The sequence below is a fragment of the Methylophilus sp. DW102 genome (assembly GCF_037076555.1).
In the GTDB taxonomy this organism is placed as follows: domain Bacteria; phylum Pseudomonadota; class Gammaproteobacteria; order Burkholderiales; family Methylophilaceae; genus Methylophilus; species Methylophilus glucosoxydans.
In genome coordinates this window covers 1,150,007-1,380,692 of record NZ_AP029023.1, presented here as the reverse complement: position 1 = coordinate 1,380,692, position 230,686 = coordinate 1,150,007, and the positions used below count along the sequence as shown (strand labels likewise).

The 230,686-nt window shown below is 50.5% G+C and carries 201 protein-coding genes and 4 tRNA genes (2 of these 205 cut by a window edge); 91 read left to right on the top strand and 114 right to left on the bottom strand.

Annotated features, from left to right (window positions below; translation table 11 throughout):
* The 9 genes from AACH41_RS06300 to AACH41_RS06260 form a co-directional block, all read left to right on the top strand.
* Positions 1 to 96 carry the end of a GTP-binding protein gene (locus tag AACH41_RS06300; protein WP_338657482.1) on the top strand. It extends 885 nt beyond the left edge of the window, so 96 of the gene's 981 nt are visible here — the last part of the coding sequence; the start codon falls outside the window, past its left edge; its stop codon occupies positions 94 to 96.
* 11 nt (positions 97 to 107) lie between these two features.
* The gene (gene zigA / locus AACH41_RS06295) at positions 108 to 1,346 is read left to right on the top strand and encodes a zinc metallochaperone GTPase ZigA (protein ID WP_338657582.1); all 1,239 of its coding nucleotides are present in this window, start codon (positions 108 to 110) and stop codon (positions 1,344 to 1,346) included.
* Position 1,347: 1 nt separating this feature from the next.
* On the top strand, positions 1,348 to 2,052 hold the full coding sequence (locus AACH41_RS06290; protein ID WP_338657481.1) for a DUF1826 domain-containing protein: 705 nt from the start codon (positions 1,348 to 1,350) through the stop codon (positions 2,050 to 2,052).
* A gap of 101 nt (positions 2,053 to 2,153) precedes the next feature.
* Complete coding sequence (locus tag AACH41_RS06285) at positions 2,154 to 2,498, top strand: hypothetical protein (RefSeq protein WP_275354983.1); 345 nt, start codon at positions 2,154 to 2,156, stop codon at positions 2,496 to 2,498.
* 64 nt (positions 2,499 to 2,562) lie between these two features.
* Positions 2,563 to 4,677 carry a TonB-dependent receptor gene (locus AACH41_RS06280; protein ID WP_338657480.1) on the top strand — a complete coding sequence of 705 codons (2,115 nt, stop codon included), beginning with the start codon at positions 2,563 to 2,565 and terminating at the stop codon, positions 4,675 to 4,677.
* Between the two features lie 321 nt (positions 4,678 to 4,998).
* Complete coding sequence (locus tag AACH41_RS06275; RefSeq protein WP_338657479.1) at positions 4,999 to 7,056, top strand: TonB-dependent receptor; 2,058 nt, start codon at positions 4,999 to 5,001, stop codon at positions 7,054 to 7,056.
* The gene (locus tag AACH41_RS06270) at positions 7,053 to 7,763 is read left to right on the top strand and encodes an ABC transporter ATP-binding protein (RefSeq protein WP_338657478.1); all 711 of its coding nucleotides are present in this window, start codon (positions 7,053 to 7,055) and stop codon (positions 7,761 to 7,763) included. The genes AACH41_RS06275 and AACH41_RS06270 overlap by 4 nt, the downstream gene beginning before the upstream one ends.
* Entirely contained in the window at positions 7,760 to 9,166 is a 1,407-nt protein-coding gene (locus AACH41_RS06265) for a DUF3526 domain-containing protein (RefSeq protein WP_338657477.1), read from the top strand. The genes AACH41_RS06270 and AACH41_RS06265 overlap by 4 nt, the downstream gene beginning before the upstream one ends.
* Positions 9,163 to 10,458 carry a DUF3526 domain-containing protein gene (locus AACH41_RS06260; RefSeq protein WP_338657476.1) on the top strand — a complete coding sequence of 432 codons (1,296 nt, stop codon included), beginning with the start codon at positions 9,163 to 9,165 and terminating at the stop codon, positions 10,456 to 10,458. Before AACH41_RS06265 ends, AACH41_RS06260 begins: the two co-directional genes overlap by 4 nt.
* On the opposite strand, the gene AACH41_RS06255 is transcribed toward AACH41_RS06260, so the two are convergent.
* The gene (locus tag AACH41_RS06255; protein WP_338657475.1) at positions 10,455 to 11,510 is read right to left on the bottom strand and encodes a M14 family metallopeptidase; all 1,056 of its coding nucleotides are present in this window, start codon (positions 11,508 to 11,510) and stop codon (positions 10,455 to 10,457) included. The two genes, AACH41_RS06260 and AACH41_RS06255, sit on opposite strands and share 4 nt — an antisense overlap.
* Positions 11,511 to 11,752: 242 nt before the next feature.
* Here AACH41_RS06255 and AACH41_RS06250 point away from each other — a divergent pair, with 242 nt between their 5' ends.
* A complete protein-coding gene (locus tag AACH41_RS06250; protein WP_194746890.1) occupies positions 11,753 to 12,064 on the top strand; it encodes a hypothetical protein in 312 nt (103 codons plus the stop codon).
* A gap of 180 nt (positions 12,065 to 12,244) precedes the next feature.
* Positions 12,245 to 12,946, top strand: a complete 702-nt coding sequence (locus AACH41_RS06245; RefSeq protein WP_338657474.1) for an OmpW family outer membrane protein — start codon at positions 12,245 to 12,247, stop codon at positions 12,944 to 12,946.
* Between the two features lie 119 nt (positions 12,947 to 13,065).
* Here AACH41_RS06245 and AACH41_RS06240 read toward each other — a convergent pair whose 3' ends face one another.
* On the bottom strand, positions 13,066 to 13,896 hold the full coding sequence (locus AACH41_RS06240; RefSeq protein WP_338657473.1) for an SAM-dependent methyltransferase: 831 nt from the start codon (positions 13,894 to 13,896) through the stop codon (positions 13,066 to 13,068).
* A 276-nt stretch (positions 13,897 to 14,172) separates the two neighbouring features.
* Here AACH41_RS06240 and AACH41_RS06235 point away from each other — a divergent pair, with 276 nt between their 5' ends.
* Together AACH41_RS06235 and ylqF are read left to right on the top strand one after the other, a co-directional pair.
* On the top strand, positions 14,173 to 15,255 hold the full coding sequence (locus AACH41_RS06235; RefSeq protein WP_313988880.1) for a DUF481 domain-containing protein: 1,083 nt from the start codon (positions 14,173 to 14,175) through the stop codon (positions 15,253 to 15,255).
* 162 nt (positions 15,256 to 15,417) lie between these two features.
* Complete coding sequence (gene ylqF, locus AACH41_RS06230; RefSeq protein WP_338657472.1) at positions 15,418 to 16,353, top strand: ribosome biogenesis GTPase YlqF; 936 nt, start codon at positions 15,418 to 15,420, stop codon at positions 16,351 to 16,353.
* 31 nt (positions 16,354 to 16,384) lie between these two features.
* On the opposite strand, the gene AACH41_RS06225 is transcribed toward ylqF, so the two are convergent.
* Complete coding sequence (locus tag AACH41_RS06225; RefSeq protein WP_338657581.1) at positions 16,385 to 17,572, bottom strand: GGDEF domain-containing protein; 1,188 nt, start codon at positions 17,570 to 17,572, stop codon at positions 16,385 to 16,387.
* 225 nt (positions 17,573 to 17,797) lie between these two features.
* Between AACH41_RS06225 and AACH41_RS06220 the strand changes: the two genes are divergently transcribed.
* The 11 genes from AACH41_RS06220 (at position 17,798) to AACH41_RS06170 (ending at position 31,962) form a co-directional block, all read left to right on the top strand.
* Positions 17,798 to 19,837 (top strand): UvrD-helicase domain-containing protein, encoded by a 2,040-nt coding sequence (locus tag AACH41_RS06220; protein WP_338657471.1) that lies wholly within the window; start codon positions 17,798 to 17,800, stop codon positions 19,835 to 19,837.
* 83 nt (positions 19,838 to 19,920) lie between these two features.
* Entirely contained in the window at positions 19,921 to 20,859 is a 939-nt protein-coding gene (locus AACH41_RS06215; protein WP_338657470.1) for a hypothetical protein, read from the top strand.
* Entirely contained in the window at positions 20,856 to 21,611 is a 756-nt protein-coding gene (locus AACH41_RS06210) for a glycosyltransferase family A protein (protein WP_338657469.1), read from the top strand. Before AACH41_RS06215 ends, AACH41_RS06210 begins: the two co-directional genes overlap by 4 nt.
* Positions 21,611 to 23,473, top strand: a complete 1,863-nt coding sequence (locus AACH41_RS06205; protein WP_338657468.1) for an acyltransferase family protein — start codon at positions 21,611 to 21,613, stop codon at positions 23,471 to 23,473. The genes AACH41_RS06210 and AACH41_RS06205 overlap by 1 nt, the downstream gene beginning before the upstream one ends.
* A 5-nt stretch (positions 23,474 to 23,478) precedes the next feature.
* On the top strand, positions 23,479 to 24,807 hold the full coding sequence (locus tag AACH41_RS06200) for a hypothetical protein (protein WP_338657467.1): 1,329 nt from the start codon (positions 23,479 to 23,481) through the stop codon (positions 24,805 to 24,807).
* A complete protein-coding gene (locus AACH41_RS06195) occupies positions 24,797 to 25,759 on the top strand; it encodes a glycosyltransferase family 2 protein (protein ID WP_275354955.1) in 963 nt (320 codons plus the stop codon). The genes AACH41_RS06200 and AACH41_RS06195 overlap by 11 nt, the downstream gene beginning before the upstream one ends.
* 11 nt (positions 25,760 to 25,770) lie before the next feature.
* Positions 25,771 to 26,670, top strand: a complete 900-nt coding sequence (locus AACH41_RS06190; RefSeq protein ID WP_338657466.1) for a glycosyltransferase — start codon at positions 25,771 to 25,773, stop codon at positions 26,668 to 26,670.
* A complete protein-coding gene (locus tag AACH41_RS06185) occupies positions 26,667 to 27,554 on the top strand; it encodes an NAD-dependent epimerase/dehydratase family protein (protein WP_338657465.1) in 888 nt (295 codons plus the stop codon). Before AACH41_RS06190 ends, AACH41_RS06185 begins: the two co-directional genes overlap by 4 nt.
* Complete coding sequence (locus AACH41_RS06180) at positions 27,544 to 28,119, top strand: sugar transferase (RefSeq protein WP_338657464.1); 576 nt, start codon at positions 27,544 to 27,546, stop codon at positions 28,117 to 28,119. The genes AACH41_RS06185 and AACH41_RS06180 overlap by 11 nt, the downstream gene beginning before the upstream one ends.
* 17 nt (positions 28,120 to 28,136) lie before the next feature.
* On the top strand, positions 28,137 to 30,053 hold the full coding sequence (locus tag AACH41_RS06175; protein WP_338657463.1) for a nucleoside-diphosphate sugar epimerase/dehydratase: 1,917 nt from the start codon (positions 28,137 to 28,139) through the stop codon (positions 30,051 to 30,053).
* A 1-nt stretch (position 30,054) separates the two neighbouring features.
* Positions 30,055 to 31,962 carry an ATP-binding cassette domain-containing protein gene (locus tag AACH41_RS06170; RefSeq protein WP_194746908.1) on the top strand — a complete coding sequence of 636 codons (1,908 nt, stop codon included), beginning with the start codon at positions 30,055 to 30,057 and terminating at the stop codon, positions 31,960 to 31,962.
* 72 nt (positions 31,963 to 32,034) lie between these two features.
* On the opposite strand, the gene AACH41_RS06165 is transcribed toward AACH41_RS06170, so the two are convergent.
* The 3 genes from AACH41_RS06165 to flgA all read right to left on the bottom strand — a co-directional run bounded on the left by AACH41_RS06165 (position 32,035) and on the right by flgA (position 33,772).
* Positions 32,035 to 32,517, bottom strand: coding sequence for a flagellar protein FlgN (locus tag AACH41_RS06165; RefSeq protein WP_194746909.1), 483 nt, complete (start codon positions 32,515 to 32,517; stop codon positions 32,035 to 32,037).
* Between the two features lie 5 nt (positions 32,518 to 32,522).
* Complete coding sequence (gene flgM / locus AACH41_RS06160; protein WP_194746910.1) at positions 32,523 to 32,843, bottom strand: flagellar biosynthesis anti-sigma factor FlgM; 321 nt, start codon at positions 32,841 to 32,843, stop codon at positions 32,523 to 32,525.
* Positions 32,844 to 33,004: 161 nt separating this feature from the next.
* A complete protein-coding gene (gene flgA / locus AACH41_RS06155) occupies positions 33,005 to 33,772 on the bottom strand; it encodes a flagellar basal body P-ring formation chaperone FlgA (protein WP_194746911.1) in 768 nt (255 codons plus the stop codon).
* Between the two features lie 276 nt (positions 33,773 to 34,048).
* On the opposite strand from flgA, the gene flgB reads away from it, so the two are divergent.
* The 11 genes from flgB (at position 34,049) to flgL (ending at position 44,137) form a co-directional block, all read left to right on the top strand.
* Positions 34,049 to 34,471, top strand: a complete 423-nt coding sequence (gene flgB, locus AACH41_RS06150; protein WP_194746912.1) for a flagellar basal body rod protein FlgB — start codon at positions 34,049 to 34,051, stop codon at positions 34,469 to 34,471.
* Between the two features lie 19 nt (positions 34,472 to 34,490).
* Positions 34,491 to 34,898 (top strand): flagellar basal body rod protein FlgC, encoded by a 408-nt coding sequence (flgC, locus tag AACH41_RS06145; RefSeq protein ID WP_194746913.1) that lies wholly within the window; start codon positions 34,491 to 34,493, stop codon positions 34,896 to 34,898.
* 20 nt (positions 34,899 to 34,918) lie between these two features.
* Complete coding sequence (locus tag AACH41_RS06140) at positions 34,919 to 35,590, top strand: flagellar hook assembly protein FlgD (protein WP_194746914.1); 672 nt, start codon at positions 34,919 to 34,921, stop codon at positions 35,588 to 35,590.
* A gap of 38 nt (positions 35,591 to 35,628) precedes the next feature.
* Entirely contained in the window at positions 35,629 to 36,867 is a 1,239-nt protein-coding gene (gene flgE / locus AACH41_RS06135; protein WP_194746915.1) for a flagellar hook protein FlgE, read from the top strand.
* Positions 36,868 to 36,911: 44 nt separating this feature from the next.
* Positions 36,912 to 37,655 carry a flagellar basal-body rod protein FlgF gene (gene flgF, locus AACH41_RS06130; protein ID WP_194746916.1) on the top strand — a complete coding sequence of 248 codons (744 nt, stop codon included), beginning with the start codon at positions 36,912 to 36,914 and terminating at the stop codon, positions 37,653 to 37,655.
* Positions 37,656 to 37,708: 53 nt separating this feature from the next.
* Positions 37,709 to 38,491 (top strand): flagellar basal-body rod protein FlgG, encoded by a 783-nt coding sequence (gene flgG / locus AACH41_RS06125; RefSeq protein WP_194746917.1) that lies wholly within the window; start codon positions 37,709 to 37,711, stop codon positions 38,489 to 38,491.
* A 40-nt stretch (positions 38,492 to 38,531) separates the two neighbouring features.
* Positions 38,532 to 39,182, top strand: a complete 651-nt coding sequence (locus AACH41_RS06120; RefSeq protein ID WP_194746918.1) for a flagellar basal body L-ring protein FlgH — start codon at positions 38,532 to 38,534, stop codon at positions 39,180 to 39,182.
* Positions 39,183 to 39,269: 87 nt separating this feature from the next.
* Complete coding sequence (locus tag AACH41_RS06115) at positions 39,270 to 40,355, top strand: flagellar basal body P-ring protein FlgI (protein ID WP_194747497.1); 1,086 nt, start codon at positions 39,270 to 39,272, stop codon at positions 40,353 to 40,355.
* A gap of 13 nt (positions 40,356 to 40,368) precedes the next feature.
* Positions 40,369 to 41,445 carry a flagellar assembly peptidoglycan hydrolase FlgJ gene (gene flgJ / locus AACH41_RS06110; protein WP_194746919.1) on the top strand — a complete coding sequence of 359 codons (1,077 nt, stop codon included), beginning with the start codon at positions 40,369 to 40,371 and terminating at the stop codon, positions 41,443 to 41,445.
* Positions 41,446 to 41,547: 102 nt separating this feature from the next.
* Positions 41,548 to 43,191 (top strand): flagellar hook-associated protein FlgK, encoded by a 1,644-nt coding sequence (gene flgK / locus AACH41_RS06105; protein WP_194746920.1) that lies wholly within the window; start codon positions 41,548 to 41,550, stop codon positions 43,189 to 43,191.
* A 40-nt stretch (positions 43,192 to 43,231) separates the two neighbouring features.
* Positions 43,232 to 44,137: a flagellar hook-associated protein FlgL gene (gene flgL, locus AACH41_RS06100; RefSeq protein WP_194746921.1), complete on the top strand. Its 906-nt coding sequence runs from the start codon at positions 43,232 to 43,234 to the stop codon at positions 44,135 to 44,137.
* Positions 44,138 to 44,245: 108 nt separating this feature from the next.
* Here flgL and fliR read toward each other — a convergent pair whose 3' ends face one another.
* The 13 genes from fliR to fliF all read right to left on the bottom strand — a co-directional run bounded on the left by fliR (position 44,246) and on the right by fliF (position 55,797).
* Entirely contained in the window at positions 44,246 to 45,013 is a 768-nt protein-coding gene (gene fliR, locus AACH41_RS06095) for a flagellar biosynthetic protein FliR (RefSeq protein ID WP_194746922.1), read from the bottom strand.
* Between the two features lie 18 nt (positions 45,014 to 45,031).
* Complete coding sequence (gene fliQ / locus AACH41_RS06090) at positions 45,032 to 45,301, bottom strand: flagellar biosynthesis protein FliQ (RefSeq protein ID WP_194746923.1); 270 nt, start codon at positions 45,299 to 45,301, stop codon at positions 45,032 to 45,034.
* A 23-nt stretch (positions 45,302 to 45,324) separates the two neighbouring features.
* A complete protein-coding gene (gene fliP / locus AACH41_RS06085; RefSeq protein ID WP_338657462.1) occupies positions 45,325 to 46,089 on the bottom strand; it encodes a flagellar type III secretion system pore protein FliP in 765 nt (254 codons plus the stop codon).
* Positions 46,090 to 46,198: 109 nt separating this feature from the next.
* Positions 46,199 to 46,708, bottom strand: a complete 510-nt coding sequence (fliO, locus tag AACH41_RS06080; RefSeq protein ID WP_338657461.1) for a flagellar biosynthetic protein FliO — start codon at positions 46,706 to 46,708, stop codon at positions 46,199 to 46,201.
* A gap of 15 nt (positions 46,709 to 46,723) precedes the next feature.
* A complete protein-coding gene (fliN, locus tag AACH41_RS06075) occupies positions 46,724 to 47,209 on the bottom strand; it encodes a flagellar motor switch protein FliN (RefSeq protein ID WP_228518639.1) in 486 nt (161 codons plus the stop codon).
* A complete protein-coding gene (gene fliM / locus AACH41_RS06070; RefSeq protein ID WP_194746924.1) occupies positions 47,209 to 48,213 on the bottom strand; it encodes a flagellar motor switch protein FliM in 1,005 nt (334 codons plus the stop codon). The genes fliN and fliM overlap by 1 nt, the downstream gene beginning before the upstream one ends.
* Positions 48,214 to 48,228: 15 nt before the next feature.
* Positions 48,229 to 48,843, bottom strand: coding sequence for a flagellar basal body-associated FliL family protein (locus tag AACH41_RS06065; RefSeq protein ID WP_194746925.1), 615 nt, complete (start codon positions 48,841 to 48,843; stop codon positions 48,229 to 48,231).
* A 150-nt stretch (positions 48,844 to 48,993) separates the two neighbouring features.
* Entirely contained in the window at positions 48,994 to 50,388 is a 1,395-nt protein-coding gene (locus AACH41_RS06060) for a flagellar hook-length control protein FliK (protein ID WP_338657460.1), read from the bottom strand.
* Between the two features lie 18 nt (positions 50,389 to 50,406).
* Complete coding sequence (fliJ, locus tag AACH41_RS06055; RefSeq protein WP_194746927.1) at positions 50,407 to 50,853, bottom strand: flagellar export protein FliJ; 447 nt, start codon at positions 50,851 to 50,853, stop codon at positions 50,407 to 50,409.
* An 18-nt stretch (positions 50,854 to 50,871) separates the two neighbouring features.
* Positions 50,872 to 52,353, bottom strand: coding sequence for a flagellar protein export ATPase FliI (gene fliI / locus AACH41_RS06050; RefSeq protein WP_313988821.1), 1,482 nt, complete (start codon positions 52,351 to 52,353; stop codon positions 50,872 to 50,874).
* A gap of 30 nt (positions 52,354 to 52,383) precedes the next feature.
* Entirely contained in the window at positions 52,384 to 53,052 is a 669-nt protein-coding gene (locus AACH41_RS06045; protein WP_194746928.1) for a flagellar assembly protein FliH, read from the bottom strand.
* Between the two features lie 24 nt (positions 53,053 to 53,076).
* A complete protein-coding gene (gene fliG / locus AACH41_RS06040; RefSeq protein ID WP_194746929.1) occupies positions 53,077 to 54,072 on the bottom strand; it encodes a flagellar motor switch protein FliG in 996 nt (331 codons plus the stop codon).
* Positions 54,073 to 54,075: 3 nt separating this feature from the next.
* Entirely contained in the window at positions 54,076 to 55,797 is a 1,722-nt protein-coding gene (gene fliF, locus AACH41_RS06035; protein WP_338657459.1) for a flagellar basal-body MS-ring/collar protein FliF, read from the bottom strand.
* A gap of 276 nt (positions 55,798 to 56,073) precedes the next feature.
* Here fliF and fliE point away from each other — a divergent pair, with 276 nt between their 5' ends.
* Positions 56,074 to 56,439: a flagellar hook-basal body complex protein FliE gene (gene fliE / locus AACH41_RS06030; RefSeq protein WP_194746931.1), complete on the top strand. Its 366-nt coding sequence runs from the start codon at positions 56,074 to 56,076 to the stop codon at positions 56,437 to 56,439.
* Between the two features lie 64 nt (positions 56,440 to 56,503).
* Complete coding sequence (locus AACH41_RS06025; RefSeq protein ID WP_338657458.1) at positions 56,504 to 58,099, top strand: tetratricopeptide repeat-containing glycosyltransferase family protein; 1,596 nt, start codon at positions 56,504 to 56,506, stop codon at positions 58,097 to 58,099.
* A gap of 73 nt (positions 58,100 to 58,172) precedes the next feature.
* Here the strand turns inward: AACH41_RS06025 and AACH41_RS06020 are convergent, their stop codons facing one another.
* From AACH41_RS06020 to AACH41_RS05975, 10 genes are all read right to left on the bottom strand, one after another.
* Complete coding sequence (locus tag AACH41_RS06020; RefSeq protein WP_194746933.1) at positions 58,173 to 58,451, bottom strand: EscU/YscU/HrcU family type III secretion system export apparatus switch protein; 279 nt, start codon at positions 58,449 to 58,451, stop codon at positions 58,173 to 58,175.
* A complete protein-coding gene (locus tag AACH41_RS06015; protein ID WP_338657457.1) occupies positions 58,438 to 59,574 on the bottom strand; it encodes a flagellar hook-length control protein FliK in 1,137 nt (378 codons plus the stop codon). The genes AACH41_RS06020 and AACH41_RS06015 overlap by 14 nt, the downstream gene beginning before the upstream one ends.
* Complete coding sequence (locus tag AACH41_RS06010) at positions 59,575 to 59,907, bottom strand: flagellar protein FliT (protein ID WP_194746935.1); 333 nt, start codon at positions 59,905 to 59,907, stop codon at positions 59,575 to 59,577.
* A 1-nt stretch (position 59,908) separates the two neighbouring features.
* Complete coding sequence (gene fliS / locus AACH41_RS06005; RefSeq protein ID WP_228518641.1) at positions 59,909 to 60,397, bottom strand: flagellar export chaperone FliS; 489 nt, start codon at positions 60,395 to 60,397, stop codon at positions 59,909 to 59,911.
* 24 nt (positions 60,398 to 60,421) lie between these two features.
* Positions 60,422 to 62,110 (bottom strand): flagellar filament capping protein FliD, encoded by a 1,689-nt coding sequence (fliD, locus tag AACH41_RS06000; protein ID WP_338657456.1) that lies wholly within the window; start codon positions 62,108 to 62,110, stop codon positions 60,422 to 60,424.
* 30 nt (positions 62,111 to 62,140) lie between these two features.
* The gene (locus tag AACH41_RS05995) at positions 62,141 to 62,491 is read right to left on the bottom strand and encodes a flagellar protein FlaG (RefSeq protein WP_313989278.1); all 351 of its coding nucleotides are present in this window, start codon (positions 62,489 to 62,491) and stop codon (positions 62,141 to 62,143) included.
* A gap of 70 nt (positions 62,492 to 62,561) precedes the next feature.
* A complete protein-coding gene (locus tag AACH41_RS05990; RefSeq protein ID WP_275354917.1) occupies positions 62,562 to 63,362 on the bottom strand; it encodes a flagellin in 801 nt (266 codons plus the stop codon).
* 818 nt (positions 63,363 to 64,180) lie between these two features.
* Positions 64,181 to 64,981: a flagellin gene (locus tag AACH41_RS05985; protein ID WP_313988804.1), complete on the bottom strand. Its 801-nt coding sequence runs from the start codon at positions 64,979 to 64,981 to the stop codon at positions 64,181 to 64,183.
* Between the two features lie 235 nt (positions 64,982 to 65,216).
* Positions 65,217 to 66,320, bottom strand: a complete 1,104-nt coding sequence (locus tag AACH41_RS05980) for a DegT/DnrJ/EryC1/StrS family aminotransferase (protein ID WP_313988801.1) — start codon at positions 66,318 to 66,320, stop codon at positions 65,217 to 65,219.
* A gap of 242 nt (positions 66,321 to 66,562) precedes the next feature.
* Positions 66,563 to 67,363, bottom strand: a complete 801-nt coding sequence (locus tag AACH41_RS05975) for a flagellin (RefSeq protein WP_338657455.1) — start codon at positions 67,361 to 67,363, stop codon at positions 66,563 to 66,565.
* A gap of 413 nt (positions 67,364 to 67,776) precedes the next feature.
* Here AACH41_RS05975 and AACH41_RS05970 point away from each other — a divergent pair, with 413 nt between their 5' ends.
* On the top strand, positions 67,777 to 68,622 hold the full coding sequence (locus AACH41_RS05970) for a 2OG-Fe(II) oxygenase (protein WP_338657454.1): 846 nt from the start codon (positions 67,777 to 67,779) through the stop codon (positions 68,620 to 68,622).
* Between the two features lie 102 nt (positions 68,623 to 68,724).
* Here the strand turns inward: AACH41_RS05970 and AACH41_RS05965 are convergent, their stop codons facing one another.
* The 20 genes from AACH41_RS05965 to AACH41_RS05870 form a co-directional block, all read right to left on the bottom strand.
* A complete protein-coding gene (locus AACH41_RS05965; protein WP_338657453.1) occupies positions 68,725 to 69,135 on the bottom strand; it encodes an FdtA/QdtA family cupin domain-containing protein in 411 nt (136 codons plus the stop codon).
* A 123-nt stretch (positions 69,136 to 69,258) separates the two neighbouring features.
* Positions 69,259 to 70,080, bottom strand: a complete 822-nt coding sequence (locus AACH41_RS05960) for a phytanoyl-CoA dioxygenase family protein (protein WP_338657452.1) — start codon at positions 70,078 to 70,080, stop codon at positions 69,259 to 69,261.
* Positions 70,058 to 70,963, bottom strand: coding sequence for an aldo/keto reductase (locus tag AACH41_RS05955; RefSeq protein WP_338657451.1), 906 nt, complete (start codon positions 70,961 to 70,963; stop codon positions 70,058 to 70,060). The genes AACH41_RS05960 and AACH41_RS05955 overlap by 23 nt, the downstream gene beginning before the upstream one ends.
* 23 nt (positions 70,964 to 70,986) lie before the next feature.
* On the bottom strand, positions 70,987 to 72,462 hold the full coding sequence (locus tag AACH41_RS05950) for a hypothetical protein (protein WP_338657450.1): 1,476 nt from the start codon (positions 72,460 to 72,462) through the stop codon (positions 70,987 to 70,989).
* A 2-nt stretch (positions 72,463 to 72,464) separates the two neighbouring features.
* On the bottom strand, positions 72,465 to 73,223 hold the full coding sequence (locus AACH41_RS05945) for a class I SAM-dependent methyltransferase (protein ID WP_338657449.1): 759 nt from the start codon (positions 73,221 to 73,223) through the stop codon (positions 72,465 to 72,467).
* Positions 73,220 to 74,056 carry a GNAT family N-acetyltransferase gene (locus AACH41_RS05940; protein ID WP_338657448.1) on the bottom strand — a complete coding sequence of 279 codons (837 nt, stop codon included), beginning with the start codon at positions 74,054 to 74,056 and terminating at the stop codon, positions 73,220 to 73,222. The genes AACH41_RS05945 and AACH41_RS05940 overlap by 4 nt, the downstream gene beginning before the upstream one ends.
* Positions 74,057 to 74,150: 94 nt before the next feature.
* Positions 74,151 to 77,564 (bottom strand): tetratricopeptide repeat protein, encoded by a 3,414-nt coding sequence (locus AACH41_RS05935; RefSeq protein WP_338657447.1) that lies wholly within the window; start codon positions 77,562 to 77,564, stop codon positions 74,151 to 74,153.
* A gap of 44 nt (positions 77,565 to 77,608) precedes the next feature.
* On the bottom strand, positions 77,609 to 84,751 hold the full coding sequence (locus AACH41_RS05930) for a tetratricopeptide repeat protein (RefSeq protein WP_338657446.1): 7,143 nt from the start codon (positions 84,749 to 84,751) through the stop codon (positions 77,609 to 77,611).
* 351 nt (positions 84,752 to 85,102) lie between these two features.
* Positions 85,103 to 85,351: a helix-turn-helix transcriptional regulator gene (locus AACH41_RS05925; RefSeq protein WP_338657445.1), complete on the bottom strand. Its 249-nt coding sequence runs from the start codon at positions 85,349 to 85,351 to the stop codon at positions 85,103 to 85,105.
* A gap of 201 nt (positions 85,352 to 85,552) precedes the next feature.
* On the bottom strand, positions 85,553 to 86,407 hold the full coding sequence (locus AACH41_RS05920) for a YihY/virulence factor BrkB family protein (RefSeq protein WP_338657444.1): 855 nt from the start codon (positions 86,405 to 86,407) through the stop codon (positions 85,553 to 85,555).
* A gap of 231 nt (positions 86,408 to 86,638) precedes the next feature.
* Positions 86,639 to 87,418, bottom strand: a complete 780-nt coding sequence (locus tag AACH41_RS05915) for a hypothetical protein (protein WP_338657443.1) — start codon at positions 87,416 to 87,418, stop codon at positions 86,639 to 86,641.
* A gap of 2 nt (positions 87,419 to 87,420) precedes the next feature.
* On the bottom strand, positions 87,421 to 87,609 hold the full coding sequence (locus AACH41_RS05910; protein WP_194746949.1) for a hypothetical protein: 189 nt from the start codon (positions 87,607 to 87,609) through the stop codon (positions 87,421 to 87,423).
* 259 nt (positions 87,610 to 87,868) lie between these two features.
* Positions 87,869 to 89,206, bottom strand: a complete 1,338-nt coding sequence (locus AACH41_RS05905) for an FMN-binding glutamate synthase family protein (RefSeq protein WP_194746950.1) — start codon at positions 89,204 to 89,206, stop codon at positions 87,869 to 87,871.
* A gap of 2 nt (positions 89,207 to 89,208) precedes the next feature.
* Entirely contained in the window at positions 89,209 to 89,901 is a 693-nt protein-coding gene (locus tag AACH41_RS05900) for a protein glxC (RefSeq protein ID WP_338657442.1), read from the bottom strand.
* Positions 89,889 to 90,785 (bottom strand): glutamine amidotransferase family protein, encoded by an 897-nt coding sequence (locus AACH41_RS05895; protein WP_338657440.1) that lies wholly within the window; start codon positions 90,783 to 90,785, stop codon positions 89,889 to 89,891. Before AACH41_RS05895 ends, AACH41_RS05900 begins: the two co-directional genes overlap by 13 nt.
* A 58-nt stretch (positions 90,786 to 90,843) precedes the next feature.
* Positions 90,844 to 92,178, bottom strand: coding sequence for a type III glutamate--ammonia ligase (gene glnT, locus AACH41_RS05890; RefSeq protein ID WP_275354894.1), 1,335 nt, complete (start codon positions 92,176 to 92,178; stop codon positions 90,844 to 90,846).
* A gap of 42 nt (positions 92,179 to 92,220) precedes the next feature.
* Complete coding sequence (locus tag AACH41_RS05885) at positions 92,221 to 92,895, bottom strand: sarcosine oxidase subunit gamma (protein WP_338657439.1); 675 nt, start codon at positions 92,893 to 92,895, stop codon at positions 92,221 to 92,223.
* Between the two features lie 2 nt (positions 92,896 to 92,897).
* Entirely contained in the window at positions 92,898 to 95,786 is a 2,889-nt protein-coding gene (locus AACH41_RS05880) for a 2Fe-2S iron-sulfur cluster-binding protein (protein ID WP_338657580.1), read from the bottom strand.
* 2 nt (positions 95,787 to 95,788) lie between these two features.
* A complete protein-coding gene (locus tag AACH41_RS05875; RefSeq protein WP_018987286.1) occupies positions 95,789 to 96,049 on the bottom strand; it encodes a sarcosine oxidase subunit delta in 261 nt (86 codons plus the stop codon).
* A gap of 18 nt (positions 96,050 to 96,067) precedes the next feature.
* Positions 96,068 to 97,309, bottom strand: coding sequence for an FAD-dependent oxidoreductase (locus AACH41_RS05870; protein ID WP_194746956.1), 1,242 nt, complete (start codon positions 97,307 to 97,309; stop codon positions 96,068 to 96,070).
* Between the two features lie 347 nt (positions 97,310 to 97,656).
* On the opposite strand from AACH41_RS05870, the gene AACH41_RS05865 reads away from it, so the two are divergent.
* Positions 97,657 to 98,310: an XRE family transcriptional regulator gene (locus AACH41_RS05865; RefSeq protein WP_194746957.1), complete on the top strand. Its 654-nt coding sequence runs from the start codon at positions 97,657 to 97,659 to the stop codon at positions 98,308 to 98,310.
* Positions 98,295 to 98,753, top strand: a complete 459-nt coding sequence (locus AACH41_RS05860; protein WP_338657437.1) for a GNAT family N-acetyltransferase — start codon at positions 98,295 to 98,297, stop codon at positions 98,751 to 98,753. Before AACH41_RS05865 ends, AACH41_RS05860 begins: the two co-directional genes overlap by 16 nt.
* Positions 98,754 to 99,042: 289 nt before the next feature.
* Here the strand turns inward: AACH41_RS05860 and AACH41_RS05855 are convergent.
* From AACH41_RS05855 to AACH41_RS05805, 11 genes are all read right to left on the bottom strand, one after another.
* A tRNA-Leu gene (locus tag AACH41_RS05855) sits at positions 99,043 to 99,129 on the bottom strand.
* Positions 99,130 to 99,207: 78 nt separating this feature from the next.
* Positions 99,208 to 99,283 (bottom strand) — tRNA-Gly (locus AACH41_RS05850).
* A gap of 18 nt (positions 99,284 to 99,301) precedes the next feature.
* Positions 99,302 to 99,375: transfer RNA gene (locus AACH41_RS05845), tRNA-Cys, on the bottom strand.
* Positions 99,376 to 99,436: 61 nt separating this feature from the next.
* A tRNA-Gly gene (locus tag AACH41_RS05840) sits at positions 99,437 to 99,512 on the bottom strand.
* Positions 99,513 to 99,618: 106 nt separating this feature from the next.
* Positions 99,619 to 100,200 carry a CDP-diacylglycerol--glycerol-3-phosphate 3-phosphatidyltransferase gene (gene pgsA, locus AACH41_RS05835; protein WP_275354884.1) on the bottom strand — a complete coding sequence of 194 codons (582 nt, stop codon included), beginning with the start codon at positions 100,198 to 100,200 and terminating at the stop codon, positions 99,619 to 99,621.
* Positions 100,201 to 100,230: 30 nt separating this feature from the next.
* Positions 100,231 to 102,030, bottom strand: coding sequence for an excinuclease ABC subunit UvrC (gene uvrC / locus AACH41_RS05830; protein ID WP_338657436.1), 1,800 nt, complete (start codon positions 102,028 to 102,030; stop codon positions 100,231 to 100,233).
* Between the two features lie 166 nt (positions 102,031 to 102,196).
* Positions 102,197 to 102,676 carry a hypothetical protein gene (locus tag AACH41_RS05825; protein ID WP_338657435.1) on the bottom strand — a complete coding sequence of 160 codons (480 nt, stop codon included), beginning with the start codon at positions 102,674 to 102,676 and terminating at the stop codon, positions 102,197 to 102,199.
* Between the two features lie 161 nt (positions 102,677 to 102,837).
* Entirely contained in the window at positions 102,838 to 103,326 is a 489-nt protein-coding gene (locus AACH41_RS05820; RefSeq protein ID WP_338657434.1) for a hypothetical protein, read from the bottom strand.
* Between the two features lie 55 nt (positions 103,327 to 103,381).
* Positions 103,382 to 103,987 carry a hypothetical protein gene (locus tag AACH41_RS05815; RefSeq protein ID WP_338657433.1) on the bottom strand — a complete coding sequence of 202 codons (606 nt, stop codon included), beginning with the start codon at positions 103,985 to 103,987 and terminating at the stop codon, positions 103,382 to 103,384.
* A 647-nt stretch (positions 103,988 to 104,634) separates the two neighbouring features.
* A complete protein-coding gene (locus AACH41_RS05810) occupies positions 104,635 to 104,814 on the bottom strand; it encodes a 4-oxalocrotonate tautomerase family protein (protein ID WP_018985002.1) in 180 nt (59 codons plus the stop codon).
* Positions 104,815 to 104,853: 39 nt separating this feature from the next.
* Positions 104,854 to 105,585, bottom strand: coding sequence for a cation diffusion facilitator family transporter (locus tag AACH41_RS05805; protein ID WP_338657432.1), 732 nt, complete (start codon positions 105,583 to 105,585; stop codon positions 104,854 to 104,856).
* Positions 105,586 to 105,892: 307 nt separating this feature from the next.
* Here AACH41_RS05805 and rlmJ point away from each other — a divergent pair, with 307 nt between their 5' ends.
* Positions 105,893 to 106,729, top strand: a complete 837-nt coding sequence (gene rlmJ / locus AACH41_RS05800; protein ID WP_338657431.1) for a 23S rRNA (adenine(2030)-N(6))-methyltransferase RlmJ — start codon at positions 105,893 to 105,895, stop codon at positions 106,727 to 106,729.
* A gap of 75 nt (positions 106,730 to 106,804) precedes the next feature.
* On the opposite strand, the gene AACH41_RS05795 is transcribed toward rlmJ, so the two are convergent.
* A complete protein-coding gene (locus AACH41_RS05795; RefSeq protein WP_338657430.1) occupies positions 106,805 to 107,920 on the bottom strand; it encodes a DUF2914 domain-containing protein in 1,116 nt (371 codons plus the stop codon).
* Between the two features lie 233 nt (positions 107,921 to 108,153).
* On the opposite strand from AACH41_RS05795, the gene AACH41_RS05790 reads away from it, so the two are divergent.
* Complete coding sequence (locus AACH41_RS05790; protein WP_338657429.1) at positions 108,154 to 110,346, top strand: ATP-binding protein; 2,193 nt, start codon at positions 108,154 to 108,156, stop codon at positions 110,344 to 110,346.
* Positions 110,347 to 110,387: 41 nt separating this feature from the next.
* Here AACH41_RS05790 and AACH41_RS05785 read toward each other — a convergent pair whose 3' ends face one another.
* The 5 genes from AACH41_RS05785 to AACH41_RS05765 form a co-directional block, all read right to left on the bottom strand.
* Complete coding sequence (locus AACH41_RS05785) at positions 110,388 to 111,371, bottom strand: crotonase/enoyl-CoA hydratase family protein (protein WP_338657428.1); 984 nt, start codon at positions 111,369 to 111,371, stop codon at positions 110,388 to 110,390.
* A gap of 241 nt (positions 111,372 to 111,612) precedes the next feature.
* Complete coding sequence (acnB, locus tag AACH41_RS05780; RefSeq protein ID WP_338657427.1) at positions 111,613 to 114,192, bottom strand: bifunctional aconitate hydratase 2/2-methylisocitrate dehydratase; 2,580 nt, start codon at positions 114,190 to 114,192, stop codon at positions 111,613 to 111,615.
* 205 nt (positions 114,193 to 114,397) lie between these two features.
* Positions 114,398 to 114,694 (bottom strand): hypothetical protein, encoded by a 297-nt coding sequence (locus tag AACH41_RS05775; protein WP_338657579.1) that lies wholly within the window; start codon positions 114,692 to 114,694, stop codon positions 114,398 to 114,400.
* Positions 114,695 to 114,808: 114 nt separating this feature from the next.
* On the bottom strand, positions 114,809 to 116,314 hold the full coding sequence (locus tag AACH41_RS05770) for a fumarate hydratase (protein WP_338657426.1): 1,506 nt from the start codon (positions 116,312 to 116,314) through the stop codon (positions 114,809 to 114,811).
* A gap of 24 nt (positions 116,315 to 116,338) precedes the next feature.
* Positions 116,339 to 117,988, bottom strand: coding sequence for an acyl-CoA synthetase (locus AACH41_RS05765; RefSeq protein ID WP_338657425.1), 1,650 nt, complete (start codon positions 117,986 to 117,988; stop codon positions 116,339 to 116,341).
* Between AACH41_RS05765 and AACH41_RS05760 the strand changes: the two genes are divergently transcribed.
* Positions 117,987 to 118,154 (top strand): hypothetical protein, encoded by a 168-nt coding sequence (locus AACH41_RS05760; RefSeq protein ID WP_338657423.1) that lies wholly within the window; start codon positions 117,987 to 117,989, stop codon positions 118,152 to 118,154. The two genes, AACH41_RS05765 and AACH41_RS05760, sit on opposite strands and share 2 nt — an antisense overlap.
* Positions 118,155 to 118,213: 59 nt before the next feature.
* Here the strand turns inward: AACH41_RS05760 and AACH41_RS05755 are convergent, their stop codons facing one another.
* The 8 genes from AACH41_RS05755 to AACH41_RS05720 all read right to left on the bottom strand — a co-directional run bounded on the left by AACH41_RS05755 (position 118,214) and on the right by AACH41_RS05720 (position 125,073).
* Entirely contained in the window at positions 118,214 to 119,344 is a 1,131-nt protein-coding gene (locus AACH41_RS05755) for an aldolase/citrate lyase family protein (RefSeq protein ID WP_194746971.1), read from the bottom strand.
* Positions 119,341 to 119,631, bottom strand: a complete 291-nt coding sequence (locus tag AACH41_RS05750) for a succinate dehydrogenase assembly factor 2 (RefSeq protein ID WP_194746972.1) — start codon at positions 119,629 to 119,631, stop codon at positions 119,341 to 119,343. The genes AACH41_RS05755 and AACH41_RS05750 overlap by 4 nt, the downstream gene beginning before the upstream one ends.
* A gap of 9 nt (positions 119,632 to 119,640) precedes the next feature.
* Complete coding sequence (locus tag AACH41_RS05745; protein ID WP_338657419.1) at positions 119,641 to 120,387, bottom strand: succinate dehydrogenase iron-sulfur subunit; 747 nt, start codon at positions 120,385 to 120,387, stop codon at positions 119,641 to 119,643.
* Between the two features lies 1 nt (position 120,388).
* Positions 120,389 to 122,176 (bottom strand): succinate dehydrogenase flavoprotein subunit, encoded by a 1,788-nt coding sequence (gene sdhA, locus AACH41_RS05740; RefSeq protein ID WP_338657417.1) that lies wholly within the window; start codon positions 122,174 to 122,176, stop codon positions 120,389 to 120,391.
* 10 nt (positions 122,177 to 122,186) lie between these two features.
* Positions 122,187 to 122,540, bottom strand: coding sequence for a succinate dehydrogenase, hydrophobic membrane anchor protein (gene sdhD / locus AACH41_RS05735; protein ID WP_194746974.1), 354 nt, complete (start codon positions 122,538 to 122,540; stop codon positions 122,187 to 122,189).
* A 6-nt stretch (positions 122,541 to 122,546) separates the two neighbouring features.
* A complete protein-coding gene (sdhC, locus tag AACH41_RS05730; protein ID WP_194746975.1) occupies positions 122,547 to 122,939 on the bottom strand; it encodes a succinate dehydrogenase, cytochrome b556 subunit in 393 nt (130 codons plus the stop codon).
* Between the two features lie 4 nt (positions 122,940 to 122,943).
* Positions 122,944 to 124,146, bottom strand: coding sequence for a malic enzyme-like NAD(P)-binding protein (locus tag AACH41_RS05725; protein ID WP_338657414.1), 1,203 nt, complete (start codon positions 124,144 to 124,146; stop codon positions 122,944 to 122,946).
* Between the two features lie 192 nt (positions 124,147 to 124,338).
* The gene (locus AACH41_RS05720; RefSeq protein ID WP_338657412.1) at positions 124,339 to 125,073 is read right to left on the bottom strand and encodes a GntR family transcriptional regulator; all 735 of its coding nucleotides are present in this window, start codon (positions 125,071 to 125,073) and stop codon (positions 124,339 to 124,341) included.
* Positions 125,074 to 125,254: 181 nt separating this feature from the next.
* Between AACH41_RS05720 and AACH41_RS05715 the strand changes: the two genes are divergently transcribed.
* The 6 genes from AACH41_RS05715 (at position 125,255) to AACH41_RS05690 (ending at position 131,964) form a co-directional block, all read left to right on the top strand.
* Complete coding sequence (locus AACH41_RS05715) at positions 125,255 to 126,136, top strand: CoA ester lyase (RefSeq protein ID WP_194746978.1); 882 nt, start codon at positions 125,255 to 125,257, stop codon at positions 126,134 to 126,136.
* 9 nt (positions 126,137 to 126,145) lie between these two features.
* Positions 126,146 to 127,204 carry a MaoC family dehydratase gene (locus tag AACH41_RS05710; protein WP_194746979.1) on the top strand — a complete coding sequence of 353 codons (1,059 nt, stop codon included), beginning with the start codon at positions 126,146 to 126,148 and terminating at the stop codon, positions 127,202 to 127,204.
* Between the two features lie 2 nt (positions 127,205 to 127,206).
* Positions 127,207 to 128,205, top strand: coding sequence for an aldolase/citrate lyase family protein (locus tag AACH41_RS05705; protein WP_194746980.1), 999 nt, complete (start codon positions 127,207 to 127,209; stop codon positions 128,203 to 128,205).
* Between the two features lie 116 nt (positions 128,206 to 128,321).
* The gene (gene prpB, locus AACH41_RS05700; RefSeq protein WP_338657406.1) at positions 128,322 to 129,200 is read left to right on the top strand and encodes a methylisocitrate lyase; all 879 of its coding nucleotides are present in this window, start codon (positions 128,322 to 128,324) and stop codon (positions 129,198 to 129,200) included.
* A 32-nt stretch (positions 129,201 to 129,232) separates the two neighbouring features.
* Positions 129,233 to 130,408, top strand: a complete 1,176-nt coding sequence (prpC, locus tag AACH41_RS05695) for a 2-methylcitrate synthase (RefSeq protein WP_338657404.1) — start codon at positions 129,233 to 129,235, stop codon at positions 130,406 to 130,408.
* A gap of 95 nt (positions 130,409 to 130,503) precedes the next feature.
* The gene (locus AACH41_RS05690; RefSeq protein WP_338657402.1) at positions 130,504 to 131,964 is read left to right on the top strand and encodes a bifunctional 2-methylcitrate dehydratase/aconitate hydratase; all 1,461 of its coding nucleotides are present in this window, start codon (positions 130,504 to 130,506) and stop codon (positions 131,962 to 131,964) included.
* Positions 131,965 to 132,099: 135 nt separating this feature from the next.
* Here AACH41_RS05690 and AACH41_RS05685 read toward each other — a convergent pair whose 3' ends face one another.
* The 7 genes from AACH41_RS05685 to AACH41_RS05655 all read right to left on the bottom strand — a co-directional run bounded on the left by AACH41_RS05685 (position 132,100) and on the right by AACH41_RS05655 (position 157,369).
* Positions 132,100 to 148,041, bottom strand: a complete 15,942-nt coding sequence (locus tag AACH41_RS05685) for a retention module-containing protein (RefSeq protein ID WP_338657400.1) — start codon at positions 148,039 to 148,041, stop codon at positions 132,100 to 132,102.
* 205 nt (positions 148,042 to 148,246) lie between these two features.
* Complete coding sequence (locus tag AACH41_RS05680; RefSeq protein ID WP_194746985.1) at positions 148,247 to 150,055, bottom strand: TolC family outer membrane protein; 1,809 nt, start codon at positions 150,053 to 150,055, stop codon at positions 148,247 to 148,249.
* A 220-nt stretch (positions 150,056 to 150,275) separates the two neighbouring features.
* Positions 150,276 to 150,950, bottom strand: a complete 675-nt coding sequence (locus tag AACH41_RS05675) for a response regulator transcription factor (RefSeq protein ID WP_338657397.1) — start codon at positions 150,948 to 150,950, stop codon at positions 150,276 to 150,278.
* 5 nt (positions 150,951 to 150,955) lie between these two features.
* On the bottom strand, positions 150,956 to 152,368 hold the full coding sequence (locus AACH41_RS05670; protein ID WP_194746987.1) for an HlyD family type I secretion periplasmic adaptor subunit: 1,413 nt from the start codon (positions 152,366 to 152,368) through the stop codon (positions 150,956 to 150,958).
* 2 nt (positions 152,369 to 152,370) lie between these two features.
* The gene (locus AACH41_RS05665; protein ID WP_194746988.1) at positions 152,371 to 154,515 is read right to left on the bottom strand and encodes a type I secretion system permease/ATPase; all 2,145 of its coding nucleotides are present in this window, start codon (positions 154,513 to 154,515) and stop codon (positions 152,371 to 152,373) included.
* A 135-nt stretch (positions 154,516 to 154,650) separates the two neighbouring features.
* Entirely contained in the window at positions 154,651 to 156,579 is a 1,929-nt protein-coding gene (locus AACH41_RS05660) for an EAL domain-containing protein (protein ID WP_194746989.1), read from the bottom strand.
* Between the two features lie 118 nt (positions 156,580 to 156,697).
* Positions 156,698 to 157,369, bottom strand: a complete 672-nt coding sequence (locus AACH41_RS05655) for a transglutaminase-like cysteine peptidase (RefSeq protein ID WP_313984236.1) — start codon at positions 157,367 to 157,369, stop codon at positions 156,698 to 156,700.
* A 194-nt stretch (positions 157,370 to 157,563) separates the two neighbouring features.
* Between AACH41_RS05655 and purB the strand changes: the two genes are divergently transcribed.
* From purB to AACH41_RS05600, 11 genes are all read left to right on the top strand, one after another.
* The gene (gene purB / locus AACH41_RS05650) at positions 157,564 to 158,937 is read left to right on the top strand and encodes an adenylosuccinate lyase (RefSeq protein WP_338657392.1); all 1,374 of its coding nucleotides are present in this window, start codon (positions 157,564 to 157,566) and stop codon (positions 158,935 to 158,937) included.
* Positions 158,938 to 159,108: 171 nt separating this feature from the next.
* Positions 159,109 to 160,884 (top strand): autotransporter assembly complex family protein, encoded by a 1,776-nt coding sequence (locus tag AACH41_RS05645; protein ID WP_338657390.1) that lies wholly within the window; start codon positions 159,109 to 159,111, stop codon positions 160,882 to 160,884.
* The gene (locus AACH41_RS05640; RefSeq protein ID WP_338657388.1) at positions 160,884 to 164,273 is read left to right on the top strand and encodes a translocation/assembly module TamB domain-containing protein; all 3,390 of its coding nucleotides are present in this window, start codon (positions 160,884 to 160,886) and stop codon (positions 164,271 to 164,273) included. Before AACH41_RS05645 ends, AACH41_RS05640 begins: the two co-directional genes overlap by 1 nt.
* Before the next feature lie 12 nt (positions 164,274 to 164,285).
* Positions 164,286 to 165,008, top strand: a complete 723-nt coding sequence (locus tag AACH41_RS05635) for an NYN domain-containing protein (RefSeq protein WP_338657386.1) — start codon at positions 164,286 to 164,288, stop codon at positions 165,006 to 165,008.
* Entirely contained in the window at positions 165,005 to 165,595 is a 591-nt protein-coding gene (wrbA, locus tag AACH41_RS05630; RefSeq protein WP_338657384.1) for an NAD(P)H:quinone oxidoreductase, read from the top strand. The genes AACH41_RS05635 and wrbA overlap by 4 nt, the downstream gene beginning before the upstream one ends.
* Positions 165,596 to 165,618: 23 nt before the next feature.
* A complete protein-coding gene (locus AACH41_RS05625) occupies positions 165,619 to 166,359 on the top strand; it encodes a DUF2470 domain-containing protein (RefSeq protein ID WP_338657382.1) in 741 nt (246 codons plus the stop codon).
* Positions 166,356 to 166,718, top strand: coding sequence for a DUF2069 domain-containing protein (locus AACH41_RS05620; RefSeq protein WP_275356814.1), 363 nt, complete (start codon positions 166,356 to 166,358; stop codon positions 166,716 to 166,718). Before AACH41_RS05625 ends, AACH41_RS05620 begins: the two co-directional genes overlap by 4 nt.
* 96 nt (positions 166,719 to 166,814) lie before the next feature.
* Positions 166,815 to 167,564 (top strand): 5'/3'-nucleotidase SurE, encoded by a 750-nt coding sequence (gene surE / locus AACH41_RS05615; RefSeq protein WP_275356815.1) that lies wholly within the window; start codon positions 166,815 to 166,817, stop codon positions 167,562 to 167,564.
* Positions 167,565 to 167,584: 20 nt separating this feature from the next.
* Positions 167,585 to 168,259 carry a protein-L-isoaspartate(D-aspartate) O-methyltransferase gene (locus tag AACH41_RS05610; RefSeq protein ID WP_194746997.1) on the top strand — a complete coding sequence of 225 codons (675 nt, stop codon included), beginning with the start codon at positions 167,585 to 167,587 and terminating at the stop codon, positions 168,257 to 168,259.
* Positions 168,256 to 169,143: a peptidoglycan DD-metalloendopeptidase family protein gene (locus AACH41_RS05605; RefSeq protein ID WP_338657378.1), complete on the top strand. Its 888-nt coding sequence runs from the start codon at positions 168,256 to 168,258 to the stop codon at positions 169,141 to 169,143. Before AACH41_RS05610 ends, AACH41_RS05605 begins: the two co-directional genes overlap by 4 nt.
* Positions 169,144 to 169,215: 72 nt before the next feature.
* On the top strand, positions 169,216 to 169,563 hold the full coding sequence (locus AACH41_RS05600; RefSeq protein ID WP_338657376.1) for a hypothetical protein: 348 nt from the start codon (positions 169,216 to 169,218) through the stop codon (positions 169,561 to 169,563).
* A gap of 61 nt (positions 169,564 to 169,624) precedes the next feature.
* Here AACH41_RS05600 and leuA read toward each other — a convergent pair whose 3' ends face one another.
* Positions 169,625 to 171,319, bottom strand: a complete 1,695-nt coding sequence (gene leuA / locus AACH41_RS05595; protein ID WP_338657374.1) for a 2-isopropylmalate synthase — start codon at positions 171,317 to 171,319, stop codon at positions 169,625 to 169,627.
* Between the two features lie 164 nt (positions 171,320 to 171,483).
* Here leuA and AACH41_RS05590 point away from each other — a divergent pair, with 164 nt between their 5' ends.
* On the top strand, positions 171,484 to 171,948 hold the full coding sequence (locus AACH41_RS05590) for an Lrp/AsnC family transcriptional regulator (RefSeq protein WP_338657372.1): 465 nt from the start codon (positions 171,484 to 171,486) through the stop codon (positions 171,946 to 171,948).
* Between the two features lie 169 nt (positions 171,949 to 172,117).
* Here AACH41_RS05590 and AACH41_RS05585 read toward each other — a convergent pair whose 3' ends face one another.
* The 9 genes from AACH41_RS05585 to AACH41_RS05545 all read right to left on the bottom strand — a co-directional run bounded on the left by AACH41_RS05585 (position 172,118) and on the right by AACH41_RS05545 (position 179,437).
* A complete protein-coding gene (locus tag AACH41_RS05585) occupies positions 172,118 to 172,804 on the bottom strand; it encodes a hypothetical protein (RefSeq protein ID WP_338657370.1) in 687 nt (228 codons plus the stop codon).
* Positions 172,805 to 172,896: 92 nt separating this feature from the next.
* Positions 172,897 to 173,133 carry a hypothetical protein gene (locus AACH41_RS05580; RefSeq protein ID WP_338657368.1) on the bottom strand — a complete coding sequence of 79 codons (237 nt, stop codon included), beginning with the start codon at positions 173,131 to 173,133 and terminating at the stop codon, positions 172,897 to 172,899.
* 57 nt (positions 173,134 to 173,190) lie between these two features.
* Complete coding sequence (locus tag AACH41_RS05575; protein ID WP_338657366.1) at positions 173,191 to 173,439, bottom strand: hypothetical protein; 249 nt, start codon at positions 173,437 to 173,439, stop codon at positions 173,191 to 173,193.
* A 30-nt stretch (positions 173,440 to 173,469) separates the two neighbouring features.
* Positions 173,470 to 174,081 (bottom strand): hypothetical protein, encoded by a 612-nt coding sequence (locus AACH41_RS05570; protein ID WP_338657364.1) that lies wholly within the window; start codon positions 174,079 to 174,081, stop codon positions 173,470 to 173,472.
* Positions 174,082 to 174,148: 67 nt separating this feature from the next.
* Positions 174,149 to 174,466, bottom strand: a complete 318-nt coding sequence (locus AACH41_RS05565) for a hypothetical protein (RefSeq protein WP_338657362.1) — start codon at positions 174,464 to 174,466, stop codon at positions 174,149 to 174,151.
* A 294-nt stretch (positions 174,467 to 174,760) separates the two neighbouring features.
* Entirely contained in the window at positions 174,761 to 175,129 is a 369-nt protein-coding gene (locus AACH41_RS05560) for a thioredoxin family protein (protein WP_338657360.1), read from the bottom strand.
* Positions 175,130 to 175,223: 94 nt separating this feature from the next.
* The gene (locus AACH41_RS05555) at positions 175,224 to 175,823 is read right to left on the bottom strand and encodes a nitroreductase family protein (RefSeq protein WP_338657358.1); all 600 of its coding nucleotides are present in this window, start codon (positions 175,821 to 175,823) and stop codon (positions 175,224 to 175,226) included.
* Between the two features lie 10 nt (positions 175,824 to 175,833).
* Entirely contained in the window at positions 175,834 to 178,380 is a 2,547-nt protein-coding gene (mutS, locus tag AACH41_RS05550) for a DNA mismatch repair protein MutS (RefSeq protein WP_338657356.1), read from the bottom strand.
* 247 nt (positions 178,381 to 178,627) lie between these two features.
* Positions 178,628 to 179,437, bottom strand: a complete 810-nt coding sequence (locus AACH41_RS05545; protein ID WP_194747009.1) for an inositol monophosphatase family protein — start codon at positions 179,435 to 179,437, stop codon at positions 178,628 to 178,630.
* 84 nt (positions 179,438 to 179,521) lie between these two features.
* Between AACH41_RS05545 and AACH41_RS05540 the strand changes: the two genes are divergently transcribed.
* Positions 179,522 to 180,274 carry an RNA methyltransferase gene (locus AACH41_RS05540; RefSeq protein WP_338657353.1) on the top strand — a complete coding sequence of 251 codons (753 nt, stop codon included), beginning with the start codon at positions 179,522 to 179,524 and terminating at the stop codon, positions 180,272 to 180,274.
* A 119-nt stretch (positions 180,275 to 180,393) separates the two neighbouring features.
* On the opposite strand, the gene AACH41_RS05535 is transcribed toward AACH41_RS05540, so the two are convergent.
* Complete coding sequence (locus AACH41_RS05535) at positions 180,394 to 180,702, bottom strand: YkgJ family cysteine cluster protein (protein ID WP_338657351.1); 309 nt, start codon at positions 180,700 to 180,702, stop codon at positions 180,394 to 180,396.
* Between the two features lie 200 nt (positions 180,703 to 180,902).
* Here AACH41_RS05535 and cysE point away from each other — a divergent pair, with 200 nt between their 5' ends.
* From cysE to fdx, 9 genes are all read left to right on the top strand, one after another.
* Positions 180,903 to 181,637, top strand: a complete 735-nt coding sequence (gene cysE / locus AACH41_RS05530) for a serine O-acetyltransferase (protein WP_194747012.1) — start codon at positions 180,903 to 180,905, stop codon at positions 181,635 to 181,637.
* A 152-nt stretch (positions 181,638 to 181,789) separates the two neighbouring features.
* The gene (gene iscR / locus AACH41_RS05525; protein ID WP_194747013.1) at positions 181,790 to 182,260 is read left to right on the top strand and encodes a Fe-S cluster assembly transcriptional regulator IscR; all 471 of its coding nucleotides are present in this window, start codon (positions 181,790 to 181,792) and stop codon (positions 182,258 to 182,260) included.
* 27 nt (positions 182,261 to 182,287) lie between these two features.
* A complete protein-coding gene (locus tag AACH41_RS05520; protein ID WP_338657348.1) occupies positions 182,288 to 183,433 on the top strand; it encodes a cysteine desulfurase family protein in 1,146 nt (381 codons plus the stop codon).
* Positions 183,434 to 183,459: 26 nt separating this feature from the next.
* The gene (locus tag AACH41_RS05515; protein WP_338657346.1) at positions 183,460 to 184,677 is read left to right on the top strand and encodes an IscS subfamily cysteine desulfurase; all 1,218 of its coding nucleotides are present in this window, start codon (positions 183,460 to 183,462) and stop codon (positions 184,675 to 184,677) included.
* A gap of 179 nt (positions 184,678 to 184,856) precedes the next feature.
* A complete protein-coding gene (gene iscU, locus AACH41_RS05510) occupies positions 184,857 to 185,240 on the top strand; it encodes a Fe-S cluster assembly scaffold IscU (RefSeq protein WP_194747016.1) in 384 nt (127 codons plus the stop codon).
* A gap of 1 nt (position 185,241) precedes the next feature.
* Positions 185,242 to 185,565 (top strand): iron-sulfur cluster assembly protein IscA, encoded by a 324-nt coding sequence (gene iscA, locus AACH41_RS05505; RefSeq protein WP_194747017.1) that lies wholly within the window; start codon positions 185,242 to 185,244, stop codon positions 185,563 to 185,565.
* A 43-nt stretch (positions 185,566 to 185,608) separates the two neighbouring features.
* The gene (gene hscB / locus AACH41_RS05500; RefSeq protein WP_275356831.1) at positions 185,609 to 186,121 is read left to right on the top strand and encodes a Fe-S protein assembly co-chaperone HscB; all 513 of its coding nucleotides are present in this window, start codon (positions 185,609 to 185,611) and stop codon (positions 186,119 to 186,121) included.
* Between the two features lie 6 nt (positions 186,122 to 186,127).
* On the top strand, positions 186,128 to 188,017 hold the full coding sequence (gene hscA, locus AACH41_RS05495; protein ID WP_338657342.1) for a Fe-S protein assembly chaperone HscA: 1,890 nt from the start codon (positions 186,128 to 186,130) through the stop codon (positions 188,015 to 188,017).
* 1 nt (position 188,018) lies between these two features.
* Positions 188,019 to 188,360, top strand: a complete 342-nt coding sequence (fdx, locus tag AACH41_RS05490; RefSeq protein WP_338657340.1) for an ISC system 2Fe-2S type ferredoxin — start codon at positions 188,019 to 188,021, stop codon at positions 188,358 to 188,360.
* Positions 188,361 to 188,432: 72 nt separating this feature from the next.
* On the opposite strand, the gene AACH41_RS05485 is transcribed toward fdx, so the two are convergent.
* From AACH41_RS05485 to AACH41_RS05475, 3 genes are all read right to left on the bottom strand, one after another.
* On the bottom strand, positions 188,433 to 189,077 hold the full coding sequence (locus tag AACH41_RS05485) for a carbonic anhydrase (RefSeq protein WP_194747021.1): 645 nt from the start codon (positions 189,075 to 189,077) through the stop codon (positions 188,433 to 188,435).
* 49 nt (positions 189,078 to 189,126) lie between these two features.
* Positions 189,127 to 190,713, bottom strand: coding sequence for a SulP family inorganic anion transporter (locus AACH41_RS05480; RefSeq protein ID WP_338657337.1), 1,587 nt, complete (start codon positions 190,711 to 190,713; stop codon positions 189,127 to 189,129).
* A 152-nt stretch (positions 190,714 to 190,865) separates the two neighbouring features.
* A complete protein-coding gene (locus AACH41_RS05475) occupies positions 190,866 to 191,147 on the bottom strand; it encodes a hypothetical protein (protein WP_313984150.1) in 282 nt (93 codons plus the stop codon).
* A gap of 154 nt (positions 191,148 to 191,301) precedes the next feature.
* Here AACH41_RS05475 and AACH41_RS05470 point away from each other — a divergent pair, with 154 nt between their 5' ends.
* Genes AACH41_RS05470 through AACH41_RS05460 form a run of 3 tightly spaced genes read left to right on the top strand, consistent with a single transcriptional unit; the run spans position 191,302 to position 194,536 of the window.
* Positions 191,302 to 192,102 carry a LuxR C-terminal-related transcriptional regulator gene (locus AACH41_RS05470; RefSeq protein ID WP_338657334.1) on the top strand — a complete coding sequence of 267 codons (801 nt, stop codon included), beginning with the start codon at positions 191,302 to 191,304 and terminating at the stop codon, positions 192,100 to 192,102.
* A gap of 2 nt (positions 192,103 to 192,104) precedes the next feature.
* A complete protein-coding gene (locus AACH41_RS05465; RefSeq protein ID WP_338657332.1) occupies positions 192,105 to 194,087 on the top strand; it encodes an ATP-binding protein in 1,983 nt (660 codons plus the stop codon).
* Complete coding sequence (locus AACH41_RS05460; RefSeq protein WP_194747026.1) at positions 194,084 to 194,536, top strand: response regulator; 453 nt, start codon at positions 194,084 to 194,086, stop codon at positions 194,534 to 194,536. The genes AACH41_RS05465 and AACH41_RS05460 overlap by 4 nt, the downstream gene beginning before the upstream one ends.
* Positions 194,537 to 194,542: 6 nt before the next feature.
* On the opposite strand, the gene AACH41_RS05455 is transcribed toward AACH41_RS05460, so the two are convergent.
* On the bottom strand, positions 194,543 to 194,800 hold the full coding sequence (locus AACH41_RS05455) for a hypothetical protein (RefSeq protein ID WP_338657329.1): 258 nt from the start codon (positions 194,798 to 194,800) through the stop codon (positions 194,543 to 194,545).
* 219 nt (positions 194,801 to 195,019) lie between these two features.
* Between AACH41_RS05455 and AACH41_RS05450 the strand changes: the two genes are divergently transcribed.
* Positions 195,020 to 195,349 (top strand): PepSY domain-containing protein, encoded by a 330-nt coding sequence (locus AACH41_RS05450; protein WP_338657327.1) that lies wholly within the window; start codon positions 195,020 to 195,022, stop codon positions 195,347 to 195,349.
* 17 nt (positions 195,350 to 195,366) lie between these two features.
* On the opposite strand, the gene AACH41_RS05445 is transcribed toward AACH41_RS05450, so the two are convergent.
* From AACH41_RS05445 to AACH41_RS05435, 3 genes are read right to left on the bottom strand one after another with little or no spacing between them, the layout of a single operon-like run.
* Complete coding sequence (locus tag AACH41_RS05445) at positions 195,367 to 196,701, bottom strand: ATP-binding protein (RefSeq protein WP_338657325.1); 1,335 nt, start codon at positions 196,699 to 196,701, stop codon at positions 195,367 to 195,369.
* Positions 196,698 to 197,363, bottom strand: a complete 666-nt coding sequence (locus AACH41_RS05440; RefSeq protein WP_313984136.1) for a response regulator transcription factor — start codon at positions 197,361 to 197,363, stop codon at positions 196,698 to 196,700. The genes AACH41_RS05445 and AACH41_RS05440 overlap by 4 nt, the downstream gene beginning before the upstream one ends.
* Positions 197,363 to 197,638 (bottom strand): PepSY domain-containing protein, encoded by a 276-nt coding sequence (locus tag AACH41_RS05435; RefSeq protein ID WP_338657323.1) that lies wholly within the window; start codon positions 197,636 to 197,638, stop codon positions 197,363 to 197,365. Before AACH41_RS05435 ends, AACH41_RS05440 begins: the two co-directional genes overlap by 1 nt.
* A 239-nt stretch (positions 197,639 to 197,877) precedes the next feature.
* Here AACH41_RS05435 and ribA point away from each other — a divergent pair, with 239 nt between their 5' ends.
* From ribA to AACH41_RS05375, 12 genes are all read left to right on the top strand, one after another.
* Positions 197,878 to 198,483 (top strand): GTP cyclohydrolase II, encoded by a 606-nt coding sequence (ribA, locus tag AACH41_RS05430; RefSeq protein ID WP_338657320.1) that lies wholly within the window; start codon positions 197,878 to 197,880, stop codon positions 198,481 to 198,483.
* Positions 198,484 to 198,795: 312 nt separating this feature from the next.
* The gene (locus AACH41_RS05425; RefSeq protein ID WP_338657318.1) at positions 198,796 to 199,428 is read left to right on the top strand and encodes an OmpW family outer membrane protein; all 633 of its coding nucleotides are present in this window, start codon (positions 198,796 to 198,798) and stop codon (positions 199,426 to 199,428) included.
* A 21-nt stretch (positions 199,429 to 199,449) separates the two neighbouring features.
* Positions 199,450 to 200,679, top strand: coding sequence for an SfnB family sulfur acquisition oxidoreductase (locus AACH41_RS05420; RefSeq protein ID WP_338657316.1), 1,230 nt, complete (start codon positions 199,450 to 199,452; stop codon positions 200,677 to 200,679).
* A 94-nt stretch (positions 200,680 to 200,773) separates the two neighbouring features.
* A complete protein-coding gene (locus AACH41_RS05415; RefSeq protein ID WP_338657314.1) occupies positions 200,774 to 202,045 on the top strand; it encodes an aminotransferase class I/II-fold pyridoxal phosphate-dependent enzyme in 1,272 nt (423 codons plus the stop codon).
* A gap of 402 nt (positions 202,046 to 202,447) precedes the next feature.
* Positions 202,448 to 202,708, top strand: a complete 261-nt coding sequence (locus AACH41_RS05410) for a hypothetical protein (protein ID WP_338657312.1) — start codon at positions 202,448 to 202,450, stop codon at positions 202,706 to 202,708.
* Between the two features lie 535 nt (positions 202,709 to 203,243).
* Complete coding sequence (locus AACH41_RS05405) at positions 203,244 to 203,480, top strand: hypothetical protein (protein ID WP_338657310.1); 237 nt, start codon at positions 203,244 to 203,246, stop codon at positions 203,478 to 203,480.
* Between the two features lie 1,647 nt (positions 203,481 to 205,127).
* On the top strand, positions 205,128 to 205,478 hold the full coding sequence (locus AACH41_RS05400) for a hypothetical protein (protein ID WP_338657308.1): 351 nt from the start codon (positions 205,128 to 205,130) through the stop codon (positions 205,476 to 205,478).
* An 804-nt stretch (positions 205,479 to 206,282) separates the two neighbouring features.
* Complete coding sequence (locus tag AACH41_RS05395; RefSeq protein ID WP_338657306.1) at positions 206,283 to 206,579, top strand: hypothetical protein; 297 nt, start codon at positions 206,283 to 206,285, stop codon at positions 206,577 to 206,579.
* A gap of 63 nt (positions 206,580 to 206,642) precedes the next feature.
* Positions 206,643 to 206,873 (top strand): hypothetical protein, encoded by a 231-nt coding sequence (locus AACH41_RS05390; protein WP_338657304.1) that lies wholly within the window; start codon positions 206,643 to 206,645, stop codon positions 206,871 to 206,873.
* 3 nt (positions 206,874 to 206,876) lie between these two features.
* Positions 206,877 to 207,257 (top strand): hypothetical protein, encoded by a 381-nt coding sequence (locus AACH41_RS05385; protein WP_338657302.1) that lies wholly within the window; start codon positions 206,877 to 206,879, stop codon positions 207,255 to 207,257.
* Positions 207,258 to 207,719: 462 nt separating this feature from the next.
* On the top strand, positions 207,720 to 207,986 hold the full coding sequence (locus AACH41_RS05380; protein WP_338657300.1) for a hypothetical protein: 267 nt from the start codon (positions 207,720 to 207,722) through the stop codon (positions 207,984 to 207,986).
* A 71-nt stretch (positions 207,987 to 208,057) separates the two neighbouring features.
* Positions 208,058 to 208,354 carry a hypothetical protein gene (locus AACH41_RS05375; protein ID WP_338657298.1) on the top strand — a complete coding sequence of 99 codons (297 nt, stop codon included), beginning with the start codon at positions 208,058 to 208,060 and terminating at the stop codon, positions 208,352 to 208,354.
* A 254-nt stretch (positions 208,355 to 208,608) separates the two neighbouring features.
* Here the strand turns inward: AACH41_RS05375 and AACH41_RS05370 are convergent, their stop codons facing one another.
* The 7 genes from AACH41_RS05370 to cysK form a co-directional block, all read right to left on the bottom strand.
* The gene (locus AACH41_RS05370) at positions 208,609 to 209,196 is read right to left on the bottom strand and encodes a PEP-CTERM sorting domain-containing protein (RefSeq protein ID WP_338657295.1); all 588 of its coding nucleotides are present in this window, start codon (positions 209,194 to 209,196) and stop codon (positions 208,609 to 208,611) included.
* 239 nt (positions 209,197 to 209,435) lie between these two features.
* Positions 209,436 to 210,413, bottom strand: coding sequence for a sulfate ABC transporter ATP-binding protein (locus AACH41_RS05365; protein WP_194747042.1), 978 nt, complete (start codon positions 210,411 to 210,413; stop codon positions 209,436 to 209,438).
* A gap of 1 nt (position 210,414) precedes the next feature.
* The gene (gene cysW / locus AACH41_RS05360) at positions 210,415 to 211,305 is read right to left on the bottom strand and encodes a sulfate ABC transporter permease subunit CysW (RefSeq protein ID WP_338657292.1); all 891 of its coding nucleotides are present in this window, start codon (positions 211,303 to 211,305) and stop codon (positions 210,415 to 210,417) included.
* 57 nt (positions 211,306 to 211,362) lie between these two features.
* Entirely contained in the window at positions 211,363 to 212,196 is an 834-nt protein-coding gene (cysT, locus tag AACH41_RS05355; RefSeq protein WP_194747044.1) for a sulfate ABC transporter permease subunit CysT, read from the bottom strand.
* A 109-nt stretch (positions 212,197 to 212,305) separates the two neighbouring features.
* Entirely contained in the window at positions 212,306 to 213,175 is an 870-nt protein-coding gene (locus tag AACH41_RS05350; RefSeq protein ID WP_338657578.1) for an EAL domain-containing protein, read from the bottom strand.
* A gap of 49 nt (positions 213,176 to 213,224) precedes the next feature.
* Entirely contained in the window at positions 213,225 to 214,205 is a 981-nt protein-coding gene (locus tag AACH41_RS05345; RefSeq protein WP_313984108.1) for a sulfate ABC transporter substrate-binding protein, read from the bottom strand.
* 187 nt (positions 214,206 to 214,392) lie between these two features.
* Positions 214,393 to 215,379: a cysteine synthase A gene (gene cysK / locus AACH41_RS05340; RefSeq protein WP_338657289.1), complete on the bottom strand. Its 987-nt coding sequence runs from the start codon at positions 215,377 to 215,379 to the stop codon at positions 214,393 to 214,395.
* Between the two features lie 322 nt (positions 215,380 to 215,701).
* Between cysK and epsC the strand changes: the two genes are divergently transcribed.
* The 4 genes from epsC (at position 215,702) to AACH41_RS05320 (ending at position 220,958) form a co-directional block, all read left to right on the top strand.
* Complete coding sequence (gene epsC, locus AACH41_RS05335; protein ID WP_338657577.1) at positions 215,702 to 216,604, top strand: serine O-acetyltransferase EpsC; 903 nt, start codon at positions 215,702 to 215,704, stop codon at positions 216,602 to 216,604.
* Positions 216,605 to 216,651: 47 nt separating this feature from the next.
* Entirely contained in the window at positions 216,652 to 217,566 is a 915-nt protein-coding gene (locus AACH41_RS05330) for a family 2A encapsulin nanocompartment shell protein (RefSeq protein WP_194747048.1), read from the top strand.
* On the top strand, positions 217,553 to 219,466 hold the full coding sequence (locus AACH41_RS05325; protein WP_338657286.1) for a family 2A encapsulin nanocompartment cargo protein cysteine desulfurase: 1,914 nt from the start codon (positions 217,553 to 217,555) through the stop codon (positions 219,464 to 219,466). The genes AACH41_RS05330 and AACH41_RS05325 overlap by 14 nt, the downstream gene beginning before the upstream one ends.
* A gap of 172 nt (positions 219,467 to 219,638) precedes the next feature.
* Positions 219,639 to 220,958, top strand: coding sequence for a TAXI family TRAP transporter solute-binding subunit (locus AACH41_RS05320; protein WP_313984098.1), 1,320 nt, complete (start codon positions 219,639 to 219,641; stop codon positions 220,956 to 220,958).
* A gap of 24 nt (positions 220,959 to 220,982) precedes the next feature.
* Here the strand turns inward: AACH41_RS05320 and AACH41_RS05315 are convergent, their stop codons facing one another.
* The 8 genes from AACH41_RS05315 to lysS all read right to left on the bottom strand — a co-directional run.
* Positions 220,983 to 222,614, bottom strand: coding sequence for an EAL domain-containing protein (locus AACH41_RS05315; protein WP_338657283.1), 1,632 nt, complete (start codon positions 222,612 to 222,614; stop codon positions 220,983 to 220,985).
* A 246-nt stretch (positions 222,615 to 222,860) separates the two neighbouring features.
* Positions 222,861 to 224,513, bottom strand: coding sequence for an EAL domain-containing protein (locus tag AACH41_RS05310; RefSeq protein WP_313984093.1), 1,653 nt, complete (start codon positions 224,511 to 224,513; stop codon positions 222,861 to 222,863).
* Between the two features lie 171 nt (positions 224,514 to 224,684).
* Positions 224,685 to 224,963: a DUF2325 domain-containing protein gene (locus AACH41_RS05305; RefSeq protein WP_194747052.1), complete on the bottom strand. Its 279-nt coding sequence runs from the start codon at positions 224,961 to 224,963 to the stop codon at positions 224,685 to 224,687.
* 80 nt (positions 224,964 to 225,043) lie between these two features.
* Positions 225,044 to 226,051 (bottom strand): sulfate ABC transporter substrate-binding protein, encoded by a 1,008-nt coding sequence (locus AACH41_RS05300; protein WP_338657278.1) that lies wholly within the window; start codon positions 226,049 to 226,051, stop codon positions 225,044 to 225,046.
* A 14-nt stretch (positions 226,052 to 226,065) separates the two neighbouring features.
* Complete coding sequence (locus AACH41_RS05295; RefSeq protein ID WP_338657276.1) at positions 226,066 to 227,796, bottom strand: alginate export family protein; 1,731 nt, start codon at positions 227,794 to 227,796, stop codon at positions 226,066 to 226,068.
* Positions 227,797 to 227,856: 60 nt separating this feature from the next.
* Positions 227,857 to 228,051 carry a YezD family protein gene (locus AACH41_RS05290; protein ID WP_275356859.1) on the bottom strand — a complete coding sequence of 65 codons (195 nt, stop codon included), beginning with the start codon at positions 228,049 to 228,051 and terminating at the stop codon, positions 227,857 to 227,859.
* Between the two features lie 157 nt (positions 228,052 to 228,208).
* A complete protein-coding gene (locus AACH41_RS05285) occupies positions 228,209 to 229,669 on the bottom strand; it encodes a porin (protein ID WP_338657274.1) in 1,461 nt (486 codons plus the stop codon).
* Positions 229,670 to 229,820: 151 nt separating this feature from the next.
* Positions 229,821 to 230,686: the 3' portion of a lysine--tRNA ligase gene (lysS, locus tag AACH41_RS05280; RefSeq protein ID WP_275356861.1), read on the bottom strand. The gene runs 673 nt beyond the window's last position; the window shows 866 of its 1,539 coding nt (coding positions 674-1,539); the start codon falls outside the window, past its right edge — the gene reads right to left on this strand; its stop codon occupies positions 229,821 to 229,823.

Sequence of the window (230,686 nt, the reverse complement as noted above, 5' to 3'; positions counted from 1 at the left end):
CAGCCTGATGAGCGCAAAGTGTCCACGCTGGTGTTTATCGGTACGGACCTCCCTCAAGACTACTTTAACGAAGGACTACATTTATGTCTGGTTTAAGCACTTCTGCCATCAAAAAACTTCCGGTGACCGTACTTTCTGGCTTTCTGGGTGCGGGTAAAACCACGCTGCTCAACCATGTGCTCAATAACCGCGAAGGCAAGCGGGTTGCCGTCATCGTCAACGACATGTCTGAAGTCAATATTGACGCCCAACTGGTGCGCGACGGCGGGGCTGAGCTGTCACGCCAGGAAGAAAAACTGGTGGAAATGAGCAATGGCTGCATCTGCTGCACCTTGCGAGAAGACTTGCTTGTGGAGATCACTCGCCTGGCCAAGGAAAACCGCTTTGATTACCTGCTGATTGAAACCACCGGTATCTCAGAGCCCTTGCCGATTGCTGAAACCTTCACCTTTGCCGATGAAGAAGGCGTTTCTCTGGCGGACGTGGCGCAACTGGATACCATGGTCACGGTGGTGGATGGCTATAACTTTCTCAAGGACTATAGCTCGCAGGAAAGCCTGACCGACAGAGGAGAGTCGCTGGGCGAAGAAGATGAACGCACCGTGGTTGACCTGCTGGTAGACCAGATTGAGTTTTGCGATGTGCTGGTATTGAACAAAACCGACTTGATGACGCTGGAGGAAATCGCCCGGCTGGAAGGTATCCTCAAAACGCTTAACCCGCGTGCACAGATCCTGCACAGCAGCTTTGGCAAGGTGCCGCTGGACCGTATCATGCATACCGGCCTGTTTGACTTCGACCAGGCTGCAGAAGCGCCTGGTTGGCTGCAGGAGCTGCGTGGCGAACATGTGCCAGAAACCGAGGAATACGGTATTTCTAGCTTTGTTTACCGTTCACGCACCCCGTTTCATCCACAACGCTTGTGGCAATGGCTCAATAGCGAATGGCCAGGCGTGATCCGCTCCAAAGGCCGCTACTGGATTGCCTCGCGCCCCGAGTTTTGTGCCATGTGGTCGCAAGCGGGTGCGGTCACGCGCACCGAGCTGGCGGGCATCTGGTGGGCGGCAACGCCGGCCAAGTATTGGCCGCAGGATGCAGACAGCCTGCAGCACATCCGCTCACGCATGCAATCGCCTTACGGCGATCGCCAGCAGGAACTGGTCATCATCGGCATGGAGATGGATAAAGCGGCGCTAACGGCAAAATTTGATGCCTGCCTGCTGACAGAAAGCGAGCTGGCATTGGGCATGGAGGCCTGGCGCAAGTTTGAGGATCCATTCCCCCACTGGGCGGTAGAAGAAACCGTTGAAACCAACGACGATATGCAGATATTGGAAAGTGTCTAGCATGTTGTCGGTTGCCAGCTCCCCTCAAACTGCTTCACTTGCACCTGCGCTGACACCAGCAAGCGAGCCGTTGACCTTTAACCCACTGCAAATGCTGCCGATCTTTGAGCCCGAGCAGCAAGTCTGTCTCGTACGCCGTGAGGCGCAAACTGCAATCAGCGACTACCTGCAGCTGGCAGCGCGCAGCTTGGCGCCTGGACTGCGCAACGTGATTTCATTGCAGCCCGCACTTGCGCCACAGTTGTGTACTTTGCCGTTGCCAGCACAGCCGGGCCGCGAAGTGTTTATTCAAGAGCTGGCACAATTGGTAACGGTGTTTGCCGAGCTGCTGGATTGCCAGACCGTGGGCCTGCGACTGGAAGTATTGCAAAAAGCCATGTGCCCGCAATTTCATGTTGACCATACCGGAATTCGGCTGCTGTGTACCTACATGGGGCCAGGCACCGAATGGCTGGAGGAAGCATTTGCCGACCGCAGTTATTTAAAGCACCGCAGTCACTTAAACCCGCCAGGACTCAACAACCAACAGCGTGCAGGCGTGGTACTCGATGCGCGTGGCATCAGACAGGCAGACGCCTTTGATATCGTATTGCTCAAAGGTAGTCAGTGGCAAGGGAACACCGTAGGCGGCGCCATTCATCGTTCGCCTGTGGTGCCAGAGGGGCAGACACGCGTCGTACTCGCGCTGGATGCCATCAGGGATTAACGCGCTGTGATGAAAATAACTTGCCCGATTCATGAGTGTGTCATCAGAACATGGCTAGATAGCGGACGCGCTCATCGCAGGTTTTTTAATCGCCAGACTGCATGCTAAATCACTACATACGGACCCGACTCAATCAATGGCTGCTAGGCGCCCTGCTGGCAGTCTTGCTGTTTTTTGTATTTGCGCAGCAGCATGCGATTGCGCACGCCATCTCTCACCTGTCTGAAGAGATTAATCACACCCTCAAGCATGACAAAACCAGCCAGGACAATCTGTGTGAAGAATGCCTGTGCCTGGACAATCTCCCTGACACGCTGCTGCCAGGACGTCCGCTACTGCTACATGCACCAGACCTCGTCACATCAGCCCAAACCAGCCATACCGTTTTACATACCAAACCGTCCTATCGTCGCTACGCTGCGCGCGCACCACCTCTTTTCGTTTGAGCCCTGACAACCCCAACACAACCAGACGAAAAAGGCCTCAGTGTGAGGCCAAGAGGACAACTTTATGAAGATCAAACGCATCATTTCTGTAGCGGTGGGCGGCCTGTTTGCCAGCTACCCTGCAATCTCTGTACTGGCAGAACCGGTGGATGAAAGCGCACTCGAGCTCGATAGCGTGCAAGTGACTGCAGAACGGTTCAGCAAAATCCGTAATAGCCTGTCACCCGCCACGGGCGGCAGCATATATCGCTTTGACCAGAAAGATATCAGCAATATTCCAGGCGGTGAAAACAACAGCTTTAACCAGATTTTGTTACGCGCCCCTGGCGTCGCTAATGACTCTTATGGGCAACTGCATATCCGTGGCGATCACGGCAATATCCAATACCGGATTAACGGCGTGATTCTGCCGGAGGGCATCAATGGTTTTGGTCAGATTCTGGATACGCGCTTTGCCGATAAAATCAATCTGCTCACCGGCGCTTTGCCTGCGCAGTATGGCTACAGAACGGCCGGGGTGATTGAGATTGAGACCAAGAAAAATTTTAAACCAGGCGGCAATGTTGGCTTTTATGGTGGCACCAGCGACACCGTCAACCCCAGTATTCAAATGCACAATTCCACGGGTGACTTCAGTTACTATGTCACGGGTTCTTATCTCTCCAATAATCGCGGCATCGAAAATACCACCGATAGCTACAACCCGATTCATGATAATACCCAGCAAACCAAAGGCTTCGCCTACATGTCGTACTTGCTGAATCCGGAAACGCAAATTGTGGCGATGCTGGGCTCTTACTATGGCAATTTTCAAATCCCTAATAACCCGGCGCAGGCGGCCAACAGCGACTATCTCTCTGCCTTAGGCTTGTCTGGCTATAACTCCTCCAGCCTGAGAGATCATCAGAACGAGCGTAACCAGTACGGCATACTGGCCGTGCAGAGCTCCATTGGCCCTGATTTCGATTACCAGGTTTCACTGTTCACACGCTATACCAGCACCACTTATACGCCGGATATCACTGGGGGCTTGGCCTTTAATGGCGTGGCCTCGCGCGTGTTTAGAGACAGCATGAGCAATGGCTTGCAAGCCGATGGCAGCTATCACTGGGGCGATAGCCACACCATCCGCATGGGGATGTTTACCAGCACCGAAGATATCACCAGCGACAATACCGCCAATGTGTTCCTGACCTCGGGCGGCACGACGACCAACACCCAGGCCACCATTGTTGATAACAATCACAAAAACGGTAACACCTTGCTGGCGCTTTACTTGCAGGACGAATGGAAAATCAACAACAGCCTGGTGATGAACTATGGCGTGCGAGCCGACAAAATGAATGCCTATGTCAGCGGCGGCCAACTCAGCCCACGCCTGGGCCTGGTATGGAATGCCACGCCTGAAACCACCTTCCATGCTGCCTACTCAAGATACTTTACACCGCCTCCGACGGAGTTGGTCGGCACTAAAACACTGGCCTTATTCAGCAATACCACCAATGCTGCGTCCAGTGACCTCAATGGCGCAGTCAAACCCGAGCGCTCACATTATTTTGACGTCGGCGTCAGTCACCAGTTAACGCCCAAACTCACCGTGGGCTTCGACAGCTACTACAAAATTGTCCAGGACCTGATTGATGAGGGTCGCTTTGGTGAAGCCTTGGTCTACACGCCTTTTAACTATGACAAAGGCAGAATTTATGGCTTTGAATTAACGGCGAGTTATAAAGACGAAGCCTTCTCTGCCTATGCCAACCTCTCACGCTCGATGAGCCTGGCAAAGAAAGTCGTCTCTGCACAATATAACTTTGAGCAAGATGAGCTGGACTATACCGCCAATCATTGGGTGCATACCGACCATGACCAGCGCTACACCGCGTCCGCCGGCGTCGGTTATTTATGGCAAGGCTATCAACTCAGCGCCGATGCGTTCTTTGGCAGCGGCCTGCGCCGTGGCTTCGCCAATACCGAACACATGCCCGCCTACACGCAGGTTAACCTGGGGGCCAGCACCATGATCAACGCAGGCACCCTCGGCAAGCTGGAAACCAGGCTGGCCATCATCAACCTGTTTGATAAAAAGTATGAATTACGGGATGGCTCGGGCATTGGCATTGATGCGCCACAATTTGGGCCACGCAGAGGGGTGTTTATTGGTCTGAATAAATACTTTTAATCTGCTGCAACGCTAATCATGTGATGGACCAAGGATCTCTGATCATCGGTTAATCGGCGGTCCATTCCCCGATTGAAGGATCAAAAAAGTGACAGTCCATCACAACAAGCGCCCACAACCAGGCTGCTGTGTGTTTTTTCTACACCAGACATTGTTTTTTTTACGGAGAAGTCGCATAGATCACTTTACAATCATTCTTATTTAACAGCTTTAGCCCAATAAAAATAAAACATATTGCCTCAGCCACCGTGTGAGATGAGGCACAAAGAGAACACACTGAACCAGATTGATGAATACGCAGACTTATAGGGAAGATAAATCATGATGTACCCAAAAACGATTGCCAGCCTGCTGGCAGTCATGTTGTTCCCGGCGGTAACGGTTTATGCTGAAGACTCGGTAGAACTGGCCCCCTCCAAACAAAGCAGTAAAGCCAAGAAAAATGAAGCACCGGTCAGCAGTGTAGAGCTGGATAGCGTCGTGGTGCTTGGCAAAAAAGAGCAAGTCTCAGCCACTGATAAAGGCCTGGCAGGCTCGGTAGATGTCATTACGCGTCAAGAACTTGAATATGAACACGTCACCGATACCCTGGAATTGTTTAGCAAAACACCAGGCGTGGTGCTGTCTCGCTTTAGTCAGGGCATTGTCAATACCGAAGTGTCTATCCGCGGTTTTAGTGGCAATGGCGAAACACCGAATGCCAAAGTGCTGGTGGATGGCATTCCGTCCAATTTGTTCTCAGGTCTCAGTGAGCTGGATTACCTGTTCCCCACCAACATTCAGAGCGCCCAGGTATTTAAAGGCACCAGCGACGCTTCGACCGGCCTGTTTGCCACCGCAGGCAACTACAAGGTAGAAACCCGTAAAGATATCGGCAAGCAATTGCAATTTGGCTATGGCAGCTTTCAAACGCGCGAAATGCAAGGCTACTATGGTGAAAAACAAGGTGATTTCACCCAAAACTATGCAATTGGTTATCGCAAAGGCAATGGCTTCCGCGCCCATACCGAAAATGAAAAAATTGCCTTATCTGGCCGTTGGCAGCTGGATTTCGAGCAGTCCAGCCTGGCATTGAGCGCCAAGTATGGCAAATACAACTCGCCTGAAGCACCGGGTTTTATGTCTAAAGAACAAGCGCGTGATGACCGCAGAGGCGTGGCGCCCAATGCACTCAACGATAGCGGTGAAAAAGAATTCAAGCATTTAAGCCTGCATTACGATTACTTTTTTAATAACGACCTTGATTTAAGCCTGAAAGCTTATTGGCAGAACTTTGGTCGTGAACGCAATGTACGTTTTTTTGGATCGCCAGGCCTGGAACATCGCTTGGAAGACGAAACCTCGATTGGCTTTGTGAGCAAGTTAAACTGGAAAATCAATCCCAGCTGGGCTTTTGAAACCGGCTACGATATTGAACGCCAGCATGTCGATGAATTCCGTCAACGCTTGACCACTATCCGGCGCAACGCCCAATACGACCTCACCGCACAAGGCATTTACGCCAAATTTGAAAACACGCCGCTGGACTGGTTACGCTGGAACCTGGCCTATCGGGTGGATTATTTGAACAGCGACCCTAGAAACCAGTTTGTGATTAATGGGAATACGCTCAGGACACGCATGCTGGATAACCAGACCATCGTACAACCCAAATTCAACTTGTTTGCCAACCTGAATGCGCAGCAAACTTTATTTGTAAATGCCGGGCGCAGTTTTCAAACACCCACTGGCGTTAACCTTAATCTCTATAGTACCAATGGCCCGACCAACGTAAAGGTTGCGATCAACGATGGCTGGGAATTAGGAATCAAGAGCCAGTGGCATCCTGATTTGAATACGCGTCTTTCTTATTGGCAACAAAAAGCTGAAAACGAATTTATTAATATTGACAACATTAACCAACTCATCGGTTCCACCCGCAGGCAAGGGATAGATGCCAGTTTTGACTATGCGTTAGACGAGCAATGGCACTTTTGGGGCAATGTGTCACGGGTAGAGGCCATTATCGTGAAACCGGATGCATTACATCCGCAATTCAAGGATAACTCGGTCCGCAGCATCCCCTCTTACACCGCCTCGCTGGGTCTGCAATATGCGCCAAATGCAAACTGGATTGCACGTGTTCACGTGGATAGCCAAGGCGACTACTACGTCAATGAGAGTAATCAGGGCGGAAAATACGGCGGCTATACGCTGACCAATGCCAATATTGACTATAAAACCAGCTGGGGACGCGTCAGCTTGTTAGCCAATAATATTTTTGATCGCTACTATGAGTATGTGTATGACTTTTCATCCACAGGTGCGACCAACCAGCTTAACTTCGCCCCAGGTACTGGCCGTAACTTTATGCTCACAGCAACGGTGGATTTTTTATGACTGCATTGCTATCGATTCAACAGCTAAGCCTGGGGTTTTCCAAGCGGAAAATTCTAAATCAGCTTGAGCTCAACTTACAGGCAGGTGAAGTCGTCTCTGTGCTGGGCAGCAATGGTGCCGGTAAATCAACGCTGCTGAAAAGTATTTTAGGCTTACATGACACGGCCGAACAAACAGGCAATATCCTGATTGCCGGTATTGATATCGCGCAGGACCGCCAGCGGGCGCTATCGCACCTTGCCTATGTGCCGGAGCAACCTGCCGTGTATGGACATCTCTCTGCGATAGCAAATATCCGTTACTTTTTAAGCCTGGCCAATATAGGTGAAGAAAAGGATATTAACAGCTGCCTGACCATGGCCGGCTTGCCGGAAACAGCCTGGCACCGGCCTTGCAGCGAATACTCCAAAGGCATGAAGCAAAAGGTGATGCTGGCGTTTGCACTTGCCAAACAGGCCACACTGCTGTTGCTCGATGAGCCTAATTCAGGGCTGGATCCACAGGCTACCGAAGACTTAAACCAGCTGATTGTGCAATGCAAAGAAAGTGGCATGGGCGTGCTGGTGGTCACGCATGATGTGTTGTCCGCCATTGGTTTTTCTGACCGCTTGCTGATGCTGACCAATGGGCAGTTGCAAGCGGTAATGCTGGACCAGTCAGCACTGACACTGGATAGCCTGAAAAAACTGTATCAGGGGCAGGCATGAACGCATTGATCTGGAAAATCGCCTGCAATGAATGGCGCAGGTTATGGCATGCGCGGGTTCCGGCATTGTTAATGATAGTGCTGGTGACATTATGGGGCATTGCCGCCCTTGCCGCCCATCACCATTGGCAAGATCATGCACAGACGGTAGCTAAGGTGACAGCGCGCAGCCAGCATGACTGGCAATCGCAACCCGACCGTCATCCGCACCGGGTCTCGCATTTTGGCGATTTCGTCGCCAAGCCGGTCCATCCGCTCAGTGTGATCGAGCCCGGCATCCTCGACCAGTCTGGCCATCTGGTGTATCTGGAAGCACATCGCCTGAACAGCGCCAACTTCAACCCGGCGACTGAAGCCACTACGCTGGGCCGCTTTTCATTAATTACACCAGCCATGATCGTGCAATGGTGGATGCCACTGTTTTTGATCATGATTGCCTATGCCACCGTCACTGCCGATAAAATCACCGGCATCCTGGCTTTCATGCGCGGCAATGGCACCCCAGGCTGGGCGATTGCCTCCGGAAAATGGCTGGCACTGTTTTTACCGTTGCTGCTTCTTTTGTGCCTGCAAGCACTGTTGACGCTGGCATGGAGCTGGCACAGTGATCAGTTATTGGCCAGGCTGGCTCTCATGTTGCTGGCGCAAGCGCTTTACATTGCCGGCTGGTGCCTGCTGGTCGTCACCGTGTCCTGGTACAGCCGGCAACTGCATAGTGCCTTGCTGACGTTATTGCTGTGCTGGGTCTGTGTCTGCATCATTTTTCCGCGCGGGCTGGCGAATCTGGCCCAGATCGCCTATCCAACACAGCCTCGCGCAGAGGCTGAATACCATGCAGAAAGCAAGCTGCAAAGCATAGGTGACAGCCATAACCCTGACGATCCGCATTTTCAGGCCTTTAAACAGAGCATACTCAACAAATACCAGGTAAGCCGGATCGAAGACCTGCCAGTAAACTACCAGGGCCTGCTGATGCAGGAAGGCGAGCGTCTGACCACGGCCGTCTACCGCGAACAACAGGCATTGCATGACGCACAGCTGGCAAAACAGAATGAAAGTATCCGGCACTGGTTATGGCTGACACCGGCATTGGCGCTGCAATATATACAGATGGCGGCTAGCGGCAATGACCTGCCGCACCACCAGGCGTTTATCCGACAGTCGGAAGCCCGGCGGTATCAATTAATCCAATATCTGAACCAGATCCACACTTACAAAGTGGATCAGCATGACGATAAGAACACGCGTGTTTCTGCCGATTTTTGGAAGAACGCGCCCCGTCCACCGGTGAATCTGCCACCGATGGCAGTCAGCCACGCCAGTCTGACAGCGGCCTTTCTGGTGTTGATTGGCTGGCTGTTATTGCCTGGCTCCTTGCTTGTTAGGGTTTCGCACCGACTATGAAACATGAATTCACTCTGCTGCTCAAGCAACGCAGCCTGACCCTATTGCTTTTGCTCAGCCTGGTACTGGTTAGTTTTAGCTTGTTAAATGGCTGGCAAAATATCCGTCATATCCAGTCCCAGATCCAGCATGCGCAACAGGAAGAGACCATGCGCAAGCAGGACTTTATCCAGCACAACAGTCATGACGGGACACTTGAGGCAGGAGAAGTGGGCTATTACCTGTTCCACAACGTCTATTACCGCCCTGGCGAATGGAGCTTTATTGCCCTGGGCAACCGGCTGGTGGTGCCGTACGTGCAACGGATACGTTTACTCGGCTTGCAAAGCCAGCTTTACGATGGTGAGTCGCATCACCCTGAATATGTGATGCTGGGTACCTTTGACTATGCTTTTTTGCTGGTATTTTTTGCACCTTTGCTCTGTATCGCCCTGATGCATGACCTGAAAGCCAACGAGCAACAGGCGCAACGTTTACTGTTTTTGCATAGCCTGGTAAAAGAACCTGGTCATTTCTGGTTTAAACGGGTGTTATCCCGCTGGGTGCTTGTCACGCTTGTCTTCGTACTCCCGTTATTACTGTTTGCCGGGATGCACTCGCTTTCCTTGTCACCCCTGTTACAGATTTTGACAATTACAGCCTTATACACGTTTTTATGGTCTGTATTGTGTAGTGCAGTCAGCCTGCGCAAACGAGCGCTCAACGCCAACTTCAATGCCATGTTGCTGAGCAGCATTTGGGTCATGTTATGCGTGGTCTTACCGAATCTTTGCCAGCTATGGCTGCACGCCCGTTATCCCTTGCAAGACGGTAGCCAGCTTGCCATGCAGCATCGGCAATTGGTACATGGCGCCTGGGATTTGCCAAAAGAGGATACGCTGAAACCCTTCTATGCCTTGTATCCGCAATGGAAAGACACGCCGCCCGTCACAGGCCGCTTTCACTGGAAATGGTACTTTGCCTTTCAGCATATGGGCGATGTCCACTTGCAAGCACAAGTGGCTGCCCGAACACGAACCTTACAAATGAGGGCGGATGCCGCAACAAAGATGGGGCGGTGGTTACCCACGGTCTGGGCGCAAGCACAACTGGAAGCGGTCGCATGCAGCGATATTAGCCATTTGCTAGTACACAGACAGCAGATAGAGAAGTTTCACACCCGCCTGCGTGAAGCCATCTACCCTTTTTTGTTTGAGGAGCGAGCACTACATCGCAAAGAGATTGAATCCATGCCAGTCTTTGACGCAAACGAGCCGTGCACGCAAGGTCCGCATCCTGATGGCAACGGCTAAGGGGCATTCACCACACCAATAGATAATGTGACTTCGCCCGCGCGTATCGGTGGCGTGGCATTTTGAATCAGGATGCGCCCGGCCACAGGCGCACGCAAAGTTTCAATCTTCTCGCCAAAATAATCCGTCACTTCACCTACGACCTGCCCTGCTGTCACCCAATCGCCTATGCTGGATTTGGCCGTAAACAAGCCGGTTTGCTGGCTGCGTAGCTCAACCATTTTGCTGTAATAATGAATTGGCGAGGCTACCTTTGTCGTGTGTTGCGTGCTGACATCTATCGTTTCAGGCGCATCTATCATGCCCAAGCCACTCATGGCCTGTGCACAAGCTTGCGTGATCATGGCCACAAAAGCGGCATCGCGCTGAGCAAACTGGCCGACTTCCAGCGTCAATGCAGGCTTAACCCTGGTCTGTGCCGTATTCGGATATGAGATGGAATGATCAGGATCATTGGGCCTGCCGTCATAGAGCACAATGTCTGGCAATCCTAAAAGATCAGCAAAATGCTGTGTTCTGGCATCCAGCGCTGGCACGTGCAACACCGGGGAATACGCATGTGGCCATAAATGCTGGTTGGCACTGCCAGAATGGATGTCAATCAGGTAATCCGTTTTGCTGATGACTTGCGCCGTTAAAAAATCGGCGATCTGCTCAGTCAGGGTGCCTTGTGCGCTACCAGGAAACACCCGGTTCAGGTTTTTCTCATCGACCGGACTCAGTGCAATGCGACGTGCATGAAAACCTTCAAGATTCGCCAGATGAATTAGAATCAAGGTCCCTTTCAAGTGTTCAGGCTGTATCTGCTTGCGCAACTGCTGCAAGGCCAGTATCGAAGGAAATTCATCGCCATGGATACCTGCTGTCAGGGTCAATACCGGTCCTGAAGTTTGCCCATGAATCACCGTCACCGGAATCGCCGTTGACGACACGGCCATCATCCATGAAGAGACAGTGCCTGACGCAATCTGCTTGCCCGCCAAATCAAAGGCCTCCCTTGCATGCAAACTTCCCCAAGACAACAACAGCATGCAAAGCCAGCAGAAACGCATTTTTTCCTCCTCAATGATATGCAACATTGTTGCGGAATATGATGTATATGTAAAGCGTTAAACCAGCAGTGCGCTCGCCAACGGCGACGATTGAGCGAGCCATTGAATGGCTAAACGGATGAACTAAAGAAACTAATCGCGTACATGCCTTACTAAAAGATTGATGCACATGATTTAAACGCCTATGATCTGCTTTTTAATTCATGGCTTGTTGTTATACCGCTTTTTTAATGGAGTCCCGCATGCGTATACTGACCCTCACCGCTCTTTTGATCTTGACCTTCAGCGAACCAGTTTTTGCGCGCAATATCAGCGTCGAACAATCTGAAGCCGCCAGTGCCCGCGATGCCGTAGGCGACGCCATGAGCAAACTCAGCGATATCGAGCAAAAAATTCAACGCCAGCAAGCCGTGCTGACGCAAGCACAAGAAACGCTTAAACAATATCAGGCGGAAAAAGCCCAGATTGAAAAAGACCTCGATGCCAAAAAAGCCATCTTTGAACAAAAGTCCAAAGCACTGGATGAAGCCTGGAAACAACGCAACGACTACTGATCCAACAATCCAGCCACCCAAAACCAGTCTGAGGACTGGTTTTTTTATCACTCCATGCGTGCGCTTTGCTGTTTGCACGGCGTTTTAGGCAAATTCAATCCAGTTGACCTGCATCAATATACGGCCGGACTTGCCGACCTACAATGCATTCAAGTTCAATGCACTAATGGAGTGATCACAATGAAAAAAACCGCAATCAGTTTAATGTTGGCTGCTTTATTGCCAGCCCTCAATGCTCAGGCAGAACAAGGCGACTGGGTCGTCCGCCTGCGCGCCACCAATATCAGCCCGAACGAAAGTAGCGATCTGGGCAAGTATGTAAACAAAAATATTGCGGCAGGCGCGATGTCTAGCGGTGCAGAATTAAAGGCTGACAGCAATACCATTCCTGAGCTGGACATCAGCTACTACTGGACCAAAAACATTGCGACAGAACTGATCCTGGCCTTGGGTTCCAAGCATGATGTGAGCATTACCAAAGAGCCAGGCTCTACCGTGCCAAATCAATTATTGGGCAGCATTGATGCATTGCCCCCGACCTTGACCGCCCAATGGCACTTTAACCCAGATCAAACCTTTGACCCTTATGTGGGTGCCGGCATTAACGCAACCTTTATGCTGGACCGCCGTCTGGACCTGCGCCAAGGCCCATTAGCCGGTCAAAAAATTAAAATTGATCGCGACAGCTTTGGCCCAGCGTTACAAGCGGGCCTGGATGTGAACCTCAAAGATGGCTGGATGCTGAACGCCGATGTGAAATACATCTGGATGAATACCACCGTAAAAATGCAAAACCCGCTCAATGGCAACGCCTGGACAAAAATTGATGACCTGGATATCGATCCATGGGTGATCAGCCTGGGTTTCGGCAAGCGCTTCTAGTTAGGCGCATAACGTCTCTTCCCTGGGGCAAAGCATTAGCTCCATTCACCTCTGATACTCTCCCAGTGTCAGAGGTTTTTTTATCTGCGCCTGACTGAGCGTAGCCTAAAAATCAAATGCTAAAAGTGAAACCTTGGCGCAAGGCCAGACAAATGCAACTGCTCCAGCAATTGCAAGCCGCGCTCACGCGCGCTGCGTTTACGCTGGCCGGTATACTTGGCAATGATCAGTTCATTTTTCATAGAATGCTCCCAGCCTACCAGCTCGGTCACGGTCACCTGATAGCCATGCGCTTCCAGCGCAAGGCAGCGCAGCACATTGGTCACCTGGCTGCCAAACTCACGCGTATGGATAGGATGACGCCACAACTCACTTAAAAAGGTTTTTGATAAGGCCTCAGCTTTATGTTGCCGTAGCGCTTCAGCCACCTCCGCCTGACAACAAGGCACCAACACCATAAACTGTGCCTGCTTTTGCAAGCCAAACGCAATCGCATCATCGGTGGCAGTGTTGCAGGCATGCAAGGCCGTCACAATATCAACCTGTTCTGGCAGTTGCTCGGACTGCATGGCTTCTGCCACCGTCAAATGCTCAAACTGCATGCGGCTAAAGTCACATGCTTGCGCCAGTTGACGCGACTTTTCAATCAATTCACCGCGGCTCTCAATGCCAATCACTTGGCCTGCCTGATGTTGTTTCAGCAACAAGTCATACAAAATAAAGCCCAGGTAAGATTTACCGGCGCCGTGATCAACCAAGACGGGCGAAGGTTGTTTTTCCATCACCGTCTGCATCAGCGGTTCGATAAAATTGACCAGATGATAGACCTGCTTAAGTTTGCGGCGGCTATCCTGATTGAGCTTACCGTCGCGGGTGAGGATATGTAAGGCCTGCAATAAGGGCAAGGATTGGCCAGGCCTGACCTCGGGGGGCAATAATGTTTGGACCATGTTGCGGACTACTTTAAAATGCTAATACGCCAGTTTAACAGCACAATTGTTTGACGGCACGTGAGTTTAATTGCATGAGATGAACGGCATGTGCCTAAGTGCGTCTGCTAAAGTCTTTGAGTCCGATTTTAGCGGGAACTCTCAGGCTGGTTTTGCAATCATGTAATAGACAGGGTGGTCAGTTTTATAAAAAACACCCGCCTTTGCAGCACAACCGCTGCATTCAATCCGCTGCCACACAGCGCTGTTGTTCAATCGAATCAGGGAGTAGTACCTATGCCACAACAATCCATGCTTCAGGCACGTCGATATCTATCCTACACCGCGCCATCACAACCGTGGCGATGGTTGCAATGGGCCTTGTTACTGCTCCTGCTAACGACGCATCTGGCGCAGGCAGATACGGTATGGCTCAAAAACGGGGACAAAATCACCGGGACGCTAGGCGTCAAAATCTCAAACAAGCTCACCTTTAAAACCAGCTATGCAGACGAGATTAAAATCAACTGGGATGACATCCACAGCATTGATGCCGAAAAGTCTATCCTGATGCAGCTATCAGATGGCAGTATCGTTACCGGACGTTTGATACACAGTACTGAGGGTCAGGTCATTCTGGATGAGGAAACGAATACACGGCTGGTGGATACTGAACTCGGCGAAATTCATTACATCAATCCGACCCTGGATCTGATTGGCGAAGGCTATGTCTGGACCGGGAACATGAGCCTGGGTGGTGCCTTTAACAACGGTAACAGTAAAAACCGCAACATGCAGTTTAATGGCGAGTCGATTTTGCGCGGCTTTGATACGCGCTATACCGTACAGGGCTACTACTATTGGGCTGCAGATAAAGATCGCCAGACTCAGAACAATGGGCGAGTCCGTGGTCAGTACGATCACTTTTTCACCAAAAAATGGTATGGCTACTTGAACACGATTCAGGAAAAAGACCGTTTCCGCGACATTCGCTTGCGCAGCACCTACAGTGTGGGTACGGGTTACCAGTTTTTTGAAAGCGAAAAACGCAATCTTTCACTGGAAGGCGGTCTGTCATACATCACCCAGGATTATTACGAGGAAAGTAACGAGAATCATGCGGCCTTGCGTTGGGCGGTCAACTATAACCAATACCTGTTTGATTCATTTGTGCAAGCATTCCACCGGCATGAAGTCACTTACACGCCGAACTCGCCGTCACAAATCCTGCTTTACAGCTCCACCGGCTTGCGTTTTCCGTTTATTTTCGGCTTGAGTGCCTCTACACAAGTCGACTATAACTATGACAGCCGCCCTGTCGATGAACGGCGTAAAGGCGATACGCGCGCGCTGTTTACGCTGGGTTACAGCTGGAAGTAATCGCTAAAAAGACAATCGTATTTAGTGGCTGGCCGCTTAAATGTTAAAATACGCGCTTGATGGTGAGGTGCGCAGCTGATAACGGCATAGAGCTCCCTCACACAACCGGGTACGGCAAAGACATTGAGCCCGTATTTTTTGAGTTAAGCATGGAGCAAAAATATGGCGATACAATGGTTTCCGGGGCACATGACTTCTGCCCGCAAAAAAGCAGAAGAGACACTGGAACACATTGATGTCGTCATTGAAGTACTGGACGCCCGCGTACCCGCCGCCAGCCACAACCCCATGATTGAGGAAATGCGTAATTTCCGCCAGCGCCCTAACCTCAAAATCCTCAACAAAGCCGATCTGGCTGACCCGAATGTGACGCAAGCCTGGTTGAATTACTTTAACAGCCAGCCCAATACAAAAGCGGTAGCCCTCTCTTGCAAAAAGCCCGGTGATGCAAAAAAAATCCCTGGTCTATGCCGCCAACTGGCCCCGCATCGTGGCACGCCGCTGAAACCCTTACGCATGATGATCATGGGGATTCCCAACGTCGGCAAATCCACCTTGATGAATGCCCTGCTCAACCGGCGTGCAGCCAAGGTCGGCGATGAACCGGCCGTGACCAAAAGCCAGCAACGTTTCGAACTGAGCGACAGCCTCAACATCACGGATACGCCGGGCATGATGTGGCCCAAAATCGAACACGCCTCAGATGGGTATATGCTGGCCGCCAGCCATGCGATTGGCCGCAATGCAGTGATTGATGAGGATGTGGCTGAGTTTTTGGGCAATGTGTTGTTGAAGCAATATCCAGCGCTCATGAATACTCGCTACAAGTTGGACGTGATGAAGCTGAATGTGGCTGAAATAGATGGCATCGACTTATTGCAAGCCATTGCCAAACGCAGAAGCTACAAACGCAATGATGGAGAGTGGGATATGGAGCGTACCGCCATGGCCTTGCTCACAGACTATCGAAGTGGCGCCATTGGCCGCGTCAGCTTGGAGTCCCCGCAAAGCCGAGCCGAAATGCTGGCACAAGCGGCTGAGCAACAAAACAGCACCGCTCAGGAAGAAATCCCCGCTTCTGAATCAGACCAAGCGTGAAGTCTGCTTCAACGGCAGGAGCTCTCTGAAGTTAGGCAATCACGCTAGCATGCCGTTTCGCAGACTTACCTTTCACTGGGGACTTATCCAGCAATTGCTCTATATTGCTCACAATACGGTTGCGGCCCTTTTGCTTGGCACGGTAGAGATTCTGGTCTGCCGCTGCAAACAAGGCATCAATCACATAGCCCACGGTTTCTGAGCTTACAGCGCCGACACTGACCGTACATTTAATCGCCTGGGTCTCGCGACTCATGCTCTCAACGCCAGCAATGCTCACGGGCGTCACCTCAATAATGCGGCGGATGCGCTCAGCCAGCACCATCGCCTCTTGCTCACCAGTGTTGGGCATCAGGATACAGAATTCCTCACCGCCATAACGCCCGATAACATCGCCGCCACGCAAGGCGGCACGTATGGTCCCGGCGCAAGACTTGAGTACCACATCGCCCACCAGGTGGCCATACACGTCATTGACCTTTTTAAAGTAATCCAGGTCGACAATCAGCATGCCCATGGGTAATTGAATCCGTTGCGAAACCGCCTGCATGCGACTGGCAGCTTCTTGCAGGCCACGCCGATTCAGCACGCCAGTCAGGCCATCCAGGGTCGCAATCGCCTGCAACCCGGCTTGCGCCTTGACATGCATGACCAACAACAGCAAGCTCACCACCGCCGTGATGACCAGCATGAAAAAGGACACCAGATAAGCATGGATACTCCAGTCGCCAAAGCCATCGAGACTCGCCTGATCCGCCAGGCCAACCTTGACTGCGACAATGGCCAGGATCAAGCCAACCATGGCAAACAGACTACAACACAGCCAAAAGACATTGGCGACAAAATCTTTTCCATGTCCTACCAAACTGCGACTGCCGTAAGCAAATATCCAGAGCAAAACGGCTAAATTACTCAGTAGCAGCCAGCGATTGGAAACATGCATGTTCAACATCACGGCATTGCAGGCCAGCAAGGTGGTAATCACGAGCAAGGTCCAATAGCGGTAAACGCGATACCCCCTGAACATACGTATCCCATTAACGAGCTGACTCAAGCCTTGTGCCACCAGAGTCACCGCCGCCGCAATATAGATACTTTGTGGCCCGATGATAAGACTGGTTTGCGAAAAGAAATAGACGGCTAGTCCACAGCCAAAAATGAGCAAGCCCCGCACCCAACCCATGATCAGGCGGCGCTGCTGATAGGCACCAGAAATCATCAAGACCAGAACCAGCGTTAGGGTGAGTCCAATTGATGATAGAATGGCGCTATTGAGATCAAACACAGGGACGGACAAAATTAGTTAACCTGAAGAAACATCATACTATGGTTACAGGACTATACCCATATAAATGAAAGGGTTGAATAGTCCATCTAGGCTAATAATTGTCTGCTTTCCCATTATTCTCCACTTTGTACTGAAACACGTTTTATCAATCCGCTCATGCAGCATCTGTTAAATCCTCCCCAGCGTGAAGCGATTCACTATCTTGACGGCCCGTTGCTGGTACTGGCAGGCGCTGGCAGTGGTAAAACCCGCGTCATTACCCAGAAAATTGCCTACCTGATCAACCAGGCGGGTTACCAGGGTCATCAAATCGCGGCGATCACCTTTACCAACAAGGCCGCACGTGAGATGCAGGAGCGCGTGACGCCTTTGCTGGAAGGCAAAAGTGGCAAAGGACTCACCGTCACCACCTTTCACTCCCTAGGCTTGCAGATTTTGCGCCAGGAAGCAGCGCTGCTCGGCTATAAACCACAATTCTCCATTCTGGACGCCTCGGACAGCTTTAAAATCCTCAGTGATATTTTAGCCACCACCGACAAGCAACTGTTGCGCAAAACACAATGGCAAATCTCCAGTTGGAAGAATGACTTTATCAGCCCGGATCAGGCCAAATCACAAGCCGATGAAGAGCTCACCCATGCCGCAGCCCGGGTGTACCAGCTTTATCAGCAAACCCTGCGCGCGTATCAGGCGGTAGACTTTGATGACCTGATCAAGGTCCCGGTGGAGCTGTTTGATCAGCACAGTGAAATGCTAGAAAAATGGCAACGCAAGTTGCACTACCTGCTCGTGGATGAATATCAGGATACCAATGCTTGCCAGTACAAGCTGATTAAACAGCTAACCGGCCTGAGAGCACAATTCACCGCCGTAGGCGACGATGACCAGGCGATTTATGGCTGGCGTGGTGCCGACGTGGAAAACTTGCGTCAGTTGACCACAGACTTTTCCAAACTCAAGGTGATCAAGCTCGAACAAAACTACCGCTCTACCGTGCGGATTTTGCGCGCGGCCAACCACGTCATTGCCAACAATCCCAAACTGTTTGAGAAAAAACTGTGGAGCGAACTCGGCACGGGCGACCTGATCCACGTCACGGCGACGCAAAGTGAAGAACACGAAGCAGAAACCGTGGTGATGAAGCTGCAAGCGCACAAATTTGAGCATCGTACGACTTACAAAGACTACGCCATTCTCTACCGCAGCAACCACCAGGCGCGAATTATTGAGCAATTTCTGCGTAACCACAAAATCCCCTACACAATTTCGGGGGGCCAATCATTTTTTGACAAGCCTGAGATCAAAGACATCATCAGCTACCTGCGCCTGATAATGAACGAAGATGATGATCCGGCGTTTATCCGCGCCGCCACCACGCCGAAAAAAGGCATAGGCAACACCACGTTGGAAAGGCTGGGCGAATACGCCAGCGCACACAAGATGTCATTGTTTGCCGCCGCCTTTGAAGGTGGCTTTCAGCATGAGGTCGGCGCAAAACAGCTCGATGACCTGCTGACCTTCTGCCGCTTTATCCAAACGCTGCAAGGCCGTGCTGTCAAAGACCCGGCTAACGAAGTGCTCAGCGACTTGCTCACCGCCATCCAGTATGAAAGCTATCTGTACGACGGTGAAGAAGCCAGATCTGCCGAGACGCGCTGGAGCAATGTACAAGAATTCGTCGCCTGGCTCAGCAAAAAAGGCGAAGCCTCGACCGAGTTCGGCCATGAATCCGACGGTAAAAACCTCATCGAACTGACACAACTGGTTTCGCTCATCACCATGCTAGAAGGCCGCGAAGATGGCGAGCCGGATGCCGTCAAACTCTCTACCTTACACGCCTCAAAAGGACTGGAATACGGCCATGTGTTTCTGATCGGCTGTGAAGAAGGCATCCTGCCACACACCAACTCCATCGACGCCGACCAGATTGAAGAAGAACGCCGACTCATGTATGTAGGCATCACCCGCGCCCAAAAATCACTTAACATTACCTGGTGCAAAAAACGCAAACGCGCGGGGGAAATGCAAGCCTGCGAGCCCAGCCGTTTTATTAGCGAATTGCCTAAAGATGATGTGAAGCACTTTGGCAACCCGTTTAATGGGCCAGATCAGGTGTTAAGTAAGGATTATGGCAAGAGTAAAATGGCGAATATTAAGGCGATGCTGGCGAGTAAAACCACATCAATCCAATCCTAGCTACTAGCTCGCTAACACCAAACCGTTAAGCAGTCTTATTACAGCTAAAATGACCGGAACTATGCAATAGGCGGGATTTCACCATGTTAAACAAAGTCGATGTTGCCATTCAGTCTTTTAAAAAACCGGAATCTCTAATTTACTCGCTGCTCACCCTTCACCAACAATCAAAAGACTTGGTAGATACGGTCTGGATCAATGATGATCAATCTCCGCCAGAAATACTCAAAGCTTACAAATCCGATGCGCTTTTAAAAGCATTGCATCCCTGGAAAATAAACGTTCGAAGAAACAATCACAGAATGGGGTGGTGGCTTTCATTCGTCAAAGGCTACAAGCCGACGTATCTGACATATCGCTATATGTTTTTCAGAATGCTATGGAACTTCTATAAAAATAAATCTATTTTTGTAGACAGGGAGGATTTACGTTACCAATGGGCCATCGAAAATACGGACAAAGAATATCTGTTTATCATGCATGATGACATCAGCTTTAATGGGGACATTATTGCACTCTATCTCAACGCTATTAAAAATCTCCCCAACCCTGGAATTGTCGGAGACCTAGGTCAATGCTGGCGCTGTGCCTATCAAGCGGTTGGCTGTAATCCTGAAAAAATTTGTGCCGGATATCGCCCTTCTCAACAATGGCCAAATACCAAACTGGATAAAAATGACCACAAATGGGCATGCCGGATAAATGAATGGTCCGCTTTACTAAAAGTCGGTATAGCTAAAAAAATAACGCAAAAACATAAAATATTTTTTGGTAACTTTGATGATAGAGGAGATACTTCCGCTTATTGGTTTTCAAAGTTGATTGAAGACGGCATGAGCTTTACAGATCCGCTTGCAGGAAAAGATAAGTCTAAATTTTACTCGCACTGGGAAGATGGAAAAACCGGCCACTCCGTATGGGTTGATCAGGGGATAGGGAAATCCATGTATGATCACTTGAAATTAAGAACAGCGCTTCGAGAACAATTCGGTTTTGACTACCCATGGGAGCAGCACGCGTGACACATCCGATCACCCTAGCCATCACATCTTGTGGCCGAATGGACTTACTGGAAAAGACGCTTAAAAGCTTCTACAAATTCAACACTTACCCTATCTTTAAAACCATTATTATTGATGATAGCTGCGGTGGGTTTGACACTGAACGTATTAGTGCCTGCATTCCCAACAGTTACGAGTTTATTTTGAATACAGAAAATATCGGACAGATTCGCTCAATTGATAAGCTTTACTCCAGTATCACCACTCCCTATGTGTTCCATTGCGAAGATGATTGGGAGTTTTACAAGGAAGGCTTTATAGAGGAGTCGCTGGCCATCCTTGAGCACCATAAACAGATCATTACCGTTTGGTTGAGAGCGCACAACGATACCAATACCCATCCAATCTCACAATCCGAATCAGTCGAAGGTTTTGATAACAAGTTAATGCAACGAAAATATCGCGGCGCATGGAGTGGATTTACATTTAATCCCGGCTTAAAACGCTTGACGGACTACCAGCTGCTTGCCCCCTATGCAGAAAAGCCAATCATTATTGGCAAGAAAAATCAGCGCATTGCATCAGAGATTGACCTGTCGATTTACTATGACAGGCTTGGATTTAGAGCTGCTATCACGACGCATCCTGAAGGCTATGTAAAACACACTGGATGGGGAGACCACATCCCTCAAGAATGGGAAAGTAGCGTCTTCGCCCGCGCCTACATCAAGCTAAGAAACCTCATCAAAAAACACGTTCTGTATAGAAATTGATGAATAAGCTGTATTACCGTCCAGAAATCAGTGGTCTGAGAGCATTATCCATTGCTTTTGTTCTGATTTACCACTATTTCCCCAGCTATCTCAAGGCTGGCTTTATTGGGGTGGATATCTTTTTTGTCATTTCCGGATATCTGATTTTTCAAATTATTTCAAAAAATAATTACGAACTCCCTTTAAAAGCATTCCTGAAAGGCAGATTTCTAAGACTATTTCCATCATTTCTGCTAATCCTCATCTGTACCCTGGCGATAGGTGGGTGTGTATTATTGGCAGGAGAGTATGTTGATTTATCCACCTCAGTCTTAGCGTCTTTATTGGCACAATCCAACTACTTTGAGTTTTCCAAAAGTGGATATTTCGATAATGCGATTAATATTCGCCCACTACTACACCTATGGTCATTGGCAGTAGAGTTTCAGTTTTATATTTTTATTGCACTACTTTGCAGTTTATGTCGCAAGCGAAACAACATGCTGTTGTTGCTGCTCGGGTGCACAACAGTATCTATTTTGCTTGATATTACCTTGGTCAATCGCGCACCTTCTGCCGTTTTCTTCTTTACGCCGTTTCGACTATGGGAGTTTTTGGCAGGCGCGATCGCTGCATTGCTACAAAAAGATAAAGAATCTACTCCGGTCCTGAGTTATCTGGGAGTGGCTTTACTCGCCCTGGCATTATCTCTTATGTCCAGTGAGTCAACACACCCAGGGCTCATCACGATATTACCAGTGTTGGCCGCCGCACTGCTGCTAGTGCGAACAAGACCCAACATTGTGACCACATCCCTTTCGCTCTATCCACTAACCCTTGTCGGCGAAATGAGCTATGCGCTGTATCTATGGCATTGGCCATTACTAGAATACTCCAAATTGATTTGGGGAGGACTCACCCCTCTGTTCAGAATCAAACTCTTAATAGTATCCATGGCGCTAGCCTTTGTGACGACTTTCTACTTTGAAAAATGGCTAAGGAAAGACCAAAAACTTAAGCTATTGATCACGCTCCTGCTCGCAACCGCAGCCGTTTCTGTGCTCGTCATCATCAACAAAGGCTTCACATCAAGAACCGTTCATCTTAATAACGCAGAACTCAATCAAAACAATACGTTAGTCATGACTTACAGAAGGTCATGCGAGAAGTATATTGGGAAGCCTCATAAAGAAGACCGCTGCAATGATGATCACTATGTAGAGGGCGGAACCAAGTTGGCTGTCATTGGCGATAGCCAATCAAATGCCTTCACGACGGTACTTAACGCATTTGAATCTTCTGAAAAATCTAACTACCTTCAATTGGGCATGGGTATGTGCCCTGCGCTGATTGGGTATGGTACTCATGACTGCCGTCATTTTTCGGCAAAAACTTTTGAGTACATCACGCAGCGGCATACGTTTAAAACGCTGATTATTGCTGCACAATGGCCGTTATACAGTGATGGCATCACGGTCAACGGCCAGACGTTTAGGTCGGATTTTTTTTGGCAGTCTTTTGAAAACACTATTGCTGCATATTCAAAAACCATCGATCAAATATATATTGTTTACTCAGTGCCCTTAGGTGCAGAACCTAGAAGATGTTTTGAAAGATTGCCTTTCGAGTTAAAGGGGTGTGATTTACCGAAAACGCTTGTGACTCAGAATGAGCAGCGCTACCGGGAAAAAATAGCGCCTATCGTTCAAAAATATGGCCTAAAAGTCATCGACCCTATGCCTGCCATGTGTCATGAAGACAGATGCCCGGTTTTAAATGGCTCTAAAATATTGTATCTGGATAGCTCACACCTTTCCGAAGCTGGCGGGCAGTTCTTACTAGAACATCTGGATCCAAGCGTACTAAGTGGACTTTATCATTAGATCCTATGTTTAACAAAACACATCTCGTTGATAAAACAGTATTGCTGATTCTTGCAGGCAGAGTCATTAATAGCCTTGGTGGCTTTGTCACAATCTACTTTGTACTCCATTACTTAAACGATAAACTTCAGGGACACTACTACACCTTTTTAAATTTGATTGGTTTTAGTGTTTTTTTTGAGTTTGGTCTCAGTACATTAATCATCCAGTTAATAAGTCACCATGTGCGCGACACTTATCTTCAGAAGCAGAGGTTGGTCGGGCCTGAATCATCGTTAAATCAGTTTCTGACTCTGGTTAAGAATATTCTAGTACATGCGTTTTTTCTTGCCATATTCATGGCGCTGTCATTAGGTGTGCTAGGTGGCATCCTCCTCGAAAAATCCGCTACGCTTTATCTGCCCTGGCTTTTACTGGTACTGGTTTATTGTTTAAGTTTTTTCATCAATACAGCCATTAATATCATTGAGGGCACAGGAAAAATTAATGATGTTGCAATCGCAAGAATGCTCTCGACTCTCGTCTCCATTCCGACCTTATGGCTTTGTTTATCCTCTCACCTCGGCGTTTATGCATTGGTCATACAGGCAATTGCAAATGTCATAACATTAAGCGCATGGCTGCTCAGTCAATACGGCTTATTTATTCGGCAAGCGCTTAACCAACACATCTCAATCAAAGATTTTTTTTCATACCTAAAATCTGTCTTCCCCTTACAAAAAAGACTGAGCGTGTCTTTTCTCTCTATCTACATGGGTGCACAAGTCTATGTTCCGTTAATGTTTGCTCTCGGGCAAGTTGAACTGGCAGGTAAACTAGGCGTCACCCTACAAGCGTTTAATGCAATAAATGGATTTGCCATTACCTGGATCAATTCCAAACTTGCCCTGTTTGGCGCTTCGATATCAAAAGGAGAGCGTTTAAAAGTTTACGCTCAGTTTAAAAGCTTATTTGGGACGTCATTGCTTGTATTAATCTTATTGCTATTAATACTGTGGACATTATTTTTTGCGCTCAACCAAACAAACTCACCATACTTATCCAGATTCTTAAGCGCAAAATATATTTTACTATTTTCGATTACAGCAATCGGAATACATGTTTACACATCCATCAATACTTATCTGCTGTCATTTAAGCTAGATCCTCTTTTCAAATTAAACCTGCTAAGAATTATTTTTTTATTTACCTCGATTTGCGTTATTTACGTACTCAAAGAGGTCAGTTATATTTTTGGGATCTATTTGATCAATACTGTGTTGATTGGCATGCTTGGCGCTATTTACGTTCTACATCAGTTCCATACCAAGATTTTAGGAAAAAATGAACAATAAAAAAGTCCTTGCAGCGGTAGTAACATACAATCCCTGTAACGATTCACTCTCTAAATTGGTTTCCGAGACTAAAGAACAGGTCGATGAAATGGTCATCATCGACAATAGTCCACTGCACTCCTTTAATCTAAATCCCTCCAAAGAGATGAATGTAAAAATTATTCATCTTGCGGATAATATGGGCATTGCCTACGCACAAAATATTGCAATTGAGTATGCAATAAAACAAAAATTTGACTATATATTGTTTCTAGACCAAGACAGTGTTCCAACACCACACATGGTGAATGCACTTTTAAAGTGTTTTTGTGAGCTTGCTGCAGGGAATAAAGTAGCGATTACCGCGCCGGTTACCATTGATGCAAGGACCAAGATCGAATCACCATTTTTAGTGCTTAAACATGGTTATCCTGTCAGAGAAGTAAAAAAAGACACAAATGAAGCCAGCCATGTAACAGAGGCTTGTTTTTTGATATCGTCTGGCTCATTGGTCTCGCTAGAGGCTATTCAGGCAATCGGCGGGAATAGAAGTGGTTATTTTATTGATCATGTTGATACGGAATGGTGCATGCGCGCCCTGTGTGCAGGCTACAAACTGTATGGAGTTAATGATGCGAGACTGATTCATGCGATCGGTGACCATGCTCAAACCATTCCATTTATGAAGAACAGGCAAGTTTCTCACCATGCACCTTACCGTGATTACTATATGTTCAGGAATACTGTTTTTTGCATCAAGAACATTTCAGGTCTTTACCCGATAAAACTTTTTTTACTGCTCAGGCTACTTTACTTCTGTTTGTTTTTCATCATTTTTGCCCCAAATAGATTGTTACGTATACGCATGTTATTGTTAGGGCTGTTTCATGGATTAACCGGGATAGATGGTAAACTAATAACAGAGTCATCCAGTTGTATCGCCATTCCAAAATCCAATATTGAGCCCAACTAAACATTACGCTTATGCACCCCAACGTTTTAGTCCTACTTGCTGCTTATAATGGAGAAAACTGGCTAAAGGAACAAGTTAAAAGCATTTACTCTCAGGAAGAAGTTGAAGTTACGCTTGCAATTAGCGTTGATTTATCCTCAGACAATACCAGTTCATTGGTTGATACACTTAAAGATAGCTATCCGACGCTGTATAAGCTACCTAATCAAGGTGTGTTAGGCAGTGCAGCAAAAAATTTTTTTCATTTGTTGAGAGAAGTTGAGCTGCAACCATTTGACTATATTGCCCTCTCCGATCAGGATGACGTTTGGCACGCAACCAAGTTAAAAAATGCAATCGTCATGATTTCCCAACACCATACACACGCTTACTCCAGCAATGTGACAGCTTTCTGGCAGGATGGAAAACAGATACTGATTGATAAAGCACAAGCACAAACGAATCATGACTTCATGTTTGAGTCTGCTGGCCCTGGATGTACTTTTGTGCTCTCCAAAACACTTGCAGTCGAATTGCAATCCTACTTAAGAAACAATGTTTTGCAGACACAGGAAATTTTCTTACATGACTGGTTTATTTATGCATTTGCCCGTTCTAAAGGTTATCAATGGTACATAGATTCTTACCCCAGCATGATGTATAGACAGCATGCAAATAATGTCATCGGTGCAAACCGCGGACTGAAGCCGATGATCGCCAGATTAATAAAACTGGGACAAGGCTGGTATCGCCAACAAATATTGCTGATTGCCGCCGCAGTAGGATATGAAAATCACTGGCCAATCAATAGTTTTGTACGCTTGAATCTATTTGATCGCTTCAAGCTTGCTCTGCATGCTCATCAGTTCAGACGTAGACTTCGCGACCAGGTAGCGTTCGCGTTATATGTGCTTTTTCTGGCAAAAAAATGAATATTCTGGTCTCTGGCGCCTCTGGATTTGTCGGTCAAGCTTTATGTGCGTTTTTACAGAAGGCCGGACATTCTGTTACAAAAATTGATCGCCATTCGCCCTTTACCAGCCTACGGTCAGACATCCCTTACGACTGTCTGGTGAGCTTAGCTGGACGGGCACATGTCATGCAAGAAACGGCAACGAACGTCTATCAAGCCTACGCGGATATAAATATCAACTACACATTGAAAATGGCACAACTGGCCAAAGATCTGGGCATTAAAAGGTTTATTTTTTTAAGCTCAGTCAAAGTCAATGGCGAAAGCACCGAAACGCCCTTTACACCTGAGGATAAACCAGCGCCGCTTGATGCGTATGGCAAATCAAAACTTGAGGCTGAGATTGCATTGAAGGGCTTTTGTGCAGGGAATGGCATCGAATGGGTGATCATACGCCCACCGCTCATTTATGGACCAGGCGTCAAAGCCAACTTTAAATCCCTGATTACCCTTTGTAAAAAAACCGTCCCCTTACCATTTGCGACTATTTATAACAAACGCAGCCTGATTAGTTTGGAAAATTTGAATGATTTTATTACGTTATGCTGCCATCACCCGCACGCTGCCAATCAAATATTCTTGATCTCAGACGATCACGATGTTTCCACAATGACATTAATCCGAACAATTAAAAAATCGCTAGGGCTCAGACCCTTATTGTTACCATTTCCTCCTTTGCTAATGAAGTGGATGTTTAGCTTGGTTGGCAGACACAGCTTGAGTGATCGCTTATTGGGCAATTTGCAAGTGAATACCGCCAAGGCAAAGCAAATGTTGGGCTGGCAGCCGGTCATCAGCTTTGACGAAGGCATTAAACGTACTGTGGCAGACTATGTGGATTAAGAGAGTTTTAGATATTGTACTGGCGCTGATCGCAACAACATGCTTGAGTCCCTTGTTATTAGCGACTTATCTATTGGTGAAACTCAGCTCCACAGGCCCGGCGTTGTACTGGAGCAAGCGCGTTGGTCAGCATAACCAGCTTTTTAGCATGCCAAAGTTCAGGTCCATGCGTGTGGGAACGCCACAAATGGCCACCCATTTAATGAATCAGCAAACGGATCCAAACGCATTTTTAACGCCAGTAGGAAGCTTTATCCGCAAAACCAGCCTGGATGAGTTACCGCAATTATGGAGTGTGCTGAAAGGCGACATGTCCATTGTCGGTCCACGGCCTGCACTGTTCAATCAGGACGATTTGATTGCATTGCGCACTGAAAAAAACGTCCATACACTGAAACCAGGCATCACAGGCTGGGCGCAAGTGAATGGCCGGGACGAAATTCCAATCCCACAAAAAGTGGCGTTAGATGCGTATTACTTGCAACATCAATCCCTCTGTATTGATATCAAGATTATTGTGCTAACAGTGATCAAGGTATTAAGGCGTGATAACATCACGCATTGATTGTTTGTTTGATTGCTATGCTCAGGCTACCAACACGCGTTTTGTCTTTTTTTGCGTTTGCTCATGATGCGGTCGCCCTGGTCGCGGCATGGATCTTTGCTTTCTCTTTACGCTTTAACTTTCAGATACCCTCCACTTTTGTGCAGTATATCTGGCAAACATTGCCAGTGATTTTTGCCATTCATGCCATTTGTTTTTATACCTTTGGCCTTTATAAAGGACTTTGGCGGTTTGCCAGTCTGCCCGATTTAAAACGGATTATGCGCGCAGTCGGATTTGCTGCCTTGCTTAGCGCAGCGTATGCCCTGCTGGTCCACCCAACGATCATCATCCCGCGTTCGGTGCTAATGCTGAATCCTATGTTGCTCATTTTGGCGATGGGCGGGAGCCGTTTTTTATACCGTGCCTGGAAAGAGCGGCGCTTATTTAATGCGGTTGCACTGCAAGGTAAGCCCGTGATTGTGATCGGGGTTGAAGATGCCTCTTTTAACCTGATCAAAGAGCTCAGTAAGAATCCGGAATGGCGTGTGGTGGCGATGATAGATCCTGCGAACAAGCTGGTGGGCCGCGAAATTATGCACACCAAGGTAGAAGGTGGTCTGGAAGATATTCCAGCAATTGCCGCACGTTATGGCTGCCAGCATTGCATGATCGCGATGCCAAGTAGCCGGCACCAGAAACGCAGATTGGCGGTGGAAGCCGCCAGAAAATCTCCCGAGATGGAAGTTTTGACCCTGCCAGCCATGTCTGACCTGATCAGTGGCCGGGTCAGTCTCTCGCAAATTCGCAAGATTGATGTCGAGGACTTGCTGGGGCGTGATGTGGTGCAGCTGGATACCCATGGCTTGAGTACGATGTTGGCTAACAAGGTAGTGCTGGTCTCGGGGGCTGCGGGCTCCATTGGCTCTGAACTGTGCAGACAAATACTGAGTTTTCACCCGGCACAATTAATCTGTCTGGATATCTCGGAATATGCGTTGTATACCTTGCAGCAAGAATTTAATCAGTCCGTCACCAATACAGAGCTGGTCTATCTGGTGGCGGATGTGAAGAATCAGGCCAGGATGCAACGCATCTTGCAAAATCATCAGCCGGAGGTTGTGTTACATGCCGGGGCCTATAAGCATGTGCCTATGATGGAGCATTTTAACGTGGTAGAGGCCTTGCAGAACAATGCCTACGGCACCTACCAGATTGCAGCGGCGTGCCAGGCAGCTAATGTGCCCACCTTTGTGCTGGTCTCCACTGATAAAGCAGTGAATCCGACCAATGTCATGGGTGCCAGCAAGCGTCTGGCCGAACTCATTTGTCAGGGCTTGCAAAACAAGCAAAATCACACCCGTTTTATCACGGTGCGTTTTGGCAACGTGCTGGGAAGCAGTGGCAGCGTGATTCCAAAATTTCGCGAGCAAATTGCGCACGGCGGTCCGATCACGATTACCCACCCGGAGATCACACGTTACTTTATGTCCATCCCGGAAGCCGCGCAACTGGTATTACAGGCAGCGACCATGGGCAACGGCGGTGAAGTCTTTGTAATGGATATGGGCACACCGGTCAAAATCATTGATCTGGCACGCGACATGATTAAACTATCCGGTCTGCAAGAGCAAGAGATACGCATTGAGTTTACCGGCCTGCGTCCGGGTGAAAAGCTTTATGAAGAGTTGCTGGCAGATGATGAAAACACCTTGCCGACGAGCCATGAAAAACTACGGATTGCCCAAGCGCGCAGTGCAGATAGCCTTTGGCTGACGCAGTTGCTCGAGTGGTTGGCGACCATACCGCATTTGCCAGAGTCTCAAATCAAGCAAGACTTGCAGCGCTGGGTCGAGGAGTATCAGCCAGATACCCGGCCCGCCCCCTCTGTCTCTTTACGTGCCGCTCTGGCACCCTTAGAGACCCTCCCCTCGCCTTCACAACAGATACACTGATATGCCTTTAATCACACTCAAACAGGCCAGCCTGGCCTTTGGTCATGTGCCATTGCTGGACCAAGTCAACTTTCAGCTGGATAACAAGGAGTGTGTCGGCATCATTGGCCGTAACGGTACCGGTAAATCCAGCATGCTTAAAGTGGTCGCCGGGCTGATCAAACTGGATGATGGCGAATATTGGCGCGACCCTGGCAGCAAGATTGCCTACGTACCGCAAGAGCCAGAGCTGGATGCAGCACATGATGTGTTTACTGCCGTCGCCCAAGGCTTGGGGAATGTCGTGACACAACTTAAAGAATATCACGACCTGTCACTGCAGTTGTCGCAGGCGCAAGAGACTGAAGCTTTGCTCGATCGCATGCAAGTATTACAGCACAGCCTGGAAGCTGAAAACGGCTGGGCGCTACAATCCCGCATTGAGTCAGTGTTGTCCAAACTCGGGCTACAGGCAGACACCCCAATTGCCACCTTGTCAGGTGGCTGGCGCAAACGCGTGGCCCTGGCACAGGCATTAGTGCAAGCCCCCGATGTCTTGTTGCTCGATGAACCGACGAACCATCTGGATCTGGAAGCAATCGTCTGGCTAGAGGAGCTGCTCTTGGGCTATCAAGGCAGCGTGATGCTGATTACGCATGATCGTCGCTTTCTGGACCGCCTGTCTACCCGTATTGTCGAACTTGACCGCGGTCATTTAACCGAATTTACAGGCAACTATAGCCAGTACCAACTGAAAAAGGCTGAATTGCTGACCGTAGAAGCACAACACCAGGCCAAATTTGACAAGTTTCTAGCGCAGGAAGAAGTCTGGATCCGCAAAGGGGTTGAAGCCAGGCGCACGCGCAATGAAGGTCGCGTCAGAAGACTGGAACAACTGCGGCTTGACCGCGCTGCACGCCGTGATCGTCAAGGTCAGGTGCACTTGCAACTGGATGCGGGCGAGCGCTCAGGCAAGCTGATTGCAGAACTGCAAGAAGTGCGCATGGCGTTTGGTGACAAAGTGCTGATTAATCGCTTTAGTACCCGCATCATGCGGGGGGACCGCATCGGACTGCTAGGCCCGAACGGAGTCGGTAAATCTACCCTGCTTAAGCTGCTCTTGGGCGAGTTGGCGCCGAGCGCGGGCAAGGTGCAACTGGGAACGAATATCCAGGTGGCCTACTTTGACCAGATGCGCGAACAGCTCAACCCGGAAGCAACGCTGATGGACACGATCAGTCCGGGATCGGAGTATGTTCAAATCGGTGAAACACGCACCCATGTCATTGGTTATCTTGAGGATTTTCTGTTTGCACCGCAACGTGCACGCTCCCCGGTCAAATCTCTGTCTGGCGGTGAACGCAATCGTCTGTTACTAGCCCGATTATTTGCGCGTCCGGCCAATGTATTGGTGCTAGACGAACCCACCAACGATCTGGATATCGATACGCTGGAACTGCTGGAAAACCTGCTGCAAGATTATGCGGGCACCCTGTTTCTGGTGAGTCATGACCGGGCATTCCTGGAAAATACGGTGACACAAGTCATTGCTTTTGAAGGCCAGGGCAAACTCACCGAATTTAGCGGTGGTTATGATGACTGGCTGCGCTTTAGCCAGCAGCGCGAAGCTGCAAATAAACCAGTCGAAAAACCGGTGCCTGCAGCCCCTTCCCCCGCCAGCACGAGCGCCCCATCCAACACCTCAACCCGAAAAAAGTTGAGCTTTAAGGAGCAGCGTGAGCTTGAAGCGCTGCCTGCAGAAATTGAACAATTAGAGCAAGAGCAAGCTGATATCCAGGCACAGTTTGCACAAGGGGACATTTACAAGCAAGCGCCTGAGCAGGTCAAGCAACGACAAGAGAGACTGGATGAAATTGAAGCGTTAATCTTGCAGAAACTGGAGCGTTGGGAATGGCTGGAAAGCCAGTAAGCAACGCTCAAGCTTGATAATGGCAATGATGAATTGCCATTTACGGTTGTGATCGTTTGATTTTAATGCGAGTTATACCGCAAAACTGGTGCGAGAGCTGTGGGCACCGTGAGTTTGGCCATTTTTGCCATAGAACTGTGTGGCATTGGTTGCTTTGCCTTGAATCGCATCCAGCTTTTCCTGGTTGCGTTGAAAATGCTTGTTGATCAGGATGCCGTTGATGCGGTTAAGCTCTTTTGCCTGCGCCAGTTTTTTCTGGAACTCCATCCATGCAGTATCCATCACTTTGCCATGTCCTAACTCCAGCCATTTAGCCATGCCTTTTTCATTGGCTTCGAAGCCAGCAGCCGACAAGGCAGCGTAACGCTGTTTTGCGGCTTCACCCAGCGCCTGTAGTAACTCTACACGCTGATCAATAATCCGTTCTATGGTGTCCAGGTCAGCTTTGACCAAGGCTTTTTGTTCATTCTGCAAATCTTCAATGAGCGCTTCAACCAGATTGGCATCCGCTTCAAAACTGATCTCAGGGATAGCGTTGCGATTTGCAGTTGTCATAAACATCATCCTTTTTTCGAATGTATCAAGTCCTTAACGGTTTGCAATAAGCCGTCAGCCACTTTACCCGTGTCGACAGTAAAGTCTCCACGCGCAATAGCACTTTTAATTTCGTCCACTTTGTGAGTATCAAACACCTCTGACGAGGTGATCCCCGCTTCAATGGACTGCATCTGCACCGATGCCGCGGACAATGTCACATTGTCTTTGCTGGCTGGCGTTGCCGATGTGCTTGTTTTTTCGGTACTTTTGCTGCTGGTACCTTTATCTAATACTGGTTTATCTACACCAATCCCAAGTTTCTTGATCGAATCTGAAATATTCATGCTATCCCTCTGCCTTGATGTCTGAGTTTGTCGGGTGACTAAACCCTCATTGATTAACAGTTCTATCGGCATAGTTTAAGCGAACTTTAGTTGTTAATATAGTTTTTATCTCAAGATTCTGATCGAGAAGTATTTTTTCATGTTTGTCGTGGTGAGTCTGCCTAATATCTTACATCGACTTTTCCACTCGACAGTGCAACCCCTTTAATCACCTGGCCGCTACTGACCTTGACATCCACCACCTGCCCTGCATTGGCTGTTTGCAGTGCAGTCCCATCGGCACTGACCACAAATCCTTCGCCACGGCTATTTAACTGTACAGTCTGACCCTGCATGATCACAGGTCTGGACTTGAGCAGCTCTGGGCGCAACACCGTGCCCAGCGGCATATTCAAGGCGGCTTGTTTGCCTTCGAGCATGGACAAGTCCGTGATAATGCCAGCCGGTAGCTTGCTTAAATCCCCTGATTGCAACACCACATCGTTCGGGCTAAGTAGTGCACCCTGACTGACTGGCACTGCCGTCACTGCATATTCAGCCCACACTTGCACGTCTGCCTGCACATACAGCGTCCACAACTTGGTCTCGGCTTGCAGGCAACGTACACCTATATGTGTTTTACCCCACAACCGTGAGCCTGGTACGGTAAATCCTTCCATCATGTCGCAGGCAGCAATACGAACACGGCTGTCTAGTGGCTGAATGTCGACATTGACTTTGCCTGGATAACCTTGCGTCTGGCTCTGCACATATTGCACAGCGGTTTGATACACGCGGCTGTGCATGTCTGCGACCGCCGGCTCAGCGACACGCTGATTGGCCAGCGTGGCGGTTGTCGCCGTACGGTCAGCTGCGTGCAATAAATGACTGAAGAACCCGGTCAGGGCAATCAGCATCGCACAAAAAATTGTAAGCAGACGAGGTTTCATGAGCATTCATTCTACGCACAACCGCTGGCGCTAAATGCTCAAATAAAGGGGATTTACCGCATTTAATTCAGAAATTGTTCATAAACGTGCGGCGTACACTAGGCATAGCTAGTAAAAGTGACTCGAGCAATAAGAGGTAACGAGTTATCAGGATTAACGGCCGTGTCTGGCAAACCTTTAGGATATTTTTGAATAAAGGTGTTTTGGCGACGAGGCTACAACAATCGCTAACCAAAGATTAAAGCCAGAGATTCAGGCAAGTGAAAGGAATCAATGATGATCAACAAATTAGACGCCGCACTGAATTTTCATCAGACGGCATTGCGTGTACGCAATGAACGTCAAGAGCTGTTGGCATCCAATATCGCGAATGCGGATACACCGCAATACAAGGCACGCGATATCGACTTTAAAGCCGCCATGCAGGCCGCCATGCATCCAGCCAGTAGCACGGGTACATCGACAGGTGGTTTGCAAAAAACCGACTCGGGCCACATGCAAGGTCAGCCGAATCAAGGCTACGCAGGCCCGGGTGATCCATTGTTCCGTACGGTGACGCAAGCCTCTGTAGACGGCAATACGGTAGACATGGATGCAGAACGTAATGCCTATGTCGATAACGGCATCCGTTATGAAGCAAGCTTAACCATGATCACCGGACAGATCAAAAAAATGCTGACCGCAATCAATGGCCAGTAATTGAGTAAGGAGTACTGACATGTCTTTGTTTAATGTATTCAAGATTTCCGGCTCTGCGATGAGCGCACAATCCATGCGTCTGAATACCGTAGCCAGCAACCTGGCCAACGCGGACAGCGTGGTCAGCTCTGACGGCAAACCCTATCAGGCCAAACAGGTCGTGTTCAAGGCCGTGCAAGATGCGGCGAATCAAAACGCCAGCACGGTTGCGGTTGACGGCGTGATTGAAGATAACCGCCCCGGCAAAGTGGTCTACGACCCCAAACACCCGATGGCCAACAGTGAAGGCTATATCACCATGCCTAACGTCAACGTTACTGAAGAGATGGTGAATATGATCTCTGCCTCCCGAGCTTATCAAAACAACGTGGAAACCATGAATGCGGCCAAGACCATGTTGCTTAAAACACTCAATATTGGTCAATAACCTGCAGAAAGGAATCTCATATGACCACGGTGAATACTAACAATCAGGTCCCTCAAGACTTGCTCAATACAGTGAACAATCGCTCATCAAGTACAACCAGTACCGATGATGCCCAAGATAGGTTCATGAAGCTTCTGGTGACGCAAATGAAAAACCAGGACCCGCTCAACCCGATGGACAATGCTCAGGTGACTAGCCAGATGGCGCAACTGAACACGGTAACCGGGATCAACAAACTGAATGACTCCATGACCAGCCTCATCAACAACGTGCAGATGGGCCAGTCCTACCAGGCGACCAGCATGATAGGCCGCAATATATTGTCTGCCGGCAATACCATGGAGCTGGGCGAAAAAGGCGCACTGTTCGGTGTCAACATCCCGAACGGAGCCGACAACCTGACCGTCACCATTAAAAATGGCGCAGGCACCGTCATTCAAACACTGACGCTAGGCAAGCAGGCCACCGGCATCAATGCCCTGTCCTGGGATGGAAAAGACGCGAGCGGCCAACCGGCACCGACTGGCACTTATACCTTTGAAACGACCGCAACACTGGGGGATGCAAAAACAACCAGCACCGCATTAAGCCTGGCCCAGGTGCAAAGTGTTTCACAAATGAACGGCTCGTCCAGACTGAATTTGAGTACAGGCAAGGACGTGGCACTGGCCGATGTTCTGGAAGTATTCTAAAGCCCCACAGAATGTAATCTTACGCAAGGAGAAATAGCATGAGTTTTCAACAAGGTCTTAGCGGTTTAAATGCCACCTCTCAACAATTGTCTGTGATTGGCAACAACGTCGCCAACGCCAACACTGTGGGTTTTAAGCAATCAACCTCCAAATTTTCTGATGTGTATGCCGCCTCATTGAACGGCGGGGGTGCCACACAAATCGGGATTGGTACCAAGCTGGCCAAGGTCTCGCAAGAGTTCACTCAAGGCAACATCACCAATACCAACAATACACTGGATGTAGCTATCAATGGCAATGGCTTTTTCATTATGAGCCAGAACGGTGTCGTCACCTACACGCGTAACGGCCAGTTTGAGATGGATAAAGATGGTTATATTGTGAATAGTGAAGGCAAACGCCTGAGAGGCAACAGTGCTGACAACCTGGAAGGCTCCTCGCCAGTAGATATTCAAATTAACACCAGCGACCTGCCCCCAAAAACATCCACCCAGGTCACCGGCAAGCTCAATCTGAACTCGGATAGTCCAGTCATCGATCAATCGGTTAAACCATTTAACCCTTCTGATGCCACTACCTACACCAACTCGACTTCGATTACCGTGTATGATGCCTTGGGCAATAGCCATACGGTGCAGAATTACTTTGTCAAAACCGCTGCAAACACCTGGCAAACATATACCACTGCTGACGGCAGTGTGGTCCCACCGAAAGCGAATGCTTCAGATCCATATACAGCAACGGGCACGATTAAATTCACGACCTCTGGCGCGTATGATACTGCCAACTCTACAGCCCTGAATGTCAGCTTTACACCTTCAAGCGGTGCAGCTGCCGTCAACCTCAAACTGGATTACACCGCCAGTACGCAATATGGCTCTGGCTTCAGTGTGAACAAGTTAGCCCAGGACGGCTACACCTCTGGCCGGATTGCCAACTTCAGCATCGGTAGCGACGGCATTATTGTGGGACGTTACAGTAATGGTCAATCACAGGCGCTGGGCCGTGTGGTTTTGGCCAACTTTGTCAACCCTAACGGCTTGCGCTCGCTGGGCGGCAATCAGTGGCAATCCTCGTTCGATTCAGGCGAAGCCTTGATTGGCGCACCAGGCAGCAGCACGCTGGGGGTATTGCAATCTTCTGCAGTGGAAGACTCCAACGTCGACCTGACTGCAGAACTGGTGAACATGATTATGGCGCAGCGTGTTTACCAGGCCAACTCACAAACCATCAAAACGCAAGACCAGGTGCTGCAAACACTGGTGAACATGCGTTAATTGAGTCGTTAAACGCTGAATGTTGACTGATTGAAGGAGTCGCAATGGACCGTCTGATTTATACCGCCATGACCGGCGCCAAACATATCCTGGAGCAACAGGCTACCACTGCACACAACCTGGCCAACGCAACGACAACAGGCTTCAAAGCGCAGATAGACAGCTTCCGGGCGGTGCCCATTTTAGGAGATGGCCTGCCAACCCGCGCCTTTGTGGTTGACGCCACCATGGGTACCAATTATGCCGCAGGCAGCATTCAGCAAACCGGACGTGATCTGGACATTGCCGTGCAAGGCGAAGGCTGGATTGCCGTCCAGCGCGCCGATGGCTCTGAGGGCTATACGCGTAACGGTTCACTCAAGATTAACCAGAATGGGCAGTTGCAAACCGAATCCGGCTTGAATGTGATGGGCGATGGTGGTCCGATCAGCATTCCACCGGATGTCTCGGTGACGATTGCCAAGGACGGCACGGTCTCCAGCGTGAACAATCTGACGGCGCCCGGTGCAACCAATATTATCGGCCGTATCAAACTGGCAAACCCGCCAGAATCCAGTCTGAAACGGGCTGCAGATGGCTTGTTTGTGACTTCGAATGGACAACCGGCACCGGCAGATGCCAATGTCACGGTGGTCGGTGGTGCATTGGAAAGTAGTAACGTGAATGTCGTCGATACCATGGTCAACATGATCAGCTTGGCGCGCCAGTTTGAGATGCAAATGAAAATGCTTGATAACGCCCAAAACAACGCCGGAAAAGCTGATCAACTCTTTGGTTTGAATGGCTAAGGCCAGGACTAAGATGACACTATGAACATGGCTCAATGCCCAAGGAGTGAACGATGATACGCTCATTATGGATTTCCAAAACCGGTCTGGATGCACAGCAAATGCAGATGGACGTGATTTCAAACAACCTGGCCAACGTCAGTACCAGTGGCTTTAAAAAATCGCGTGCCGTATTTGAAGACCTGTTATACCAAAACCTGCGCCAGGTCGGCGCCCAGACTTCTCAGCAAAGTCAGTCACCCAGCGGCTTGCAGTTGGGTACCGGGGTCAAACCGGTCGCGACTGAGCGTATTTTCACCCAAGGCAACTTGCAGCAAACAGGTAACGACAAGGATGTCGCGATCCAGGGCCAAGGCTTCTTCCAGATTTTGCTGCCAGATGGCACCACCGCTTATACCCGTGACGGCTCTTTCCAGGTTGACAGCCAGGGCCAGCTGGTCACCGCTAGCGGCTATCCTGTACAACCGGCAATCAGTATTCCGGCCAACGCGCAAAGCCTGACCATAGGCCGTGATGGCGTGGTCTCGATCACTACTCCAGGTTCTACCGCCACTACACAGATTGGACAGATCCAGCTGGCAACATTTATTAACCCGGCTGGCTTGCAGGGCAAAGGCGAAAACCTGTATGTCGAAACCACGGCCTCTGGTAACCCTGGTGTGAACACACCGGGCACTAATGGCGCGGGGCTGTTGAATTCTGGCTATGTTGAAACGTCCAACGTCAATGTGGTGGAAGAACTGGTTAGCATGATTCAGACGCAGCGCGCCTATGAAATTAATAGCAAAGCAATCACGACCTCGGATCAGATGCTGCAAAAACTAGCGCAGCTTTAATCCCTGGTTGAGGGGCATTCAAATGATGAATAGAACGATCATGAGCTTATTACTTTGTCTGGCATTCTCCCAATTACTGAATGGCTGTTCCATCACGCCGTCTACGATTGTTCAAAAGCCTGAAACACCGCGCGTTGCAGCGGCCCGCCCGGATACGCGCAGCGAAGGGGCTATTTTTAACAGCGGCGCCTACCGTCCACTGTTTGAGGATCGTCGTCCACGCTATGTCGGCGACATGGTCACCGTGCTGATTACAGAGAACACCACCGCCAACAAAGCCACTGACAATGAACAAACCAAAGACGGTGCAACTACGGCTGGCGTCACCGGTTTATTTGGTCACAACGTGCCTAAAGCTTCATTCAATGCCAGCTCTGCCCTCTCCTTCAAAGACAAGGCGACTGCGGATGCCAGCAACACCTTTAGCGGCTCTGTCACGGCAACCGTGGTCGATGTTCTGCCCAATGGCTATCTCGTGATCAGCGGCGAAAAACAGATCGGCTTTGACAAAGGCACAGAGTATGTGCGCTTCTCTGGCGTGGTCAACCCGGACATGATTACCATTGGTAACCAGGTGGTCTCTACCAAGGTGGCTGATGCGCGTATCGAATACCGCACCAATAGCAAAATGGATGCGGCAGAAGTGCTATCGATGTTTTCCCGCTTCTTTCTTAGCATGATTCCGTTGTAAGGGGCACACATGATGAAACAAACACGCCCCCGCAACGCACGCACCCTGTTACGGTCTTTTTATGACTACAGAAAAGAACTGTTATGCATGCTGTTATTGCTCAGCGTGACCATCGTCAACACCGATAATGCCCACGCAGAACGGATCAAAGACATCAGCAACATCCAGGGCGTGCGTAGCAACCAGTTAATTGGCTATGGTCTGGTCGTCGGTCTCGATGGCACTGGTGACATGACAGTACAAACCCCGTTTACCGTCCAAAGTATCATCAGCATGATGAACCAGCTCGGTGTGACAATTCCACCCGGGACCAACCTGATGCTGAAAAATATTGCCGCCGTCATGGTCACCAGTGCCCTGCCCCCTTTTGCGCAACCAGGACAAACACTGGATGTGACCGTTTCCTCCATGGGCAACGCCAAAAGCTTGCGGGGGGGTACCTTGCTGATGACACCGCTCAAAGGTGCAGATGGCCAGATTTATGCCATGGCGCAGGGTAACCTGGTGGTCGGCGGGGTCGGCGCTTCAGCCAATGGCAGCCAGGCCCAGATTAACCATCTGAGCGTGGGCCGGATTTCTGAAGGGGCGACCGTAGAACGCGCGTTGCCAAATACCCTGCTCAGTCAGGATATTGTTAAGCTTGAGCTTAAAGAAAGTGACTTTTCAACCGCCAATAACGTCGTGGAAGCCATCAATAAAAAGTTTGGCCCGATGACTGCGCAAGCCGAGAGCGGCCGCGTGATCCAGGTTCGGCCACCTGAAAGCATGAGCCGTGTCTCATTTTTGGCCAATCTCGAAACCATTAATGTCGCGCTGGCGGCAACGCCTGCCAAAATTATTCTTAATGCACGCACCGGCTCCGTGGTCATGAACAAGGCCGTGACACTGGATAGTTGCGCCGTCTCGCATGGCAACCTGTCAGTGGTCATCAATACCTCACCGGTCATCAGCCAGCCTGGCCCATTCTCTAACGGCCAAACGGTGTCTACTGCAGTGTCTGAGATCAATATCAACAAAGAGCCTGGCAAAGTGCTCAAGCTCAACAATGGGGCCAACCTGGCAGATGTGGTCAAAGCACTCAACGCCATTGGCACGACGCCGCAGGACTTGCTGGCAATTCTGCAGGCCATGAAAGCGGCCGGTGCATTGAATGCCGAGCTTGAGGTGATTTAAACGGGAGGCGCTCATGCAACCACGTGTCGATCCAAATAGCCTGGCCATAGACGGCAGTGCGCTGAATAGTCTCAAGCGAGCTAAAAATGACTCGCCTGAAACCATTCGTGCAGTGGCACGTCAGTTTGAAGGTATTTTGATGAACATGATGCTCAAAAGCATGCGCGACACCGTCCCGCAAGAAGGCTTTGCCGATAACGAACAAAGCAAAATGTTTACCGGCATGCTTGATCAACAATTGAGTACCCATTTGAGCCAGAAAGGCCTGGGGCTCACTGATGTGTTGGTCAGGCAATTGAGTAAACTCAACGGACATCCCGTGGATACCAACACACCCGCAAGCGGTAACGAATCGGGCAAGGCAAATAAAGCCACTGACAAAGTCAGCAGTGCAACGGTGCAGAGCGCAGCCCCCACCTATGCCCAAGCCGTGCTGGCACAAGCAACACAAAAAATCCGTGAAGCGTATCAACAATGGGAAGCTGCTGATACTCAGTCCACAGCGCCAGCCAGCGATACCGCCTGGGCACGTGGCATCCCGGAATTGCCGCCTTTGATTGAAGAAACACAAGCCAATGTGCAAGGCTTTACCCTGCCCCAGGCGCCGTTGGCGACCGCGATGCGTGAAGTCGCTGGCAAAACCCAGCAATTCATTCAAAGCATGCTGCCACATGCGCAGGCAGCCAGTAACGCATCTGGCATTCCGGCCAAATTCATGATCGGCCAGGCTGCACTGGAAAGCGGCTGGGGTAAACATGAAATTAAAACAGAGAATGGCGTCAACAGCCATAACCTGTTCGGCATCAAGGCTGATGCCAGCTGGAAAGGCAAAGTCGTCAGTAGTACCACCACCGAGTACGTGAATGGCGTCAAGCAAACCAAAGTGGAAAAATTTCGGGCCTACGACAGCTACAGTGACGCATTCAAGGATTACGCCAAAATGATTTCGCAAAATCCGCGCTATCAACAAGCCATGAATAACACGCATGATGCCAGCGCTTATGCCCATGCGCTGCAGCGTGCAGGCTATGCGACTGATCCGCAATATGGCAAAAAACTGACGCAAGTGATTAATCATTTGCGAAGTTGAAATTAAAGTATTTGAAAACATTGCCGTTAGGCAACTTAATCGTGATGTTGATGACCGTTTTTAAGCGTTCATCCATCCGCTTGCCCGAAAGGTCTATAGCATATGAATGTATTAAACGTTGGGAAAAGTGCGCTGACCGTCGCTCAGCTAGGCATTGCAACCACGGGACATAACATTGCCAATGCATCCACGCCTGGATACAACAGGCAGTCCATTGTTCAAAAGGCGGCAGCCGCACAAAGTTTTGGTAACGGTTATCTTGGTCAAGGTGCCGAGGTTGGGACCATCGTACGTTCCTACGATGACGTGCTGGCCAAACAAGTGATTAATACAACCAGTAACCAAAGTTCAAGCTCGGTATATTTACAAGGCATTAATGAAGTCAATAGCCTGCTGTCTGATGACAAAGCCGGCGTGAGCGCGGTGATGACCAACTTTTTCAGATCTGTCAGCGCAGCGGCTGCGAACCCTTCGGATATTGCCACCCGGCAAACGGTCATTTCCAATGCGCAATCCTTGGTGAGCCGCTTTACCGCAGTCAATTCGCGTCTGGATGAAATGCGTTCCAATATCAATACGCAAGTTTCAACCAGTGTGGCAACCATTAACAGCTATGCCAGCTCTATTGCGGATCTGAATGAAAAAATCAAGCAAGCGTTTAGTTCAACTGGTAATCCGCCCAATGACCTGATGGACCAGCGTGACTTGCTCGTCGCAAAAATCAGTGAACAGATCAAAACGACAGTCCTGCCACAGCAAGATAACACTTACAACGTTTCCATCGGCAATGGCATCCCGATTGTACTGGGCAATCAATCCCAAGACCTGTATGCGGTACCCAATGACACTGATAGCACCCGACTTGAAGTCGGTTATGGTGCTTCTGGCTCGCCTAAACCCATAAGCGGCTCTCTGACGGGCGGCGCATTGGGCGGCGCATTGCAATTCAGGGATGAAACGCTAGACACGGTACAAAACCAGCTGGGACAACTGGCGATTACCTTTGCCACGGCGTTTAACAACCAGCACAAACAGGGCACAGACCTGACCGGTACCGTTGGCCAGAATATGTTTAATATTGCTGGTCCGGTCGCGATCAGTAACCGTAATAATACTGACCAGAGCAAACAGGCGTCTGTCGCGATCACGGACCCTTCACAACTGACCAGCAGTAACTACACCCTGGAGTATGTGAATGGTCAGTACAATATCACGCGCCAAAATGATAAGTACGTCTGGACAAATGTGACCTTGCCATTCAATCAGGATGGCATCACCATTAACACGAATACCAGTTCACCGACCAATGGCGACTCTTACCTGATTAAGCCTACCCAGTATGCTGCCAGCGGATTGACCCTGGCGGTAACGGATGTGGAAAAGCTGGCATTGGCCGACAACCCTTCTAAAGGGGAAAGCGACAACACCAATGCGCTAAAACTGGCTGATTTACAGAATCAGAACTTCGTCAGGGTGAATGCCAGCTCTACCAACAGAACCTTTGCACAGGCTTATGCCCTCACCACCAGTGCGGTGGGGATTAAAGCCAACCAGATGAGCATCATTAACCAGGCCGACAAAACTGCGCTGGATAATGCCACCTCGGCCATGCAGTCACAATCAGGGGTCAACCTGGATGAAGAGGCTGCCAACCTGCTACGCTATCAGCAAGCCTATCAAGCGGCAGGCAAAATGATGCAAATCGCCAGTAATATGTTCGATACCCTGCTAAGTCTGGGCAGATAAATTCAGAACTGGGTAAATCACATCGAGTAAGGATGTCACTATGAGATTAAGTACAAATACGATCTATGCCAATGGCACCAACCGCCTCATGGGCCTACAAAGTGACGTGAATGATCTGAATGAAAAAATTTCTTCAGGCAAGAAAGTCCGCTCGCCAGCGGATGACCCGGTTGCCTCTGCCAGGATTATCGAGATCAACAATAACAAGAGCATGAAGGACACTTTTGCCGAGACGCGAAAAACGGCCAGCAGCATGCTCGAAAACTATGAAACCAATTTATCGTCCGTGACTGACTTGGTGTTGAATATCAAGAGTTCACTGACGGCCGCGGGTAACGCCACCTATAACGATTCACAGCGCCAAAGTATTGCGACTGAGTTGCAAGGCCGCCTGGATAGCCTGATCAGTCTGGCCAACGCCAAAGACTCCATGGGTAACTTTATCTACTCAGGATTTACTACAGATAAGGCGGCATTTACCAGTGCGGGTGTTTTCCAGGGGGAGACCTCGCGCATGAATTTGCAGATTGATGATAACCGGACCATGCCGACCACGTTTACCGGTGATAGCGTGTTCAATGCCAACGGCAATAACTTATTTGCCAACATGCAACAGGCAATTACGTTGCTCAATACACCGATTACTGATGCAACATCCCGCACCAACTTCACCAATGGCCTGGCAACTGCTCTGCAGAATACAGACAAATCCCTGGACAGCATTCTTGATACCAGAGCGCAAATTGGTAGCCAACTCAACGAAATCCAGATTCTGGATGACACAGGCGATGATATATCCCTGCAATACTCTAAGGTACTTTCCGACTTGCAAGACCTGGACTACACGCAAGCACTGTCTGACCTGGCTAAAAAGAATACCATTATGGAAGCCGCTCAGAAGTCGTTTGTTTCGACCTCTAAACTGTCACTGTTCCAGTTTATTTAATTCAGACCGGTATCACACTGATTTTTAGCCGATCGCTTACCAGCGATCGGCTTTTTCATGGATCAATCCAAACAATACGTCTAAAGCGCGATTGGTAAATCAGTGAGACTAATGCAGCACTTGCAGCATGTATTGCTGCGCATCGATCATCCAGTCCTCGACCGGATGAATCAGAGAAGGTAATCCGAGCAAAATCATGATAAACCCGACCGCGATGGTGATTGGAAAGCCCATGGCAAACAGGTTGAGTTGAGGGGCGGCTTTGGTTAATACGCCCAGCGCCATGTTGGTAATCAGCAGACTGGCAATCACGGGCAAAGACATCAGCAAGCCTTGCGAGAAAATATGACCTCCAATGCTTGCAATCGCCTGGCTATTCAGTTGCCAGTGCGTCATGCCTATCGGCATGGTTTCAAAACTCTGCATCATCACTGCAATGACAATCAAGTGCCCGTCCAGGCTCATAAACACCATCAAGGTCAGCATGGTCAGCATCTGGGCGACGGCGATGGTTTGCCCTTCGGTATGCGGGTCATAAAAGCTGGCAAAGCCCAGCCCCATGCTCATCCCCATCATAAAGCCAGCCAGCTCGACGGCAGTGAACATGAGCCGCATGACAAAGCCCATGCTGATGCCGATCAAAAACTGTGCAAGTAATGAGAACAAGCCTTGCCATGACAGCACGGCAATATTAGGCACCTGGATGCCAGGCACCAGTGCCAGCGTAATGATAAAGCCGATTGTGAGTTTAATGCGGTTGGGAATGGAGGGATGACTGAACAACGGCACCACGGCAATGCAGCCGAGGATACGTGTCAGCGGCCAGAGAAACTGTACCACCCACTGCTGCAGGTCTGAGTCATGAATCGTCAGCATGTGGCGAGGCAGCCGTCGTTAATTGACCAGCTGTGGAATCATGGTGAAGATATGGTGCATGTAGTCCACCAGCGTCATCAGCATCCAGTGCCCGGCCAATAGCAAGATCGCCATCACCCCTACCAGCTTGGGGATAAAAGACAAGGTCTGCTCGTTGATTTGTGTGGCCGCCTGAAAAATACTAACCACCAGACCAATGATCAGCGCAGTGCCCAATACCGGCGCTGCCACCAGCAAGGTGGTCTGCATGGCTTCACTGCCCAAGGTCAGGACTTGTTCTGGACTCATACAATACTCCAAAAAGAAACGAGTTAGAGGACAAAGCTTTGCGCCAAAGACCCCAGGATCAATTGCCAGCCGTCTACCAGCACAAACAGCATCAGCTTGAAAGGCAAAGAGACCACGGCCGGTGACATCATCATCATGCCCATGGCCATCAAGATACTGGCCACCACCATATCAATAATCAGAAACGGGATATAAATGGCAAAACCAATCTGAAACGCCGTTTTCAGCTCACTGGTCATAAATGCAGGCACCAGAATTCTGAGCGGGACTTCTTCTGGTGTATTGATGGACTCGCTATGGGCCATATTGGCAAACATGGCCAGGTCGGTCTCGCGCGTTTGCTTGAGCATAAAGGCTTTCAGTGGCAACACGCCCCGCTGCAAGGCCTCTTGCATTGTAATTTTGTTTTCAGAAAGCGGCTGGTAAGCATCGCTGTAAATTTTGTCGAACACCGGCCCCATGACAAAAAAGGTGATAAACAAGGCCAGACCAATCAACACCTGATTAGAAGGCGCAGACTGTGTCCCCAGCGCCTGACGCAATAGCGACAGCACAATCACAATGCGCGTAAAACCGGTCATCATCAGCAATGCGGCTGGAATAAACGTGAGCGCGGTGAGCAGGATCAGGGTTTGCAGGCTCAGCGTGTAATCCTGGCCGCCCCCTGGTGCCGGCGTCACTGTGCCTATCGGCAAGCCTTCTGCCGCCAGCGTGCCTGTGGACCATAGCCATAACAGCGCCACTGGCAGCACGAATTGCAAAGACTTGAGGATGGAATGTAAACGCATGCAACTATACCCGTCACTTGCTTGCGCGCACAAAAGCACGCAAGACCTAAAATAAGTTAGGGTTAGTCTACGCTGGGAAACGCCTAATCAAAGGCTGGAAATAAGCCACTCAAGGCTTGTTTTTGAAAGATTTGACTTTCTGTTGCAAGGTGGCTTGCATGGCTTGTTGCAAGCGTACTGCAAAGGATGCTTGCGGGTCTATGACTGTGCTTGAGGAGTCCTCAGGCGTGGCTAAGTTGTCAAGGGCGCCAGATTCAGCCGCCGTCGGACTCACCTCACCCAAGGCCGTCATTTGCCCGCCATGCAGGCCCACCACCAACCAACGGCCGCCTACTTCAAGCACAACCACGCGCTCCCTAGGGCTTAACTGTAAACCGCCAACCTGCTTGATCACGCCACGTGAAAGATGAGTTTGTCCCGGGAGGACTCGACGCAAAAACCAGGCAATCCCGGCAATCGCCAGCAAGACAATCACAGTGCCCCACACCATACGGCCCAAGGTATCGCTGGCGCTGGGTGCTACCGGGGCTGCTGCAGAGGTAGCCGCCACGGTCAACGGGGAAACACAACTGCTAACGACGGCGGCCACTAGCCACCGGTAAGAATGAATTATGCGCATCACCATCCTGGGCACTTAGCGGTTCAATTTACGGATCCGTTCCGCAGGCGTAATGATGTCCGTCAGGCGGATACCAAACTTGTCATTCACCACCACCACCTCACCTTGTGCAATCAGGCAGCCATTCACTAATACGTCCATGGGCTCACCCGCCATGCCATCCAGCTCAACTACAGAACCTTGCGCCAATTGCAACAGGTTCTTGATCGAAATCTTGGTACGGCCCAGCTCTACAGTCAGCTGTACCGGAATATCCAGAATAAAATCAATATCGTTCTGGGTGCCTTCGAGTTTGTTGCTGCTGCTAAACTCGTTAAAAACGGCGGCCTTGCCTATCGGCTCTTGCAATGCAGAGGACTCGGCTTTGGTTTGCTCGGCCAGGGCCGCGCCCCAGTCATCCTCGGCAATGGTTTGCACCCCTTCCGACTCAGGCATACCCATGCTGGCCAGTGCGGCATCCAATTCCTCTTCATTACTACTTGTCGCGGGATCCATTGCCATTATGACTCTCCTTGCAATTGTTCCTGACTACTACCGTCAGCACGTATCATTTTTTCCACCTTGAGCGCATATTGCCCGTTAAACACGCCATAACGACACTCCATAATGGGCACGTTATCGATTTGTCCTTCTACCGTATCCTGAATATTCACAGGAATGACATCCCCCACTTTTAACGCAAGCAGGTCTGCCACCATCATCTTGCGTGTGGTCAGATTGGCCACAATTTCGACTTCTGCCGCCTGGATTTGCTGGGTCATCATTTTTACCCAGCGTTTGTCACCGCCAAGGTTCTCGCCTTGCAGGGACGAGGTCAACAAGTCCTTGATCGGCTCCACCATGGCATAAGGCACACAGAAATGGATTTCACCACTGTTAGGTCCCAGCTCCACATTAAACGTAATCGCCACCACCACTTCATTCGGGGTGGCAATGCTGGCAAACTGGGTATTCATCTCCGAGCGCAGATACTCAAACTGCACCGGATAAATAGGCGCCCAGGCTTTCTGGTAGGCGTCAAACAAGATATTCAGCACGCGTTGAATAATCCGCTGCTCGGTTTCGGTGAAATCACGCCCCTCCACCCGGGTATGAAAGCGGCCATCGCCGCCAAACATATTATCCACCAGCAAAAAGACCAAGGTAGGATCCAGTACCAGCACACCCGTGCCGCGCAAGGGATTCATGTGGATCAAATTGAGATTGGTGGGGACCACCAGATTACGGATAAAGTCCGTGTATTTGATGATCCTGACCGGCCCTACCGAGATTTCGACCGTACGCCGCAGAAAATTGAACAACTCAATACGCAGCAGCCGGGCAAAACGCTCATTAATGATCTCAAGCGTGGCCATACGCCCACGCACAATGCGCTCTTGCGTGGCCAGGTTATAGTTGCGAACACCAGACTCATCCTTGCTGGATGCATCACTGTCATCGTCGCCCTCGACCCCTTTAAGTAAGGCGTCGATTTCGTCTTGTGATAAGAATTTATCTGCAGACATGGTTATTCTCAGGCATTACTGGATGACAAATGAAGTAAACAACACCTGTTTGATCTTGAGTTGTTTACCCCCCTTTTTCAAAGGTTTTTTCAGTTCTGCCAGCAGTTCTTCGCTGAGCTGAGCTTTGCCCTCAGGCGTCGCAATATCCGATGCTTTTTTACTGGTGAGCAACATCAATACACGGTTACGCATGAGCGGCATTTGTGCCTTCATTTTGTCGGCCAGTGCAGTGTCTTTGGCTTCAATGGTCAGGTCCAGTTGCAAAAACTTTTCATCGGGATCAGGCAGCAAGTTCACGGTAAACGTTTCAAACTGCAAGTAGGCCGGGCCCGCACCTGCTTCACCATGGCCACCGCCACCACCGCTTTCATGCTCTTCCTCTTCTTCATCGGCTGCGGCCTCTTCCTCTTCGCCCTCAGCAGCACTTTCTTCGTGGCCATCTTCTTTCTCGGCCTTGCTACCATGCTTGCCTTTGGCCTGATGCGCCTCAGGTTTTTTCATCAGGAAGAAGGCTGCTGCGCCGCCGCCAGCGGCTAACGCCAGCACCACGGCCAGGATCACAATCAGTTTTTTCTTGGATTTGGGGGCGGCCTCTGCTGCACCGTCTGCTTTTGCTGGTTCTTGAGCCATGACACTACCTTTCTTACTGTAAAACCTTGACGATATATGGTGTCATTATGCGGAGAGCGCCCAGCAAAACATTGCCGGATAAAAGGGGAAAATCAGCGTTAAATCGACCTTTATGCTGGGTGAGGCATGCTAGCCAGCCTGGAGCAATGCTTATACAAACGTATCCACCAAGCCACGTACCACACGTGGCTGGACTGCCGTTTGCGGTGCGATCGCCGTGTCTGACTCAGCCCCAGGGGCTGCAGTCCTTGCAGAATCACGGCTGGATTGCTGTTCAAAATGCTGTTGTGCCTGCTGCCCGTTGCCAACAAAGGTCTGGCCCAGTTGCAAGCCCTGGGACTGCATGCGATCACGCAGATCCTGCATGCCATCTTCCAGCGCCTGGCGCACCAGAGGGTTATCCGTGATAAAACTGGGATTCACTGACTGGTTATCGACCTTTAACACCACCTGGATGGGCCCCAAATCCGGGGGCGACAATGTCAGGCTGGCCACTTCGTCGCTCTGGCTAGCCATCTGCATCACATGCTGGTTAATTGCGGCTTGCCAACGGTCATCGGTAAACGGCGTCGTAATCTGGGTGGTGACCACCTGGCTCAAATCGGTCACGCCAGCCGATTGCAACCAGGGCGTCTGCGGCATGGCCTCTATCATGGGCGGCGTGGTCAATGTACTGGCGCCCTGCGTCGTTTCATGCGCACGCACGGCCTGCTCCATGCCTTTAGGCAAGACAATCTCCGCGCTGGTCGATTTGGCGTTATTCAACAGCGCTGTAAAACCTTCCGCCGTCTTTTCTGATTTGGTGGATAAGCTTGAGAGCTGCTTACCGTCTGGCACAACCGCGGTCGCTGCTGTCAGCGTGTCTTTGTCGGTGGCTGGCGTGATCTGCAACTCATTCGTTATCCCGTGTTGGCTAGAGGCTTTATCGAAGCCAGCGGCTGCAAAGCGACCGTTACTAAGGGTCAATGCTACCCCTTCGGCGCCACCTTTTGCAGCCTCTGCGGGCTGATTGGCCCGCATCGCAAGCATGGTCTGCATCCATGGCATGATGCCGGCAGCCGCAGCACTGGTATCCTCAGTCGTGCCAACACCGGTTTTTTTCTGGTCAGGATTGGCATCGGTCAAACTGGCAGGGTCAATTACCCCCACAACAGGAGAGACCACGCTAGAAGGCTCTCTGGCGACACTGTTTGCCAGACTGGTGTTCTCGTCTGCTTTGGATTTGGCCTTGGTTTTGCCTGCGAGGTGGGGAATATTTTTTTCTGTTGGGGCGACTTCTGTCCCCGTGGCGGCAGTGGTTTTGTCAGACGGTTCAGTCGGTTCACTCGCCTTATTCGACACAGCACCTTGCTCAGTGTTGCTCTCCGCTTTGGGCGCAGCAGGCTTGTCTTTAGGCGCAGAAGGTTGGGCTTGGGCCATTTGCTGGCGCAAAGTTTGTGAAAACGCATCGGGTGACACCGGCTCCTGGCCGCCTGACGACGTCATGGGCGCTTTAAGCGCCTCTGACGCCTGGGTAGGCAGTACTGGTGAATTAATCAAGGCCATCACATTACTCCCGGCTATTTACCAACGTGCTCGTCTGGCGCGGCTGGCAAATTCGTCCATCATTTTCTGATCACGCTTGTTTTCAGCCTTGGCCTGTGAGGTTTGAGCCCGCGTAATCAAAACTTCATAAGACTTTTGCTTGCGCTGTTTTTCCTGCAACCGCAACCGCTGCTGCTGGACAATCGCCTGACATTGTTCGATTTGAGCATTTTGCGTGCGTACCGCCAATTCCAATTGCGAGAAAAAGCCCTGAAAATTACGGTATAAATCGGCTTTAAGGCCGTTTTGCACTACCTGCTGCCATTGCTGCTCATATTCCTGCTGATATTGCGCCAGCATGACTTGCTGCTGTTGCGCCTGTTCCAGCTGTTGCATGGCCTGGGCCAGCGCCTGCATCGCCGCTTCCACCTCGTCGGCAGCCAACTGGTTAAGCAAGGTCAGGGTTTGGGTGGATTGTTTGGCCATGGGCTCGCTTTAAAGGGGCTATAAGGTTAGCGTGTTGGCTAATTGCTGCAGGCTATGCTGCATATCCGCACACTCATCAATGTCTTGTTGTAAAAAGGCATTGATGTCGTCACGTTTTCTAATCGCGATATCCAGCATGGGGTCTGATCCTGGCTGATAAGCCCCTACCGCGATCAAGTCCTGATTGCGCAGATAGCGTGAGTACCACTGCTTGAGCATGCGGGCGGCCTGTTGATGTTCTTTGCTGGTAATGTTGTGCATGGCGCGACTGATCGACTGCTCGATATCAATGGCGGGGTAATGTCCGCTCTCGGCCAGGCTGCGGTTCAACACGATGTGTCCGTCCAGAATCGCGCGCGCAGAGTCCGCAATCGGATCCTGCTGGTCATCGCCTTCGGTCAACACGGTATAAAACGCTGTAATCGAGCCCTCGCCCCTGGCGCCATTGCCGGTACGCTCGACCAGTGCCGGCAATTTGGCAAACACAGAAGGCGGATAGCCCTTGGTTGCCGGTGGCTCACCAATGGCCAGGGCAATTTCGCGTTGCGCCATGGCATAACGCGTGAGTGAATCCATAATCAGCAACACATTTTTGCCTTGCTGGCGGAAACGCTCGGCAATGGCCGTGGCATAACTCGCGCCTTGCAAGCGCATCAATGCCGAGACGTCGGCAGGTGCAGCGACCACCACAGAGCGTGCCAGCCCCTCCGGCCCCAGAATCTGCTCGATAAATTCCTGTACCTCGCGGCCCCGTTCACCAATCAGGCCGACCACGATCACATCCGCAGTGGTGTAACGGGCCATCATGCCCAGCAGCACACTCTTACCCACACCAGAGCCGGCGAACAGGCCCATGCGCTGCCCCCTGCCCACGGTGAGCATGGCGTTGATCGCACGCACCCCTACATCCAGCGTGTCTTCAATCGGTGCCCGTTGCAAAGGGTTAATCACGCGGCCATTAAGCGGCGCGGTCACATCCCCCGGAATTGGGCCCAGACCATCCAGCGGATTACCGGCTGCATCGACCACGCGTCCGAGCAAGCCATCCCCTACCGGAAAATGGCGCGCTCTATCCTGTGCACGTCGACGTGGCGGGCGGCCAATTTGGGGTTTTGGCACGGTTTCAGCAATTTCCATGCTGAACACCTTGGCGCCCGGGGTCACCCCCTCCAACGCGGTTTGCGGCATGAGCAGCAAATTCTCGCCATCGAATCCCACCACCTCGGCTTCTACCCGGCCTCCATCCTGTAACGGGATAAAACAGGCACCGCCTATTGGCATTTTGATACCGGTAGCGACCATCACCAGGCCAGTCACCTTGACGATACGACCTGCGACTTCAAGCGGGTCGACCATATTGATCAGTTCACTGCAATCGCGCAAATAACTTTGCCAGCGCTGCTCATGCACATTGGGCTGCTTGGGAGGCTCATTGGTGACTTGGGGGCTATTGTCAGCAACCGCGTCTAACGTCGGCAGCCCTGAATCTGAAATTGTCATGACGTAGGCTTAAACTAGAAAGTGAAAAACTTATTCGTGGGTGGAGGCAGGTTTATGCCAGTCATCATAGCGTGACAGCCCTTGTACCAGACGTTTCCAGCGGACCTCATTGCTGGCATCAATCTGGTTATCTGCCGTTTCAACCAGGCAACCGCCACGTTCGACTTGCAACTCTTCGACAATTTGCCAGCCTTGCTCTTTGAGTGTGTCGCCGATATGACTGCGTAGCACCTGCGCATCATCCGGATGCACAATCAGGCGCGCGGGCTGTCTGACTTGGGGCAAATAGTGCATGGCATCCAGCACGACCGGGAGCACCGCCTGCGGATCGGCCTGCAACTTGGTTTTCATCATGGCTTTGGCCAGATCCAGCGCCAGGCTCAAAACAGACTCGGCAACATGGCTATCCTGAAACGCCAGCGCCTGCTGGAAACTCTGCGCCATTTGCAACAACTGACCACGTTCGTTTTCCAGTTGTGCCTGCGCGTGCTGCATGCCATCGCCATAACCAATCTTGAACCCTTCTTCATAGGCTTCCTGGCGGACTTGCTTGAGAATTTCAGTGACCGTGCGCGCGGCTTCATCGGCCTGTGCCTGTTTGCGACGCACGCTCTCACTGCTATTAGCATCATCAAAACTGGCCATCTCCCAGCGCTGATAGGCACTCATTTGTTCTTTTGGGATTGCTGCAGCCACCATTATGCTTCCTTACACTGACTGGATTTAAACATATTGCTCGCCATCGCCTTTGGCAGCCAGCATGATCTGGCCTTCATCGGCCAGCCTGCGCACAATTTGCAGAATTTGTTTTTGCTGTGCTTCAACCTCAGACAGCTTGACCGGACCACGGCTTTCCATGTCTTCACGCATCATATCGGCTGCACGCGAAGACATATTGCGCAGGAACTTCTCTTTCATTTCATCAGAGGTTCCCTTCAAAGCCACAATCAACATATCAGATTGCACCTCACGCAGCAGCGTTTGAATGCCTTTGTCGTCAATTTCCAGAATATTGTCAAACACAAACATCTGGTCCATGATCTCCTGCGCCATATTGTCATCATAGCTTTTGAGGCCTTCCATCAATTTGGCCTCGTTGTCGCCACTCAGGTAGTTCATGATTTCAGCCGCGGTTTTTACGCCACCTATCGGCTGACGCTTCAGGTTTTCATTGCCTGACAGCATTTTCATCATGCCTTCATTGAGCTCTTTGAGCGCGGCCGGTTTAATGCTGTCGAGCGTGGCAATCCGCAAAATCACATCCTGACGTAAACGGTCAGTAAAATGCCCCAGAATTTCTGCGGCCTGGTCTGCCTCCAGATGTGACAAGATGGTCGCGATAATCTGTGGATGCTCATTCTTGATAAACTCGGACACGCTGAAGGCATCCATCCACTTCAGGCTTTCAATACCCGCGGCATCTTGCGATTGCGGAATCCGGCTTAACAGATTGGAGGCTTTGTCATCGCCAAAAGCTTTGATCAGAACCGAGCGGATATAGGCGTCCGAATCCAGACCGAAGTCACTGCTGCCGGCAAAGTCGACCATAAAGGACTCCAGCACTGCAGTTACCTCTTCACGTGGCACCGGCTTCATTGAGGCCATGACAATGCCCAGCCGCTGTACCTCTTTGGGTGACAAATACTTCATCACCTCCGCCGCTTCGTCTTCACCGAGGGCAAGCATCAAAATCGCGCTTTTAGTCAAGCCTTCAGTCATGGTTTATTTCTCCGCAGTCGCCCAGCTGGAAACCACATTCGCGACCATGCGTGGGTTTTCTTTGGCCACCTGCTTCACGGCCAGCAAGGTTTGATCCATACGGCCATCATCGCCCGTTAACGCAGGAGGATCGCCACTCAAGGTGACCAGTGCATCTTCACCTTCAGCTGCACTGCCTGCCGCGCCGGCAACCGCTTCACCGCCTGCTGCCGCGTTTTGTGCCGCAGTCACAGCCAGTTGTTTTTTATCCGCGCCAGTCAGTTTGGTGGCCATCGGCTTGAGCAATTTTTTATAAATCATCATCAACACCACCACGCCAGCCAGGAAGCGCAAGGCATCTTTACCATACTCAATCATGACAGGGTCCTTCCACAGCGGTGGCTCAACCAGTTTTTCCTGTGCTTCGGCCACAAACGGGGTATTCACCACAGAGATAGTATCGCCACGCTCTTTGTTGTAGCCCATGGCCTGCATTGCCAGGTCGCTTACCTGCTGCTTCTCGGCTGCTGTCAGTGCACGGTAAGTCGTTTTACCGGTGCTATCCACGACTGGGATGTGATTGACCACCACCGCCACATGCAGGCGCTTGATGCCGCCCTTGGCCTGCTGGATATAGCTCACAGTCTTGTCCAGCTCGTAGTTAGTGGTGGTATCTTTTTGCGTATTTTGTGGTGGGGTTGGGGCAGCAGCAGGCGCATCATTTTCCCCTTGACCCTGCGCACCAGGCGCATTAATCGGAGCAGTCGCATCTGCAGGCGGCTGGTTAGACAAAGCACCAGGCACCGCGCCGTTGTTGGCGCCGGTATTTTGCGTCTCATGGCTTTGCGCACTGCGAATCGCCATGTCATCCGGCTTGGTGTTGGGTTTGTAGGATTCGTTGGCCTGTTCTGTCATCGAGAAGTCAATCTCGGCGCTGGTTTCGGCATGCACATTTTTTGCACCAACAATCGGCGTAATAATGGATTCTACACGGCGAGCAATGCTGTTTTGCATATTCTCCACGTAGGCCATCTGCTCTGGGTCTAGGCCACTTTGCTTGAGCTTATTGGCGTTGTCAGACAGCAAATTGCCGTTTTGATCGACCACGGTGACATGATCGGCTGAGAGGTTAGGCACACTGCTTGCCACCAGATGCACGACGGCACCCACTTGTTGCGCGTCTAACCGGCGGCCATTGTGCAGATTGAGCAGCACAGAAGCGGTTGGGTATTGTTGCTCGCGCACAAACACGCTGGGCTTGGGAATCGCCAGATGGATACGAGCAGCCTGCACAGCAGAGATAGACTGGATACTGCGTTCCAGCTCGCCCTCAAGGCCGCGTTGAAAGTTCACCTGCTCAACAAACTGCGACACGCCAAATTTCTGGTTTTCCAGCAGTTCAAAGCCGATGTTGCCGCCTTTGGGCAGACCTTGTGCCGCCAGTTTCAAACGTGCCTGATGCACCATGTCAGCAGGCACCAGAATGGCACCCCCACCATCGGCAAATTGATAAGGGATATTCAATTTATCCAACTCGGCGACGATGGCACCGCCATCCTTGTCAGCAAAGTTGGAGAACAACACCCGGTAATCCGGCTTCTGGCTCCACAGCCAGAACACCACCATCACCGCAACCACGGCAGCAATCCCGGCGACCAGCATTAACTTTTGTCCGAGCTGCCCAAACATGTTGGACGCTCCGCCAGACTCATTGCTTGTTGTTAATAAGGCAGCATCAGCAGCCATCTGAACCTCCAATATTACCTACTTGCAGTGACCTGCCTCCCGGCCTGTTGATTGCCGGTCATGCTGCCACCTCTTTTGAACTTCAATATCCTGTCAGGACACTTTCACATGGATCACATTATGCGCTGACCCTGCCTATTCAAATCAGCAAATAAGACGGATTAATGTTGCCTATTTTGCAAAGCAGTCCAGCTGGCGCAATGTTACAGTGCTCACCATGAGATAAGAGGTGATGGCCTCCCCCACGAAACGAGTACAGGATGAAAGGAGACACCTATGAACGCAGGCGGTATTGATGCACAACGCATCTCCTCCATGCTGGCGCAATTACGGGCGGCGGCTCAAAAACCAGAAGGTCTGGGCAACAGTGCTATTGCCAATCCTGTCGCCAAGCCGCCCCAGGCAAGCCCGACGACACAAGTGAGCTTTAGTGATGCGCTGAAATCCTCTCTGGACCAGGTCAACAATATGCAATTGCAGGCCGAACAAATGGGCAAGGATTTTGCCATGGGAAATGACAACGTCAGCCTGTCTGATGTCATGATCTCCGGGCAAAAAGCGAATATCGCCTTTCAGGCCACAGTACAAGTCCGCAACAAACTGGTCACCGCCTATCAGGACATGATGAATATGCAAGTCTAGGCTTAACTAGCCAGCTGGCGACTGGGCCAGACCATCAGTCCGTTTTAACAGTGAGAAAAGAACAATGCAGGCTCAACATGTGGCTGGCTTGATACAAGACACCCCCTCTGCCCCGCTGATGCGACTGAATGGCACGCCAGTATTGCGGCCATCAGGTAGCACCGCCAGCCACGAGTCACCTGACGGCGTGTTAGCCAGCAACCCCGCGGGTGTTCAAGCCTGGTTTCAAAAGGGAATGCTGTTCAAGCAGCAAAAAAACGCCCCGCAGGCCCTGCACTGTTTTAACCAGGCCCTGCATCTTGCGCCTGAGCATGAACCCACACTTATCGAATGCGGCAACTTGCTGTTTGAATTAGAGCAATTTGAGTTTTCGCTCGCCCATCATGAATTTGCTTTACAGTTAAACCCGGCTTGCGTTGCCGCCTTACACAGCAAAAGCCTGATCCTGAGTCGGCTCGGCCGCTATGAAGAAGCCTTGCTCAGTGCAGACCAACTGGTCGGCTATGCACCCACGCTGGCACCGGCCTTATTGTGCCGAGGCAGCATCTTACACGTGCTTGGCCGCCATCATGAGGCCTTGGCCAGCTACCAGCAAATCCCGCTAGCCGATCAGCAGAACGCGTTGTTTTATCTTAATCTGGCCAACCTGTATCTGGATATGCTAGACATTGACATGGCCAGCGACTGTTATCGTCAGGCACTGACACTGGAACCACACAACCCGACCTTGCACTGGAATCTGGCGTTATTTCAGTTACTCACCGGCGATTATGCGCAAGGCTGGGCCATGTACGAAAGTGGCAAACATGCGCCACATTTGCCCAGGGGACGCCGTGCGGTCTGTGTGCAACCGATGTGGACCGGCGAACAATCCCTGCAAGGTAAGCGTATCTTGCTTTACGCCGAACAGGGGCTGGGCGATACCATCCAGTTTATACGCTACGCCAAACTGGTCGCCACCTTGGGCGCACAGGTGATTATTGAAGTGCAAGCGAGCCTGATTCCCTTGTTGCGCTCACTGGGGCCAGACTATTTACTGATTGCTGCAGGCACCGCGTATCAGGACTATGATTACCATTGTTCGCTCATGAGCTTGCCATATGTCTTCAAGACAGAACTCGGCAATCTGCCTCAGCACACCCCTTACCTGTTTGCCGCGCCTGACAAGGTAAGCCGTCTGCAGATGACTAGTCAGAACAGATTACGGGTAGGCCTGGTCTGGTCAGGATCCACCACGCATCAGAAAGATCGTTACCGCAGTATTCCGCTAGCGCAGCTGGCGCCGTTGCTGGCACTGGATGCGAGTTTTCATAGCCTGCAAAAAGAAGTTCGCGATACTGACCAGGCTGCGTTAAGCGGGCTACCACAACTCACGCAGCACCAGGCCGAACTAGAGGATTTTAGCGATACCGCTGCGCTCATCGCACGCATGGATCTGATTATTTCAGTGGATACTTCAGTCGCACATCTGGCTGGCGCCATGCACAAACCGGTATGGATATTGTTACCTGACCCACCAGACTTCCGCTGGCTGCTCGCACGCGAAGACAGTCCGTGGTACCCCTCGGCCAGACTGTTCAGAGCCCAACACCATCATTGGACAAGTGTCATTACAGACGTCAAACAGGCGCTGGCAGAAGTGATTGCAGAAAAATCGTAGACGCAGTAACTCTCTGGCAAAACAAGATGCGGCAATGTTACTGCGACAAAGTCTCTATCTGAGACTGGCCAGTTTAATGGTCGGCCTGCCCTTGTTCCAGCTTGTATAACCAGGCCAGAATTTCAGCAATCGCCTGGTACAGCTGTGGGGGAATATGGGCATCGAGTTCGACCTGCATGAGCAGGTTGAGCATGGCTTGTGACTCATGCACATAGACTTCGTGTTCTTGCGCCAGGGCAATGATGCGTTGTGCGAGCAGACCATTGCCTTTGGCCACCACGCGTGGCGCCAAATCCCCGGCTTCGTAAGCCAGGGCCACGGCAGATTGGGTATAAGGCTTATCCTGCTGCATATTGCGGTCTGTGCTGCGCGATTTCTTCACGCACGATTTGCAAGGAATCCAGCTTCACGCCGGAAGCTTGCAGATTCATGGCCAGCGTACTGCGGCCAGATTGCATTTCCTTGAGGCTCGCTGCATCCGTGGGCTGCACACGGACACTAAAGCGCCCGTTAGCCAGCGTGATTCTTACAGCCACCTCGCCCAGCCTTGGCAGCTGCAACTTCAAATTGCTAAACAAACTGTTTAAGGTCGGGTCTTCGCTAGACTGCTGGGAATTTTTGCGCTCACTGACCTGCCACTCCATCATCTGGCCAGGCCAGACTTCACCATGCCAAATCACACGCTGTTGTTCCAGCACCTGTAACTGTTGCGACACCATCTCCGGCGGTACAAAGTGAGGTTTGTTTTGCGGCTCTTGCAGTAGTTGATGCCAGGGCCGGGTGCCCAGCGTCGCCTCTTTCAGGTGAGACTCATAGAACAAGCCCGAGCTATCCAGCGCATGCTTGAGATCTTGCGCCAGCACTTGCGGCTTTTGCGGGCTGTTGCTGACCACGGTTTGTGCCTGCAAGACGGCAGATTGCGACTGAAACGGGCTGGCATCCAGCCAGCGCTGTAGGTTTCTGGCGGGAGAGCTTAACTCGACCAGACTCGATTGCCCGGCCGCATGCTGTACCAGACTTTGCATAGTAGCGGGGTTGTCTGCATGTGGCGTCTCTGCCAGCAACCCAGCTGTCGACAGCCGTGACGTGCCCGCCGCGGAAGACTGCACACCCCAGCGCACTTGCGGATAGCCCTCGGCGTCTTTGCCCTGGCCTTGTGCCAGCCCCATAAACTGCATGTTCAGTGTTTGCTGTTGCGACAAGTAAGCGGGTAATTGCATCTGCACCACCATGGGTGGCTGGTTGGGTAACTGGATTTGCACTTTAAAAGCAGCCAGGTCGGCATTGCCTGCGCCTTTTTGAGCGTTGTCTTTTTGCAAAATCAGTCCGATAAACTGCATGCCTGGACGCATGCGCTCCCATAAAGGAGCTTCGGCCTGGGTACCTTCCACCGGCATGATGGAAGTGACCGCACGCAAGTTCTCAGTTTCACTGGTAATGAAACGTTGTGAGAGGACTTGCGGGATAGGAATCATCTAAATCACATCCGGTGGGGTGCGTGCATGTAGCTGCGCATCAAAAATCATATCGGTAATACGATGCATGACGGGATACAGCAAATTACGGATCTCGCCATCATCGGCCAAAATTTTCTGCACCAACTCCTGTTTGCGCAAGTGCTGCGCCTGTGTCAGTTGCTCGGATTGTAAACGCAAGGTTTGTTCCAGCGCTTTGATCACTTCGATCTTGAGCATGTAAGACTGCTCCAGCTCTGTCACTTTTTCCCAGGCATTTTGCTGAGCGGCAAGCAGCATCTGCGCCATGATTTTGGCAGCAGACTCATAAGTATTAATCAGCGCCTTGGACATATCAGGCCCCGGCCATGGCCAAATGTTGATACGCCTGTGCTTTTTCTGCGATCGCCGAGTTTTCCAAGGCATTCTGTTGTGCAAGGCGGCTCATCCCCGATTTTTCCAGCGTTTCCCAGGCGCCTTTCAACTCCATGAGCAACTGCTGAACTTCATAAACTTTAGTACTGTCCTGACGCAGGCTCGCTTGCATGAGTGTACGGATCATGTATTCATACAGCTGGTCCAGATTGAGGGCAACCTCGCCCCCTGCACGTTTGTTCAAGCTGGTACGCAAACCGCTTTCAATGATGGAAATGGCTTTGGAGATATATTCACCTTTTTGCGGAATATCCTGCTTTTGAATCGCTTGTTGCGCGCGGATGCAGGCAGTTACAGCGCCTTCGTAAAGCATGATCGTCAGCTTGAGCGGACTGGCATCCACGACGCCGGTTTCCAAACCTACTTTGGCGTAGGCATTAATGCCAGATTGTTTCGATCCAAACATCATGATTCTCCTGATAATATTCCGCGATTAGCTATTATTGCTGATTGTATTCAGTTGTTGTGTCAACGCAGTGCTCTGGTTTTGCATGCTGCTGAGTAATGCATCCAATTTTGCGTACTGGGCACGATAACTTGCTTCAAGGCTTGGCAGCTTGGCGCTCAAGTCATCGGCTTTTTTATTCAATGATTTAATAGACGACTGCAAACCGTCTGTCCTGGTAGCCAACGCAGCATCGGAGTCCAGCCAGCTATCAAGCATGCTACTAAACTCCCCGATTAGGCCGCGGTTGAAAGTCACCGTGCCACGGTCTCCAGTCGCAGCGCCTAAAATACTGAGTTTCAAACCTGCACTATTCTCACCAAATGCGCCGGTCAGGGTATTACCACTGCCAATCGCATTCACACCATTCAGGGTACCAGCCACATCTTGTGAGCTGCTCCCCGCTTGCGAGATATTGACGGCATAGGTGCCAGAAACTGTTTTATCCCCACTGCTGACGAAGCTGACCAATGGGTCGGTACTGCTTGCCGAAGGCGAAAAGATTTTCGCCACATCGGAAGGGCTATTCGCCATCGCTTTCTGAAACTTGGTATCGTCCAGCGTCATGACTCCGCCATCGCCCACGGTGACGCCAATGTCACTCAAGGTACGGTAGGTACTGGCCGTAGGAGAGATGCGGGACATCATTAATCCGAGTTTCACTGACACGTCACGGGCCACCGAGTCACCCAGCAAAGGGCCATTGGCAGAAGATCCGCCATCAACGAACTTTGTCAGGCTACGCAGACTGGTATTCAGTTTGTTGTAGGCATCGACAAAGCTCTGTACAGAACTTTTAATCGCGCTATTGTCCGTCGCAATCGTCATTGCGTTAGGCGTGCTGGTGACCGCCTTCAGGTTTAAGGTCACGCCCTCAATCACATCAGTAATGGTGTTACTCGCCTTACTGATGCTCAACCCATCAACAGTCAATAACGCATTTTGTGCAGCCTGAAGCTCACTTAAGTTTTTACCACTGCCGCTGGAGGCGGTCGGGTCATAAGCAAAGGTGGACAAGCCGCTACCGTCGGTATTGTTGCCATCGTTATCCGTGACATCAATCTTCAGACTATTGGCTGCACCAGTGTCCATGGAAGTGATCACCAGGCGGTTACCAGTACCGTCATTGACAATAGAAGCCGTGACAGAAGCATTTTGTGCGTTAATGGCATCACGGATACCGGACAGGGTATTGTTGCTACTGTCGATATTGACCGTAATCGCATTTTTGCTGCTATTCGCAGTAAAAGAAGCTGCCGTACTACCGTTGGCTGGGGTATAAGTACCAAAGGAAATCTTCAGGCTCCCGGTACCAAAAGTGGTACTGGCATCGCTATAAGCAGACGTGGTAATACGTTGTGAAGTCGCCAGCTGGCTCACCGAAATGCTGTGGTTGCCATTGGTAGCGCTACCATTTGCAGTCGCGCTGATACTGTTTGAATCGGTGAGCGTCACGGATTGCGCATTAAACTTGCCGGCACTAGACAGACCATCCAAAGCTGTTTGGAAGGTACTCAATCCACTTTTCAACGTACCGTACGCAGAGAGTTTGGCATTGTAAGTAGAGACTTGCGTCTTGATCTGGGTAATCGGCTGCTGGGCAGACGTCATCATGGCACTGACAAGAGAGTCAATAGGTAACCCTGATGAGCCCGTTGAGCTTACAATTGATGCCATAATCTAGTCTCCAAATACAATCACAATTCATCACACCGTTTGACGAATGACTAGGCCTCTTAATTTGTCCAGCGTCTTGCTAATGGCCAGCACCTCCTCATTTGGGATTTGCCTGAGCACCTTCTGTGTCTCGGTGTCGACCACTTTCACGACGATACGGTCTGTGTCATCATCAATCGAAAACTGTATGGTTTGCAGCGCAGGCGCCACATAGTCATTCAGTTTTTTTACCGCCCCGGTCAAAGTGGCTTTATCCATCGCTTCGACAGGTTTTTGCTCGCCGCTGGCTTCTGCATACTTCACCAGCTTCAAGCTATTTACTGCAGGCACACCTGTTAATGTGCGGTTACCGCCAACACCATCCATAGATTGAGTCATGATGCTGCTCCTCTGCTTAGCCTAAAATCCACAGAGGGATGCCTCTGTGGATATGATTCAAGTGTCTGAACAATTAACCTCTCAGCAAGCTCATGACACTGTTAGGCAACTGATTGGCTTGGGCCAGCATTGCTGTGCCTGCCTGTTGCAGAATCTGGTTACGGGTCATCTTCGCAGTTTCTGACGCGAAGTCTGCATCCGTAATCCGGGATTTCGCTGCAGAAATGTTTTCCACGTTCACTTGCAGGCTGCTCACAACGGCTTCAAAACGGTTTTGGTAGGCACCCAGGCTGGCACGTGAAGTGTTCACCGCATCCAGTTGCGCATCAATCGCGGTAATCGCTGCCGTCGCATCTGAAACAGTGGACACGTTGCCGCTAATAGATGCCGCAGTCACTGCGCTCACCTGCAAGGTATCTGCAGAACCAGAACCAATCTGGAAGGTGTAGCCTGAACCGCCAAATACATTCAAACCGTTAAACTGGGTAGATGTACTCAAGCGGGATAATTCTGAAGTCAGCTGTGTAAACTCTGTGTTCAGGTTGGCACGGTCACCAGAACCATAGCTGCCGTTGGCTGCCTGCACGGCCAGTTCACGCATACGTTGCAGGGCGTCTGTCGCTTTGGACAAACCACCTTCTGTCACTTGCAGGTAAGAAATCGCGTCGTTTGAGTTACGAATCGCAACATCACTACCACGAATTTGGGAGTCCATACGGGTGGCAATTGCCATGCCCGCTGCATCATCTTTGGCGCTATTGATACGCAAGCCGGAAGACAAACGCTGAATCGATTGATTCAAGCCTGTTTGTGAAGCATTCAGGTTACGCTGTGCATTCAGAGATGCAATATTGGTATTAATTACAGAAGCCATGTTAAATCTCCTTTAGAGTCGTATATCCAATGAGTGTCAAATGGGCATGTCATATCAACGTTGATTCACTTGCGACTACGTGTTTGCTATTCAGCGTTGTTATTACTTTTATCGACCTCGCCAGAAATTTCTTTAATGCTGCACTTTAAATTTCTGTTGGGTAGATCATGCACTTGAAACTATTTACGACTCCTCTCGGAAAAACTTTAATATCAAATCATTCATGGCAAATTCAAGCCGTGCAACATGGCTACCATGCCGGTGTCAGCATGGTCATCGCGTCAGCACGACTTGGTCTATTCTTGCGAAAAATCCCGTGTAATTTCCTTCAGTCCTGCAGTCTCCATGAACTCATTTTGTGCCCGCTGTACTCAAGTGAGTTAGCGGTACACCAACATGCCTACTTTACCGTAACCAAGCCAGCATAATTTGGCTAAACAACGACGTTTTTACCTGCTTATCTTCAAAGTCGCACAGACGCTCACTGAGAGATGGAGTACGTTGAAATCAGAGGTGAAAATAAAGGTATTCTTTTTATTTTCATAAACTTATCGAATTGCTTGACGTATTGTGGATCATGAAACGAAGAAGGGAAATGAAAGCCACTCGGCTGTAGATCAGGCGCAATGTTGCATCCGCAGGACAAACCTGCAATGCCCATGTTGTGACACGCCAGTGCAAGGGTTGATGCTGTTGTGTTAGACCGGCAGATCAGGATGCATAGCCAGGTGCTGACTGACAATGCTGGCGACTAAAAAAAGAAAAGCGAGCACTTGTCTAAACAAATGCTCGCCATAATTTGAAAGCCTCGAGAAAACTTAGCCTCTGAGCAAGCTCATGACACTGTTAGGCAACTGGTTGGCTTGGGCCAGCATTGCTGTGCCTGCCTGTTGCAGAATCTGGTTACGGGTCATCTTCGCAGTTTCTGACGCGAAGTCTGCATCCGTAATCCGGGATTTCGCTGCAGAAATGTTTTCCACGTTCACTTGCAGGCTGCTCACAACGGCATCAAAACGGTTTTGGTAGGCACCCAGGCTGGCACGTGAAGTGTTCACCGCATCCAGTTGCGCATCAATCGCGGTAATCGCTGCAGTCGCATCTGAAACGGTGGCAACACTGCCAGTCACAGAAGCCGCAGTCACTGCACTCACCTGCAAGGTATCTGCAGAACCAGAACCAATCTGGAAGGTGTAACCTGAACCACCAAATACATTCAAACCGTTAAACTGGGTAGAAGTACTCAAGCGGGTTAATTCTGAAGTCAGTTGTGTAAACTCTGTGTTCAGGTTAGTACGGTCACCAGAACCATAGCTGCCGTTGGCTGCCTGTACGGCCAGTTCACGCATACGTTGCAGGGCGTCTGTCGCTTTGGACAAACCACCTTCTGTCACTTGCAGGTAAGAAATCGCGTCGTTTGAGTTACGAATCGCAACTTCATTGCCACGAATTTGGGAGTCCATGCGAGTGGCAATTGCCATCCCCGCTGCATCGTCTTTGGCGCTATTGATACGCAAGCCAGAAGATAAACGCTGAATCGATTGATTCAAGCCTGTTTGTGAAGCATTCAGGTTACGCTGTGCATTCAGGGATGCAATGTTGGTATTAATTACAGAAGCCATGTTTTAGTCTCCTTCAGAGTCCTATGTGTAGTTAGTGTCAAATCGGCATGTCATATCAACGTTGATCCACTTTTTGACTTCGTGTTTGCTATTCAGCGTTGTTATTACTTTTATCGACTTCGCCAGAAATTTCTTTAATCATGCACTTTAAATTTCTGTTGGGAAGATCATGCACTTGACACTCTTTACGACCCTACTCGGAAAAACTTTAAACGAGGCGATGCGTGAGACAGTCTCACTGCGCTCTGAAAAACTGCTGTACCAGCTCAATCACCTGGTCGACAGCCGTGACTGAGAGTTGCGGGCCCATGGGCAAACTCAGTACTTGATTGGCATAACGCTCGGCACACGGAAAATGGCCTGCTTGCCAACCGAGCGACTGATAAGCCTGTTGCAAATGTGGCGGGACGGGATAATGAATCAGGGTTTGCACCCCATGCGCCTGCAACCAGGTTTGCAAGGCATCGCGTTGTGGCGTTGCGATCACAAACAAATGCCAGATAGTATTGGCCCAGGCTGGAGAAACAGGCAATTGCAAAGGCAGGCCTTGCAAACCCTCAAGATAGCGCTGCGCCAATGCCTGCCTGCGTGTATTCCACTCATCCAGCGCAGCCAGCTTGACTGACAGCACGGCGGCTTGCAAGGGATCCAGGCGACTATTCACGCCAGGCTCCAGATTGTAATATTTGACGGCTGAGCCATAATTGCCAAGCGCGCGTATACGTTGGGCGAGATGCTCATGCCTTGTGGTGACGGCCCCACCATCGCCCAAAGCCCCCAAATTCTTGCCCGGGTAAAAGCTCCATGCGACCGCATCCCCATGCGTACCTACCCATTTACCCCTGACGGCAGCGCCATGCGCTTGCGCAGCATCCTCCAACACCAGCAAGCCATGCTGTTTGGCTAATGCACAAATGGCATCCATGTCTGCCGGGATACCATATAAATGCACCGGCAAAATGACTTTGGTTTTAGCTGTGATTTTTGCCTGAATGGCGGCAACATCAATATTGAACTGCCCCTCAGTAGGCTCGACAGGGACCACAGTCGCGCCGACCGCACTCACCGCCAACCAGGTCGCAATATAAGTATGGGAGGGGACAATCACCTCATCCCCCACCCCCACATCCATGGCGCGCAAGGCCAAGGTCAGTGCATCGAGGCCATTGCCCACGCCGACACAATACGGGGCGCCAGTATATGCGGCAAACTGGGCTTCAAAGGCCTCCACTTCTTCGCCACCGATATACCAGCCAGAACGGGTAGCCCTTAACAGGGCAGTCTCAAGGTCAGGCGACAATTCGTCATAAGCGGCTTTGAGATCAAGGAAAGGAATCATGTTTGGCATCCAATTATCAACATCCCAGCAACAGGGATCGCGCGTGTTACCGCAAAGATTGCGTTAACTATATCGCATCTGGAAACTTTAAATTGAAAAAAACAAAACCGGTTTTACCGGCCTATCCTGAACGATAGAGAACTGGTGTGTTGATGAGATGATCCAGAAATGAAGAGGTCGTGGGCTTTTGCCTAGACAAAAGCCCACGACCTGTGAAATGTCACTATAAAACAGCCTAAGGATTAACGTTGAATCAGCGACATGACGCTATTAGGCAACTGGTTGGCCTGGGCCAGCATCGCCGTGCCTGCTTGTTGCAGAATCTGGTTACGGGTCATCTTCGCAGTTTCTGACGCAAAGTCTGCATCCATAATCCGGGATTTCGCCGCGGACACATTTTCGATATTCACTTGCAAGCTGCTGATTACCGCTTCAAAGCGGTTCTGGTACGCACCCAGACTCGCACGTGACGTATTCACTGAATCCAGTTGCGCATCAATGGCTGTAATCGCAGCCGTTGCTGCTGAGGCGGTTTGCACATTACCAGAGATGGAAGCTGCGGTCACGGAACTGACTTGCAAAGTATCCGCAGAGCCAGAACCAATCTGGAAGGTATAGCCGGGACCGCCAAATACGTTCAAACCGTTAAACTGGGTAGAGGTGCTCAAGCGGGTTAACTCTTCAGTCAACTGCGTAAACTCTGTATCCAGATTGGCACGGTCACCAGAACCATAGCTGCCGTTGGCAGCCTGCACCGCCAACTCACGCATACGTTGGAGCACATCAGTCGCTTTCGACAAACCACCTTCGGTCACTTGCAGATATGAAATAGCATCATTGGAGTTGCGAATTGCCACATCATTGCCACGAACTTGAGAGTCCATGCGTGTTGCAATCGCCAACCCTGCCGCATCATCTTTGGCACTGTTAACGCGCAGCCCTGAAGACAAACGCTGTATGGATTGATTCAAACCAGCTTGAGATGCATTTAAATTGCGCTGGGCATTTAATGATGAAATATTGGTATTAATGACTGCAGCCATGTTAAGCCTCCTTAATGTACAAAAATATCGAGCTTCATGTTAAGTATTCATGCCACACTCAAGCTCTTCAAATCTGTTTTAAATTAATCTGATTTCGCACGTTATTACTCAAGTTAAGCAAATGCTGACCGTTATAGTAAGAACGTTGCGTCAAGTTAAGAATCACTTTATCGCAGCCCCGCATATTTGATTTCATTGAATAGAACGTGGTTTTGCCACCATTTCTAGAGATATCCCTGCGCGCTGATTCATGCGCTAAAACGCTTGGAGCTTGTCACACTGCGCCACCACCCAAGGTCGGTACAGCATCTACAAAAATTAGCGCATAAATACATGCGTATTCGCCTTAATAAATTGCTTGCGTGTCCGATATAAATACATAACACGCTCAATGAATGCGAAGGGGGATTTTCATGCAATCGTTTCTGGATTTGAATCATCTGACTAAAGGAATGCATCACTTTCAAGATGCAAAACCTTTCCGCCATGCCGTCATCGATAATTTCTTGAATCCTGAATTGGTGAAAAAGATTGCACGCGAATTTCCAGAGTATGACTCTTCGCGCTGGTTTCACTACCAAAATGAGATCGAAGACAAAAAAGCATTGAATGACTGGAATGCTTTCCCTGCGCTGACCTATGCGCTGTTCCAGACACTGAACTCGGCCCCGGTCATAGACAAACTATCTGAAATCGTCGGCACCCAGTTATATGCTGACAATGGCTTGCACGGCGGCGGCTGGCATATTCACGGCACTGGCGGCAATTTGAATCCGCACCTGGATTACTCCATTCATCCCAAATTAGGTTTGCAGCGCAAAATCAACATCATTATTTATGTGTCGGAGCAACTCAAGCCATATCATGGCGGACATTTGGGTTTGTGGAGCCACGATGCAGAGCAAAATCAGCCTGGCGAACTGCTAAAAGAAGTCTGCCCCAAATTTAACCGTGCAGTGATTTTTGATACGACTCAGAACTCCTGGCACGGCATGAGCCGTCCATTGACCCAGCCTTATGGTGTGTATCGCAAGAGTCTGGCCGTCTATTATTTATGCGAGCCACCGGTGGACGCAGATCCGCGTGGCAGAGCCTTGTTTGCACCGCGCGAGCATCAAAAAGACAGTGCAGAAATTGCTGACCTGATCCGTATGCGCGCCAATGTAACCACCTCAAGCGAGGTTTACCGCAAAAACAAAAAACCTGCTAAACAACCGACCGAGCCTTTACCAGTCGCTGGCACCGTCAGCCACTCATAAATACATTTTCCACGTAATAAAAACAAAGGCGCATCAAATCAATGATGCGCCTTTTTTAATGGTTAAATATTTTGAATTCAGATATTGGCAGAACGTGGCAACTCAAGCAGCCCAACGTGCTCGCATAAATTCATCATACTGCCGATAATAATCAGACTCGTCATACTTTTCGGAAGCAATACACATCAAGACCGAGCCGGAGGAGAAGTTATCGATTTCGCGCCAGATCATTGGACACACATACAATCCGTAATAAGAGCGGGCTAAATGGAATTTTCGCTTATCCTTGCCATCATCGAGCGTAATGTCAAAGCTTCCTGACATCGCCACAATAAATTGGTGAAGATTTTTGTGCGCATGACCTCCACGCTGTGCACCACCTGGAACATCATAGACATGGTAGACACGCTTAATGGCAAATGGAATCTGATTGTCGCTCTCGACAAATGTCAAATTGCCATCCGGGCTGTTTATTTTCGGCAGTTCAATAATTCTGCAATCTTCCAATGGCATACCGAGATTCCTTCATATATTCTAGGTGTTACTGAATCAAGCACCATCAGCTTAAAACTAGCGTGGCTGTTTCAATTGCTAGAAAAAAATACAAAACAACCACCTGCTAGTCAGTTCAGGATTTCAACTTTGAAAAGGAAGTCGAATTTCAAGCGACATTCTAGTCGTGTCGGCTTGCTGGTTGATGGCAGAGCCATGCACTAAATAAGGCGTAAAAATAAGCGCTTCGCCAGGTTGCGGGTTTTGTCGTGCTAATGACAGCGGCCCTTGCTTTGTCTGCAATATCGCAGGCACGTGATAGTTATTACCTTGAATTTTTGCACCTTTTGCAGCCGTTCTGTAAATCGTGTTTTCATTCCAGAAGTGACTCCCCGCAATGACTGGTAGCGATGACTGGTCTGAGCAGCCGGCAATAGGAATCCAAAGATTGATTGTGCGTTGCCAAATCTCAAGATAACCATCGCGATGCGGTGGATTAATATCCAGGCTATTCGGACGGCTAATGCGCAAAATCACCACATCACGTTCTAACAATTGGTTATGGCACCCCACCGTTCGACCTAAAATTGCAGAGACATTTTCACACAGTTGCTGTGTATCAATCTCAAATGAAGAGAAGTCAAGAAAACGGGTCTGCGAAATGACGCGCTGGTGCACCTCATCCTGTACGTAATGATGATAGTTTTCAAGCTGAAAATGAGCTAAATCTAACGTTGGGACTTCGGCCTGTAATATAGTTTTGAGACGTTGCGTCAGACTTTCTCGGATTGTGCTAAAAGCCTCCGCACCAAACAATGGTTGGACGGTATACCCTTGCTCACGCCAATCCACTAGAGCAAGTGTATCAGCGTCTTTTTCAAATAAAACCTGATCTTCACCCCAGAAAAAATCGCCTTCAATTTGATATTGATGGGACTGACCATCAATGGTAAGTTGACATTGCATCAAACACCTCTACGATTTCCTGTTGCCAATCTATGTTGGCCGCTGACAAAATTTCTTCCAGTTGTTGCACCTGTGTCGCGCCGATCAGCACATGACTCACTTCTGGCCGGCTTAAACAAAAAGCCATCGCGGCCTGTACCGGAGTCAATCCCCTATGCTGTAACCATTCAGCCCATGCCCTCACACGCGCAATTTTTTCCGGATGAAACTCCCACATACTGGCTTTGGCATGTTCCATACCTGCACGTGCTAGGTGCGGAATACCATCATGATATTTACCAGTCAGTACCCCTTGCGCCAATGGTGAATACACCCAAGTTGGCAATCCAAAACGGCTGTAGAGCGGAAAAGATTCCTGTTCTGCGTCCCGGTTAAACAAATGGTAATGAAACTGCTGAGCGACTGGCGGTTGCAGCCCTGTTTGCTGGCAAAAATCCATCAACGCTGCAACACGTTCAGGTGCCCACCGGCAAATCCCCCAATGACGAATACTGCCTTCCGTAATGCATTCGTTAAAAGTCTCAGCGATCTGCTCAACCGAGAGACTTTGATCATCGCGATGAGCAAAATAAACATCCAGATAATCAGTCTGCAGGCGCTTTAGCGTACCCTCCAAGGCAGGCTTTACATGTGCCACGGATAATCCACCCAACGGCGCTGCGCTTGTCGCAAAAAAACATTTACTGGATAACTGGTAGCTTGTTCTGGGTAGACCCTGCAATAGATCAGCCAGCAAGATCTCAGCGATACCATCTTCATAGCTATCAGCAGTATCAAAGTGCCGGATACCCTGATCAATGGCTTTCGCCCAAACAGATGCCAATGCTGACTGGTCTGCGCTTGTATGCAAGTTCTGCCAGCTACCCAATACCAATATTTTCATGAACGAATAAGATCAATACCCACTTAACTTAGTAATGCCGTGGCCGTTGGCTGTTGCTGCAGTACTGATTTTACTGCGGTGTTATTTTGGCTTTGCGCATAGTACAAGCCTTGTACCACCTGATCGTTTAGTGAAGTTGCAAAAAATCCGCTAGACATCGCCAGCAAGGCTATTTCAGGATGTTTATTTACAACATTGGCCTTGTCTTGCTCCCAGGCATCCCGTGCCGCTTCGTCTGGAACCAAAAAACCGCCCGGAATACGTTTAATGCATGCAATTAAAGGCTTAGTCTCTGCCGCTATCATATTCATGCTCGCCAACTCGGCCAGCAATTTTTCAATGATATATACATCTGACAGATCCTGCTCCCCATACAATCGCTTGAAGTAATCCTGATTGAATTCAACCACGATATTCATGTCATCCGTCATATTGTCAGCACACACCGTTTGGTTGGTTATCCGATAGGCACACTTGTCCAAATCCAGCACATGCATCAAGGTATAAATATCTTTGATATCCTGACGCTTAATGCGCAAAAAAAGCACGGCGATCGGTGATTTTATTTCTTGCACTGGCGTAGCCGACTGACCAAGGGCTTTAAGCAATGCTGCAGGCGCGCCGGTCCATACGAGGTTTGCACCATCCAGTGTGGTATTGTCCGCGAGTTGCACTTGCCAGCAGTTAGCCTGCTTAGTCACGCGTGTGACAGGTTGCTGTATCAGCGTGATATTTGGGTGTGCAATGAGCTGTTGCCTAACCTGCTTCAGGATATCGCCAATGGCGCCATGCTTAGGATAGTGGAACACGGTTGGATTCAAGGGCACTGCTTTGCCTTGAAAGCTCGCTAACAACGTTTCCGGGTAATATAAAGGCAACCAGGCTACGCGGTGATAGCGAGCCAGCATTTTGTCTGCCGTCACCCCCTGCGCTTTTAACAAATAAGGCGCAATAATCTGCTCGTGCATGGTTTTGCCATGGTTGGCCAGTGAGGCCTTCAGGTAATCCAGGCGGTGATAACTGTCGCCCTGAGCTTTCTCGCGAGCATGCACTGCATCGGAAGGTGTCTGAGCCTGCAATTCGGCAATACTTGCCTGAGCAAACGGTAATTGGCTAAATGTGTGGTAACTGTTTGCAAGTACCACATCATCGTAAGCTTTATTTCCCAGCCACATTTTGGGCATGTCAAATTGATGTAGCGGGGTATATTGCAACACCCAATCATGCACAATATTCAAAAATCGCCCCACATCATTGCGACGCTCAGGGTCATAGCTGCTCAATTGCGAAACACCAGCCTGCCCCAGGTATCCGTCAAGCTCAAACTTAACCAAACCAGCGTCAAACATGACGCCATCAATTTCTAGCCCGGCAAAGTATCCGCCCCACGGACCGCCAGGATTTACCAGGGATACTGTTTTGCCTTGTCGCGCCAGCTCCAAAGCAGCAACCATTCCAGCCAAAGCGTTACCAACAATCACAGTTGTTTTAGTATCCATTTTCAGTCCTCAAGTTTGAGATTGACATAAATTTCAGAGCCGTTTTCCGGAAAATGTCTGGCTAAATGCCATAGCCCATCTAGCATTTCCTGTGTCAGTAGGCCTTGTTGCATGAGTGTCATCATTTGCCCATGCGTAAACGGTTTCATCAGAAAAGAGCCTGAATCCATTACTTGTAATCCTAGTTCGTTTGCCAGGGCTTTTAATTGCTTTAAATCAAAAATACGTGGTTGATTAAACGATTTTTGCAATGCTGACTGGGCATAGACGCTATCCATCAACCCCATCTCCACCGCTAGCAGACGGTGCATGGATAAAGCATTTGGTACGTTGATATGAATCACCGTCTGTTTATCTGCCAACGCCTTGGCACTGACCAGCAAGGCTTCTGGATCTGGAACCTCGTGCATGAGACTGCTTAGCAAGATCAAATCATAGGAAGTCGTTGAGCGCTCCGGACCGACATTTTCAAGAAACTCTTCGATAACTTGTACACCTGACAAATGCGCAGTGTCTTTTCGCGCTTTTTCCGCAAACTGCGGACCAGGCTCAACAATGACCAGGCGTTCAAATCCTTGCCAGTGATTGGCGATTGAGTCCCAGCCGCAACCAACCTCAAGCACATGTTTAGGCTGGTGTTTTTCAAGCAACTCAAGTAACAGTTTTTTACGGTAGCGTGCCTGAATCACCTCAAAATCGCTAGCACTATACGCCTGCTCATAGGCAGCAATAGCCTGTTTACGCAGATCCACATGCGTCATACACAATCCATTTCCAACCATTGCAAGGTCGTCGTGCGGCCACCAAACATTTCTTTTTGCGCACACAAGCCCTCATTAAAACTTAAGCCATTGTGACAGGTTGAAATGCCAAAATTGAAATAGGGTTTGTCCGCGTAAATTTCACTGATGAGCGTTTCCAGCAACAAATCCACAGCCCCTACCTCTCTTGCTACAGGACTAGGCGCAATATATTGCGTATGAGCGACACGGCCGAAATCAAACATGACCACCCCGGCAATCGGTTGTTCTTGCAGATAGGCCATATATAAGCTGATCTCTGGACAACGGCTGGCCAGAAGGGAAATCTCTTCCAGGCTGTGCGTGGGTTTTGTGCCATGTCGTTCTTGCAAGTTATCGGTTAGCATTTGCCAACAACTGGCGTAATCATTGGTTTTTTTTATCGTGACCCCGGCTTTGCTCGCTTTGGACAATGCATGTTTACGCCCTTTTGATAGGCGCAACCGTGACGCTTGCATGATGGTTGTCGATACATCGACACGCATAGTCCTGGCACCCAGCCGGTATAAAGCGTACAAATCTTCTTCGCTTGGGATCGTGTGGTAGATATGAGGGACAGGTTTATAAATAAGTTTTTTGATGCCGATGCCTGCCCAGTAATCCCGCAGTTGCTCGAACAACGTTTTAACATCTGCGGCGCCTAAACGTGGGCTCATGACCAAACCGCCAAAACTCAAACCGCCATGGCTGACAATGGTATCGCCATCACGGCTAGCGGGCAGCATAGCAATGATTTCGCCCTCTTTTTCCACCCACAAAGAAGCATCCTGAAAACGATCGGCGTGATAATCCATATAGCCTCTTTTGAAAAAGAAGGCTCCATTCCGGCTCTGCGCCAAAAACTGATCCCACGCTTGAGGCTGCTGCTGATAAGCCCGAATTTCCATACTAGTGACTCATTTTCCCTAATATATCCCGATAAGCATTCATGGAGCAGGCTTGCTCATAATAAGTACGCGCTGACTGTGCATATTTAACATGATCGGCTTTTAGGACTTTTAAACCTGCCACAAAAGCTTCCATGTCATGCCAGTAAATGGTGTCAGGGGCATGACTACCCACATTCATGTGACGGGCACAATCAAGCGCCTTAAAGGCCAATAAAGGATAGCCAGCTCCCTGCGCCTCAATATCAGACTTTGCCCCCATAATCGGCGCAGATCCGATAAACACATGAGCATCAATCTCCAATAATGCCTGCCACAATGATGGCACATTGCCCATGTAAACAAAACGCTGAACATCGATGCCTTTTTCAGCAATCGCATTTTGCAACTGCTGAAGATCATGGGGTTTGATTTCGCCGAAATGATAGTGGTATCCCTCGCCCACCAATAAAGCCTGAGCCACTAATTCAGCGAGAGCAAGCGAGCCTTCAGTTTTAAACTTGGCATAAGTCCCGGCAGTGACGGTGCTTAGCTTGCCGGCATCATAGTTAAACTGTTTACATCCTCTGTCTACCGCAGTCGTGGGTAAGTGCATGGTTTCGCGTTGCAAATCTTCATGGCAGTTAATGGCACGCTGCCCATATAAATCCACATGTTGCAAATGTGGAATACCACTGCCAACAGAAAGATTATGGTCGGCATGGTGAATAAAATAATAGTCTGTGTTGAAGTTTGGCTGACAAGCCACTGCTGCAACAACATCGTCTTGGTGTGTCAATAAGAATACATTGCGTGCATAGGTATTGATTAAACTGCCTAAGCGTTGGCTTTTTGCTAGCAAACTCTCGTTTGGCAATACCAAGACCGGACAAAGTGGCAGCGCACTTTGTATGTTGTTATAAAAGGTTTGTGTCGCAAATCTGGAATAGACATCCGTAATCACCAGCATGGGATTTTCAACATTATTCAGGATGGAAATAATATCTCTGGTATGCCCGCCAAAGTCATATACCTCGCTAGCAACGACCATATTCGCCAGTTTTGCATTGCGTGGGAGAACAGCTGGAATGCCTAGGTCTATGTTGGCAAGTAACTGATCAAAATAAGGGGCGAATATTTTATGGCCGGTGAATTCAGGCAACCACATCAGTTTCAACACGGTAGCGCGGATAAATGTCATTAATTTATCGGTCTCCAGCAAAGCCGGAAAACGCTGCAGAAAGCCTTCGCAGGCAGTTAAATCCATATTGCCGGAAATGACTAAGCCAGCTGCCTGACAGTGTTCGATTTGTGCAACATTCGTTGCCACAATCTGCTTATGTAAACCGCTATCCTCAATCAATGCTTCCATGACCATGCTTTGCTGTACTTGTGGATCACCGATCAAGTTAATCGCGTAATTAACCACTTCTTCAAACAAAGTCTGCTGCATCGCGTCAGACAATCCATGCTTACGGCCCTCACTAATCGCCATAAATACTGTTTTAAAAGCATGCAATTGGGTATAGGCATCAATAATCGTTACCCAGTATTGTTCTACTTCGGGCGCATTGGCAATAGCAGCCTCAAGATACGGCATTGCCGCATCTAATGCCTCGGTTTCAGCGATCAAGCGACCATAGTCGTGATTTGCCCGCGCATGGTTTGGATCCGACTTTAAGACTTGTTGCAGATTGGTTTTGGCCGCCTCATATTGACCCTCTGATAATAACACTTGTGATTGTCCAAGCAACGCATCCACAGCCGCTTGCGTGATGACACTAGAAGGCACAGAAGAAGTGATACCGATTTGTTTTTGAGCATTCCACGCAGCATCCGTCGCCTCTAAGCACTCTTTGCTTAAGACCTCTGCCATTTGTGTACTCAATGCATTGGCCTGACCACGCCTGATAGCTTCATAAGCGGCCGGAAAATCTTTGCTTAAAATATAGGCATCAATCAGACTGACCCAATATTGCTCAACATCGGGTCTTGAGAGTGCCGCCATTTCAAATTTAGGCAATGCCACCTCAACGCCCAAAGTATGGGTCTCAATTAAGGCAATATTGTGATTCGCACCAGGATGTTCAGGTTGCGATGCAAGAATACTCTGATACAAATGCAATGCCTGCTCAATACTCCCAGCCGCATGCAACTGTTCCGCTTCTAAAAAGACTTCTTGAATCGCCGCGTTCAATTGCATGAGCTTATCGTGTCTGATTTTCTCTATCTTCGCCCAGACTGAATCCATCGTAGCAAAGTAACCCAAATCTCTGAGACTACAATTTTCTTCGCACGCTTTCCTTTTCAAGCCATCCAGTTGTTTTAAATCCTCCACAGAGATAAATTGCGCCAAATTGGCATGCACCAAGGGCATAGAACTAGAGTCATAAGCTTTTACACGCCAGCCAGATTGCGTTGAGAGCATCAGTGAAACAATACGTTCAAACACAAATGACTTGCATGGCAAGAGTTTATTTTCGTGTGTAGTGTCTGCATTAAGATGTTGAGCAAGCAGCGTTTTACCAACCTCCGCCTCCTGAAACAACTCTTCGCAAATGGACAACCACTTTTGCCAGAACACTGGCTTCGCCACAAAATAATTTGAGTAAACAGAATTGCCACTGTGCATGATGAGATCATTCATATCTGTACCAGGTGCAATTTTGTTAATGACCATTTTAAAACATTGCTCGATCCCTTTATGTGCGAGGACTCCCTGCTGAAACTGATTCAGATACATCACCGTCTGGTCAAAAAAGGGCGAAAATAAAATGATGTCTGCCTGATCGGCATTAGCATCAATAAAAGAATAGACTTGCTGTGAAGAAAGTCCGGTTTTCTCGTGAAATTTGGGTGATAAAAATCCGTAAAACGTATTTTCATCCAGCTGCTCATTCAAAAAATATTGCCGCATAAACCAATACTCGCGCCAGTCTGGTCTAGGGTTGGCCAGGTTATCAAACGGAATAAATCCTTGATCCAACTCGAGGCGACTTTGTTCTGAATAATAGGCTTGGTAAATCTTAACCTTCGCTTTGTTGCCTGGGTTGACAAATGCAGTAGACACCTCACTCGCACTGCGCATGTCTGAAGGCGCGGCCGCTTGCATTAGGTCTACACATGTCTGGGCCAGGAGGTGTGCTTTTGACACGCCTAAACCATATTGCAGCCCCAACTGAATCGCCGCCGCAGCTTTTTGCAATTGCGCGAAGGACATCAACGCCTCAATATAGCTGCCCCAATATTGCTCATTCCCGGCATCCAGCTGAATAGCCTGTTCAAGTTTGCCAATTGCACCGGTATCGCCTTGTGAGCGTAAAACCAATCCAAGTTGATGATAAGCAGGTGCATAGCGAGGATATTGCTGCAAAATAGCCTGATAGTGTTTTAACACTTGCTCCGGTTGATCTAACAGCGCATTAGCTTCGGCCATCAGTTGCTCCGGCGTAGCATCCATCTGGTTGATCGTGTCTTGGCTCATGCATTGGCCTTTCTTGAAAGTTCATGGATTGCTGCCTGCAGGGTTTGCGGGCTGACATCTGGTGCATTCGTGCAATGCTTGCAGGAGGTTGGCATATCACCACGCAGCAAGGCATGACGGAAAGCACGAATCCCTTCACCGTTCAACCCCTCCTCTTCTTTGCCACTATCGAGATTGCCCACTGGATCCATTTCAGTCATACAGCAAGGGAAGATCGCAGCATCGGCCGCCAGTGTAAAGCGTGTCCAAGGCTGCAAACAAAGTTTGGTGGAAAGTTGCGGATCGGCCTGCACAGTGCCTGTATCAGTGGCAGCAGCATTGATACTTCTCGCCATCGCTTCGATTCTCTCCATCAAATGTGGCTGTATGGTGACGCGAAAGCCCTGCTGCTTATCTGCAATTTCCATGGCATGTTTTAAATGCTCAACAGCTTGCTTGAATGACACTGGATCATCGTTATGCAAAGGACGAATCGCATGTTTGTCAGTGGCTTCACGCTCAAACAAATCTGAAATCGTCACCGACGTGATCGGCAAATTAGAAAGCATCGCCATCAATTCAGGCAGGCCAGCAGCGGCTTCATGATATAAAGTGACGTTCACCGTCAGTTTGGGTAACTTGAGGCCGTGAAACTGGCAATAAGTCTGCAAACGGGTAATGTTGTAAATAATCAAACCGAGGTCGGACTTTGCGCGCACCTCACGTGTCAATTGCCGATCAGCGGTGTCAATTGAGATCACGATCCCGTCTAGCTGGGCAAAGACCGCCCAATCCTCATCTTCATATTTGGCCGCAAAGTTGCTGTTGACATGGATATAACATGACGGATTACGAGACTTGCCAGCGTGTATCATGCGTGGAAAATCTTCACGCCAATGCGGATGAAAAGTAGACTCGCCGGTTCCTGCCAGCAACAACTCGCTATAAGAAGATTGCTCGATTAAATGAATGACCGCATCCACGGTTGTGGTTGTCATATCCATATTACGCCCAGGAATTTGGTCGTCACCGGGATTACTCTTGGAGCAATACTTGCAGCGCAAATTACAACGGGAAGTGTACTCAATCATCAATGCCTGAGGATAAGCCTTTAACCAGCTTTCAGGGAAGACTGTCTGATCCGCAAGTGGTTTTGTCTTGTTAAACCACTGAACAGGTTGCGCTAACAGAGGCTGCTGAGGGACAACGGACACTGGCACGTCATCGGTAACAGTCGTCTGCATCTTGCTTTCAGCAAATAGCTGTTGTTGTAATTGCTCGACAGAAACCAGGGCTGAATCAGACTTGTTTTTCTCAGCAAACTGTTGGCTCGCCGCTTGCATGCAATCATTCATCAGCATGGCTGCTGACGCAGCGGTTAACCCATGTTGCTGCCCTTGCTGAATAGCCAAGAGCGCTGCTCGAATGTTGTCTTGCATCATCAATGCATCAATATAGGTAACCCAATATTGCTCTACTTCTGGCTGCTGCATGACTGCTTGCTCCAGTCTTGGCAAAGCGAATGTGACACCGCGGGTATGTGTTTCAATCCATCCCAACTGGAAATTGGCTTCCGCATGTTGGGGTTCTGCCTTAAGCAAGGCAAGATAAAGTTCAGCAGCCTGCGTAATCTCTCCTTCTGCCTGTAATTTCTGGGCGGCAGCCATTAAATCACTACTAGGCGTGACAGGAGAAAGTGTGTTTACGGCTTCTATAGTATCAATTTCTTCCACAAGCATCTCTGGCTCCATATGTAGAGTGGGGTGAGATAGGTCGGCATCCACCCATCTGCTTTGAATTGAAGCTGGGGCCTGTTGCGCACACCAGCGTTGCCACATCTGGAATAACATCTGGCGTAACGCCTCTGCTTGCAAGCCAGGTTTGGCGAGCAAACTGTTAGAAAAGTGTTCACGCATGTGGGCGCGACACGCTGCCAACTTTGTAAAGTCAGCACACAGGTCCAGGGTCTGCTTGATCAGGCTGTCATGGTCTGAGGCAATAAACTGCATCAACCCCAGATGCTGCATCAATGCCATGGCGCCACGGCTTGCTAAGCGGTCACCGGCAACACATAACGTGGGCACGCCCATCCACAGCGCATGTGCAGTGGTGGTGACGCCGTTGGAGGGGAAGGTATCCAGGCAAATATCGACCTCGTGGTAATAGCCTAAATAGCTTGCCATGTCAGTGCGTGCGTAATAGCGGATGCGGTTAGCGGCAATGCCAGCTTCGGCAAACCAGGTTTGCAAATGCTGCGTGCTTTCGCCCTCTCCCACCCCACCAATCACCAGGCGGCTGTCAGGCAAGGCTTGCATCAACGCGGCCCATTGTTGCACGGTAGCCTGGGTGATTTTGAGAATCCGGTTAAAGCAAGCAAACGTGACATAGCCGTTGTTCAGTGCAGGCAAGGAATTCACCTCTGGCGCTTGCTCATATGGGATAAAGGTAGCATTCACCGGCAGCTGCACCAGCTTTTCAGTAAACTGGTCATCAAACTGGCCGGGGGGCAACAGATAAGAGTCTGCCAGGTAATAATCCATGCTGCTCAAGCCGGTGGTGTTGAGGTAGCCCAGCCAGCTCACCTGAACAGGTGCAGGCTTGCGCGCAAATGTCAGCAAGCGGTTGCCTGAGGTATGACCAGATAAATCAATCAGGATGTCAATGCCGTCAGCCCGGATTTGCTCGGCCAGTGCCTGGTCTGACCAGGATGAGACTTCGTACCATGTTGAAAAATAGCCCTGCATCTGGGTGGTGACATTATCCACCAGCGGTTGATTGGCATAGGCAACCAAGCGCAGAGAGGTTTCTTTGGCCAGCTCATTAAGTAAAGGCAGCATAAAGTGCGCGACCGAATGGGCCCTGAAATCTGCAGAGACCCAGCCGATATTAAGTGGCCTGTGCACGTCACGTGTATTCTGATGTGGCAGCCAGGCTGCTTTGAGCGGCGCTTCATACAAGTCGGCATAGGCTTGATGTGCTTGCATGAGTGCGGCATTGTCTATGTGTTCTGCGTGGGTCATGCAAAACAGCAAGTTGCTGAAGCAATCGGCATAGTTGGGTTGCAAGGCCAATGCGCATTTAAAGTGCTCGATGGCCGTTTCTACCTGACCCAGATCCTTGAGCACTGTCCCCAGATTATTGTAAGCCGCAGCGTAGTCCGACTTGAGGGCAATCGCTTGTTGAAAGGCAGTTGCCGCTCCAGGCAGATCTCCCTTGGCCTTGAGGACGATGCCGTAATAGCAATGTTCTTGTGGATCTTGCGCATTCAATGTCAGGGCCTGTTTGGCCGCAGCGCTGGCATCCTTTTTTTGCAGCATCAAGACATCCGCTAGCATTTTCCAGCCCGCCAGCCACTGCGGATATTGCCCCAAATAGGTGTGCAGGGCCTGTTCCATTTGTCCATATTGTTGCTGCTCAAACGCTGTAAGCAAGGCTTGTTGCTGGGCGGCATCCGGTTGCATGGCTGCGTCTTGCGACGAAGCTTGTGCATGTTGCCCGGATTGGCGAGTGAACCCAGGCATCTGTAACGCTTCGGCAAGCTGGTGCACCGCCTCCGCATGCTGCGGCAATGCCATGGCTTGCTCAAAGGTGGCAGCCAAGGTATCGGCACTCGCCGTGGCATGCATGGCCACCAAATAATGTTGCAGATACTCCCATTCAGCCGGTTGCGCAGCATGGGCTTGCGCAAAACAGGCCACGGCCTCTTGCTGATGCCCTTGCGCCCAGGCGATGAGTCCCAGATTAAACCAGGCAGCGGCGGATTGTGGAGCAACCGCCAGAATCTCTTGATATAACTGTGTCGCGGTTTGCAGATCACCCGCTTGCTGATGCTGCAGAGCCAGTGTAAACACTTCTTCAAGCGCAGCGCCAAGTTCTGCTGTCATCGGCGTGCCAACTGCGGCCTCACCCTCACCCCATTTATGCAGATACATCTGATATTTGTCACGCCAGCGCTGCTTGCCAAAATTGCCCATGCTCTGGTGCGTCAGGCTGATCGGCCAAATGCCAAGCTTAAGCCCGGCCTGGGTCGCTGTACGGCAAAAATCCAGGTCATAAAATTCAAAATCAAATTGCGGGTCATGGCGCACATTGGCTTGCGTCAGCGTGCGTTTGTAGGCGGCCATGAAGACACCATCCATCAAGACGCAATCGCCTTGTTCAGCACCAAAATAAGTGTTGTGCCCAAACGGGTGTTCGCTGTGCGCAACCTTGCCACGCAAGAACGCAGACTGCTCCCAGGTAAAGGCAAGGTCGGTAAATAACCATGCCGGTTGCTTGGGCAACATGCGCGCAGTGCCGGCGACGCCAATCACATCATAGGCCGCCAGGCCATCCATCACAGTTTGCACAAAAGGGTTCTGGTCCAGCCAGATATCGTCATGGGCAAAAATGACCAGCGCATTGTCAGGCGCGATGGCAACGGCCTCATTAAAAACTTCGGATAGACCGCGTGTATTTTCGTAATACACATACGGAACGATTCTGGCATCTTGCTGCATATGCCGCTTGAGCGATACGCCGAGTGCAGAAGAATCCCAGAAGGCCTCTTCACTGGCCCGAGTGGCGCTAATGATCCAGACTGGATCCTCACCGGCATAAGCGTCCTGAATGCGTGTTTTAGTCAACAGCGCGTCGGCAATACCCGTCACCCGCTCGCTCCAGACATTCCACAGCAACTGTTCCATATCGCGTGCAAAACGCTCGCCATCCATCAATGGGGAGCGCATCACTTGCGCACGTAAGCCTGCCCGCAGATTGGCAAGAGCAGGTAAATCCGCAGCGAATTGAATTGCTTTTTGTACAAAAGCTTTCTTATCTTCGGCAACCCACTCTGGCAAGCCAGCGCTGGTCATCATGCTGGCGCCTTGGCGGGAGATCATGGTCTCGCCTGGCATGGTTAGCGTAGGTACGCCCATCCACAAGGCTTCGCAGGTCGTTGTCCCGCCGTTAAAGGGGAAACTGTCCAGAATCATGTCTACAGCATGATAGTTTTTGAAATAGGCATCTCGCGCTGTGGGACGCATCAAGACACATTGTTCAGGCTGGATACCCGCTTGTTGCAGTCTGGCCAGGGCTTCAGCTTGTATCTGGTCATCTTGAAAGGCCTTGCACTGCCAGTAAAGTTTGGCCGCAGGCAGTGCAAGAAACACTTGTGCCCAAACCGTCAATACCTCGTCGCTGACCTTGCTGTATTTTTGAAAGCAGCCAAAGGTCACATAGCCATTTTGCAAGGCAGGTAACGCATTCACCTGCTCATTGGAGTCAGGTGCTGAGAAACACAAACGGGTATGCGGCAGTTTGACAACGCTTTCGGTAAATTGCCCTTCACTACCCGCAGGCACGCTGACCGGGTCAGCAAGCACCGCATCCATGGTGGGCAGGCCTGTGGTGTCCCAGTAGCCCAGCCAGGAGGCCTGCACGGGCGCCGGACGCCAGGCAAATAATGACACGCGGCTGTCTGCCGTATAGCCAGAGAGGTCGAGCAGAATATGAATGCCATCTTCACGGATAAGGCTGGCAGCACGGGCATCATTCATGCCAGCCAATGAACGCCATTGCGTGCAGTGTTTTTTCAAGACCTGGCTGTAATTGTCCTCACGCCCATCGGCTGAGTAAGCATAGATTTCTGTTTTACCGGCATTGATATGTTTTAACCAATGCTCAAGAAAATAGCCCACCGGATGACTGCGCAAATCTGCAGACACCAGACCAATGCGCAAACGCTGGTCTTGCGCGTTGACCAACCAGTTTTTGAAAGGTGCAGCCTTGGCCATGAACTGCTCACCACAGGCACGTGCATACTTTAAATGCTCTTTCGGGCTCAGCTCATTGGCAAAACTGTTGGTGTATAACAGGTTACGGTAGGCTTTATCCAAATGGGGTGCGCGTGCGATGAGCTTGACATAAGTCTCCACCGCCAGCTTGACATCGCCCTGCTCCAGATAGGCACTGCCCAGATTGATGTAAGAGTCCAGATACTCAGGATCCAGCGCAATCGCCTTTTCCAGAGCCTGCCGCGCACGCTCCACCTCGCCAACCAAACGCAGCGAAACACTGTAGTTACTCCAAAAAGCGGCGCAGTCCGGCTTGAGCTGCAACGCTTTTTCATAATATTCCAGAGATTGTGCATACTCTTGTTTGTAATACAGCAGCAAAGCCATATTGCAATAGGTAAACGGATCTTCGATCCCCAGGCTCATCGCTTGCTTGCAATAACGTTCTGCTTCAGTGAGCAACTGCTGGTTAATCAGGGTAGAGGTAAAGTTATTGAGTTCTTCGATCTCTGGCGCTTTGACCTGCATGATGGCCTTGGCGCAAGCTTCATATTCCAACGGTTGTTGTAACTGTTTATACAGTTGAGCCAGGTCATTGAGCAACTGCCAGCTCTCAGGATTGAGTACCCGGGCTTGCAACCACACTTGCTCGGCTTCCTTAAAACGGTTTTTTTGCCGCAGACAATGCCCGTACTGGTGCAGTGCATCAAAATAGGTCGGGTTCAGATCAATGGCGCGCTGAAAATGTACCAGCGCCTCATCCAGGTTACCCAGGACAAACAAGACTTGTGCCATGTTGTAGGCCAGCACGGCATTGTCAGGCTCAATCTCTAGCGCCTGACGATAATATTGCACAGCCTCAAGTGACTTGCCGGATTCATGCAGCAACGCCGCCAGGTCAAACAATACCAGTGCATCGCGCTTGTTGAGCTGCAAAGCGGTACGCAACAGTTTCTCGGCTTCTTTCTGCTGCCCGGCTTCTTTGAGCAAGCTGGCCAGATTGGCATAAGCGCGGGTCATGGATGGATTTAAACGGATCGCCTGACGATAATGCTTGGTGGCCAGGGTCACATCCCCCAGTTGCGCGGCTACGTTCGCGGCATTCAAGAATACCTCTGCATCTTTTTTAAGCAGCTTGACGGCTTGCGCAAGGGCCTCGCCGGCGCCTTGCAGGTCACCGCGCTGTTGCAGTAAACCGCCCAAAATTTTCCAGGCAATCCCCTCTTTTGGAAACTCACTTGTTAACTGCCGGGCAATGCTAAAGCAGGCTTCAGTGGCCCCTTGCTGCCAAAGCTGTGCCAGCTGCTGCAACAGTTGCTGGCGGCCAGGTGCGCTGCCATGTGTTTGGCTATCCTGGGCAAACGGGGTGACAGCAAGCTTGTTCATAACAGAGAGTTCCAAAAATTTTCTCTTATTATTGAAAACTCCTGTGCAAAGGCATCGCTTAAAAAAAGCGGAAAACACCAGCCAGCTTATGTGTTCAGCATGGTGACAGCCCAGACGAAATGCTTGCCAAGCCGCACCAACTCTGGATTGAGGAGAAAATATCGTTTTATGTCAGAAGCATACCAACACGCGCAACCATTAAAGAAAAAACCAGGGCTGCCGTAAACATGCCCCGCTCATGAGACATGACCGGCAAGAAAACCAGGTGGGATAACAAATATAGCGGAAAGGACAGTCTGGCCAGGGAAGAAGCCTGGCGAGGACGACCTGTGATCAAGTACAAGGCGATGTTCAGGCAACATGTACCTGCGCGACTGGCAGATCAGGCTCCCAACGGATCAGGGTAAATAAATCGCACTGCAGGTAAGCACATAGCTTGTTCAAGTGCTCGGTACTGGCATTATAGGTCCGGTCTTTGAGCATTCTGTGCAAAGTCATGCGGCTAATCCCGCTTGCATCTGCAATTTCGGTGATGGTGATGGTTCTGCCCCACTCTAATTGTTTTTTTAAAATAACGTTCTTTAACTCTACGTAAATCACACAACTTCCTGACAACTTTTGATTGTTCGCGTGTTTCAAGCGCGATGCCACACTTGGATAAAGTGTAGTCTGCACATGAATGCCTGGGCTTGATCGATATCAATCCTCCTCAACTACGCGACTGCCTGAGGACACAAAACATTATACAATTTTATAAAGTGTTTGCGATACGTGAAAAGACGCATGCTAGGCTGATTTGGTTCAATCAACGTCAATACGCTTTGCCCTGCCCATCACATGCGAATAGGCACGCGTCAATTCGGCGCCCATCAGGAATATCTGCGCGGAGTAATAAACCCAGATCAACAATACCAAAATGGACCCGGCTGCCCCATAGGCACTGGAAAACGCACTGTTGCCGATATAAATGCCAATCAGCCACTTACCGATGGTGAATAAAACTGCCGTAATGATGGCGCCTATCCAAACTTCATCCCATTGAATCTGTGCACGTGGCATGGTCTTGTAAATCATGGCGAACATACCAGTCGTCAATGCAAAACTGAACACGGTATTCAGTATCCCCGCAATCAGTATCCAGCCAGAAAACACCGGCGACCACCATTTGCTGATCGCCGCCAGCCCGGCGCTAAACACTAGTGAGACCATGAGCAAAAAGCCGATGCCCAAGATCATGCCAAACGATAACAAGCGCACCCGCAGCAAGTACCACAAGCCGCTGCCTTCCCGCATCGGTGCTTTCCAGATACGATCCAGCGAGTCCTGCAACTCGCCAAACACAGAAGTCGCCCCTACCAGCAATAGCACCACCCCAATGGCAGTGGCAGCAATGCCTTCGGACGGTCGGCTCACGCTTTCTAGCAGTGTTTGTATTGCCACCGCGCCACGTTGCCCCATCAAGCTATTCAACTGGCCAATAATTTCGCCGCGCGCAGCCTCCTGCCCAAATATCAGCCCCGCAATTGAAATCACTATCAATAAAAGCGGTGCAATCGAGAACAACGTGTAGTAAGCCAGGGCGGCACCCATGCTTTGTGCGTAATCATCCCGCCAACCGACAAAGGCCGTTTTCACCAGTAGCCAGACTTGTTTCATCCAGATTATCCATGCATAGACTATAAAGACTTGCCGTTTAGCAGCAAGGGGTAGCTTTGCCAACGTTAAACGCAGCAGAAACCTGACTCCAGCATACCCAAGGGCACGGCCACGCCCTATCGGTCAAAGGGGTATCTCGCTGTCAGAAATGGCCGACGGACTGCGCGGCGGCTGACCGCACAGAGTTACGGCGAAGCATGCGGGATTGGTATTCAGCATTACGCTTGCAGATTAGGTAGTGGCTAGACCTGCTGAAGGTCTACCAGTCTCCTGAAAGGTATCATACACAGAAAAATCAAACTCACGCGCACTGACAATCGACTCTTGCCGGATCACCAGCGGCAAATTGTCGCCGACTTTTTTGTAATCGGTAGTAAACATCACCTGCAACGTGTCTTTGTCGCGATAACCGCTCACAAAAGGCAGAAAACTGATTTCCTGATCCGCACCCTCATTCTCGTTGGGCTCGCCCATGGTGGCCACCCGCCCCACATACACCTTGCGGTCATCCAGCACCAACATCAGGTTGCGGTCGTTAATCATCGCCGAAAACAGCAACTGGTCCAAAGGACTGTCAGAAAACAACTCCGACATAATGACAATATCCACTTCTTCATCGCTATCGAGCTGCAAATAATGTTTAAGCCGCCAATACACCCACTTTGAAATCAATAACGGCATCAACAATGTCGTCAGGGCAATCACACCTAACAGCACATAGCGTTTTTTATCCCCCTCGGTGAGCCCCAGGCTATCCGGCAGATAACGGGCCAGCAAATCGACATAATCGATGCCAAGAGTACGCGTCCCCTCAAACACCGCGATCGCTGACAGATTGATCAACAAAACATGAAAAATGGCCGCCGAGATCAGGCAGAGAATACCGAGATAGGCCGCTTGCAGGTAAAGATACTGGCCTTCGTATCGATGCAGCTTAAAGAAGTACTGGGGATGGTAATGACAAACAAGAAACCCTGAAACCAATATCAGCAGAACAAATAACACCCCCATGGCTATTTTTGCAGGGGAAGATTCGCAATCTTTGAAGCATCTGCCTGAAAACTGGCTGAATTGACAATGCTGGCCGGGTTAATTGTCACCGTGCCACGACCGACCACTTTTAATGTCGGGTATTTTTTCTTGGCATTTTTGACCTGCTCTGCCAGCAACTTACTATTGGCACTCATCTTTAGGAATAGCATTTCGACCTCCGTTGGGCTAAGAATGTCGCAATCTCGCAGCCTTGTCAACTATGAGGGTGGCTAAGGCTATTTTTGCGACAGTCTGAAATATTAAACCTTGAATGGAATAATATTAACGTTCAAAAGCGAACAGCTCTCCTCTACTGGCACATTGGATAGAGTAAAGGCCAAAGGATAACCCTACGATCATCTACCAAACGTCAAGGGACAAGACCTCTTAGCCTTGCCCCTTCTTGCAGTATTGATTAGTCGCTTTATGTCAGAACGAAGACGCGCCTGGAATCCAGTTAGTGCCTGCGAGCGGAACCTTGGCCATCGCAGCTGATTCAATCGTGAGTGCCACCAAATCCTCAGGTTCCAAATTATGCAAATGAGATTTACCGCATGCTCTAGCAATCACCTGAGCCTCCATCGTCAGCACAGAGAGATAGTTTGCAAGGCGACGGCCAGCTTTCACCGGATCTAAACGCTTCATCAACTCTGGATCTTGAGTAGTAATCCCTGCAGGGTCCTTGCCTTCATGCCAATCATCATAAGCGCCGGCAGTGGTCCCAAGTTTTTGGTATTCCTCTTCCAGATGTGGATCGTTATCACCCAACGCAATTAATGCAGCGGTGCCGATAGCAACAGCATCTGCGCCCAACGCCAAAGCTTTAGCGACATCAGCACCATTTCTGATACCACCTGAAACAATCAGCTGAACTTTACGGTGCATACCCATATCTTGCAGTGCCTGTACAGCTGGTCGAATTGCCGCAAGAATCGGAATACCCACATGTTCAATAAACACCTCTTGTGTGGCAGCGGTCCCACCTTGCATACCATCGAGTACCACAACATCGGCACCCGATTTAACAGCGAGAGTGACATCAAAATATGGACGCGTCGCACCCACCTTCACATAAATTGGTTTTTCCCAATCTGTGATCTCACGCAGTTCAGCAATCTTAATTTCCAAGTCATCTGGACCAGTCCAGTCTGGATGACGACAGGCAGAACGTTGATCGACGCCTTTAGGCAAGCAACGCATTTTCGCGACACGGTCACTAATTTTCTGGCCCAGCAACATCCCCCCGCCACCAGGCTTCGCGCCTTGGCCAATCACCACTTCAATGGCATCCGCTTTCCGCAGATCATCTGGATTCATGCCATACCGGGAAGGCAAGTATTGATAGACCAGAATCGAAGACTGACCACGCTCCTCAGGCGTCATACCGCCATCCCCAGTGGTTGTACTGGTACCGACTGCGCTTGCCCCACGGCCCAGCGCCTCTTTTGCTGGCCCAGACAGCGCACCAAAGCTCATGCCCGCGATAGTCACTGGTGTTTTGAGATGAATAGGTTTCTTGGCATAACGTGTTCCGAGGACCACATCTGTGCCACATTTCTCACGATAACCTTCCAGTGGATATCGACTGACAGAAGCCCCCAAGAATAGTAGGTCATCGAAATGTGGCAATTTTCGTTTAGCACCCGCGCCACGAATATCATAAATACCGGTGGCTGCTGCACGGCGAATTTCTGACATCGTTCCCGGATCGAACGTCGCAGAAAAACGCGGTTCTGTTTGCGGAGTTTTTTTAGAGGTATCGCTCATGATTAATATGCTCCTGCGTTATCAACATGGAAGTTATAGAGAGTGCGTGCAGAGCCAAATAATTTGAAGCTATCCGGATCCACGTCTGCGTGGCCTGATTTGGCCAGAAGATCCACTAAAATATTGCGTGACTCCTGATCCATCTCCTTCTCTTCACAATCGGCACCCAAGCTCTTGACATTACCGCGCACAAAGAGTCTAGCCTCATATAATGAGTCGCCTAATGCCTCACCTGCGTCTCCAAGCACCACCAGATTGCCAGCTTGTGCCATGAATGCGGAAAAGCTGCCCACAGAACCGCCAACCACAATATCAGCCCCTTTGAGCGAGATGCCGCAGCGAAGCCCGGCGTCACCGTCAATGATTAACAAACCACCTTGCGCCGTAGCGCCAGCAGCATTAGAAGCGAAGCCTTTCACATGTACCACGCCGGACATCATATTCTCCGCCACACCAGTGGAGGCACTTCCGGTCACAGTGACTGTCGCCAGTTGGTTCATGCCTGCGGCGTAATATCCGGCGTGACCATCGATTGTGACATTCACCTCAGCATTCAGGCCGACTGCGATGTTGTGAGCACCATTGGGATTGCTAATGACCACGTTTTTACCACTCAACTCTGCTGCAGGACGATGCAGATATTGATTAACGGCTCTCAACTCGGTATTTTCCAAGTCAAATTTTAGACTTTCCATACGTACATCTCCTTTGGTGAAGGTTCAAAAACGTGAGCATTCTTCACATCAGGAAGGTGGGCTAAAGAGCGGAACTCTGAAGCGATCGCGACATAATCATCATGCTCCGCGACCACTGCAGGCTTACAAGCAAATGGATCCCTCACCAAGGCCAATTGATCTTTGGTACCCATCAACAATGTATAGAAACCATCCAGCTCGTCGAAACCATGTTCCAGGGCGGTTTTCAAATCGTCGCCTTCACGCATACGCCACTCAAGGAAGCGGCAGGCTGCTTCAGTGTCATTGTCGGTTTCAAAATTGATCCCTTCATGTTGCAGCTTGCGACGGAGGCTGTTGGGGTTAGAAAGAGATCCATTGTGCACCAGGCACCAGTCAGTGCCTGCTGTAAAAGGGTGCGCATGCGCTGGCGTAATGGCAGATTCAGTCGCCATCCGTGTATGCCCGACCAAATGCGTGCCACTCAATGCTGGCAAATCATAACGCGCAGCCACATCCGCAGGCAGGCCGGTATCTTTGTACACGTCGATCGATTGACCCACAGAAAGGATATGAATCTGCGGATAGGCTTGCTTGATCCAGCTTTTTACTTTCGCGGTGTCCACTGCGGAGGTGAGAATCGCATGATTACCCTTCACCGCGAGAGTGACCTGATCTGAGTGCTCAGAATTAAAGTCTCGCTCCAATGCCTTCCAGCTAAAATCTGCCGTCGGTGCATACAGGCTATATTTCAACGCATTTGCATCCACAGGCGATGTAAACACAGCCATGCCAGCAGAGTCCGGTCCTCGCTCTGTCATCCCAATCAGCATCGGCATCATCAATTGACCGATATTTGCGCGCATACTCTGGTTTTTAACCAGTAATCCTACAATTCCACACATCATTTTCTCCTATCAATACTTCATGTTCGATGACCAATGCGTCACGCACATCAAACAATTAAAAGAACTCAACATACCTATCAATTTCCCACTGGGAAACATGCCGTTGATAATCTATCCACTCCATGCGTTTGATCTTTAAAAACTCTTGGGCAAGATTTGCCCCCAGCGCATCCATGATGACCGCATCACTCTCAAGCGCATCCAATGCCTCACCCAGATTCTGTGGAAGGATGCCAATTTTCAACGCTTGAAGTTGCTCGGGGCTGTAATCGTAGAGATTCTCATCATGCCCCTTGCCTGGGTTTAACTGACGGGCAACGCCATCCAAGCCCGCTGCGATCACGGCTGCAGTTGCAAGATATGGATTACAGCTGCCGTCAGGGAGCCGCAGTTCTAAGCGGCCATAAGGAATACGCACCAATGTCGAACGGTTATTGTTACCGTAACTGATATACGCTGGCGCCCACGTTGACCCAGTTAATGAGCGCCCAACGACCAGTCTTTTGTACGAATTTACGGTCGGATTACATAAGGCGGTCAGTGCCGGGGCATGCGCGAGGATCCCGCCCAGGAAATGATAGGCCAGGCTAGACAACCCTAGGCCAGAGGGATCATTGTCGTCTTGGAACAGGCTTTTTTCTCCATCCCCTATGGACATATGCATGTGCATACCATTGCCTGGCCGATTGCTAAATGGCTTAGGCATGAACGAGCAGATCATGCCCATCTCATTGGCTATTTCACTCGCAGCCATCTTGAATAAAATGTAATCGTCTGCACTTTTGAGGCATTCAGAATAGGTGTAGTTAATTTCAAACTGACCATTCGCATCCTCATGATCGATTTGATAAACATCCATCCCTGCCGCAATCAGCGACTCAGTTAACTTACCCAGATACTCAGAGTGTCTGGTGATCCCTTTATAGTCGTAACAGGGTTTTTGCAACGTATCAGTTTCATCAAACGGCAGAATCTGACCCTGTTCGTCACGACGCAGTAATGAGAACTCTGGCTCTAATCCTGTGTAGAAAGTCCATCCACGTTCGGATAACCGGGCAATCTGCTTCTTAAGAACGACGCGTGCATCATATTCATGCGGTTTATTGTTAACATGCCCATCGCACACCAGTCGCGCATAACCAGGTTGCCAAGGCACCAAGCCAATGGTGCTCAGCTCACCAACCGCCATATAATCAGGGCCATTGGGTGCAATGCCTGTCCCCCAAATTGCACCACCAGCAAAACCTGCGCCCTTCGTCAGAATATCGTTGAGATGCTCAGCAGGTACTGACTTTACCTTAGCTACCCCATGAATATCGACGAATTGGGCAAGGACGTACTTGACCTTGTTTTCCTGCAAAAACTTTTGTGCTTCCTGCAAAGACTTCATTGAGTGCCTCACCTAAAATTTATTAATTAAAATTCGAAACGATCAAGAACTAGTTATCATCTGTTTGAAGTGAACATCCAGGCCAACAGCGCCTCCGCCGAACTCCCCGGCGATTTCGGTGAGCGTGCTCCACATGTAGTTACCATAGCTACCATCGCACCATAAGCGGTAGACCAGCTCCCCATTCAGCAATTGGCGGATTAAAGTCACAGACACGCCAGCCACACTGGTCATCAACACAGCATCCGCAGCAAACGCGCCTTCACTCAGGTCTAGTGCACATATTTCACTGAATGCACTGTGGAAATGCACGCCGCTCAGGATGAACGAAGCGTCATAACGCGCCACTTCATAAAGATGCTCTGGTGCATCATTTGCATTGATTGCAATCTGCCCTTGGTGGAAACCTTCCAATAAAAATTCACTCCGCCCAAGTCTTAACACCAATCCTCCAGCGTGATCTTTACGCCATGTATTGGGTGCTTCTGGCACGGTAAAGCCTTGGGATTCAAGCCACTCAACGGCCTTTGCTCCTTTAATGCCTGCTCTGGAAAATGCGCTCACATCACAAATACCGAGCTTCTTCATCCTTTGCATCTCGATATCCGTATTTTCATAACTTAGAACGATTTCCATCCCATTCAAGATTGCTTTCTTCATCGTTAACCCTGATTGCGCAAAACTGACGGGGGAGAGTCGGTCAAATACCATTTCCATATTTAATCCCCTTCAATAAATGGTGACTGCACAACATAGGCCTCCACCATCTGGCCGCTGTCAGTTCTAATACTCAAGACGTCACCCAACGTTGTATTCGTTGGGGATACATATGCAAACCCGATGAATCTTTGCAGTGTAGGACTCAACGATAGACTGGTGACCCTGCCCTCAATCTGGCCACTCTTGCTGATCACTAAATTACATTCACATGGCACAGGGCCCTGGAAATCTGGCTTAAACGAAAAAGCCACCAGTTTTTTTAGCAGAGGACGTTTGCGGATAATTTGCAAACTGCGTTTACCGATAAAGAAAGATTTATTGAGGTTGATGGCCCAGTCAGCACCAAGCTCAAAGGGGTTTGTAAGACCATCGGTATCATGCCCCACTAATGGGTGGCCCATTTCCAATCGAAGCAATCTTTGTGCCTCTGTCCCAAATGGTTTAACACGCCCATCAACGCTTCCACTGTCTAGCAGCAAATTCCACAACTTAAGCACAGATGAGGCAGGCACATGGATCTCATAGGCCTGATTAGAGACAAATCCAACGCGAATCACACGTGCCTTTATTTCTCCTATGGATGTATCGGCTACTGCACCTAATAAAAACTGGTCTTCAGAAAGATCCAAAAGGGTGATTTTCTGCAGCACCTTTCTGGCCAATGGCCCGGCAATGTTCACCGCGCCATATGCGCCCGTGACATTGATGAAGGTCACATTCAGGCCCCAAATCTGATTCCACCGCTGCATCTCACGGTAAACCGCGGCTGCATTGCTGGTACTTGCGGTCACATAGAAGAAATTTTCTGCGATCCGGCACGCGACACCGTCATCTACCATCACCCCTGATTCGTCCAGCATTAAGGCATATCGGGAGCGCCCAACCCTTTGATCTTTAAAATTACCAGTATAGAAACGTTCCAAAAATTCAGCGGCATTGGCGCCATGAATCTCTATCTTGCCTAAGGTACTGACATCAATGATGCCGGCTGCACTTCTGACGGCTTTTGCTTCGTTCTGGATAGACTGCTCTTTGGTTTGCCCATCCACTTTGTAGTAGGCTGGACGTTTCCATGCGCCGACATCCGTGAACACTGCACCGTGTTCTGCGTGCCACTGATGCAGCGGGGTATCTCGATGAGGATGCAACCCCCTGCCTGCCAAATGACCTATTGGTGTTGGATGAAAGAAGGGCCGTGCCGTTGTCGTGCCAATTTTATTGACTGGAAGACTTCTGATGCGTGCCAGAATACGAATCGCATTCATATTTGAATGCTTGCCCTGGCTGGGGCCCATGCCAACGGTCGTGAAACGCTTCATTAACTCGATGTTATCGAAGCCTTCCTGAGCCGCATGAATGAAATCTTTTACGCTGATATCCTCATCGAAATCCACAAAGTTTTTACCTTTGGGATGCATCACAATCGGATAAGGATGGCTAGGCGATGAGCCGGAAAAACTGTCTACGGTGGTGTCGTTTCCAACATAACCCAAATACTTGAGGGCATCAGAGGCAGCCCGGGCGCCATCCTGGAGGCGTTGATTCAAGCCAAAAACACCGTTCACCTTACCTGCAGCGAAAATGCCATTGGGCAGTCTTGACGGTACGAATTGGTGTATTTGATCGTCATAACGCATGCCGGTACCAGCTTGATAGAGCAATGCAGCAGCAGGCGCCCAGCCTGCACACATGACAATACCGTCACAGTCAATCTGTACGGATTTCCGAATATCGGCCTGCGCAGAGCCTTCATCGTAATCCGCGACAATCGCGCCTTTGACACCTAACTTGCCGGATACCGGCACAGCTTCATAGATGCAAGCACCGTTATGGATTGGTATGCCTTTATTTGCGACCACACTGGCAATGGCATCCGTCTCTCCACCCGCCCGCATATCAACAATCGCCGCGACCTCTACACCGGATGCAATCAGATCAAGCGCCACCCGGTAACCATGGCTATTAGCGGTGACGACTACCCCCTTCAAGAATGGCTTAACGGCGTATCGTGCAATGAGACGTTGCGCGGCGGAACCAAGCATGACTCCCGGTAGATCGTTGTTTCTGAACACAGGAGGTTGCTCAAAGGCGCCACTGGCAACAATCACTGCTTTAGCACGTACTTTTGTGATTCCAGATTCGTCTACGATCGGGATCAGATGATCAGCATAATATCCGGCTGCATAAGCATTAGTTTTCACTTTTAAATTACGCAGGCTTTGTGCTTCACTCAACATGTTTGCTAACTGTTCGTGATGCTCTGAATTGCCTGCATTGTCGTAAGCAAAACTTCCGCCGGGGTTGGCATTTTCATCCACCAAAAGAACCTCTAAGCCTTCACGGGCTGCAGTCAAAGCAGCAGATATCCCTGAAGGGCCAGCGCCAACCACAAGGAGATCGTAATGCGAATGCTGTTTCTTTTTTAAGAGCCGCGGATAGTTAAAGTTCACCACGCCCAAACCAGCTGCATTGCGAATGATGCGCTCCCAAAACGGAAACAAACCACGTGGGGTATGAAATGCTTTGTAATAAAAACCAACGGGTAAGAGCGCCGATATCGAATCAAGAAAGCGCTTCTTATCCGCCATCACCCCGCCGTCAACATTGACTACTTGGAGTTTCATCCCCGCTTTAAGCTGAACAACATCGGCTCGGATATTGGTATCGACACCATCTGTCACCATGATGTTGACGTCATGATTTGCCAAGGTAAAAATGCCTCTGGGGCGATGGTATTTAAAACTACGGCCTAATACTTTCTCGCCAGCCGCCCACAAGGCGCTGCTAATCGTATCGCCTTCAAAACCCTCATACTCTTTACCTTCAAATGAGAATTTGATTTTGTTGTTCCGATTGATCCACTCACCGGAAGTATTTTGCAACCTCATGCTCATTTAGCAGCTTCCTGTTCGTATAAGTAGGTACGTGCTACGTTGTCTGTTAAGGTGTCTCTTTCTGCAACAAACCAGGTTCCGCTAGGAGAGTGATACCACCATTCTTTTTTTAGCCCTGGCGCGCCATTGCGGTTATAAACATAATCGGCCCACTCTTTGTCGCTGCATTCAGCTTCGGGCATATCACGTAGTTCACCACCAAAGACAAATTCGCTTAGTGGTCTCACGCCATTAATCGGGCAAGTAAGTAATTTCATTTCTAATCTTCCTGATGCTTAGTGACCGACCGAAGCCGCACCTTTTTCGCCAGTCAATTCGTACTCTTCAAATCTTGAAAGCCTGAAAGGCTTGATGAGATCTGGCGCCATATCATTAGCAATCGTGGCAGCCATCGTTTTCCCGCTGATCGGTGTGGCCTTGAATCCCCACGTTCCCCACCCGGCATCGAGATAAAAACCTTCCACCGGTGTCTTGCCCATAATGGGAGAGAAGTCTGGGGTCATGTCTGCCATCCCGCCCCACTGCCTGACGATCTTCACATTGGAGAGGAATGGGAACATGTCTAACATGTGAGACGTCAGTCCCTCCACAAAGTCTAAAGAAGACCTGGTCGAATGAACCTCATAGGGATCCAACGAAGACCCCATGACCAATTCGCCACGGGAAGATTGACTGACGTAGACATGCAAGCTACCGGAAACCAGGATTGAATCCAGCCAGGGCTTCATTGGCTCAGTCACACAGGCTTGCAAGGGATGAATGACAATAGGCGTATCAATGCCAGCCATTTTGCAAATGCGGGGAGTGAACCCTGCCACCGCTGAAAGCACTCTGGGGGTAGAGATATAACCTCGGCTCGTTTGTACCCCTTGAACCTTACCGCCCTTGATATCGATGCCAGTCACTTCTGTACTCTGAAATATATCGACACCTAACCTATCGGCGCCGCGGGCGTAACCCCAAGCGACAGCATCATGCCGAGCCACAGAACCTGGCCCATGATACAAAGCCCCTAAAATGGGCGCATGGCCACTGCAGCTGATGTCTAGCTGGGGGCAGGCTTTTGAAATCTCATCCGGACCAACGACATAACTATCCACGCCCACATGTTTATTGACCTCAGCGCGCCAACGCATTGTCCGCATCGCTGATTCTGTATGTGCCAATGTGAAATGGCCGCGCGTTGAATAGAATAGATTGATATCTAACTCTTCGGACAAACCTTCGTATATTTTGACGCTGGCATCATAGAAGTTCACGCCCTCTGGGGTCAGGTAATTAGACCTGACAATGGTGGTATTGCGGCCGGTGTTGCCGCCACCCAAATAACCCTTTTCAAGCACGGCTATATTAGTCATGCCATGGTCTTTAGCCAGATAGTAGGCAGCAGCCAAACCGTGTCCGCCTCCGCCAATAATGACTGCGTCGTAACTTTTCTTAGGGGTCACATTCTCCCTAAAAAACCGAGTCTCTTTGTACTCTTTACTCAACGCATATTTAAGCAATCTTAGAGGCATTCAACGCTCCGCAACTATCCAACATCAATCTCGACATGAAAATTTTATTCCCAGCAGGAAACAACAATTCCATTTATACGCATTGCAAAAACCGCTGTCAACGGCTTTATGAATATTTTTTTCCTTCCAGGAATAAATTTACCTATTTTGCAATGATTTGGTGCATAATTTGGACTGATGAACCCATTTAGAGCATCGGGATAGCCTTAAAAAGTGGCTGAGGGTGGGTTAATGACTGGGATGATTAGTTAATTAATTCTCCAGCAGAAACTTGATTTGCCGTCACTTGATTTATTGGGCCTGTGATAATTGAACGAGAAGAATGGATATGGGAGTTTTAGCCGCCAATGACCTCTGATTTGAAAAAAAATGTTGTCCCTATTACTGAAACAGAATCCAAACCTTTGGGTAAACACTTGGGGAATGTCATTAAAGAGGTCAGAAAGCAACATGGCCTGACGATTGCTGATGTCGCTGAGAGAGCGAATATTAGTGTTGGAATGTTCAGTAAAATTGAGAATGGTCATGTATCGACCAGTCTTGAAACATTGGAACAAGTAGCCAACGCGCTTGGCGTAACGCTTTCAAGACTGTTCCGCGACTACAACGCCCCCTCAGGAAATGCACAATTCGTTAAAAAAGGGCATGGTATGGAAGTGGTACGCCGCGGCACAAAGCTCGGCCACACATATCATTTATTAGCCTATGACCAAGGGCCTCAAAAGACTTTTGAGCCATTCTTGATCACGCTGGAAGATCAGGCGGAAGAATTCCCCCCTTTTGAACATGGAGGGACTGAATTCATTCATATGCTGGAGGGGGTATTAGAGTACAAGGTAGGCTTGGAGACTTTCTTACTTGAGCCAGGCGACTCACTGACCTTTAGAGGAGACCAGCCGCATCAGCCAGCCAAGCTCATAGAGGTCCCAATCCGTTTCCTGGCCATTATTCATCACGACCCAGTTGATCATTCAGGAGGCAGTGAGTGGACGCAGTCATAAGTATTCGAGATGCACAAGAAAAAGATGCCGCTCAACTAGCCAACCTTCTACATGCGCTATTTAGTATAGAAGCCGATTTCAAACCGGACATGGAGAAACAAAAAGCCGGTTTAACTATGCTGATATCACAACCAGAACATGGGGTAATCAAAGCTGCATTTACAGAAGACGGGAAACTGATTGGGATGGTTAGCGCGCAACTAGTCATTTCCACCGCACAAGGAGCACGCTCTGCTTGGGTAGAGGACATGGTCGTTCATGCAGAATTTAGACATCAAGGAATTGGTAGAAAACTACTGCAGTCGGCATTGGATTGGGCAAAAGAAAAAGGAGCGACTCGTGCCCAGCTATTGGTCGATATTGAAAATGAACCCGCGATAGGGTATTACCGGCACCTGGGTTGGGAAAGCACTCAGTTAAATGCGAGAAGATTATTTTTATAATTGTTGTACATTTTTAACTAGTCATATCTCACCGGCTAAGGTAGCAAAGAATGCTCATTCACAAACTACCTTTTTCTAAGTGGCTAATTTTGTCACTTCGTAGAAATGAAAACGGAGCTTGGCTCTCATAAATGGAGATCTGGACTTCACCCGCGCTGTTAGACAACCGAATACATAACTCCCACACCAATCCCACAGCATGAATAAAAAATACAGTCATTCACGGACAGGCGTAAAAAAAATTTGAAAGTGAAAAACCAGCCTAATTAGCCAGTATATAAGTGAAGTATGGTGCCCGGAGCCGGAATCGAACCGGCACAGCCGTTAAGCCGAGGGATTTTAAGTCCCTTGTGTCTACCAGTTTCACCATCCGGGCGGTAGGTCTAGCAAGCTTTGTATTCTAACACCGTGATCTATGTTGCATAGCGGTGAGAATGTGTGCTTGAGAAAGATTTGGAGCGGGAAACGAGTCTCGAACTCGCGACCTCAACCTTGGCAAGGTTGCGCTCTACCAACTGAGCTATTCCCGCATATTTACAACATGAGACTGGAGGCGCGAGCCGGAGTCGAACCGGCCTAAACGGCTTTGCAGGCCGCGGCATAACCGCTTTGCTATCGCGCCAGAACCAACAACATAAAAACAACTTATGTTAAAAAGGGAAAGCCGCGCTTTCCCCAGAATTTGGAGCGGGAAACGAGTCTCGAACTCGCGACCTCAACCTTGGCAAGGTTGCGCTCTACCAACTGAGCTATTCCCGCGTATTTCCTTACGTCATGTGTCGTAAAGAAGCTGGCATTTTAATGATTTTGAGACAGGTGTCAAGGAAGATTTTGAAAATAATATGTCTTTTTTCGCCTTGCTTTTTTAGATGGTTTCGCGTATCGCCGGCCACGCCGCGCGCAGGTAGTAACCCATGGAGATCAGGGTCAGCAATGCGGCGATCACAATGAGCCATTCACCCAGCCACTGGATGTTGATGCCAAACAGCGGATCAAACCAAAGTAGCAGGATGATGGCGACCATCTGCGCCGCTGTTTTGATTTTTCCGACCATGGCGACCGCGACATTGGCGCTTTTGCCTATGCTGGCCATCCACTCGCGCAAGGCACTGATGGCAATTTCGCGGCCGATGATGATGAGCGCGACCACCGCCCCGACCCGGTGCAACTCCACCAGCACAATCAAGGCGGCGGCCACCATCAGCTTGTCAGCCACAGGGTCAAGAAACGCGCCAAACTTGGACATTTGGTGATATTTGCGGGCCCAGTAGCCATCTAGCCAGTCGGTGAATGAGGCCAGAATAAACACACTTGCAGCGGTGAGGTTTACCCAGTGTGCTGGCAGCCCGTCGCTGGCGATGGCATTCGCGGGCAAAAAGAAGATACCAACAAACACCGGGATCATCGCGATGCGTAGCAGGGTGAGTATATTGGGGACATTCCACATGGTTATTTTGCTCAGGGCTGTTGCAATGGCTTAATGCAATCGTTCGTATATGGTTTGCGCCAGTGCCAGGCTAATGCCTTCGACTTGTGCAATCTCGTCTATGCTAGCACTTTTTATCGCATCCAGGCCACCAAATCGCGTCAACAAGGCTTTGCGGCGCTTGGCCCCTACCCCTTCAATCTCCTCCAGGCTAGAGGTAATGCGCGCTTTGGCGCGCTTGGCCCGGTGGCCGGTAATGGCAAACCGATGTGCTTCATCGCGGATTTGTTGCAGCAGGTGCAAGCCGGGATTATCCACGGGTAAATTCAGCATTTCGCCAGTGTCGGAGAAAATCATGGTTTCGAGGCCCGGTTTGCGCTCTTCTCCCTTGGCAATACCAATCAGCAGGATATCGTCTAAACCGACCTCTTGCATGACCTCCATCGCCACACCCAACTGGCCCTTGCCACCATCAATAAAAATCAGGTCAGGGCGTTTGCCCTCGCCCGCAGCAACTTTTTTATAGCGCCGGGTCAGCACATCCCGCATCGCCGCATAATCATCGCCTGGCGTGATACCAGTGACGTTATAGCGGCGGTATTCACTGTTTTGCATATCACCACGGTCAAACACCACGCAACTGCCTACCGTGGCTTCACCCATGGTATGGCTGATATCAAAGCACTCAATGCGCTCGGTGTTCTCGGCGAGGTTAAGCGCCTCACGCAACGAGAGCAAACGCGCCTGCTGGTTGGCCGAAGTCGCCAGCCGTTGTTGTAGCGCCAACTCGGCATTCGTCTGCGCCATTTTGAGCCAGACTTTTTTATCGCCAATCGCATTGGTCAGCACGCGGATTTTGCGCTCGGCCTGCTCACTGAGCATGGTTTCGAACTCGGTTTTGTCGATCTCCGCCCCACACACCAGCAAAGGCGGCGTGTTTTGCGCCACATAATACTGGGTAATAAACGCCTCTACCGTTTCTACCAGCTCGGCATCTTGCGCGTTCTTGGGGAAAAAGCTCTTGTCACCCAAATGACGCCCGCCACGGATCATCACCAGATTAATGCAGTGCTGACCCTCAATCTCGGCGCAGGCAATCACATCCGCATCACTCACGCTAAAGTCACTGACAAACTGCTTGGCCTGCACCTGACGCAAGGCCTGAATCCGGTCACGCAACACCGCCGCCTGCTCGTATTCCATCGCCTCGGCTGCAGCATTCATCCCATCCGCTAATGAATCCATCACCTCACTGGTTTTGCCCAGCAAAAATAGCGCCGCGTGGCGCACATCACTCGCATAGTCTTCTTGGGAAATCAGATTCACACACGGTGCAGTACACCGCGCAATCTGATATTGCAAACAAGGTCGTGATCGGTTGGCAAACACGGTGTTTTCACAGGTGCGAAGCTTAAACACCTTTTGCAGCAACTGAATGCTCTCACGCACCGCTGGCGAGCTGGGGAAAGGCCCAAAATACTGATGTCCTTTACGCTGGGTGCCACGATGGAACGCCAGCCGCGGAAACGCATCGCCTGTGAGGCTAATATAGGGATAAGACTTATCGTCGCGAAACAACACGTTATAACGCGGCATGATGCTCTTGATAAGGTTATTCTCAAGCAGCAACGCCTCCGCCTCAGAGCGGGTCACCGTCGTCTCGATATTGGTAATCTGCGACACCATCAATTTGGTACGCGGACTGGCGAGGTTTTTATTAAAGTAACTCGAAACCCGCTTTTTTAAATCTTTGGCTTTACCCACATAGATCACGTTATTTTCCGCATTGAGCATGCGGTAAACGCCTGGCAGGTTTGGAAGGTTTTTCAGGATGGGTTTGGGGTCAAACATATGAATATTCTAACATCGCCATAGGCGGACTGGCTTCGCCTGACTGCACTCAATACAAAGGAGGTATATTTTTCATCTGCTAAATACAGATTGCTGGAGAAAATATCGCGAGCCTATTGTCAGGTTTGAGTGCAAAGTCACCAGTCAATTGGGTGCTGAATTTTTGTTATGCATTCTTTGATGATACAGCTCTAATCTTTGTTGCCAGATACCAATAGTAAGCTGCTATTGACGTAGAAATTACAACTACATCTACTACCGTTGTTTCAACTGTTACTTCATTAAGAAACTCTGGATTTAACAACAATGTCTCTAAACTCTTGCTACCAATTAACAGTGGAATCATTACTGCTGAAACACGTATCAATACTGGTAGCCCAATACAGAATACCCTTACAAGAAAATCCCTATCATCACCACAGGAGTTAATTTTATAGCAATAATAGACTCCAAATATGGATATTCCAAAAACTAGAGCAGAGCTAAGGGCGTCGTAATAATTATAGATTGACTCAATATAAAGAGCCTGATTTGAAGCTACAGACATCAATATAGTAAACATCAGCATATATTTGAACTCTTCTTTTTGTGACACTTTTCCCGACTTAAAGTCTTTTACTAGCGAGTCAACTTTCCATAGGTACATTTATTGTTTCCTTCTATGCATAGGTGCGCCGTTAGGCGTCCCGCTTGAATGATGGGTTTGAAGTAAGGGGCTGGCGAAAAACTTGGCTCAACCTTCGTTATTAATAAACATTTCATAAAAGCTTTTTCTCGCCAGTCCCGCTTGACTGATAGGTTATGCACTTACTTTGATGGGAATACCTCTGCTTCCCCCTTCTGCGCGAAAACCTCACCAAAGGTGAGTTGGTCTTTATTTAATTGGTATGGAAAGAAGACAACTACCGAATAGTTCTCGCGGTGATTGAGAGACACAGCTATGGCATCAGATTTTTTCCCAGACGACGGTAATGTGACTTTCACATCGTAAACCAATGCCGTAGCTTTGTACTCTCCTGACTTTGCACCTTTAGCAAAACCTTGCTTTAGCAAACGGATGATGTCGCTCGATGGCGGTAGTTCGCGACCGTCGTAGCCTGCCACGCTCGCGATTTCGCCGTTTTCTTTTAGAGCAGCACTGTATGGAAAGAACTCACCATGCTTCTGGAGCATTTGCTCTGCGAATGGGAGTGCCGTGTTCATGAGATTTTCGCACTCAGCCTTGGGCGTACTCATGTTTTGAGCACCAGCAACGAGTGAGTACAGCAATGAAAGTGTGAGTAATAAAATTCTCATGGCGCATACCGTTTGAATTAAGGGCCGCCGTTAGGCACACCGCTTGAATGAGAGGTTAGCGTGCATATTTTCTCTTGATATTATTATCAATTTCTTTATATTGCGACTCACTTTGGATATTGAGGGATAGCTCTACATAAGGTGATAAAGCCTTATAACTACACATTGCCTCAATAAGAATATCACTTGATTTCCTCATGAGTGTTGCACCTTTTATGTCTTGAGCGGATGTGGCATAAAGCGGAGCTAATAGATTACTTACTATCCTTAAACTTTCAAGGCAACCATTCATTTCAGAGTATTGCTTTGTGCCTCTGACGTAGTAAACAGCCTGAGTGCTGTTATTAATTGCAACCTGATAATCAACGAACGGTAATTTGGAGTTTGATGCGTTCGGTGCATTAAAGGTATAGAAACCAAGTTGGCTAGCCATGCTATCAGAGGCGCCAGGAACAGCTGCTGTGTAAGGAAAGGGCTTACTGATTTGCACTTGCAACATATCAATAGGTTTTGGTGATGGGTTTGAATGTGCTGCATTACAAATGCAAAGCATCACTACACCAAAAATATAAAACACTGAAATCTTATGGATCATATTTACGCTAACGCTTGAATTAAGGGGCGCCGTTAGGCGTCCCGCTTGAATGATGGGTTGGGCCAAGAACTAAGGCTCAATAACAAATAAATCATTGCAAGGCCACAACATGCGGATGCCAAATTAAGCAATATAACGAGCCATGAAACAGAGTGTAGATGCTTAGCTCTAGATTCATAGGTGGACAATACATGGCCTGCAACTGTAAGTTCGTAAACATCATTTACTGCTGAAAACATAAAGCCGCGTTCAGTGTGAAAGCCGATTTGAACAGACGCTCCTTTTGATATGCGCAGGTTATTGTATCTTTCGTTAGGACACCAATCTTTAAAGGTAGTCTGATTGGTCGGGCTGGTAATTGTGTAAAAGAAATGGGCACGTCGTCCATAGGTACACCTAGTAACATCGGTCAATTTGCCATCGATGAACTTTAGAGATTCTTTCGATACGGGTGATGTATAAGACTGTATTGAGCTATCAATTGAGGTCGCGAAAATGCATAGCCCAAAGAGTGCGCCGACCGCTCTTAGTATCCTATATGTCATAAAGCCCAACGTAATGTAGACACCGGAATCGGTGTATATCCTGAGGCAGAGCTATTGTTACAATCAACCATCATTCTCAATAACCATTTGTTTATATTAATTAATTTAATAATCATGAGTAAAAAAATTTTATTAAATCAATAACAAAACACACCTGATTAAGACTAGTTACCCTAAAAGCTCCCCACCAATCGCCCAATCCTCATACTCGACCTCTTCAAACACGATATAGGTGTAATTAGCTGGTTTATGCGCGTGCTTTTGCAGGGTTTCAGTGATCTCTTTGGCGATTTGTTTTTTCTGCTCTTTGGTGACTGAGCCTGCTAGTTTCACATTGACATAAGGCATATTGACACTCCTTTTGTGGTTGGTTAAATGATCTTTAAACTAGTGGTGATGACCTGCGCCGCCGCGGAGAATATCGCGGATGAGGTTGAGCGTGACCACCAGCAGCAGTACTGAAATCAGGATAGAGAGGATGGGGTCTATGTTCATCCAGCCGGTAAAGTAGATGACTACGCCTGCGACCACGGCGGTAACAGAGCCGAGCAAGTCGCCTAGCACATGCAGGAAGGCGGCACGGTGGTTTAAGTTTTCATCACCGCCGTGATGGTGTTGCTGATGATGCATGTGTTTTGCAACAACGATGTTAACCAATAAGCCTACCAGGGCAATGATGCTGACATAACCGCCTGCGACTGGCCGCGGATTTTGCAAGCGCTCGATGGCTTCGTAGACAATCCAGCCGGTGACTAGCAGCATGGAGACGGCGTTGATCATGGAGACCCGACGCTCGGTGTGTTTTGAGGCAGGATGCCCACTGCGCGCCTGCTGTGCTGCCCACATCGCAAGGCCGAGTGCCAGCACATCAAACAGCATGTGCCAGGCGTCGCTGAGCAAGGCGAGGGATTGGGTCCACCAGCCACCGACAAACTCAACCACGGTAAAGACGGAAATGGCGAGAAATGGCAGCCAAAACGGGTTACCGTGCTCGTGATTATCATGGCTATGCGCGTGTTCGTGGCTATGATCATGCCCGTGATTATCTGCGTGATCGTGACCATAAGGGCAGCGACCAGAAGAGTGAGAATGTTCGTGAGGTGTATGGCTAGGTTTCATGATGGCATGCTAATGCAAATTAGCTGCTTTTCACAATAGGGCACTTCTATAAATTCAATTTACGTCGCGATACGGCGTTGCTCATATAGTGGGTTAAGCAGGCAATTCGCAAAGCGAATGCTCGCAAAAAACTCTTCCTTACATATTACTTATATGCTGCGTCAGATTTTTTTAATCGCGCCTTGTCTAGCCCATGCATTCTAAACATAAGTCACTTGATTTTATAAAAGCACCCTATCGACTTTCTGACATAAAACAGTCTCTAATGAAAAATCTGGGATAATGCTGGCTTGTAGAGAAAATCATCATGTTAAGTTACAGACACGCCTTTCATGCTGGCAACCATGCCGACGTTTTAAAACACTGGATATTCAGCCTGGTGCTGGATTATTTCAACCAGAAGGATAAGCCTTATTGGGTGGTTGATACCCATGCGGGGGCCGGACTGTATCGCCTGGACAGTAGCGTGGCGAATAAAACAGCGGAATACGTGGATGGCATTTTGCGTTTGCAGCAAAGCCAGGCGCCTGAGCCGTTTCAAATCTATCTGGAGGCTATTGCCGCAGCAAATAAAGATCAGCCCATGCTTTACCCGGGCTCACCTTGGCTGGCCAGCCACCTAATCAACCCGGTGGATAAATTACGCTTGTTTGAGCTACACCCGGCCGATGCGGCTTTGCTGGAACAGCAATTTGCATCACAAAAACGGCAAATCGCGATTCAGCAAAAAGACGGCTTTGAGGGCATCAAGGCTTGCCTGCCGCCACCGACCAAACGTGGCATCGTGCTGATTGATCCGCCTTATGAAGTCAAAGATGATTACTCACGCGTGGTGGATTGCATTAAAGATAGCCTGAAGCGCTTTGCTACCGGGACCTACCTTATTTGGTATCCCCGCTTGCAACGCCCAGAACCGCAGCAGATGATAGACAAGCTGCGCCGCCTGGACACCGACTTTTTGCATGTGACGATGGATGTAGAACAACCTTCAGCCGATGGCTTTGGCATGTATGGCAGTGGCATGTGGGTGATTAACCCGCCGTGGACCTTGCGGCAATCGGTAGAGCCACACCTGCCGTGGCTGGCACAAGTGTTAGCGCAAGATGCAGGTGCACAAGCCAGTTGCGAAGGCAAACAGCGCTAGACTAGGTTTGATTCAACTGTGCTTGATTCAACTAGTCTTGATTAGGCGAGCTGGAATGGGCAAACACTCATGCCCCTAATAGCGGATACGGATGCGTTTATGCGTATCCCTGCCCTGCCCAAGCGTGACGGTGAATTGATGGCTGGCGATGGTTTGCCGGTTACCAGTCTGGATACGCACCCGCCACTCGCCTGGCGTGAGATTGGTTTTATAGGTATAGCCGCGATAACCGCTGTCACGTCCGCCTGTCAATGAAAACCCCGGGGTAGAGACACTCACCCACTGGTCATCCTGTTTTTTCTGCCAATCATGCAGCAGATGGGTTTTGAGGCCTTGTGGCGCAAAAATGGCAGAAAAGCATACCAGCCGTTGACCGGGCTGCAAGTAAAAATGGTCGGTATCCACCCGCCAAAACTGCCACCAGGGCGACTTTTCCACCGTCATCCAATAGCCTTGAGGTGACTTTTCCAGATCGTAGGCTACCACCACGGCTTGCTTGACCAACGGCACAGGCGGAATCATGTCTTGCCGGTAAGCCAGCATGAGTAACCCGGCAATTGCCCACACTGGCCAGATTCGGCCTCTGTGATGCGGCGCGCGCTGGTAAAGCACATAAGTGATGGTCGCCCCGAGCAAGGTACTCAGGTAAAACCAAGCCGCATGCACGCTGCCAAACAAAAAGGGAAAGGCAAAGTTACACCACAGGATGGAGCACAGGCCGAACATACTCCAGCACAAGCTCAGGCGCCGGTATTCACTCTCAAGAAACTCGTTGGCGACCAGCAACGCGCCCAACACCAGGGTAATAATCCAGGCCACGCCCTCGCTGGAGCTTTTGAAGTACAGAATAAACAGAGCGCTTAACAAGCTGCCAAACAAAAATTGTAATACCCAGTATGGCCAATCGTGCACTGGCCAGCGCGTGACTTTGTGCTGCACCCATTGGAAGCGCAACAGCCGCTCGCCCAGCCGCCGGATGGAAGAAGAAGGTTCGGCCAACTGGTACATGAGAATAGCGGCCACCAGCAAATACAAGGCAAAAATGATCATGTCGGACATGGCGACTTTTTTGCCTATGGTAATCGCGTCCCAGACAAAGCCGCCGATAAAAAACACTATCGGCAGCGCCATGCGGCTACGGGCAAGCCAACGTGACCATCTTGAAAGGGCTTGCGCTTGATCAGTCATCATTTATTACACTTTCCACATCTGTCATCAGGCAGCATTTTGTATCAGGGCGGTATTTTGCGCATGCCCTGCACGAAACACAATCTTATTTTGCGCGTTTGAAAAGTAAACTTACTTTGATAATCAAACCTTGCCTGTTAAACTTTAAGTTATCTTAAGAAAAAGCCGTTAACTATCAATAAAGTTAAGTTTTTCTCTCACTAATCATTGGCTAATACCCTGATATCCCATCAAACATGCGAACCCTAGTAAAGCAGTTGGTGCACAAAGTAAGCGAGATCAAATCTGTCAGTTATGAAACTGAGCAGGCACTGATCCGCGTGCTTTTTGTCAGCATGATTACGCTTTACTTGCTGATTAATCGCAGCAGCTATGAACCCGTATTGTTGTGTCTGATTTATCTGGGCTTTGGTTTTCTGATGTTGTATAACATCTTGCGCAACCCGGCCAAAAACGAAAAACGGCAATGGACCGCCATGGTGATGGACATCACTGCCACCTCGCTAGAGCAAATGATCTCGGGGGCGATGGCCGGCGTATTTATCGGCATTTATCTGTGGCTGATTATTGGCTATGGCTTGCGTTATGGCACCAAGTTTTTCAAAGGCTGCTATATGCTAAGTCTGGTGGGCTTTAGTCTAACCTTGTATTTAAACCCTTATTGGATAGAACACCAGCATCTGGCTTATGGCTTTTTGCTGACGCTGTTACTGATTCCACCGCATGCCCTACGGTTGCTGGTGAGCCTGGAAAAAGCCACCAAAGAGGCTGACCAGGCCAGCGAGGCAAAGACAAACTTTCTGTCGAATATCAGCCATGAGATGCGCACACCGCTCAATGGCATTATTGGCGCCAGTGAACTGCTGGCCCAGACCAAGCTTGACCGCAAACAAGCCGAATTCTTGAATATGGTTGGGGCCTCAGCCAGCAGCCTGAAAAAGCTCATCAATGACGTGCTCGATATCAGCAAGATTGAAAAAGGTAAAGTCGATCTCGAAGAGATTGCTTTTTACCTGCCAGACTTGATCAACCGCTTGCACCTCGTGTTTCAACTTGAAGTGGAGCGCAAGCAACTCTGGTTGAAGTTCAATCTCGCCAATGAAGCGGAACGGCACTTTTCTGGCAGCATGCATCATCTGGAGCAGATATTGACCAATTTGATCGCCAACGCGATTAAATTCACGCAGCACGGTGGCGTCGAGATCACGGTCAGTGTCCAGGAACAGTATGCCAACCGCAGCCTGTTATGTTTCCGCATCCAAGATAGCGGCATCGGCATCAAGGCAGAGGCCTTGCCTTTTATTTTTGACAGCTTCACCCAGGCCGATAGCAGCATCACCCGGCGTTATGGCGGCACGGGCTTGGGTACGACGATTGCCAAACAACTGGTTGAGGTCATGGGTGGCAGCATTAGCGTGAGCAGCAAGGAAAATGTAGGCACAGTCTTTGAGGTCAGCTTGCCCCTGACGCACGCAATCGCGCCCAGTGTTGACAGGAGCACCGAAATCAACCTGGATAACGCCTCCAATGTGGTGCCATTAAGTAGCCACACCCGATTCCGCAAAAAAATCCGTGTGCTGATTGCAGATGATAATGTGGTCAACCGGATGATCCTGAATGAGACCCTGCAAAGAATGCACTGTGTGGTGAAATCCGTGGACAACGGTGATGCCGCGCTTGATACGCTGGAGCGGCATCAGTTTGACCTGATGATCCTGGATTACAACATGCCTGAGATGAATGGCCTGGAGGTGTTCAGGATTTATCATGCCTTGCCGGGCAGTCAGCCTACCCGTACCGTGATCCTCACCGCAGATGCCACCAAAGCCACACAAGATCGCTGTTTGCGTGCCGGTGTTTATCAGGTATTGACCAAGCCTGTGGTATCGCGTCAGATACAAACCCTGGTGGAAGCGATTACAAGCACACTGGACACGCAAGCTGGCGCCGAGGCGCTTGCCGCCACCACATCCACCAATAGAAAACGTGGCAAACTGCAATCGCCAGCAGATGCCCATCCCTCGGCAACCGCAGAAAGTATCCCGACCATTGCACCGATGACCGAGCCGCTGCTGGATCAGGACCGTATGGCGCACTTGCTCAAGCTCGGTGGCAGCGAGGCGTTTTTAAACAAACTTATCCGCGAATTTATCGAGACAACAGATGACCTGGTCCGCGACTTAGGCAAGCAATGCATGGACCTCAACTTTGCACAAGTTCATACACTGGCGCACAGCCTGGCTGGGGAATCCGCCAACATGGGCCTGATTCCATTGAGCAAGCACAGTCGTCGCCTGCTGGGCTTAAACATGAAGGATGCCTCGACCATTTCCCTGCTATATCAGGCAGTTGCAGACTGCTACGAAGAAACCCGTGGCCAGCTCATGCAAGAGCGAGACAAGCTTTCATCCAAGCGGTCAAAAAAATAGCTAGTGCAAGCGCCTGGCATCCCCCAATATCAAGCACACGCTTACTGGTTCACCACGCGGTCATGCATGAAGAACGCCTCACTTTCAGTAGACGGTGTCAGCACAGCTTCTCTCTGCTGATCTGCAGTCACTGGCTGAAACAAGCGTGACTGCGCACGATAAAAACGGTCCATCACTTTCAAGTCGCGCTCACTGAGTTGCAAGGCATTTTCAACCCAAAGCTGCACAATCGCCGTCAATTCATCATAGCTTAGCGGATGAATTTTTTCCTTGGCTTTTTGTGCGGATAAAAACCCTGCGGCATGTTTATTGTTTTTATCGATAAAGGTGCGTACGGCCTGCTCGCCTTCCCCTTGCTCGACCACCATATCGATCAACCCCATCTGCAGGCACTCTTCCGCGCTATAGCGCTCGCACCCCAAAATCATTTTGTCAGCCACTGCCATGCCTGCTTTGCGTGCAATGAGGCTGTAAGCGCCCATGCCTGGAATCATATTGAAGAATAGCTCGGGAAAGCAAAACACAGCCTGTCGCTCTGCGATCAACACGTCACTGGTTAAAGCCGCTTCTATGCCTGCCCCCAACACCTCACCTTGCAGCAGTGAAATTTTGGTGACATTGCCCAGTTGAAAGCGGAAAGCGCGTTGTGCCACCACATCTATACTGAGTCTGGCATAGGCCTCCAGTTGCGCCCGGTCCTGTTGGCGGATGGCCGCAGCCATCTTTTGCAGATCGCCACCCATATTAAAATAGCCGGGCGTGGCAGAGGCGAATACCGAATAGCGGATCGGCAATGACGCCCCATTCGCGGCTTCAATATAACCGCCACTGCGTTCGATATCATGGTGGTGCGCATGCAAGTCCAGCAACAAGGCGTGATTGATGCACGGAATCCGTTGCGGCTGCGAAAGATAAGTCCACAATGCCTGCGATTTTTCATCATAACGGCAATACACCTGGCCGTAATCATGAGCAAGCAAGCGTTGTTGAGGGAGGTAAGGCAGTGTTTGTTCGCACGATTTCATGGGTTTCTCCTTGGATATTGGCAACCTGTTAAACCAATGAATGGCTGTGCTAGCCGCAGCCATCATTGCTTACAGCCAATACATCATAATCAAAACAGATCACCTGCGAATATCGCCGTTACCGCTTTTACAGTTGCAAGCAAATGTGCGGCTGGAAAAACAACAGCAGAAAACAAAAGAACGACGCTGAAAAAAAACAAAGGGGGCTTGCGCCCCCTTGTTGTACTTCAAGATTAAGCCCTTATGCCGTTTCTTTGATCGGAATAATCTTTTTACTGTTTTCCAGTGAGGTTGCATACTGCGTCATCTGATTGAAGTTGAGATATTTGTATATCTCGGCAGTATTGGTCAGTTTGCTGCCCAAGGTGTCCATATATTCCTGCATGGTCGGCATGCGACCCAGCTTGGCGCACACCGCCGCCAGCTCGGCAGAACCCAGATAGACGCGAGCATCCTTGCCCATACGGTTATCAAAGTTACGGGTAGAGGTCGAGAACACGGTGGCCTTGTCCGCCACGCGTGCCTGGTTACCCATGCAAAGCGAGCAGCCGGGCACTTCGGTACGGGCCCCTGCCACCCCAAAGGTGGAATAAACCCCCTCGGCACGCAGTTGTGCTTCGTCCATGCGGGTCGGTGGGGCAATCCACAAGCGGGTTGGGATGCCACCTGCACCTTCAAGCACCTTGCCCGCAGCACGGTAATGGCCGATATTGGTCATGCAGCTACCGATAAACACTTCATCGATCTTGTCCCCCACCACGGCTGACAAGGGTTTAATGTCATCCGGGTCATTCGGGCAGGCCACCAATGGCTCTTTGATTTCGTTAAGATCAATTTCGATTACGTGGGCGTATTCGGCATCACTGTCAGGCTGCAACAGCTCCGGTTTTTCCAGCCAGGCCTTCATGCTGGCAATCCGGCGCTCCAGCGTGCGTGCGTCGGCATACCCGTTTTCGATCATGTTCTGCATCAGCACGATATTGGAATTGAGGAATTCGATCACCGGCTCTTTGTTCAGCAGCACCGTGCAACCGTTGGCAGAGCGCTCTGCCGAGGCATCGGCCAATTCAAACGCTTGCTCGACCTTGAGATCAGGCAAGCCTTCAATTTCAAGCACGCGGCCGTTAAATACGTTTTTCTTGCCTTGCTTGCCGACGGTCAAGGTTCCTTCCTGAATGGCCGCATAAGGAATCGCGTTCACCAGGTCACGCAAAGTGATGCCTGGTTGCATTTCACCTTTAAAGCGCACCAAGACCGACTCAGGCATATCCAGTGGCATCGCCCCGGTTGCTGCGGCAAACGCCACCAGACCAGACCCGGCCGGGAAGCTGATACCTATTGGGAAACGGGTATGCGAATCACCGCCCGTACCCACGGTATCCGGCAGAATCATGCGGTTGAGCCAGGAGTGGATCACGCCATCGCCAGCGCGCAGACTGACACCGCCACGGCTGGACATAAACTCTGGTAGCTCGTGCTGCAACTTGATATCAACCGGCTTTGGATAGGCCGCGGTATGGCAGAAGCTCTGCATGACCAGATCGGCGCTAAAGCCCAGACAGGCTAGCTCTTTGAGCTCGTCACGCGTCATGCCGCCAGTGGTATCCTGAGAGCCGACGGTGGTGGCTTTAGGTTCGCAATAGGTGCCTGGTCGCACACCCATGCCTTCAGGCAGGCCACACGCACGGCCCACCATTTTTTGCGCCAGCGTATAGCCTTTGCCAGTATCTTTGGCAGGCACCGCTTTAATAAAGAGATCGGTCTCACCCAAGCCCAGCGCTTTGCGGGCATTTGAAGTCAGGCCGCGGCCAATAATCAGCGGAATGCGGCCACCGGCGCGCACTTCATCCGCCAGGGTAACCGGGTTCATTTCAAATGTGGCCAGAACCTCGCCCGCTTCAGACAACACTTTGCCTTCAAACGGCTTAATGACAATCACATCACCCGTATTCAGTTTGGAGACATCACATTGAATCGGCAAGGCACCAGAGTCTTCAGCCGTATTAAAGAAGATAGGCGCAATCTTGCTGCCAATCACCACGCCACCCGTGCGCTTGTTCGGGATAAACGGAATATCGTCGCCCATCCACCATTGCACTGAGTTGATGGCAGATTTGCGTGAAGAACCTGTCCCGACCACATCGCCTACATAAGCCAATGGCAAGCCTTTTTGCTTCAGGTCCTCAATCACTTTGAGGCCATCAGACATACGGTTGACCAGCATCGCCTTGGCGTGTAACGGGATATCGGGACGGCTCCAGGCATCTTGCGCCGGGCTCAGGTCATCGGTGTTGGTTTCACCATCCAGCTTGAACACCACCACTTTGATCTCATCTTTGAGCACTGGCTTGCTGGTAAACCATTGTGCCTCTGCCCAGGCTTGCATCAATGTTTTGGCATGCGTGTTACCGGCCTTCATTTTGGCATCCACATCATGGAAGGCATCAAACATGAGGATGGTCGTGGACAAGGCCTTCACGGCATGCGCCGCCATGGGCGTATCCAGTAAAGCCACCAGTGCCTGCACGTTATAGCCACCCAGCATGGTCCCCAGCAGCTCAACGGCTTTTTCAGCGCTGACCAAGGGTGAGCTGGCCTTGCCATTGGCAATATCGGCCAAAAAGGCCGCTTTGACGTACGCCGCCTGGTCTACACCGGCCGGAATGCGGTTTTCAAGCAGATGCACCAGCAAGGCTTCCTGCCCGGCTGGAGGAGACTTGAGTAACTCAACCAGGGCGGCCACTTGCTCAGCGTTCAGGGGTAAGGGAGGAAGGTTTTGCGCAGCGCGCTCTTTTACGTGGGTGTCGTATGCTTCTAACATGATGTGTAGGCTCTATTTAATAAATCAAACTTGGGCAATAAAACGAAAATCGGGGAATGGGCCGGTATTAACCACTGGCCGCGAGGCATTCTTTTGATTTGATTATAATGCACTCCCTCCGCCAGAATGTTAACTGCTTGTAACATTCTGGCAATTGATCAAAATGACAGCCGTTGTCAGCATCAAAACAACACTGCGAACGCTGTCAGCGTGTACTGTCTCCGTAAAGTTGCTTGGCAAACGGGGTACTGCAGCTTTTGCCAGCAGCAGAGGACTCCCATTTATCGAGCAGTTCTTTCTGATAGCCCTTGCCATGTTGCTTTTCCAGGTAGGCACGTACCTCAAACACATCGGCAAAACCATTATGGTCGGTGTCCATTAACGCCACCTGGTCTTCCAGACTCGGTCCGGCATATTTGCCAGTGCTATCCGTAAAATACTCCAGGGCAGACTCTGCGTGCGCTTGCACAGCCAACATCATAAGCACAACGGCGCAACACATGCTGACACCTGTATTTGCTTTTAATCCTTTTATCATACTTACCCCCATTCTGACGCTTAGTAGTATGACGTAGTGTTTAGCAAATCGTGCGCATGTTCTGTGATGGAAAGCACATTAAACCGCTTTGAGCGCAATCTTCTTGCGCCAGAGGGCTGGGCCGCTCTTGTGCGCAGAATCGCCATCGGCACTCACTGCCACCGTCACCGGCATGTTTTCCACTTCAAACTCATAGATGGCCTCCATGCCTAAATCTTCAAATGCCAGCACGCGCGCATGTTTGATGGCCTTGCTGACCAGGTAAGCCGCACCACCAACCGCCATCAGGTAGACCGACTTGTGTCTGGCAATCTCAGTCAGCGCTTCGTCACCGCGTTCAGCTTTACCGATGGAGCCAAGCAATCCGGTGTTCAGCATCATGTCGGTATAGCTATCCATCCGAGTGGCGGTGGTCGGGCCAGCGGGGCCTACCGCCTCATCGCGCACGGCATCCACCGGGCCAACGTAGTAGATAAACTTGTTGGTGAAATCCACCGGCAAGGGCTCACCCTTGGCCAGCATGGTTTGAATCCGTTTATGCGCGGCATCACGACCGGTCAGAATCTTGCCGGTCAGCAACAGCGTGTCGCCGGTTTTCCAGCGCTGGGTTTCTTCGCGCGTCACCGTCTCCAGATTCACGCGCTTGGCTTGCGGACTGGGTGCCCAATGCACATCAGGGTAAACCTCAGGGCTGGGCGGAGTCAGCACCGCCACCCCTGAGCCATCCAGCGTGAAGTGCACATGTCTGGTGGCGGCACAGTTGGGGATAATCGCCACCGGCAAACTGGCTGCATGGGTGGGGTAATCGAGAATTTTCACATCGAGTACCGTGGTTAAGCCACCTAGACCCTGTGCGCCTATGCCTAAGCGATTAACCTTCTCGTAGAGCTCCAAACGCAGTTCTTCAATACGGTTTTGCGCGCCTCGTGCCTGCAACGCCTGAATATCGATCGGGGCCATCAATGACTCTTTGGCCAACAACATGGCTTTTTCAGCGCTACCGCCTATGCCTATGCCCAGCATGCCTGGCGGACACCAGCCTGCGCCCATCTCCGGCACCACTTCAAGTACCCAATCGACAATGCTTTCATTCGGGTTCAGCATCGCCAGTTTGGACTTGTTCTCGGAGCCACCACCCTTGGCTGCCACTTGCACGTCGACCTTATCCCCTGCGACCATTTCCACGTGGGTAATCGCTGGCGTATTGTCTTTAGTGTTTTTACGTGCCCCGGCCGGATCGTTGACGATGGAAGCCCGCAGGGTATTGTCAGGATGCAGATAGGCACGGCGTACGCCTTCATTGACCATGGCTTCCAGCGTCATGTCGCCTTCAAACCTGGCATGCATGCCAACCTTGATAAAGGCCACCACGATGCCGGTATCCTGGCATAGCGGACGCTTGCCTTCGGCGCACATGCGTGAGTTGGTCAAAATCTGGGCAATCGCATCCTTGGCTGCCACCGATTCCTCGCGTGCATAAGCCGTGGCCAGTGCCCGGATGTAGTCTTCCGGATGATAGTACGAGATATATTGCAAGGCGTCGGCAATACTCTCGATAAAGTCTTGGGTTTTAATCAGGGCCATGTTTTGGTCTTTCAGGCGGGCGTTTTAGCGCGCATTGCTTTTCTGATAAGCAATGGCAGGACTCACATCTTTACGCAAGATTTTACCATTTTTGGTGCGTGGGAACTCCTTGGCCAGGTAGACTGTTTTCGGTGCTTTATACGCCGCCAGATGCTGCTTGCCAAACACCATCAGGTCTTCTGGCGCAATCTCGGCATCCGGTTTGGGGATCACATAAATCACCACCAGCAGTTTGTCTTTTTCAACTTCTTCGCCAACGGCTGCGCAATCTGCCACGGCCGGATGGCCTTTATAGACGCGCTCGATTTCATAGGGTGAAACGCGGTAGCCAAAGCTCTTGATAATGTCATCCTTACGGCCCAAAAACCAGAGATAGCCATCGGCATCATACTTGGCGTAGTCGCCGGTAAAGAAATAGCCATCATGCTTGTATTTGGTGGTCTCTTCCGGCAGGTTCCAGTAATTCAGGAACAACCCAGGATCATTATCCGGCACACTAATCATGCCCTCCTCACCTTCGGCCACCGGCTCACGGGTGTCGGGATTGAGCAATACAATCTGGTGCCCAGGTTGCGGAAAACCGGCAGAGCCCGCACGAATCGGCCGATACACACTTTGTGACAAATAGTAGGAAAACTCACTCATGCCTACCGCTTCATAAATATCCAACCCAAAACGCTCACGCCATTGCGTTAACACTTCGTCCGACAAATGCTCGCCCGCACTCATATAGTGACGCACACTGGGGATATCTGCCTGTATAGCGGTGGTTTTTTGCAATAACTGGCGGTAAATGGTCGGGACACCAATAAAGATGGTGGCTTTGTGTTTGGCAATCAACTCCAGCCACTTTTGCGCATCATTTTTGCCTTCATGCACAATCACGGTTTTACCCAGGTATAACGGGTCCATCAGCCCAGTGCCCAGCACATAGGTCCAGTTAAACTTACCGGAGTGCATGATGCGGTCTTGCACCGTGTCGCTGTAGTTAAACCAGTATTTGGCGGCTGGCTGGCGCCCCAACAAGGCACGATGCGCATGCAACACGCCTTTAGGATAACCAGTCGTACCTGAGGTATAGACCAAATAAGCCGGATCTTCTGCCCGCGTGGCATAGGCGGGCGCTGCGTCAGTCACATTCGCCAGGGCTGCCTCCAGTGACACGACATTAAACCCATCCACGGGCGAGACCTCGCCGGATAACTGTGTCAGCAGCACATGTTTCAGATGGGGTGTTTGCGCGATATTCTGCTGCATTTTGGCAGACATCGCCTGCCAGGCGGCCGCGTCAGTTACCAGGACCACGGCGCCGGAATCCTTGGCCAGATAAGCCACTTCTTCTGCAGTGAGCAAAGTAGACGTCGGCACGGAAATCGCCCCGGTTTTCATGGTGCCGAGAAAGGCCGTCGGGTAATCCAGGCTGTTCGGCAGGCGAATCAGCACCCTATCCCCTGGCTTGACAGCCAATTCACGCAACACCTGCGCAAAACGGTCTGTCCTGGCCGCCAGTTCGGCAAAGGTGATAATGCTGGTACCAAAACTGTCATCCTCCACAATCATGGCAATTTCATCGGCTTTGGGACTCCCCAAGTGCCGGTCACTACAAGCCACCCCGATATTGAAAAACTCAGGGATGTCCCATTGCCATTGTGGATAAGGGGCTAACTGTGTCATGTTCAAACCTTTCCAATCACTCTATGCACGCATGGTTGATGCGATGCTGTTATATGCATTTCTTTTGAAAATGCTTTTTAAATCTTCAATGACGCTTAAACGCTCATCAATGAGCGAGCGGGATGAAGCACAAGGCGCACGGATCACAGAAACCGGAATGTACTAAAAGTACATGAGGATTTCGAGTACCGCGCAACGCCGTGATTCGCCCGCGCAGCCATTGATTTAAAGCAGAATGCCGTAGGGCCAGTTTTGGCGTACGACCTGCGCCGGCATCAACTGCAGCACATGCAAGGCAAACTCCATATCGCTGACCTTGAGCGCGCGCAAGGCATGCGCTCTCAGCAGCGTCTGCAACGCCTTCCCAAACATGGGCGGGTCCAACATCTCGCCTTCAAACTTGATCGCCCCACCCAACAAGGCATCGGCTTCAATCGCCGCTTTCAAAATCGCCACCTTCTGGTTGATCTCTGTCGGCGATGGCGTGTAAGCGGTTTTACACAAATGAATATGCCCGGGATGGATCACCTGCTTGCCAGTCAGGCCCATGGCCGCTTCCTGGCAAGCGTGTTTGTACACCACGCGCGACTCGTTATCGCCATGCAAATCCAGCCAGCGACGCACGTCGTGCGGTTCCACAAATTTGTCCGGCATGATGTTGCTGCCAATCAGCGTTTCCACACCGCCAATCACACCTTTACCGGCGATCCTGGCTTCAAAAATCAGCTGGTTGATAAAATAGAACAGCTCTTCTATCCAATGCTCGGGCGTGATATGGATCCCCAAGGCTTTGGAGAAGTCATGGATGCCGAACACCACATGTTTCACGGTGTCGTATTGCATCAGTTCAGGCGCAATCTTGAGCGATTTAGGGTGTTCGATAATCGGCTGTATGGTGATTTGCGGGTTGATACTCAATAAAAAGCTAGACAGATCACGCACCTCGGCGGCACCGTAGGATTCACCCGCCTTGGCCAGCATGACGACATCAATAAATTCGCCCATGTCGCGTACCAGCTTCATGTCTTCTTCGTACTCATCGGTACGGAAGGAGTTGGCGCGGATGGCAATGGTGACGCGCTCATTGACCTTGCGCAGTTTGGGCAGCTCCTGCCGCAGCAAGGTGCGGCTCATTTCTTTCTGCCGACAACCATCTTCCAGGTCAAAAATCAGCGTATGCGCATTGGTAAAGTGCGCATGCTTGACCATGCGGTTGGCCGCCTGCTCCATGTCTTCATAAATGCCCAGGCTGGGCGCATATTTCACTGGCGGGTAATACAACTGTATGCCTGGCCAGTAATCCCCCAAGGCACTGGCATCCAGTGCAATCGGCTCTTCTCCCATATGCTGAATCATCTGGTCTCCTGTTCTGCCGTCGGCCGGCTCGCACTCAATTTTTGAAGAAGGGCTGCCATAGGCTTGAGGTCTCCGGTCGGGGCTTTTACGCCCTGAATCAAGTCCCAAAACACGTTATCTGGCAGTTCGAGCAAGGCATCCAGTTGCTCCATTTCTGCCAGTGTCAGGCTGCCAAATTGCTCACTGACAAAGCGTTGCAATACGATATCGAGTTCCAGCATGCCGCGGCGGCAGCGCCAGGTCAGTCGCCGCTGCTCGGCGTCACGTAAAATTTCAGCATTCAGCATGGCTTCCCCCTATAACACTTTGATACCAAATATCTTCTTACCCGGCTTGCTGTCTTGATGGGCCTTGGCTTTTTCGATCTTGAGGTCTTTAATCGCTGCAATGGCAGCGTTTGGATTCAGCTTTTTCGGGCAGACATCGGTACAGTTCATGATGTTGTGGCAACGATACAAACGGTAAGGGTCTTCCAGATTCTCCAACCGCGCATCCTGTTCCTGATCACGGCTGTCGGCAATAAAGCGGTAAGCCTGCATCAGCCCTGCCGGACCGACAAATTTGTCCGGATTCCACCAGAAGCTGGGGCAAGAGGTTGTACAAGCCCCACACAAAATGCACTCATACAAGCCATCCAGCTTGGCACGGTCTTCCGGGCTTTGCAGGCGCTCGGTTTCCGGCGGCGTCTCGTGGTTTTGCAAATAAGGCATCACCGAATGATAGTTATCAAAGAATTGCGTCATATCCACGACCAGATCACGAATCACAGGCAAGCCAGGCATGGGACGCAATACCACAGGTTCTTGCAGATCGCTGAGTTTGGTAATACAGGCCAGGCCATTTTTGCCATTGATATTCATGGCATCACTGCCACACACACCTTCACGGCAGGACTTGCGCATACTGAGCGTTTCGTCCAGTTCTTTAATCCGCATCAGCGCGTCCAATAACATCTGGTCACTGTCTTCCAGCGTGACCTCGTAGTCCTGCATATAGGGCTTTTTGTCTACGTCGGGATTAAACCGGTAAATAGAGAAACGCATATCAATACACCCTTTTCTTCAACTCGAATGGTTCTACGGTCAATGGTTTAAGGCGCACCGGCTTGTACACCAGCTTTTGCTCGCGGGCAAAATACAGCGAATGACTGAGCCAATGCGTATCGTCACGCTCGGGATAATCCTCACGGGCATGGGCGCCGCGGCTTTCCTGACGCGCATGGGCCGCTTGCATGGTTGCCAGCGCCACCTCCATCAGGTTATCCAGCTCCAGCGCTTCGACCCTGGCCGTGTTAAACACCTTGCTTGTATCAGCAATTCTTAACTGCCCGGCACGCTGGGCCACTTGCTTGATGGCGTCTACGCCGTCGGCCAATAAATCAGGAAAACGGAATACCCCGCAATGTTTTTGCATGGTCTGGCGCATCGCCAAGCCCACCTCAGCCACTTTCTCGCCCCCACCATTTTCAAGGCGGTTAACACGCGCCAGCGTTGCATCCGCGACATTCGCGGGCAGCGGCTTGTGCGCACGGTTGGCAGCAATCTCTGCCGCCATTTTGTCACCTGCCGCTTTGCCAAACACCACCAGATCCAGTAAAGAGTTAGAGCCCAGACGATTGGCGCCATGCACAGAGACGCAGGCACATTCGCCCACCGCATACAAACCATTGACGACACGCTCAGACTGGCCGTCATGTACCACAACCTGACCATCCAGATTGGTGGGCACGCCACCCATCATGTAATGCGCGGTCGGCACCACCGGGATAGGCGCCTGGGTTGGGTCTACGCCGGCAAAGGTTTTGGCAATCTCGCGGATGCCAGGCAAGCGTTTGCTGATGATGTCTTCCCCTAAATGATCTAGCTTGAGGTACACCGCGTCTTTATGCTTGCCAACGCCGCGGCCTTCTTTAATCTCGGTCGCCATGGCGCGCGACACCACATCGCGGCTGGCCAGGTCTTTGGCATTGGGCGCATAGCGCTCCATAAAACGCTCGCCCTCGCTATTCACCAAATAACCGCCCTCGCCACGCACGCCTTCAGTAATCAATACGCCGGCATTCAATACCCCGGTGGGGTGAAACTGCCAGAACTCCATATCCTGCAACGGCAGGCCTGCGCGCGCGGCCATGCCCAAGCCATCCCCCGTATTGATATAGGCATTGGTACTGGCCTGGAAGATGCGGCCACCGCCACCCGTGGCCAGCATGGTGGCTTTGGCATGAATCACATGAATGTCGCCGGTTTCGATTTCGAGCGCAATCACGCCCAAGATATCTCCATCGGCATCCCGAATCAGGTCCAGGGCAAACCACTCAATCAGGAATTGAGTGTTGGCCTTGACGTTGCGCTGATACAGCGTATGCAGCATGGCATGGCCGGTGCGGTCCGCCACAGCACAGGTCCGCGAAATCGCTTGCTCGCCAAAATTGCGGGTCATGCCGCCAAACGGGCGCTGAAAGATGCGGCCATTTTCGAGGCGGTCGAACGGCATGCCAAAGTGCTCCAGTTCAATAATGGCCTTGGCCGCATTGCGGCACATAAACTCAATCGCATCCTGGTCGCCCAGGTAATCCGAGCCCTTGATGGTGTCATACATATGCCACAACCAGTTGTCATCAGACACATTACCGAGCGCGGCGGCAATGCCGCCTTGTGCCGCCACGGTATGTGAACGGGTGGGGAACACTTTGGACAGCACAGCGACATCGGCGCCGGATTCCGCCAGCTGCAATGCCGCACGCAAGCCAGCCCCACCACCGCCGACGATGACGGCATCTACCTGATGATGCTGTAGTTTGCTTGCACCTGTCCCCTGCGCTGTCTTGGTCATGCCATTCACCTTAAATCTTCATTCCAAATAAAATCCACAATACTGCGAGTGCATTTCCCCACACCGCAATATCTACCAATCGTTGCAGCACCGACCGTACGCCCAGATGCGGCACATAATCCCTCAGCACATCTCGCACACCCAGCCACGCATGCAATAACATGCAGATAAAAAACCACAGTGTCAGCAGGCGCCACCACCAGGGCGCAAACAAGGCCACCCAGTCGTGATAACTAGCTGGCGACAACCACAGCAGCCGCATGCAGAATAACAACAGCCCCAAGGCCATGGACAAGGCACACAGCCGCTGCGTCAGCCAGCGACGCATGCCAGGGTATTTCGCCGTAAGCAGTTCAAATAGCATGCTGACTCAGCCCCAAATCGCCCATAACATCCACAACATGGTGAACGCCACCAATCCCAGCACAACGCGGCTGGAGAACCTTGCCTTTTGCAGGGTGGTCATCCAATGCACATCCATCGCCAGATGACGAATACCTGCATAAAAATGATGAAAAAACGCCCAGGCCAAGGCCGTGACCAGACACTTGACTGGCCATGTTTGCAATTGGCCGGCCACGCTTTGATAGCCCGCAGCGCTAGACAATGACAGATACAAGGTCCATAACAGCAATGGCTGGATCAAAAACAGTGCGACGCCACTGGCCCGGTGCATGATAGACACCACGGCATTGACCGGCAGCCGGATCGTGAATAAATCCAGATTCTTGGGCCGCTGTTTTTTCTGCTTTTTAACAATCATGCGGCTACTCGTCTGCCTGCGCTGCACGTGCCACTGCACCAGCCACGTATTCCATCAAGCGTGGATCAAACGGCTTGGGAATAATGTATTCCTTGCCAAACGACAAAGACGTTAACTGGTACGCCTCCAGTACTTGCTGCGGCACAGGCTCGCGCGCCAGCTGACTGAGCGCTTTTGCTGCCGCCACTTTCATCTGCTCGGTAATCTGTTTGGCCTTGGCATCCAGCGCACCACGGAACAAATAGGGGAAGCACAAGGCATTATTAACCTGATTCGGGAAATCACTGCGGCCGGTGGCCATAATCACGTCATCACGCACGGCGAAAACCTGGCTGGGTAAAATTTCAGGATCTGGATTGGCCAGTGCAAAAATCACCGGTTTGGCCGCCATACTGGCCACCAGCTCTGCTGGCAAGCCATTTTTGGCCGACACACCGATAAATACATCTGCGCCCTGCATGGCCTCTGCCAGGGAGCTCACCTTGCCAGCCGTAATGGCCAACGCACGGTTATTGTCATGCAAGTCATCCCGCGCCAAATCGAGCACGCCTTTGCGATCCACCATGGTGATATCAGTGGCGCCCATCAGCTTAAGCAACTTGGCACACGAGCAACCCGCCGCACCCGCACCTAAAAATACAATTTTGGCGCGGGGCAAGGTTTTGCCTTGGAGTTCAAGCGCATTTAACAAGGCTGCTGCCACAATCACGGCCGTACCATGCTGGTCATCATGAAACACCGGAATATCCAGGCGTTTTTTCAGTTCGGATTCAATATAAAAACAGTGCGGGGCAGCGATATCTTCCAGATTGATCCCGCCAAAAGTCGGCGCGATATTGACGACGGTCTGGATAAACTCGTCAGGCGTGGCGGCATTGACTTCAATATCAAATACATCAATATCTGCAAAGCGTTTAAACAGCACGCCCTTGCCTTCCATCACCGGCTTGCCGGCCAAAGCACCGACGTTGCCCAGTCCGAGTACGGCTGTGCCATCGGTGATCACCGCCACCAAATTGCCCTTGTTGGTATATTTGTAGGCATTGGCAGGATCCGCCTCTATTTCGAGTACTGGCGCGGCCACCCCTGGCGTGTAGGCCAGGGATAAATCCTGTTGCGTTGCGCATGGCTTGGACGACTCCACGCTCAGCTTGCCCGGCTTGGGAAACTGGTGGTAGTCCAGCGCGCGTTTTTTTAAGTCATCCATTCATTAACCTCTTTCTATTCACCAGTCTTTGCGTCGACCAAGACTTTTCAAAATACATGTTGGCTAGCTAAGCAAAGCCCAACAACGCGAAAATGTGTTTTCAAAAGTCATTTCTTTTATCCCGAATAATTCAAAAACTTCAGCAGCCAGACGGACATACGCAGCTCAACGCCGCTGATGAAGATTTTTCAATCATTCCAATTCACTCATGTAGTGGTGGTCATCGGTCAGACACAAACCTAACCGCCACTCCATTGGCTTATCGCCATAGGTGAACGACACGCGCTCTATGCTCAGCAGCGGATAGCCCTCTTTCAGCCCCAGGGCTTTCGCCACTTCAGCATTTGCGGCCACCGCTTTGATCCGCTCTTCAGCACGTATCATGCGTATGCCAAACTGCGACTCATACATGCTGTACATAGAGCCATTGCTTTCTTCCACCTTGGCGCGATTCAAGCCTTTGAATGGCGCAGCGGGCACAATAATGTGGTCATAAATCAGAGGTCGGCCGGAAAAAGTCAGCAAGCGCTTGACCTCTATGGTGGTCGCGCCTGCCTTCATTTCCAGCACCTTACCGATATGCACACTGGCTTTGCTTTTGACACAGGAGATAAACTCATTCTGTAACAATTCTTTTTGGCCGGTTTCAGCAGTCAAACGCAAAAAGCGTAATTTCACATCATCCTGATTATGGGTCGCGACAAACGTACCCTTGCCCTGACGACGAATCAGAATATTTTCAGTAGCCAGACTATCTATTGCCTTGCGCACCGTGCCCTGACTGACCTTGTAACGCTGAGCCAGATCAATCTCACTCGGGATCATGTCACCCGGGCGCCACTCCCCACCAATCAGGCTCTGGGTGATCAACACCTTAATCTGGTCATATAACGGTCTGTAGCTGGCCGATCCGACTTGTTTATCCATATCCTTGACTCCACACTTGCAGGCATCACAAGACGCCAAAAAATTAGTTATTCAATTTATATCACAGCGCTTTTTTGTTGTCTACTATTTTATATCTTATATAAGACATAAGATATTTGTTGACAGAGTTTTTTTATTCATGAATAATGAATTCAATTCTAGCTGCAACAAAGGAAAACCCATGTCATATGCACTCAGACCACGACGCTCGATGCTATATGTCCCTGGCTGCAATCAGCACTATTTGGAGCGCGCGCGCACATTAGCGGCAGACTCCGTCATTCTGGATCTGGGCGACCCGATTCTGGTGGATGTCAAAGTGCAATCACGGGAAAACGTTGTTAATGCCGTCAAGCAAGGTGGCTATGGCAAACGTGAAGTGGTGGTGCGTGTCAATGATCTGCACTCGATTTGGGGCCATGACGACATCAAGGCAGTGGCCAATATTGGCGCAGATGCCATTCTGTTCCCCAATATCGAGTCTCGCGAAGACGTGTTGCAGGCACAACAGCTGCTGGATGATGCCGGTGGCAAGGATGTGCCGATGATGGTGATGATAGAGAGCCCGCTGGCAGTATTAAACGCTAAGGAAATTGCGGCCGCCTCTGAGCGCGTGATCTGTATGGTGATGGCCACCTCTGACCTCATTTCGCAACTGCATGCACGTGTAACGCATGAACGCTCTGCCATCCTCACCTCCTTATCGCTGGTCATTCTGGCGGCGCGTGCGTATGGCAAAGGCGTGATTGATGGCATTACGTCTGATTTTAAGAACATGCATTCGTTTGAATATGCCTGCCGCCTGGGGCGCGACATAGGCATGGATGGCAAGTCACTGGTGCATCCAGCGCAAATTGCTTATTGCAATGATGCGTATACCCCGCAAAGGTCTGAGGTCGAACATGCAAGGTTGATTATTAAAGCCCTGAAAGAGGCAAACGAAGGCGGTAAAGGAACGGTCGTGGTCAACGACAAACTGGTGGAACACCACCATATTAAAGCTGCACAACGACTCATCAAATTATCAGAAGCGATTGCAGAGCTAGAAGAAGAATTCATTTAAGGAATCAACATGACAGGCAAAATCAACGCCGGGCGTTTTTTTGAAGACTTCAAGCTGGGCGAAGTCATCCCGCATGCGACGCCTCGCACCATCACCAGCGGCGACACAGCTCTATATATCGCGCTGACAGGCGCACGCAATCCATTGCATTGCAGCGCGCCGTTTGCCTTGTCGTTGGGCTATGCGCAGATGCCCATTGATGACTTGCTGGCTTTTCATATCGCGTTTGGCAAAACGGTACCAGATATTTCAGTCAATGCCGTGGCGAACCTGGGATATGCCGATGTACGGTTTATCCAGCCGGTATATGTCGGTGACACCTTGACCACTTCCAGCGAAGTGATCGGCCTCAAGCAAAACTCAAGTGGCAAAAATGGCGTGGTCTGGGTACGCTCGACCTCTGTCAATCAAGACCAGCAACCGGTTTTAAGCTGGGTGCGCTGGGTAATGGTGCACAAGAAAAATCTGGCTGCCCCAGCGCCGGACACGGTGATCCCTGACTTGCCTGCCTTTGTCGCTGCCAAGGATCTACGCCTGCCCGCCCCGTTTAATGTGCATCAAGAAATCGCGGTGGCTACCGGTGGCCGTTACTTCTGGGAAGACTACACCGTAGGCGAACGTTTGCGCCATCCCGCTGGCCTCACCATTAACGATAGCGATCATACGCTGGCTACCCATTTGTACCAAAACAATGCCAGACTGCATTTTGATGCTCATCTGATGCAATCCACGCCACAAGGCCTGCGTCTGGTCTATGGCGGCGTAGTGATTTCCGCCTGCCGTGCATTGAGCTTTGAAGGCCTGGAAAACGCGCTGTCGATTGCGGCGATTAATGGCGGCACACATGCCAATCCCAGCTACGCCGGCGACACGATTTACTGCATGACGGAAGTGCTGGATCAATGGACGCTGCCCCACCCGCAGCTCGGCGCTCTCAGACTACGCATGATCGGCCTCAAGAATATTCCGCCAGATCATGTTGAGAACATCAAGACCTCACAGGGCTACCACCCCAATGTGGTACTCGACCTTGATTACACCGTTTTAATTCCACGAAAAGGAAACTAACCATGGCCGTTCATCCTAACCAGGCGCTCTTTGGTGGCGAAAAACCCTTTCCGGTGATCCCGGCTTGTGAGCATTTTGCAGGCAGCGAAAAGCTGATTTTGAAAGCCTTGTCCTTGCAAGACCCGGCCAACCCCAATGCGGTCGGTCCTGTGTTTGACATCACCTGCGACTGTGAAGACGGCGCTGCCAGCGGCCAGGAGCAGGCGCATGCGGAAATGATCGTGCGTGTGCTGAATTCTGCTGCCAACCAATACAATATGGCGGGGGCACGCATTCACGACTATACGCATCCGCACTGGAAAAAAGATATCGATATTTTGGTGGGGGGGGCCGGTGAAGTCTTGAGTTACCTGACGATCCCTAAATGTACCGACATCGCGCAAGCCCGTGAAATGATCGGCTATATTCAAGAAGTTGCCAAACAACATGGCATACGCCGCGCAATCCCTGTGCATATCCTGATTGAAACCCATGGCGCCCTGCGCCAAGTGCACGAGATTGCACAACTGCCCTGGTTGCAAGTGCTGGACTTTGGCCTGATGGACTTTGTCAGCGCCCACCACGGCGCCATCCCTGCGGCCTCAATGCGCAGCCCTGGCCAGTTTGATCACCGCCTGCTGGCGCGTGCTAAAACGGAAGTGGTCTCCGCAGCACTGGCAAATGGTGTCGTGCCTGCCCATAACGTGACGCTGGATCTCAAGAATGTGGAAGTGACCTTTAGCGACGCCGCACGCGCGCGCAATGAGTTTGGCTTTATGCGCATGTGGAGTATCTACCCGACACAAATTCAGGCCATCGTTGATGCCATGAAACCGAATTATGACGAAGTGACGGATGCCGCCAACATTTTGCTGGCAGCACAGGCCGCTGACTGGGGGCCGATCCAATATGCAGGTGAATTGCATGACCGCGCGACCTATCGCTACTTCTGGGAGGTCTTGCAAAAAGCCAAGCAAACGGGTGTGGCCATGCCAGAAGATGCTGAACACGCGTTCTTTTAATACTTAGCCACAGCGCTGACTGAGCACACAGAGAAAATCTGAGACATTTTTTATTCGGTTTGATGGATCTCTCTGTGACCTCTGTGTTCTCTGTGGCTTAAAGATAAAGGTTTAATATGCAACAAATCAATACAGCAGGTGCACGTTTCCGCGCGGCGCTGGTCGCCGAAAAGCCACTACAAATCATAGGTGCCATCAATGCCTACCACGCCATGCTCGCCACACAATCCGGGTTTAAGGCCATCTACCTGTCTGGCGGTGGTGTGGCCGCTGGCTCTTTAGGCCTGCCTGACTTGGGGATTTCTGGTCTGGAAGATGTACTGGTCGATGTGCGCCGCATTACCGACGCGGTCGACACGCCTTTGCTGGTCGATATTGATACCGGTTTTGGCGGGGCATTTAACATTGCCCGTACCATTAAAAGCGTTGCCAAAGCAGGGGCTGCAGCGGTGCATATTGAAGATCAGGTCAGCGCCAAGCGTTGCGGGCACCGCCCCAACAAGGCGATTGTGAGCCTGGAGGAAATGGTAGACCGGGTAAAAGCTGCCGTCGATGCCAAGCCCTATGATGACTTCGTGGTCATGGCGCGCACGGATGCGCTGGCGGTGGAAGGATTGCAATCTGCCATAGACCGCGCCTGTGCTTGCGTAGAAGCAGGTGCCGACATGATTTTTCCGGAAGCGATGACGGAGCTGGGGATGTATCAGCAGTTTGTCGAAGCCGTCAAGGTGCCGGTACTGGCCAATATCACCGAATTTGGCTCCACCCCTTTATTCACCGTAGAGGAACTGGCCACGGCAGGCGTTGGCATGGTCTTGTACCCACTGTCAGCCTTCCGCGCGATGAACCAGGCGGCGCTTCAGGTGTACCAGCGCGTACGCAAGGATGGCACACAGAAGCATGTGGTGGATTTGATGCAGACACGTGCGGACCTGTACGAGCATCTTGGCTATCACGCTTTTGAACAGAAACTAGACGCGCTTTATAAAAAATAAGCGCACGCGACCAGAGATAAAGGAGGTTAGTTATGAACACCACCACTGATCCTATCAACACGGCCCCGGCTAGCGAAGCGCCCAAGCGTAAAAAAGGCGTCGCGCTGGCGGGTGTGGCTGCGGGCACCACGGCCATTTGTACCGTGGGTCATAGCGGTAATGACCTGCATTACCGCGGTTACGATATCATCGAACTGGCTAAACATGCCACGTTTGAAGAAGTCGCTTATTTGCTGATTCACGGTGAGCTGCCCACCCAACCACAACTCACTGCTTATCATCAAAAGCTCAAAAAGCTACGCGGCCTGCCCAGTGCACTTAAAGCCGTACTGGAACAGATTCCAGCCAATGCGCATCCAATGGATGTGATGCGCACAGGCTGCTCGATGCTGGGGACACTGGAACCAGAAGCTACCGACCGCAATACTGCTGGCGCACAAGCTCTGGGGGACCGCTTGATTGCCTGTTTCGGCTCTATCCTCATTTACTGGTACCACTTTAGCCATCGCGGTGTACGTATTGAGGTAGAAACTGATGACGACTCTATCGCGGCGCACTTCCTGCATCTCCTGCATGGCAAAAAACCATCCGAGCTGCATATCAAGGCCATGAATACCTCACTGGTGCTCTATGCCGAACATGAATTTAACGCCTCCACCTTCACCTCACGCGTGATTGCTGGCACCCTCTCCGACTTGTATTCTTGCGTCACCGGTGCCATTGGCGCACTACGGGGGCCCAAACATGGTGGCGCCAATGAAGCCGCCATGGAGATTATTGAGCGTTACCAAACACCAGATGAAGCTGAAGCAGATATCAAGGCTCGTATGGCGCGCAAAGAAATCATTATTGGCTTTGGCCATCCCGTGTATACCATTGCCGATCCACGCAATGAGTCGATCAAAGCCGTCAGCAAGTCACTGTGTGAAGATGCCGGCAATATGCAGCTGTTTGACATCTCTGCCCGCATTGAAGAAATCATGTGGAACGAGAAAAAGATGTTCCCCAACCTGGACTGGTATAGCGCATCCAGCTACCACATGATGGGGATTCCAACTGGCATGTTCACGCCAATTTTTGTGATTTCGCGCACCACCGGCTGGGTCGCGCATGCGATTGAGCAGCGTATCGATAACAAGATTATTCGCCCGAATGCAGAGTATAACGGCCCGGATAACAGAGCGTTTGTGCCTTTAGACAAACGTTAGTCTTACCCATTTTTTAGCCACAGAGGACTCAGAGAGCACAGAGAAAACTCTGCTGTAGCCTCTGTTGCTTAAATTTTTACTTGAAAGAATCTCTTATGTCCGCCCATATTTCTAATGTACGTCCCGATCCCGATCAAGTCATTGTAGATATCGCCAACTACGTGGCAGATTTTGAAATCAACTCTCATGAAGCTTACGATACCGCCCGCAACTGCCTGATGGATACGCTGGGCTGTGGTTTCGAGGCATTGGATTATCCCGCCTGTACCAAATTACTAGGCCCCGTGATTGCCGGTACGGTTGTGCCGAATGGCGCCAAAGTTCCCGGCACCCCTTATCAGCTGGACCCTATCCTGGCCGCTTTTAATATTGGCGCCATGATCCGCTGGCTGGATTTTAATGACACCTGGCTGGCCGCAGAATGGGGACATCCATCTGACAACCTGGGCGGGATTCTGGCTTCAGCGGATTACATGTCGCGCAAAAATGTGGCCGAAGGCAAAGCGCCATTGACCATGAAAGACGTACTTACCGCCATGATCAAGGCGCATGAAATTCAGGGCATACTGGCGCTGGAAAACAGCTTTAACAGAGTGGGTCTGGACCACGTCATTCTGGTTAAAATTGCCTCTACCGCTGTCGTGACCAAATTACTGGGGGGCAACAAGCAGGATATTATCAATGCTGTGTCTAACGCCTTTGTTGATGGTCAAAGCTTGCGTACCTACCGTCATAGTCCAAACACCGGTTCACGTAAATCCTGGGCGGCAGGCGATGCCACCTCGCGAGCGGTGCGTCTGGCCTGGATGACCTTGCAAGGTGAAATGGGCTACCCAAGTGCACTCACAGCCAAAACCTGGGGCTTTTATGATGTCTTGTTCAAAGGTAATGCCTTCAAGTTCCAGCGCCCTTACGGCAGCTATGTGATGGAGCAGGTATTGTTCAAAATCTCCTTCCCGGCCGAATTTCACGCGCAAACAGCGGTGGAGTGCGCTTTCCAGCTCAACAAGGAAGTGGGCAGCCGTCTGCAAACCCTGGAAGACATTGCCAACATCGACAAGATTATTATCACCACACACGAGTCCGCCATTCGCATCATCGATAAAACCGGCCCGTTGGATAACCCTGCTGACCGCGACCATTGTATTCAATATATGGCAGCCGTTGGTTTGCTCAAAGGAAGTTTAACTGCACAGGATTACGAAGATGCCGCAGCCGCTGATCCGCGCATAGATGCACTGCGTGACAAGATGACTTGCGTCGAAAAAGCAGAATATACGCGTGACTATCTGGATCCGGAAAAACGATCCATTGCCAATGCCATTCAGATTTACTTTAAGGATGGCACGCAATCCAGCAACATTGCGGTGGAATACCCGATTGGCCATCGCCGCCGCCGTGGCGAAGGCATCCCGGAACTGGTGAAGAAATTCAAAACCAATCTGGCACGTCGCTTTGACACATCAAGACAAGCCGACATTTTGGCCTTGTGTCAGGATCAGGCCAAGCTGGAAGCCACTGCTGTGAATGCGTTTGTAGATATGCTGGCGCTATAACAACGCAAACTCAGTCTCTAAAAAGAGCGCTCAAGCAGCGCTCTTTTTTATTGCCTGTATCAAACCCAAACGCTGAATAAAAAAAGAGCGACCACAAGGGTCGCTCTTGAACTGCTATTAGCAATACTGCTGCGATTAGTGATCCACAACAATATTTTGCTGTGTCAGCAGGTTTGCGATCACGGCTGCATCGCTGGTTTGGCCGTTGGTTAAATCGACACCAGCCACCACAATGGTCTGCGTTTCTTGACCACTATTGAATGCACCTGAAACATTGTGTGCATCATTAGCAAAGCCACCATTCGAACTGATATGAATAATGGTATCGCTGCCTGATTTCTCGAAGTGCATGTAGTTGACCAAGTTGTTTGGATTTTCACCTTGCAACAAATCACGGATATCCAATACATCGCCGCCTTGGTTGACAGGCGCTTTGTTGAAATCTGTGATCGTGTCACGTGCAGGCGCGCCAGCAGAACCATCATCGCCTTGATCCCACTTGAACACATCCACACCCGCGCCGCCGGTCAGGGTATCGTTACCTTTACCACCGATCAGGATGTCGTTGCCATTACCGCCGTTCAAGGTGTCATTACCAGCACCACCACGCAGGATGTCATTACCATCGCCACCATTCAAGGTATCGTTGCCAGCGTAGCCGTAGATAATGTCATTGCCGGAGGTACCGTTAACAACGTTGTCACCTGCATCACCACCGATAATTGGCGTAGTGTTATTGCTACTCAACAAGCTGAGATTGAGCAGATTGCTTGCACTTGCGCTATCTTGCAGGCCAGTACTGTCAGTTGCAGTGATCGTAAAGTTTTCCAACACATTGACGCCAAGAAGCTGCGGATTCACCTTCACCGTTGACAGGAATTCATTCAGAGCAAGGTTGTCGATCGTGCCACCGTCAGCAGCTGTAACCACCAGTTTGCCATTTGCACCGATTAAGCCAAGGAAGCCGCTACTTTCTGTATAGCTTACTTTTAAGCCTAACTCATTCGCTACTGCTTGCGAGTAACTCATCAGTGTAGAGCCGATGATCACACCAATCCCAGCATTGAACGCAATATTGACGTTAGTAATGTTGTTATTGGCATCACTTGCTGTGAAATTCTGACGACTTGAGAAGTCAAGCAAATCAACATTCAACAGACCAGGCAAGGTAATCAAGCCAGCCGCACCGACAGCCGTCGAGACATCAGGCGCCACCTGCGGTGTAGGTGTATAGGTATTATTTTTCGCCACATTCACCGTCAAATCAGCAGTGCTGGTGTCGCCATCTTTGTCACTTAATGTATAAGTAACTTTAGTGCTGTCTGCAGGCTGGGTAGTGCTTGAAGTCGTGATTTTAATGTTATCAAGCAGACCACCGGTACTGTTCGTATCCACTGATTTAAACTCCACGCGCATCTGGCTACCAGTCCCTGTGAAGGTATAAGAGAAAGTGGTCATCGTCAGGTTTTTAGTATTGACGGTATCAATGACCTTACCATCTACAAGAACCTGAATCGCAGAGTCGGTACCAGAGGTATAACCGGAGCGTGCTGCATAATCAAAACTTAAAGTAACCGTATCATTTTTAGACGGATTGATGAGCGTATAAATATTGCCATCGCCTTTAAAGTTTTCAATCTCAAGCACATTCCCGTAACTCGCTGACAAGCCATAAATGGTGCTTGCCTGGACTTCAATCTTACCACTAGGGTTATTCGTGAACCAACCCGATGGCAGGGATGTTTGCTGACCATTAGCGTTAGCATCAAAAGTGGTATTGATCAGGGTTACTTTTGGTTGGCCTGGCGTAAAGGCATATTTACCGTCGTCCATGTCTACAACAAATGTGCCAGCTTTGGTAACCACTGTTAGCTGATGAGTCGTCGCATTGTAAGAGCTATTATTTGTCCCAGCGACTGAAATTGAACCAGTTTTAGCATCAAAGGTATAAGTGGTGCCCTCAATCGCCACTGACTTGACATAGCCACCATCAGCGCCAAAGCCACCACCACTGGTCAAGCTGCCAACTACAGGGGTTGGTACAGTCTGGCTCAGTACAGCATCCAATTGCGCAAAGTTAGATACCTGAATTGCATTTGTATCGGTGCTGGTTGATCCATTATAAGCAATCTGGTTCATGCTGTTAGCCACCTGTGTTGCAGATACACTGCTACCCACACCAATCGCATATTCATTGATGTTATTGGCTTTCAGGAAGGCTTCCCATGCCTGTCTATCGCTATCCCCTACTTCACGGCCACTATTTGGCTCGCCATCAGAGAAGAAGTAACCAATGTTTTGTGCGCCTGAGATCTTACCGGCAGAGTTAAAGGCTGTTTTGCTTCCATCCAGCGCCGCATCATAATTGGTGCCAGATAACGTTTGCAGTGAAGCAAGCACTTGTTTTGCCTCTGAGATGGTCACCCAAGTTGGTGTTTTCTGATAATAGCCATCAGAGAAAGTCACGATCATGACACGAACATCACCGCCCAATGAAGCATATTGATCCAACAAGGTATTGATGGACTTCACTTCACTAGCAAGACGTGAGGTTCCATTGACACCATCCAATGTCGCCATACTGCCAGAGACATCAATGGTAAACATGATGTTTGTGCCTTTGTCGCCCTGAGCAGTGACCGTCTGATTGGTAGCAATCGGCGCATCATCAACCACATTAACAGTGATAGAACCAGTAGTTGTGGTATCAGAGTCTTTAGCATTTACACCAAACTTCAGGGCAAGCGTATCCTCACCTTGAGCAGGGTGATCCAGCGGGCCAGACAGCTTGACAGCGTACTTGCCTGAGGTATCAATGGATATGCGCAAGATTTCCTGACCATTAGCAGAGCCAATCAACGTCCCGGTGTTGTTACCTGTCCAGGTAATTGCGACACCACCAGAGGTATAAGTTTGAGTTGGCGCAGTCAATGTCACACTCTGCAAATCGCCATTTGGATCGGAGATACCCAAATCACCAGAAGCAATAATATTTGAAGGCTCACCTTGATCCAGAACACCATTTGGCAAACCGTCTTCAGACACAGTGGCACTACCATTTAAAGTCACAAACACTGGTGACTGGTTCAAAGTGTAGGCGTAGTTGTCACTTGGCACACTGGTATTGCCAGCGTTGTCAGTTGCAGTCACCGTATAGTTATGCAGGCCTTTAGCAATATCTGTTGATGGTGTAAATGTCCAGTTACCGTTTTTGTCAGCGATAGCTGTGCCAATCGCATTTTTGCCGTCATAAACAGTCACGGTGCTACCAGCTTCAGCCTTACCACTCAAGGTTGGGGTTGGGTCATCGGCTACGCCACCATTCGATACATTACCCGTCACCGCACCTACATCATCAAAGACACTGTCTATCGTCGGCTTGTTCGGCGCTTGTGTGTCTATCGTCACTGCATAGCTGTTAGAGGTTGGCGACTCATTGCCAGCCTTGTCCGTAGACTTCGCTGTAAACGTATGTAACCCATCTACCAACGTCGTTGTCGGCGTAAAGCTCCAAGTACCATCCGCCTTCACGGTCGTTGTGCCTAATACGGTATTACCATCGTACACAGTGATCTGTGAACCAGCTTCACCTTTACCAGAAATCGTCGGCGTGGTGTCATCTGTCACACCAGTATTCACAACCGTGCCTTGCTTGCTACCAACATCATCTTGTACGTCGTCTATCGTAGGCGCTACCGGCGCTTTCGTATCTACATTGATCTTGTACTCTGGAGTCGCATCACTTGGCTTGCCTGCTGCGTTGATCGCAATTGCCTTGAAGCCATAAGCTCCATCAGCCAACGGCGTTTTCGGCGTAAAGCTCCAGCTACCGTTATTCACAGCAACCGTACCTTGTGAAACACCATTCAAGAACACTTCTACACTGACCGCACCCGCTGGTGCTGTACCAACAACAGTAGGCGTAGTGTCATTAGTGTCTCCACCTTGTGCAACTGTCCCTGTAATCGGCGCAACGTCATCGTTAATCGCCGTGATCGTCGGCACGCCTACTGTACTTGTATCAATTGTGAAGTTAGTCGCTGGGGTCTTGCCACTGGTATTGCCAGCAGCATCTGTCGCCGTGACATTGATACTGTGCGGCCCATCTACCAATGGGGTCGTCGGTGTGAAGCTCCAAGTACCGTCTGGCTGCACTGTGGTCGTACCAATCGGCTGATTGTTATCGTACACAGTGATCGTAGCTCCAGGCTCGCCTGTACCACTTACCGTTGGGGTGTTGTCGTCTGTCGTATCCCCAGTGTTGATCGCTCCAACTTTCGGGGCAACGTCATCGGTGATTTGGTTCACGTTCACCGCAGGTGGCGTGGTGTCTACTACAAATGGGAACCCACCTGTCTTGCCACTTTCAACCCCAGCTGCACTTACTGCGGTCGCAGTAATATTGTGATTGCCTTCGCTCAATGGCTTAGTCGGTGTAAATACCCAGTCTCCCTTCGCATCAGAAGTCGTTGTGCCAATCAGTACACCATTGTCATAAACATTGATTTTCAGATTAGCTCCCGCTGTACCTACCACAGTCGGCGTCGTATCGTCTGTTGTGCTGTTCTTCTGAATCGGTCCTTGTTTTGCACCAAAGTCGTCGTCAATCCGAACAATTGATGGGTCTTGTGGCGCATTCGTGTCGACATTGATCACGTACTTGTCACTAGGCACACTGTTGTTACCAGCAGCATCCGTAGAAACAGCCGTCAACTCTCTTGTACCGTTCAGCAATGGGCTAGAGGGCTCAAGACTCCATGTACCATCCGCTTTTACAACGGTTGTACCAATCGCATTCTTGCCGTCATATACAGTAATAGTGGAGCCAGGCTCACCTTTACCACTGATCGTAGGCTTAGCATCATCGGTAAAGCCACCATTCGATACATTACCCGTCACCGCACCTACATCATCAAAGACACTGTCTATCGTCGGCTTGTTCGGCGCTTGTGTGTCTATCGTCACTGCATAGCTGTTAGAGGTTGGCGACTCATTGCCAGCCTTGTCCGTAGACTTCGCTGTAAACGTATGCAAGCCATCAACCAACGTCGTTGTTGGCGTAAAGCTCCAAGTACCATCCGCCTTCACGGTCGTTGTGCCTAATACGGTATTGCCATCGTACACAGTGATCTGTGAACCAGCTTCACCTTTACCAGAAATCGTCGGCGTGGTGTCATCTGTCACACCAGTATTCACAACCGTGCCTTGCTTGCTACCAACATCATCTTGTACGTCGTCTATCGTAGGCGCTACCGGCGCTTTCGTATCTACATTGATCTTGTACTCTGGGGTCGCATCACTTGGCTTGCCTGCTGCGTTGATCGCAATTGCCTTGAAGCCATAAGCTCCATCAGCCAACGGCGTTTTCGGCGTAAAGCTCCAGCTACCGTTATTCACAGCAACCGTACCTTGTGAAACACCATTCAAGAACACTTCTACACTGACCGCACCCGCTGGTGCTGTACCAACAACAGTAGGCGTAGTGTCATTAGTGTCTCCACCTTGTGCAACTGTCCCTGTAATCGGCGCAACGTCATCGTTAATCGCCGTGATCGTCGGCACGCCTACTGTACTTGTATCAATTGTGAAGTTAGTCGCTGGGGTCTTGCCACTGGTATTGCCAGCAGCATCTGTCGCCGTGACATTGATACTGTGCGGCCCATCTACCAATGGGGTCGTCGGTGTGAAGCTCCAAGTACCGTCTGGCTGCACTGTGGTCGTACCAATCGGCTGATTGTTATCGTACACAGTGATCGTAGCTCCAGGCTCGCCTGTACCACTTACCGTTGGGGTGTTGTCGTCTGTCGTATCCCCAGTGTTGATCGCTCCAACTTTCGGGGCAACGTCATCGGTGATTTGGTTCACGTTCACCGCAGGTGGCGTGGTGTCTACTACAAATGGGAACCCACCTGTCTTGCCACTTTCAACCCCAGCTGCACTTACTGCGGTCGCAGTAATATTGTGATTGCCTTCGCTCAATGGCTTAGTCGGTGTAAATACCCAGTCTCCCTTCGCATCAGAAGTCGTTGTGCCAATCAGTACACCATTGTCATAAACATTGATTTTCAGATTAGCTCCCGCTGTACCTACCACAGTCGGCGTCGTATCGTCTGTTGTGCTGTTCTTCTGAATCGGTCCTTGTTTTGCACCAAAGTCGTCGTCAATCCGAACAATTGATGGGTCTTGTGGCGCATTCGTGTCGACATTGATCACGTACTTGTCACTAGGCACACTGTTGTTACCAGCAGCATCCGTAGAAACAGCCGTCAACTCTCTTGTACCGTTCAGCAATGGGCTAGAGGGCTCAAGACTCCATGTACCATCCGCTTTTACAACGGTTGTACCAATCGCATTCTTGCCGTCATATACAGTAATAGTGGAGCCAGGCTCACCTTTACCACTGATCGTAGGCTTAGCATCATCGGTAAAGCCACCATTCGATACATTACCCGTCACCGCACCTACATCATCAAAGACACTGTCTATCGTCGGCTTGTTCGGCGCTTGTGTGTCTATCGTCACTGCATAGCTGTTAGAGGTTGGCGACTCATTGCCAGCCTTGTCCGTAGACTTCGCTGTAAACGTATGCAAGCCATCAACCAACGTCGTTGTTGGCGTAAAGCTCCAAGTACCATCCGCCTTCACGGTCGTTGTGCCTAATACGGTATTGCCATCGTACACAGTGATCTGTGAACCAGCTTCACCTTTACCAGAAATCGTCGGCGTGGTGTCATCTGTCACACCAGTATTCACAACCGTGCCTTGCTTGCTACCAACATCATCTTGTACGTCGTCTATCGTAGGCGCTACCGGCGCTTTCGTATCTACATTGATCTTGTACTCTGGGGTCGCATCACTTGGCTTGCCTGCTGCGTTGATCGCAATTGCCTTGAAGCCATAAGCTCCATCAGCCAACGGCGTTTTCGGCGTAAAGCTCCAGCTACCGTTATTCACAGCAACCGTACCTTGTGAAACACCATTCAAGAACACTTCTACACTGACCGCACCCGCTGGTGCTGTACCAACAACAGTAGGCGTAGTGTCATTAGTGTCTCCACCTTGTGCAACTGTCCCTGTAATCGGCGCAACGTCATCGTTAATCGCCGTGATCGTCGGCACGCCTACTGTACTTGTATCAATTGTGAAGTTAGTCGCTGGGGTCTTGCCACTGGTATTGCCAGCAGCATCTGTCGCCGTGACATTGATACTGTGCGGCCCATCTACCAATGGGGTCGTCGGTGTGAAGCTCCAAGTACCGTCTGGCTGCACTGTGGTCGTACCAATCGGCTGATTGTTATCGTACACAGTGATCGTAGCTCCAGGCTCGCCTGTACCACTTACCGTTGGGGTGTTGTCGTCTGTCGTATCCCCAGTGTTGATCGCTCCAACTTTCGGGGCAACGTCATCGGTGATTTGGTTCACGTTCACCGCAGGTGGCGTGGTGTCTACTACAAATGGGAACCCACCTGTCTTGCCACTTTCAACCCCAGCTGCACTTACTGCGGTCGCAGTAATATTGTGATTGCCTTCGCTCAATGGCTTAGTCGGTGTAAATACCCAGTCTCCCTTCGCATCAGAAGTCGTTGTGCCAATCAGTACACCATTGTCATAAACATTGATTTTCAGATTAGCTCCCGCTGTACCTACCACAGTCGGCGTCGTATCGTCTGTTGTGCTGTTCTTCTGAATCGGTCCTTGTTTTGCACCAAAGTCGTCGTCAATCCGAACAATTGATGGGTCTTGTGGCGCATTCGTGTCGACATTGATCACGTACTTGTCACTAGGCACACTGTTGTTACCAGCAGCATCCGTAGAAACAGCCGTCAACTCTCTTGTACCGTTCAGCAATGGGCTAGAGGGCTCAAGACTCCATGTACCATCCGCTTTTACAACGGTTGTACCAATCGCATTCTTGCCGTCATATACAGTAATAGTGGAGCCAGGCTCACCTTTACCACTGATCGTAGGCTTAGCATCATCGGTAAAGCCACCATTCGATACATTACCCGTCACCGCACCTACATCATCAAAGACACTGTCTATCGTCGGCTTGTTCGGCGCTTGTGTGTCTATCGTCACTGCATAGCTGTTAGAGGTTGGCGACTCATTGCCAGCCTTGTCCGTAGACTTCGCTGTAAACGTATGCAAGCCATCAACCAACGTCGTTGTTGGCGTAAAGCTCCAAGTACCATCCGCCTTCACGGTCGTTGTGCCTAATACGGTATTGCCATCGTACACAGTGATCTGTGAACCAGCTTCACCTTTACCAGAAATCGTCGGCGTGGTGTCATCTGTCACACCAGTATTCACAACCGTGCCTTGCTTGCTACCAACATCATCTTGTACGTCGTCTATCGTAGGCGCTACCGGCGCTTTCGTATCTACATTGATCTTGTACTCTGGGGTCGCATCACTTGGCTTGCCTGCTGCGTTGATCGCAATTGCCTTGAAGCCATAAGCTCCATCAGCCAACGGCGTTTTCGGCGTAAAGCTCCAGCTACCGTTATTCACAGCAACCGTACCTTGTGAAACACCATTCAAGAACACTTCTACACTGACCGCACCCGCTGGTGCTGTACCAACAACAGTAGGCGTAGTGTCATTAGTGTCTCCACCTTGTGCAACTGTCCCTGTAATCGGCGCAACGTCATCGTTAATCGCCGTGATCGTCGGCACGCCTACTGTACTTGTATCAATTGTGAAGTTAGTCGCTGGGGTCTTGCCACTGGTATTGCCAGCAGCATCTGTCGCCGTGACATTGATACTGTGCGGCCCATCTACCAATGGGGTCGTCGGTGTGAAGCTCCAAGTACCGTCTGGCTGCACTGTGGTCGTACCAATCGGCTGATTGTTATCGTACACAGTGATCGTAGCTCCAGGCTCGCCTGTACCACTTACCGTTGGGGTGTTGTCGTCTGTCGTATCCCCAGTGTTGATCGCTCCAACTTTCGGGGCAACGTCATCGGTGATTTGGTTCACGTTCACCGCAGGTGGCGTGGTGTCTACTACAAATGGGAACCCACCTGTCTTGCCACTTTCAACCCCAGCTGCACTTACTGCGGTCGCAGTAATATTGTGATTGCCTTCGCTCAATGGCTTAGTCGGTGTAAATACCCAGTCTCCCTTCGCATCAGAAGTCGTTGTGCCAATCAGTACACCATTGTCATAAACATTGATTTTCAGATTAGCTCCCGCTGTACCTACCACAGTCGGCGTCGTATCGTCTGTTGTGCTGTTCTTCTGAATCGGTCCTTGTTTTGCACCAAAGTCGTCGTCAATCCGAACAATTGATGGGTCTTGTGGCGCATTCGTGTCGACATTGATCACGTACTTGTCACTAGGCACACTGTTGTTACCAGCAGCATCCGTAGAAACAGCCGTCAACTCTCTTGTACCGTTCAGCAATGGGCTAGAGGGCTCAAGACTCCATGTACCATCCGCTTTTACAACGGTTGTACCAATCGCATTCTTGCCGTCATATACAGTAATAGTGGAGCCAGGCTCACCTTTACCACTGATCGTAGGCTTAGCATCATCGGTAAAGCCACCATTCGATACATTACCCGTCACCGCACCTACATCATCAAAGACACTGTCTATCGTCGGCTTGTTCGGCGCTTGTGTGTCTATCGTCACTGCATAGCTGTTAGAGGTTGGCGACTCATTGCCAGCCTTGTCCGTAGACTTCGCTGTAAACGTATGCAAGCCATCAACCAACGTCGTTGTTGGCGTAAAGCTCCAAGTACCATCCGCCTTCACGGTCGTTGTGCCTAATACGGTATTGCCATCGTACACAGTGATCTGTGAACCAGCTTCACCTTTACCAGAAATCGTCGGCGTGGTGTCATCTGTCACACCAGTATTCACAACCGTGCCTTGCTTGCTACCAACATCATCTTGTACGTCGTCTATCGTAGGCGCTACCGGCGCTTTCGTATCTACATTGATCTTGTACTCTGGGGTCGCATCACTTGGCTTGCCTGCTGCGTTGATCGCAATTGCCTTGAAGCCATAAGCTCCATCAGCCAACGGCGTTTTCGGCGTAAAGCTCCAGCTACCGTTATTCACAGCAACCGTACCTTGTGAAACACCATTCAAGAACACTTCTACACTGACCGCACCCGCTGGTGCTGTACCAACAACAGTAGGCGTAGTGTCATTAGTGTCTCCACCTTGTGCAACTGTCCCTGTAATCGGCGCAACGTCATCGTTAATCGCCGTGATCGTCGGCACGCCTACTGTACTTGTATCAATTGTGAAGTTAGTCGCTGGGGTCTTGCCACTGGTATTGCCAGCAGCATCTGTCGCCGTGACATTGATACTGTGCGGCCCATCTACCAATGGGGTCGTCGGTGTGAAGCTCCAAGTACCGTCTGGCTGCACTGTGGTCGTACCAATCGGCTGATTGTTATCGTACACAGTGATCGTAGCTCCAGGCTCGCCTGTACCACTTACCGTTGGGGTGTTGTCGTCTGTCGTATCCCCAGTGTTGATCGCTCCAACTTTCGGGGCAACGTCATCGGTGATTTGGTTCACGTTCACCGCAGGTGGCGTGGTGTCTACTACAAATGGGAACCCACCTGTCTTGCCACTTTCAACCCCAGCTGCACTTACTGCGGTCGCAGTAATATTGTGATTGCCTTCGCTCAATGGCTTAGTCGGTGTAAATACCCAGTCTCCCTTCGCATCAGAAGTCGTTGTGCCAATCAGTACACCATTGTCATAAACATTGATTTTCAGATTAGCTCCCGCTGTACCTACCACAGTCGGCGTCGTATCGTCTGTTGTGCTGTTCTTCTGAATCGGTCCTTGTTTTGCACCAAAGTCGTCGTCAATCCGAACAATTGATGGGTCTTGTGGCGCATTCGTGTCGACATTGATCACGTACTTGTCACTAGGCACACTGTTGTTACCAGCAGCATCCGTAGAAACAGCCGTCAACTCTCTTGTACCGTTCAGCAATGGGCTAGAGGGCTCAAGACTCCATGTACCATCCGCTTTTACAACGGTTGTACCAATCGCATTCTTGCCGTCATATACAGTAATAGTGGAGCCAGGCTCACCTTTACCACTGATCGTAGGCTTAGCATCATCGGTAAAGCCACCATTCGATACATTACCCGTCACCGCACCTACATCATCAAAGACACTGTCTATCGTCGGCTTGTTCGGCGCTTGTGTGTCTATCGTCACTGCATAGCTGTTAGAGGTTGGCGACTCATTGCCAGCCTTGTCCGTAGACTTCGCTGTAAACGTATGCAAGCCATCAACCAACGTCGTTGTTGGCGTAAAGCTCCAAGTACCATCCGCCTTCACGGTCGTTGTGCCTAATACGGTATTGCCATCGTACACAGTGATCTGTGAACCAGCTTCACCTTTACCAGAAATCGTCGGCGTGGTGTCATCTGTCACACCAGTATTCACAACCGTGCCTTGCTTGCTACCAACATCATCTTGTACGTCGTCTATCGTAGGCGCTACCGGCGCTTTCGTATCTACATTGATCTTGTACTCTGGGGTCGCATCACTTGGCTTGCCTGCTGCGTTGATCGCAATTGCCTTGAAGCCATAAGCTCCATCAGCCAACGGCGTTTTCGGCGTAAAGCTCCAGCTACCGTTATTCACAGCAACCGTACCTTGTGAAACACCATTCAAGAACACTTCTACACTGACCGCACCCGCTGGTGCTGTACCAACAACAGTAGGCGTAGTGTCATTAGTGTCTCCACCTTGTGCAACTGTCCCTGTAATCGGCGCAACGTCATCGTTAATCGCCGTGATCGTCGGCACGCCTACTGTACTTGTATCAATTGTGAAGTTAGTCGCTGGGGTCTTGCCACTGGTATTGCCAGCAGCATCTGTCGCCGTGACATTGATACTGTGCGGCCCATCTACCAATGGGGTCGTCGGTGTGAAGCTCCAAGTACCGTCTGGCTGCACTGTGGTCGTACCAATCGGCTGATTGTTATCGTACACAGTGATCGTAGCTCCAGGCTCGCCTGTACCACTTACCGTTGGGGTGTTGTCGTCTGTCGTATCCCCAGTGTTGATCGCTCCAACTTTCGGGGCAACGTCATCGGTGATTTGGTTCACGTTCACCGCAGGTGGCGTGGTGTCTACTACAAATGGGAACCCACCTGTCTTGCCACTTTCAACCCCAGCTGCACTTACTGCGGTCGCAGTAATATTGTGATTGCCTTCGCTCAATGGCTTAGTCGGTGTAAATACCCAGTCTCCCTTCGCATCAGAAGTCGTTGTGCCAATCAGTACACCATTGTCATAAACATTGATTTTCAGATTAGCTCCCGCTGTACCTACCACAGTCGGCGTCGTATCGTCTGTTGTGCTGTTCTTCTGAATCGGTCCTTGTTTTGCACCAAAGTCGTCGTCAATCCGAACAATTGATGGGTCTTGTGGCGCATTCGTGTCGACATTGATCACGTACTTGTCACTAGGCACACTGTTGTTACCAGCAGCATCCGTAGAAACAGCCGTCAACTCTCTTGTACCGTTCAGCAATGGGCTAGAGGGCTCAAGACTCCATGTACCATCCGCTTTTACAACGGTTGTACCAATCGCATTCTTGCCGTCATATACAGTAATAGTGGAGCCAGGCTCACCTTTACCACTGATCGTAGGCTTAGCATCATCGGTAAAGCCACCATTCGATACATTACCCGTCACCGCACCTACATCATCAAAGACACTGTCTATCGTCGGCTTGTTCGGCGCTTGTGTGTCTATCGTCACTGCATAGCTGTTAGAGGTTGGCGACTCATTGCCAGCCTTGTCCGTAGACTTCGCTGTAAACGTATGCAAGCCATCAACCAACGTCGTTGTTGGCGTAAAGCTCCAAGTACCATCCGCCTTCACGGTCGTTGTGCCTAATACGGTATTGCCATCGTACACAGTGATCTGTGAACCAGCTTCACCTTTACCAGAAATCGTCGGCGTGGTGTCATCTGTCACACCAGTATTCACAACCGTGCCTTGCTTGCTACCAACATCATCTTGTACGTCGTCTATCGTAGGCGCTACCGGCGCTTTCGTATCTACATTGATCTTGTACTCTGGGGTCGCATCACTTGGCTTGCCTGCTGCGTTGATCGCAATTGCCTTGAAGCCATAAGCTCCATCAGCCAACGGCGTTTTCGGCGTAAAGCTCCAGCTACCGTTATTCACAGCAACCGTACCTTGTGAAACACCATTCAAGAACACTTCTACACTGACCGCACCCGCTGGTGCTGTACCAACAACAGTAGGCGTAGTGTCATTAGTGTCTCCACCTTGTGCAACTGTCCCTGTAATCGGCGCAACGTCATCGTTAATCGCCGTGATCGTCGGCACGCCTACTGTACTTGTATCAATTGTGAAGTTAGTCGCTGGGGTCTTGCCACTGGTATTGCCAGCAGCATCTGTCGCCGTGACATTGATACTGTGCGGCCCATCTACCAATGGGGTCGTCGGTGTGAAGCTCCAAGTACCGTCTGGCTGCACTGTGGTCGTACCAATCGGCTGATTGTTATCGTACACAGTGATCGTAGCTCCAGGCTCGCCTGTACCACTTACCGTTGGGGTGTTGTCGTCTGTCGTATCCCCAGTGTTGATCGCTCCAACTTTCGGGGCAACGTCATCGGTGATTTGGTTCACGTTCACCGCAGGTGGCGTGGTGTCTACTACAAATGGGAACCCACCTGTCTTGCCACTTTCAACCCCAGCTGCACTTACTGCGGTCGCAGTAATATTGTGATTGCCTTCGCTCAATGGCTTAGTCGGTGTAAATACCCAGTCTCCCTTCGCATCAGAAGTCGTTGTGCCAATCAGTACACCATTGTCATAAACATTGATTTTCAGATTAGCTCCCGCTGTACCTACCACAGTCGGCGTCGTATCGTCTGTTGTGCTGTTCTTCTGAATCGGTCCTTGTTTTGCACCAAAGTCGTCGTCAATCCGAACAATTGATGGGTCTTGTGGCGCATTCGTGTCGACATTGATCACGTACTTGTCACTAGGCACACTGTTGTTACCAGCAGCATCCGTAGAAACAGCCGTCAACTCTCTTGTACCGTTCAGCAATGGGCTAGAGGGCTCAAGACTCCATGTACCATCCGCTTTTACAACGGTTGTACCAATCGCATTCTTGCCGTCATATACAGTAATAGTGGAGCCAGGCTCACCTTTACCACTGATCGTAGGCTTAGCATCATCGGTAAAGCCACCATTCGATACATTACCCGTCACCGCACCTACATCATCAAAGACACTGTCTATCGTCGGCTTGTTCGGCGCTTGTGTGTCAACTGTGAATGTAAGTGTTGAAGATTTATCACTTTCGTTACCTGCCGGGTCGGTAGCTGTAGTTGTAATTACATGCTGCCCGTCATTAAGCGCTTTAGATGGTGTCGCCGCCCACGTACCGTCTTGTTTGACTATAGCAGTCGCAATAACATTTACACCATCATATACTTTGATCAAATCACCTGGGGTTGCGCCAGAACCAGAAAAATCAGGAATATTGTCATTCGTGGTAGATTTATCAATAATATTTCCAACCACAGGCGCAAAGTCGTCGTATGCTACAAAAGCGCCTGGCGCAACTGGCGGTGTTCCATCAACAGTAAATGTTTCACTGGCTTTAATGGTGACATTACCTGCCAAATCAGTCACTTTGATTTGTGGTGTATAGGTACCATCAGGTAAATTCGCGTCTTTTAACGTCACGCTCCACACAACCTTACCCGAAGCATCGGTAGTAACAACAGCCTTGTATGTTCCACCATTGATGGTAACAATCACAGTGTCTGTCAGCTTTTCTGTCGTACCCGTTAAGGTTGGAGCGCGGTTCTTGGTAAGGTTATCTGTTTGACTAAACCCTGTATCGTCAATGAGAGTTTCCGGCAGTTGACCGCTAATAGCTGTAGCGTCTGGGTTTACCGTATCAACAGTAAATACAAAAGGGGCAGTTGGCACACTTACATTACCTGCCGGGTCTGTCGCAGTGATCGTGGCTGTATAAGTTTGATCCTTCAATGGGACAGAAGGAAGGCCACTCCAGGTCCCATCAGCCTTCACACTAGCGGTAATTGTAACTGTCGTACCATCCGAGCCCTTAATTGTGACAGTAACAATATCACCAGGCGTTTGATTCTCGCCTTTAAACTCGGGAACGTTATCATTCGTTACGCCCCCATTGGAGATTTGCCCTACCACAGGAGCGACATCGTCAATAACTTGGTACTCATTAGGTGCTGATGGGGGAGTCGTATCGAGTACAGCAGAGTCACTCGCTGACGGCGAGGTCTGACCAGACTGATTTGTAATCGATGCTGTTACGGTTATTGTTGAGCCTTGAGGAGGCAACGGACTTACTTCTAGTGTAATCCCTCCTCGAGAAATATCCAGTGCAGAAATAACAATTGCACGTGTACCATTGTTATCGGTGACATTTAAAACATCACCAGGCTCAACACCAACAGGCAATCCGATCAAGACAGTTACAAATTGCTTACCATTTAATTCGCTTTGGTTAATGAAGTTGTTGTTATCAACATCATCTTCAAGAGTCACCGAAGGAGCGGCACCAGATGGCGTTAAATAAACAAAGTTAGGACTAAACCCTCGGCCACCATCTCCGGCCCCACCGCCAGCAGCATTGCCCCCTGTATAGTTTGCACCAGAACCATCTTGCGTTTGGATGCGATCCAGGTTAACGAATGAGGCATTACCATCACTACCTGCTTCACCAGCAGCCGGGTTATCAAGCACCTCAGTAACATCGCGGCCTTCATTCAAGGCAGTTAAAACGGCATCAAATACGGCTTGGTTAACGGCATTTTCTGTGACATCAGATACATCAACTTGTGCAAGGTTATCCGTAATTTTGACGGTTTGCGCTTCGGCAAAATTAACGATTTCACCATTTGCAAGTTTCACAGTAACTGCTGCGCCAGAGGCAGTAATTACTTTATCTCCTGCATGCAGCGTTTCGCCCTGTTTCAACATATGGCGACTGCCATTTGCATCCACAACAATTGCCATACCTTGAACGTTTGTAACTGTACCGATCACAGTAGCCATTTTTTCCTCACTTTAAGTTGAGACAATTTTGATAGTCTCGTATTAAACGCGAGTAAACAATGAAAATCTATTGTACTAAAGTACAGTATGAAACTCGGGATATAAAACGCTTAAGTAATTTAAAAGTCATAACGCGTAGAGATATAAAAAAAGCGGAGTCAAATGACTCCGCTTTCATTTAAACAACTTAATCGTCTTGGAATAGTTACTCAACAGCCTGGAAACGAATAATTTCTACACGACGGTTGGCATCGTTACCTTCAACTGGATCGTTTTCAGCAATCGGCTGTGAGAAACCATAGCCCTTAACAACCAGACGCTTAGCATCAGTGCCTTTTTTGATCAGATAGTCGGCAACAGCTTTTGCACGTTTTTCAGACAACAGCAGATTGTACTTTTCTTTGGAAGTACTACGCTTGTCCGTGTGGCCAGCAATCTCAACCTTGTCGTTGCCCCACTCTTTGACAATATCATTCACAATATCCAGGTCGGCATAGGACTCTGGCAAGATAATCGCACTATTAGCCTGGAACAGAATGCGTGGCGTAAATTTCATGGTCGCCTTTTCTTGCGCTTTAGGCTTAAAGGCTTCACCACTACCTTCCCATGGTTTGGCATTTGCCAGCAATGCTGCTTTATCGGGCACGATTTGCTCAGGCACTACTGCTTTACACACATTCTCGCGATCCATGTATTCTTCACGAGGATAATCACCCACATCTGTGCGTGTAACGCCGAGTTTGCTCAGCAACAAGCCTTGACCTGCATACGTTTTTGCATAGGCCGTATTCAAATCCATTTCCGCAATAGTGAAGTTACGACGTGACTGGAAGTATTCGTTTTCAGTATCCAGCAAGTCAAGCAAGGTACGCTGGCCGATTTCGTATTGCTTGCGATAAGCCAAGCGCGCATTTTCAATCGAATCCTGATGCTGTTTGCGGTAAGCCACTTGCTCAGTCAGTTGCTTAATGCTGTTGTAAGAAATTGCAACCAGTTGGCGGGTATCAATACACGCTTTGTCTCGCAAGTCGTGTGAGCGGTTCAGGGTTTCAACCGCGGAGTCCAGATTGGATTTATCCGTAAAGCCGTTGAAAATATTCCAGCTCGCAGTTACTTCCAGCGTATCGGCAGCTAAAGTACTGAGTCTACTTTTATCGTTGACGTCAATAATTTTACGGCCTTGCAAATCAACACGCGGCATAAAGGCAGCTTTACGACCGGAAACAGATTTTTCAACCGCAATAATATTTTCGATCGCAGCCAGAACGTTCGGGTTTTGCTTGTAAGCAGCATCTAACACCTGATCAGCTGAAGGAGCAAGACCATCGCCCGTCATCATCACTTCATTCAGATTCTCCGGCGGCAACTCACCTACCAGACGCTGAAAGCGCGCAGAAACATCATACAAATTATTTGTTTCCGTCACCAGATTAGCCTCGGCCAAAGCAAGACGCCCTGTTGCTTGCTCAAGGTCAACCTTCTTACCTACGCCAGCATCTACACGAGACTTGATCTTATCGAAGACTTGCTTGTGCACGACAAAGTTATCCTGAGCATAAGAGACCAAGCGGCGGTAACGGATCAAATCGTAGTAAGCCGTGGCGGTATCTAACGCTACTGCCTGCATCTGCCCTTGCAACTCGTAGAAGCGTGACTTAGCCACATGGTCCAGACGACCGACTTCTGATGGCGTCGCCAGGCCATCAAAAATCATTTGGCGCAGAGTCAGGGTGGATTGCTGGTTAGGAGAATAGGTATTGCTTACATTAGGGGTCAGGCGCTCCTGATTTCTGAACACCTGATCTACAGTCACGTTCGGCAGATATTTGCCTTTGGCCGCAGACTCATCCAGTTCCGCTGACTTAAATGCATGAAAGCTCGCTTGAACTTCTGGGTTCTCTGATACTGCTTTCTCGATAATTTTTTCGAGACTTTCAGGACTCGCCGCCCAGGCCAACGAAGAATAAGAGAACACGCCCACGAGGAGCGCTGAGGCAATTTTTTTTAGTTTCATTTGCAGACTCTTAACAAGTTATAAAGATTCATCCAAAATCAGTATAACCACGGAACTAAGCCTGCACAAGAGTGGTCGCCGCAATAAACCAGAAACTTTTTGATAAATTTAGTGTAATTAGTCAAAAAAATGGAATTGACGCAACATAAAAACTCAAAAAAACCTTCATATATTCATATATTTACACGGTACATATATGCGTTAACTTATTTATTATACATTAATTTAGTTGAGATTTATTTAAGCTGGCATTTTTGATGCCCACATTACCGGCAAAATGTCCCGGCGTGGACTGCCCCTGCAGAACTAAAGCCAAATGCAACCGATCGCGCACTTTAAGCGTATCAAATACTGAAGTGAGATGGGCCTTTACTGTACGCTCGGAGATGGCCAGTAAGCGGGCAATCTCTTTATTGCTACTTCCTTTGGCGGCTTCTAACGCCACTTCTCGCTCGCGCTTGGTCAGATTCTCCAACATGTCGTCTGGCACAACTGACATGGCCTTGCCACCGGTTGTGAGGCTAATCAAGTGCTTGAGCACATCACGCCCCAGCCAGACTCCGCCTTGCGAAACCACACTAGAAACTTCTTTGAGCACATTCGGATGTGCATACGCATGCAAATAGCCTACCGCCCCTGATTCCAGCGCCTGCATGGCTTCAACTTGCTCTGGGTTATTGGAGAGGACGATGACTTTGGCGGCAGGCAACACGCGAAGAATATGTTGCACAGATTGACGCCAACGGTTGCCCTGCTCTAGTTGCGCATGCACCCAAATGACGGGCGCACCCGCAATATCTGCGGACATCACATCAGAAATGAGGGTTGATTGAGGAAAGGCCTTTTGCCAGGACTCGATTGCGTTTTTGAGGGTCGTGATAAATATATGCTTCATAGTTTTTAGCGCTCGGTCAATGCGTACGATTTAGCTTTTAACACTGGTTTTAATAAATAAGACAGCACCGTTTTTTTACCTGTGAGGATATCTACCTGTGCCACCATCCCCGGAATAATCGGCAGATGGTCGCCAAGATTATTCTTGGTTGTCCTCACTTTAACGACATAATATGCATTACCTTTATCGTCTATGGTGGAATCTGCAGCAATATCTTCTACAACACCATCCAAACTACCATAGATAGTGTAATCGTAGGCCGTGAGTTTGACCACTGCCGGCTGTTGCGGCCGGATAAAGGCGATATCCTTGGTTTGTACTTTGGTTTCAATCACCAGTGCATCATCGCCTGGCACAATCTCCATCACTTCTTTACCAGGCTGAATGACGCCGCCTACCGTATTGTAGTAAAGCTTGCTGATTTTGCCGTTCACCGGCGAAGTCAGTGTCGACTGTTTTACTTTATCTGAAAGCGCTACACTGGATTGTGTCAGACTGTTGATTTTGGCAGTCGTCTCATTCAAATCTGTGCGGACTTTGCTCATGAAGGATTGTTGTGCTTCAGAAACCTTGCGGCGCGCTTCTGAAATCGCGGCGGTCAATCGTGACATCTGTGCCGATGCCTGATCAATATCCCCTTTGGCACGGTTTGCATCACGCTCCAGGCGCAAAATCTCAATCTCCGAAACCGCTCCACTACTGAGTAAAGGGCGATTGGCAGCGAGCTCTTTACTGGTAGACTCATAAGTCTTGATCGCCACTTCTTTCTTAAACTGCACTTCCGATAGTTCACGTTCACGTTGCGATAGTTGGTCACGTGCAATATTGATTTGCGAATTCAACTCATCTCTGGCAGCGTTAAATAGCTGCAGCTCTTGCAAATAGGTATCAGGCGCTTTTTCTTGCACCTCACTGGGCGGGTTAAAGCTACCACCATTCGCCAATGCCTTCAGTCGCGCCTCTTTGGCCGTCAAAGAAAGGTACTGACTCTCGTTTTCCTTGAGAGAGGAGATCGCCCGCGTTTCATCAATCTTGATCAAGGGTTGACCGCGTTTAACCGTATCCCCCAACTGTACCATGATGTCAGTCACAATCCCACCATCCAGCGATTGCACAACCTGCACCTGACGCGACGGAATCACACGCCCTTCGCCACGGGTCACCTCATCAACCTTGGCAATGCCGGCCCAAACCAGCAAAACTACCAAGATCCCGAGGATAGAATACATGATCAGCTTGGCATGCAGCATGGTGTCTTCAACCATCACATCATGCGCCTGCTCCACCCAGGTGCGCGATTCCGCTGTCTCGGTTTTGACAATTCTATCCACCAGCGCGTGTACAGGCTTACCCAGGCGCACCCAAATACTGTCTGGTTTGGTAATCTGACCAATTTGATCGTATATTTTTTTTGCCATGATTATCTTGCCTTACCCACTTTGCCCGCACGCAATGCTGCAGTCACGTCTTCTTTACTGCCATCTGCAACCACTTGGCCAGAGTCAATAACGATCAACCGATCCGCCAGCTCCAGCATCGCGTTGCGGTGACTAATCACGACCAGCGTTTTTCCGGCAATGGCTTCGCCAATCCTGCGCTTAACGCTTTCTTCGCCTGAGTGATCCATGGCACTGGTCGGCTCATCGAGCAACACAATTTGCGGATGAGTCACAAACGCACGTGCAATCCCCACCCCCTGGCGCTGACCACCAGACAGCGTATCGCCACGCTCGCCGATTTCAAGATCAAAGCCTTTGGGGTGCGCATTGACAAACTCGGCAATCCCCCCCACCTGAGCCGCTTGCAAGACTGATTGATCATCGGCATGCGGGTCACGCAACGTGATGTTGTCACGCAACGATCCAAAAAACAGGTGATTATCCTGCTGCACATAGCCAATGCTGCGACGTAATTCGGCCGGATCGATTTGACGCGCGTCGATGCCATCAATCAGAATCGCGCCCTCGGTTGGCTGGTACAAGCCCAGAATCAGCTTGTTGATTGTCGTCTTGCCAGAGCCCATCCGTCCGATCAGCCCAACATGCTCACCCGCTTGAATCCTGAAAGACACCCGCTGCAAGGCAAACTCATCCGAACCTGGATATTTAAAGGAGACATTCTTAAACTCGATTTCGCCTTTGAACGCGGGGCGCGAGAGGAAATTCATGCCTTTACTACGCTCAACCGGCTTGCCCATAATGTCATCCAGCGATTTCAGCGAAGTCGCCGCAGTGTGGTACTGGGTAAACAGATTGGCAATTTGTGAAATCGGCGCCAGGGCACGGCTGGTCAACTGCGAACAAGCAATCAAACCGCCCATGGTCAAATCACCATTCGAGATCAGGTAAACGCCCAGAATAATGATGGCGACACTAATGATCTGCTGTAAAGCGTAAGTGCCGTTGGTAATCGATGACGAGAGCAGTTTGATCTTGCTGCCGACTTCTGACAGAAACAGCGCACTCTTCTCCCACTTGCCTTGCATTTGCCCTTCCACGCCCATGGATTTCACCGTCTCCAGCCCAACCAGACTTTCAATCAGTGTGGCATTGCGCTGTGCGCTGGCACGGTACATGGTTTCAGACAGGTCATGCAGTTTGGTTTGCACGCTCAACGAGTAGATCAGCACAATGGCACCGCCAATCACAGCAGGTAGCACCATCAACGGACTGATCCAGGCAATCACCACCAGAAAAATAATCCCGAACGGCAGGTCGATCAACGTCACCACGGTGGCTGAAGTAATAAAGTCGCGCACACTTTCAAACGAACGCAGATTGGAAGCAAACGAGCCAACGGAATTCGGTCTGGCTTCATAACGGGTGCCCAGGACCTTTTCCATAATCTGCGCACTGAGCTTCACATCAATACGCGCACTGGCCCAATCCAGAAAATAGGTACGCATTGAACGTAACAGCAAATCCCCCAGCACTATCAACGCTACGCCTAAGCCCAGCACCCACAAGGTCTCAACAGCCTTGTTGGGTACCACGCGGTCATAGACGTTCATGGTGAACAGCGGCATGGCCAGCGCAAATAGATTAATCAGCAATGCGGCAATCATTACATCGCGGTAAATCGCGCGGTTTTCGGCCAGCGTGCCCCAGAACCAGTGCCGGACTTTGATACGGCCCACCTCAGGCGTACGTGCATCAAAAATGAAGTTTTGCCGGGTAATCAAGGCATAGCCGGTATATTGCGCAGCCAAATCGGCCAGACTGATGGTGACCGGCTCAGAAGACAGTTCCGGGAAAATAACCTGGGCAAAATGCTGCGACTGATCAACCTGAATTAGCTGGCAGGCCCGGTCGTTGTTCAACAGCAACGTGACATCCACCTGCGGTTGCAGCAATGTTGGAATGGCCGCTTGCTTGACCGTGACATCCAGTTGCAAACGCTCCGCAGAACGTTTGAATAATTCGGGATTTAATTTGCCATTCTGCAACGGCAAGCCTGAAATCAGGGCGTCGCGTGTAGTGGCCAACCGGTTATGGCGGCAAATATAAAGGAGGCACTCCAGCAGAGCGTCTTTCTCGGTTTTATTGAAGTATGGCGTCGTTTCCATGGCAGATGACTTATTATTATCCTTGTCCGAGTGATATCAGCGACTGATTAGCAAGATTGATTGTATGGTGTTTTAATTGATATCAAAACGGGGAGTATATGGCATAACCCCGTTGAATTACAAAAATTGACCGTATCAGAGCTCGCCAAACGAGAGGCTTTCCTGTACGTAGGGGCCGGTCACCGCCTCTATCCCCACCGCATTCAAACTATCCAGCTCCTGCTGATCCTGCACCCCCTCGGCAATCGGCACGATGCCCATGGTGCGCACCATCATGCAGAGGCCGCGCATCAGTGATTGCTGTTGTGGCCGCAAATGAATATCGCGGATCAGAGACGCGTCAAACTTGATATAGTCCAGTCCCAGTTCGTGTAAGTCACCTAACTGCGCCAAGCGGGTGGCGACATGTTCCATCCCGACCATGCAACCCAGCGACTTGACCAGATGCACAAACTCCCTGAACTTAATAAAGTCACTAAACGCCGCTTCTTCTGCCACCTCAAAACTCAACCTGGCAGGTTGATTCACGGACAGGATCAAGGCCTGCAGCTTGTCACGGTAATCATCACTACGCATTGCCGCTGCCGAGACATTCACACTTAAATTGGCGTTGCTCTTGGCCAGCATATCGACGGCATACTCCAACGCAAGACCATCCAGCGTTTTGATCATATCGAGCTGGCTGGCCCAGTCAATAAAGGCCCCCGCTGCCAGCCATTGATCGCCCTCATCAATATGCAAGCGCAAGGGGCATTCGTAGTGGAACAATTGTTGATGCCGCTGCATCACCGGGTAGCAGGCTAGCTTGATTTGCTTTTGCTCAATTGCCTGCAGGAACTGCTGCTTCCACTGGTTCAGATAATTTTTTCTTGAGGTGACGATGCTATTGGCATTCATGACGCGCATAGGCAAGGCGGCCTGATCCTCTGCAAGGTCAAGAATAAATTGCATGACGCGGTAGATATCGGCAAAGTCGTCGCCTTTTTTGGTTTTGGTATGCGTCACGACAAACTGGAATTGCAGCATCTGCTGCGCGGCATTGAGCTTTTCCAGCACCAGTTTGAGCTCGGTCGCCACGGCGAAATCATCGACAGGCTGGCGACTGAAAATCCCGAAAACGCCCCCTGCCAGTCGGCCGCAAACCACATCAGGATAATGTGCCATCTGCTGCAACAGCGCATCGCCGATTTTTTTGATCAGCTGGTTGGTCACACTGTAGCCCATTTGCCGGTCGATGTCGGACAGGTTACGCATTTGTACCAGAATCAGCATACCCTCGACAAAACTGTCATTCTTGAGTGCCACCGATGCCGTGTTGGTAAAGTGTGACTGGTTCATGAGACCGGTCACTTCGTCATAGTTGATTTGCTGGTTAAAAGTATTCAAGCGCTCGGACTCTGCCGTCACCATAGACTTGACGCGCTCGGACAAGGTGTTCATGGTGCGCACCAGCTTCTTGAACTCTTCAGTCTCCGGCTCGGCAATCGTAATGTATTTACGCTCACCCAAGGCTTCTGCCTGCCCAATAACTTCATCCAGTGGCCGCAAGATTTTCTTGAGCCATACGCCAGAAATCGCATAGCTCAACAAGGCAACCAGCAGTGTCCACAGCAAGGCATGACGCGACGTTTCCCACAGCTGGTCATACGCCAGCGACGGCTCGCTTTCCATGATTAGGGTGCCATATTGCTGCCAACCGGACTGAATATTGGCAACGCCGGGTTGGATCTCAATTGACAATAAAGACTGGAACCAGCTTGGGGCCTCTGAATGGGGCGCACGATTCACGCGTTCTATCATGGTCTTGTTGTCAGGCGACACAATCGCAATGCGGCGATAGTGCCCCATGTCAAACTGGGCGCTGACGATCAGCTCAACCGTGACATTGTCTTTTTGAATATTGGAAAGTGTAATGGCCAGCCCGTTGGCATTATCGTTATTTTTTTTCTGTAGCTGCTCCGCCATATAGCGGTGGTCATTATAGACCCCCAGAAACAGACATCCGGCGGCCACCATCAAAATGATGGCCGAAATTGCAATACGTATTTGTTTGATTAATGACATCAGAAAGCCCTCTTACTTTCCTGGGGGGAGATTGGCAACTGCCCGTTCCTTGTGCAGACTCTATGTGCAAGCCTAGCATCCTCACCCCATAATAACCATAGCTCTAACCATTTTTCCATCATTCCAATCCGTCCTGTCGCATCCGCGTCAACACATCTCGCCATTTTGAGATGTTGGTTGGCGAGCCCGCACGTACCGTCGGGTTATTCGCCACAAACAAACCCTTGTCGTTAAAACTGAAGACAGGCGCCAGGTCGCCCCGGCGCGAAGCCGGTAGCAATTCAAAATTGAGGTTATCCAGAATCAGTGGATCGCTGTTAGGCGTGGCATAGTAAGCCAGCACCATGTGCGGGCGGATGGAGCCGCTAGGCATGCGTGCCCGAACATACGTGAGACGTAATTTATCCTGTGAAACACCCAGCTTCTTGAGCAGAATATATTTGACAATACTGAAGTCCTCGCAGTCACCCGCCCCCTTGCCCAAGGTTTCGAGCGGGCTGGCCCAGTAATCCTCCATGCCCCACAACGTATAGTCATCCACAAACAGCACGTGCTGATTGGTAAAATCATTGACCATGCCGACCTTGGTCATTTCGCCGGAGCCGGCAATCTGCGCAAACAGCTCATTCAGACGCATGACATTCTGATAAGCCTCTTCGCCGTAACGCTGGCGGACTTTCTCCAGCATCGCCAGCACATAATCATCCGCCTGGATCTGCGACCATAGCAGGCTGATTGCCAGGCATAGGCCTGTCAATACTCTGGCAAAGGTGGATGGCGTCAATTTCATGTCAGTTAAGGTTTTACAGGCAACGATTATGTCACGATGAAAAGAGACACAATTTAACAAACAAAATGGTTTTCATCGACAACTTCCGCGCGGTCTCATACCGCCAATCACTCAAACATGACAGAGACAACAAAGACAAGTATGGACGGATTGGGTAAAATGCTGGTTTTTCGCATCTATTAAATTGTTTAACCATGACGTCACTCACCACGCTCAACGCACTCTCGCCGCTAGATGGCCGCTACCAATCAAAACTTGACCCCTTGCGGCCTTATTTCAGCGAGTATGCCCTGATTAAATATCGCGCGATGGTAGAAGTCGCCTGGTTAAAAGCGCTAAGTGCCGCCCCTGAGCTGGCTGAAATCGCGCCATTCAGCCCGACGACCATAGACGAACTGGATGCTGCGATTGCCGCATTCAGCGAAGCGGATGCCATGCAGGTCAAAGCCATCGAAGTACGTACCAATCACGATGTGAAAGCGCTGGAATACTGGCTGAAAGAGAAGTTTGACGGCAATCCTGAAATCAAGAAAGCCAGTGAATTTATCCATTTTGCCTGTACCTCAGAAGACATCAACAACCTGTCTCACGCCCTGATGCTGAAATCTGCGCGTGAAGCCGTCATGCAGCCTAACCTGCAGGCAGTCATTGCCCGCCTGACTGAGTTGGCGCAAGCGCTGGCTGAGCAACCGATGTTGTCCCGTACGCATGGTCAAACGGCCAGCCCTACCACCATGGGCAAAGAGCTGGCGAACGTGGTTTATCGCCTGCAACGCCAGTTCAAACAACTGCAAGCGAACGAAATTTTGGGCAAGATCAACGGCGCCGTGGGTAACTTCAATGCCCATTTGTCCGCTTACCCTGACTTCGACTGGGAAAGCTTTGCCAAGCGCTTTGTCGAGTCTCTGGGCCTGACGTACAACCCGCTGACCATCCAGATCGAGCCGCATGATTACATGGCTGAGATTTACGACACGCTGGCACGGATCAATACCATCCTGATTGACTTGAACCGCGACATCTGGGGCTATATCTCGGTGGGCTATTTCAAGCAAAAAGTCAAAGCCGGCGAAATTGGCTCCTCGACCATGCCACACAAGGTCAATCCGATTGACTTTGAAAACTCTGAAGGCAACCTGGGCCTGGCCAATGCAATCCTGCGTCACCTGGCCGAGAAGCTGCCTATCTCACGCTGGCAGCGTGACCTGACCGACTCTACCGTGTTGCGTAATATGGGCGTGGCCTTTGGTTATACGCTACTAGGGTATGACTCTTGCCTGCGCGGCCTGAATAAGCTGGAAATCAATCCGCAGCGCCTGCTGGAAGACCTGGACAATAGCTGGGAAGTACTGGCCGAGCCGATTCAAACCGTAATGCGCCGTTATGGCATTGAAAATCCTTATGAGCAACTCAAAGAGCTGACACGCGGTAAAGGCGGCATTAACAAACAATCGCTGCATGCTTTTATTGAGACCCTGCCGATTCCTGCCGAAGCCAAGCAGGCGTTGCTGGCAATGACCCCTGCAACTTATACCGGCAAGGCCAGTCAACTGGTTAAACATATTTAAATCGCCGTTGATTTGACCAGGGAACTCTTAGCGTACTTCATTCAACCATATTCATTCAGGACATCTGCCCCGCAGCCGCTCTGGCGACCTGGGCAGGTTTCCTTGCTTCACCGTTTCATCCCGCTCTGCTTCATTAACCCCCTGTGCCTGCTGCAAGGTAATTTGCACGGCTTGATCAAATACGTTTTTCTTCTTATCCCACTGTTATCAGCTTTGCCAGCGATTGCCGAAGAACCCTTATGGTTTGAGGTGCAAACCGATAATCGCTACCGCACGCGTTTTTTTATCAGCGGCAATCCATTACCGGCGCAGCAGTCCAAGCTGCGTGAGTTGCTGCAAAAACACTTGAGCATTCATGAGGCGATGTCCAACCCGCGCATGAATGCGAGCGAGTGGCAGCGGCTGATCCAGAAAACCCCGCAGGAAATAAGCGACTTGCTCGCCACTGAAGGCTACTTTAAGACCCAAACCACCCTACGCCGGCCAGACGCGACACAAGCCGAATTCCACCTCATGTTGCCGCCACCAGCCACCGTCAAGCAGGTCAACGTCAGCATCTCTGGGGAAGTGCAACGGCCTGCCTACCAGGCTACACTCGAGGCCGCGCAAAAAAGCTGGCCCTTACCGGTGAACAGCATCTTTACGCAAGCGGCCTGGACCAGCGCCAAGCGCGATATCCTTGCCGCTTTGCTAAGGGATCAATTTCCCAACGCAAAACTGACGCGCTCACAAGCCCTGGTCGATCCGGCAACCCAGGCTGTCGTGATTGAAATCGCGGTAGATTCTGGCCCGGCAGTTAAGGTGGGGCACGTGCTCATCCAGGGCTTGCAACATTACCCAGAATCCCTGCTCAGACCGCTGATTACACTCAAAAGCGGGGCGCCCTACCGCCAGGAGGATCTGCTCACTTTACAGAACAGTTTTATGAGCACGGGCAAATTTAGAGCGGTCGATGTCATTGCCAAAACCGATCAACTCAACCCGGACCGGTCTGCCGACATCACGGTGACGGTCTCCGAACTCGAGCAATATTCCATGCGTATCGGCACCGGCGCCAGTACCAATACCGGGGCCAGAGTAGTATTCAATTACACCAACCGCAACCTGTTTGACCGCGGACTATTGTGGGACAGTAGCGTACGGCTTGAACAACGCTTACAGGCCGTGACTTCCAACATTACCTTTCTGACGGATGAGCAGGGCTATCGCGACAGCATTCAAAACAACCTGATCCGTACCGCTGTAGAAGGCCAAGTCACCACCGCCATCCAAAATGGGGTGCGTCGCTATTGGGGCCAGCCGACAAGCATAGAACAATTTGTCGGCGCCAACCTGCTCTATGAATTTTTGACCGTAGACGGCGAAAATTCCCAGTTTAATAAAGCCGCAACCGTCGCCTATGGCTTTAATATGCGCAGACTCAACAATGCGCTGGCGCCCACTAAGGGCTGGATTTTCAATACACAATTCCAGCTGGCCCCATTAGACAAGCTGTCAGATGGTCGTTTTTTGCAATCGCAGGCCAGGTTACAGGCGTTTTACCCGTTGACGGAGTCTACCCAGTGGCTGGGCCGCATTGAAGTGGGCAGTATTACTGGCTCAGGCAGGGTGCCAGCGACTTATTTGTTCCGCGCCGGTGGCGACCAGTCGGTGCGCGGCTATGCCTTCCAGTCTTTAGGTGTGAAAGAGGCCGATGCCATTGTAGGCGGCCGCGTGCTGCTCACGGGCAGCAGTGAAATCGTGCAATGGCTCACCACCTCTTGGGGTGCTGCCGTGTTTGTCGATTTCGGCAATGCGGCCAACAGCTGGAAAGACTACGAACCAGCACTGGGCTATGGCCTCGGGGCCCGCTGGCGTAGCCCGATTGGCCCGGTCGGGGTGGATATTGCCCGTGGCCAGGAGACCGGTGAATACCGCCTGCATTTTAACCTGGGAGTGAATTTCTAATGTCACGCCTGCGCTACCTGCCGTCACTATTCAAACAATTTATAGCGCTGCTGCTTTGCCTGTCGATCATCATCACGCCGCAAATCGTATGGGCGGCCAATATTCTGGTGCTCACCAGTCTGACCTCGTTTGAAACCGATTTGGGGAATGCGACACTGAGCGTGACAGGCATAGACTCGCATATGCAACTGACGGTCACGCCCCAGGGCAAACTCACCGTCTCACGGTTTTCTGCCAAGCAGGTCACTTTGCGTTACAAACCGGCAAACGAACAAACACCGACAACCTCGCAGCCCCAGCCGCCCCTGCCTGCCCATATTCACATCCCCTTGCCGTTCTATCTGCATCTGGGACAGATTGAACAATTGACCATTATTCAAGGCCAGAGCATCACGCAGGTTTCGCATCTCCAGTTTGATCTGGATGCAGACAATACCGCCCTGCAATTTAATATCAGCCAGGCACACAGCCCCTGGGGCAACCTCAGCAGCCACTTTAAGATGCAGAATGCAGCGCCATTCAATTTAAGCGGCTGGCTGGACCTGCAGCAACCGCAAGGTGACCTGCCCTATCATTTGCGCATGGCGCTGGCTGGTAATTTGACGCGACTGGAAATGACGGCTAATCATCATTACCAACCGGAGGCACGGCCATTCGCGCTGATTCCGGTTGAAATGTCCGGCCCAGAGCCATCGACCAAAGATGCTATTAATAAAAATCCTATCAATAAGCACCAGAAAATACTGGATACAGTGCAGTTGCAGGCCTCCATCGGCCTGGACGACCAGCGCCAAAGCCATCTCGCGTTTCACTTGCAACAGTTTCAAGCCAAACACCTGCATCCCCAGCTAGGCGGAGCCATGGATTTGAATATCGTCGCCGATGGTAGCCTGACCGAACAAGGGCTGGTCAACATCACCGTGGATGCAGGCAATAGCCGTTTGCAACAACAGCCGCTCATCCTCAAAGGGCAAGCGCAATTGCGTGGCAGTGTATTAAGCCTGCTGGACCTAAAAGCACAGCTGGACCAGAATACATTCAGCATCCAAACCCAGTCACTCAGCCAGGCCAATCCATGGGCAACGCAACAAACTCACTTGATCTGGCAAGCCAATCTGGCCTCGCTGGCACAGTTGATGCCGGGCTTTAGCGGCAAGCTGCAAGGCCAAGGCGACATTACCCAAGGAGAGGGCAGTTTTTCGACCTCGTATCATCTGTCTGGCGCGAAATTGCAGCTGCCAAAAGGTTTATCCCTGGCGGGTCTGCAAGTCGACGGGCACTTTTCCAATCAATCACAGGCCACGCTGGACAACCAGATTCAGTTACAAGGCCTGTCGCAGCAAGATGCGCGTGGCATGGACAGTCCACCTATTGATGCCGAACTCAAGCTGAAGGGCAACCTGGACCAACACCAACTCACCCTCACTGTCACTGACAGCGATGCGCAACGACAAAGAAACTTGCTGCTGGCGCTCAATGGCCATTGGCAGGACAGCGGTTTGCAAGACCCGGGCTGGCAAGCCACCCTCACCCAATTGCAGGATCAGGCGGGTAAAGTGTTTCAGCTTGAAAAACCGGCAGCCCTGGCCTGGCAGCCTGAGCAGGGCTTTCAACTCAGAGACTTTATCCTAAAGGCCCAATCCGGCGGGCAATTGCAGGTAACAGCACTGCACTATCGCCCGCCTCAGGCGCCCAATGCGCGCACGCAGGCGCCAGGACAAGCCGTTGCATTGCATACACAAGGCGCGCTAGACCACTTTCCAGTGCAAGCGCTGCTTGGCTGGCTTGGCCAGGGCTCTGCGGAGGCACTGCCCGCCGACGCACTGCGGTTATCAGGTCAATGGTCACTGGCCCTGGACCAACACCTGAACGGATCCTTGCATCTGGAGCGGTCTGACGGTGACTGGCAGATATTCGATACCACCGCCAACGCCTGGCAAGCGCTAGGCATACAAACATTGCAGGCAGACTGGCAAGCCAGCAACGACCGCATGCAGCTACAAGCCACGCTGCAATCCAACGGTAACGCGCAACGGGCCATCGACCTGCAATTTTCTGCGGCGACAGAAGTCACCCCCACCGCCGACGGGCTGGTGATCAAGAAAACCGCGCCGTTGCAGGCCATGCTCAAAGCACATCTGCCGCAATTAAACTGGCTCAATAAACTGCTGCCAGACACACAAGTGGGCGGGCAACTCAACATTCAAGCGGCAGCCCATGGCACCATTGCACAACCTAGCCTGCAAGGCAGCATGCAGGGCAGCGCATTATCGTTACAAGTGCCGTCTCAAGGCCTTTGGCTGGAGCAAGGCACGCTCAATGCCACGCTTGCCACAGACCAGATACACCTCCAGCAATTGTACTTTGCCGGCAAAAGCGGTGTACTGAATGGCACTGGCCTGTTTCAGTTTAATCAGGAAGACTGGCAACTCAATGCCGCCTTGCAGCTAGACAAGCTACAGGCGCTGTCACGGGTAGACCGCTGGGTGCAATTAAGCGGCCAGACCAAGCTCAGTATGAACAGCCAGCAAACGACGATCAGTGGTAATCTCAAAATTCATAAAGGCTTGTTTGAACTGCCCAAGGCGGACAAACCCACGCTGGATGAGGATGTCGTGATTGAATCCCCGCAAGCTCGGACGGAGACGGCCTCCAAACTATTGCTTCAATCATTTGCGCTGGATTTTGGCGATAAACCTACCGTGCTTCCGTTTAAGGAATCAGAACAGTTCATGCTCAGGGGTCAGGGCCTGAATGCCGCCTTGAGTGGCAAGCTGCAACTCAACGGCCTGCTGGATGCACTCAGCGCCACCGGCACACTGGACCTCACCGGCACCTATCTCGCCTACGGCCAATCGCTGAATATTGAAACCGGACGGCTGATTTTTAGTGGCAAACTGCCCAATATCGGTCTCGATGTGCTGGCGACCCGGCAAGTGGACACTACCAAGGTTGGCATTCAGATCAATGGCAGCCTACAAACACCCCGCCTGAAACTGGTCTCCACACCGGAAACCAGCAATGAAAACAAAGTCGCGCTACTGGTGCTGGGCCAACCCATGTCACAAGTCGGTAGCAGCGACCTGGCCCTGCTGTCTGTCGCAGCGGGCGCCCTACTGTCGCAAGGCGACTCGGTCTCGTTACAAACCCGGTTGGCGCAAGCCGTGGGGCTGGACAGCATTGATGTCCGCGGCAGTGGCCCGACCAATTATGCCGTCAGCGTCGGCAAACGCATTAACCGCAATCTGGTGGTCGGCTATGAAAAAAGCATTGTCGGCCTGTTAAATGTTGGTAAACTGACCTACCAACTCACCAAGCGCATTTCCATTGAAACCAGGACAGGTTCAGAGAATGCACTGGATGTGTTTTATGGTTTTAGTTTTGACTAATGCAGGAAAATCATGAACCTTGACGCTCAAAATCCCAGGCTAGCGGTGCTGATTGATGCAGACAATGCACAAGCAGCGATTATTGAAGGCTTGCTTTCGGAGGTCGCCAAGTTTGGCATTGCCAGTGTGAAACGCATTTATGGAGACTGGACCACCCCCAATCTTGGGCAGTGGAAAACCACCCTGCTGAACCACTCTATACAGCCTATACAGCAATTTCGTTACACCACAGGAAAAAATGCAACCGATAGCGCCATGATTATTGATGCTATGGACTTATTGTACTCAGGAGCATTGGATGGCTTCTGTATCGTCTCCAGTGACAGCGATTTCACGCGACTCGCATCACGAATCCGTGAATCAGGCAAACGCGTATATGGTTTTGGTGAGAAAAAAACACCTTCGGCGTTTGTGGCAGCTTGTGACCGCTTTATCTACACCGAACTGTTTCTGGAACAACCACAAGACAAAGAAACCACCAAGATTCCTGGCAACAAATTGCGTCAAGACACCAAGCTGGTCAATCTGATTAGAACTGCAATTGATACGGCTTCAAATGAGGATGGCTGGGCGCATCTGGGGCCAGTAGGTTCAAATATTGTAAAAAATGCACCTGAATTCGACCCCAGAAACTATGGTTATGGCAAACTCAGCGACCTGATTAAAGCTATAGAATTATTTGAAATTGAAAAACAGCAAACACATCTGATTTTGCGTAACAAAACAAAAAAATGACCGACATTCTCATCCTCTACTACTCCCAAGGCGGCGCTGTCCGCGACATGGCACAACAGATTGCCCGCGGCGTAGAGAGCGTACCTGGTGCTCAGGCACGACTACGCACAGTGCCCAAAATCTCGGCCAACTGTGAGGCCACCGAGCCCGAGATCCCAAGCAGTGGGGCGCCCTATGCCACACTGCAAGATCTCGAAGAATGTGCCGGACTGGCACTAGGCAGCCCAACACGGTTTGGCAACATGGCTGCCCCAATGAAATATTTTCTCGATGGCACCTCCAGGCTCTGGCTCAAAGGCGCGCTGATTGGCAAACCGGCGGCCGTGTTCACCTCCAGTGGCTCCATGCACGGCGGCAATGAAATGACTTTGATGACCATGATGATCCCGCTGCTGCACCATGGCATGCTGTTGATGGGCTTGCCATATTCCGAGCCGCAATTGGGGACGACTAAAACCGGTGGCACCCCGTATGGTGCCAGTCATATCGGCGGCGCGATGGATGATCAGCCCTTGTCTGACGATGAGAAGAAATTATGTCTGGCCTTGGGTAAACGTCTGGCCCACACCGCGCTCAAATTGCAATAATCGTTTTTTAGGGAATTTTAAGTATGTCTGATGCCCCCATCCCGAAATCATTGGCTCGTGAAGCCCGTCAATTCTTGTTTTCAACCCGTCATGCCATTTTGTCGACGCATTCGATGAAGTATCCCGGTTTTCCATTTGGCTCGGTGGCACCGTTTGTCTGCAACCAGCAGGCAGAGCCCGTGGTTCTGATCAGCACGATTGCCGAACATACCAAAAATATTCTCGAAAACGCCAAAGTCTCTTTACTGGTGTTTTCCGGAGCTGAAGACTTGCAAGCCAATGCGCGCCTGACATTGATGGGTGAAGCCATGCCTTGCGACAAGCAGGATGCCGATTCGCGCGCCCGCTACCTGCGCTATTTGCCACAGGCAGCCAGCTACTTTGATATGCATGACTTCCATTTTTACCGCATTCAGGTGGAGCATGTGCGCTACATTGCCGGCTTTGGCCGCATGGGCTGGTTTGAAGGCTCGGCGCTCAGCGAAGGGCTGGGCGAGAGCATGCTCGCCGCGCAAGAAGCGGGCATCGTCGCCCATATGAACGAGGACCACAAGGATAGCCTGCTACAGTATTGCAAACATGTTCATGACATCACCGCCGACCATGCAGAAATGATAGGCCTGGATGCTGAAGGGTTTGATGTGCAATATCATCAGGGTGAAGAAACACAAGGCCTATTGCGATTTGCCTTTGAGCAGCCGGTACTGAACGCCATGGATGCGCGCAAAGCCTTGGTAGCCTTGTCTCAAGCGTGTAAAGCATGATCGCGCGCTGGTTGATGGTCAGTCGCTGGGTCGCCAGCGTCAGCTTGATTGCGCTGATTGTATTGTGTCTGGGGTGGGAGATTTTATGGGCGCCCTTGCGGGCTGGTGGCAGCTTGCTGTTTTTAAAAGTCTTGCCGCTGTTGGGCCCGTTATTCGGCATTTTGCGTGGCAAGCGTTATACCTACCAATGGTCAGGCATGCTGATTCTGTTTTACTTTACCGAGGGCGTGGTGCGGACATGGTCAGAGACAGGGCTCAGCCAGTGGCTGGCGCTGGCAGAGGTCATCTTCAGCGCATTGTTTTTTGCCAGCGTCGTCACCTATGCCAAATTTAGCGGTAGCCGCTATCAGGCCGCTTGACCAACATTGCCTCACCGCCTGGGTTGGCCATTTTTGCTGTAAATTCTTTGTTGAATCCACGCTGACAAGCTCGGTAAACCTTATATAATATCGGGCATGAAAATCCTGTTATCTAATGACGATGGCTATCTTGCGCCCGGCCTCAATGTCCTGGCCGCGCATTTGAGCAAAATAGCCGAAATCACCGTGGTCGCGCCCGAGCGTAACCGCAGTGGTGCCAGCAACTCACTTACCCTGGACAGACCTTTAAGTGTCAAACAAGCCGCCAATGGCTTTTTTTATGTCAATGGCACCCCCACCGACTGCGTACACATTGCCCTGACGGGCCTCATGCAGGAAATGCCGGACATGGTGATCAGTGGTATCAATGATGGCGCCAATATGGGCGACGATACCATTTACTCTGGCACCGTAGCTGCAGCGACTGAGGGGTATTTACTGGGCATTCCTTCTTTTGCCATTTCGATGTCACAACATCAGGCACTGCACTTTGAAACGGCGGCCAAGATCGTGGTGGACCTGGTCCAGCAATACAACCACAGCGAGTTTACCGAGCCAACCTTGTTAAACATCAATGTGCCAGATGTACCATTTGAAGCAATCAAAGGTAAAAAAATCACGCGACTGGGCAAACGTCACAAGGCCGAACCCGTCATTCAACTGCAAACCCCCAGAGGCGAAACCGTTTACTGGGTAGGTGCCGCGGGCCAGCCGAATGACGGCGGTGAAGGGACTGACTTTCACGCCGTGGCCGAGGGCTATGTCTCCATTTCACCCATACAGGTAGATTTAACCAAACACTCTCAAATTGCCACCCTGCAGCAATGGCTGCAAAGCAAGCAATAAGTCATCAAGAATTCAGTGACATGGCGATTCCAAGAACATCACACAAAACCGGTATCGGAATGACCTCTTCGCGGACACGCGAGCGCATGTTGACGCGCCTGCGTGAGCAAGGCATCCAGGATGAAGTGGTCATAGCGGCCATGGCAGAGATTCCTCGCCATATCTTCGTCGATGAAGCGCTGTCTATCCGCGCCTATGAAGACGTTTCATTGCCGATTGGTTACGGTCAGACCATTTCGCAGCCATATATCGTGGCCAAAATGACGCAAATTCTGCGCAATGGCAAACCATTGAACAAAGTGCTTGAGATTGGCACGGGCTGCGGCTACCAGACCGCAGTATTGTCGCGCGTGAGCACCGACGTCTACTCACTGGAACGCATCCGGCCGCTGGTGATGAAAGCCAGAAACCATCTTCGCACCTTGAAATGTACCAATGTCAAACTGGACCACGCCGATGGCAGCCTGGGCCTCAAGGATTATGGCCCGTTTGATGCCATTATGGTCACCGCGGCGGCCAGCCATGTGCCGCCTGAGCTGGTCGAACAATTAGCCGTCGGTGGCCGCATGGTCATCCCGGTCGGCACCACCGACCAGGTACTGCATTTAATTGAACGCACCGCCCAGGGAATTCAGCAAACCGCGCTGGAATCCGTGAAGTTTGTCCCATTGCTAGGAGGCACTGCTTTATCATGAATCTACGCACCTTGCTGACCGCGTGCGGAACCGCCTGTACACTTGCTGCCTGTGCCCTCAACTCTCCCATGCCGCGCGCACCGGTGGTCACCAGCGTGTCACCTGCGCCAGAGAGCAAACCGGCTGCGCCGGTCAGCGTGGGGGCAAATCAGTACCTGGTACAAAAAGGCGATACGCTCTACAGTATCGGCCGCAAATTTGGCATCCCGTTCATAAAGCTGGCCGAGTTCAACCAGCTGCAAGCGCCGTATGAGATTCATGTCGGCCAAGTCCTCAACCTGACCGCAAAAAGCGGCACCAGCGCAACAAACAATAAAGCCACCGATCCTGCAGGCGCGGATGATGCTGAAGTCGTCACCTCGGCGATCAGCAGACCAGACATGAATGCGACCCCAGAGGCTGCAAGCACGGCCAATGCCGCACCAGCGCTGCAGACCACCATCGAGGGCGAAAAGTCTGCAGCCCCCTTAGACCTCGAAGCCATCAACGACAGCGACATTCAATGGCAGTGGCCGCTGGCAGGCAAAGTGAGTGCCGGGTTTGACGTACAAACCAATAAAGGCTTGAATATCACGGGGAGCGCCGGTCAGGCGGTCAATGCCGCGGGCGCGGGTAAAGTAATTTATAGCGGCATGGATGTGCGTGGCTATGGCAAGCTGATTATCGTCAAACACAACAGCAACCTGCTCTCTGTCTATGCGCACCAGGGCAACTCGATGGTCAAGGAAGGCGTGTTTGTGACCCAAGGTGAAAAACTCGCCACCCTGCCCGCCCCGGCCAATAACAAACTGCCTGTGCTGCATTTTGAAATCCGGCAAAAAGGCAAACCGGTAGACCCGGCGACATATTTACCGAGTACGCCGGCCACTGCCAGCAGCCATTAAGCCAAGCACGGTCGGCATGCCTCGACCGCTGGCAGGTTAAACCATGCAGGTGCACTCAGCAAAGGAGCTGGTATGGACCCCAACCGCTACAGCAAAAATCGCGATATCCGGCCAGACAGCGGATGGAAAATCCTGCAGGCGGTGCTAACGCTAGGCCTGGTGCTTTGCGGCCTGGTCGGGATCGCCGTCCATCTATTCAGCAGTGAGTCGCGCCCGACTGACTGGTTGCAATGGCTGATGGCCAGTCCGATGAATATAGTGCTAGCAGTCGCCACCCTGCTGCCCCTGTTTCTGTTTCACCGCTATATCAGCCACCTGAGCAACCAGCAGCGCCGCTCAGCGAGTGACTTTCCTGTTTATGTCATGATGCTGTTAGGCGCTTATTTTATCTACCAACTGCTAACCACAGGGCATTGGTAGACGCCTGCTAGCGCCCCAGTCTAACCAGATCAAAATCCAACCAGATTAAGGCCCAACCAGATCAGGCTGTTTTGCGCAGGCTGCCCGCCTGCACATGGCAACGGTTCATACCACTAAAAATGGCCTTGATCGAAGCGGTGACGATATTGGTATCCATCCCCACGCCGTAACATACCTTGCCCTGACACGCGACCTCGACAAACGCGCAGGCCATTGCCTCGCCAGCAGACGGGCTGGCCCCTAGCGAACGCTCTTCAAAACTGCGTACCTGTACCTCAATGCCCATATGTTGCAGGGCATGAATCGCCGCATCCACCGGCCCGTTGCCTTGCCCACTGGCGATGGCGGGCACGCCATTGACTGCCATATGCATGCGGATCGCCTGGCCCTGGGCATGACTCTCCAGCTGATAGTCCTGCATATGCATAGGCATCACCGTAGACACATAGTGAGCATTAAACAGCTGCCACAGGGTCTCAGGCCCCACCTCGCTGCCGTGTTGGTCGGTATATTGCTGCACCACGGCAGAAAATTCGACCTGCATGCGTCTGGGCATCACTACCCCATAATGGCTCTCAAGCAGATAAGCCACGCCGCCTTTGCCTGATTGGCTATTCACCCGGATAATCGAATCATAATTGCGACCCACATCCTTGGGGTCTATCGGCAGGTAAGGCATATTCCAGGGCGCATCGGCGGGCTGCGTCTGTCTTGCCGCGAATCCCTTTTTAATCGCATCCTGATGCGAACCAGAAAACGCAGTAAACACCAGATCGCCCGCATAAGGGTGGCGCGGGTGAATCTCAATCTGAGTACACTCCTCCACCGTCCGGCCAATCGCATCAATGTCGGAAAAATCCAGGCCAGGATGCACACCTTGCGAATACATATTCAGCGCCACAGTCACCAGATCCACGTTGCCCGTGCGTTCCCCATGCCCAAACAGGCAGCCTTCCACGCGATCCGCTCCGGCCATGATGCCAAGTTCGGTGGCCGCCACCGCCGTGCCGCGGTCATTGTGTGGATGCAGGCTCAGAATCACGCTGTCGCGATGCGCCAGATGTCTATGCATCCACTCAATCTGGTCGGCATACACATTCGGCGTGGCCACTTCCACCGTCGCCGGCAGGTTGATAATGATCTTGCGGTCAGGCGTTGCCTCCCAGGCCTCGGTGACTGCGTCGCACACCTCTTTGGAAAATTCAAGCTCGGTCGCCGTGAACGTCTCCGGGCTATATTGCATCACGACTTCGGTCTCAGGCATCTCGGCGGCCAGTGCTTTTACCAGACGCACCGCGTCCACGGCCATCGCCTTGACCTCTGCCTTCGTCATATTAAACACCACATCCCTAAACGTTGGCGAAATCGCGTTATACACATGCACAATCACCCGACGCGCACCACGGACGGACTCCATCGTACGGCGGATCAGAGGCTCGCGTGCCTGCGTCAGTACCTCAATCGTCACACCCTCGGGAATCTGCCTTTCTTCAATCAGGCTACGCACAAAGTTGAAATCGGTTTGCGAAGCCGAAGGAAACGCCACTTCAATTTCCTTAAAGCCCATCTGGCACAGCATCTTGAACATACGGCGCTTTTTATCCGCATCCATCGGCTCAAACAGCGACTGATTACCATCGCGCAGATCGGTACTCATCCAAATCGGCGGTTGCGTGATCACCGCATTCGGCCATTGACGGTCCGGCAGATGAACGGGAGGAAAAGCCTGATATTTATGTGCGGATTGTGTCTGCATGTTGTGCTCCAGAAGAGATGTTTTTGACAAGACACATGATAAAGACTTTGCAAAAAATTAAATTGCCAATTCAATCAAAAAACGCATTAATTAAAAATAATATTTCAATAAAATAAAATATTTTGTAATATTATTTCAATATTAAAATATTAAACGAAATAACCATGAAATTAGACCGTTTTGACAAAGCCATTTTAAATATCCTGCAAACCGAAGGCCATATCAGCAACCAGGACCTCGCCGACCGTATCGGCCTCTCCCCTGCACCCTGCCTGCGCCGGGTAAAAGCCCTCGAACAAGCCGGGCTAATCCTCGGCTATCAAGCGCTGGTCGACGCTAAAAAACTAGGCCTAAGCCTGATGGCGCTTATCGGCATTTCGATGGATCAACACACGCCGGAACGCTTCGCCAATTTTGAAACCAGCATTACAGAAATCCCCGAAGTGCTGGAATGCCTGCTGATTACCGGCCAGCAGTCTGACTACTTGCTGAAAGTGGTGGTGAAAGACATGGACGACTACCAACACCTACTACTGCATAAAATCACAAAGATTGCAGGCGTCACCGGGGTGCATACGAGTTTTGTATTGAGAAATGTGGTGGCTCGGGCGAAAGTGCCAGTGGAATAACTCTTGAGCTGGAGCAATGCATGGAAGACTGTTTGTTGATTTGTCTAAATGAATGAATGAATGAATAAAATATACCCACTTACTTGTTCTGGTCATTTAAGGTCCTCCAAAAGTTAGGTCGATGTGTCTATTTTTTTAAAGCAACTCCGCACTCCAGCTTGATAGAATCTTAGGCGCGAGATTTGATGCGATTAAGTTCACGCCAGAATATCTCCAAATCTTCTTGCGGCAAGTCGAGTACGAACGCTATTTTATTACCGAGACCACCAAATGATGTACCCAGTGCTCTGGCTTCAGTTTTGTTTTTGATGAGAACACGGTCATGCACTTCAGTTGTTGCCCAATTACGCAAAGAAATATTCTTCTTGCGACAATGTTTTTCAATGTTGGAAAAGATTGCTCGGTTTGGTCCAGGTAGATGGAACACTTCGATCGACTCGAGCGTCCTTGGTAGAAGTTCGATAATAGACTCAACGTACTGTGTTTGGGTTCGGTAAATCTTATTGGATCCACTAAAGGAGAAGAAATATGGATCAACCACCGTCAGGTGGCTTGTGCCAGAAAGCCAGCTCGTTATGTGCTTCCTTTCTTCACGGTTCTTGCCCTCTATCCCTGTGACAAGGTGCATTACGCGGTCTGCGCGGTCGCCTTCAGCGAGTGCGCAGCGTTGTGGCTCTATTGACTCTAAACGCCGCTCGATACGACGAAGGCGAGAGGCTATTTCATCGCCCGTTGGGTGATCCCACCACCAATATCGAATCCAATGACGGACTTGTGATAGATCGGAGTCTTTGTTTTCGACGAACTCAAGTAGTTCTTTTAAGTGGCGAGTAAGTAATTCGCGTTCGTTATTCATTATCTGGTGGGCTTTCAGTCTAACGTCTAAATTCATCGGACTGTGCGGCTTTATGCACATGTAAGGCGGAATAATCAGTTGGACGGCACATGTCAGAACTTAACAAATTGATACTCGTTACCAGAGGCGACCGTGCTTCCAAAGCCAACATCTTTACGCATTTCAACGACAACTGCCCTATATGCATTCTTCAAGGTAGATTGATCAATTGATGATGGGGTATTGGTGTGTTGAATCTGTAACGCAACGAAATGATTAAGCGCAATTAGAACACCATCAGAGGCCCACAACCATGCGGCTGCGTAAGCCGCATGAAACCGCTCTTTCATTTCAAGTGTTCCACCATGCCCTGAAATAAAAACTCGCAGGGCCAGACAGACTTCCTCTTAGACCCGACGACGACGCTCGGTAAGTTCGCTTTCAGTATGAAGCTCTGCTTTGAGGCGCTCCAGTTCCGACGTATGAAGAGTCTTCACGCTTTCCACCACCTCAGTAAGGTGAGCAAGATCCTCTTTCGATGCAAGATTCTTACCTTTCTCAGCGACGTAAGAGGACAGATGAGCTCGAAAAAGTAATCCAGCTAATACGAGTCCGACAAGACTAAGACTTGATATACCGATAGAGATTAGATTCATTAAAATGAGTTCCGAGAATACGACCAACGTTCAAGGTATGGTGCGCGCGGCTTGCGGCTCCTGCTTAACCGCATTGTTAGCCGTCCATTCGCCCCATATGCTCCAAGAAGCCACAAGAAAAACACACACACCAAGGCCAACAGTAATTTCCTTGCGGTATTTTTCTGCACGTTTTGAGCGATACTTCATTGACGGAAATTGCAGCAACACGAAGGACAGGAAAATTACAGCCGCGACAAACACTGCTGAGATAATAGCCAATAAAAAACCAGAAACTGCCGCCATAAACCCCTGCTTAACGGCTACGGAGACTGCGAGACCGACGACTACACCGACAAAAGCACCACCAATATAAACAAACTGAATAACCGCTTGCCAAAAGAGCTTAATAGAGAAAATAGGCTCTCTGCCGAGTGAGGTCGAGGTAACGACAACTCCAGAAAAAGCCAATATGAGAAGGCCGAAATACTGGAAATTTTCTGCAGCGATGAAGTTGTCTTTACGAAGGGTTAGCCATTGTTCAATAAAGGACGGAAGCCAACCAAAAGCCTGATGCGCAACAAAGCCTACAACCAACGCTGAAGCGGAGACAAGTGAAGCTCGCTTGAGACTATTAACGTATGGAGTCTGAATTCTGATCATAAAGGCCAAAGTTTAGATGATAGGGGCACTTAAGCTAAACCGACTTGATGGAGATGGGTTAAAGGAGTTATTTTGGTTCAAGATTAAGATTTCCATTAATATCGTTATAAAAGATTGGATCAAGAACTCGAAATCCTTCCCCAGGAGCGTCGGTACCATCTGAATTTTTTGATTTTTTTAGAACAATCATCCATAGGCGACCCGTTTTTGTATCTAGCATATATTGGTCACTACGAAAGTCTGAAATTTGACCAAACACAAAACGTCCGTTTTCTGATGAGATAACTTTTTGCTGGTTTGGTGTAACCTTTACAGCATCGGCACCATATGAATAAGCCGAAATTAATAGAGAAAGTGTAAATACAACTGACGATAGTTTTTTCATGGTATGCCTCTAATAGTATTTTAGTATTTATAAAAGCCTATGGTCTCTATATTAATAATTGGAAGTTTGATATGCATGTCTAGAATCCCTTGTTCCTTATTGTTTTTTGTTGTTTACCGCCCACTTATTTAATTATTAATTACAGAGACAGAGCATTAGTGTTTAGTGATTGTAGACGATAGAGGCAAACTTTCAACTTATGGTGCGACATACGGCAGTGATGAAAATTAATCGTCTCAGAAAAGCAAAAAGCCATGCTAAGCATGGCTTTTTAAACTTAGGCAAACTCACCAATTATTGCTTGGCATCTTCTGCTTTGTAATATTCCCGCACTGGTGTCATATCAAAGTCTCTTGCCCATTTGATAATTTCATCCAGTGCTGGCGCGCCAATCTCGCCGACTTGTGCGTGTATGCCTGCACGTTCACGTATCACGAGTAAGCCTGGAATCTGCTTCACCTCAAAATAATCTGAGATTTCAGGGTCGGTTTCGGTATTGACCATGCCAAACACGATGTCTGGATTTTTCTCTGCCGCAGCCTCGAAGGTGGGTGTAAACGCGACACATGGATCACACCATGGCGCCCAGAAATCGACAATCACGAATGGGTGATTCTCGATGGTTTCTTTAAAATTTGATTTGGTCAGCGTAACGACTGCCATATGATCTCCAATCCGTTCAATTATATTTTTATCGCCAGCATTTTAGCAGAGGATGGCAGGCACGCTAACCGCTTTTGCTGCAATCGCGCAAAGTTTAAACAATGCTTTGATTCCATTGACCATTGAAAAACAGCTCATTGAGCGGTTTACGGCTTCGCGCCGCGGTTTCACGCTCTTTGGTTTCACCCGTGAGGCTTTCAACATCCGCTTGGTAACCGACGGTGACCATGGCCAGAATCTGGTAACGCTCAGGCACGTTGAAGGTCGTTCTGGCTTTGTCAGCATCAAAACCGCCCATCTGGTGCGCCATCAGGCCAAGTGCGGTGGCTTGCAGACACAGGTTCTCAGTAGCAGCGCCGGTATCGTATGGCGCCCATCTGTTAGGTTTGTCGTTATGGCTAAACAGGGTATCGGCACAAATCAGTAACAACACCGGTGCGTTCACAGCCCAGCTCTGGTTGCCAGGCACCAGGCAATCAAACGCTGCTTGCCAGGCTTGCAGGTTATCCGCCTTGTTGCAAACCACGTAGCGCCAGGGCTGATCGCCAAAGCAGGAAGGCGCCCAGCGTGCTGCTTCTAGCAGGCTGATGACTTGTTCTTGACTCACGCCTTGGCTGGCATCATAGGCGCGGCCACTCCAACGGTTGGCAATCAGATCGTTTATGGGCTGCTGGGTAATGGCTGGCTTTTGCATGGTGAAATCCTCACAGTTGTTTTTTCAATTGATAAAGTAACTCTAATGCCTGCTTCGGTGTCAGGTCGTCAGGCTGTATGCGTTCCAATTCTGCGACCACCGGATGGGCAGGCGGTTCCTCGGGGTCCACGACACTGGCAAACAAATCGTTTTGCGGTGTCGCTGCAATGGTCTGGTTTTCGAGTTGCTGCAATTTGCGTTTGGCCAATTGCACTACCGATTTGGGAATTCCTGCCAGCTGTGCCACCTGTATGCCATAACTCATGGTCGCGGCGCCCTCTTCAACTTTATGCAAAAAGACGATGCCCTGACCATGCTCAACGGCGTCAAGATGAACGTTGGCGGCATGCTTGGCTTCATCGACAATGCGCGTCAGCTCAAAATAATGGGTGGCAAACAGAGTCAGTGACTTGTTTTTTTCGAGCAGTTGTTTGGCCACCGCCCAAGCCAAGCTCAAGCCATCAAAGGTACTGGTCCCACGGCCGATTTCATCCAGTAATACCAGGCTGTTTGCGGTGGCATTATTCAGGATATTCGCCGTCTCCGTCATTTCGACCATAAACGTGGAGCGCCCGCCTGCCAGATCGTCTGAGGCACCGATACGGGTAAAAATACGGTCTATTTCGCCAATCATTGCGCTTTGGGCAGGCACAAAACTGCCGCAGTAGGCCAGCAACACAATCAAGGCCGTTTGCCGCATAAAGGTGGATTTACCGCCCATATTGGGGCCGGTGATTAGCAATAACTGCCGATAGGGATTGAGCACGACATCGTTGGCCACATAGGGCTGGGCGATACTCTCGACCACCGGATGCCGACCGCCCTGAATATCTATGCCAGTGTCAGCACGGAATTGCGGCTGCACATAATTGAGCGACCGTGCGCGCTCGGCAAAACAGGCCAGCACATCTAAGGTCGCCACGGCGGTGGCAATGCGCTGCAACTGGGCGATGTGTGGCAGTAAAGCCTCTAACACCTGTTCATACAGCATTTTTTCACGTGCAAGCGCACGCTCATTGGCGCTCAACACTTTATCCTCAAACGCTTTTAACTCGGGCGTGATAAAGCGCTCTACATTTTTCAAGGTCTGGCGGCGACGATACTCCGCTGGCGCACTTTCTGCCTGTAAGCGGCTGATTTCAATGTAAAAACCATGCACGCTGTTGTATTCAACCTTGAGGTTAGTAATGCCAGTACGGGCTTTTTCAGCGGCCTCAAATTGCAACAGAAAATCGCCGTGGTCGGTCTGAATCGCCCGCAGCTCATCGAGCTCGGCATCGTAGCCCGTCGCAATCACACCGCCCTCACGCAGCACAGCAGACGGCTCGGCTTGAATCGCCTGCACCAATATCTGCAAGGCCTCGCCAGGTACCTGCAATTCGGCGATCAGGCTCTGCAACAAGCCGGATTGTGTCCGCGGCAAGACGCTGACCAGCGCCGGCAGCTGCAACAAGCTATCGCGCAGACCAGACAAATCGCGTGGTCTGGCCGACTTGAGCGCCACGCGTGCAGTCATGCGCTCAATATCACCGACGTGATGCAAAGCCTGCTGCAAGGCTTGATCTAAAAACTGTTCAAATAACTCGGCAACTGCCAGATGCCGCTGCTGGATGGTCTGCTGGTTGCGCAAGGGATGATGCAACCAATGCCGCAACAAACGCGCACCCATGGCGGTTTGCGTCGAGTTCAGCAGCGAATACAAAGTGGGAGAAGCCTCCCCGCGTATGGTGGTATCGATTTCCAGATTACGCCGGGTCGCCGCATCCAGTTGCAGGTAATGATGGCTCTGCTCGACGCGCAAGCCGACAATATGCGGCAAGGCCGTGCGCTGCGTATGTTTCACATACTCCAGCAAGGCCCCCGCCGCCGTCACTGCCGCGGGCATCTCGCCACAGCCAAACCCGGCCAGGTCATGCGTATTGAATTGCTGGGTCAAACTGCGGCTGGCAGTTTCCAGGTCAAATTGCCAGGGGGCAAGCCGTTTTTTGGCGCAACGTGCATGCTGCAAGACCTCAGCATTATGATCTTCAGCCATCACCAGCTCCGCCGGATGGATGCGCTCCAGCTCCTGCGGCAAATGTCCTGGTGCAATTTCAGTCAAGACAAACTCGCCTGAGGCCAGATTGAGCCGTGCTAACCCCAATACACCCTCGCCCCTGGCCACGCAGAGCAAAGTGTTATCGCGGGTTTCATCCAGCAAGGCCGCATCCGTCAGTGTGCCCGGCGTCAGGATGCGCGTCACTTCGCGCGCCACCGGCCCTTTTGAGGTCGCCGGATCGCCCACCTGCTCGCAAATGGCCACTGCCTCGCCCATTTTTGCCAGCTTGGCCAGATACTGCTCGGCCGCATGGTAAGGCAAGCCTGCCATTTTGATCGGCTCGCCATTGCTGGCACCACGGCGAGTTAAGGTAATCCCCAACAAACGGGCTGCCTTTTCTGCATCCTCAAAAAACAGTTCGTAAAAATCACCCATGCGGTAAAACAGCAGCATATCGGGATACTGTGCTTTAAGCGTCAGATATTGACGCATCATGGGGGTGTGGTTTTCGAAGGACATGCGGATAAATCAGTGCGAGTATGGGTTGAGTGAATAAGTGTGTTTAGCCTTGGCATCTTACAACAAAAGGATGCAGGATGATCATGTGTCCGGCCAGCGGCATGACGAATACAACCGTGACCAATAGATCTATAAAAAAGTCATTCTCTCAAGTGAGGAGAACAACCTTGATGCAGGTTGTCGTGCCAGAAAAAAACAAACCCGGATTCAACTCCGGGTTTGTGACATGCCTGAACGCAATACAAAATTACAAAGTCGGCGTTTTAATCCGCTCGGTTAAATGCGGTGCAATCACCTGCAACATTTGGCTAAATACCTTAGGATTAGCCGCAACAATGTTTCCAGTACGCAACCAGCTCTCGTTGCCCTCAAAGTCGCCGACGATCCCGCCAGCTTCCTGCACTAATAAAGCGCCGGCAGCAATATCCCAGGGGGAGAGATTAATCTCGAAGAAACCATCACTGTAACCCGCGGCAACGTAAGCCAGGTCGAGTGCAGCCGAACCAGGGCGGCGCAAGCCAGAGGTTTTCTTGGCCATGTCGCGGAAAATGTTGATGTAGGTTTCCAGATAGCTAAAATCTTTGAATGGGAAGCCGGTAGAGAGCAAGGCTTCTTGCAGTTTTGCGCGCTGGGTGACGCGGATACGACGATTATTCAGGAAGGCGCCACTGCCCTTGGTGGCGGTAAACAGGTCGTTACGAACAGGGTCGTAAATGACGGCTTGCGTCAGCACGCCTTTTTCTTGCAAGGCAATCGAGATGCAATATGCCGGAAAGTTATGCAAAAAGTTGGTGGTGCCATCCAGCGGGTCAATGATCCAGATGCTATCGGACTCGCTGTTGGATTTACCGCTCTCTTCCCCATAAAAGCCATGGGTGGGATACGCGTCCTTGAGCACTGCAATAATGGCTTGCTCGGCACCCCGGTCCACTTCACTGACGAAATCGTTAGTGTCTTTCTGCTCGATCTTGAGGGCGCCAATATCCATGGCGGCACGGTTAATGATTTTGCCAGCTTCACGCGCGGCGCGGATGGCGACATTCAGGGTTGGATGCATGCTGTGGGATTCTTGATTACACTGATAAAATGCTATTTTAGCTTTTTAAGCGCTGTGTCACAAACACAACGACCAAATATACGCATGTCTTCTACCTCTGAATCCCCCATTTTTAACAATATCCGCGTCGTGTTATGCCAAACCAGCCATCCTGGCAATATCGGTTCGACCGCGCGCGCCATGAAAACCATGGGCCTGAACCGGCTCTATCTGGTGCGTCCCAAACACTTTCCCGATGGCGAAGCCAAGTCACTGGCCGTGAATGCAGGTGATGTGCTGGACCATGCCGTGGTCACACAAACCCTGGAAGAAGCGCTGGCTGATTGCCAGTTTGTGATTGGCGTCAGCGGCAAAGAGCGCTCGTTGTCGCAACAGGTGATGACCGTGCGTGAAGCAGCACAGGAAGTCAAAACTGTCGCCAGCCATAGCGAGGTCGCACTGGTGTTTGGCACCGAAATGAGCGGACTCAGCAACGCCGAGGCGGAACGCTGTCATGTACTGGCGACGATTCCGGCCAATCCGGAATACACCTCACTCAATCTGGCGCAAGCCGTACAGGTGATGTGTTATGAAACCCGTATGGCGGTGACGACCGGTGAACTGCATTACCAGGAAAAACCGGTGGAACTCGCGACGCAGGAGGACCTGGAGCGTTTTTATGAGCACATGCGCGAAGTCTTGGAGCATATCGGCTACATCAATCCACGTGCGCCGAAAAAACTGTTTGAGCGCTTGCGCCGCCTGTATGGCCGTACCCGGCTCGAAAAAGAAGAAGTGAACCTGTTGCGCGGGATTTTGACGCTCACGGTCAATCCCAAGAAACACAGCAAGTATTAGTGGCTGCGTTCAGCACAAAAGGACGAGAAGAGCTCAGATAACGAAGCAAAATGCCGATTGCTTTTTCATCGGCGTCTATCTGCGTTTATCGGCGGTGAATATTGCCCCCCCATTCGCCATCAAATCGCCGCCAACCCGATCTTCGCCCGCGCCTCATTGCATACGACCGAGCCTGCTTCAAACTCGCGGCAGGTGCTCGATCGCAAGGCATAAATACTGCACCCGACTGACTGCCCGACCTGCCCTTGTAACGCGACACAACGAACCGGCTTGATCTCAGTGCCCTGCATGCAAACATAGGTCTCATTGACTTTTTTCGTCATGTCGGCCGGCACCATCCCCAGTGGATGCGCGTCAGTCTCAGCCCAGTAAAACGAGACGCGGAAACTGGCACAGCAGGCGCCACAGGATTGGCAATGATCTGACATTCAACACGAATTTCTAATAAACACGCTCGCTATTTTAACGGCTTTCCCTTTTTTAGCCAAAACGCCCACACCAGGCAAAAAGAGACAAAAACGTGTGTTTCATGGATTTCCTCTGCGATCTCTTCACACGCTGTGGCTAACCACCCCTCCCAAGCAACAACCCGGCAAGCCTAAGCCAAGACTTGTGGCATAATGCGCGCATGTTCAAACATCTTAAAGAAGATATTTCGATTGTGTTTGACCGTGACCCGGCCGCACGGACACATTTCGAGATTCTGACCACCTACCCTGGCGTCCACGCGCTGATTTTGCATCGTTTCAGTCACTGGTTATGGAGTCACCGGCTCTATTGGCTGGGGCGAGCGTTGTCGCATCTTGGCCGCTGGCTGACCGGCATCGAGATTCATCCCGGCGCCACCATTGGTCGGCGCGTGTTTATTGACCATGGCATGGGCGTGGTGATTGGTGAAACAGCCATTATTGGCGATGACTGCACGCTCTACCATGGCGTCACCTTGGGTGGCACCAGCTGGAACAAGGGCAAACGTCATCCGACACTGGAATCTGGTGTGGTCATTGGCGCTGGAGCCAAAGTGTTGGGGCCCATCACCGTCGGCAAGAACGCCAAAATCGGCTCCAATGCCGTGGTGGTCAAAGACGTCCCTGAAAACGCCACTGCGGTTGGGATTCCGGCGCGTATCCTCGAGGAGGAAAAAGCCAAGCAACGCCATGATGTCGCACAGAAAATGGGGTTCAACGCCTATGCGGTGGGCAATGATGAAAATGACCCGATGATCAAGGCGATCAACAGCTTGCTCGATCATGCACACAAGCAAGAAGCAGAAATTGCCGAACTGAAGGCGCAAGTCGCCAGACTGAATGATGTGGAAAACGACAGCAATGTCGGTGAGGCGTTTGCCAAAAAGCCGGAATAAAGGCAGCGAACAGGCCTTTCCAGCCTGACCTCGGTCCCGCATTGAGGCCTTGATTAGATGGATAAAAACAGACTGAACTTTTACAGCATAATAATTGACTAAAACAGTAGGTTATTCTATAATTCAATACTGTTTTTAAAGGTCATCTCAAGATGCGATTAACTACCAAAGGTCGTTTTGCCGTTACCGCCATGTTGGATATCGCGCTCTATGAAGCGGATAAACCAGTGACATTGGCCGGCATCAGTGAGCGCCAAAGCATTTCATTATCTTACCTTGAACAGTTATTCAGTCGCCTGCGCAAACAAGGCCTGGTTTCCAGCGTGCGCGGCCCCGGCGGCGGTTACCGTATTGCCAAAGCGCATCATGAGATTTCCGTCTCTGACATTATCACTGCCGTAGATGAGCAAATTGACGCGACCCAATGTGGTGGCAACGAGAATTGCCATGAAGAAGGCCGCTGCATGACCCATGAGCTATGGGCTTCTTTAAACAGCAAAATTCTGGACTACCTGTCAGGCGTCACACTGGCCGACATGGTAGACATGCAACGCAACAAATCTACAGGCCAGGTGATTTTTGCCCCGCGAAAATGTGGCTCTGAAGCCAGCATTGCGGCTTAAGACCGGGCATCAAGGCACACCAAGTCCATGACCACCGTATTCTTTGACCACAACAGCACCACCGCACTGAAACCGCAAGTGCTGGACGCCATGTTGCCGTGGCTGGGGCAAGCGTGTGGCAATCCGACCAGTCGTCATGTGTTTGGGCGCAATGCGCGCGATGCCATGGAACTGGCCAGAGCACAGATTGCCGAATGTGTCGGTGTGCAACCGTCGCAAGTGGTCTTTACCTCCGGGGGTACCGAAGCCAATAACTTTGCCATCAAGGGCATGGCAGCCAACTTGAGTGCCACGCAATTATTGATCAGTGCCATTGAACATCCCTGTGTCACCAAACCGGCGCAGTCGCTGGCTTGGCATGACTGGAAAGTGGCAACGCTACCGGTCACGGCCGAAGGCACGCTGGACCTGCAGCAAGCCGAACAAGCGCTGAACACACCTACAGGCTTGGTATCTTGCATGTTGGCGAATAACGAAACAGGCGCCTTACAGCCGGTCGCTGAATTGGCAACGCTGGCAAAAGCGCGTGGCGCGCTGATCCATAGCGATGCCGTACAAGCGTTTGGTAAGGTGTCTGTCGATTTCACGTCTTTGGGCGTGCATGCGATGACGATTTCCAGCCATAAAATGGGTGGTCCGGTTGGCGTTGGTGCCCTGATTCTGGACAAACGGGTGGACATTGCGCCCTTGCTGCACGGTGGTGGACAAGAAAAAGGCTTGCGTAGCGGCACCGAGAATGTCGCCGGCATTGTGGGCTTTGCCCAGGCCTGCCTGCTTGCTATGCAAACGCTGCAAAGCCGCAGCCAGGCGACCCACGCCTTGCGGTCTCAGCTTGAAGCCGGATTGCAGCGTCTGGGTGCGGTGATCTTTGCGGAGAATGTACCACGCCTGCCCAATACGAGTTTTTTTGCCATCCCCAATATTGAGGGTGAGACCTTGGTCACCGCGCTGGATAAAGCTGGATTTGCTGTCGCCAGCGGCTCCGCCTGCTCCAGTGACAGTACTGAGCCCAGTCATGTCCTGCTGGCCATGGGGATAGAACCTGACCTTGCGCGCGGTGCGGTACGCGTAAGTTTGAGCGACAGTAACACCGCCGAAGAAATCAGCGAATTTTTAGCCGCGTTGCAGAAAGAAGTGCAACGTCTCAAAGGGTTAAGTGCCATCGCGGCATAAGTATTTTATGGAAAGAGCATTGAAATATGTCTGAAAGAAAGCCGATCTATCTGGATTATTCTGCGACCACCCCTGTGGATCCTCGTGTTGCACAAAAGATGATCCCTTACCTGACCGAGGATTTTGGTAACCCGGCCTCGCGTAGCCATCCTTACGGCTGGACAGCCGAGCAGGCGGTTGAGCATGCACGTGAAGAAGTTGCCAAACTGGTGAATGCGGATCCACGCGAAATCGTCTGGACTTCAGGTGCGACCGAGTCCAACAACCTGGCGATTAAAGGCGCTGCGCATTTTTATGCTGCCAGCAAAGGCAAACACATCATTACCTCGGCCACCGAGCACAAAGCGGTGCTGGACACCGTGCGTGAACTGGAGCGCGAGGGCTATGAAGCCACGTATTTGCAACCAGAAGCCGACGGCCTGATTTCACTGGAAAAATTCAAGGCAGCCATTCGCCCTGACACCGTGCTGGCATCCATCATGCTGGTGAATAACGAAATCGGCGTGATTCAGGATATCGAAGCGCTGGGCAATGTCTGCCGTGCCAACAACGTGATTTTTCATGTGGATGCCGCACAAGCCACCGGCAAAGTAACGATAGACCTGGAAAAACTGCCTGTGGATTTAATGAGCTTTTCTGCGCACAAAACCTATGGCCCTAAAGGGATTGGTGCCTTGTATGTCCGCCGTAAACCACGCATCCGCATTGAAGCGCAGATGCATGGCGGCGGTCACGAGCGTGGCATGCGTTCCGGGACGCTGGCCACCCACCAGATTGTCGGCATTGGGGAAGCTTTCCGCATTGCCCGTGAAGAAATGGCCAGCGAGAACGAACGTATCCGCATGTTGCGTGACCGTCTACTCAACGGTTTGCTGCAAATTGAAGAGACTTACGTCAATGGGGATCTGGATCACCGCGTCCCCCACAATCTGAATGTGAGCTTCAACTTTGTAGAAGGTGAATCGCTGATTATGGCAATCAAGGATATCGCCGTCTCCTCCGGCTCTGCCTGTACCTCGGCCAGCCTGGAACCAAGCTATGTCTTGCGCGCTTTGGGCCGCTCTGACGAGTTGGCTCACAGCTCCATCCGTTTCAGCATTGGCCGCTTTACCACCGAGGCTGATGTGGATTACACGATAGATTTGTTGAAGAGCAAGATTGGAAAACTGCGTGAACTGTCCCCATTATGGGAGATGTTCAAGGATGGGATTGATTTGTCAAAAGTTGAATGGGCAGAGCATTAATGTGATCTTTCATCGCCTGGCGGCGTTGTCGACATGCTTGTTTAGATTAGACTAAACGGCGCATGCCTCCGCCTTGCCAGACAATGAAATCTGCAATTTTTATTCATGAAAGAATTATTTTTTAAATTAAAACATGAACATAATCTTTATGTGACGTTTTAATTGATAGGAGCAATCATATGGCTTACTCAGATAAAGTATTAGACCACTACGAAAATCCACGTAATGTGGGTTCTATGGACAAAAACGACCCGAATGTCGGCACCGGTATGGTCGGTGCGCCCGCTTGCGGCGACGTGATGAAATTGCAGATCAAGGTCAATGATGCGGGCGTGATTGAAGACGCCAAATTCAAGACCTATGGCTGTGGCTCTGCCATTGCCTCGAGCTCACTGGTGACAGAATGGCTCAAGGGCAAAACCCTGGATCAGGCGCAAGAGATCAAGAACTCTGCGATTGCGGAAGAGTTGGCGTTACCGCCAGTGAAAATTCACTGCTCAGTGCTGGCCGAAGATGCGATCAAATCCGCGATTGCCGATTTGAAATCCAAGCAAGGCGCGTAATATGGCGATTACCCTGACAGAAGCCGCGGCCCAACGTGTTGAAAAGTTTCTGGCGAACCGTGGCAAAGGCATAGGCTTGCGCCTCGGTGTCAAAACCACAGGGTGCTCGGGCATGGCTTACACGCTGGAGTTTGTGGATGATCTGCAGCCAGAGGATACGACGTTTGAAAGCCATGGCATTAAAGTGATTGTAGACCCTAAGAGTCTGGTCTACATCGATGGCACGGAGCTCGACTTTGCCAAAGAAGGCCTCAATGAAGGCTTTAAGTTCAACAACCCCAACGTCAAGGACGAATGTGGTTGTGGTGAGTCTTTTACGGTTTAATTGTTGCCGCAGATAACCTTCGTTTTCTGCGGCTGATGACTTTATGCAAAACCATTTCTCGCTGTTTCAGCTGCCAGCCCAATTTGAAATTGATCTGGCCACACTCGATGCGCACTACCGCAAACTACAAGCTGAAGTGCATCCTGACAAGTTTGTGAACGCCTCCCCTGCTGAACGAATGCAATCCATGCAGATGGCCACCCTGGCAAACGAGGCCTATCAGACCTTGAAGCAGCCGACCGCCCGTGCCCGTTATCTGCTGCAACTGCAGGGGATTGCTACCGATGAGGAACAGAATACCGCCATGCCCGCGGATTTTCTGATGTCACAAATGGAGTGGCGCGAGGCGATGGAAGACGCCAAGTTTGGCAAAGACATTCCAGCACTTGAACGCTTGCTGTCAGAAATGCATCTGGCGGCCAAAGACTTGCAGCAACAGGTGAAAACCGAGCTGGCTGACGCCCCGCAAGCGGCGGCGATGACCGTGCGTAAAATGCGTTTTATTGACAAAGTGACTGAGGATATCCACCAGATCATCGCCCAGTTGGAAGATTAGAATTTCATGGCCCTATTACAGATTTCAGAACCAGGTTTTTCCCCAGCCCCACACCAGCACAAACTGGCGGTGGGCATAGACCTGGGCACCACCAACTCGCTGGTGGCAACCGTGCGTAGCGGCATGAGCACCGTGTTGCACGATGAACACGGGCATGCCTTGTTACCTTCTGTGGTACGTTACCTCGAAGAGGCTGTCGTCGTCGGCCATGAGGCGCAAGCGGCACAAAGCCAGGACCCGGTGAATACCATTGTTTCGGTCAAACGGTTTATGGGCCGGGCCTTGCACGACATCACCGACCGCGCGCATATCCCCTACCATTTTGTCGAGAACGACAGCTCACACGGCATACTGGAGCTGAAAACCCGTGCCGGGCTCAAAAGCCCAATTGAGATTTCTGCCGAGATTTTAAAGACACTGAAAGTGCGCGCTGAAAAGGCGCTGGGCGGTGAACTCACCGGTGCAGTCATTACCGTGCCCGCCTATTTTGATGATGCGCAACGCCAGGCGACCAAAGACGCGGCCCGACTGGCAGGCTTGCATGTCTTGCGCCTGCTCAATGAACCGACGGCCGCCGCCGTTGCCTACGGCCTGGATAACGCGGCAGAAGGCGTCTATGTCATTTATGACCTGGGCGGCGGTACATTTGATATTTCCATCCTGCGCTTGAGCAAAGGGGTGTTTGAAGTCCTGTCAACCAATGGCGACTCTGCCCTGGGCGGCGATGATTTTGACCACCGGATTTACTGCTGGGTGCTTGATCAGGTGCGTAGCAAAACGGCAGACTTCAAACCGTTAACCGAAGAAGACACGCGCCTGTTGCTGACCAAAGCGCGCCAGGCCAAAGAGTGGCTGACCGATAACCATGAAGCCAATATTGTCTGCAAACTCAGTAATGGTGCATTGGTGGATGAAACACTGAGCGTGAGCCAGTTTGTTGCCCTGACCGAACATCTGGTCAATAAAACCCTGAGCCCTACGCGCAAAGCCATGCGCGATGCCGGCCTGGCCATCGATGAAATCAAGGGCGTGGTACTGGTTGGCGGCGCGACGCGCATGCCGCATATCCGTCATGCCGTACAAGCCTTTTTTCAGCAAGAACCGTTAACCAATCTGGACCCGGACAAAGTGGTCGCCCTGGGGGCTGCCATTCAGGCCAACATTCTGGCTGGCAACCGCAGTGGCGATGATTTATTGCTGCTGGATGTGACGCCGCTCTCCTTAGGACTGGAAACCATGGGCGGGCTGGTTGAAAAAGTCATTCCGCGCAACTCGACCTTGCCGATTGCACGTGCCCAGGATTTCACCACCTACAAAGACGGCCAAACGGCGATGGCGATCCATGTGGTACAAGGCGAGCGCGAGCTGGTCAGCGACTGCCGTTCACTGGCACGCTTTGAACTGCGTGGCATTCCGCCTATGGCGGCCGGGGCTGCCCGTATCCGCGTCACCTTTCAGATTGATGCCGATGGCCTGCTCTCGGTCTCCGCGCGCGAACAGACCAGTGGCGTCGAGTCCAATGTCACCGTCAAGCCGTCTTATGGCCTCAACGAAGAACAAATCACCAACATGCTCAAAGACTCGTTTGGCGCCGCCGAAGCAGACAAACAGGCGCGCATGCTGCGTGAAGCGATAGTCGATGCCCAGCGCCTGATTGAAGCGATTGAAGCCGCCCTCGCAGAGAGTGGCGACACTTTGCTGGATGCGGCGGAGCGTGCGCAGATAGAAGCGTCTATCCAGGCGTTACGTGCCCTGTGTAATGAACACGATAGCCAAGCCATCAAGCAAGCGACCGAAACCCTCAACCATGCCACCGAAACCTTTGCCGCCAGACGCATGGATGCGTCTGTCAAAAAAGCGCTGGCCGGTAAAAACCTGGATTCACTGGAACTCTGATATGCCTAAAATTACCATCCTCCCCCACGCTGAACTGTGCCCGGAAGGCACCGTGATTGAAGCAGCCTCAGGGACTTCGATTTGCGACGCCTTGTTGAAGCACGACATAGACATTGATAATGCCTGTGGCGGCGTGTGTGCCTGTACTACCTGCCATGTCGTTGTGCGTGCAGGCTTTAACAGCCTGAACGAGATCGAAGAAGATGAAGAAGACATGCTAGACCGTGCCTGGGGCCTGCAACCGCATTCACGCTTGTCCTGCCAGGCCGTGTTGCAGGATCAGGATGTCACGGTTGAGATTCCGAAATACAGCATCAATCTGGCCAAAGAGGGTAACCACTAGGCGCCTGACTCCTGAGTTCCCACAAAAAAAGCCGATGCATGCATCGGCTTTTTATTTGTACCAGACCAACGACTAGCCAATAAATGTCTCTTCAAGGAAGTCCACTTTACCATTCGAGATATCATAAACCGCGCCAACAATACCGATTTGCTTGCTTTGCAGCATATCATCGACAATATCACTGCAGCGGATGATGGTATCGATTTGATATTTCACATTGAGTGCACAAATCTTTTCCACGAAGTCGCCATTCTTGGAATTACGCTGCGCCGGGTCTGAGACTGTTTTTTCGTGACGGATAGAGGGTTTGATCAGATTGATAATCTCACCAATATGCCCGTCTTTGAAATCGTCGCAAGCTGCTTTGACTGCGCCGCAAGAGCTATGCCCCATGACCACAATCAGTTTGCTGCCGAGGTATTTACTGGCGAATTCAAGACTGCCAATCGCTTTATCCGAGGCAATATTGCCTGCCAGACGCACACTGAACACATCGCCAAGGGCCTGATCAAACAACAACTCCACCGGTGCTCGGGAGTCACTGCAACTGAGAAATGAAGCAAACGGGTGTTGCTTATCTTTGGTGATTTGAATCAGGCTTTTGAAGTCCTTGTCCTGCTCGAGATCACTGGTAAAACGGTGGTTGCCTTCGACCAGAATCTCTAGCGCTTCACGCGGGGTCATTTTGTCACGGTCGAGCAAGGGATGTTTGTACATATCAATCTATCCTTAATAATCAGTTTTTTATTATTGATCAGCCAAAATCTTAATGGCCAAGCATAAATTTGGGCGGGTTAAACTGGATGGTTTCAACCGCAATATTTTTCAGTTTGGCCTGTTGTTGGTAGTCTTGGATAAACTCCACCACATCATAGGCGATTGATTTGCTATTGGTGCAATCAATCACCACCTTGCTATTGCGCGGGATGGATGCCAGGACTTCGAGGATGCTCGCTTTATTAAAAAACGATACTTCTTCGGCCAAAACGAGATGATACACTTCGCGGCCCTCTTCGTTCGAGCGCGTTTGCTTGATGTAATGCGAATTACGATAGCTATGGTGCAAGGTGAAGAAAATAGCCACCACTAGGCCCAAGCCGATGCCGGTCAGCAAGTCAGTCAACACAATCGCGGCAATCGTTACCACAAAAGGCACAAACTGTTCCCAACCCAAGGCATACATCTGCTTGAACAGGCTGGGTTTGGCCAGCTTATAGCCGACCATAATCAGAATGGTTGCCAGGCTGGCCAGCGGAATCATATTCAACAGGCTGGCGATGGTGATGGCACTCAACAGTAACCAAAAACCATGCAGTATCGCTGACATTTTTGTGTGTGCACCAAAGGTAATGTTTGCACTGCTACGTACGATCACCTGTGTGATGGGTAAACCGCCAATCAGGCCAGACAAAACATTGCCTAACCCCTGCGCCTTGAGCTCACGGTTGGTCGGTGTCACACGCTTATGCGGGTCTAGTTTATCCGTCGCCTCCACACACAGCAGGGTTTCCAGGCTGGCCACAATCGCCATCACCAATGCGGTTTTGATCACCAAAGGCTGAGTCATCTGACTAAAATCCGGGTGGGTGAAAAAACTGGCGAAGTCGCCGAGACTGCTGGCAACGGGCAAGCTCACAATCTGGTCAGCCGCCAGTTTGAAGTCCAGCCATTCATGCATAAACGCCCAGTTGAGCGCGATACCGGTGAACACCACCACAATCGGCCCTTGCAGCACTTGAAACACACGATGCTTTTTACTCAAATAGACATCCCAAAAAATCAGGATGGCAAAGGAAACAGCGGCAATCAGGATGGCGCCTGGCGTCAATAAATCCCAGGCCTGCAAAATATCACTAAATGTGTTGTGACCCCCTGCCTCCTCAAAGGCTTCGTCACCTTCAAAATCCGCATCATAGCCAAAGGCATGCGGAATCTGCTTGAGGATAATCAACAGGCCGATGCCGGTCAGCATGCCTTTAATCACCGAAGATGGCACAAAATAAGCAATGAAGCCGGCTTTAAACTGGCCCAGCAAAAACTGGAACACCCCGGCCAGTACGACCGCAGCGAGAAATGCCTCATAAGAACCCAGGTTGCTAATGGCGGCCAGCACAATCACCGCCAGGCCGGCCGCGGGTCCACTCACCCCCAGTTGCGAACCACTGGCGAGGCCAACCACAATGCCACCGATAATGCCGGCAATCACGCCGGAAAACAAAGGAGCGCCAGAAGCCAGTGCAATACCCAGGCACAGGGGCAAGGCGACAAAAAAGACGACAATCGAAGCCGGTAGGTCGCGGTTCAAATGCGCTAACAATGACAACGGCCCTGACCGTTGAGTATCGGTTGACATGGTGTATCAGTCCTCTTTTAATTTATTCGTTTTTATCATCATTTTTTCAAATACTAGCCCCGCCTGTATGCGGGATGTGCGATCACCAGTGTGCAACGGAGGGAATACGGCCATCGCTGACCTGTTCCCACCCGATCTTGTTCAGTGCCGCCTTAGTCAGCCATGGGCGCAGTGTAAGGACGCCTGCCGATAAAATGCAGTTGCATTTGCTGGTGCTTGTCAAAGCCCTTCTCGGGCTTGTCAGTCACGATGCCTGCGCCAATCCATTTGCCATCGGCATCCTGTTTGGCAACCGGCACTTTTGCATAAGGCCGTTTGCTCAAAAAGTTGTGATGATGCTGTTGCTTCACCGCTTGCGCCTGATCAACATCATCCGCATGGACTGAACCCATTAAACCAAATGCAGCGATGACTGCCAACCATAATTTTTTCATTGTTTATCCTTTTCGTGTCACTGATTCATCTCAATGACGCCGGGTATCTCCTGCACCACAATGCGTTGCCTGATAACCAGATCAAGCATTGTGCACGGGTCCTGACAATAAAAAATCAACCAATATACGGAGTTCGGTATATACTAAATGGCATATGCCTAACGACAGTGCTCACTCACCCATACCCCATGCTGCAAATGCGCCTGCCACGGAAAGTGCATTTGCCCTGCGCAACGCCCTCAAACAAAATCAGGTGCAAATCGCGCATGAGCGCCTGTTTGAAAAGCTCGGGCAGCAATTATTTAGTCATGGCTGGTCAGAGAGCCTGCTGCAATGGGTACTGGATGAGTTAAGCGGACAATTTGGTGCGCCGCATGCCCTGATCAGCCAGCAGCATGCCGGGGCGCTCAAAATTCTGGCACAAAGAGGCAATACCTATCCGGTGGGCGCGCGTATGCCCATGCTGGGTGCGCTGGCGCTATGGCTCAAGGAACCAATCACGTTTGAAGTGCATACTCAATATGTCGCCAGCTTATGGACGCTACAACCGCCCGCAGGCACAGCACCCACCTTGCATTGCTATCATCTGCCGATTGCCGTCCAGCAGCGGGCGGTTGGCCTGCTGGCACTCATGACCAGCAATCCACTTAGCCCCGCCAATCTGCAGCTATTGCATAGCCTGTGCGGATTGATTGGATTTGCCCTGCAACAATCCACCCGCACTGCCACTAGCATTGATGACAGCGTCCTGCAAAAACTGACCCCGCGCGAACGCGAGGTCTTTGCCTTGTTACCCTCCGGCGCCAGCAATGCCATCCTGGCGCAAAAGCTGGGCATTTCACCGGGCACGATCAAGATTCATGTAGAACGTATTTTAAGCAAACTGGACTTGCGGGACCGCACACAAGCGGCAGTCAAGGCGGTTGAAGCCGGTTTTAGCAGCGACGGACTATAAACATGCAGTGGATCGTGACAGGCCTACACCAATTCAGCAACCGCATGAACCGGCTGTGGCAGGATTTATCGCTCACCACCAAGGGGATCGTGCTCAATGCCTTGCCGCTCACAGTGTTACTGGCGTCACTGGCGCTGATTTTCGAGAGTGAACAGCAAGCAGCTCTGCTCGAAAGACGCGTGCAGAATGCCTTGCAAATCCAGCAGGATATCCAGACCCTGCAAACCTTGTTGCTGGAAGCCTCCACGGGCGTAAGAGACTTTTTACTGACGGGTAACCGGCAATTTCTGACTGGCTACGAAAGTGCCAAGCAAAGTATGCCGCATTTGCTGCACTCACTCGAAACCAATCTGGACGATGCCTCGCAACAACACCTGCTCGATGTCATTCACCCGCTGGTCGCCCAAAACCTGGAAGACCTGGCCGTGATGGCCAGTCACCGAGCACAGGAAGCCGACCAGGCGCTGATTACAAAGTTTTCCTCACAAGGCAAAGCCTTGAATCAATTGCGCAATCATTTGAATCAGATGAGCGCGCGCGAATCAGCCATCGTCGAGCAAGACAAGAAAGAAGTGATTTTTGAGCGCAAACGCAATTTGCGCATTACGCTGATGGCAGTCATCGCCGGGGTAGCAGGCTCCCTGATTGGTGTCTGGCTTTTCAGCCAGACCATCGTCGCCAGGGTGCGGACCATCCGTGACAGTGCCACCCATCTGGTCAAAGGCGAACCGCTGGCCTTGCCCAGCATTAGCCGCGACGAGCTCGGTGAGCTGACCAGTGAGCTGGAGCATGCCTCACAATTGCTGACTAAAAGTGCACAGGAGGCACATTTGGCACGGGTAGAAGCCGAAGAAGCCAGTGCCGCAAAAAGTAATTTTTTGTCGCGCACCAGTCATGAGTTGCGTACACCACTCAATGCCATTTTAGGCTTTGCCCAGATCCTGGAAAATGACTTGCCCGAGGGGCGGCAAAAAGACAGCGCAACCTTGATTCATAATGCGGGCCAGCATCTGTTAAAGCTGATTAACGAGGTGCTGGACATCTCGCGGATTGAAAGTGGCGATATTGACATGGCGCTGGAACACGTCTCGGTGAATGGACTGCTAGAAGAGGCTTACCACTACCTCAAGCCCTTGGAAAAGGTGCGTGATATTTCGATCCAAACCGAGTTTGCAGCAGACCTGGCCGTACAGGCAGACCGTCAGCGGCTGCTGCAAGTGGTACTTAACCTGCTGTCGAATGCCTTGAAATATGGCCCCGAGAACAGTGTGGTCAAGCTCAGGGCCTATCCCCAGCATGGTCAGGTACGCGTAGAGGTCGAGGATGCGGGCAAAGGCATTCCGCTCGCGATGCGCTCCCGGCTGTTTACGCCATTTGACCGCCTCGGCGCCGAACGTACCGTGACGGAAGGCACCGGCTTGGGGCTGGTGCTCAGTAAACAACTGATGGACGCCATGGGCGGGCAAATCGGGGTCGCTGAAGATAAAAGCCTATTCTGGATCAGCCTGCCGGCACAGCCTAATGCACACCACCAGCCCGTGCATGTGTCTGCGCCGGTGGAGCCAGGCGCGCCGGTGCAGCCCGTCACCACCCCTTCCACCGGCAAACGGCCTATTTTGTACGTGGAAGACAACCCGAGTAACCAGGCCCTGATTGAAGCGATTGTAAGCAAGCATCGGCACCTCAAGCTGCATCTGGCTGCCAACCTGCAGGAAAGCATGGTTTGGTTAAGGGATATGCAGCCAGATTTGCTATTGCTGGATCTCAATTTGCCAGACGGTTCGGGGGAGAGACTGATTCAGCACATACAGGCCGAGCGGCAGTCCTTGCAGTCCATGCCCATCGTCGTGTTAAGTGCGGATGCCTTGCCGGAAACCAGGGAGCGCCTGAGTCAGCTGGGCATTACACATTATTTTACCAAGCCATTAAATGTAGCCAGTTTCAACCAGCTATTGCTTAAATTATTACCAGAGTCTGCCTCATGAACATAGAACAACTGCGTGCGTCCAAAATTCTGATTATTGATGATGCTGAAGCCAACTTGCGCTTACTCGAAGAGCTGTTGACCAAAGAAGGGTTTGAGCAGGTGATCAGCACCACAGACCCGACCAAGACCATGGATCTGGTCAACGCCTTTCAACCTGATTTGATCTTGCTGGATTTGATGATGCCGGTATTGGACGGGTTTGCCGTGCTCGACCAGCTCTCGCACCATGTCGGCCACAATGAATACTTGCCGGTGCTGGTACTGACTGCGGATGCGACCATCGCCACCCGTAGACGGGCGCTGGCCCTGGGGGCAAAAGATTTTTTAACCAAACCTTTTGACCCCATGGAGGCCATGTTACGCGTCTGGATTCTGCTGGAGACGCGCTGGTTATTCACCCAGCTCAAGCAACATCAACCTGATTTGCAATTGCCGGGGTATCAGTAAGCCACCTTATTGATAAGCGCGTTTGCTGGCAAAGCGCAGATTTAACAATTGACGCTGATGTTGTGCAACGCTTTGTGCCGGATCAGTTACCTTCAAGCTGGTACCTTCCCAAGCCTGTTCTGATTTTTCAGCAGTCGCATTTACTGCTAATGGGCGTTTACTAAAGTTTTGTTGCTGAACAGGGATGCTCTCATCCGCCAATGCAGTTCCTGCAACAGTGAATAATGCCATACCCACAACAACCAATGATTTAGAAATATTCATTTGAAACTCCTGTATTTAAGTGGTTACGAGGGCCGTCTTGCTTAACAAATGAGGCTTAACGGATTCTGTAAGTGTCATTCTGCACACATTCCCTTACAACAGCCTTGCAAATATTAAAAAAATATGAATTTAAAAATACTGCTCGGATAAAGGGCTTTTCAGCTTGAGTTAAGGCTGCACAGGTATCTTGACGGTTCATTGTGAAACAAGGAGCCCCAAATGAACAAAATACTGCCTTATGTATTGAGTAGCCTGCTAATTGCCAGCAGCTTGTTGCAGCCTGCTTGGGCTGACGACGACGATGAAGACGATATGCAGAAAATGGAACAAATGGTAAAAGCGTTCGGCCTGATTTCGCAGCAGGAGGCACAGACCAAAGCCCTGGCAGCCAAACCTGGCGTGGTGAAAGAAGTCGAGCTGGAACGCCGCAAATTTAGAGACGGCTGGGACTACGAAGTGGAAATCGTCGATGCCAAGGGCAAAGAGTGGGAAGTCACGCTGGATGCCAAGACTGGCAAAGTGAATAGCCTCAACCGCGACTGGTTTTAACGGGTCGACTCAAGCGCTCAGGCCTGCACGCCGGGCCTGAGCGTGAATGTCACCCGCAGTCCGCCCAGCCGTGGCGAATGGTCGAGTACGATGCTGCCCTGATAATGCTGCACAATATCCTGCACGATGGCCAGACCCAATCCGCTGCCCGGCTTGGATTCGTCCATACGCATGCCACGTTGCAGCAAGGCCGCCAGTTCTGAAGCCTGGCTACCGGGCCCATCGTCTTCAACAATGATGTGTATCTCCGCCTGCACCGAGATATTTAACTGAACCTGGCTGCGGCACCATTTAAATGCGTTATCCAGCACATTCCCGAGTAGTTCCAGCATGTCTTCGCGATCTATCATCACGCGCGGCTGACCGTCGTGCTGCCAGGCAAATCCGACGGTCTTTTCGCTATAGATTTTTTGCAGGGTCGCCACCAGCGTGGGTAGCACCAGTTCCAGGTCCGTCGTTTGGCTGGTATAGGCATCGCCCATCAAGCGCGCCCGTTTTAACTCGCGCTCCACATCCTGATAAATTTCATCGGCACAGCTTTGTACCATGTGCCGCAACTGAGCATCACTCTCTAGTGAGGCGTCCCCTGACAACAATTGCAGCTGGGCGAGACGGGTTTTAAGCCCATGGGCCAGATTGCCGATAGCCAGCCGCGAGCGCCGGGTTTTCTGGCTGGCACTTTTGAGGATACGGTTAAACTCATTGATGAGCGGCATGACTTCGGCCGGACCGCTGGCATTCATCTGCTGCAGCTCGCCACTGGCCACTTTTGCCAGGCTTTCCTTGATCTGCTGTAAGGGATGGAGCGTATTCACGACAATCCAGCGCTGCAAGGCGAGCAGTGCCAGCAACCCCAGCAAGGAAAACACGCCATACAACCAATGAAACATGCGCAAACTTTGCTGCAATTCCACCAGGCTTTCGGCGATATAAATCGTGATCATGCGTTGCTGCTTGCGGTAACCGTGCCCCAATAACAACAAGGGCTGAGACTCAGGGCCGGTGAGGTGCATGACCCGCTCTTCACCCACCTTGAGCGCGCTCACCGGCAAGTTCACATCCCACCACGAGCGGGATTGGGTTTTAGACTGGTCCAGCATCACAATAAAATAACGCCCGGAAAAAGGACGCTGGTATGCCGCCGTCATCACATGCGGTGCCAAGACCAATTGCCCGTGCGCATTGACTGTAACACCCGCGAGCACCCCTTCTGCTTCCTGCTGCATGCGCGCCGTCATCTGCGACTGGATCAGGTGGTCTATGGTAAACGTCACCACCGCCCATTGCAGCGTCAGCAGCCCCACCAGACTGAGCGTCAACCCTAGCGACAATTGCGTGCGTAAAGACTTCATGCTGCCTGCACGATCAACACATAGCCCTGTCCACGCCGGGTCTGGATACGGTCAGCGCCGATCTTGTGCCGCAAGCGGTTCACATAGACTTCGATCACATTACTGTCCTTGTCTGCATCATAGGCGTACACGTGTTCGGTGAGCTCGGTTTTAGAAAAAATACGCCCAGGATGCAGCATTAAATACCGTAACAGCCTGAACTCGGTGCCCGTCAACACGTGCGCGCGCTGCGCTTGCCACACCGTTTGCGTTTGCTCATCCAAACGCAGATCGTCCACCACCAACTCACCACTGACCACCCCCACCGTGCGTTTATGCACGGCCGCCAATCTGGCCAGTAGCTCCTGCAAGTGAAAGGGCTTGGTCACATAGTCATCGGCGCCCACATGAAAGGCTTCGACTTTCTCCTGCCAGCTGCTACGCGCGGTCAGGACAATCACCGGCAACGCCAGCCCCTTGCGCCGCCACTCGGCCAGAATGTCCATGCCCGGACGGTCCGGCAAGCCCAAATCCAGAATCGCCAGATCATAAGGTTCCAGGCTGCCCTGTATCGCGGCTTCAACACCCGCTTGCAACCAATCGCAAGCGTAGCCCGCCTGTGCAAGTGACAGCTGCAGCTGTGCGCCCAACAAAGCATCATCTTCTACTAATAGCAACCGCATCAGTCGTCCTGTTCCATTTTTAGCAGCTGCCCGGTCTTGGCGTCCAGTTTCAGCTCCCACACCTGGCTACCCGCATCCAGTATGTCGATCTCATACACGTAGCGGCCATGTTTCTTCTCCAGCTCAACCTCGAGAATTTCACCGGGTTTGTAAGCTCTGGCTTTTTGAGAGATTTTTTCCAGACTCAGAATTTCACCTTTGGCAGACAGGCGGCCGGCATTGGCAGGGCTTTCCCCTGAATCTGCCTGCGGCAAGCAGGCTAATGTAGTGCTCATGATCAAAAGCGCGAGAAGTACTCTCCTGGCGCGACGGGGCATCCCAACCATGCTTATCCAACTCCTGCAACAGAGACTATGCCCAAAAGTTTAACAGCATTCATCTTAAACCAAGCTTAAATTGGGCCATGACCTGGCTGCATGGCCGCAGACGACGGATTATTTCAAAACCCGCCCTTTAAAAAGCCGGTTGCAGCTACAATATTGGTTTGGCACACATCTCCAACGCCCAACGCATCATGCAATTTTTATCTCACAGCTCCACCGCCCGCTTACCTACCCAGTTTGGCGAGTTTGATATCCATGTCTTTACCGATAGCCGCAATGGCCTCGAACATGTTGCGCTGGCCTGTGGCAACCTGCAAGGCGCGCAGTCGCCGCTGGTCAGAGTGCATTCCGAATGTTTAACCGGCGATGTGTTTGGCTCAACACGCTGTGATTGCGGCGAACAATTGCACCATGCGCAACGCCTGATCCAGCAAACCGGCCTAGGCCTGATCCTGTATTTAAAAAACCATGAAGGCCGCGGCATTGGTCTCAATAACAAAATGCGCGCCTATGCGCTGCAAGACCAAGGCCTGGATACCGTAGAGGCTAATATTGCCCTCGGGCTGCCAGTGGATGCCCGCACCTACGAAGCGGCCGCTGAGATGCTGCACTATTTTGAGATCAACACGATCCAGCTACTTTCCAACAACCTGGAAAAACGCACTGCCTTGCAATCGCTAGGCATCAGCGTTGCGCAGCAAGTGCCATTGCTCACGCCGCCTACGCCTGACAATCTGAAGTACCTGCAAACCAAGGTCAACAAGTTAGGGCATTTACTGCCAGATTTACCTGCTTAAAGGCAACCCGCTTCATCGCCCTCTATCTACCGCCCTTCTTCCCAGCATTTGCCGACGTCGGCAACGCCTGTTTCAGTCTTAAACGCTTATTCAATCCGCATGCGGCCTGCCTTTGTCAGGGCACGCTGACAGCAAGCTGCTTTTCAAAAAGCATGTCATCCATACGCAAAAAAATTATAAGTCTTTGTTTTTAATAAAATCTTACCCTGGCACGCTTTCTGCAAAGGATCGTTAAGCTAGGTCACCTTCTTGACGTACGAGTGGTGCAGTACCTGCATGACAGCCGACTTGAAAACCAGAAGGAGTTTTATCTTGAAACATGCATTTCCATTCTTTACCCATTCCCCTTTGATCGCCATCGGCCTCTCTCTGTCGATGATTACTGCCACCGTGCACGCGGACACAGACCTGTCGCCATGGCAATTACGTGCGGGGATTTCATTGATTGATCCTCAATCCCACAATGGCCGTATTATCCAAAACACCGCTGCTGTGACGGTGGATAGTCAAACTGGCCCGACCTTTAATATTGGCTACTACTTGACGCCACACTGGGCAATCGATCTTTTGGGCGGACTCGCCTTCAAGCACCAGATCAACGTCAATGGCGAGCGTGCTGGCTCTACCAAACATTTGCCGCCCATCCTCAGCCTGCAATACCACTTCCGGCCAGAAGCGACCATACGGCCATTTGTTGGGCTCGGCATCAACTACACGCGTTTTCTTGATGAAAAACTCGATAACGGCGCCAAACTTTCACTGGGCAGCTCCTGGGGGCCCGCAGTGCAAGCGGGGGTAGATGTTGCCATTGACGAGCATTGGTCTGTGGGCGGTGATATCCGCTATGCACGCATTGATACGCGCACAGAAATCAATGGCGCCAATCTTGGCAAAGTGGAGATCAACCCCACGGTTTACAGCCTTACTGTCGGCTATCGCTTTTAATCTCCCGTGAAAGGAACCCTCATGAGTCAATCCAATACATTTGCCATACCAGCATTACACACTCTCCCGGCGGCACACCGCATTCGCAGTGACGAAGAGGCGATTGCCGTTGCAAAACAGTTAGCAGAGACCTTTGCCAAGGAAGCCTCTGCGCGCGACCGAGAGCGCCGTTTGCCAGTGGCCGAACTGGACGCATATTCGCAAAGCGGCCTGTGGGCTATCACCGTCCCCAAAGCCTACGGCGGCGCGGGCGTCTCTTATCGCACCTTGGGCGAAGTGATAAAAATTATTTCTGCGGCGGACCCTTCACTGGGCCAATTACCGCAAAACCATTTTGTCATTATCGAGCATCTGATCCTGGATGCCAGCGAGAGCCAGAAGCAGTTCTTTTTTGAGCTGGTGCTCAAAGGCGCCCGCTTTGGCAATGCCTTCTCAGAAAAAGGCAGCCGCACGGTGGTCGAGTTTGCCACCCGCATCACCCCGCATGGCGAAGGTTTTGTCGTCAATGGCACCAAGTTTTTTGCGACTGGCGCCTTACTGGCGCACTGGATTCCGATAGTCGCCGCCACAGAAGAAGGTCTGCCGTACTTGGCGCTAGCCAAACAAGGTACCCCTGGGCTGACAGTGATCAATGACTGGTCCAGCTTTGGTCAACGCACCACCGCCAGCGGAACCGTGGTGATTGAAGCCGTACAAGTGCCTGCAGAACATGTGGTGCCGATTTACCAAGCCTTTGCCCGACCGACCATCGCCGGACCCAGCTCACAGTTTATTCAGGCAGCCGTCGATGCAGGCATTGCCGCAGGCACCATAGCCGCGACGCTGGACTACGTAAAACAGTCCGCGCGGCCATGGATAGATGCCAAGGATATCCAGCATGCCAGCGATGACCCCTACACCATCCAGCAAATTGGCGACCTGGAATTGCGCTTGCACGCAGCAGAAGCCTTGCTGGACCGCGCCGCCGAGGCCTTGACCCTGGCAGCGAAAGAAGCCAACGAAACCACGGTGGCAGCAGCCTCCATTGCAGTAGCAGAAGCCAAAGTATTGACCACCGAAATCGCGCTATTAGCCGGCAACAAACTGTTTGAGCTCAGCGGTACGCGCTCTACGCTCGAAGAACTCAATCTCGACCGTCACTGGCGCAATGCACGCACGCATACCCTGCATGATCCGGTCCGCTGGAAGTTTCACGCCATTGGCAACTACTACCTAAACAAAGTGAATCCGCCGCGTCACCCGTGGTTATAAGCATGTAAGCAAATGATATAACCCCGGCCGCGCACCGGGGTTATACTTTAATACCAATATAATAAATTCAAATAATTAATAATGGAGTTGAGCGATGAAACAAGAAACCCTTTCCATTCACGGCGGCTATCACCCGGACCCCACTACCAAGGCGGTTGCGGTGCCCATTTACCAGACCTCCTCTTACGCCTTTGACAATACCCAACATGGCGCTGACCTGTTTGACCTCAAGGTACAAGGCAATATTTATACGCGCATCATGAACCCGACTACCGCCGTGCTAGAAGAGCGCCTGGCACAACTGGAAGGCGGCATAGGCGCGCTGGCACTGGCTTCTGGCATGGCCGCGATTACCTACGCGATTCAAACCATTGCCGAGGCAGGCGATAATATTGTGTCCGTCTCAACGCTGTATGGCGGCACCTATAACTTCTTTGCGCACACCTTGCCCAAGCAAGGCATAGAAGTCCGGTTTTTTGATTACCGCGATCCGGCGTCACTGGAAAAACTCATCGACAGCCGCACCAAGCTGGTGTTTGCCGAAACCATAGGCAACCCGTTAGGCAATGTGGTGGACCTCGCAGCCATCAGCGCGGCAGCCCATAAACACGGCGTGCCGGTGATCGTCGATAACACGGTCGCCACGCCCATTCTATCGCGACCATTTGAGCACGGCGTGGATATTGTGGTGCACTCGCTGACCAAATACATTGGCGGCCACGGCAACTCGATTGGTGGCGTCATTGTCGATAGCGGCAAGTTCCCGTGGGCAGAACATGCCGCCCGCTTCCCAAGCCTCAACACCCCCGACCCCAGCTACCATGGCGTCAATTACGTCGAGGCATTAGGCCCCGCCGCCTACATCGCCCGCGCCCGTGTCGTGCCCTTGCGCAACACCGGCGCCGCCATCAGCCCATTTAATAGCTTTTTGATTCTGCAAGGCCTGGAAACACTGGCGCTGAGAATCGAGCGCCACAGCACCAACGCGCTGGCCGTCGCAAATTACCTGAAACAACACCCCAAAGTAAAATGGGTCAGATACGCCGGGCTTGAAGACCACCCCGACCATGCACTAGTTAAAAAATACCTCAACGGCCACGCCTCAGGCATCCTATCTTTTGGCGTGCAAGATGGTCGCGAAGGCGGCACTCGCTTTATTGACGCGCTGCAACTATTCACGCGCCTGGTCAACATCGGCGATGCAAAAAGTCTCGCTTGCCACCCAGCCACCACTACCCACCGTCAGCTTAATGCTGAGGAATTGGCACGCGCTGGCGTAAGTGAAGATATGGTCAGGTTATCAGTCGGCATTGAACATATCGATGATTTGATCGCAGATTTGGAGCAGGCATTGGCGAAAGTTTAAGGTGATCAAAAACTGGCCATGTCGGTTTTTGGCATTAAAGGCAACTATGCGAGCGCAGCAGCAATGCTGCGCTTTTTTCTTAAATTATCAGCACATAGCTGCTTTCCAACGATCGGTTATCAACAGCAATCCAATCGTGGCTGAACAGTCGCCACTGCTTTTAACAGCAAATATTTAATATTGCATTTTTGTAAAAGCTTGAAGATAATCAGTTTGACTTTAGTAATCATAAAAAGCTTTAAATGGTGCAACCATCAGGTGTGTTCCATGCATGATATTTAAATAAAAATCATCAATAAAAACAAAAAGATATGCTAGACACTCATATAAACAATCACATACAAAAAATAAGTTATACACCGATTTCGGTGTCTATATTACGTTAGGTGTCATGGAGCTACGATGCTTAAGCACGCTAATATACCGAATGAACTTCATGGCCTCATATTTTTGGCTTCAAGATTCGGCATCGCTGACGACTTTCAGCGAGAGAGAGCAATTAGGTCTGCCTCCAAAGAGGAAATAACTTTACTAAAACAAGCCATTCTTGAGCATGAAGATGCAATCGACAATTGGCTGGGAGGCTCAGAATCTTCGAGCGCACCTTTCTCTGACGAGTACATTGCCTTCAGTGCAATGCGTATGGCAGCAGATTTTGCGTAAGTTGCAACCTAACCCATCATTCAAGCGGGACGCCTAGCGGCGCCCCTTAATTCAAACGTTAGGCACTTGTGAATATCGATCAACCCATCCAAGTGACCACGGACATATTCCCTTCACTGGGTGACATGGATGGCAACATAATCTTTTACTCAATAACGGCACTTGCCATGGCAACTTTGTTAATTTCATTGGCTTGTATGCTGCACCCTAGGCTGCAACCATATGCTAAACAAGCTATGTTTTCCGGCTTAGTTGGTGGGCTACTAACTCTTGGGCTTTTGTCCACATTCCTAATGCTTCACGTCATGTACTACCCGTGGTCTATTCTTCTATTTTTTAGCATTGGGTTTGTGCTATTTGCAGGCGTTTATTTTCTATGTAAGCTTGTGAATAGTTCTTTTGCAAGCATTCGTAAGCGCCATGCCTAACCCATCAGTCAAGCGGGACTGGCGAAAAGGTGCTCCTATGAAATTTTTAATAATAACGAGGGTTGAGCTAACAGTGTCGCCAGCCCCTTACTTCAAACGTTAGGGCTATGATAATTTCAGGCACAAAATATACTTTCTTAGTCGCATCAGACACTGAGCGGGATGGTCTCGGCTGGGAGTGCTATTGCAATGTTGAAGGTGAAGAAAAGTTGGTTCTTGAGGTTTTCCGAAACGATGCAAAAGAATGTTTTGAGGTCAGCCAGTTTGTAAGTGAGTTGCCTTTAGAGCTTTATGAGTATGTTATTGCAACCGCTAGGGAGAAACTTGGTGCTTTTAAACCCTAACCTATCATTCAAGCGGGACTGGCTAAAGCCAGCCCATTAATTCAAACGTTAGCAACAACATTAACGTTAGGTTGAAAGTCTCATGGCTTTTAAAAAACTTATATTTCTGACTTGCAGTTTTTGGCCTTTAATCTTTCTCGGATCATGTATGAATTCCGTTAAGGTTGCTGATATCGAGAATAGTTTAAACATGCAAATTGGCCGACAATATAATCAACTTGGTCCAGGCTGGACAATAGTATCTGAGGACGATAAAAATATTGTGCTGGGACGAAGTATCTCAAAGACTTGCTCGTATATAGTTCACATACCTAAAGATACATATCGAATAGATAGCTGGAAGTTAACGACCCCAAGAAATGCATGTGACAATATCCCAATTACAGGTGCTTAGACCTCAGAAGATCATGCTAACCCATCAGTCAAGCGGGACTGGCGAAAAAAGTTCTTTTATGAAATTTTTATTAATAACGAGGGTTGAGCCACCACTGTCGCCAGCCCCTTACTTCAAACGTTGGGCGTCAATAGAATGAGACATCAAGCCATATCCTTAAACCTAAGTGCTCAAGAGCTTGTACTAATCACGAATGCACTTAACGAAATAATCAATGGCCCTGATGCAATTGCTTCGGTAGAGTTTCAAACGAGAACTGGTATTGGGATTAATGAGGCACGAGCACTCTTGTCTCGAATGAGTGCAGAAATTGAAAGCCTAAATGCATTATGAGTCATAGCCCAACCCAACAGTCAAGCGGGACTGGCGAAAAGGTTCTTTTATGAAATGTTTATTAATAACGAGGGTTGTGCCAACAGTGTCGCCAGCCTCTTACTTCAAACGTTAGGGCTTGGGTATGGTTGAGCTTGTTAAGCACTGCATCAAAGGTTGCGCCAAGGCGCTTTGGGTTCCAACTATTGCTGCTCCGTTCGTTTATATCGCCATCTCATTCTCTACGTTCTCGGTTTTCGATCTGTTGCTATCTATGCCCATTGGCGCTGGCATAGGGCTACTTGCACTCTCATGTGTTGGTCTACCCGTTTTGGTAACGCTAAACCATCTTTGCCTAAATCGGTTGTGGTTAGTTTCTCTCATAGGTGCTGTACTCGGTGTCACTTGGGGTGCGTCAGTTCCGTATCCCAACTTTGCTATTGTATTGTCCTACGGCCTTGTCGGGGCAATCACGGCTGGAGTGGCCTCACACTTCTCTGGCCCTAACCCATCATTCAAGCGGGACGCCTAACGGCGCCCCTTAATTCAAACGTTAGAGGTGTAGCTAGTCCATGGCCTGTGAAAAGTGTCACGATCTTTGTGTTCGGTTCGCCATACGGCAACCGAGTCAGCTTAAAGAGGCCATCAAGATTGCTGGCCAAAATTTAGCCGATCAAACGATTTCTGAAATCAAAGACCCAGACTCAATATGTCAAGCAACCTTCTCCGAACTTATTGCTGGGGGTCACTGGGATGATGTGCTCTCCTATCGTTTCAAATGCAACTCCTGCGGCGAAGAGTTTTTGCTTCACGCCGAGACCTATCACGGCAGTGGTGGGTACTGGGAGCCAGCTAACTCCCGGGTTGCACATGCAAACCTCTAACCTTTCGGTCAAGCGGACCTGCCTTCGGCAGTCCGCTTACCTCTAACGTTAGGTGTCATGAGAGTTGCATTAATCATATTTTTGCTATTCCCGGCAATCTGCAATGCCGAAGTCATGGATAAAATGCCTTCGCTTTTATCAATTTCAATAACAATGGTTGTTGGTGTCATTGCATCGTATTTGTCAGCTCGTTTTAACCCCACGCTATTGCTTATTGTCTTACCAATGTTAGGGCTGCTAACATTATCTGGGCTATTCGAAGTTAATGACCCATACATGGGAGCAGCTATTGCGCAAGAAGCCAGTAGCACTTACATTTTTGTTAGCTGGTTCAGTCCTTTTCTTATTTTAACTTTTGCTGGCTTAGGGTTACTTATAAGGTCTCGCCATGTTAAAACAAACACCTAACCCATCATTCAAGCGGGACTGGCGAGAAGATGCTTTTATGAATTGTTTATTAATAACGAGGGTTAAGCGAAGAGTGTCGCCAGCCCCTTACCTCCAACGTTAGAGCTACATATGGTTCGCTGGATTTTATTTCTACTAACTGTAATTTCCAATTTAATTTGGGTGGTTACATCGGTGGGTACTGGCTTTGTTACTTGGGCTCAAATTGTGCCCAAAGAAATATCGTGCTCAGCCTGTTCACAACCGGAAGTTCAAGCTGCTCTTATTAAGTCTGCTTCTTTGGGGCGCTCGCAAATAATAAGTCAGTTGCCTAGTATTTGGCTTGTTTCATGTTTGGCGTTATTTAATATATTGGTTATTGGGTTGTTGCTATTTAAATATCGCTCTAACCCATCATTCAAGCGGGACGCCTAACGGCGCCCCTTAATTCAAACGTTAGGGAAACGAGCAAATATGAGGCTTAAACATAGAGAGCTGATTTTCCACCTTACTGCGGGCTTACTGATTATTTCTCTTCCTTTTGCTAGCAACTTTATAACGGGGATTTGGATTCCACTCTCAATTACATTGCTATGTATTTTTGCAATTGTGTTCATTTCTATTGGTGGCTTGTTGTTTATTTGTCCTCATTGCGGAATGCAAACAACTCATAATCCCTCAACCATTTTTCGAGCGCCGATTGGAGATAATTGTCCACACTGCGGAAAGGAAATATGAAAATGACATGTTCCAAATATTTCCCCCTAACCCATCATTCAAGCGGGACGCGCTAAAGCGCGCCCCTTAATTCAAACGTTAGCCATCATGAGAGGCAAGACGCTGCTTTCAAACCCACCGGAGTTCGCAACGTTCGAACTTGCCCATCGCATGCAGGAAGGAACTCACCGGTTCGAGGTCTCGTACGGCTCATCATTTAACGAGCTCTACTACGACTTCTCGCCTGCAGAGTTCGTGCGCTCAGCAGACCGGAAGGAACTTGAGCTGCAGCTTCGCCGTGTCGGGCTGGCGCGGCTGGTTCAAGTTCTGCCGGACTTGGCGTCAGGCAAGGCCTTTCTCTCGGCCGAGGACATCTCAGCCATAGTTGCAGGAGCTTCATTGTGACGGCTAACCCACCATTCCAGCGGACAGCCTTCGGCTGCCGCTGAATTCAGACGTTAGGAGCATATGAATATAACCTTAGATGTAACCGTATGTGCTGTCAAAAATGATGACAGAGTTAACTTTAATTTTACCAGTAAAGAAATCTCTGAAAGTTGGTGTATTGGCCCAACAATAACTTCTGAAAATATTAATCCGACTATTGGTCAGAACATTAAAATATATGGCAGTTGGGTTCATGATGCTTCAAATAAAAGGGTCTTTTTTCATGCTACTCATATTGATTATGGTGCATAAACTATGCGTAGTTTAATAACTATTTTTTTGTTGCTTAGTTGCAGTTTATTGAATGCTCAAAGCCTATCAGATTTTGAAAAGGCGGCAAAACTACACTCTCAGGTTGTTAGTGGTGAGCGAAAGTTTGAAAACTTAACTCCAAACGAACAGCAACAAGTTTTATCAATTCAACAGCTGTTCGCTAACTCTTGTGGAAAGTTACATGGTAAGTGCAAAGATGTATGTGAGGCAGCAAATGAACTAAAAAGCGCAGCCGATGATTTATCCAATTGTGCAAAAAGACATGATTATTCAAACGATTGCCGTAGTAAATTCAGAGAGACAAAATACAAATTTGAGACTTACGAAAGTGCAGTATCCGATGCTTCAGGTGACTGCTCCTAACCCATCATTCAACAGGGACGCGCTAAAGCGCGCCCGTTAATTCAAACGTTAGCCCTGTAGGGTGGGCAGCTTGTTGCCCACGCGTTAAATCCCTCGCAAATTGATTCAATATTGCATCACCGCCGCGTCACCCCTCCTAAAGCAAGTTACCTTTCAGAGTAGTCACTTACCGTAAGCAACGGTTTTTATGTGATGACGATGTGCGCTTTGCGCTACGGGAAGCTACCCTATTGCTACACCGATATTGTGATCATCAAATCCTCGTTGAGACCTGAAAATAGCTCATCTCAGCCTCTGGTTTTCTTAACCTCTAAGCAACAAAAATATGCCGTTTGGTATATACCAACCTACCTATATCTATAGACGATTTATGGAAAAAGTCCGCGCATAATGCAAACCATCGTGATTGAGCAAAGTTTTAACAGATTGCCATCACATTGACTAACAGATAGGAGAACAAACATGCGTAACGTTATTTCTGCAATGGCTTTAGTAAGTGGTTTTATGGTTGCTGCCCCAGTAGTGGCGGTTGAGCAAAATGGTGGAATTGAAAAAACACAAACTGCTCAACACTTTTTGAGTAAGCGTCCATATGCTCAACCAGTGGTTGCCAAAGCTGACGGTGAGCAACCCTGGGTAGGTGCGACACTGGTGGTGGATGGTAACAGCGGACGTGCGAACGTTCATGAAGTGCAAAAACTGCACATGCTTGGTAAACGCGCTTTTTAATCCAGGGCATAGGGTCGACGTGAACAAGTGAAGCGCCCCAAATGCTTTAGGACAAATTTAGGAGATTACAAATGAAAAAATTATTTTTAGCCATATTGGCCTTTGGCTTTGTGGCGCAAGTAAATGCAGCTGACTTACCAGATAACGAGCAAAGTGTAGGCCAGTCACATCACAATCACTTTATCGGGAAACGTCCCTACAACAAAATTCTTGATAAACCAGCCAAGGGGGCTGATCAAGCCTGGGAAGGCACTGGTTTAGTGGCTGAAGACCCGGAACAAGCTGAAAAGAAATTGATGAAACATAATCAACATCAAATGAATTTTATTGGTAAACGGCCATATGTTGCACCGCATAACCCTGACTAACGCCTAATTTACCAAACGATTTTAAATCTCTCTGTGTTACCCGCCTGTTTTTTGGGCGGGTTTTTTTGTTCCTTCGCAGGCTAGAAAATTAAGAGACTGGTCACTCCACTTTTCATCGACTCAAAGGTGGGGAATTTTGCTGAACATTGGGAAAGTAGCTCAGAGTTTGAAGAGAGTGAATTTGGGAATAATTGGAGCGTATTTGGAATTGTGACGCGTGGGCAACGAGTTGCCCACCCTACTACACTTAGCGCCTAAACTTTACGCCTCGCGAAGAAACCAATGAATGCAAAACCAGCTAATAACATCACATAGGTAGAAGGTTCCGGCACCGGTGCAACCTCTGTAGAAACCCATGGACCATTTGTGCCTGACTTAGTAATGCCAACCTCATGGTCTTTAGCCGTAATAGAAATAGCGCCAAAGGCAATTTGGATATCTGCCCAAACCGGCGAGGTACGAGGTTGAGAAAACATAGTAAAGACATTGGTCAAATGACCGCTATTGAAACTAAATACTCCAAAAACAAGAGTAGAGTTATCTGGAGTTAAAGTGTATGAGCCAGAAGTAAAACTCCAATCTGTCACTTGCTGAACAAATACATCACCTGTGAAATTTGAAGTTACTGAATTATCAAAGCTTAGTGAAGATTTAAGATGAGTACCAAGCACAGGCGCAATAGGTAAGGCGTCCGCGCCAAAATAATAGTTGTTATAGGTGAAACCATCACTTATGGATGCCTGATGATAATTCGCAGATATAGAAGTGAATGTACTAGCTAATGCAACAGGTGACAATAAAATTCCGCCAACAGATAAAAAAAGTAAGAATAGCTTTTTCATGCAATGCCTCGTTAAGTTTAATTAATTTTTATTTAATCATATCACCTACTGATAAATGCATCTATTAAATCTCTATGACATTCGGCATTCAGTTTGTAGGGTGGGCAACTTGTTGCCCACGCGTTGAAATCATTCTCGACAAACGATGAGTTGCTTTCAGCCATTTAATAATCGTTGATTACCACAAATGCAAAAAAGCGCAGCCGTAATCGCTGCGCCTTTGTATTTACTAAATCAAATTAAAACACCCGCAATTGTGTCGGCTTCAGGTAAACCGTCTCCCCCTGCTTGAAACTTAACTGATTAAACTGCTCACGGCCCAACTCCACATCCACATATTGCTCATTGTCTGCACGTTTGATCTCCAGACGCACCAGTGAGCCCACAGAGTGTACATAGGTGAGCGCACCGGCGATACTTTGCGCGTCAGCTTCGCGGCTGACTGCAATTTCGTAGGGGCGCACAAAGCCTTTGCCTTGCGGGGTTTCAAAGGCGTTCACATTGCCTAAAAACTCATACACAAACGGCGTGGCGGGTTGGTCATACACCGCTTGCGGTGACCCGACCTGCTCGACCTGACCATGATTCATGACGACGATGGTGTCGGCGACTTCGAGGGCTTCTTCCTGGTCATGCGTGACGAATACGCTGGTCACATGCAGTTCGTCATGCAGGCGGCGCAACCAGCGACGCAGGTCTTTACGCACTTTGGCGTCTAGCGCGCCAAATGGCTCGTCCAGCAACAGTACTTTTGGCTCGACGGCCAAGGCACGTGCCAAGGCAATCCGTTGGCGCTGGCCGCCAGACAATTGCGGTGGATAACGGTCAGCCAGCCAGTCGAGTTGTACCAGCTTGAGTAAGTCATGCACGCGTTTTTTGATCTCGGCTTCTGAGGGGCGCGTTTCTTTGGGGCGCACGCGCAGGCCAAAGGCGACGTTTTCAAACACGGTCATATGGCGGAACAGCGCATAATGCTGGAACACAAAACCGACCTGGCGCTCGCGCACATCACGGTGGGTGGTGTCTACGCCATCAAACAGCACCTGGCCGCTGTCTGGGGTCTCCAGGCCAGCGATAATGCGTAACAGCGTGGTTTTGCCGCAGCCTGAAGGCCCAAGCAAGGCCACCAGCTCGCCTGAGGGGACTTGCAGATTGATATCGCGCAAGGCACTAAATTGGCCAAACCCTTTATTGATCTGTTGTATGGTAATGCTCATCTTAAGCCGTCACTTCCTTTTCAATCGCGGCGGCATCGCGGGATGCCTGCCATTCAACATAGGTTTTCAAAATCAGGGTTACCAGGGCCAGCAGCGTGAGCAATGAAGCCACAGCAAAGGCCGCTGCGTAGTTATATTCGTTATACAAAATCTCAACATGCAAAGGCATGGTGTTGGTGAGGCCGCGGATATGGCCGGAGACCACAGACACCGCGCCAAACTCGCCCATGGCCCGTGCGTTGGTCAGGATCACGCCGTAAATCAGGCCCCACTTCACATTGGGCAGGGTCACATGCCATAGCATTTTCCAGCCAGAGGCGCCCAGCACCAGTGCAGCCTCTTCCTCTTCTTTGCCTTGCGCCTGCATGAGCGGGATCAACTCGCGCGCCACAAACGGGAAGGTCACAAAAATCGTCGCCAGCACAATGCCGGGCACGGCAAACACTACTTTTAGATCGTGATCTATTAACCACTCGCCAAACCAGCCTTGCAGGCCAAAAATCAGCACAAAGATCAACCCGGCAATCACTGGCGAGACGGCAAACGGCAGGTCAATCAGGGTGATCAAAAAGCTTTTGCCTTTAAAGTCAAACTTGGTAATCGCCCAGGCGGCGGCCACGCCAAATACCAGATTCAGAGGCACCGAGATCAACGAGGCGATCAGAGTCAGCTTCATCGCGGACAAGGCATCAGCTTCGGTGATCGCAGCCAGGTAGACGTCCCAGCCTTTGCGCAAGGCCTCGGTAAAAACGGCGGCCAGCGGCACCAGCAAAAACAGCCCTAAAAACGTCAGTGACAGGCCAATCAAGCCCCAGCGGACCCAAGTGGGTTCAGAGGTGGCGCGTTTGTAAGCCACTTTGCCCTGATATTGTTGAAATTGTGTGGTTTGCATCATCCTACCTATGGTTTATCAAAATATACGCAATGCTATGCTTTCAGCGGCTACCGATTATTTAGCGCCATGGCGGTGACTGCTCCACCATTGCAGCAAGTTGATCAACAGCAGCAACACAAACGAAATCACCAGCATCACAACGGCAATGGCCGTGGCGCCCGCATAATCATATTGTTCAAGTTTGGTGATGATCATGAGCGGCGTAATCTCGGAAATCATCGGCATATTACCGGCGATAAAGATGACCGACCCATACTCCCCCACCGCGCGGGCAAATGCCAGTGAAAAGCCAGTGAGTAGCGCCGGCCAGATGGCGGGCAGAATAATTTTGTAAAAGGTTTGCCAGCGGTTGGCGCCCAAGCTGGCTGCAGCTTCTTCGGCCTCGGCACTAAAGTCTTCGAGCACCGGTTGTACGGTACGCACCACAAACGGCAAGCCAATAAAGGTGAGCGCCACCACCACGCCGAGTGGGGTAAACGCAACTTTGATGCCATGTGGCTCCAGCCAATGGCCTAACCAGCCATTCGGCGCATAAATCGCGGTGAGTGAAATCCCGGCCACCGCCGTCGGCAAGGCAAACGGCAAGTCGACCAGTGCATCGAACACTTTTTTGCCAAAAAACTGATACCTGACAAAGACCCAGGCAGTGAGCAGGCCAAATACCAGATTGATCAGCGCTGCAATCAATGAGGCGCCAAAGGTTAGTTTATAGGTAGCAACCACGCGCGGCGTGGTGACCACCGCCCAAAACTCATGCCAGCTGAGCTCGGTGGTGCGCAGAAAAACAGCGGCTAAAGGGATGAGGACGATAAGACTCAGGTAGACCAGCGTGTAGCCGAGTGACAAGCCAAAGCCGGGGAGTAAATGTTTCTTTTTTTGTGATGCCATGGTGTATGGTGATCCGTTAAACAGGCGCTAATATAGCTGCATTCTTTTAAATCATTAAAGAATGAATAATCATTAATTTATAAGCGCCTGTTATATAAAGCGTGATGGATTAGGCAACTTTTGGCGTGCGGTGCTGGTATTGGTCATTAATGACCTTGGCCACCACCGGTGCGGCCAGCAAGTTGCCTTGCAACACTGTCGCCCCGGCTGAGATCGCAATATCCAGTTGCTGCTGGGTTTCAATGCCCACAATCACCGGCGTGCTGCCCAGATCCTGCACGCTGGATACAAGCCCCTTGAGCGCTTTGGCCAAGCCCGGTTGTTGCGCGGCCTGCTGAATCACAGAGACATCAAACTTGATAAAGTCATGCTGCACGCTCCACAAGCGGTATAACTTGCTTTGGTGGCCGCCGACATGATCAAACGCAATCTGATAGCCCAAAGCGCGGTAGTTCTCCACGGCAGCGATCAGGTGCTTGTCCTGCTCGATCAGCGACTCGTTGATCTCGAGCACAACGCGATGCGTAGGCACCGAATACTTATGCAGGATCTGCTCAAACACCTTGCCGTGCGCGCTGACCTCCAGCAGTAATTTCGGATGCACGTTTAAAAACAGCAAGCCGTTTTCCTGATGGATGGCCCGGTAATTGAGTACGTGCTGCGAGCGGCATACGCGGTCAAACTGCACCAGCTTGCCGGACTGCTCGGCATAGGTAAACGCAAACTCGGGGGTGCTGCCCAGGGTGCCAAACAATGAGGGACGAATCAGGGCTTCATAGCCATAAATATCCCCTTGTTTGGCATCGTAGATCGGCTGAAAAGCGGTTTTAAGATGAACACCGATAAAGGTGCTTTCATACTCGCCCGAGCTGGCCTCCAGCAGACCAAGCTCTTCCAGGTCCAGCGCAAGCACCTGTTTGAGTTCGGCACGCAATTGCACAATGTGCTCCGGCTCTGGGGATAACTGTTTTTGTGTCATCATGACTCCTTTCTGCGTTTAAGCATGCGCTAGGCAATTTTTTTAAACGCTATTTTTGATAAATCTGGTCGAAGATGCCGCCATCACTAAAATGCGTGTTTTCGGCTTCGTTCCAGCTGCCAAACACCTGTTTGACCGTAAATGTATTGAGCTTTTTAAAGCTGGGTTGCGCCACTTCAGCCACTTGCGGGCGCAAGTAATGTTTGGCAGCCAAAGCCTGACCCGCAGGTGAAAAGTGATACTCAAGATAGGCTTGTGCCAGCTTGCGCGTGCCTTTTCTATCCACCACCTTGTCTACCAGCGCCACCGGGTTCTCTGCCAGTACGGTCACGGACGGGTACACCAGCTCAAACTTGTCTTCCCCCAGCTCTTTTTGCAGCAGATAGGCCTCGTTTTCAAACGTCACCAGCACATCGCCAATCTCGCGCTGGGCAAACGTGGTAGTGGCGCCGCGGCCACCGGTATCCAGCACCGGCACATGTTTAAACACCTGGGTCACAAATTGGCGCGCCTTGCTGGCATCGCCGCCTTTTTGCGTGATATAGCCCCAGGCGCCCAGATAGCTATACTTGCCGTTACCCGAGGTTTTAGGGTTAGGAATCACCGCCGCCACACCGGGTCTGATCAAGTCGTCCCAGTCTTTAATCTGTTTGGGATTGCCTTTGCGGACCAGAAACACCGTGGGGGAAGCGCTGGGCACGCTGTTATTGGGTAATCTGCTCTGCCAGTTTGCCGGGATCAATTTGGCTTTTTGCGCCAAAATATCAATATCGGCGCTACGGTTCATGGTAATCACATCCGCAGGCAAGCCATCCACAACCGCACGCGCCTGCTTGGTAGAGCCGCCGTGTGACTGGTTAATGGTCACCGATTCACCGGTCTTTTCTTTCCAGTACTGGACAAAAGCCGGGTTGAATTCTTTATAAAACTCGCGGGTCACATCGTAAGAAACATTCAGCAATTCAGCAGCCTGCACAGGTGCTTGTAGCAGCGCAGCCCAGACCAGCAAGTGACGGATAAAAGACGACATAAACAACTCCCTGAACTTGATAGGGAGGCACTATAGCGGGAGTTTTATATTTTTAAAAAGAATAAAATATAATATATTTATAATTTTAAAGAATATAAAACTGAAGATGATAAAAAACGCCAGTGCAAGCACTGGCGTCTTAATCGCATGGTCTCAGCAAGGCGAAAAGCGGGAAACAGCGAGCAATTTAAGCGGCTGGCACACTGAGCCCTTGCTCGTCAAATATGCCGTCAAACAACACTGAACTCAAATAGCGCTCGCCGGAGTCTGGCAAAATCACCACGATGTGTTTACCCGCATGCTCAGGCAGAGCCGCATACCTGACCGCTACCGCGACCGCCGCCCCGCAGGAAATACCGGCCAGAATGCCCTCCTCGCGTGCCAGTCTTCTGGCGAATGCAATCGCTTCTTCATTGGTCACTTGTGCAATGTCATCCACCAGACTTAAATCCAGGATATCCGGCACAAAGCCTGCGCCTATGCCTTGAATTTTGTGCGGTGCCGGCGCGAGTGCTTGACCTGCCCTAAACTGCGTCAACACCGGACTGGCTGCCGGTTCTACCGCAACAGAGAGGATGTTCTTATGCTGCGTCTGTTTAAAATAGCGGGAAACGCCCGTAATGGTGCCGCCGGTGCCCACCCCTGAAACCAGAATATCCACCTCGCCATTGGTATCGCGCCAGATTTCGGGGCCTGTGGTTTGTTCATGAATGGCCGGATTGGCCGGATTTTTGAACTGTTGCAACAACACATAACGTGCTGGATCCGCGGCGGCAATTTCTTCTGCCTTGGCCACGGCGCCTTTCATGCCTTTGGCGCCTTCAGTCAGCACCAATTTGGCACCATATGCAATCAGCAATTTACGCCGCTCCAGGCTCATGGTCTCCGGCATGGTTAAGGTAATGGGAATGCCCCGTGCAGCGGCGACAAAAGCCAGCGCGATGCCGGTATTGCCGCTGGTAGGCTCTACGATTTCTTTCCCAGGACCCAGCAAGCCTTTTTGTTCTGCATCCCAGATCATGGCCGCACCGATGCGGCACTTGACGGAATAAGCCGGGTTACGGCCTTCTATTTTGGCAAAAATGGTGGCCTGACCAGGGGCGGTCAGGCGGTTCAGGCGCACTAAGGGCGTATTGCCGATGGACTGTGCATTGTCATTAAACCATTGTGACATAAAGCGCTCTTCAAATAAAAACAGTCACTGTAGTTTAAAAAGCGCTGGAATAAATTAAAAATAATTTTTTAATTGGAAAATATATTGAATAGTTATATCAATGCCTGGTGTTTGACCCCATCTAGGCCACTAATAACAGAAACACATAATCTAATAAGCAACGATTCTAGTCGCCACCCTGTTCAACTCCAGCAGATTATTCTATAGTGGAAAAAGATTCATGCTGACCAGTCAACTGGAAGCCAGTGTCCCGCAAGGGCCACTGGCTTTTTTTTCGCCTGTCGTCAGCGATCGCGTACTTACTATGACTAAGGAATCCACGATGCAAGAAATTGCCATCGAGCACATCGTGCAACAACTGGCGGGCATCCGCGAACATGCATTGCAACAACGCCAGCGCTTGACACAACCACCAAAGCTGCCTTCACGTAAAGTGCTGGCCAGATGCGTGGAGGGCTTGGCTGCGGCGCTGTTCCCCAACCGGCTGGGTGATTCTGATATTCAGCCACATGCCATTAACTTTTATGTGGGGACCACGCTGGATAAAGCTCTGCGTGAATTGCAGCAACAAATCCGTCTTGAGCTTGCGTTTAAAGCGCCGGGGACCGCCGCCAGCCAGTTCAATGCACAATCACATGCCCTCACGCAAACCTTTGCCGAGCAATTGCCTGCGATTCGCCAGCAGCTAGATACCGATCTTGAAGCCGCTTATCAAGGCGATCCGGCCGCGGACAGCGTGGATGAAATTCTGGTCAGCTATCCCGGCATTCTGGCGCTGATTCATTACCGGCTGGCGCATGTTTTACATCGCTTGGGCTTGACCATTACGGCACGCCTGATCACCGAAATTGCCCATTCGCAAACCGGCATTGATATCCACCCCGGCGCACGTATCGGTGATTACTTTTTTATTGATCATGGCACCGGCGTGGTCATAGGTGAGACGGCGATTATTGGTAACCACGTCCGCCTTTACCAGGCAGTCACCCTGGGTGCAAAGAACTTTCCCAAAGATGCCAATGGCCATCTGGTGAAGAAATTTGAACGCCACCCCATTCTGGAGGATTACGTGGTGGTGTATGCCGGGGCCACCATTCTGGGCCGTATCACCATAGGAAAACATTCGATTATTGGCGGCAATGTCTGGGTTACGCGCAGCGTGCCTGCCAACAGTCACCTCACACAAGCGCATTCGGATGCCAAACCGATTCCGGCTGCCGCTTGATTTTTAACTATTGCAACCTATTCATAGTTGCACTTTAAGGAGACCTTATGTCAGAACAACCTTTTCAGAGCGCTTTGGGCGATGTCGCTGCCCGCACGCTTGCCAATGCTACCAAATCGGTACCCATGCTCAGCACCATCAGCCCGCGCTGGCTGGTGCATTTGCTCAACTGGGTACCCGTTGAAGCCGGTATTTACCGTGTCAACAAGGCCAAAGACCCCAACGCCATTACTGTCGACTGCTCCAACAAAGATGAAAAAGAACTGCCAGCAACCTTTGTCGATTATGAAGAATGGGGCCGTGAATATGTGCTAAACGCGGTGAATACCGTGGTCGATGTGCATACCCGCGTGTCTGACCTGTATAGCAGCCCGCACAACCAGATCAAAGAGCAACTGCGCCTGACTATTGAAGTAGTCAAAGAACGCCAGGAAAGCGAACTGATCAACAACAAAGAGTACGGCCTGCTCAACAATGTGGCCAAATCACAAACCATCAAAACCCGTAATGGTTACCCAACACCGGATGACCTGGATGAGCTGCTGACCAAAGTCTGGAAAGAACCTGCGTTTTTCCTGGCGCACCCGAAAGCAATTGCCGCCTTTGGCCGTGAGTGCACCCGCCGTGGCGTGCCACCCCCAACCGTTTCCTTATTCGGCTCACAATTCTTGACCTGGCGTGGTGTTCCACTGATTCCTAGCGACAAACTACCTATCGTCAACGGCAAATCCAAAATCTTGCTGCTACGTGTAGGCGAGAGCAAGCAAGGCGTGATTGGCTTGTATCAACCGAACTTGCCAGGCCAGCAAACCATGGGCCTGTCAGTACGTTTTATGGGCATTAACCATAAAGCGATTGCTTCTTACTTGGTCTCGCTGTATTGCTCACTGGCCGTGCTGACCGAAGACGCGATTGCCGTCCTGGAAGATGTCGGAGTTGATCATTACTATGACTACAAGTAATTCATTCGGCCTGACTTTAACTGATGGCGCCAGTTTTGAGCCTGAGGCCATCTTGGCCTCATTGCCGGGTGAGCATCCCAAGATGACTGCTGCGCTAGGTGTAGGACGCGAACTGGAAAACACAGGTGTGCTGGATACCGCCACGCTGACGCAACTGGTCAACGACCTCTACGCTGAAGGGTTTCCGGCGACGGCACCGTTTGCGGCAGCAGACCTGGCGCAATCGTTGGCGGCTTCGCATGCCCCACAGCCATCTGTCCCGCCTACAGACTCATTGACCACCAAGCTGGTCAATGTGGGTGGCACAGGTGGTGTGGCCTCACCGAGTTATGCGCAAACGCAGGCGCAACCCGTCACCCAGCAGGCGCAAGCGCAGCAGCTCACGTATGTGCCTGGCATTGAAGCCTTGGGTAGCGACCCGTTACATAACCATCCGGCCCACCTGAATGTATTGCAGCCCGAGGCTGCTTTTCTGACTCCTGGCTCATTTGCCGGGACGGGCATTGAGATTCCTTACCAGCAGGAGCTGGATCGCTGGCTGGGGGCGGGTGCAATACAGTCCCCACCGTCTGCGGCCTCCTCCCAAACTGCGGCTAAACCGCCGGTAGCCGGCGCGCAATCGTTTTACTTTTTGCAGGCCGAACCCGGGTTGACGGGCAGCCTGCCGGCTTCCGCGCATCCGGCATTTGATGTGCATGCGGTACGGCGTGACTTTCCCATCCTAAATGAGCGGGTGAATGGCCGCCAGTTGGTCTGGTTTGACAATGCGGCGACCACGCAAAAACCACAAGTCGTCATCGACCGCGTGAGTTATTTTTACCAGCACGAAAACTCCAATATTCACCGGGCCGCCCATGCGCTGGCCGCGCGCGCGACGGATGCGTATGAAGAAGCGCGCGAAACCGTGCGTCGTTTTATCAATGCGCCCTCGGTGAATCAGGTCGTTTTTGTACGCGGGACCACGGAAGCGATTAACCTGGTCGCCAAAACCTGGGGCAAAAAACATCTGGGGCAAGGCGATGAAATTGTGGTCTCACATCTGGAACATCACGCCAATATCGTGCCCTGGCAGCAATTGTGTCAGGAAACGGGGGCGGTGCTGAAAGTGATTCCGGTGGATGACAGTGGCCAGATTCTGCTGGAGGAATACCAGAAACTGCTGACGGCAAAAACCAAGCTGGTGTCATTTACCCAGGTATCAAATGCGTTGGGGACGGTCACGCCTGCTCAGGAAATGATTGCAATGGCTCACAGGGCGGGCGCAAAAGTGCTACTGGATGGCGCGCAATCGGTGTCACATATGCGGACCGATGTACAAACGCTGGATGCTGACTTTTTTGTGTTCTCCGGGCATAAAATCTTTGGCCCCACCGGCATTGGTGCCTTGTATGGCAAAGCGGACGTGCTGCAAGACATGCCTGCCTGGCAAGGCGGCGGCAACATGATACAAGATGTCACCTTTGAAAAAACGGTGTATCACGCGGCCCCGGCCAAATTTGAAGCAGGCACGGGTAATATCGCCGATGCGGTAGGATTAGGTGCCGCCTTGCAGTATGTGGAACGGCTAGGCATCGAAAATATCGCCGCCTATGAGCATGCCCTGCTGGAGTATGCCACGGCAGCCATGTGCCAGATCCCCAATCTGCGCCTGATCGGGACAGCCAAACATAAGGCCAGTGTGCTGTCTTTTGCACTCAAGGGCTATCAAAGCGAAGAGGTGGGCGCAGCGCTCAATGAAGAAGGCATCGCCGTGCGTTCTGGCCATCATTGTGCACAGCCGATTTTGCGTCGCTTTGGTGTTGAAACCACCGTACGGCCGTCATTGGCGTTTTACAACACTTATGATGAAATCGACCGCATGATTGCGGTGTTACAGCGCTTGGCGTCCTATCACGCCTAGTCTAGCCGCGTAACATAGCTCATCCCCTGCCCGTGCAGCGTGCGCATTGCAAAGGCAGGGGATTGTTTTTATGTTGCCCGCCAAGATTGTGACATTCGCGGCAAGCCTCTGTAGAATCGCAATGCATAGCTCGCTGTGAGTGCGATTTTTATAACCAGACGCCAGATAACCGATGAAATTTGATCCGCGCAACAACAAATTTACCGCCATCTTCACCCGCGAAATGCTGGAAGCCACGCTCCCCTCCTTCCTGCTCATTTGCCTGGCACTGTTTTTTGCTTACAAATTCATAGACCCTGCACCCCCACGCAATATTGTGATTGCCACCGGCGAAGCGGACCTCAATTACAATGCGTTTGCCGCGATTTATGGCGTCTATCTTAAAAAAGAAGGCATTCATCTGCAGATACGCAAAACGGCAGGGGATGATGAAAACCTGCGTTTGCTCAAGGACCCTGACTCCAACGTAGATATTGCATTCATTCAAGATGGCATGGCGCATAGTGAAGGCGCAGGCTCACTGTTGTCATTAGGCAGCCTGTACTACCAGCCGGTATGGATTTTTTGCCGCGGCAAAACTGAAACCACCCATTTATCGGCCCTCAAAGGCAAACGCATCGGCGTCGGCTATCCAGGCAGCGGCAGTCATTTTCTGGCAAATACGCTGTTGACTGAAAGTGGCATCAATGCCAGCAACAGCACCTTGGTCACCATAGGTGCCGAAGAAGCAGTGGCGGCCCTGCAGTCAGGCAAGCTCGATGCCGCTTTTTTTGTGGATGTTGCCAACTCAAGCCTGGTCCGCGAGCTCATTGCAGACAAGCATCTGACCATGGTAAGTATGGACACCGCTGAAGCCTTTTCACGCAAGTTTGCGTTTATGCATCACCTGGTGCTGCCAGAAGGCGCCATGGACCTGGCGCGCAATATTCCCAGCCACGATGTGCATCTGGTGGCGCCAACCGCGACGCTGGTGATCAAGGACAGCATGCATCCGGCGCTGATTTACCTGATGATGAAAGTGATTGCCGAGGTGCATGGTGGCCCAAGCATGTTTAACGGCAAGGGAGAATTCCCTTCTGCCAAGGATACGGATTTTCCGATCAGCACGCAGGCGCTGAATTTCTACAAATCCGGCCTGCCGATTATTGATAAATACCTGCCATTTTGGGCAGCCACCTTTGTTAATCGCACGCTGATTGTGATTTTGCCTTTGTTGGCGTTACTGATCCCGCTCACCAAAATTATCCCGATGGTGTATGTGTGGCTGGTCAAGCGCAAACTGTTCCGTTATTACGGCGAGCTACGCTTTCTGGATACCCAGTTGCAAGAGATCAAATCGGCTGAAGATGTCCGTCAGTGCCTGGATAAACTCAATGAAATTGAAACCAAGGTGGTCAACGTCAAGCTACCGGTGCCTTTTTCACAATATGCTTACGAGTTGCGTGCGCATATTGAGCTGGTTCGCTCCAAACTCAATCAGCGCACGTTTTAGGCACAAGCCTTAAACGCACAAAGCTCAGGCAAGGTCTGCCCGATTGCGCATCCAGTCTTGCAAGGCCTGTGCGGTCATCGGCTTGGCATATAAAAAGCCCTGCACAAAATCACAGCCCAGTGCCTTCAGATAGTCTGCCTGGGCTTCGGTTTCCACCCCCTCGGCCACAATCTGGTAATGCAGGTTTTTGCCTAAGACCACAATGGCACTAATCACCGCCTCTGAGCGCTCTTTGCCGGGAATGTCATTGACAAAAGACCTATCCACTTTCAGGTAATCCCCCGGAATATCACGCAAATAAGCCAGGCAGGAATAACCGGTGCCAAAGTCATCAATCGCCAGTTTAATGCCGTGCTGTTTGAGTTTCTGCAGGCGCTCGTTGCCCGTGCAGTCGGCATGAATAAACGCACTCTCGGTCAGCTCAATTACCAGGCGCTCAGGCGCCAGGCCAGTCTCTTGCAGTACCAGCAACACATATTCGGCAAAACAGGGGGTATTTAACTGCAAGGGGGAGACGTTGACCGAGACTTTGGCCCGACTCAATTCACCGGTAGTCCAGGAGGCCGCTTGTGCACACGCGGCTTTGAGTACCCAGGCACCCATGGGCACAATCAGCCCGGTCAACTCGGCCACACCGATAAACTGATTCGGCGACACGACCCCACGCTTGGGATGTTGCCAGCGAATCAAGGCTTCAACGCCCACCAGTTTACCGGTCTCAAAATCCAGCTGCGGTTGATACACCAGATAAAACGCTTCTTGCGCAATCGCAGCCTCCAGTTCACTGGCAAAAGCCAGGTCTTCTGGGGGCAACACCTGCTCATGCATCACCCCTTTGTGATAATAGGTCAAAGTCATCACAATGATGATTAAAATCAGTGCAGCAGTGATAATGATGGGCGTCAGGCGAAGATCGTTATCAAAAAAAACGCCCACCCCTCCCAGAACAATCGCACATGTAATCAAGATGCAGACGATCCATCTCAGATGCTTGCCAGTGTCATCCAGCAACAACAGGTAACTCATGGGGGTAGCGGTGATCTGCCTTGCCAGCAAGGCCGCCGCACACAGCGAGCCACCAATCGTGGTCAACAGTGAGAGCTGACCGTAAGCGTGCGGGATACGATAAGCCCAGGCCAGCAAGCCAATGACTGGCATCAAAACGGCAATACTCAGCAAGACCTGGCTGGCGCGATTGCAATGGCGATGATGCAGCACAGCTGCGAGCAACACTAACATGGCCATGCCCAGATCAAAAACCATATTGCCCTGCTGGTCAGCGAACAATGTGGCGAGCGTCGCCCAGCCGTTGTTGAATGTGACATCGCTGCTTCTGACATAGAGCTGGCACAGAAAACCGGCAGCGACAATCAGGATCAGGCCACCAATCACGCGCTTTTGATGCCAGGTCTGGTACACCACCCCCAGGCTGGCGAACATGAAGATCAGGTATGCACTGCTTTGCACTAAAAACAGGCTTGCCGCAGAGTGTACTGGCAAAAACGGTAGTCCCCACAACACAGTGACAATACTGACAATTGCCAGCCAGGGAGCAAACTTTTGCACCGTTCTTAAAAACCGGTGCCGCATATATATCTGCTGTGTTGAAGTTGCGTGATGACGCTCAGTAGACCAGTCAATACTGGAAACTGACATAGTGCTCCCCCTAATCTTGATCTATTCTGATCCTGTGCGGGCACAGGCCATGTCATTCACTATAGGCGAAACGAATGGATACCAAAGTAAAATAAAATGGCACATTTCTACTCTTTATATCAAATTAATTGATACTCATGAGTGATTCGCTATAAAACAGATAGTTTTTATAGCAGAATGGAAGCAAGCTAAACGAGGGAAAAAGTCCTGACCATGGGAGGTCAAGTCATGATCAGTCAATGCAAATCAGGTGAGCGTTTCAGGTTGTGCCACAGAGACCCATTGTGGCAGCGCATCGGCTTCAAGGGGTTTGGCATACAAAAAGCCTTGCACAATATCGCAGCCGATTGACTTGAGGAAATCAGCCTGTGCCTGGGTTTCTACCCCTTCGGCAATAATGCGGTAATCCAGGCTTTTGCCCAGGCTGACGATCGCCTGAATCACGGCTTCTGCTTTATTGTGACCAGGCAGCTCCATCACGAATGAACGGTCTACCTTGAGATAATCGCCCGGAATATCACGCAAATAAGACAGGCAGGAATAGCCAGTCCCAAAATCATCAATGGCCAGTTTGATGCCTGCTTCTTTGAGCTGATGCATCAGACGCGCATTCTCACCGTCATCCTGTACAAAAGAGCTTTCGGTCAACTCAATCACCAGCCGTTCTGGCGCGAGCCCGGTGTCTTGCAGAATCTGCATGATCTCTTCTACCAAAGTGCCAGACTTAAGTTGCAATGCAGAGACGTTGACAGACACCTCTATCTTGCCGAGCACCGGATGATCCTTCCACTGAGCAGCCTGTGCACAGGCCGTTTGCATGATCCATTTGCCCAAAGGCACAATCAACCCGGTCAACTCGGCCACCCGAATGAATTTCTCCGGGGAAATAATGCCTTTTTCAGGATGGCGCCAGCGAACCAATGCTTCCACCCCTTTCAGTTTGCCCGTCTTAAAATCGACCTGCGGCTGATACATCATAAAAAACTGCTGATTATCCAGCGCGGTCTCGACCTGGCTGGCGAAATCCATATCGGTTGCGGGCAGTACCTTTTCGCTGACCTGCCCCTGGTGATAATAAGTCACCGACAGGGTATAAATGATGGCGATCAAGGAAACCAGCACCACGAGAGGCAAGCCGCGCATATTGTCACCAAACATCACGCCGGCCCTGGCCAGCAAAATGGCGCAGATACTTAACAACAAGATACTGGAGCGAATCTGTTTACCGGTATCGTCCATCAGCAACAGGTAACTCATGGGCGGATGCGACGCCTGCTTGGCGAGCAAGCCAAACGCACAGAGCATGCCGCTCAAGGTGGTCAGCGGGGACATCACACCATAAGGATTAGCAATGCCGCAGAGCAACCCTAGCAACGGAATCAAAGGAATCATGACCGCAATACACAGCATGCCCTGACTGGCAGCAACATAATGATGCCGCTGGAAAAGATAGGAGACTGCAATCAGACAGGCCAACACACCACCGGCAATAAACTCCCAACTGTTGGAAGGTGCATGCAGACCGGTTTGGCCTGAGGCACGCAAGATGCTGGCGGTATCGTTAAAATCGGCGGCATAGGGTGACAGTTGCACCACAAACAAACTGATGGTCACCAGCGACATGGTTAGCATGGCCAGGTTGTTGCGGCCATTTTCGAGCAGCAGATTGTAGCTGACCAAAATAAAGGTCAGGTAAGTCAACAATTGCGCGAGCCAGATATTGTTATCTACATCCAGCAAATAATGAGGAAAACCTAACAAGCCGCACACCATGCTGGTCATCGCCAGAAAATGCGTATTGTCTTGCACCTTTCGGACAAGACGATGCCGCATAAACTGCCGCTGTGTGGTGTTTTCGTTGAGTGGCGCTGCCAGCTCGCCAATCCCGTTCTGACTCATTATCAACCCTTAAAAACCTTGACGACTCAATGTTGCGCACATGTTAAAAAACATGTGTGAGCAATGTCATTAAACCTTAAAACTTACCTGTTTTAACGGTCAATAAAGGGGATATATTTAGAGCAGATTTAAAATAAGCTGGTCTCGCCGGTCGCAATCACCACGCACGAATCAAGCCGCTTCTAATACACGCTGCATGCCATCCGCACTGTTACGGGTATAAACGACTTTGAGTCCGCGCTTATGTGCGACATGCTTGATGCGATACATCATGGAATGATTGAGCCAGCCGGTGACCAGCACAATCACGTTGACGTTAACAGGTAACTCGCGCTTGACGTCGCCGGGTTTTCTGCCCGTCCAGTGATCAATTTTATCAATCCCCTGTGCGTGCAACACCTGTTTGATGCCCTCTATACGGTCACCACCAATGACTAATGCTTTTGACATGAAACATTCTCCTGTTGTAGAGAAAGAAAAAGGCATTGGGTAAATGCCTTTTTCTAAAATGAACTGCTGAATTTCAATGCTTACTTCTGGTAAATCTCGTCGAACACACCACCATCGGCAAAGTGTGTTTTCTGCGCCTTTTGCCAACCGCCAAACGCCTCGTCAATCTTGATCAAATTGACTTTAGGAAACTGTTTTTCGTATTTTTTGGCCACAGATTCCAGCGTCGGACGATAATAGTTTTTGGCTGCAATTTCCTGGCCCTCTTCACTGTACAAGTATTCCAGATAGGCTTTGGATACCGCTTCAGTGCCATGACGCTTGGCATTCTTGTCGACTACAGTCACCGGTGGCTCCGCCAGAATAGACAGTGAAGGCACGACCAGATCAAACTTGTCCGGCCCCAGCTCCTTGAGCGCGAGGAAAGCCTCGTTTTCCCAAGCCAGCAACACATCGCCAATACCACGCTCCACAAAGGTCGTGGTTGCGCCACGCGCACCGCTATCTAACACCGGCACGTTTTTAAACAGTTTTTTCAAAAACTCTTTGGCTTTAGCCTCGTCGTTATTGTTTTGCTTGAGCGCATAACCGTAGGCCGCCAGGTAGTTCCAACGCGCCCCGCCAGAAGTTTTGGGGTTAGGCGTAATCACCGAGGTGCCTGGTTTAACCAAGTCACTCCAGTCCTTGATGTTTTTCGGGTTGCCTTTACGCACCAGAAACACAATGGTCGAGGTATAAGGCGAACTGTTGTGCGGCAGACGTTTCTGCCAGTCCGGGCCAAACAAACGGCCTTTGCTGCCAATCTCGTCAATGTCATAAGACAACGCCAGCGTCACCACATCGGCCTGCAGGCCATCAATGACGGAACGTGCCTGCTTGCCAGAGCCTCCATGTGACTGCTTGACGATGACGTTGTCGCCCGTCTTGGCTTTCCAATATTTGGCAAAGGCTTCGTTGTAGTCTTGATACAACTCACGCGTCGGGTCGTAAGACACATTGAGCAGATTCACATCGGCCGCCCAAACTGCCAACGGGGCAACGAAGGTCGCAACGACAAATAGCTGCTTAATTTTTTGATGAAGTTTCATGTATATCCTTTAAGCTAGAAGCCTAGCAGGGTCAATTCTGTGTAGAAAAAGTCTGAGCTCAGTGAGCGCGTAGGGTCATTGTTGTTTGAAGCAATCTTGATTGCATCTTTGACAAAATCACCGGCCCAGAAGTGTGCGTAGCCTAAATTAAGTGAGGCGTACTGATTCAAGGGGAAGCGAATTCTCAAATCAACCTCCTTACCCAAATCTGTCCCAGAGCGACCACTGACATCTTGTAAGTTACTCCCAGCAGACCAGCTGGCAGTTGCATCATCCAATCGATACCAGCTAAAGCCTGTATCAACCTTTACATTCTCCAAAAATGGGACTTTAGGATCGAACTCTGCCCGCACTTTGGTCGCACGAATATTATTCATTTGAATGTAGTCATTGTTAGACCAGGGACGGGCAAAACCAAACAAGCGATCAAAGCCCTGATTGTCTGAGGTGTCTCTGGAACTACTACCGCCAGAAACATGATCACCAGTCGCTACACCGTAAGAAGCACTAAAACGGGGTTTCCAAAGATGTTTGTTAAAGGTATACCCGACCTCAGCGTTGTAGGCATAAGCATCTTGATCAACAGTAATATACCGGCCATTAGCTAAAGAGAGTGATTGCGCGCTGCTCGTCACAAAGCGTTGTACATGCCCCCACTGCTTGTTATAGCTCACATCATAGTCCCACTGTGTGCCGGGCAAGATGCCGAAAACGCGAATACCACCCGTACTAATTTCGCGATCCACTTGTGCCTGTGCCTGTCTTACCGCGTTATACCAGGCACGATTAGCGTACTCCACACCATTGCCGTCATACTTGACCCTGCTACCATCCTGCTTCAAGTAAAAGTAGTATGGCTGAATGGTGACGTACTCAGACCAGCCACGCCAATCACCTACCAAGCCATAAAAGTGCTGGGCATGATCGACTTGATCTAATTGATTAGCAAACCGTTGTACCGGTTGCACTGCGAAGGCTTCCAGTTGCCAGTCATTTTTCTTTTCACCGATATTGGCGCGTATACCCTGGAATGAGTTCGTCGTGTTACGCCACTCGTTGCGCGCAATCAGACGACGATCCAGATCTTCCCAGGCCAAGCGGCCACCGCGCACCCAAAATGGACGGCTATTGCCTAAATCATCTTTGCCAAAAATGCTTTCTTTAAAATAGAGCTCCAAGTAGCCTTGGATGAAGTCCGCATGGTCGATATCTTTGGGGTCATTAGAAATTCTCGGGTCGCTAAAACCGTTGTAATCGCTGTGATTCCGGCGGGAGTCCTGCACCTCCACTGCAAAACGGAAAGGATCCAGGATATTCTTCAAGCCGAGGTAAGCCCGTGTACGCAACAAAATAGGTTCATCAATGTTTTCTTGTGCACGACGGAAGTCATTTTGGCGGCTTTCAAAACGCGCACGATGTTCAAAGCCGATATCCAGCCAATCCACATCAGCGAAGGAATCGTAATCCTTGAGCCAGGTTTTATTCAGCTGCCTGACATAGCGAGGTGGCTCGGTTTCTTTTTGTGTGCCATAGCTGCGACGTTCAACGTAATAACCATTTGCAGCTTTGGCAGCGGCCTTTTCCTCAGCTTTAATCTCTGCAAGGCGTGCCTTGATCTTTTTCTGCTGCTCAGTATCCTCTACTTGTGTCTCCGCAAGCGGTGCCTCTTCTGCCAAGGCCACGCCCCCTCCCAACCACCACAAGCTTGCGGTCGCCAGTGCGAGACTAATTTTTTTAAACTGCATGTAATTCTCCCGAAATTGAATGACTTCCAGCGGCCTGGTCAGTGTTTACTAAACTATTAATTACTTTTTGGATTTGGTTTGATGATCAAAGCGGACTTTTTCGCGTCGCTCAATTTGCGTCACCCGGCCATCGTGTATCGTGATTTCGATGGAACCATAGCCAGTATCCTGCTGTACCGCAGCGATCGCGGAAGCAACCACCGCCAACACTGCGGAGTCTGCTGCGCTATCAGTTTTGTGTTGTTCTGTAGACATGCTGCCTCTCACCACATTGAATGAACAGCATTATTTCAGACTATTTATATTTTAAAAAATAATTATTCGTTATTTTTATATTACATTTAACTATATAAGGAGTAAAAAAAATCCCGCATCACTGCGGGATTTGAGTTTGAGATTCGTACGGAAAAAGTTAGAAGTTGTACTGCAGTTGAACGCGCAAAGCCTCGGCCTTGAAGTTTTCGTAATCTGTTCTAGCAGCCAAGTTGTTCGCTGCACTCGCTGTGGAACGGTTACCTGTCACCAAGTTTGTACGGTTCATACGGTGATAAACAGCAGTTAACTCCAGCTCAGGGGCTAATTGCCACTCAAGACCCAACTCCCAATCGTTCACATGGTTTTCAGGTGAGTTTGTTTCAGCTTTATTGTAGCCATCAAAGTATTGCCATTTGATAAATGGAATCAATGTGCCATTCGTACTGAGGAACTGGAAGTTGTCGATTTTATACATGGCTTGCACATACCCGCCATTCAGGCTTTTCTTTTCAATCACATTCTTAGTGATATCGAGACCTGGCGTGTTACCCCAGTTCCATTCGGCTTGTAAGCCAAAGGGTTGCGGATACATGATAAAACTCACACCAACGCGTTCATCATCAATCCCATTTCTGCCTGAAAGTGGTGTTCCGGTACCTAATGTAGGCGTTGCTGATGCAAGTGAACCATTAGCTAAGCGACGATTGTAAGCACCCGTAGTAGACACATACTCACCTTTATAAGCCTGAATACCAGCTTCATAAATTTGTCCACTTTGTGTTTTCCATGGGTAAGTCAAACGAGAAACTACATGGTAATTATCATTTTGTTCACGAGCATTGGCTCCTTGACCGTTATACAAACCAATACCGAACATGCCATAGTTACCAGAATGTTTAAGACCACTCTTGTTTATTTCCTCAAACAAAGCCTGAATATTTGTAGGTGTGTAGTAGTAGAAAACACCTAAGTCACGCTCATCACGCACGGCACTGTTTAAAGCATCATTCCGATCTAGTGCTAAACGATTTGAGGAGGACTGTAAGTTTTCAAAACCGTAAGGAACTTTAGATTGACCAACACGGAATCGGTGAACTTTTTCTTTGTCAATATTTACGTCACCATAAGCATCGCGAAGTTGGGCAAAGTTATTCGCTCCATTTGCGTTTGAGTTTGAAGTGCCACCAACAGAGCTCGCAAAATCTGGTTGAATGTAGTAACTTAAATGATCGCCATAATCACCAAAAATAATCACGCGAGCACGACGAATCAAGAAGTTTTTGTCAGCATCACCCAACGATTTGTCGTCACCAACTGAACGGTCAGACCACAAGTTAACACCTTCGTCACCACCCAGCATGGTAGTGTTGCGGGTTTGTACGTAACCACGGATATTCACGCGGCTAGTCCAGTTTTTCTTTTCTTTTTTCTTCTGGACTTCCACTTCGTTATCGCGGCCTTTCATGAGCAAGGCGCCTTCTTCTTCAGTCAATACGCCTTTTGACACGAGTGCTTGCACCAGATCAACGGTAGAGTCTGCCATCGCGGTCAGTGATAAACTTGCAAGCAAGCCACCAGCCAACGCCGCAGATAAAATGCGGTGTAATTTTGAATTCATAAATTTTCCCTGATTGAATATTTCTATAAACAACGGGGCGTATTTTGAAGAACAAATATGACACTTTAATGACAAACCTTACATATTTCTTACAGCGGACTAGTATAAAAAAAGCCACCTTTAAAGGTGGCTTTTTCACATCATCGCTGAGTTAACTCTCAGCACGCATGTGTGGGAAGAGAATCACATCACGAATGCTGGGGCTATCAGTCATCAGCATGACCAAACGGTCTATGCCAATCCCGCAACCGCCTGTCGGCGGCATGCCGTATTCCAGTGCACGAATAAAGTCAGCGTCGTAATACATGGCTTCCTGATCACCAGCTTCTTTGGCTTTTACCTGGGCCTGGAAGCGCGCGGCCTGATCTTCAGCGTCGTTTAATTCGCTGAAGCCATTGGCCATTTCACGCCCGGTAATAAAGAGCTCAAAACGCTCGGTAATTTCAGGATGTTTGTCAGAAGCGCGTGCCAAGGGAGACACTTCAACCGGATAATCAATAATGTAGGTGGGTTGCCACAATTGGCTTTCTGCGGTCTCTTCAAACAATGACAGCTGCAATGCGCCCAGTCCTGCATGGTCAAACGCCTTGACGCCAAACTTGAGTAATTCTTTGCGCAAGAACTCGGCGTCATTCAATTGCTCGGCGGTGTAGTGTGGCGCATATTTCTGAATAGCGCCCAAAATGGTTAAGCGCTCAAACGGTTTGCTTAAATCGACCTCTTTACCCGCATAACTCAATACTGCCGTGCCACGTGCAGCAATGGCAGCTGCGCGTATACATTGTTCGGTAAAATCCATCAGCCACTGGTAGTCGGTGTAGGCGGCGTAGAATTCCATCATGGTGAATTCAGGATTGTGACGTACGCTTAAGCCTTCATTACGGAAGTTACGGTTGATTTCAAACACGCGCTCAAAGCCGCCGACAATCAGACGCTTCAAATACAACTCAGGCGCAATCCGCATAAACATCTGCATATCAAGTGCGTTGTGATGCGTAATAAAGGGTTTGGCTGAGG

Bases quoted from the DNA above. Each gene is read 5' to 3' on its own strand.
- AACH41_RS06290 (WP_338657481.1), top strand. From the start codon at position 1,348: ATGTTGTCGGTTGCCAGCTCCCCTCAAACTGCTTCACTTGCACCTGCG.
- AACH41_RS06285 (WP_275354983.1), top strand. From the start codon at position 2,154: ATGCTAAATCACTACATACGGACCCGACTCAATCAATGGCTGCTAGGC.
- AACH41_RS06280 (WP_338657480.1), top strand. From the start codon at position 2,563: ATGAAGATCAAACGCATCATTTCTGTAGCGGTGGGCGGCCTGTTTGCC.
- AACH41_RS06275 (WP_338657479.1), top strand. From the start codon at position 4,999: ATGATGTACCCAAAAACGATTGCCAGCCTGCTGGCAGTCATGTTGTTC.
- AACH41_RS06270 (WP_338657478.1), top strand. From the start codon at position 7,053: ATGACTGCATTGCTATCGATTCAACAGCTAAGCCTGGGGTTTTCCAAG.
- AACH41_RS06265 (WP_338657477.1), top strand. From the start codon at position 7,760: ATGAACGCATTGATCTGGAAAATCGCCTGCAATGAATGGCGCAGGTTA.
- AACH41_RS06260 (WP_338657476.1), top strand. From the start codon at position 9,163: ATGAAACATGAATTCACTCTGCTGCTCAAGCAACGCAGCCTGACCCTA.
- AACH41_RS06255 (WP_338657475.1), bottom strand. From the start codon at position 11,510: ATGCGTTTCTGCTGGCTTTGCATGCTGTTGTTGTCTTGGGGAAGTTTG.
- AACH41_RS06250 (WP_194746890.1), top strand. From the start codon at position 11,753: ATGCGTATACTGACCCTCACCGCTCTTTTGATCTTGACCTTCAGCGAA.
- AACH41_RS06245 (WP_338657474.1), top strand. From the start codon at position 12,245: ATGAAAAAAACCGCAATCAGTTTAATGTTGGCTGCTTTATTGCCAGCC.
- AACH41_RS06240 (WP_338657473.1), bottom strand. From the start codon at position 13,896: ATGGTCCAAACATTATTGCCCCCCGAGGTCAGGCCTGGCCAATCCTTG.
- AACH41_RS06235 (WP_313988880.1), top strand. From the start codon at position 14,173: ATGCCACAACAATCCATGCTTCAGGCACGTCGATATCTATCCTACACC.
- ylqF (WP_338657472.1), top strand. From the start codon at position 15,418: ATGGCGATACAATGGTTTCCGGGGCACATGACTTCTGCCCGCAAAAAA.
- AACH41_RS06225 (WP_338657581.1), bottom strand. From the start codon at position 17,572: ATGATTTCTGGTGCCTATCAGCAGCGCCGCCTGATCATGGGTTGGGTG.
- AACH41_RS06220 (WP_338657471.1), top strand. From the start codon at position 17,798: ATGCAGCATCTGTTAAATCCTCCCCAGCGTGAAGCGATTCACTATCTT.
- AACH41_RS06215 (WP_338657470.1), top strand. From the start codon at position 19,921: ATGTTAAACAAAGTCGATGTTGCCATTCAGTCTTTTAAAAAACCGGAA.
- AACH41_RS06205 (WP_338657468.1), top strand. From the start codon at position 21,611: ATGAATAAGCTGTATTACCGTCCAGAAATCAGTGGTCTGAGAGCATTA.
- AACH41_RS06200 (WP_338657467.1), top strand. From the start codon at position 23,479: ATGTTTAACAAAACACATCTCGTTGATAAAACAGTATTGCTGATTCTT.
- AACH41_RS06195 (WP_275354955.1), top strand. From the start codon at position 24,797: ATGAACAATAAAAAAGTCCTTGCAGCGGTAGTAACATACAATCCCTGT.
- AACH41_RS06190 (WP_338657466.1), top strand. From the start codon at position 25,771: ATGCACCCCAACGTTTTAGTCCTACTTGCTGCTTATAATGGAGAAAAC.
- AACH41_RS06185 (WP_338657465.1), top strand. From the start codon at position 26,667: ATGAATATTCTGGTCTCTGGCGCCTCTGGATTTGTCGGTCAAGCTTTA.
- AACH41_RS06180 (WP_338657464.1), top strand. From the start codon at position 27,544: ATGTGGATTAAGAGAGTTTTAGATATTGTACTGGCGCTGATCGCAACA.
- AACH41_RS06175 (WP_338657463.1), top strand. From the start codon at position 28,137: ATGCTCAGGCTACCAACACGCGTTTTGTCTTTTTTTGCGTTTGCTCAT.
- AACH41_RS06170 (WP_194746908.1), top strand. From the start codon at position 30,055: ATGCCTTTAATCACACTCAAACAGGCCAGCCTGGCCTTTGGTCATGTG.
- AACH41_RS06165 (WP_194746909.1), bottom strand. From the start codon at position 32,517: ATGACAACTGCAAATCGCAACGCTATCCCTGAGATCAGTTTTGAAGCG.
- flgM (WP_194746910.1), bottom strand. From the start codon at position 32,843: ATGAATATTTCAGATTCGATCAAGAAACTTGGGATTGGTGTAGATAAA.
- flgA (WP_194746911.1), bottom strand. From the start codon at position 33,772: ATGAAACCTCGTCTGCTTACAATTTTTTGTGCGATGCTGATTGCCCTG.
- flgB (WP_194746912.1), top strand. From the start codon at position 34,049: ATGATCAACAAATTAGACGCCGCACTGAATTTTCATCAGACGGCATTG.
- flgC (WP_194746913.1), top strand. From the start codon at position 34,491: ATGTCTTTGTTTAATGTATTCAAGATTTCCGGCTCTGCGATGAGCGCA.
- AACH41_RS06140 (WP_194746914.1), top strand. From the start codon at position 34,919: ATGACCACGGTGAATACTAACAATCAGGTCCCTCAAGACTTGCTCAAT.
- flgE (WP_194746915.1), top strand. From the start codon at position 35,629: ATGAGTTTTCAACAAGGTCTTAGCGGTTTAAATGCCACCTCTCAACAA.
- flgF (WP_194746916.1), top strand. From the start codon at position 36,912: ATGGACCGTCTGATTTATACCGCCATGACCGGCGCCAAACATATCCTG.
- flgG (WP_194746917.1), top strand. From the start codon at position 37,709: ATGATACGCTCATTATGGATTTCCAAAACCGGTCTGGATGCACAGCAA.
- AACH41_RS06120 (WP_194746918.1), top strand. From the start codon at position 38,532: ATGAGCTTATTACTTTGTCTGGCATTCTCCCAATTACTGAATGGCTGT.
- AACH41_RS06115 (WP_194747497.1), top strand. From the start codon at position 39,270: ATGCTGTTATTGCTCAGCGTGACCATCGTCAACACCGATAATGCCCAC.
- flgJ (WP_194746919.1), top strand. From the start codon at position 40,369: ATGCAACCACGTGTCGATCCAAATAGCCTGGCCATAGACGGCAGTGCG.
- flgK (WP_194746920.1), top strand. From the start codon at position 41,548: ATGAATGTATTAAACGTTGGGAAAAGTGCGCTGACCGTCGCTCAGCTA.
- flgL (WP_194746921.1), top strand. From the start codon at position 43,232: ATGAGATTAAGTACAAATACGATCTATGCCAATGGCACCAACCGCCTC.
- fliR (WP_194746922.1), bottom strand. From the start codon at position 45,013: ATGCTGACGATTCATGACTCAGACCTGCAGCAGTGGGTGGTACAGTTT.
- fliQ (WP_194746923.1), bottom strand. From the start codon at position 45,301: ATGAGTCCAGAACAAGTCCTGACCTTGGGCAGTGAAGCCATGCAGACC.
- fliP (WP_338657462.1), bottom strand. From the start codon at position 46,089: ATGCGTTTACATTCCATCCTCAAGTCTTTGCAATTCGTGCTGCCAGTG.
- fliO (WP_338657461.1), bottom strand. From the start codon at position 46,708: ATGCGCATAATTCATTCTTACCGGTGGCTAGTGGCCGCCGTCGTTAGC.
- fliN (WP_228518639.1), bottom strand. From the start codon at position 47,209: ATGGCAATGGATCCCGCGACAAGTAGTAATGAAGAGGAATTGGATGCC.
- fliM (WP_194746924.1), bottom strand. From the start codon at position 48,213: ATGTCTGCAGATAAATTCTTATCACAAGACGAAATCGACGCCTTACTT.
- AACH41_RS06065 (WP_194746925.1), bottom strand. From the start codon at position 48,843: ATGGCTCAAGAACCAGCAAAAGCAGACGGTGCAGCAGAGGCCGCCCCC.
- AACH41_RS06060 (WP_338657460.1), bottom strand. From the start codon at position 50,388: ATGGCCTTGATTAATTCACCAGTACTGCCTACCCAGGCGTCAGAGGCG.
- fliJ (WP_194746927.1), bottom strand. From the start codon at position 50,853: ATGGCCAAACAATCCACCCAAACCCTGACCTTGCTTAACCAGTTGGCT.
- fliI (WP_313988821.1), bottom strand. From the start codon at position 52,353: ATGACAATTTCAGATTCAGGGCTGCCGACGTTAGACGCGGTTGCTGAC.
- AACH41_RS06045 (WP_194746928.1), bottom strand. From the start codon at position 53,052: ATGGTGGCTGCAGCAATCCCAAAAGAACAAATGAGTGCCTATCAGCGC.
- fliG (WP_194746929.1), bottom strand. From the start codon at position 54,072: ATGACTGAAGGCTTGACTAAAAGCGCGATTTTGATGCTTGCCCTCGGT.
- fliF (WP_338657459.1), bottom strand. From the start codon at position 55,797: ATGGCTGCTGATGCTGCCTTATTAACAACAAGCAATGAGTCTGGCGGA.
- fliE (WP_194746931.1), top strand. From the start codon at position 56,074: ATGAACGCAGGCGGTATTGATGCACAACGCATCTCCTCCATGCTGGCG.
- AACH41_RS06025 (WP_338657458.1), top strand. From the start codon at position 56,504: ATGCAGGCTCAACATGTGGCTGGCTTGATACAAGACACCCCCTCTGCC.
- AACH41_RS06020 (WP_194746933.1), bottom strand. From the start codon at position 58,451: ATGCAGCAGGATAAGCCTTATACCCAATCTGCCGTGGCCCTGGCTTAC.
- AACH41_RS06015 (WP_338657457.1), bottom strand. From the start codon at position 59,574: ATGATTCCTATCCCGCAAGTCCTCTCACAACGTTTCATTACCAGTGAA.
- AACH41_RS06010 (WP_194746935.1), bottom strand. From the start codon at position 59,907: ATGTCCAAGGCGCTGATTAATACTTATGAGTCTGCTGCCAAAATCATG.
- fliS (WP_228518641.1), bottom strand. From the start codon at position 60,397: ATGATGTTTGGATCGAAACAATCTGGCATTAATGCCTACGCCAAAGTA.
- fliD (WP_338657456.1), bottom strand. From the start codon at position 62,110: ATGGCATCAATTGTAAGCTCAACGGGCTCATCAGGGTTACCTATTGAC.
- AACH41_RS05990 (WP_275354917.1), bottom strand. From the start codon at position 63,362: ATGGCTTCTGTAATTAATACCAATATTGCATCTCTGAATGCACAGCGT.
- AACH41_RS05985 (WP_313988804.1), bottom strand. From the start codon at position 64,981: ATGGCTTCTGTAATTAATACCAACATTGCATCCCTGAATGCACAGCGT.
- AACH41_RS05980 (WP_313988801.1), bottom strand. From the start codon at position 66,320: ATGATTCCTTTCCTTGATCTCAAAGCCGCTTATGACGAATTGTCGCCT.
- AACH41_RS05975 (WP_338657455.1), bottom strand. From the start codon at position 67,363: ATGGCTGCAGTCATTAATACCAATATTTCATCATTAAATGCCCAGCGC.
- AACH41_RS05970 (WP_338657454.1), top strand. From the start codon at position 67,777: ATGCAATCGTTTCTGGATTTGAATCATCTGACTAAAGGAATGCATCAC.
- AACH41_RS05965 (WP_338657453.1), bottom strand. From the start codon at position 69,135: ATGCCATTGGAAGATTGCAGAATTATTGAACTGCCGAAAATAAACAGC.
- AACH41_RS05960 (WP_338657452.1), bottom strand. From the start codon at position 70,080: ATGCAATGTCAACTTACCATTGATGGTCAGTCCCATCAATATCAAATT.
- AACH41_RS05955 (WP_338657451.1), bottom strand. From the start codon at position 70,963: ATGAAAATATTGGTATTGGGTAGCTGGCAGAACTTGCATACAAGCGCA.
- AACH41_RS05950 (WP_338657450.1), bottom strand. From the start codon at position 72,462: ATGGATACTAAAACAACTGTGATTGTTGGTAACGCTTTGGCTGGAATG.
- AACH41_RS05945 (WP_338657449.1), bottom strand. From the start codon at position 73,223: ATGACGCATGTGGATCTGCGTAAACAGGCTATTGCTGCCTATGAGCAG.
- AACH41_RS05940 (WP_338657448.1), bottom strand. From the start codon at position 74,056: ATGGATTATCACGCCGATCGTTTTCAGGATGCTTCTTTGTGGGTGGAA.
- AACH41_RS05935 (WP_338657447.1), bottom strand. From the start codon at position 77,564: ATGGCCGAAGCTAATGCGCTGTTAGATCAACCGGAGCAAGTGTTAAAA.
- AACH41_RS05930 (WP_338657446.1), bottom strand. From the start codon at position 84,751: ATGAACAAGCTTGCTGTCACCCCGTTTGCCCAGGATAGCCAAACACAT.
- AACH41_RS05920 (WP_338657444.1), bottom strand. From the start codon at position 86,407: ATGAAACAAGTCTGGCTACTGGTGAAAACGGCCTTTGTCGGTTGGCGG.
- AACH41_RS05915 (WP_338657443.1), bottom strand. From the start codon at position 87,418: ATGGGGGTGTTATTTGTTCTGCTGATATTGGTTTCAGGGTTTCTTGTT.
- AACH41_RS05910 (WP_194746949.1), bottom strand. From the start codon at position 87,609: ATGCTATTCCTAAAGATGAGTGCCAATAGTAAGTTGCTGGCAGAGCAG.
- AACH41_RS05905 (WP_194746950.1), bottom strand. From the start codon at position 89,206: ATGAGCGATACCTCTAAAAAAACTCCGCAAACAGAACCGCGTTTTTCT.
- AACH41_RS05900 (WP_338657442.1), bottom strand. From the start codon at position 89,901: ATGGAAAGTCTAAAATTTGACTTGGAAAATACCGAGTTGAGAGCCGTT.
- AACH41_RS05895 (WP_338657440.1), bottom strand. From the start codon at position 90,785: ATGTGTGGAATTGTAGGATTACTGGTTAAAAACCAGAGTATGCGCGCA.
- glnT (WP_275354894.1), bottom strand. From the start codon at position 92,178: ATGAAGTCTTTGCAGGAAGCACAAAAGTTTTTGCAGGAAAACAAGGTC.
- AACH41_RS05885 (WP_338657439.1), bottom strand. From the start codon at position 92,895: ATGGAAATGGTATTTGACCGACTCTCCCCCGTCAGTTTTGCGCAATCA.
- AACH41_RS05880 (WP_338657580.1), bottom strand. From the start codon at position 95,786: ATGAGGTTGCAAAATACTTCCGGTGAGTGGATCAATCGGAACAACAAA.
- AACH41_RS05875 (WP_018987286.1), bottom strand. From the start codon at position 96,049: ATGAAATTACTTACTTGCCCGATTAATGGCGTGAGACCACTAAGCGAA.
- AACH41_RS05870 (WP_194746956.1), bottom strand. From the start codon at position 97,309: ATGCCTCTAAGATTGCTTAAATATGCGTTGAGTAAAGAGTACAAAGAG.
- AACH41_RS05865 (WP_194746957.1), top strand. From the start codon at position 97,657: ATGACCTCTGATTTGAAAAAAAATGTTGTCCCTATTACTGAAACAGAA.
- pgsA (WP_275354884.1), bottom strand. From the start codon at position 100,200: ATGTGGAATGTCCCCAATATACTCACCCTGCTACGCATCGCGATGATC.
- uvrC (WP_338657436.1), bottom strand. From the start codon at position 102,030: ATGTTTGACCCCAAACCCATCCTGAAAAACCTTCCAAACCTGCCAGGC.
- AACH41_RS05825 (WP_338657435.1), bottom strand. From the start codon at position 102,676: ATGTACCTATGGAAAGTTGACTCGCTAGTAAAAGACTTTAAGTCGGGA.
- AACH41_RS05820 (WP_338657434.1), bottom strand. From the start codon at position 103,326: ATGAGAATTTTATTACTCACACTTTCATTGCTGTACTCACTCGTTGCT.
- AACH41_RS05810 (WP_018985002.1), bottom strand. From the start codon at position 104,814: ATGCCTTATGTCAATGTGAAACTAGCAGGCTCAGTCACCAAAGAGCAG.
- AACH41_RS05805 (WP_338657432.1), bottom strand. From the start codon at position 105,585: ATGAAACCTAGCCATACACCTCACGAACATTCTCACTCTTCTGGTCGC.
- rlmJ (WP_338657431.1), top strand. From the start codon at position 105,893: ATGTTAAGTTACAGACACGCCTTTCATGCTGGCAACCATGCCGACGTT.
- AACH41_RS05795 (WP_338657430.1), bottom strand. From the start codon at position 107,920: ATGATGACTGATCAAGCGCAAGCCCTTTCAAGATGGTCACGTTGGCTT.
- AACH41_RS05790 (WP_338657429.1), top strand. From the start codon at position 108,154: ATGCGAACCCTAGTAAAGCAGTTGGTGCACAAAGTAAGCGAGATCAAA.
- AACH41_RS05785 (WP_338657428.1), bottom strand. From the start codon at position 111,371: ATGAAATCGTGCGAACAAACACTGCCTTACCTCCCTCAACAACGCTTG.
- acnB (WP_338657427.1), bottom strand. From the start codon at position 114,192: ATGTTAGAAGCATACGACACCCACGTAAAAGAGCGCGCTGCGCAAAAC.
- AACH41_RS05775 (WP_338657579.1), bottom strand. From the start codon at position 114,694: ATGTGTTGCGCCGTTGTGCTTATGATGTTGGCTGTGCAAGCGCACGCA.
- AACH41_RS05770 (WP_338657426.1), bottom strand. From the start codon at position 116,314: ATGGCCCTGATTAAAACCCAAGACTTTATCGAGAGTATTGCCGACGCC.
- AACH41_RS05760 (WP_338657423.1), top strand. From the start codon at position 117,987: ATGTTCAAACCTTTCCAATCACTCTATGCACGCATGGTTGATGCGATG.
- AACH41_RS05765 (WP_338657425.1), bottom strand. From the start codon at position 117,988: ATGACACAGTTAGCCCCTTATCCACAATGGCAATGGGACATCCCTGAG.
- AACH41_RS05755 (WP_194746971.1), bottom strand. From the start codon at position 119,344: ATGATTCAGCATATGGGAGAAGAGCCGATTGCACTGGATGCCAGTGCC.
- AACH41_RS05750 (WP_194746972.1), bottom strand. From the start codon at position 119,631: ATGCTGAATGCTGAAATTTTACGTGACGCCGAGCAGCGGCGACTGACC.
- AACH41_RS05745 (WP_338657419.1), bottom strand. From the start codon at position 120,387: ATGCGTTTCTCTATTTACCGGTTTAATCCCGACGTAGACAAAAAGCCC.
- sdhA (WP_338657417.1), bottom strand. From the start codon at position 122,176: ATGACCAAGACAGCGCAGGGGACAGGTGCAAGCAAACTACAGCATCAT.
- sdhD (WP_194746974.1), bottom strand. From the start codon at position 122,540: ATGCTATTTGAACTGCTTACGGCGAAATACCCTGGCATGCGTCGCTGG.
- sdhC (WP_194746975.1), bottom strand. From the start codon at position 122,939: ATGATTGTTAAAAAGCAGAAAAAACAGCGGCCCAAGAATCTGGATTTA.
- AACH41_RS05725 (WP_338657414.1), bottom strand. From the start codon at position 124,146: ATGGATGACTTAAAAAAACGCGCGCTGGACTACCACCAGTTTCCCAAG.
- AACH41_RS05720 (WP_338657412.1), bottom strand. From the start codon at position 125,073: ATGGATAAACAAGTCGGATCGGCCAGCTACAGACCGTTATATGACCAG.
- AACH41_RS05715 (WP_194746978.1), top strand. From the start codon at position 125,255: ATGTCATATGCACTCAGACCACGACGCTCGATGCTATATGTCCCTGGC.
- AACH41_RS05710 (WP_194746979.1), top strand. From the start codon at position 126,146: ATGACAGGCAAAATCAACGCCGGGCGTTTTTTTGAAGACTTCAAGCTG.
- AACH41_RS05705 (WP_194746980.1), top strand. From the start codon at position 127,207: ATGGCCGTTCATCCTAACCAGGCGCTCTTTGGTGGCGAAAAACCCTTT.
- prpB (WP_338657406.1), top strand. From the start codon at position 128,322: ATGCAACAAATCAATACAGCAGGTGCACGTTTCCGCGCGGCGCTGGTC.
- prpC (WP_338657404.1), top strand. From the start codon at position 129,233: ATGAACACCACCACTGATCCTATCAACACGGCCCCGGCTAGCGAAGCG.
- AACH41_RS05690 (WP_338657402.1), top strand. From the start codon at position 130,504: ATGTCCGCCCATATTTCTAATGTACGTCCCGATCCCGATCAAGTCATT.
- AACH41_RS05685 (WP_338657400.1), bottom strand. From the start codon at position 148,041: ATGGCTACTGTGATCGGTACAGTTACAAACGTTCAAGGTATGGCAATT.
- AACH41_RS05680 (WP_194746985.1), bottom strand. From the start codon at position 150,055: ATGAAACTAAAAAAAATTGCCTCAGCGCTCCTCGTGGGCGTGTTCTCT.
- AACH41_RS05675 (WP_338657397.1), bottom strand. From the start codon at position 150,950: ATGAAGCATATATTTATCACGACCCTCAAAAACGCAATCGAGTCCTGG.
- AACH41_RS05670 (WP_194746987.1), bottom strand. From the start codon at position 152,368: ATGGCAAAAAAAATATACGATCAAATTGGTCAGATTACCAAACCAGAC.
- AACH41_RS05665 (WP_194746988.1), bottom strand. From the start codon at position 154,515: ATGGAAACGACGCCATACTTCAATAAAACCGAGAAAGACGCTCTGCTG.
- AACH41_RS05660 (WP_194746989.1), bottom strand. From the start codon at position 156,579: ATGTCATTAATCAAACAAATACGTATTGCAATTTCGGCCATCATTTTG.
- AACH41_RS05655 (WP_313984236.1), bottom strand. From the start codon at position 157,369: ATGAAATTGACGCCATCCACCTTTGCCAGAGTATTGACAGGCCTATGC.
- purB (WP_338657392.1), top strand. From the start codon at position 157,564: ATGACGTCACTCACCACGCTCAACGCACTCTCGCCGCTAGATGGCCGC.
- AACH41_RS05640 (WP_338657388.1), top strand. From the start codon at position 160,884: ATGTCACGCCTGCGCTACCTGCCGTCACTATTCAAACAATTTATAGCG.
- AACH41_RS05635 (WP_338657386.1), top strand. From the start codon at position 164,286: ATGAACCTTGACGCTCAAAATCCCAGGCTAGCGGTGCTGATTGATGCA.
- wrbA (WP_338657384.1), top strand. From the start codon at position 165,005: ATGACCGACATTCTCATCCTCTACTACTCCCAAGGCGGCGCTGTCCGC.
- AACH41_RS05625 (WP_338657382.1), top strand. From the start codon at position 165,619: ATGTCTGATGCCCCCATCCCGAAATCATTGGCTCGTGAAGCCCGTCAA.
- AACH41_RS05620 (WP_275356814.1), top strand. From the start codon at position 166,356: ATGATCGCGCGCTGGTTGATGGTCAGTCGCTGGGTCGCCAGCGTCAGC.
- surE (WP_275356815.1), top strand. From the start codon at position 166,815: ATGAAAATCCTGTTATCTAATGACGATGGCTATCTTGCGCCCGGCCTC.
- AACH41_RS05610 (WP_194746997.1), top strand. From the start codon at position 167,585: ATGGCGATTCCAAGAACATCACACAAAACCGGTATCGGAATGACCTCT.
- AACH41_RS05605 (WP_338657378.1), top strand. From the start codon at position 168,256: ATGAATCTACGCACCTTGCTGACCGCGTGCGGAACCGCCTGTACACTT.
- AACH41_RS05600 (WP_338657376.1), top strand. From the start codon at position 169,216: ATGGACCCCAACCGCTACAGCAAAAATCGCGATATCCGGCCAGACAGC.
- leuA (WP_338657374.1), bottom strand. From the start codon at position 171,319: ATGCAGACACAATCCGCACATAAATATCAGGCTTTTCCTCCCGTTCAT.
- AACH41_RS05590 (WP_338657372.1), top strand. From the start codon at position 171,484: ATGAAATTAGACCGTTTTGACAAAGCCATTTTAAATATCCTGCAAACC.
- AACH41_RS05585 (WP_338657370.1), bottom strand. From the start codon at position 172,804: ATGAATAACGAACGCGAATTACTTACTCGCCACTTAAAAGAACTACTT.
- AACH41_RS05580 (WP_338657368.1), bottom strand. From the start codon at position 173,133: ATGAAAGAGCGGTTTCATGCGGCTTACGCAGCCGCATGGTTGTGGGCC.
- AACH41_RS05575 (WP_338657366.1), bottom strand. From the start codon at position 173,439: ATGAATCTAATCTCTATCGGTATATCAAGTCTTAGTCTTGTCGGACTC.
- AACH41_RS05570 (WP_338657364.1), bottom strand. From the start codon at position 174,081: ATGATCAGAATTCAGACTCCATACGTTAATAGTCTCAAGCGAGCTTCA.
- AACH41_RS05565 (WP_338657362.1), bottom strand. From the start codon at position 174,466: ATGAAAAAACTATCGTCAGTTGTATTTACACTTTCTCTATTAATTTCG.
- AACH41_RS05560 (WP_338657360.1), bottom strand. From the start codon at position 175,129: ATGGCAGTCGTTACGCTGACCAAATCAAATTTTAAAGAAACCATCGAG.
- AACH41_RS05555 (WP_338657358.1), bottom strand. From the start codon at position 175,823: ATGCAAAAGCCAGCCATTACCCAGCAGCCCATAAACGATCTGATTGCC.
- mutS (WP_338657356.1), bottom strand. From the start codon at position 178,380: ATGTCCTTCGAAAACCACACCCCCATGATGCGTCAATATCTGACGCTT.
- AACH41_RS05545 (WP_194747009.1), bottom strand. From the start codon at position 179,437: ATGCATCCAACCCTGAATGTCGCCATCCGCGCCGCGCGTGAAGCTGGC.
- AACH41_RS05540 (WP_338657353.1), top strand. From the start codon at position 179,522: ATGTCTTCTACCTCTGAATCCCCCATTTTTAACAATATCCGCGTCGTG.
- AACH41_RS05535 (WP_338657351.1), bottom strand. From the start codon at position 180,702: ATGTCAGATCATTGCCAATCCTGTGGCGCCTGCTGTGCCAGTTTCCGC.
- cysE (WP_194747012.1), top strand. From the start codon at position 180,903: ATGTTCAAACATCTTAAAGAAGATATTTCGATTGTGTTTGACCGTGAC.
- iscR (WP_194747013.1), top strand. From the start codon at position 181,790: ATGCGATTAACTACCAAAGGTCGTTTTGCCGTTACCGCCATGTTGGAT.
- AACH41_RS05520 (WP_338657348.1), top strand. From the start codon at position 182,288: ATGACCACCGTATTCTTTGACCACAACAGCACCACCGCACTGAAACCG.
- AACH41_RS05515 (WP_338657346.1), top strand. From the start codon at position 183,460: ATGTCTGAAAGAAAGCCGATCTATCTGGATTATTCTGCGACCACCCCT.
- iscU (WP_194747016.1), top strand. From the start codon at position 184,857: ATGGCTTACTCAGATAAAGTATTAGACCACTACGAAAATCCACGTAAT.
- iscA (WP_194747017.1), top strand. From the start codon at position 185,242: ATGGCGATTACCCTGACAGAAGCCGCGGCCCAACGTGTTGAAAAGTTT.
- hscB (WP_275356831.1), top strand. From the start codon at position 185,609: ATGCAAAACCATTTCTCGCTGTTTCAGCTGCCAGCCCAATTTGAAATT.
- hscA (WP_338657342.1), top strand. From the start codon at position 186,128: ATGGCCCTATTACAGATTTCAGAACCAGGTTTTTCCCCAGCCCCACAC.
- fdx (WP_338657340.1), top strand. From the start codon at position 188,019: ATGCCTAAAATTACCATCCTCCCCCACGCTGAACTGTGCCCGGAAGGC.
- AACH41_RS05485 (WP_194747021.1), bottom strand. From the start codon at position 189,077: ATGTACAAACATCCCTTGCTCGACCGTGACAAAATGACCCCGCGTGAA.
- AACH41_RS05480 (WP_338657337.1), bottom strand. From the start codon at position 190,713: ATGTCAACCGATACTCAACGGTCAGGGCCGTTGTCATTGTTAGCGCAT.
- AACH41_RS05475 (WP_313984150.1), bottom strand. From the start codon at position 191,147: ATGAAAAAATTATGGTTGGCAGTCATCGCTGCATTTGGTTTAATGGGT.
- AACH41_RS05470 (WP_338657334.1), top strand. From the start codon at position 191,302: ATGCCTAACGACAGTGCTCACTCACCCATACCCCATGCTGCAAATGCG.
- AACH41_RS05465 (WP_338657332.1), top strand. From the start codon at position 192,105: ATGCAGTGGATCGTGACAGGCCTACACCAATTCAGCAACCGCATGAAC.
- AACH41_RS05460 (WP_194747026.1), top strand. From the start codon at position 194,084: ATGAACATAGAACAACTGCGTGCGTCCAAAATTCTGATTATTGATGAT.
- AACH41_RS05455 (WP_338657329.1), bottom strand. From the start codon at position 194,800: ATGAATATTTCTAAATCATTGGTTGTTGTGGGTATGGCATTATTCACT.
- AACH41_RS05450 (WP_338657327.1), top strand. From the start codon at position 195,020: ATGAACAAAATACTGCCTTATGTATTGAGTAGCCTGCTAATTGCCAGC.
- AACH41_RS05445 (WP_338657325.1), bottom strand. From the start codon at position 196,701: ATGAAGTCTTTACGCACGCAATTGTCGCTAGGGTTGACGCTCAGTCTG.
- AACH41_RS05440 (WP_313984136.1), bottom strand. From the start codon at position 197,363: ATGCGGTTGCTATTAGTAGAAGATGATGCTTTGTTGGGCGCACAGCTG.
- AACH41_RS05435 (WP_338657323.1), bottom strand. From the start codon at position 197,638: ATGAGCACTACATTAGCCTGCTTGCCGCAGGCAGATTCAGGGGAAAGC.
- ribA (WP_338657320.1), top strand. From the start codon at position 197,878: ATGCAATTTTTATCTCACAGCTCCACCGCCCGCTTACCTACCCAGTTT.
- AACH41_RS05420 (WP_338657316.1), top strand. From the start codon at position 199,450: ATGAGTCAATCCAATACATTTGCCATACCAGCATTACACACTCTCCCG.
- AACH41_RS05415 (WP_338657314.1), top strand. From the start codon at position 200,774: ATGAAACAAGAAACCCTTTCCATTCACGGCGGCTATCACCCGGACCCC.
- AACH41_RS05410 (WP_338657312.1), top strand. From the start codon at position 202,448: ATGCTTAAGCACGCTAATATACCGAATGAACTTCATGGCCTCATATTT.
- AACH41_RS05405 (WP_338657310.1), top strand. From the start codon at position 203,244: ATGATAATTTCAGGCACAAAATATACTTTCTTAGTCGCATCAGACACT.
- AACH41_RS05400 (WP_338657308.1), top strand. From the start codon at position 205,128: ATGAGAGTTGCATTAATCATATTTTTGCTATTCCCGGCAATCTGCAAT.
- AACH41_RS05395 (WP_338657306.1), top strand. From the start codon at position 206,283: ATGAGAGGCAAGACGCTGCTTTCAAACCCACCGGAGTTCGCAACGTTC.
- AACH41_RS05390 (WP_338657304.1), top strand. From the start codon at position 206,643: ATGAATATAACCTTAGATGTAACCGTATGTGCTGTCAAAAATGATGAC.
- AACH41_RS05385 (WP_338657302.1), top strand. From the start codon at position 206,877: ATGCGTAGTTTAATAACTATTTTTTTGTTGCTTAGTTGCAGTTTATTG.
- AACH41_RS05380 (WP_338657300.1), top strand. From the start codon at position 207,720: ATGCGTAACGTTATTTCTGCAATGGCTTTAGTAAGTGGTTTTATGGTT.
- AACH41_RS05375 (WP_338657298.1), top strand. From the start codon at position 208,058: ATGAAAAAATTATTTTTAGCCATATTGGCCTTTGGCTTTGTGGCGCAA.
- AACH41_RS05370 (WP_338657295.1), bottom strand. From the start codon at position 209,196: ATGAAAAAGCTATTCTTACTTTTTTTATCTGTTGGCGGAATTTTATTG.
- AACH41_RS05365 (WP_194747042.1), bottom strand. From the start codon at position 210,413: ATGAGCATTACCATACAACAGATCAATAAAGGGTTTGGCCAATTTAGT.
- cysW (WP_338657292.1), bottom strand. From the start codon at position 211,305: ATGCAAACCACACAATTTCAACAATATCAGGGCAAAGTGGCTTACAAA.
- cysT (WP_194747044.1), bottom strand. From the start codon at position 212,196: ATGGCATCACAAAAAAAGAAACATTTACTCCCCGGCTTTGGCTTGTCA.
- AACH41_RS05350 (WP_338657578.1), bottom strand. From the start codon at position 213,175: ATGACACAAAAACAGTTATCCCCAGAGCCGGAGCACATTGTGCAATTG.
- AACH41_RS05345 (WP_313984108.1), bottom strand. From the start codon at position 214,205: ATGTCGTCTTTTATCCGTCACTTGCTGGTCTGGGCTGCGCTGCTACAA.
- cysK (WP_338657289.1), bottom strand. From the start codon at position 215,379: ATGTCACAATGGTTTAATGACAATGCACAGTCCATCGGCAATACGCCC.
- epsC (WP_338657577.1), top strand. From the start codon at position 215,702: ATGCAAGAAATTGCCATCGAGCACATCGTGCAACAACTGGCGGGCATC.
- AACH41_RS05330 (WP_194747048.1), top strand. From the start codon at position 216,652: ATGTCAGAACAACCTTTTCAGAGCGCTTTGGGCGATGTCGCTGCCCGC.
- AACH41_RS05325 (WP_338657286.1), top strand. From the start codon at position 217,553: ATGACTACAAGTAATTCATTCGGCCTGACTTTAACTGATGGCGCCAGT.
- AACH41_RS05320 (WP_313984098.1), top strand. From the start codon at position 219,639: ATGAAATTTGATCCGCGCAACAACAAATTTACCGCCATCTTCACCCGC.
- AACH41_RS05315 (WP_338657283.1), bottom strand. From the start codon at position 222,614: ATGTCAGTTTCCAGTATTGACTGGTCTACTGAGCGTCATCACGCAACT.
- AACH41_RS05310 (WP_313984093.1), bottom strand. From the start codon at position 224,513: ATGAGTCAGAACGGGATTGGCGAGCTGGCAGCGCCACTCAACGAAAAC.
- AACH41_RS05305 (WP_194747052.1), bottom strand. From the start codon at position 224,963: ATGTCAAAAGCATTAGTCATTGGTGGTGACCGTATAGAGGGCATCAAA.
- AACH41_RS05300 (WP_338657278.1), bottom strand. From the start codon at position 226,051: ATGAAACTTCATCAAAAAATTAAGCAGCTATTTGTCGTTGCGACCTTC.
- AACH41_RS05295 (WP_338657276.1), bottom strand. From the start codon at position 227,796: ATGCAGTTTAAAAAAATTAGTCTCGCACTGGCGACCGCAAGCTTGTGG.
- AACH41_RS05290 (WP_275356859.1), bottom strand. From the start codon at position 228,051: ATGTCTACAGAACAACACAAAACTGATAGCGCAGCAGACTCCGCAGTG.
- AACH41_RS05285 (WP_338657274.1), bottom strand. From the start codon at position 229,669: ATGAATTCAAAATTACACCGCATTTTATCTGCGGCGTTGGCTGGTGGC.